The organism is Faecalibacterium sp. Marseille-Q4896 (assembly GCF_017377615.1).
GTDB classification, from domain to species: Bacteria; Bacillota; Clostridia; order Oscillospirales; family Ruminococcaceae; genus Faecalibacterium; species Faecalibacterium taiwanense.
The window spans coordinates 115344-336185 of record NZ_JAFREG010000001.1; the positions used below are offsets into that span (position 1 = coordinate 115344).

267 protein-coding genes, 3 tRNA genes, 2 pseudogenes, 1 riboswitch and 1 other annotated feature (1 of these 274 cut by a window edge) are annotated in these 220842 nt (G+C 56.0%); of the genes and pseudogenes, 219 read left to right on the forward strand and 53 right to left on the reverse strand.

Going from position 1 to position 220842, the window contains the following annotated elements:
- The first annotated feature begins 83 nt into the window (after positions 1-83).
- The 26 genes and pseudogenes from J3348_RS00485 (at position 84) to nrdR (ending at position 27540) form a co-directional block, all read left to right on the forward strand.
- Complete coding sequence (locus tag J3348_RS00485) at positions 84-548, forward strand: cell division protein SepF (RefSeq protein WP_044953672.1); 465 nt, start codon at positions 84-86, stop codon at positions 546-548.
- The gene (locus J3348_RS00490; protein ID WP_207698040.1) at positions 532-1350 is read left to right on the forward strand and encodes a S4 domain-containing protein; all 819 of its coding nucleotides are present in this window, start codon (positions 532-534) and stop codon (positions 1348-1350) included. Before J3348_RS00485 ends, J3348_RS00490 begins: the two co-directional genes overlap by 17 nt.
- A 21-nt stretch (positions 1351-1371) precedes the next feature.
- Positions 1372-2205, forward strand: a complete 834-nt coding sequence (locus J3348_RS00495; RefSeq protein WP_242702817.1) for a DivIVA domain-containing protein — start codon at positions 1372-1374, stop codon at positions 2203-2205.
- A gap of 39 nt (positions 2206-2244) precedes the next feature.
- Complete coding sequence (ileS, locus tag J3348_RS00500; RefSeq protein WP_207698042.1) at positions 2245-5040, forward strand: isoleucine--tRNA ligase; 2796 nt, start codon at positions 2245-2247, stop codon at positions 5038-5040.
- 90 nt (positions 5041-5130) lie between these two features.
- Complete coding sequence (gene lspA / locus J3348_RS00505) at positions 5131-5616, forward strand: signal peptidase II (protein WP_207698043.1); 486 nt, start codon at positions 5131-5133, stop codon at positions 5614-5616.
- 3 nt (positions 5617-5619) lie between these two features.
- A complete protein-coding gene (locus J3348_RS00510) occupies positions 5620-6552 on the forward strand; it encodes an RluA family pseudouridine synthase (protein WP_097775648.1) in 933 nt (310 codons plus the stop codon).
- A complete protein-coding gene (locus tag J3348_RS00515) occupies positions 6549-7379 on the forward strand; it encodes an HAD hydrolase family protein (protein WP_154259900.1) in 831 nt (276 codons plus the stop codon). The genes J3348_RS00510 and J3348_RS00515 overlap by 4 nt, the downstream gene beginning before the upstream one ends.
- Before the next feature lie 66 nt (positions 7380-7445).
- Complete coding sequence (locus J3348_RS00520) at positions 7446-7805, forward strand: helix-hairpin-helix domain-containing protein (RefSeq protein WP_005941875.1); 360 nt, start codon at positions 7446-7448, stop codon at positions 7803-7805.
- Between the two features lie 41 nt (positions 7806-7846).
- Positions 7847-10234 carry a polyphosphate kinase 1 gene (gene ppk1 / locus J3348_RS00525; protein ID WP_207698044.1) on the forward strand — a complete coding sequence of 796 codons (2388 nt, stop codon included), beginning with the start codon at positions 7847-7849 and terminating at the stop codon, positions 10232-10234.
- Positions 10235-10328: 94 nt separating this feature from the next.
- Positions 10329-10859, forward strand: a complete 531-nt coding sequence (locus J3348_RS00530; RefSeq protein ID WP_347565339.1) for a M23 family metallopeptidase — start codon at positions 10329-10331, stop codon at positions 10857-10859.
- On the forward strand, positions 10856-11341 hold the full coding sequence (locus tag J3348_RS00535) for a peptidase (RefSeq protein WP_207698046.1): 486 nt from the start codon (positions 10856-10858) through the stop codon (positions 11339-11341). The genes J3348_RS00530 and J3348_RS00535 overlap by 4 nt, the downstream gene beginning before the upstream one ends.
- Before the next feature lie 65 nt (positions 11342-11406).
- A complete protein-coding gene (locus J3348_RS00540; RefSeq protein WP_207698047.1) occupies positions 11407-13269 on the forward strand; it encodes a TIGR03960 family B12-binding radical SAM protein in 1863 nt (620 codons plus the stop codon).
- Positions 13244-13888, forward strand: a complete 645-nt coding sequence (locus tag J3348_RS00545) for a TIGR03936 family radical SAM-associated protein (RefSeq protein ID WP_207698048.1) — start codon at positions 13244-13246, stop codon at positions 13886-13888. Before J3348_RS00540 ends, J3348_RS00545 begins: the two co-directional genes overlap by 26 nt.
- Positions 13889-14103: 215 nt before the next feature.
- Positions 14104-14445: a 50S ribosomal protein L19 gene (gene rplS, locus J3348_RS00550; protein ID WP_022257134.1), complete on the forward strand. Its 342-nt coding sequence runs from the start codon at positions 14104-14106 to the stop codon at positions 14443-14445.
- A 170-nt stretch (positions 14446-14615) separates the two neighbouring features.
- Positions 14616-15164, forward strand: coding sequence for a signal peptidase I (gene lepB / locus J3348_RS00555; protein ID WP_097782138.1), 549 nt, complete (start codon positions 14616-14618; stop codon positions 15162-15164).
- Complete coding sequence (ylqF, locus tag J3348_RS00560; protein ID WP_005941918.1) at positions 15161-16084, forward strand: ribosome biogenesis GTPase YlqF; 924 nt, start codon at positions 15161-15163, stop codon at positions 16082-16084. Before lepB ends, ylqF begins: the two co-directional genes overlap by 4 nt.
- Positions 16081-16728, forward strand: coding sequence for a ribonuclease HII (locus J3348_RS00565; RefSeq protein ID WP_097777741.1), 648 nt, complete (start codon positions 16081-16083; stop codon positions 16726-16728). The genes ylqF and J3348_RS00565 overlap by 4 nt, the downstream gene beginning before the upstream one ends.
- Complete coding sequence (locus J3348_RS00570) at positions 16725-17087, forward strand: YraN family protein (RefSeq protein ID WP_005941923.1); 363 nt, start codon at positions 16725-16727, stop codon at positions 17085-17087. The genes J3348_RS00565 and J3348_RS00570 overlap by 4 nt, the downstream gene beginning before the upstream one ends.
- 99 nt (positions 17088-17186) lie before the next feature.
- A complete protein-coding gene (gene thrC, locus J3348_RS00575) occupies positions 17187-18647 on the forward strand; it encodes a threonine synthase (protein ID WP_207698049.1) in 1461 nt (486 codons plus the stop codon).
- A gap of 34 nt (positions 18648-18681) precedes the next feature.
- Positions 18682-19365: a metallophosphoesterase gene (locus J3348_RS00580; protein WP_005941928.1), complete on the forward strand. Its 684-nt coding sequence runs from the start codon at positions 18682-18684 to the stop codon at positions 19363-19365.
- Positions 19366-19574: 209 nt separating this feature from the next.
- Positions 19575-20891: a trigger factor gene (gene tig, locus J3348_RS00585; RefSeq protein ID WP_005941933.1), complete on the forward strand. Its 1317-nt coding sequence runs from the start codon at positions 19575-19577 to the stop codon at positions 20889-20891.
- Positions 20892-21037: 146 nt separating this feature from the next.
- Positions 21038-21634: an ATP-dependent Clp endopeptidase proteolytic subunit ClpP gene (clpP, locus tag J3348_RS00590; RefSeq protein ID WP_005941935.1), complete on the forward strand. Its 597-nt coding sequence runs from the start codon at positions 21038-21040 to the stop codon at positions 21632-21634.
- Positions 21635-21675: 41 nt separating this feature from the next.
- Positions 21676-22998 (forward strand): ATP-dependent Clp protease ATP-binding subunit ClpX, encoded by a 1323-nt coding sequence (gene clpX / locus J3348_RS00595; protein WP_207698050.1) that lies wholly within the window; start codon positions 21676-21678, stop codon positions 22996-22998.
- Positions 22999-23228: 230 nt separating this feature from the next.
- Positions 23229-24512 (forward strand): PLP-dependent aminotransferase family protein, encoded by a 1284-nt coding sequence (locus J3348_RS00600; protein WP_207698051.1) that lies wholly within the window; start codon positions 23229-23231, stop codon positions 24510-24512.
- A 180-nt stretch (positions 24513-24692) separates the two neighbouring features.
- A complete protein-coding gene (gene secF / locus J3348_RS00605; protein ID WP_207698052.1) occupies positions 24693-27029 on the forward strand; it encodes a protein translocase subunit SecF in 2337 nt (778 codons plus the stop codon).
- 38 nt (positions 27030-27067) lie between these two features.
- Positions 27068-27540 (forward strand): annotated as a pseudogene (gene nrdR, locus J3348_RS00610) (transcriptional regulator NrdR).
- A 52-nt stretch (positions 27541-27592) separates the two neighbouring features.
- On the opposite strand, the gene J3348_RS00615 reads toward nrdR, so the two are convergent.
- Together J3348_RS00615 and J3348_RS00620 are read right to left on the reverse strand one after the other, a co-directional pair.
- The gene (locus J3348_RS00615) at positions 27593-27961 is read right to left on the reverse strand and encodes a DUF4363 family protein (RefSeq protein WP_207698053.1); all 369 of its coding nucleotides are present in this window, start codon (positions 27959-27961) and stop codon (positions 27593-27595) included.
- Between the two features lie 9 nt (positions 27962-27970).
- Positions 27971-28663 carry a DUF421 domain-containing protein gene (locus J3348_RS00620; protein ID WP_101956489.1) on the reverse strand — a complete coding sequence of 231 codons (693 nt, stop codon included), beginning with the start codon at positions 28661-28663 and terminating at the stop codon, positions 27971-27973.
- Positions 28664-28741: 78 nt separating this feature from the next.
- Here J3348_RS00620 and J3348_RS00625 point away from each other — a divergent pair, with 78 nt between their 5' ends.
- From J3348_RS00625 to J3348_RS00635, 3 genes are read left to right on the forward strand one after another with little or no spacing between them, the layout of a single operon-like run.
- Complete coding sequence (locus tag J3348_RS00625; protein WP_242702818.1) at positions 28742-30202, forward strand: spore germination protein; 1461 nt, start codon at positions 28742-28744, stop codon at positions 30200-30202.
- On the forward strand, positions 30199-30999 hold the full coding sequence (locus J3348_RS00630) for a hypothetical protein (RefSeq protein ID WP_207698055.1): 801 nt from the start codon (positions 30199-30201) through the stop codon (positions 30997-30999). The genes J3348_RS00625 and J3348_RS00630 overlap by 4 nt, the downstream gene beginning before the upstream one ends.
- Positions 30996-31967: a hypothetical protein gene (locus J3348_RS00635; protein ID WP_207698056.1), complete on the forward strand. Its 972-nt coding sequence runs from the start codon at positions 30996-30998 to the stop codon at positions 31965-31967. The genes J3348_RS00630 and J3348_RS00635 overlap by 4 nt, the downstream gene beginning before the upstream one ends.
- A gap of 1 nt (position 31968) precedes the next feature.
- Here the strand turns inward: J3348_RS00635 and J3348_RS00640 are convergent, their stop codons facing one another.
- Genes J3348_RS00640 through J3348_RS00650 form a run of 3 tightly spaced genes read right to left on the reverse strand, consistent with a single transcriptional unit; the run spans position 31969 to position 35788 of the window.
- Positions 31969-33318 carry an ATP-binding protein gene (locus J3348_RS00640; RefSeq protein WP_097775631.1) on the reverse strand — a complete coding sequence of 450 codons (1350 nt, stop codon included), beginning with the start codon at positions 33316-33318 and terminating at the stop codon, positions 31969-31971.
- Positions 33315-34004 carry a response regulator transcription factor gene (locus tag J3348_RS00645; protein ID WP_097775630.1) on the reverse strand — a complete coding sequence of 230 codons (690 nt, stop codon included), beginning with the start codon at positions 34002-34004 and terminating at the stop codon, positions 33315-33317. Before J3348_RS00645 ends, J3348_RS00640 begins: the two co-directional genes overlap by 4 nt.
- The gene (locus J3348_RS00650; RefSeq protein WP_120020220.1) at positions 34001-35788 is read right to left on the reverse strand and encodes a Na/Pi cotransporter family protein; all 1788 of its coding nucleotides are present in this window, start codon (positions 35786-35788) and stop codon (positions 34001-34003) included. Before J3348_RS00650 ends, J3348_RS00645 begins: the two co-directional genes overlap by 4 nt.
- A gap of 297 nt (positions 35789-36085) precedes the next feature.
- Between J3348_RS00650 and hprK the strand changes: the two genes are divergently transcribed.
- The 7 genes from hprK to pta all read left to right on the forward strand — a co-directional run bounded on the left by hprK (position 36086) and on the right by pta (position 45849).
- Entirely contained in the window at positions 36086-37021 is a 936-nt protein-coding gene (gene hprK, locus J3348_RS00655) for an HPr(Ser) kinase/phosphatase (RefSeq protein ID WP_005941969.1), read from the forward strand.
- 28 nt (positions 37022-37049) lie between these two features.
- Positions 37050-37946 (forward strand): UDP-N-acetylmuramate dehydrogenase, encoded by an 897-nt coding sequence (gene murB / locus J3348_RS00660; RefSeq protein ID WP_207698057.1) that lies wholly within the window; start codon positions 37050-37052, stop codon positions 37944-37946.
- 34 nt (positions 37947-37980) lie between these two features.
- Positions 37981-38844: an RNase adapter RapZ gene (gene rapZ, locus J3348_RS00665; protein WP_154255707.1), complete on the forward strand. Its 864-nt coding sequence runs from the start codon at positions 37981-37983 to the stop codon at positions 38842-38844.
- Positions 38845-38860: 16 nt separating this feature from the next.
- Positions 38861-39790 (forward strand): DNA-binding protein WhiA, encoded by a 930-nt coding sequence (whiA, locus tag J3348_RS00670; protein WP_207698058.1) that lies wholly within the window; start codon positions 38861-38863, stop codon positions 39788-39790.
- Entirely contained in the window at positions 39787-43296 is a 3510-nt protein-coding gene (locus J3348_RS00675) for a DNA polymerase III subunit alpha (protein WP_207698059.1), read from the forward strand. The genes whiA and J3348_RS00675 overlap by 4 nt, the downstream gene beginning before the upstream one ends.
- A gap of 170 nt (positions 43297-43466) precedes the next feature.
- On the forward strand, positions 43467-44441 hold the full coding sequence (pfkA, locus tag J3348_RS00680; RefSeq protein WP_207698060.1) for a 6-phosphofructokinase: 975 nt from the start codon (positions 43467-43469) through the stop codon (positions 44439-44441).
- A 382-nt stretch (positions 44442-44823) separates the two neighbouring features.
- A complete protein-coding gene (gene pta, locus J3348_RS00685; RefSeq protein ID WP_207698061.1) occupies positions 44824-45849 on the forward strand; it encodes a phosphate acetyltransferase in 1026 nt (341 codons plus the stop codon).
- A 238-nt stretch (positions 45850-46087) separates the two neighbouring features.
- On the opposite strand, the gene J3348_RS00690 is transcribed toward pta, so the two are convergent.
- Complete coding sequence (locus J3348_RS00690; RefSeq protein ID WP_044953685.1) at positions 46088-47170, reverse strand: mechanosensitive ion channel family protein; 1083 nt, start codon at positions 47168-47170, stop codon at positions 46088-46090.
- A gap of 168 nt (positions 47171-47338) precedes the next feature.
- Positions 47339-47458, forward strand: a riboswitch (FMN riboswitch).
- A gap of 150 nt (positions 47459-47608) precedes the next feature.
- Here J3348_RS00690 and J3348_RS00695 point away from each other — a divergent pair.
- A complete protein-coding gene (locus J3348_RS00695; protein ID WP_005941988.1) occupies positions 47609-48208 on the forward strand; it encodes an ECF transporter S component in 600 nt (199 codons plus the stop codon).
- A 126-nt stretch (positions 48209-48334) separates the two neighbouring features.
- Here J3348_RS00695 and J3348_RS00700 read toward each other — a convergent pair whose 3' ends face one another.
- Positions 48335-49753, reverse strand: a complete 1419-nt coding sequence (locus J3348_RS00700) for an MATE family efflux transporter (RefSeq protein WP_097775476.1) — start codon at positions 49751-49753, stop codon at positions 48335-48337.
- Between the two features lie 171 nt (positions 49754-49924).
- Between J3348_RS00700 and J3348_RS00705 the strand changes: the two genes are divergently transcribed.
- A complete protein-coding gene (locus J3348_RS00705) occupies positions 49925-50878 on the forward strand; it encodes a phospho-N-acetylmuramoyl-pentapeptide-transferase (RefSeq protein ID WP_005941994.1) in 954 nt (317 codons plus the stop codon).
- A gap of 107 nt (positions 50879-50985) precedes the next feature.
- Here J3348_RS00705 and J3348_RS00710 read toward each other — a convergent pair whose 3' ends face one another.
- The 3 genes from J3348_RS00710 to J3348_RS00720 are packed head-to-tail and all read right to left on the reverse strand — an operon-like array spanning position 50986 to position 53050.
- Positions 50986-51840 (reverse strand): tetrahydrofolate dehydrogenase/cyclohydrolase catalytic domain-containing protein, encoded by an 855-nt coding sequence (locus J3348_RS00710; RefSeq protein WP_005941997.1) that lies wholly within the window; start codon positions 51838-51840, stop codon positions 50986-50988.
- An 11-nt stretch (positions 51841-51851) separates the two neighbouring features.
- Entirely contained in the window at positions 51852-52487 is a 636-nt protein-coding gene (locus tag J3348_RS00715) for a cyclodeaminase/cyclohydrolase family protein (protein WP_207698062.1), read from the reverse strand.
- The gene (locus J3348_RS00720) at positions 52478-53050 is read right to left on the reverse strand and encodes a 5-formyltetrahydrofolate cyclo-ligase (protein WP_207698063.1); all 573 of its coding nucleotides are present in this window, start codon (positions 53048-53050) and stop codon (positions 52478-52480) included. Before J3348_RS00720 ends, J3348_RS00715 begins: the two co-directional genes overlap by 10 nt.
- Positions 53051-53300: 250 nt before the next feature.
- On the opposite strand from J3348_RS00720, the gene glyA reads away from it, so the two are divergent.
- The 4 genes from glyA (at position 53301) to J3348_RS00740 (ending at position 56706) form a co-directional block, all read left to right on the forward strand.
- Positions 53301-54554, forward strand: a complete 1254-nt coding sequence (gene glyA / locus J3348_RS00725) for a serine hydroxymethyltransferase (RefSeq protein ID WP_005942005.1) — start codon at positions 53301-53303, stop codon at positions 54552-54554.
- Positions 54555-54655: 101 nt separating this feature from the next.
- A complete protein-coding gene (locus tag J3348_RS00730; RefSeq protein ID WP_207698064.1) occupies positions 54656-55171 on the forward strand; it encodes a cob(I)yrinic acid a,c-diamide adenosyltransferase in 516 nt (171 codons plus the stop codon).
- Between the two features lie 270 nt (positions 55172-55441).
- On the forward strand, positions 55442-55702 hold the full coding sequence (locus J3348_RS00735; protein ID WP_044953687.1) for a cation transporter: 261 nt from the start codon (positions 55442-55444) through the stop codon (positions 55700-55702).
- A gap of 35 nt (positions 55703-55737) precedes the next feature.
- The gene (locus J3348_RS00740) at positions 55738-56706 is read left to right on the forward strand and encodes a ketopantoate reductase family protein (protein ID WP_207698065.1); all 969 of its coding nucleotides are present in this window, start codon (positions 55738-55740) and stop codon (positions 56704-56706) included.
- A gap of 66 nt (positions 56707-56772) precedes the next feature.
- On the opposite strand, the gene J3348_RS00745 is transcribed toward J3348_RS00740, so the two are convergent.
- From J3348_RS00745 to J3348_RS00755, 3 genes are all read right to left on the reverse strand, one after another.
- The gene (locus J3348_RS00745) at positions 56773-59259 is read right to left on the reverse strand and encodes an ATP-dependent DNA helicase (RefSeq protein WP_207698066.1); all 2487 of its coding nucleotides are present in this window, start codon (positions 59257-59259) and stop codon (positions 56773-56775) included.
- 160 nt (positions 59260-59419) lie between these two features.
- The gene (locus J3348_RS00750) at positions 59420-60505 is read right to left on the reverse strand and encodes a hypothetical protein (RefSeq protein ID WP_207698067.1); all 1086 of its coding nucleotides are present in this window, start codon (positions 60503-60505) and stop codon (positions 59420-59422) included.
- A gap of 70 nt (positions 60506-60575) precedes the next feature.
- Entirely contained in the window at positions 60576-61151 is a 576-nt protein-coding gene (locus J3348_RS00755) for a uracil-DNA glycosylase (protein ID WP_005942018.1), read from the reverse strand.
- 622 nt (positions 61152-61773) lie between these two features.
- Between J3348_RS00755 and ligA the strand changes: the two genes are divergently transcribed.
- The 22 genes from ligA to tyrS all read left to right on the forward strand — a co-directional run bounded on the left by ligA (position 61774) and on the right by tyrS (position 80806).
- Positions 61774-63774, forward strand: a complete 2001-nt coding sequence (gene ligA, locus J3348_RS00760) for an NAD-dependent DNA ligase LigA (protein ID WP_207698068.1) — start codon at positions 61774-61776, stop codon at positions 63772-63774.
- Positions 63775-63902: 128 nt separating this feature from the next.
- Positions 63903-64796: an ATPase, T2SS/T4P/T4SS family gene (locus J3348_RS00765; protein WP_097781767.1), complete on the forward strand. Its 894-nt coding sequence runs from the start codon at positions 63903-63905 to the stop codon at positions 64794-64796.
- Positions 64793-65257, forward strand: a complete 465-nt coding sequence (locus tag J3348_RS00770) for a hypothetical protein (protein ID WP_097775487.1) — start codon at positions 64793-64795, stop codon at positions 65255-65257. Before J3348_RS00765 ends, J3348_RS00770 begins: the two co-directional genes overlap by 4 nt.
- 18 nt (positions 65258-65275) lie before the next feature.
- Positions 65276-65470, forward strand: a complete 195-nt coding sequence (spoIIIAC, locus tag J3348_RS00775) for a stage III sporulation protein AC (protein ID WP_005942027.1) — start codon at positions 65276-65278, stop codon at positions 65468-65470.
- Positions 65467-65850: a stage III sporulation protein AD gene (locus tag J3348_RS00780; RefSeq protein ID WP_207698069.1), complete on the forward strand. Its 384-nt coding sequence runs from the start codon at positions 65467-65469 to the stop codon at positions 65848-65850. Before spoIIIAC ends, J3348_RS00780 begins: the two co-directional genes overlap by 4 nt.
- Complete coding sequence (locus J3348_RS00785; RefSeq protein ID WP_154259854.1) at positions 65847-66929, forward strand: stage III sporulation protein AE; 1083 nt, start codon at positions 65847-65849, stop codon at positions 66927-66929. Before J3348_RS00780 ends, J3348_RS00785 begins: the two co-directional genes overlap by 4 nt.
- 3 nt (positions 66930-66932) lie before the next feature.
- Entirely contained in the window at positions 66933-67403 is a 471-nt protein-coding gene (locus J3348_RS00790; RefSeq protein ID WP_207698070.1) for a hypothetical protein, read from the forward strand.
- On the forward strand, positions 67400-67933 hold the full coding sequence (locus J3348_RS00795; protein WP_097777777.1) for a stage III sporulation protein AG: 534 nt from the start codon (positions 67400-67402) through the stop codon (positions 67931-67933). Before J3348_RS00790 ends, J3348_RS00795 begins: the two co-directional genes overlap by 4 nt.
- 32 nt (positions 67934-67965) lie before the next feature.
- Positions 67966-68592: a SpoIIIAH-like family protein gene (locus J3348_RS00800; RefSeq protein ID WP_005942037.1), complete on the forward strand. Its 627-nt coding sequence runs from the start codon at positions 67966-67968 to the stop codon at positions 68590-68592.
- Positions 68593-68767: 175 nt separating this feature from the next.
- Entirely contained in the window at positions 68768-69139 is a 372-nt protein-coding gene (locus J3348_RS00805) for an Asp23/Gls24 family envelope stress response protein (protein ID WP_242702820.1), read from the forward strand.
- A 74-nt stretch (positions 69140-69213) separates the two neighbouring features.
- Positions 69214-69648 (forward strand): transcription antitermination factor NusB, encoded by a 435-nt coding sequence (gene nusB / locus J3348_RS00810; protein ID WP_005942043.1) that lies wholly within the window; start codon positions 69214-69216, stop codon positions 69646-69648.
- Entirely contained in the window at positions 69645-70586 is a 942-nt protein-coding gene (locus J3348_RS00815; protein WP_097781770.1) for a glycoprotease, read from the forward strand. Before nusB ends, J3348_RS00815 begins: the two co-directional genes overlap by 4 nt.
- A complete protein-coding gene (gene xseA, locus J3348_RS00820) occupies positions 70574-71797 on the forward strand; it encodes an exodeoxyribonuclease VII large subunit (RefSeq protein ID WP_207698071.1) in 1224 nt (407 codons plus the stop codon). The genes J3348_RS00815 and xseA overlap by 13 nt, the downstream gene beginning before the upstream one ends.
- Positions 71775-71990: an exodeoxyribonuclease VII small subunit gene (gene xseB / locus J3348_RS00825; RefSeq protein WP_242702821.1), complete on the forward strand. Its 216-nt coding sequence runs from the start codon at positions 71775-71777 to the stop codon at positions 71988-71990. Before xseA ends, xseB begins: the two co-directional genes overlap by 23 nt.
- On the forward strand, positions 71990-72871 hold the full coding sequence (locus tag J3348_RS00830; RefSeq protein ID WP_120079276.1) for a polyprenyl synthetase family protein: 882 nt from the start codon (positions 71990-71992) through the stop codon (positions 72869-72871). The genes xseB and J3348_RS00830 overlap by 1 nt, the downstream gene beginning before the upstream one ends.
- A gap of 32 nt (positions 72872-72903) precedes the next feature.
- A complete protein-coding gene (locus J3348_RS00835; protein WP_005942054.1) occupies positions 72904-73371 on the forward strand; it encodes a divergent PAP2 family protein in 468 nt (155 codons plus the stop codon).
- 68 nt (positions 73372-73439) lie between these two features.
- Positions 73440-75323: a 1-deoxy-D-xylulose-5-phosphate synthase gene (dxs, locus tag J3348_RS00840; protein WP_207698072.1), complete on the forward strand. Its 1884-nt coding sequence runs from the start codon at positions 73440-73442 to the stop codon at positions 75321-75323.
- Entirely contained in the window at positions 75320-76123 is an 804-nt protein-coding gene (locus J3348_RS00845; protein WP_005942058.1) for a TlyA family RNA methyltransferase, read from the forward strand. Before dxs ends, J3348_RS00845 begins: the two co-directional genes overlap by 4 nt.
- Before the next feature lie 38 nt (positions 76124-76161).
- Positions 76162-77013 (forward strand): NAD(+)/NADH kinase, encoded by an 852-nt coding sequence (locus tag J3348_RS00850; protein ID WP_005942060.1) that lies wholly within the window; start codon positions 76162-76164, stop codon positions 77011-77013.
- An 18-nt stretch (positions 77014-77031) separates the two neighbouring features.
- Positions 77032-77514: an arginine repressor ArgR gene (locus J3348_RS00855; RefSeq protein ID WP_005942062.1), complete on the forward strand. Its 483-nt coding sequence runs from the start codon at positions 77032-77034 to the stop codon at positions 77512-77514.
- Between the two features lie 21 nt (positions 77515-77535).
- On the forward strand, positions 77536-79200 hold the full coding sequence (gene recN, locus J3348_RS00860; protein ID WP_207698073.1) for a DNA repair protein RecN: 1665 nt from the start codon (positions 77536-77538) through the stop codon (positions 79198-79200).
- 65 nt (positions 79201-79265) lie between these two features.
- Positions 79266-79521, forward strand: a binding site (T-box leader).
- 64 nt (positions 79522-79585) lie between these two features.
- A complete protein-coding gene (gene tyrS / locus J3348_RS00865) occupies positions 79586-80806 on the forward strand; it encodes a tyrosine--tRNA ligase (protein WP_044953690.1) in 1221 nt (406 codons plus the stop codon).
- Positions 80807-80899: 93 nt separating this feature from the next.
- Here tyrS and J3348_RS00870 read toward each other — a convergent pair whose 3' ends face one another.
- From J3348_RS00870 to asd, 5 genes are all read right to left on the reverse strand, one after another.
- Complete coding sequence (locus J3348_RS00870) at positions 80900-81367, reverse strand: ACT domain-containing protein (protein ID WP_097775498.1); 468 nt, start codon at positions 81365-81367, stop codon at positions 80900-80902.
- A gap of 50 nt (positions 81368-81417) precedes the next feature.
- Positions 81418-82725, reverse strand: coding sequence for a CapA family protein (locus tag J3348_RS00875; RefSeq protein WP_242702822.1), 1308 nt, complete (start codon positions 82723-82725; stop codon positions 81418-81420).
- Between the two features lie 54 nt (positions 82726-82779).
- The gene (dapB, locus tag J3348_RS00880; RefSeq protein WP_044953691.1) at positions 82780-83538 is read right to left on the reverse strand and encodes a 4-hydroxy-tetrahydrodipicolinate reductase; all 759 of its coding nucleotides are present in this window, start codon (positions 83536-83538) and stop codon (positions 82780-82782) included.
- A 90-nt stretch (positions 83539-83628) separates the two neighbouring features.
- A complete protein-coding gene (gene dapA, locus J3348_RS00885) occupies positions 83629-84522 on the reverse strand; it encodes a 4-hydroxy-tetrahydrodipicolinate synthase (protein ID WP_207698075.1) in 894 nt (297 codons plus the stop codon).
- Between the two features lie 41 nt (positions 84523-84563).
- Positions 84564-85646, reverse strand: coding sequence for an aspartate-semialdehyde dehydrogenase (gene asd / locus J3348_RS00890; RefSeq protein ID WP_005942078.1), 1083 nt, complete (start codon positions 85644-85646; stop codon positions 84564-84566).
- A gap of 170 nt (positions 85647-85816) precedes the next feature.
- On the opposite strand from asd, the gene queA reads away from it, so the two are divergent.
- Positions 85817-86872 carry a tRNA preQ1(34) S-adenosylmethionine ribosyltransferase-isomerase QueA gene (queA, locus tag J3348_RS00895; protein ID WP_207698076.1) on the forward strand — a complete coding sequence of 352 codons (1056 nt, stop codon included), beginning with the start codon at positions 85817-85819 and terminating at the stop codon, positions 86870-86872.
- 41 nt (positions 86873-86913) lie between these two features.
- Here the strand turns inward: queA and J3348_RS00900 are convergent, their stop codons facing one another.
- The 3 genes from J3348_RS00900 to J3348_RS00910 form a co-directional block, all read right to left on the reverse strand.
- Positions 86914-88650 carry a recombinase family protein gene (locus J3348_RS00900; protein WP_207698077.1) on the reverse strand — a complete coding sequence of 579 codons (1737 nt, stop codon included), beginning with the start codon at positions 88648-88650 and terminating at the stop codon, positions 86914-86916.
- Positions 88651-88723: 73 nt separating this feature from the next.
- Complete coding sequence (locus tag J3348_RS00905) at positions 88724-89380, reverse strand: hypothetical protein (RefSeq protein ID WP_207698078.1); 657 nt, start codon at positions 89378-89380, stop codon at positions 88724-88726.
- 31 nt (positions 89381-89411) lie between these two features.
- Positions 89412-89792: a helix-turn-helix transcriptional regulator gene (locus J3348_RS00910; RefSeq protein WP_207698079.1), complete on the reverse strand. Its 381-nt coding sequence runs from the start codon at positions 89790-89792 to the stop codon at positions 89412-89414.
- A 144-nt stretch (positions 89793-89936) separates the two neighbouring features.
- On the opposite strand from J3348_RS00910, the gene J3348_RS00915 reads away from it, so the two are divergent.
- The 107 genes from J3348_RS00915 (at position 89937) to J3348_RS01435 (ending at position 155082) form a co-directional block, all read left to right on the forward strand.
- A complete protein-coding gene (locus tag J3348_RS00915; RefSeq protein WP_158576306.1) occupies positions 89937-90155 on the forward strand; it encodes a helix-turn-helix transcriptional regulator in 219 nt (72 codons plus the stop codon).
- 58 nt (positions 90156-90213) lie between these two features.
- The gene (locus tag J3348_RS00920) at positions 90214-90723 is read left to right on the forward strand and encodes a helix-turn-helix transcriptional regulator (protein ID WP_207698080.1); all 510 of its coding nucleotides are present in this window, start codon (positions 90214-90216) and stop codon (positions 90721-90723) included.
- A complete protein-coding gene (locus tag J3348_RS00925) occupies positions 90716-90895 on the forward strand; it encodes a hypothetical protein (RefSeq protein WP_207698081.1) in 180 nt (59 codons plus the stop codon). The genes J3348_RS00920 and J3348_RS00925 overlap by 8 nt, the downstream gene beginning before the upstream one ends.
- A complete protein-coding gene (locus J3348_RS00930; RefSeq protein ID WP_207698082.1) occupies positions 90861-91472 on the forward strand; it encodes a hypothetical protein in 612 nt (203 codons plus the stop codon). Before J3348_RS00925 ends, J3348_RS00930 begins: the two co-directional genes overlap by 35 nt.
- Complete coding sequence (locus tag J3348_RS00935; protein WP_207698083.1) at positions 91469-91738, forward strand: hypothetical protein; 270 nt, start codon at positions 91469-91471, stop codon at positions 91736-91738. Before J3348_RS00930 ends, J3348_RS00935 begins: the two co-directional genes overlap by 4 nt.
- Positions 91683-92297, forward strand: a complete 615-nt coding sequence (locus tag J3348_RS00940; protein ID WP_154276209.1) for a hypothetical protein — start codon at positions 91683-91685, stop codon at positions 92295-92297. Before J3348_RS00935 ends, J3348_RS00940 begins: the two co-directional genes overlap by 56 nt.
- Before the next feature lie 19 nt (positions 92298-92316).
- Entirely contained in the window at positions 92317-93027 is a 711-nt protein-coding gene (locus J3348_RS00945; protein ID WP_207698084.1) for a hypothetical protein, read from the forward strand.
- 6 nt (positions 93028-93033) lie between these two features.
- Complete coding sequence (bet, locus tag J3348_RS00950; protein ID WP_097780252.1) at positions 93034-93942, forward strand: phage recombination protein Bet; 909 nt, start codon at positions 93034-93036, stop codon at positions 93940-93942.
- A 29-nt stretch (positions 93943-93971) separates the two neighbouring features.
- A complete protein-coding gene (locus J3348_RS00955; protein ID WP_207698085.1) occupies positions 93972-94724 on the forward strand; it encodes a hypothetical protein in 753 nt (250 codons plus the stop codon).
- On the forward strand, positions 94717-95610 hold the full coding sequence (locus tag J3348_RS00960; RefSeq protein ID WP_207698086.1) for an ATP-binding protein: 894 nt from the start codon (positions 94717-94719) through the stop codon (positions 95608-95610). Before J3348_RS00955 ends, J3348_RS00960 begins: the two co-directional genes overlap by 8 nt.
- Entirely contained in the window at positions 95603-95776 is a 174-nt protein-coding gene (locus tag J3348_RS00965) for a hypothetical protein (protein WP_179859790.1), read from the forward strand. Before J3348_RS00960 ends, J3348_RS00965 begins: the two co-directional genes overlap by 8 nt.
- Positions 95773-96201, forward strand: coding sequence for a RusA family crossover junction endodeoxyribonuclease (locus J3348_RS00970; RefSeq protein WP_097780255.1), 429 nt, complete (start codon positions 95773-95775; stop codon positions 96199-96201). The genes J3348_RS00965 and J3348_RS00970 overlap by 4 nt, the downstream gene beginning before the upstream one ends.
- A gap of 12 nt (positions 96202-96213) precedes the next feature.
- On the forward strand, positions 96214-97035 hold the full coding sequence (locus tag J3348_RS00975) for a hypothetical protein (RefSeq protein ID WP_207698087.1): 822 nt from the start codon (positions 96214-96216) through the stop codon (positions 97033-97035).
- A complete protein-coding gene (gene ssb / locus J3348_RS14125) occupies positions 97032-97724 on the forward strand; it encodes a single-stranded DNA-binding protein (RefSeq protein WP_242702823.1) in 693 nt (230 codons plus the stop codon). The genes J3348_RS00975 and ssb overlap by 4 nt, the downstream gene beginning before the upstream one ends.
- Positions 97725-97737: 13 nt before the next feature.
- Entirely contained in the window at positions 97738-98073 is a 336-nt protein-coding gene (locus J3348_RS00985) for a hypothetical protein (RefSeq protein WP_118527198.1), read from the forward strand.
- A complete protein-coding gene (metK, locus tag J3348_RS00990; RefSeq protein WP_207698088.1) occupies positions 98070-99236 on the forward strand; it encodes a methionine adenosyltransferase in 1167 nt (388 codons plus the stop codon). The genes J3348_RS00985 and metK overlap by 4 nt, the downstream gene beginning before the upstream one ends.
- 49 nt (positions 99237-99285) lie before the next feature.
- A complete protein-coding gene (locus J3348_RS00995; protein WP_187119376.1) occupies positions 99286-99870 on the forward strand; it encodes a hypothetical protein in 585 nt (194 codons plus the stop codon).
- Between the two features lie 237 nt (positions 99871-100107).
- Positions 100108-100371, forward strand: coding sequence for a hypothetical protein (locus J3348_RS01000; protein ID WP_207698089.1), 264 nt, complete (start codon positions 100108-100110; stop codon positions 100369-100371).
- A complete protein-coding gene (locus J3348_RS01005) occupies positions 100346-100798 on the forward strand; it encodes a hypothetical protein (protein ID WP_097780261.1) in 453 nt (150 codons plus the stop codon). The genes J3348_RS01000 and J3348_RS01005 overlap by 26 nt, the downstream gene beginning before the upstream one ends.
- 3 nt (positions 100799-100801) lie before the next feature.
- Positions 100802-100878, forward strand: a tRNA-Lys gene (locus J3348_RS01010).
- A gap of 162 nt (positions 100879-101040) precedes the next feature.
- A complete protein-coding gene (locus J3348_RS01015) occupies positions 101041-102480 on the forward strand; it encodes a hypothetical protein (protein ID WP_207698090.1) in 1440 nt (479 codons plus the stop codon).
- The gene (locus tag J3348_RS01020; protein ID WP_207698091.1) at positions 102435-103367 is read left to right on the forward strand and encodes a ParB N-terminal domain-containing protein; all 933 of its coding nucleotides are present in this window, start codon (positions 102435-102437) and stop codon (positions 103365-103367) included. Before J3348_RS01015 ends, J3348_RS01020 begins: the two co-directional genes overlap by 46 nt.
- A gap of 10 nt (positions 103368-103377) precedes the next feature.
- Positions 103378-103875, forward strand: coding sequence for a helix-turn-helix domain-containing protein (locus tag J3348_RS01025; RefSeq protein ID WP_207698092.1), 498 nt, complete (start codon positions 103378-103380; stop codon positions 103873-103875).
- Positions 103859-105277 (forward strand): phage terminase large subunit, encoded by a 1419-nt coding sequence (gene terL / locus J3348_RS01030; protein ID WP_154276197.1) that lies wholly within the window; start codon positions 103859-103861, stop codon positions 105275-105277. The genes J3348_RS01025 and terL overlap by 17 nt, the downstream gene beginning before the upstream one ends.
- Positions 105278-105294: 17 nt before the next feature.
- Positions 105295-105846: a hypothetical protein gene (locus J3348_RS01035; RefSeq protein ID WP_207698093.1), complete on the forward strand. Its 552-nt coding sequence runs from the start codon at positions 105295-105297 to the stop codon at positions 105844-105846.
- 83 nt (positions 105847-105929) lie between these two features.
- Positions 105930-107177 carry a hypothetical protein gene (locus tag J3348_RS01040; protein ID WP_207698094.1) on the forward strand — a complete coding sequence of 416 codons (1248 nt, stop codon included), beginning with the start codon at positions 105930-105932 and terminating at the stop codon, positions 107175-107177.
- 49 nt (positions 107178-107226) lie between these two features.
- On the forward strand, positions 107227-108111 hold the full coding sequence (locus J3348_RS01045; RefSeq protein ID WP_207698095.1) for a hypothetical protein: 885 nt from the start codon (positions 107227-107229) through the stop codon (positions 108109-108111).
- 72 nt (positions 108112-108183) lie between these two features.
- Complete coding sequence (locus J3348_RS01050) at positions 108184-109002, forward strand: hypothetical protein (protein ID WP_207698096.1); 819 nt, start codon at positions 108184-108186, stop codon at positions 109000-109002.
- Between the two features lie 18 nt (positions 109003-109020).
- Positions 109021-111507: a phage portal protein gene (locus J3348_RS01055; protein ID WP_207698097.1), complete on the forward strand. Its 2487-nt coding sequence runs from the start codon at positions 109021-109023 to the stop codon at positions 111505-111507.
- Positions 111491-111679 (forward strand): CPCC family cysteine-rich protein, encoded by a 189-nt coding sequence (locus J3348_RS01060; protein ID WP_097780272.1) that lies wholly within the window; start codon positions 111491-111493, stop codon positions 111677-111679. The genes J3348_RS01055 and J3348_RS01060 overlap by 17 nt, the downstream gene beginning before the upstream one ends.
- Before the next feature lie 2 nt (positions 111680-111681).
- Complete coding sequence (locus J3348_RS01065; protein ID WP_097780436.1) at positions 111682-111996, forward strand: YjcQ family protein; 315 nt, start codon at positions 111682-111684, stop codon at positions 111994-111996.
- Between the two features lie 93 nt (positions 111997-112089).
- The gene (locus J3348_RS01070; RefSeq protein ID WP_207698098.1) at positions 112090-112851 is read left to right on the forward strand and encodes a phage antirepressor KilAC domain-containing protein; all 762 of its coding nucleotides are present in this window, start codon (positions 112090-112092) and stop codon (positions 112849-112851) included.
- A 493-nt stretch (positions 112852-113344) separates the two neighbouring features.
- Positions 113345-114259: a minor capsid protein gene (locus tag J3348_RS14445; RefSeq protein ID WP_207698099.1), complete on the forward strand. Its 915-nt coding sequence runs from the start codon at positions 113345-113347 to the stop codon at positions 114257-114259.
- Positions 114260-114296: 37 nt separating this feature from the next.
- Positions 114297-115604, forward strand: coding sequence for a DUF2213 domain-containing protein (locus J3348_RS01080; RefSeq protein ID WP_242702824.1), 1308 nt, complete (start codon positions 114297-114299; stop codon positions 115602-115604).
- A gap of 1 nt (position 115605) precedes the next feature.
- Positions 115606-116139 (forward strand): hypothetical protein, encoded by a 534-nt coding sequence (locus J3348_RS01085; RefSeq protein WP_118527174.1) that lies wholly within the window; start codon positions 115606-115608, stop codon positions 116137-116139.
- 20 nt (positions 116140-116159) lie between these two features.
- Positions 116160-117200 (forward strand): DUF2184 domain-containing protein, encoded by a 1041-nt coding sequence (locus J3348_RS01090; RefSeq protein ID WP_242702825.1) that lies wholly within the window; start codon positions 116160-116162, stop codon positions 117198-117200.
- A gap of 64 nt (positions 117201-117264) precedes the next feature.
- Positions 117265-117435, forward strand: a complete 171-nt coding sequence (locus tag J3348_RS01095) for a hypothetical protein (protein WP_207698100.1) — start codon at positions 117265-117267, stop codon at positions 117433-117435.
- Positions 117436-117438: 3 nt separating this feature from the next.
- Positions 117439-117822: a DUF4054 domain-containing protein gene (locus tag J3348_RS01100; protein WP_097780276.1), complete on the forward strand. Its 384-nt coding sequence runs from the start codon at positions 117439-117441 to the stop codon at positions 117820-117822.
- Positions 117813-118280: a hypothetical protein gene (locus J3348_RS01105; protein ID WP_242702826.1), complete on the forward strand. Its 468-nt coding sequence runs from the start codon at positions 117813-117815 to the stop codon at positions 118278-118280. Before J3348_RS01100 ends, J3348_RS01105 begins: the two co-directional genes overlap by 10 nt.
- Before the next feature lies 1 nt (position 118281).
- Positions 118282-118707 carry a hypothetical protein gene (locus tag J3348_RS01110; RefSeq protein WP_118527168.1) on the forward strand — a complete coding sequence of 142 codons (426 nt, stop codon included), beginning with the start codon at positions 118282-118284 and terminating at the stop codon, positions 118705-118707.
- Positions 118704-119384 (forward strand): hypothetical protein, encoded by a 681-nt coding sequence (locus J3348_RS01115; protein WP_207698101.1) that lies wholly within the window; start codon positions 118704-118706, stop codon positions 119382-119384. The genes J3348_RS01110 and J3348_RS01115 overlap by 4 nt, the downstream gene beginning before the upstream one ends.
- Positions 119381-120505 carry a DUF3383 family protein gene (locus J3348_RS01120; protein WP_207698102.1) on the forward strand — a complete coding sequence of 375 codons (1125 nt, stop codon included), beginning with the start codon at positions 119381-119383 and terminating at the stop codon, positions 120503-120505. Before J3348_RS01115 ends, J3348_RS01120 begins: the two co-directional genes overlap by 4 nt.
- 14 nt (positions 120506-120519) lie before the next feature.
- Positions 120520-120939: a phage protein gene (locus tag J3348_RS01125; RefSeq protein WP_097780281.1), complete on the forward strand. Its 420-nt coding sequence runs from the start codon at positions 120520-120522 to the stop codon at positions 120937-120939.
- Between the two features lie 11 nt (positions 120940-120950).
- Positions 120951-121499 (forward strand): phage tail assembly chaperone, encoded by a 549-nt coding sequence (locus J3348_RS01130; RefSeq protein ID WP_097780282.1) that lies wholly within the window; start codon positions 120951-120953, stop codon positions 121497-121499.
- A gap of 2 nt (positions 121500-121501) precedes the next feature.
- Complete coding sequence (locus tag J3348_RS01135) at positions 121502-121654, forward strand: hypothetical protein (RefSeq protein WP_154276181.1); 153 nt, start codon at positions 121502-121504, stop codon at positions 121652-121654.
- 5 nt (positions 121655-121659) lie between these two features.
- Positions 121660-123834, forward strand: a complete 2175-nt coding sequence (locus J3348_RS01140) for a hypothetical protein (protein WP_207698103.1) — start codon at positions 121660-121662, stop codon at positions 123832-123834.
- A 10-nt stretch (positions 123835-123844) separates the two neighbouring features.
- Positions 123845-124444, forward strand: a complete 600-nt coding sequence (locus J3348_RS01145; protein ID WP_207698104.1) for a phage baseplate protein — start codon at positions 123845-123847, stop codon at positions 124442-124444.
- Between the two features lie 11 nt (positions 124445-124455).
- Positions 124456-124764, forward strand: coding sequence for a hypothetical protein (locus J3348_RS01150; RefSeq protein WP_207698105.1), 309 nt, complete (start codon positions 124456-124458; stop codon positions 124762-124764).
- Between the two features lie 460 nt (positions 124765-125224).
- Positions 125225-125419 (forward strand): hypothetical protein, encoded by a 195-nt coding sequence (locus J3348_RS01155; protein WP_207698106.1) that lies wholly within the window; start codon positions 125225-125227, stop codon positions 125417-125419.
- Entirely contained in the window at positions 125412-125894 is a 483-nt protein-coding gene (locus J3348_RS01160; RefSeq protein WP_207698107.1) for a hypothetical protein, read from the forward strand. Before J3348_RS01155 ends, J3348_RS01160 begins: the two co-directional genes overlap by 8 nt.
- Positions 125895-125957: 63 nt before the next feature.
- A complete protein-coding gene (locus tag J3348_RS01165; RefSeq protein ID WP_347565342.1) occupies positions 125958-126803 on the forward strand; it encodes a hypothetical protein in 846 nt (281 codons plus the stop codon).
- Positions 126800-127486 (forward strand): Gp138 family membrane-puncturing spike protein, encoded by a 687-nt coding sequence (locus J3348_RS01170; protein ID WP_207698108.1) that lies wholly within the window; start codon positions 126800-126802, stop codon positions 127484-127486. The genes J3348_RS01165 and J3348_RS01170 overlap by 4 nt, the downstream gene beginning before the upstream one ends.
- A 13-nt stretch (positions 127487-127499) precedes the next feature.
- Complete coding sequence (locus tag J3348_RS01175; RefSeq protein ID WP_154276176.1) at positions 127500-127865, forward strand: hypothetical protein; 366 nt, start codon at positions 127500-127502, stop codon at positions 127863-127865.
- Positions 127847-129283, forward strand: coding sequence for a hypothetical protein (locus tag J3348_RS01180; RefSeq protein ID WP_207698109.1), 1437 nt, complete (start codon positions 127847-127849; stop codon positions 129281-129283). Before J3348_RS01175 ends, J3348_RS01180 begins: the two co-directional genes overlap by 19 nt.
- Entirely contained in the window at positions 129276-129959 is a 684-nt protein-coding gene (locus J3348_RS01185) for a DUF2612 domain-containing protein (protein WP_207698110.1), read from the forward strand. The genes J3348_RS01180 and J3348_RS01185 overlap by 8 nt, the downstream gene beginning before the upstream one ends.
- A complete protein-coding gene (locus J3348_RS01190; RefSeq protein ID WP_097780293.1) occupies positions 129956-130684 on the forward strand; it encodes a hypothetical protein in 729 nt (242 codons plus the stop codon). The genes J3348_RS01185 and J3348_RS01190 overlap by 4 nt, the downstream gene beginning before the upstream one ends.
- A 240-nt stretch (positions 130685-130924) precedes the next feature.
- A complete protein-coding gene (locus J3348_RS01195; protein WP_207698111.1) occupies positions 130925-131689 on the forward strand; it encodes a hypothetical protein in 765 nt (254 codons plus the stop codon).
- 235 nt (positions 131690-131924) lie between these two features.
- Positions 131925-133115 carry a reverse transcriptase/maturase family protein gene (locus J3348_RS01200; RefSeq protein WP_207698112.1) on the forward strand — a complete coding sequence of 397 codons (1191 nt, stop codon included), beginning with the start codon at positions 131925-131927 and terminating at the stop codon, positions 133113-133115.
- 23 nt (positions 133116-133138) lie between these two features.
- The gene (locus J3348_RS01205) at positions 133139-134992 is read left to right on the forward strand and encodes a DUF6273 domain-containing protein (protein WP_207698113.1); all 1854 of its coding nucleotides are present in this window, start codon (positions 133139-133141) and stop codon (positions 134990-134992) included.
- Between the two features lie 56 nt (positions 134993-135048).
- Entirely contained in the window at positions 135049-135192 is a 144-nt protein-coding gene (locus J3348_RS01210; protein ID WP_154276169.1) for a hypothetical protein, read from the forward strand.
- 2 nt (positions 135193-135194) lie between these two features.
- Complete coding sequence (locus tag J3348_RS01215; protein ID WP_118527137.1) at positions 135195-135308, forward strand: CD1375 family protein; 114 nt, start codon at positions 135195-135197, stop codon at positions 135306-135308.
- A gap of 53 nt (positions 135309-135361) precedes the next feature.
- A complete protein-coding gene (locus J3348_RS14345) occupies positions 135362-135481 on the forward strand; it encodes a CD1375 family protein (RefSeq protein ID WP_343251956.1) in 120 nt (39 codons plus the stop codon).
- Between the two features lie 66 nt (positions 135482-135547).
- A complete protein-coding gene (locus J3348_RS01220; protein ID WP_207698114.1) occupies positions 135548-135856 on the forward strand; it encodes a hypothetical protein in 309 nt (102 codons plus the stop codon).
- Between the two features lie 12 nt (positions 135857-135868).
- The gene (locus J3348_RS01225) at positions 135869-136522 is read left to right on the forward strand and encodes a D-Ala-D-Ala carboxypeptidase family metallohydrolase (protein WP_207698115.1); all 654 of its coding nucleotides are present in this window, start codon (positions 135869-135871) and stop codon (positions 136520-136522) included.
- A 15-nt stretch (positions 136523-136537) separates the two neighbouring features.
- The gene (locus J3348_RS01230; RefSeq protein WP_097780300.1) at positions 136538-136789 is read left to right on the forward strand and encodes a phage holin; all 252 of its coding nucleotides are present in this window, start codon (positions 136538-136540) and stop codon (positions 136787-136789) included.
- A 19-nt stretch (positions 136790-136808) separates the two neighbouring features.
- A complete protein-coding gene (locus J3348_RS01235; protein ID WP_097780301.1) occupies positions 136809-137237 on the forward strand; it encodes a hypothetical protein in 429 nt (142 codons plus the stop codon).
- Positions 137238-137278: 41 nt separating this feature from the next.
- Entirely contained in the window at positions 137279-137566 is a 288-nt protein-coding gene (locus J3348_RS01240; RefSeq protein ID WP_154276163.1) for a hypothetical protein, read from the forward strand.
- A 99-nt stretch (positions 137567-137665) separates the two neighbouring features.
- On the forward strand, positions 137666-137818 hold the full coding sequence (locus J3348_RS01245) for a hypothetical protein (RefSeq protein WP_154276162.1): 153 nt from the start codon (positions 137666-137668) through the stop codon (positions 137816-137818).
- A 125-nt stretch (positions 137819-137943) separates the two neighbouring features.
- A complete protein-coding gene (locus tag J3348_RS01250; protein WP_207698116.1) occupies positions 137944-138285 on the forward strand; it encodes a hypothetical protein in 342 nt (113 codons plus the stop codon).
- Positions 138272-138490, forward strand: coding sequence for a hypothetical protein (locus J3348_RS01255; protein ID WP_207698117.1), 219 nt, complete (start codon positions 138272-138274; stop codon positions 138488-138490). The genes J3348_RS01250 and J3348_RS01255 overlap by 14 nt, the downstream gene beginning before the upstream one ends.
- Before the next feature lie 138 nt (positions 138491-138628).
- Positions 138629-138796, forward strand: a complete 168-nt coding sequence (locus J3348_RS01260; RefSeq protein ID WP_207698118.1) for a hypothetical protein — start codon at positions 138629-138631, stop codon at positions 138794-138796.
- Positions 138797-138809: 13 nt separating this feature from the next.
- Complete coding sequence (locus J3348_RS01265) at positions 138810-139061, forward strand: hypothetical protein (RefSeq protein ID WP_207698119.1); 252 nt, start codon at positions 138810-138812, stop codon at positions 139059-139061.
- 3 nt (positions 139062-139064) lie between these two features.
- Entirely contained in the window at positions 139065-139223 is a 159-nt protein-coding gene (locus tag J3348_RS01270) for a hypothetical protein (protein ID WP_207698120.1), read from the forward strand.
- A gap of 94 nt (positions 139224-139317) precedes the next feature.
- Positions 139318-139530, forward strand: a complete 213-nt coding sequence (locus J3348_RS01275; RefSeq protein ID WP_207698121.1) for a hypothetical protein — start codon at positions 139318-139320, stop codon at positions 139528-139530.
- A 12-nt stretch (positions 139531-139542) separates the two neighbouring features.
- Positions 139543-139680, forward strand: a complete 138-nt coding sequence (locus J3348_RS01280; RefSeq protein WP_154276156.1) for a hypothetical protein — start codon at positions 139543-139545, stop codon at positions 139678-139680.
- Positions 139681-139694: 14 nt separating this feature from the next.
- Positions 139695-140240, forward strand: coding sequence for a hypothetical protein (locus tag J3348_RS01285; RefSeq protein WP_207698122.1), 546 nt, complete (start codon positions 139695-139697; stop codon positions 140238-140240).
- A complete protein-coding gene (locus J3348_RS01290) occupies positions 140234-140380 on the forward strand; it encodes a hypothetical protein (RefSeq protein WP_154276154.1) in 147 nt (48 codons plus the stop codon). Before J3348_RS01285 ends, J3348_RS01290 begins: the two co-directional genes overlap by 7 nt.
- Positions 140377-140727, forward strand: a complete 351-nt coding sequence (locus tag J3348_RS01295) for a hypothetical protein (protein ID WP_207698123.1) — start codon at positions 140377-140379, stop codon at positions 140725-140727. Before J3348_RS01290 ends, J3348_RS01295 begins: the two co-directional genes overlap by 4 nt.
- 17 nt (positions 140728-140744) lie before the next feature.
- A complete protein-coding gene (locus tag J3348_RS01300) occupies positions 140745-141149 on the forward strand; it encodes a hypothetical protein (RefSeq protein ID WP_207698124.1) in 405 nt (134 codons plus the stop codon).
- 11 nt (positions 141150-141160) lie between these two features.
- On the forward strand, positions 141161-141295 hold the full coding sequence (locus J3348_RS14350; RefSeq protein WP_278251687.1) for a hypothetical protein: 135 nt from the start codon (positions 141161-141163) through the stop codon (positions 141293-141295).
- Positions 141296-141297: 2 nt separating this feature from the next.
- A complete protein-coding gene (locus J3348_RS01305; RefSeq protein ID WP_207698125.1) occupies positions 141298-141723 on the forward strand; it encodes a hypothetical protein in 426 nt (141 codons plus the stop codon).
- Complete coding sequence (locus J3348_RS01310; protein WP_207698126.1) at positions 141716-142024, forward strand: hypothetical protein; 309 nt, start codon at positions 141716-141718, stop codon at positions 142022-142024. Before J3348_RS01305 ends, J3348_RS01310 begins: the two co-directional genes overlap by 8 nt.
- A gap of 4 nt (positions 142025-142028) precedes the next feature.
- On the forward strand, positions 142029-142547 hold the full coding sequence (locus J3348_RS01315) for a type II toxin-antitoxin system PemK/MazF family toxin (protein ID WP_207698127.1): 519 nt from the start codon (positions 142029-142031) through the stop codon (positions 142545-142547).
- A gap of 4 nt (positions 142548-142551) precedes the next feature.
- Positions 142552-143013, forward strand: coding sequence for a helix-turn-helix transcriptional regulator (locus J3348_RS01320; protein WP_207698128.1), 462 nt, complete (start codon positions 142552-142554; stop codon positions 143011-143013).
- 130 nt (positions 143014-143143) lie between these two features.
- Complete coding sequence (locus tag J3348_RS01325; RefSeq protein ID WP_097780315.1) at positions 143144-143494, forward strand: hypothetical protein; 351 nt, start codon at positions 143144-143146, stop codon at positions 143492-143494.
- Position 143495: 1 nt separating this feature from the next.
- Complete coding sequence (locus J3348_RS01330; RefSeq protein ID WP_154276145.1) at positions 143496-143777, forward strand: hypothetical protein; 282 nt, start codon at positions 143496-143498, stop codon at positions 143775-143777.
- A 1-nt stretch (position 143778) separates the two neighbouring features.
- On the forward strand, positions 143779-143985 hold the full coding sequence (locus J3348_RS01335) for a hypothetical protein (protein ID WP_207698129.1): 207 nt from the start codon (positions 143779-143781) through the stop codon (positions 143983-143985).
- 72 nt (positions 143986-144057) lie between these two features.
- On the forward strand, positions 144058-144282 hold the full coding sequence (locus J3348_RS01340) for a hypothetical protein (protein ID WP_207698130.1): 225 nt from the start codon (positions 144058-144060) through the stop codon (positions 144280-144282).
- 13 nt (positions 144283-144295) lie between these two features.
- The gene (locus J3348_RS01345; protein WP_207698131.1) at positions 144296-144952 is read left to right on the forward strand and encodes a hypothetical protein; all 657 of its coding nucleotides are present in this window, start codon (positions 144296-144298) and stop codon (positions 144950-144952) included.
- Positions 144933-145085, forward strand: coding sequence for a hypothetical protein (locus J3348_RS01350; RefSeq protein ID WP_207698132.1), 153 nt, complete (start codon positions 144933-144935; stop codon positions 145083-145085). Before J3348_RS01345 ends, J3348_RS01350 begins: the two co-directional genes overlap by 20 nt.
- Positions 145082-145363, forward strand: a complete 282-nt coding sequence (locus J3348_RS01355) for a hypothetical protein (protein ID WP_207698133.1) — start codon at positions 145082-145084, stop codon at positions 145361-145363. The genes J3348_RS01350 and J3348_RS01355 overlap by 4 nt, the downstream gene beginning before the upstream one ends.
- On the forward strand, positions 145360-146019 hold the full coding sequence (locus J3348_RS01360) for a hypothetical protein (RefSeq protein ID WP_207698134.1): 660 nt from the start codon (positions 145360-145362) through the stop codon (positions 146017-146019). The genes J3348_RS01355 and J3348_RS01360 overlap by 4 nt, the downstream gene beginning before the upstream one ends.
- Complete coding sequence (locus J3348_RS01365) at positions 145985-146245, forward strand: hypothetical protein (protein ID WP_207698135.1); 261 nt, start codon at positions 145985-145987, stop codon at positions 146243-146245. The genes J3348_RS01360 and J3348_RS01365 overlap by 35 nt, the downstream gene beginning before the upstream one ends.
- 13 nt (positions 146246-146258) lie before the next feature.
- Positions 146259-146618, forward strand: coding sequence for a hypothetical protein (locus tag J3348_RS01370; protein WP_207698136.1), 360 nt, complete (start codon positions 146259-146261; stop codon positions 146616-146618).
- Positions 146611-146958, forward strand: a complete 348-nt coding sequence (locus J3348_RS01375) for a hypothetical protein (protein ID WP_207698137.1) — start codon at positions 146611-146613, stop codon at positions 146956-146958. Before J3348_RS01370 ends, J3348_RS01375 begins: the two co-directional genes overlap by 8 nt.
- The gene (locus J3348_RS01380; RefSeq protein ID WP_207698138.1) at positions 146942-147508 is read left to right on the forward strand and encodes an ASCH domain-containing protein; all 567 of its coding nucleotides are present in this window, start codon (positions 146942-146944) and stop codon (positions 147506-147508) included. Before J3348_RS01375 ends, J3348_RS01380 begins: the two co-directional genes overlap by 17 nt.
- On the forward strand, positions 147505-147837 hold the full coding sequence (locus J3348_RS01385) for a hypothetical protein (protein ID WP_207698139.1): 333 nt from the start codon (positions 147505-147507) through the stop codon (positions 147835-147837). Before J3348_RS01380 ends, J3348_RS01385 begins: the two co-directional genes overlap by 4 nt.
- Positions 147834-148046 carry a hypothetical protein gene (locus J3348_RS01390; RefSeq protein ID WP_207698140.1) on the forward strand — a complete coding sequence of 71 codons (213 nt, stop codon included), beginning with the start codon at positions 147834-147836 and terminating at the stop codon, positions 148044-148046. The genes J3348_RS01385 and J3348_RS01390 overlap by 4 nt, the downstream gene beginning before the upstream one ends.
- 128 nt (positions 148047-148174) lie before the next feature.
- Positions 148175-148384, forward strand: a complete 210-nt coding sequence (locus J3348_RS01395; RefSeq protein ID WP_223454326.1) for a hypothetical protein — start codon at positions 148175-148177, stop codon at positions 148382-148384.
- Complete coding sequence (locus J3348_RS01400; RefSeq protein ID WP_207698141.1) at positions 148381-148710, forward strand: hypothetical protein; 330 nt, start codon at positions 148381-148383, stop codon at positions 148708-148710. The genes J3348_RS01395 and J3348_RS01400 overlap by 4 nt, the downstream gene beginning before the upstream one ends.
- Positions 148711-148723: 13 nt before the next feature.
- Positions 148724-149251, forward strand: coding sequence for a DpnD/PcfM family protein (locus tag J3348_RS14135; RefSeq protein ID WP_242702827.1), 528 nt, complete (start codon positions 148724-148726; stop codon positions 149249-149251).
- A 349-nt stretch (positions 149252-149600) separates the two neighbouring features.
- Entirely contained in the window at positions 149601-150746 is a 1146-nt protein-coding gene (tgt, locus tag J3348_RS01410; protein ID WP_005942084.1) for a tRNA guanosine(34) transglycosylase Tgt, read from the forward strand.
- 73 nt (positions 150747-150819) lie between these two features.
- Positions 150820-151131, forward strand: coding sequence for a preprotein translocase subunit YajC (gene yajC / locus J3348_RS01415; protein ID WP_005942086.1), 312 nt, complete (start codon positions 150820-150822; stop codon positions 151129-151131).
- A 75-nt stretch (positions 151132-151206) separates the two neighbouring features.
- On the forward strand, positions 151207-151602 hold the full coding sequence (locus tag J3348_RS01420; RefSeq protein WP_154255696.1) for a TIGR04086 family membrane protein: 396 nt from the start codon (positions 151207-151209) through the stop codon (positions 151600-151602).
- A 25-nt stretch (positions 151603-151627) separates the two neighbouring features.
- Entirely contained in the window at positions 151628-152368 is a 741-nt protein-coding gene (locus J3348_RS01425; RefSeq protein ID WP_207698142.1) for a hypothetical protein, read from the forward strand.
- An 84-nt stretch (positions 152369-152452) separates the two neighbouring features.
- Entirely contained in the window at positions 152453-153865 is a 1413-nt protein-coding gene (gene radA, locus J3348_RS01430; protein WP_207698143.1) for a DNA repair protein RadA, read from the forward strand.
- Between the two features lie 11 nt (positions 153866-153876).
- The gene (locus tag J3348_RS01435) at positions 153877-155082 is read left to right on the forward strand and encodes a tyrosine-type recombinase/integrase (RefSeq protein WP_207698144.1); all 1206 of its coding nucleotides are present in this window, start codon (positions 153877-153879) and stop codon (positions 155080-155082) included.
- A gap of 598 nt (positions 155083-155680) precedes the next feature.
- Here J3348_RS01435 and J3348_RS01440 read toward each other — a convergent pair.
- From J3348_RS01440 to J3348_RS01465, 6 genes are all read right to left on the reverse strand, one after another.
- Complete coding sequence (locus tag J3348_RS01440; RefSeq protein ID WP_242702828.1) at positions 155681-156547, reverse strand: N-acetylmuramoyl-L-alanine amidase; 867 nt, start codon at positions 156545-156547, stop codon at positions 155681-155683.
- Between the two features lie 109 nt (positions 156548-156656).
- Positions 156657-159068 carry an endonuclease MutS2 gene (locus J3348_RS01445; protein WP_207698145.1) on the reverse strand — a complete coding sequence of 804 codons (2412 nt, stop codon included), beginning with the start codon at positions 159066-159068 and terminating at the stop codon, positions 156657-156659.
- A gap of 15 nt (positions 159069-159083) precedes the next feature.
- On the reverse strand, positions 159084-159830 hold the full coding sequence (gene recO / locus J3348_RS01450; RefSeq protein ID WP_044953693.1) for a DNA repair protein RecO: 747 nt from the start codon (positions 159828-159830) through the stop codon (positions 159084-159086).
- A gap of 194 nt (positions 159831-160024) precedes the next feature.
- Entirely contained in the window at positions 160025-160963 is a 939-nt protein-coding gene (era, locus tag J3348_RS01455; protein WP_154255692.1) for a GTPase Era, read from the reverse strand.
- 46 nt (positions 160964-161009) lie between these two features.
- Positions 161010-161501: an rRNA maturation RNase YbeY gene (gene ybeY, locus J3348_RS01460; protein WP_005942100.1), complete on the reverse strand. Its 492-nt coding sequence runs from the start codon at positions 161499-161501 to the stop codon at positions 161010-161012.
- A gap of 53 nt (positions 161502-161554) precedes the next feature.
- Entirely contained in the window at positions 161555-162514 is a 960-nt protein-coding gene (locus J3348_RS01465; RefSeq protein WP_005942102.1) for a PhoH family protein, read from the reverse strand.
- Positions 162515-162869: 355 nt separating this feature from the next.
- Between J3348_RS01465 and J3348_RS01470 the strand changes: the two genes are divergently transcribed.
- Complete coding sequence (locus J3348_RS01470; protein ID WP_005942104.1) at positions 162870-163064, forward strand: DUF3873 family protein; 195 nt, start codon at positions 162870-162872, stop codon at positions 163062-163064.
- 73 nt (positions 163065-163137) lie between these two features.
- On the opposite strand, the gene yqeB is transcribed toward J3348_RS01470, so the two are convergent.
- From yqeB to J3348_RS01520, 10 genes are read right to left on the reverse strand one after another with little or no spacing between them, the layout of a single operon-like run.
- Positions 163138-163953: a selenium-dependent molybdenum cofactor biosynthesis protein YqeB gene (gene yqeB / locus J3348_RS01475; RefSeq protein ID WP_118527061.1), complete on the reverse strand. Its 816-nt coding sequence runs from the start codon at positions 163951-163953 to the stop codon at positions 163138-163140.
- Positions 163950-165005: an XdhC/CoxI family protein gene (locus J3348_RS01480; protein ID WP_207698146.1), complete on the reverse strand. Its 1056-nt coding sequence runs from the start codon at positions 165003-165005 to the stop codon at positions 163950-163952. The genes yqeB and J3348_RS01480 overlap by 4 nt, the downstream gene beginning before the upstream one ends.
- Positions 165006-165030: 25 nt before the next feature.
- The gene (locus J3348_RS01485) at positions 165031-165261 is read right to left on the reverse strand and encodes a DUF3343 domain-containing protein (protein WP_097775510.1); all 231 of its coding nucleotides are present in this window, start codon (positions 165259-165261) and stop codon (positions 165031-165033) included.
- Position 165262: 1 nt separating this feature from the next.
- Entirely contained in the window at positions 165263-166402 is a 1140-nt protein-coding gene (locus J3348_RS01490) for an aminotransferase class V-fold PLP-dependent enzyme (RefSeq protein ID WP_097775511.1), read from the reverse strand.
- Positions 166399-167007 (reverse strand): sulfurtransferase-like selenium metabolism protein YedF, encoded by a 609-nt coding sequence (yedF, locus tag J3348_RS01495; protein ID WP_347565344.1) that lies wholly within the window; start codon positions 167005-167007, stop codon positions 166399-166401. The genes J3348_RS01490 and yedF overlap by 4 nt, the downstream gene beginning before the upstream one ends.
- A 15-nt stretch (positions 167008-167022) precedes the next feature.
- The gene (gene selD, locus J3348_RS01500; RefSeq protein WP_097775512.1) at positions 167023-168057 is read right to left on the reverse strand and encodes a selenide, water dikinase SelD; all 1035 of its coding nucleotides are present in this window, start codon (positions 168055-168057) and stop codon (positions 167023-167025) included.
- Positions 168054-168761: a selenium cofactor biosynthesis protein YqeC gene (yqeC, locus tag J3348_RS01505; RefSeq protein WP_097775513.1), complete on the reverse strand. Its 708-nt coding sequence runs from the start codon at positions 168759-168761 to the stop codon at positions 168054-168056. Before yqeC ends, selD begins: the two co-directional genes overlap by 4 nt.
- Entirely contained in the window at positions 168758-171049 is a 2292-nt protein-coding gene (locus J3348_RS01510) for a molybdopterin cofactor-binding domain-containing protein (RefSeq protein ID WP_207698147.1), read from the reverse strand. The genes yqeC and J3348_RS01510 overlap by 4 nt, the downstream gene beginning before the upstream one ends.
- Complete coding sequence (locus tag J3348_RS01515; RefSeq protein WP_005942122.1) at positions 171046-171516, reverse strand: (2Fe-2S)-binding protein; 471 nt, start codon at positions 171514-171516, stop codon at positions 171046-171048. Before J3348_RS01515 ends, J3348_RS01510 begins: the two co-directional genes overlap by 4 nt.
- Positions 171517-172320: an FAD binding domain-containing protein gene (locus J3348_RS01520; RefSeq protein ID WP_120019857.1), complete on the reverse strand. Its 804-nt coding sequence runs from the start codon at positions 172318-172320 to the stop codon at positions 171517-171519. It abuts the gene before it with no gap.
- A 99-nt stretch (positions 172321-172419) separates the two neighbouring features.
- Between J3348_RS01520 and J3348_RS01525 the strand changes: the two genes are divergently transcribed.
- Entirely contained in the window at positions 172420-173079 is a 660-nt protein-coding gene (locus tag J3348_RS01525; protein ID WP_120079250.1) for a nucleotidyltransferase family protein, read from the forward strand.
- A gap of 3 nt (positions 173080-173082) precedes the next feature.
- Here the strand turns inward: J3348_RS01525 and J3348_RS01530 are convergent, their stop codons facing one another.
- The 9 genes from J3348_RS01530 to J3348_RS01570 form a co-directional block, all read right to left on the reverse strand.
- Positions 173083-174432, reverse strand: a complete 1350-nt coding sequence (locus tag J3348_RS01530) for a solute carrier family 23 protein (RefSeq protein WP_044953729.1) — start codon at positions 174430-174432, stop codon at positions 173083-173085.
- A 299-nt stretch (positions 174433-174731) separates the two neighbouring features.
- Positions 174732-175574 (reverse strand): sugar nucleotide-binding protein, encoded by an 843-nt coding sequence (locus J3348_RS01535; protein ID WP_207698148.1) that lies wholly within the window; start codon positions 175572-175574, stop codon positions 174732-174734.
- Between the two features lie 68 nt (positions 175575-175642).
- Entirely contained in the window at positions 175643-175948 is a 306-nt protein-coding gene (locus J3348_RS01540) for an AzlD domain-containing protein (protein WP_005942135.1), read from the reverse strand.
- Positions 175938-176723 carry an AzlC family ABC transporter permease gene (locus tag J3348_RS01545; protein ID WP_005942142.1) on the reverse strand — a complete coding sequence of 262 codons (786 nt, stop codon included), beginning with the start codon at positions 176721-176723 and terminating at the stop codon, positions 175938-175940. The genes J3348_RS01540 and J3348_RS01545 overlap by 11 nt, the downstream gene beginning before the upstream one ends.
- A 138-nt stretch (positions 176724-176861) precedes the next feature.
- Positions 176862-178382: an SPOCS domain-containing protein gene (locus J3348_RS01550; RefSeq protein ID WP_005942145.1), complete on the reverse strand. Its 1521-nt coding sequence runs from the start codon at positions 178380-178382 to the stop codon at positions 176862-176864.
- Positions 178383-178500: 118 nt separating this feature from the next.
- Positions 178501-179922: an amino acid decarboxylase gene (locus J3348_RS01555; RefSeq protein ID WP_207698149.1), complete on the reverse strand. Its 1422-nt coding sequence runs from the start codon at positions 179920-179922 to the stop codon at positions 178501-178503.
- The gene (scfB, locus tag J3348_RS01560) at positions 179919-181370 is read right to left on the reverse strand and encodes a thioether cross-link-forming SCIFF peptide maturase (RefSeq protein WP_207698150.1); all 1452 of its coding nucleotides are present in this window, start codon (positions 181368-181370) and stop codon (positions 179919-179921) included. The genes J3348_RS01555 and scfB overlap by 4 nt, the downstream gene beginning before the upstream one ends.
- 65 nt (positions 181371-181435) lie before the next feature.
- Positions 181436-181582, reverse strand: coding sequence for a six-cysteine ranthipeptide SCIFF (gene scfA, locus J3348_RS01565; RefSeq protein WP_005926683.1), 147 nt, complete (start codon positions 181580-181582; stop codon positions 181436-181438).
- Positions 181583-181704: 122 nt separating this feature from the next.
- Positions 181705-181998, reverse strand: a complete 294-nt coding sequence (locus J3348_RS01570; protein WP_005942150.1) for a hypothetical protein — start codon at positions 181996-181998, stop codon at positions 181705-181707.
- Positions 181999-182222: 224 nt separating this feature from the next.
- Between J3348_RS01570 and J3348_RS01575 the strand changes: the two genes are divergently transcribed.
- Positions 182223-182296: transfer RNA gene (locus tag J3348_RS01575), tRNA-Gln, on the forward strand.
- A gap of 100 nt (positions 182297-182396) precedes the next feature.
- On the opposite strand, the gene J3348_RS01580 is transcribed toward J3348_RS01575, so the two are convergent.
- From J3348_RS01580 to J3348_RS01590, 3 genes are all read right to left on the reverse strand, one after another.
- Positions 182397-184154 (reverse strand): bifunctional UDP-sugar hydrolase/5'-nucleotidase, encoded by a 1758-nt coding sequence (locus J3348_RS01580; protein WP_005942151.1) that lies wholly within the window; start codon positions 184152-184154, stop codon positions 182397-182399.
- A 269-nt stretch (positions 184155-184423) separates the two neighbouring features.
- On the reverse strand, positions 184424-186196 hold the full coding sequence (locus J3348_RS01585) for an oleate hydratase (RefSeq protein ID WP_207698151.1): 1773 nt from the start codon (positions 186194-186196) through the stop codon (positions 184424-184426).
- Positions 186197-186628: 432 nt separating this feature from the next.
- The gene (locus J3348_RS01590) at positions 186629-187765 is read right to left on the reverse strand and encodes a tyrosine-type recombinase/integrase (RefSeq protein ID WP_207698152.1); all 1137 of its coding nucleotides are present in this window, start codon (positions 187763-187765) and stop codon (positions 186629-186631) included.
- A gap of 270 nt (positions 187766-188035) precedes the next feature.
- Here J3348_RS01590 and J3348_RS01595 point away from each other — a divergent pair, with 270 nt between their 5' ends.
- The gene (locus tag J3348_RS01595) at positions 188036-188209 is read left to right on the forward strand and encodes a hypothetical protein (protein WP_154256158.1); all 174 of its coding nucleotides are present in this window, start codon (positions 188036-188038) and stop codon (positions 188207-188209) included.
- Here J3348_RS01595 and J3348_RS01600 read toward each other — a convergent pair.
- From J3348_RS01600 to J3348_RS01610, 3 genes are all read right to left on the reverse strand, one after another.
- The gene (locus tag J3348_RS01600) at positions 188206-188502 is read right to left on the reverse strand and encodes a hypothetical protein (protein WP_097775523.1); all 297 of its coding nucleotides are present in this window, start codon (positions 188500-188502) and stop codon (positions 188206-188208) included. The genes J3348_RS01595 and J3348_RS01600 overlap by 4 nt on opposite strands.
- 65 nt (positions 188503-188567) lie before the next feature.
- Positions 188568-189371: a hypothetical protein gene (locus J3348_RS01605; RefSeq protein ID WP_154256159.1), complete on the reverse strand. Its 804-nt coding sequence runs from the start codon at positions 189369-189371 to the stop codon at positions 188568-188570.
- A 50-nt stretch (positions 189372-189421) separates the two neighbouring features.
- Positions 189422-190060, reverse strand: a complete 639-nt coding sequence (locus J3348_RS01610; RefSeq protein WP_154256160.1) for a LexA family transcriptional regulator — start codon at positions 190058-190060, stop codon at positions 189422-189424.
- Positions 190061-190212: 152 nt separating this feature from the next.
- Between J3348_RS01610 and J3348_RS01615 the strand changes: the two genes are divergently transcribed.
- Together J3348_RS01615 and J3348_RS01620 are read left to right on the forward strand one after the other, a co-directional pair.
- Positions 190213-190431 carry a toxin-antitoxin system, antitoxin component, Xre family protein gene (locus J3348_RS01615; protein WP_097775526.1) on the forward strand — a complete coding sequence of 73 codons (219 nt, stop codon included), beginning with the start codon at positions 190213-190215 and terminating at the stop codon, positions 190429-190431.
- A gap of 44 nt (positions 190432-190475) precedes the next feature.
- The gene (locus tag J3348_RS01620) at positions 190476-190715 is read left to right on the forward strand and encodes a hypothetical protein (protein ID WP_143405601.1); all 240 of its coding nucleotides are present in this window, start codon (positions 190476-190478) and stop codon (positions 190713-190715) included.
- Here the strand turns inward: J3348_RS01620 and J3348_RS01625 are convergent.
- Positions 190660-191265, reverse strand: coding sequence for a hypothetical protein (locus J3348_RS01625; protein WP_207698153.1), 606 nt, complete (start codon positions 191263-191265; stop codon positions 190660-190662). The two genes, J3348_RS01620 and J3348_RS01625, sit on opposite strands and share 56 nt — an antisense overlap.
- 63 nt (positions 191266-191328) lie before the next feature.
- Here J3348_RS01625 and J3348_RS01630 point away from each other — a divergent pair, with 63 nt between their 5' ends.
- From J3348_RS01630 to J3348_RS01830, 41 genes and pseudogenes are all read left to right on the forward strand, one after another.
- Positions 191329-192078, forward strand: a complete 750-nt coding sequence (locus tag J3348_RS01630; protein ID WP_242702829.1) for a phage regulatory protein/antirepressor Ant — start codon at positions 191329-191331, stop codon at positions 192076-192078.
- A 26-nt stretch (positions 192079-192104) separates the two neighbouring features.
- Positions 192105-192323, forward strand: a complete 219-nt coding sequence (locus J3348_RS01635) for a helix-turn-helix transcriptional regulator (RefSeq protein WP_143405602.1) — start codon at positions 192105-192107, stop codon at positions 192321-192323.
- A 93-nt stretch (positions 192324-192416) separates the two neighbouring features.
- Positions 192417-192674 (forward strand): hypothetical protein, encoded by a 258-nt coding sequence (locus J3348_RS01640; protein WP_097775530.1) that lies wholly within the window; start codon positions 192417-192419, stop codon positions 192672-192674.
- Complete coding sequence (locus tag J3348_RS01645) at positions 192671-192931, forward strand: hypothetical protein (RefSeq protein ID WP_154256162.1); 261 nt, start codon at positions 192671-192673, stop codon at positions 192929-192931. Before J3348_RS01640 ends, J3348_RS01645 begins: the two co-directional genes overlap by 4 nt.
- Positions 192932-192939: 8 nt before the next feature.
- Entirely contained in the window at positions 192940-193362 is a 423-nt protein-coding gene (locus J3348_RS01650) for a hypothetical protein (RefSeq protein ID WP_154256163.1), read from the forward strand.
- 56 nt (positions 193363-193418) lie between these two features.
- Complete coding sequence (locus J3348_RS01655) at positions 193419-193730, forward strand: hypothetical protein (RefSeq protein WP_154256164.1); 312 nt, start codon at positions 193419-193421, stop codon at positions 193728-193730.
- 115 nt (positions 193731-193845) lie between these two features.
- Complete coding sequence (locus J3348_RS01660; RefSeq protein WP_154256165.1) at positions 193846-194520, forward strand: ERF family protein; 675 nt, start codon at positions 193846-193848, stop codon at positions 194518-194520.
- Positions 194521-194523: 3 nt separating this feature from the next.
- On the forward strand, positions 194524-194988 hold the full coding sequence (locus tag J3348_RS01665; protein ID WP_154256166.1) for a single-stranded DNA-binding protein: 465 nt from the start codon (positions 194524-194526) through the stop codon (positions 194986-194988).
- 24 nt (positions 194989-195012) lie between these two features.
- Positions 195013-195666 carry a hypothetical protein gene (locus J3348_RS01670; RefSeq protein WP_207698154.1) on the forward strand — a complete coding sequence of 218 codons (654 nt, stop codon included), beginning with the start codon at positions 195013-195015 and terminating at the stop codon, positions 195664-195666.
- Positions 195667-195737: 71 nt separating this feature from the next.
- A complete protein-coding gene (locus J3348_RS01675; protein WP_207698155.1) occupies positions 195738-196481 on the forward strand; it encodes a DUF6291 domain-containing protein in 744 nt (247 codons plus the stop codon).
- 142 nt (positions 196482-196623) lie between these two features.
- Entirely contained in the window at positions 196624-197088 is a 465-nt protein-coding gene (locus J3348_RS01680) for a siphovirus Gp157 family protein (RefSeq protein WP_207698156.1), read from the forward strand.
- A gap of 33 nt (positions 197089-197121) precedes the next feature.
- Positions 197122-199623 (forward strand): DNA methyltransferase, encoded by a 2502-nt coding sequence (locus J3348_RS01685; RefSeq protein ID WP_207698157.1) that lies wholly within the window; start codon positions 197122-197124, stop codon positions 199621-199623.
- 2 nt (positions 199624-199625) lie between these two features.
- The gene (locus tag J3348_RS01690; RefSeq protein ID WP_005946579.1) at positions 199626-199850 is read left to right on the forward strand and encodes a hypothetical protein; all 225 of its coding nucleotides are present in this window, start codon (positions 199626-199628) and stop codon (positions 199848-199850) included.
- A complete protein-coding gene (locus J3348_RS01695) occupies positions 199850-200014 on the forward strand; it encodes a hypothetical protein (protein ID WP_005946577.1) in 165 nt (54 codons plus the stop codon). The genes J3348_RS01690 and J3348_RS01695 overlap by 1 nt, the downstream gene beginning before the upstream one ends.
- Positions 200007-200201: a hypothetical protein gene (locus J3348_RS01700; protein WP_207698158.1), complete on the forward strand. Its 195-nt coding sequence runs from the start codon at positions 200007-200009 to the stop codon at positions 200199-200201. Before J3348_RS01695 ends, J3348_RS01700 begins: the two co-directional genes overlap by 8 nt.
- A gap of 16 nt (positions 200202-200217) precedes the next feature.
- Positions 200218-200565: a hypothetical protein gene (locus J3348_RS01705; protein WP_207698159.1), complete on the forward strand. Its 348-nt coding sequence runs from the start codon at positions 200218-200220 to the stop codon at positions 200563-200565.
- A gap of 98 nt (positions 200566-200663) precedes the next feature.
- On the forward strand, positions 200664-201206 hold the full coding sequence (locus J3348_RS01710; RefSeq protein ID WP_207698160.1) for a Holliday junction resolvase RecU: 543 nt from the start codon (positions 200664-200666) through the stop codon (positions 201204-201206).
- A complete protein-coding gene (locus J3348_RS01715; RefSeq protein ID WP_154256179.1) occupies positions 201203-201718 on the forward strand; it encodes a hypothetical protein in 516 nt (171 codons plus the stop codon). Before J3348_RS01710 ends, J3348_RS01715 begins: the two co-directional genes overlap by 4 nt.
- A gap of 620 nt (positions 201719-202338) precedes the next feature.
- Entirely contained in the window at positions 202339-202923 is a 585-nt protein-coding gene (locus J3348_RS01720; RefSeq protein WP_173012904.1) for a ParB N-terminal domain-containing protein, read from the forward strand.
- A gap of 222 nt (positions 202924-203145) precedes the next feature.
- Positions 203146-203934 (forward strand): radical SAM protein, encoded by a 789-nt coding sequence (locus J3348_RS01725; protein WP_207698161.1) that lies wholly within the window; start codon positions 203146-203148, stop codon positions 203932-203934.
- Positions 203935-204050: 116 nt separating this feature from the next.
- Positions 204051-204458 carry a hypothetical protein gene (locus J3348_RS01730; protein ID WP_207698162.1) on the forward strand — a complete coding sequence of 136 codons (408 nt, stop codon included), beginning with the start codon at positions 204051-204053 and terminating at the stop codon, positions 204456-204458.
- Positions 204455-205729, forward strand: a complete 1275-nt coding sequence (locus J3348_RS01735) for a phage terminase, large subunit, PBSX family (protein ID WP_005946569.1) — start codon at positions 204455-204457, stop codon at positions 205727-205729. The genes J3348_RS01730 and J3348_RS01735 overlap by 4 nt, the downstream gene beginning before the upstream one ends.
- Positions 205729-207159, forward strand: coding sequence for a capsid protein (locus J3348_RS01740; RefSeq protein ID WP_207698163.1), 1431 nt, complete (start codon positions 205729-205731; stop codon positions 207157-207159). The genes J3348_RS01735 and J3348_RS01740 overlap by 1 nt, the downstream gene beginning before the upstream one ends.
- Positions 207160-207185: 26 nt before the next feature.
- A pseudogene (locus J3348_RS01745) lies at positions 207186-208831 on the forward strand (phage minor capsid protein).
- Positions 208828-209037: a hypothetical protein gene (locus tag J3348_RS01750; protein ID WP_207698164.1), complete on the forward strand. Its 210-nt coding sequence runs from the start codon at positions 208828-208830 to the stop codon at positions 209035-209037. The pseudogene J3348_RS01745 and the gene J3348_RS01750 overlap by 4 nt, the downstream one beginning before the upstream one ends.
- A gap of 94 nt (positions 209038-209131) precedes the next feature.
- Positions 209132-209208, forward strand: a tRNA-Trp gene (locus tag J3348_RS01755).
- Between the two features lie 92 nt (positions 209209-209300).
- Positions 209301-209849, forward strand: a complete 549-nt coding sequence (locus J3348_RS01760; protein ID WP_207698165.1) for a phage scaffolding protein — start codon at positions 209301-209303, stop codon at positions 209847-209849.
- Positions 209850-209867: 18 nt separating this feature from the next.
- Positions 209868-210728, forward strand: a complete 861-nt coding sequence (locus J3348_RS01765) for a hypothetical protein (RefSeq protein ID WP_207698166.1) — start codon at positions 209868-209870, stop codon at positions 210726-210728.
- Positions 210729-210732: 4 nt separating this feature from the next.
- The gene (locus J3348_RS01770) at positions 210733-211104 is read left to right on the forward strand and encodes a hypothetical protein (RefSeq protein ID WP_207698167.1); all 372 of its coding nucleotides are present in this window, start codon (positions 210733-210735) and stop codon (positions 211102-211104) included.
- Entirely contained in the window at positions 211104-211505 is a 402-nt protein-coding gene (locus J3348_RS01775) for a hypothetical protein (RefSeq protein WP_207698168.1), read from the forward strand. Before J3348_RS01770 ends, J3348_RS01775 begins: the two co-directional genes overlap by 1 nt.
- Positions 211506-211509: 4 nt before the next feature.
- Positions 211510-211965 carry a minor capsid protein gene (locus J3348_RS01780; protein ID WP_207698169.1) on the forward strand — a complete coding sequence of 152 codons (456 nt, stop codon included), beginning with the start codon at positions 211510-211512 and terminating at the stop codon, positions 211963-211965.
- The gene (locus J3348_RS01785) at positions 211962-212420 is read left to right on the forward strand and encodes a hypothetical protein (RefSeq protein ID WP_207698170.1); all 459 of its coding nucleotides are present in this window, start codon (positions 211962-211964) and stop codon (positions 212418-212420) included. The genes J3348_RS01780 and J3348_RS01785 overlap by 4 nt, the downstream gene beginning before the upstream one ends.
- Positions 212421-212433: 13 nt before the next feature.
- On the forward strand, positions 212434-212970 hold the full coding sequence (locus J3348_RS01790; protein WP_207698171.1) for a hypothetical protein: 537 nt from the start codon (positions 212434-212436) through the stop codon (positions 212968-212970).
- Between the two features lie 110 nt (positions 212971-213080).
- Complete coding sequence (locus J3348_RS01795; protein WP_207698172.1) at positions 213081-213683, forward strand: hypothetical protein; 603 nt, start codon at positions 213081-213083, stop codon at positions 213681-213683.
- A complete protein-coding gene (locus J3348_RS01800; RefSeq protein ID WP_207698173.1) occupies positions 213676-214287 on the forward strand; it encodes a Gp15 family bacteriophage protein in 612 nt (203 codons plus the stop codon). The genes J3348_RS01795 and J3348_RS01800 overlap by 8 nt, the downstream gene beginning before the upstream one ends.
- 185 nt (positions 214288-214472) lie before the next feature.
- Positions 214473-217406 carry a tape measure protein gene (locus tag J3348_RS01805; protein ID WP_207698174.1) on the forward strand — a complete coding sequence of 978 codons (2934 nt, stop codon included), beginning with the start codon at positions 214473-214475 and terminating at the stop codon, positions 217404-217406.
- Positions 217407-217418: 12 nt separating this feature from the next.
- Entirely contained in the window at positions 217419-218282 is an 864-nt protein-coding gene (locus J3348_RS01810; protein ID WP_207698175.1) for a hypothetical protein, read from the forward strand.
- Positions 218279-219292 (forward strand): siphovirus ReqiPepy6 Gp37-like family protein, encoded by a 1014-nt coding sequence (locus J3348_RS01815; RefSeq protein WP_207698176.1) that lies wholly within the window; start codon positions 218279-218281, stop codon positions 219290-219292. The genes J3348_RS01810 and J3348_RS01815 overlap by 4 nt, the downstream gene beginning before the upstream one ends.
- Before the next feature lie 9 nt (positions 219293-219301).
- Entirely contained in the window at positions 219302-220291 is a 990-nt protein-coding gene (locus tag J3348_RS01820) for a hypothetical protein (RefSeq protein ID WP_207698177.1), read from the forward strand.
- An 18-nt stretch (positions 220292-220309) separates the two neighbouring features.
- Positions 220310-220612, forward strand: coding sequence for a hypothetical protein (locus tag J3348_RS01825; protein WP_154259712.1), 303 nt, complete (start codon positions 220310-220312; stop codon positions 220610-220612).
- On the forward strand, positions 220609-220842 hold the 5' portion of the coding sequence (locus J3348_RS01830; protein WP_207698178.1) for a hypothetical protein. It continues 150 nt past the right edge of the window; only the first 234 of its 384 coding nucleotides appear in the window; the start codon lies at positions 220609-220611; its stop codon lies beyond the right edge, outside the window. Before J3348_RS01825 ends, J3348_RS01830 begins: the two co-directional genes overlap by 4 nt.

Consider the following 220842-nt stretch of genomic DNA (forward strand, 5'->3'; position numbering starts at 1 on the left):
ATAATAGATAAAGCTATTATTTGCATCTATTTGCAAAGAACGCCAGGCAGCGCCATGCTGCCCGAATGAAAGGAGCAGATTGTATGTCTTTGCTTGACAGCATTAAGAAAGGTCTGTTTGACCAGGAAGACGATTACGAGGATCAGTACATTGACGATGGCCCCCAGATGGTAAACAATAACAATGGCATCGGCCTTGGTGCTGACGACGAAAATGAAGAGCCTGTTGAGGGTGCCAAGAAGAACGGCAAGGTGGTCAACATCAATGCCACCACTCAGCTCAAGGTCGTTCTGGTCAAGCCTGAGCGTTTTGAGGATGCCAGTACCATTGCTGACCACCTGAATAACAAGCGCACCGTGGTGCTCAATCTGGAGTCCACCAACAAGGAAGTGTCCCGCCGTCTGGTGGATTTCCTGTCCGGTGTTGCATATGCAAACAATGGCCAGATCAAGCGCGTGGCCAACAGCACCTTCATCATCACTCCGTACAACGTAGATATCATGGGTGATCTGCTGGACGAGCTGGAGAACAATGGCGCGTTCTATTGATCCGCAGCCCAAGGCGGCACGCGGGTTCATCCCTGCGCGTACCGATGAAGAACGCTATCTCATGCGCCATATCGAGGACTTGGCCCACACGGCCTTTTCCCGGGACATTGCGCGGTATTCGGCTTTCCTGAGTGACCGCGAGCAGGACTTGGCCCGCGCGGCACTGGGCCGTGCCGGTGTGCAGGAGGGCTTCCGGTTTGAGGGCGGCTGGCTGAATGCGGAGCGCAGGGTGCTCTGTATCGAGCCGGAGTACAGCTGCGGCGAAGCACCCATCTGCTGTGTGCGGCTGCAATGCCGTGCACAGGCGGGGGCTGCGCTGCCCGCCCACAAGGATTACATGGGCAGTCTGATGGGCCTTGAGCTGCGGCGCGAGGCGCTGGGAGATATCGTTCTGCCGGAGGATCAGCTGGGCACAGCTTATGTGTTTGCACTGGAACCGGCAGCACAGCTGATCTGCCGGGAACTGTTTCAGGCTGGACACACGGAGCTGACCACGGAACTGCTGACGCTGGACGAGGTGCCGCAGTTTCCGCAGGCGGAGCGTGAGATGCACAGTGCAACGGTATCGTCCCTGCGGCTGGACGCTGTGCTGGCAGCTATGCTGCACTGCAGCCGAGGACAGGCTTCGGAACTGATCGAGGCGGGCAGGGTGGAGATCAACCACCTGCCGGCGGATAAACCTCATGCGCAGGTATATGAGGGCGATGTGTTCACGGTGCGCGGCAAGGGCCGCTTCAACCTGACTGCACTGCCCGGCAAAAGCAGAAAAGATCGGTCAATCATCGAATTTTTTCAATATTAAAAGCAACGGGAGGAAATGACTATGCTGACTCCGCAGGATGTCCGTTCTGTGCAATTTGAGAAAAACCTCCGCGGCTACCGCACAGAGGACGTAGACCGTTTTCTGGATAAGGTGGAAGAACAGCTGCGGGAAGACGATGCGCAGGCGGAACAGCTTCGCAAGCAGATTGCGGACCTGACTGCTGAAAACCAGAAGCTGCACGATGAACTGAAGAGCTTTGAGGCAGATGGTGAAATGCTCAAGAGCGCGCTGATCAATGCACAGCGCATGGGCGAAAATGTCATCCGCGAAGCAAACCAGAAAGCAGAAGAGATCATCCATCGTGCAAATCTGCGCGGTGATGATATCATCCGCGATGCCAACGAACTGCTGCAGAAGGCAAACGACCGTGCAGACGAGATCGAGAACGAAGCAAACGAGAAGCGCCTTGCAGAGGAGCGCGAGTATGACCGCGTGCGTCTGGAAGTGACCCGCTTCAAGTCTGATGTGCTCAACCTGTACCGCAGCCATGTGGAGTCGCTGAGCCGTCTGCCGGAGTTCCAGAAGGAAACGGCTGCACAGGATGCCAAACAGGCAGAGCCTGCTGCAGAGGAAAGTGAGCCTGCCGCTGCAGCCCAGCCGCAGGCAGCGGACGTGCAGGAGCCGGAAGCAGAGCCTGCAGAGCCTGCACAGGAAGATGCAGAACCTGCTGCCGTTGTTGAAAATGACGACGACAAGGCAGCTGACAGCAGCGAGGATTTCTGGGCAAAGGATGAGAGCCAGCTCAAGCTGGACCCGCCGCCCGCGCCTCCTGCTGATTTTAAGCCGGACGAGCCGGACTACGATGCTTTTCAGGGTGTCAAGTTCAGCGAGTAAGGCAACCCCATAAGGAAATATAGAGGAGAGTGTAAACCATTGGCTAAGAACAAATCGCAGTACGATAGTACTCTGAACCTGCCCAAGACCCTGTTTGAAATGCGTGCCGGCCTGCCCAAGAAGGAGCCGGTCATGCTGAAGGATTGGGACGACAACGACCTGTACAATCAGCTCATGAAGCACAACGAGGGCAAGCCGCAGTTCATCCTGCACGACGGCCCTCCGTACGCAAACGGTAATATCCACATGGGTACTGCCCTGAACAAGATCATCAAGGATATCATTATCCGCGATAAGAACATGGAGGGTTTCCAGGCTCCCTATGTGCCCGGCTTTGATACCCACGGCCTGCCAATCGAGCTGAAGGCTCTGTCCTCCGTCGGTGATAAGAAGAAGGACATTTCCAAGCTGGAACTGCGCCAGATCTGCGAAAAGTTTGCTACCGAGCACATCGATATCATGAGCGACCAGTTCAAGCGTCTGGGCGTTATCGGCGATTTCGAGCATCCGTATCTGACCCTGAAGCCTGAGTTCGAGGCACGCCAGATCGAGATTTTTGGCGAGATGGCAAAGAAGGGCTACATCTACAAGGGCCTGAAGCCCGTGTACTGGTGCCCGGACTGCCGCACGGCTCTGGCAGAGGCCGAGATCGAGTACGGCGAGGACGACTGCGATTCCATCTTCGTGCGTTTCCACGTCTCTCAGGATCCCAACGGTGTGCTGGCAAAGCACGGCATCCCGATGGACAAGACCTACTTCGTCATCTGGACCACCACCACTTGGACTCTGCCCGCTAACGAGGCAATCTGCCTGAACGGCCAGTTCGAGTACTCCTTCGTCAAGATCGGCGATGAGTTCCACATCATGGCCACCGAACTGGTCAAGAGCGTCATGGATGCCTGCCACATCGAGAACTACGAGATTGTGGGCGAGCCGGTCCCCGGTACCGAGTTCGAGCTGATGCGCTACAACCACGTCTACCTGCCCAAGGAAGGCTGGGTCATTCTGGGCGATCACGTCACGTTGGAAAGCGGTTCTGGCTGCGTCCATACCGCAGGCGGCCACGGCGTGGACGACTTCAACGTCTGCCAGAAGTATCCGCAGGTGCCCATCACCGTCCCCGTGGACGATGGCGGCTATCTGACCGAGCTGGCCGGCAAGTATGCGGGTCAGCGCGTGTGGGCTGCCAACAAGACCATTCTGGCCGATTTGACCGAGTCCGGTGCTGTCATGGGTCAGGTGCACATCAAGCATCAGTACCCGCACTGCTGGCGCTGCCATCACCCCATCATCTTCCGTGCAACGGAACAGTGGTTCTGCTCCATCGCAAAGTTCCGCGAGGATGTCTATAAGGCCATCGACACCGTTACCTGGATGCCGGATTGGGGCCATGACCGCATGAAGGGCATGGTGCGCGACCGCAACGACTGGTGCATCAGCCGCCAGCGCACCTGGGGCGTGCCCATTCCCGCATTCTATTGCAAGAAGTGCGGCACCTACCACATCACCGATGCCACCATCAAGGCTGTCAGCGACCTGTTCCGCAAGGAAGGTTCCGATGCATGGTATAAGTACGAAGCCGAGCAGATCATCCCCGCAGGCGAAGTGTGCGAAAAGTGCGGTGCTTCCGAGTGGACAAAGGACACCGACATCATGGATGTCTGGTTCGACTCCGGCTCCACCCACGCCGCTGTGCTGGAGGAACGTCCGGAACTGCGCTTCCCGGCTGATATGTATATGGAAGGCGGCGACCAGTTCCGCGGCTGGTTCCAGTCCAGCCTGCTGACCAGCGTTGCAAGCAAGGGCTGCGCACCCTATAAGTCTGTTCTGTGCCACGGCTGGGTCGTGGATGAGCAGGGCAAGCAGATGCACAAGAGCGCCGGCAACGGCGTGGAGCCCAGCGAGATCATCAAGGACTACGGCGCTGATATCATCCGTCTGTGGGTGGCTTCTTCCGACTACACCGTGGATGTGCGTGCCGGCAAGAACATCTTCAAGCAGCTGAGCGAGGCTTACCGCAAGATCCGCAACACCGCCCGCTTCATTCTGGGCAATCTGGACGGCTTTGATCCCAACACCGACTGTGTGGCTGACGATCAGCTGCAGGAGATCGACCGCTGGGCACTGGCTGCTCTGGATGACCTGATGGTCAACACCAGCGCAGGCTACGCTGTGTACGACTTCAACAAGGTCTATCATGCAGTGTACAACTTCTGCGTTGTTGCAATGTCCAACTTCTATTTGGATGTGACCAAGGATCGCCTGTACTGCACCAACGGCGCAGGCCGCAAGGCTGCTCAGACCACCATGTACAAGATCCTTGTGGCTCTGGACAAGATCATTGCGCCCATCCTGTGCTTCACCAGTCAGGAGATCTGGGACTTCATGCCCAAGACCGAGGGCATGAACAAGTACGTTGTCTTTGAGGAGATGCCCAAGGCTGGCCAGTATGCCGCCGATGAAGCCTTCAAGGCAAAGTGGGCTCAGCTGATCGCCGTCCGTGACGAGGTGAAGAAGGTTCTGGAGCAGGCCCGTGCCGAAAAGGTCATCGGTGCTTCTCTGGAGGCTGCCGTCACCCTGTACTGCAATGATACTGTGTACAGTCTGCTCAACAGCATCCCCATGGACGAGCTGGCCGACCTGATGATCGTCTCTCAGGTAGAGCTGGTCAAGGGCGAAGGCGGCGCTGCAAGCGCTGTTGAAGGTCTGGGCGTTGCTGCTGCACATGCCACCGGCGAAAAGTGCGAGCGCTGCTGGAAGTATTCTTCTTCCATCGGCAGCCATGCCGCACATCCCACCCTGTGCGCACGCTGCGCCAGCGTTGTGGAAGCCTAAGCGTTCCGCATAAAACAATGTTTTAAAGGGCGGCGCTCCCTTATACCGGGGAGCGCCGTTTTTTATACTGAATGATTTTGGGAGTATCCTATGGCATTTGTTGTTTTTAATCTGCTCGCGGCTGCGGCACTCATTGGCATCGATCAGGCCATCAAGCTGTGGGCCACAAATGTGCTGCAGCCGGTGGGAGCCATGCCGCTGATCCCCCATGTGGTGGAGCTGCGGTTCGTGCTCAACCCGGGCATGGCGTTCAGTCTGCTCAGCGGCAAGCAGCTGTTCCTCATCATCGCTACCAGCGTAGCGCTGATCTTTGTGGCCTACGGGCTGTTCTTCCGCAGCCGCGGCAGATACCTGCAGCAGGCCGCACTGCTGCTGATCCTTGCCGGCGGCATCGGCAACCTGATCGACCGTGTGCTCAACGGCGAGGTGGTGGACTACATCAATCTGCTGTTCATGCAGTTTGCGGTGTTCAATTTTGCGGATATCTGCGTGTGTGTGGGCGTGGGCCTCTGGGTGCTGGTAATTTTTCTGGAAGAGTTGCACGCTGAGAACGGGCAGTCCCCGAAGGAGCAGTGAGCCATGGAACAGCGTGAATTTGTGGTGGAGCAGGAGACGGCGGGCCAGCGCATCGACCGCTTTCTGAGCGGCGAGGACACCGGCCTTTCCCGGTCTGCTCTGCAGGCGCTGGTGGCCGACGGTCATGTGTTGTGCAACGGCAGGCTGGTTGCCAAAAGCCTGAAGCTCAAGGCGGGCGACACCATCGTTTTGGAAATTCCGGACGCAAAGCCCATTGAGGCCGTGCCGCAGGACATCCCGCTGGAAATCGTCTATGAGGATGAGCATCTGCTGGTGGTCAACAAGCCCAAAGGCATGGTGGTGCACCCGGCTCCCGGCAACCCGGACGGCACGCTGGTGAACGCGCTGCTGTGGCACTGCAAGGGAAGCCTGTCCGGTATCGGCGGCGAGATTCGCCCCGGCATCGTGCACCGCATCGATAAGGACACCAGCGGACTGCTGGTGGTGGCAAAGGACGATGCAACGCACATCGGCCTTTCCCAGCAGATGGCGGTGCACAGTGTGGAGCGCGCGTATCGCACCATCGTGTACGGCGGCTTTGCACAAGATGAGGGCTTTGTGGAAAGCAATCTGGGCCGCAGCAAGACCGACCGCAAAAAGATGGCGGTCTACCCGGCCAGTGAGCCGCACACCAAATATGCCTATACCGGCTATCAGGTGCTGGAACGGTTGAACAACTTTACCATGCTGGAATGCCGCCTGAAGACCGGCCGCACCCATCAGATCCGCGTGCACATGGCATCCATCCAGCACCCGGTGGCGGGCGACCCGGTGTATGGCCCGCACAATTGCATCACCAGCCTGCACGGCCAGTGCCTGCACGCCAAAACGCTGGGCTTTGTGCACCCGATCACCGGCGAACATCTGCGGTTCGATTCGGAATTGCCGGAATACTTCACTCGTTTTCTTGCAACGCTCAGGAGGGGAACGGTATGAACCATCTTTCTTCAACGCTTGTACTGTGTGATCTGGACCATCTGCTTTTGGGTGCCGACGGCAACCTGACGCAGGTGGTGCGGGATGTGCTGCAGCTGTTCGTCCGCCGCGGCGGACGTTTTACGGTGTTTTCCCAGCGCACGCCGCGGGCAGTGCGGTCCATTCTGGGCAGTGTGCGGCTCAGCGCTCCTGCGCTGGTGTGCGGCGGTGCCATGGCCTACCATTTTTCCGATGGCACCCGCCAGCCGCTGTGCACCTTTGCCGGGCAGGATGCCGACCTGTTCGCCCGTCTTCCGGTGGCAGAGGGCGTGGGCATTGCCCTGCAGATGACCGACGGTACTACCCGCGTGCTGCGCATGAGCGAGGCATTGGAGCGTCATCTGCGGCAGGAATGGACCCCTTATCTGCTGGCAAACGCGGCAGACATCAAGGGGGAAGAAGTGCTGCGGGTGCTGCTGTATCAGGACAGCAAGGCAGTGCCCATGATCTCGCTGCTGGAAAAATCTCTGGGCGACCGCACAGCGGTGCTGCTGGGCGAGCGTGCCGCAGCGGATACGCTGATCCTGACCCCCAGAACCGTCTCCGGCCGTGAAATGCTGGATGCCGTGTGTATGCCGGTGGGCATCGACCCGGAAGATGTGCTGGTACTTGCCGGAGGGCTGCCTATGCTGGACATGGTGCGCGCTTCCAGCCAGAGCACCGCAGCTGCGGATGCCCCGGCTGAGCTGCGTCTTGCTGCCCAAAAGGTCACTTTGACCGATGCTGCGGCAGGTTCTGCAGTGGAAGTGCTGTACCGTATGGTGCGGGATGCTGAAAATTTGGCGTAAAATTTGTGCAAGGCTTCTGCAAATTCTTTCGCAGAAGCCTTTCTTTTTGGAGGAAAGTCAGGTACAATGAGAGAAACGCATCTTCTGGTCCTGCAAAAGAAGGAAAAACTCTTTCTTGCGCTGTCGCTGGCGGCGGTGGTTTTGTGCACGGTGCTGGCCTTTGGCTTTGCCGTGCCGCTGCAGGCTGCCGAACCGCAGGTCCTGCCGGATACGACCGGGCTGGAACAGTATGTGCTGGTGGATCTGAACACTGCTGATCTCTCTGCGCTGTGCACACTGCCGGGCGTAGGGGAAAAGCGCGCACAGACGATTCTGGATTACCGGACGCAGAATGGCCCGTTTGAACGGGTAGAAGATGCAGCCAATGTTCCGGGCCTGACACAGACCATTGTGGATTCCTGGGCAGGAATGGCAACCGTGAGCTGAGCCGCAGCCGGCGGCCCGGCGCAGCAAAAAGGGGAATGATTATGAGTGACGATACCATTTTTATCAACCGGGAACTGAGCTGGCTGGATTTCAACCGGCGCGTTCTTGCGCTGGGAAAGGATAAAAATGTTCCGCTTGCAGAGCGGGTCAAATTTCTTGCGATCTACGGCTCCAATCTGGACGAGTTTTTTATGGTGCGCGTGGGTTCTCTGCAGGAGCGCGCCAATCTGGAACAGGAACAGGGCAAAAAGGTCAAGAGGGAAAACAAGACCAACATGTCCGCGGCGGAACAGCTGACTGCCATCATGCCCAAAACGGCACAGCTGCAGGAGGAGTGCGATAAATACTACGCAAAGGCGCTGGAAGCACTGGCGGAGTGCGGCTGGCGCAAGGTGGATCTTGACCACTTGTCCAAGGAGGACGAGCACTTCTGGAAGAAGTACTTCCAAACGGAGCTGTTCCCTATCCTCAGCCCGCAGATCGTGGATAACCGCCATCCGTTCCCATTCCTGCGCAATAAGGAGATTTACCTTGGCGTTCTGCTCAAGGAAAAACACCCGGCAGGGCAGAGCCTTGGCATCATTCCCATTTCCAGCCAGATGGAACGGATGCACGTTGTGAAAAAAGACGGCGAAACGCAGTTTGCACTTACCGAAGAGCTGGTGCTGCACTTTGCGGCCAGCATCTTTGGCAAAGAGACGATTCAGGAAAAATGTCTCTTCCGTGTTACCCGCAATGCGGATATCGACGTAAAAGAGGGCATGATGGATCATGATATCGACTACCGCGAGATCATGACCGAGCTGCTTAAGCGCCGCCGCAAGCTGGCTGCGGTGCGTCTGCAGATCACGCCTGCCCCGGCCCCGGAGGTAGAACGCCTGCTGTGCAACCGTCTGCTGCTCACCCATAAACGGGTGTTCGAGCAGAAAAGCCCGCTGGATCTGAGCTTTTTCTACAAGCTCACCGGCCGCATGGAAGCGGAGGGGCGGCCGGAACTGTTCTACCCGGCTGCACGGCCCATGCTGCCGCCGCCGGACTACGACCTTGCCGCTGAAGTGCAGAAGCACGATGTGCTGCTCAGCTACCCGTACCAGTCCATCCGGCCCTTCATTGCCATGCTCAAAAAGGCTGCTCATGATCCTGAGGTCATTTCCATCAAAATGACCTTGTACCGTATGGCGCGGGAGTCCCAGATCGTGCAGGCGCTGATGGAAGCCGCTGAGAACGGCAAAGAGGTGGTGGCGCTGGTGGAGCTGCGCGCCCGCTTTGACGAGCAGAACAATATCGACTGGTCGAAGCAGCTGGAAAGCGCAGGCTGTACGGTCATTTATGGCTTTGATGATTACAAAGTGCACTCCAAGCTGACCCTTATCACCAAAAAGAGCAAAGAGGGCTACTCTTATATCACCCAGATCGGCACCGGCAACTACAACGAAAAGACCAGTGAGCTTTACACGGACTACTCCTTCATTACGGCAGACCATGGCATTGGCGAGGAAGCTTCCAATGTGTTCCAGAACCTTGCCGTGCAGAAGCTGACTGAGGAGAGCGACCGGATGCTGGTAGCACCGCTGCGCTTCAAGAGCGTATTGCTGGAAGAAATGGATCGTGTCATTGCCGCCGCCCGCATGGGCCGTCCGGCATCCATGATCCTGAAAAACAATTCCATCAGCGACCGGGATATCATCCTTAAGCTGCAGGAAGCCAGCTGTGCCGGTGTGCGCATTGATATGATCGTGCGCGGCATCTGCTGCGTGCGCGCCGGCGTGCCCGGCAAGACGGAGAACCTGCATATCCGCAGCCTTGTGGGTCGTTATCTGGAGCATGGCCGCATTTACAGCTTCTTCGATGGTGCACATACCCGCATCTATATTGCATCCGGCGATTTCCTCACCCGCAACACCGAGTGCCGCGTGGAGGTGGGCGTGCGCGTGGAGGATCCCGTGCTGGTGCGGAAGCTTACCGACATTCTGCAGCTGCAGCTGCGGGATAATGTCAATGCCCGCGAGATGCGCCCGGACGGCAGCTACCAGAAGGTAAAGCCCGCTGAGGGCGAAGCACTGGTGAACGGCCAGATGGGCATGTATGAGCTGTTGAAAAATGACTGGACGCAGCCGGAGCCTTGGAGGCTTTCTGCCGCTGCGCAGGAAAAACAGCCTGAACCTTCTGCCGAAGCAGAAAAGCCAGAACCTGCGAAAACGGAAGCGGCTCCCGCTGCAAAACAGGCAGAAGCTTCTCACCCGGAATCTGCTGCGGCACCGGAAAGCGGCGACCGCTTTGACCAGCTGGAACAGATGGTCAATCATAAAAAGCGTACAGAGCCGCAGCTTGCCCCTGCAGCCAAGCCGATAAAGCCGGTGGTGGTGGAGACACCCGCCCCCAGAAGCCGCCTGAAACGGATTTTGGATTTCTTCAGGTTGCGCAGATAATATTTGCAAGACCCGACAGAGCAAACCCTCTGCCGGGTCTTTTTGCGTGTTTGCCTGCATAAATAAAAAGCAAACGGAAGGCGGGAGGCAGAAGGTGCGGGCAAAGCGATGGGGACGAGCCGGGCACGGCAGGGAGCAGCCCAGACGGAGGGCGATTTTTCTGGCAGTTTTAGCCGGACTGCTGGTGTGCTTGGTGTTTCCGGTGCGGGCGCAGAAAAAAACGGGGAAGCTTTGTTTCCCGCTGGACACCACACAGTACCGTGTTTCGGACGGGTACGGCTGGCGGCAGGATCCTTTTACCGGGGAAAGGACGTTCCATAAGGGCATTGATCTTGCCTGTGCAGAGGGAACAGAAGTGCTTGCTGCGGAAGGCGGTGCGGTGGTGCAGGCATACCGCAGCACAAGCTATGGCACCTGTCTGCGTGTTCTCCATACAGATGGCAGCGAGTCACTTTATGCCCATTTGCAGTACGCCTATGTCCGCCCGGGCGAGGTGGTGGAAGCGGGGCAGCTGCTGGGCGCAGCAGGGCGCAGCGGGCGCGCTACGGGAGCACACCTGCATTTTGAACTGTACCGGAAGGGAACAGCCTGTGACCCGGCGGATGCGCTGGGCCTTTCCTCATGAAGCTGCATGATTCCCGGCAGCTGGGGCCGCTGGTGTTCCGCGACCCGCTGCTTTTGTGTAGCGCACTGTATTTTTTGCTCTACTTTGATGCAAGCGGCTTTCTGCGGCTGGGGTTGCTGGCGGCGTTCCTGCACGAGTGCGGGCACATTCTGGTGTATTGTGCGCTGCTGCGCCGCTTTCCGGTCATTGAGGTAACCATGACTGGCTTTTGTATGCGGATGGACGCTCCGGCCCGGGGCCTTTCACCGGGGCGGCTCTTCTGGCTGGCTGCTGTAGGCCCGGCGGTCAATTTCATGCTGGCAGGCATCTGGGCACTGCGGCTGGAACAGGAACTGACCATCCGCGGCAGTGCCTTCTGGGCGGCAAATCTGCTGACCGGGGGATTCAATCTGCTGCCCGTTCCACCGCTGGATGGGGCGCAGCTGGCATCCTGCCTGTGCGAAATGTGGCGTGCAGGCAAAAAGTTTAAGGGAAATGATTGAAAAAACAGCTCATTTCGGGTACAATAAAATGACGTGTAAAAATGGACTGTTTATTGGAGGACTCGATGTTTGATCCAAAACTGAAAGAAGCACTGGGACGGGTACAGAAGCCTGGTCGTTATACCGGCGGAGAACCCGGCAGTGTATATAAGGACAAAGAAAAAGTGGATGTCCGCTTTGCGTTCTGCTTTCCGGACACCTATGAGGTAGGTATGTCCTTCCTCGGCGAAAAGATCCTGTATGAGCTGCTCAACAGCCACGAAAACTGGTGGTGCGAGCGTGCTTTTATGCCGTGGCTGGATATGAAGGCCGAGATGGAGCGTCTTGGTCTGCCGCTCTACACCATGGAGAGCAAGGATCCGCTCACCGCTTTTGATGCAGTGGGCTTCACCCTGCAGTACGAGCTTTCCTATACCAATATTCTGGCTATGCTGGATCTGGCGGGCATCCCGTTCTATTCCAAGGATCGCGATGAAAGCTGGCCGCTGATCGTGGCGGGTGGCCCCTGCGCCTGCAACGCGGAACCCATTGCGGACTTTTTTGATGTGGTCCAGCTGGGTGAGGGCGAAAACCAGCTGCCCGGCATCTGCGCCGAGATCGAAAAGGCCAAAAAAGAGGGCGGCGTCTCCAAAAAGGAGCTGCTGCTGCGCATTGCAAAGATCCCCGGCGTCTATATCCCGGCGTTCTACGATGTGGAGTATTACGAAGATGGCCGGGTCAAGGCCATCGCACCCAATGAGCCGGGCATCCCGGCGCGCATCACCAAGGCGATCATCAAGGACCTGAACGAGTTTGCCCCGCCCACGAATTTCGTGGTGCCCATGGTGGGTGCCATTCAGGACCGCGCCAGCATCGAGGTGCTGCGCGGCTGTGTGCGCGGCTGCCGCTTCTGTCAGGCGGGCTTTCTGTACCGCCCCATGCGCCAGCGTGACGCGGGCCTTCTGAACAGGGCGGCGCAGGAGCTGTGCGCCAACACCGGCTATGAAGAACTGAGCCTTTCCAGCCTGTCCACCTCTGACCACGGCCAGCTGGAAGAGCTGCTGGACGATCTGAATGAGTGGGCACCCAAGGAGCATGTGAGTCTGTCACTGCCTTCGCTGCGCGTGGACAACTTCTCCCAGAGCCTCATTGAAAAGACCACCAAGGTGCGCAAGAGCGGCCTGACCTTCGCCGCCGAAGCCGGCACCCAGCGCCTGCGCAACGTCATCAACAAGAATGTCACATGGGATGAGATCGAAAAGACCTGCACCATTGCATTCAACGCGGGCTACACCTCGGTCAAGCTCTACTTCATGATGGGCCTGCCCACCGAGACCATGGAGGACATTGAGGGCATCGCAGAGACGGCGCAGAAGGTGGTCGATCTTTACTATTCTCTGCCCAAGCGCGGCAAGGGAAAGGGCGTTCAGGTGACGATCAGCTGTGCCTGCTTTGTGCCCAAGCCCCATACGCCGTTTGAGTTCGTGCCCATGGACACCGAAGAAATGCTGCGCGCCAAGCAGAAGCACTTGCTGGAAAGTGTGCGCAGCCGCAAGATCAAGGTCAACTATCACGACAGCACCACCAGCTTTCTGGAGGGCGTGTTCGCCAAGGGCGACCGCCGTCTGGCACCGGTCATTGTGGAAGCCTACAAGCGCGGCTGCTACTTTGACGGCTGGGAGGAGTGCTTCAAGTACGATACTTGGCTGCAGACCTTTGCTGATCTGGGCATCGACCCGGCATTTTACTGTCAGCGCCCCATTGGTCTGGACGAGGTAACGCCCTGGTCCCACATGGATTACGGCGTCACCCACGAATATCTGGTGCGGGAGTACCAAAAGGCTCTTGCCGCCCAGACCACCCAGCCCTGCAACCGTGCCTGCCACGGCTGCGGTGCAAATCACCTGTTAGGAGGTCCCTGCTTTGATTACAGTAAGAATCTCGTTTGAGAAAAAGAATGAGGCCTCCTACATCTCCCTGCTGGACCTGCAGCGGGTGATGCAGCGGGTGCTCAAGCGCAGCGGCCTGCCGGTGTGGCATACGCTGGGTTTCAATCCCCACATCTATATGACCTTTGCCTGCCCGCTTTCTCTGGGGCAGGAGAGCGAGTGCGAGTGCGTGGACGTCAAGACCGAAGCGGAAGCCCCGGATTTTGAACAGTGGAAAGCGGCCCTCAATGCCATCATGCCCGCAGGCATCGTGATCACGCACGTTGGCCCGGTGCAGATGAAGGCGGACCTCATTGCCTACGCATGCTATCGCATCACCTACCCGGCGGCAGCGGCAGCGGCGCTGGATGCGTACAACGCGCTGGAAAGCGCTCCGGTGGAAAAGCACGGCAAAAAGGGCAACAAGATCATTGAGCTGAAGGAACATCTGCCCAAGGTGGAGTACACCACGGAGGGGGACAGCCTGCACATGGATCTGTGCATGCCGGCCGCACAGGAACTGAACCTGAACCCCACGCTGCTGACCGGCTTTCTGGAAGAAAAATTCGGCCTGCCTGCCGTCAGCGCCAACATCCTGCGCAAAAAGTTTTTGACGGCAGATAAGCAGCTGTTTGTCTGATCGGAGCGTGAAAGACTGTCTGTTGGGCAAAACAGAAAATTTTTGCATTTATTTTGGTCAGAACGCTTGCATTTACGCAGGTTTTGTGATATCCTATTTAGGCGTTAGTGTCCGCTGAGACCACAGCGGGGTTAATGACAATATCATTAAACGGGCGGTCCTCTGACGGCAAAGTGCCGTGTATGAACGTCTAAAAACAAATGGAGGATTCAAAAATGGACGCACTGAAGATTATTTCTGAAGGCAGCATCAAGGCTGAAAAGCCCCAGTTCAACGTTGGCGATACCGTCCGCGTTGATGTTCGTATCAAGGAAGGCGACCGTGAGCGCATTCAGGCCTTTGAGGGCACTGTGATCGCAAAGAAGCACGGCGGCGTTGCTGAGACCTTCACCGTTCGCCGCGTTGCTTACGGTGTTGGCATCGAGCGTGTCTTCCCCATCAACAGCCCCTTCGTTGAGAAGGTCACCGTTGTCCGCAAGGGCAAGGTCCGCCGCGCAAAGCTGTTCTACCTGCGTGGTCGTACGGGCAAGGCTGCCAAGGTCAAGAGCGATATTTGATCATCCCCGATTTGAAACGGGAGAAAAGGGACAACCTTGTTGTCCCTTTTTTCTTTATCAAAATTTCGGAAAAAATGCGGCTTTTTGCAGGCACCGTTCTTGCGAAGAGCCTGTCGGCTGCGGTATAATCGGGTCAGCAGTGTAAAACCAGAAGGTGAGGTGTACCGGATATGGAAAAACAGGAACAGGCAAAGCCCGTGCGTGGGCAGAACCTGCTGGAATGGTACGAGGCATTGATCTCGGCAGCGCTGGTGCTGGTACTGATCTTTTCGTTTTTCTTCCGCATCATTCAGGTGGACGGCAGCTCTATGGTGCCCACACTGGTGAACGGTGATAAGCTCATCGTGTGGGGAGCAGGCTATACACCGCAGCGTGGTGACGTGGTCATTGTGGACAGCTATACCTCCTACGGTAAACCGCTGGTCAAGCGTGTCATCGCCAAAGGCGGCGATACGGTCTCCATCGATTATGCAACAGGCACCGTGGCGGTGAACGGCGAGGTCTTGCAGGAGGACTACATTGCAGAGCCTACTTATCTTGGCTATGATGTAACTTTCCCGTATACGGTGCCGGAGGGCACGGTGTTCGTGATGGGTGATAACCGCAACCAATCACTGGACAGCCGTTCCACCTATGTGGGCTGCATTGACGAACGGGACATTCTGGGCAGGGTGCTTTTGTGCTTTATGCCCTTTACAGATTTTGGGGTGGTAAAATGAACGAAATGGATACCCGCTTTGCAAACCAGTACAATATTCAGTGGTTCCCGGGCCACATGACCAAGACTCTGCGCATGATGGAGCAGGAGATCCAGCACGTGGATGCCAGCCTTGTGCTGCTGGATGCCCGCATCCCGCTTTCCAGCCTGAACCCGGAGATCGAGCGCATCACGGCCCGCAAGCCGAAACTATACGCGCTGAACAAGGCCGATCTGGCAGACCCGGCTGTAACGGAAGAATGGATCAAGTATTTCCGTGCGGCAGATGCCGGCTGTGTGGCTATCAGCGCCAAGCAGAAGGGCGGTGCCAATGCGGTAAAGGCTGCCATTGAAAAAGAACTGGCGGGCCTGCTGGAACGCCGCCAGAACCGCGGCATGGGCGGTGCCAAAACACAGGTGATGCTGTGCGGCATCCCCAATGTGGGCAAATCCACCTTCATCAACACCTTTGCAGGCTCTGCCCGCGCCAAGGCGGCAGACCGCCCGGGCGTAACCAAGGGCAAACAGTGGGTCAGCACCGACAAATTTGATCTGCTGGATATGCCCGGCGTACTGTGGAAGAAGTTTGACTCCAAGACCATTGCGTCCAATCTGGCCTTTATCGGCTCCATCAAGGATGATATTCTGGATGTGGAAGAGCTGGCCATGAACCTGCTGGACGAGGTGCGCCGCAACTACCCCGACCTTGTGGCCCAGCGCTACAAGCTGGATGCCGAAACGCTGGCCCTGCCGCCCTACGAGCTGATGGAAGCCATCGGCCGCAAGCGCGGTCTGCTGGTGCGCGGCGGCGAGGTGAACACCGAGCGCTGCGCCATTATGCTGGTGGACGAGTTCCGCGCCTGCAAGTGGGGCCGCATCTCGCTGGAGCGTCCGCCGCAGCGGGATGATCTGGCTGATTTTGCCGAGGAGGATGACGAATGAAGCGCCGTTCCGACGAGGAGATCTCGGCTCCGCTGTATGAATACGATGCCGCTGTACGCAGTCAGTATGGCTGCTTTGCAGGCGTGGACGAAGCCGGGCGCGGCCCTCTGTGCGGCCCGGTGTGCGTAGCGGCCTGTATTCTGGACCCGGAGAATCCGGTCTTTGGCATCAACGACTCCAAAAAGCTTACCGAGAAAAAGCGGGAAGCTCTGTTTGATGAGATCATTGAAAAGGCGTTGGCCTACAAAATTGTTTTTGTGGGGCCGGAGATCATCGACCGGGACAACATCCTCAACGCCACCATGGGCGGCATGAAGCAGGCTGTGGAAGAGCTGGACATCGTGCCGAACCTTGTTCTCGTGGATGGAAACCGCACCCCGGCAGGGCTGCTGGTCCCGGCACAGCCGGTGGTCAAGGGCGATGCCACCAGTGCCAGCATCGGCGCAGCATCCGTCCTTGCCAAGGTCAGCCGTGACCGCTATATGCTGGAACTGGACAGACAGTATCCGCAGTATCAGCTGGCAAAGCACAAGGGCTACCCGACCAAGCTCCACTATGAGCTGATCGCCCAGTACGGCATCCAGCCATTCTACCGCCGCAGCTTCCTCAAAAAGCAGGGCTACTGGCCGGAGAACGGAAAGTGAACCGCGCCGAGACAGGGCGCAGGGGAGAAGCAGCTGCGGCCCGCTGGTATCAGAAGCAGGGCTGCAGGCTGCTGGCACACAACTTCCACACCCGGATGGGTGAGCTGGATGTTGTGGTGCAGGAGCCGGATGGGACCATTGTCATCTGTGAGGTCAAGACCCGTGCGGAAGGCTCTCTGGCCAGCCCGGCAGAAGCGGTGGACCGGCCCAAACAGCGCCGCTTGATCCGTGCAGCACAGTATTATCTGCAGCAGAACGGCCTGAGCGATGCACCGGTGCGATTTGACGTGGCAGAAGTGTTCCCTCTTGACAGCGGGCGCTGGATGGTACATATTATAAGGGGCGCTTTTCTCACGTAAAGCAACGGCCCCGGTGGGAAAATGTACGGGCAGAGGGCTTCTCTGCCACAGCAGAAGAGCGTGCTTTGCACGTTCTACGGCGAAAAAGGAGCGACAACAATGCAGTTTTTTAGTACCAGAGACCAAAACCGCAAAGTGACTTCCTCGGAAGCGATCGCACAGGGCCTGTCCAACGAGGGCGGTCTGTTTGTACCGGAAAGCTTTCCGCAGGTGGATGTGAAGGCACTGTGCGAGCTGGACTACCCGGCCATGGCAGCTGCCGTCATCAAAGAATATCTGACCGACTACTCGCGGGATTTCCTGACCGAAGCTGCCCACAAGACCTACGGAGAGGCCTTTGGCGGCAAGGCAGGCTATCTTGCCCCGGTGGAAGGGGACACCTGTGCCTTAGAGCTGTGGCATGGCCCTACCTGTGCATTCAAGGATTATGCTCTGCAGCTGATGCCGAAGCTTCTGGTGGAAGCCAAAAAGAATCTGGGCCGCACGGAAAAGACCCTGATCCTTGTGGCGACCAGCGGCGATACCGGCAAGGCAGCTCTGGACGGCTACCATGATATCCCGGGCGTGGAGATCGCAGTGTTCTATCCCACGGGCGGCACCAGCGAGATCCAGCGCCTGCAGATGGCAACGCAGGAGGGTGCCAACGTGGCAGTGTACGCTGTGCGCGGCAACTTTGATGATGCACAGACCGGTGTGAAGAAGGTCTTTGGTGACACTGCCATTGCAGCAGAGCTTGCCAAGCGGAACATCCGCCTGTCCAGCGCCAACTCCATCAACTGGGGCCGTCTGGTGCCGCAGATCGTCTATTACTTTGCCGCCTATGCCCAGCTGCTCAAGGCGGGCAGGATCACCTTCGGCGATGAAGTGGACTTCTGCGTACCTACCGGCAACTTCGGCGACATTCTGGCAGGCTACTATGCAAAGCGCATGGGCCTGCCCGTGGGCAAGCTGGTCTGCGCTTCCAATGAGAACAACGTGCTGACCGATTTCCTCACCACCGGCACCTATACCGCAAAGCGGGAGTTCTTCAAGACCACCTCGCCCAGCATGGACATTCTGGTGTCCTCGAACCTCGAGCGCCTTCTGTACCATGTCACCGGCAGTGATGCCGAGGTGGCGGGCCTGATGAAGAGCCTTGCCGAGACCGGCAGCTATACTGTGCGTCCGGAGACGCTGGCTGCCATTCAGGAGAACTTCTCCTGCGGCTGGAGCAGTGAGGAAGAAGTGGCAGGGGAGATCCGTGTCCGCTACGAGAAGGACAATTACCTGTGTGATACCCACACCGCCGTTGCGTTCCATGTGGCAGCGCAGAAAAAGCGCGCGGGCGTGCCCATGGTGGTGCTGTCCACCGCGTCTCCCTTCAAGTTCCCGCGCAGTGTGCTGGAAGCACTGGGCCGCACCGCCCCGGAAAATGATTTTGAAGCAATGCAGCAGCTGGAAGCAGCTACCGCGCATACCGCACCGGCAAGCCTTGCCGCGCTGCGCCAGAAGCCGGAGCGCTTTAACACCGTGATCGATCCTGCGCAGATCGCCGAGGTGGCGCTGGGCTATCAGGAATAACACATCCTGCTGCATTTAGAACAGGAGAAAAAACATGGCACTTTTTGTGCTTGGCGATACCCACCTTTCTCTGGGCGCTTCCAAGCCGATGGATATTTTTCCCGGCTGGAATGATTATGTGGAGCGCCTTGAGAAAAACTGGCGCAAGCTCATCAAACCAGAGGATACCATTGTATTGGCGGGCGATATCAGCTGGGCCATGCGCCTGACCGATACCCGTAAGGATTTTGAATTTCTGCAGAGCCTGCCCGGGCAGAAGATCATCATGAAGGGCAACCACGATTACTGGTGGTCTACCGTGAACAAGATGAATGCCTACCTCAAAGCAGAAGGCTTTGATACCCTGCACATTCTGCACAACAACTCTTACAGTGTAGAGGGATATGCACTGTGCGGTACCCGCGGCTGGCTGTTTGATGCAGGCGAGGCCCACGACGAAAAGGTGATGAACCGCGAGATCGGACGGCTGCGCATGAGTCTGGATGCCGCCGAACCCGGGCTGGAAAAGCTGGTGTTCCTGCACTATCCGCCGGTGTATACCGGCACCAGTGCGCCGGAGATCGTGGCCACCTTAAAGGAATACAGCATCAGGACCTGCTACTATGGCCATCTGCACGGCAATGCCATCCGCTATGCGGTGCAGGGCGATGTGGATGGCATCCACTACAAGCTGGTCAGTGCCGATGGGCTGCGTTTTTGCCCGTACCGCATCAATTGAACCGTTAAAACCAATAAAAATTAACAATTTGGGCTGGCAATTGTGTCAGGAGCGTGCTATAATAGTTTTTGACGCGATTGTTGCACCCAATTGAGCGCGCGCGTCCCCGCATATTGCAAAAGCAAGTTCATCCAGGACGCAGTGCGCGGTTGCAAAGGGCAAAAACTTCCTGCCCTGCGCAATAGAATTTTTGAGTGGAGGAAAAACAAATGAATTTCATCAAGTGTGAAAAGCTCGAGAAGAGCATGGCAGAACTGCAGTTCTCCATCGACGCAGAGGCTTTCAAGAAGGCTGTTGCCGATGTTTTCAAGAAGGAAGGCAAGAAGTACGCTGTTCCCGGCTTCCGTAAGGGCAAGGCTCCCCGCGCTCTGATCGAGAAGATGTACGGCGCTGATGTCTTTACCTATGATGCCATCAATGAGCTGTTCCCCGAGGCTTTCGAGGCTGCTGTCAAGGAAGCTGGCGTTGAGCCGGTCGGCCGTCCGGAGGTCACTGTTGACTCTGCTGATGAGACCAACGGTGTCACCCTGACCGTCAAGGTCGCTGTCAAGCCCGAAGTCAAGGTTGGCAGCTACAATGGTCTGACGGTTGAAAAGACTGTCCATACTGTTTCTGACGAGGCTGTTGAAGCTGAGCTGAAGCGTGTGCAGGAGCGCAATGCCCGTGAGCTGACCCGTGAGGGCGCTGCTGAGAACGGCGACATCGCTGATATCGACTTCGAGGGCTTCGTCGATGGCGTGGCTTTCGAGGGCGGCAAGGCTGAGCACTACAGCCTGACTCTGGGCAGCGGCAGCTTCATCCCCGGCTTTGAGGATCAGATCGTGGGCCACTCCGCTGGCGAAGAGTTCGACGTGAATGTTACCTTCCCCACCGAGTATCAGGCTGCCGAACTGGCTGGCAAGGCTGCTGTGTTCAAGATCAAGCTGCACGAAGTGAAGTACAAGGAGCTGCCTGCTCTGGATGACGAGCTGGCTAAGGATTGCTCTGAGTACGACACTCTGGACGAGTTCAAGGCTTCCATCCGCAAGAACAATCAGGAGCAGCTGGACAAGCAGGACGATCTGGCTGTTGAGAACGCTCTGGTGGATCAGGTCATCGAGAGCATGGAGGGTGAGATCCCCCAGGCAATGTATGATGCCCGCATGGACGAGATGGTCAACGACTTTGCATTCCGCGTGGAGCAGCAGGGCCTGCGCCTCGAGGACTACCTGAAGTATATGGGCCAGACTATGGAGCAGTTCCGCGCTTCCTTCATGCCGCAGGCTGAGAAACAGGTCAAGATTCGTCTGGCTCTGGAGGCTGTTGCTGCTGCTGAGAACATCGAGGCTTCCGAGGAGGAAGTTTCCGCTGAGATCAAGCGCATCGCTGACCAGTACAAGATGGAAGAGAACAAGGTTCGTGAGCTGGTCAATGTTGACGACCTGAAGAAGGATCTGGCCATCAACAAGGCCATCGACTTCATCAAGAGCCACGCAAACATCGTGGAGAAGGCTGCTGAGGAAGAGAAGGCTGCAGACGCTGAGTAATCAGCTCCTGTGTTCCTTTGAAGCGGGCAGTATGCTGCACGGTTTCAATCAAAGGTTGTAAAAATTGACCGATACGGCAGAACCGGCAGGGAAACCGTATCGGTCAATTTTGCAAATACTATATTCCATTTCAGGAGGCGAACTTTATGAGTTTTGTTCCTTACGTTGTGGAACAGTCGTCCCATGGCGAGCGTTCCTATGATATTTTCTCCCGTCTTTTGAACGATCGCATCATCGTTCTGAGCGAGGATGTCAACGATACCTCCGCCAGCCTTGTTGTGGCACAGCTGCTGTATCTGGAAGGGCAGGACCCGGATAAGGACATCAGCCTGTATATCAACAGCCCCGGCGGCTCTATCAGCGCCGGCATGGCCATCCACGATACCATGCAGTATATCAAGTGCGATGTTTCCACCATCTGCATGGGCATGGCAGCTTCCATGGGTGCCTTCCTGCTGGCAAGCGGCACCAAGGGAAAGCGTTTTGCACTGCCCAACTCGGAAATTCTGATCCATCAGCCGCTGATCGGCGGGCAGGGCGGTGGCCTTTCCGGCCAGACCACCGATATCAAGATCCATGCCGAGCACATGGTGTATATCCGCGATAAGATGAACCGCATGCTCAGCGAGTACACCGGCCAGCCGCTGGAAAAGATCCAGCTGGATACCGAGCGCGACAACTATATGTCCGCACTGCAGGCAAAGGAATACGGCCTGATCGATGAGGTCATTGCCCACCGCTGAGCCGCCGACATTTAATTTACCCAGGATAAGGAAAAACAGCTATGGCAAATAACAATTCCGGCAGAGACAAAAACGAAAAGGATCTGGTCTGCAGCTTCTGCGGAAAGCATCAGGACGAAGTGGAGCGTATGATCATCGGCCCCGGTGTCAATATCTGCAGCGAATGCATCGGCCTGTGCCACGACCTGCTTTCCGACAAGCCGGATCAGCCCAAAAGCGCCCGACCGGCCCGCGGTGCAAACCGTGCACACATCCAGCCTGCGGACGATCTGGATATCAACATCCTGACCCCGGCCGAGATCAAGGAAGGTCTGGATCAGTATGTGATCGGTCAGGACGAGGCAAAGCGTGTGCTGGCCGTCTCGGTCTACAACCACTACAAGCGCATCCTCAGCGGCAAGGGCAGCGATGTGGAGCTGCAGAAGTCCAACGTGCTGCTGCTGGGTCCTTCCGGCGTGGGCAAGACCCTGCTGGCACAGACTCTGGCAAAAATGCTGGGCGTTCCCTTCGCCATTGCCGATGCCACCACCCTGACCGAAGCCGGTTATGTGGGCGAGGATGTGGAGAACATTCTGCTCAAGTTGATCCAAGCAGCGGATTTTGATGTGCAGAAGGCACAGATCGGTATTATCTATATCGACGAGATCGACAAGATCACCCGCAAGAGTGAGAACCCCTCCATCACCCGCGATGTAGGCGGTGAGGGCGTGCAGCAGGCCCTGCTGAAGATTTTGGAGGGCACTGTGAGCAATGTTCCTCCGCAGGGCGGCCGCAAGCACCCGCAGCAGGAGTTCATCCAGATCGACACCACCAACATCCTGTTCATCTGCGGCGGTGCATTTGATGGCTTGGATAAGTATATCCTGCGCCGCACCGATAAGTCCGCACTGGGCTTCGGCAGCAGCCTGAAGGATAATTCCAGCGCAGCAGAGAAGGCTCTGCTGCGCAAGGTGGAACCCCACGATCTGGTCAAGTTCGGCCTGATCCCGGAACTGATTGGCCGTCTGCCGGTCATTACCGTGCTGGACGATCTGGACGAGGACGCTCTGGTTCGCGTGCTCAAGGAGCCGCGCAACAGCCTTGTGAAGCAGTATAAGGAACTTCTGAGCATGGATAATGTGGAACTGAACTTCACTGATGAAGCACTCCACGCCATTGCCCGCAAGACGATCGAGCGCAAGACCGGTGCCCGCGGCCTGCGCAGCGTGATGGAAAGCATTCTGCTGCCCATCATGTACGAGGTGCCCACCGATGCTACCATCATCCGCGTAACTGTGGATGAAGATACCGTGGAAGGCGGCGAAGCACATCTGGAATACGGCGCGGTGCGCAAGCGCTATAAAAATCAGGCCGCTCTGAGCTGACGCTTTTAGCGTACAGCAGGGGAGCAAAGACCCGGCATTCAAGCTCTGTTTCAAAAGCTTTTTGCTTTTGGCAGGGCTTTTTGCTTTATTATTCTTGTTTCCGAGGGCAAAATGTACTATAATATTAAGGTCTGGAATGGCATGGGGAACGCTCCCTGGCAGGAATGCTCCGCAAAATGCCGCTCTGGCGCTATGGGTAACAGAAAGTACGATAAAGGAGTGTGTTTCCAATGGCAAATTATCTTGCAATGAATCGTGATGAACTCACTGCCGAAAAGGCAGCGCTCGAAGCAGAGTATAAAAAATTTCAGGCCAAGGGTCTCAAGCTGAACATGGCCCGCGGCAAGCCCGGCCCTCACCAGATGGATCTGGCTATGGACCTGCTGAAGATGAATGACTATACCACCGATGCCGGTACGGATGCCCGCAACTATGGCGAGCTGGAAGGCCTGCAGGAGGCCCGCGTGCTGTTTGCGGATGTCTTTGGCGTAAAGCCGGAGGAAGTGTTCGTGGGCGGCAACTCCAGCCTGCAGCTGATGTATAACCTCGTCAATATCGGCTATGTGTTCGGTTTCCCGGAGTCTCCGTGCCCCTGGTCTCAGGTGGAGAAGCGCAAGTTCCTCTGCCCGGTGCCCGGCTATGACCGTCACTTTGCTATTACCGAGGAGTTTGGCTTTGAGCTGATCAGCGTGCCTATGACCCCCAATGGCCCGGATATGGACATTGTGGAAAAGCTGGTGGCCGAGGATCCTGATATCAAGGGCATCTGGTGTGTGCCGCAGTATTCCAACCCCGATGGCTACACCTACAGCGATGAGACCATCGAGCGTTTTGCCAAGATGAAGACCGCTGCGCCTGATTTCAAGATCTTCTGGGATGAAGCCTATATCGTCCATCACCTGACCGATGAGATCATTGAGACTCCGGTGCTGCTGAACGAGAGCAAGAAGTACGGCAACGAAAACCGTGTGTTCATGTTCACTTCCACCAGCAAGATCACCTTCCCGGGCGCAGGTGTCTCTGCCATTGCCTGCAGCGAGAGCAGCATGAAGTATATCTGCAAGCGCTTCTCGGTCATGATCATCAGCTACGACAAGATGAACCAGCTGCGCCACGTCCGCTTCCTGAAGAACAAGGAAGGTGTGCTGGCCCACATGGCAAAGCACCGTCGTCGTCTGGTGCCCTGCTTTGATGCCGTCAAGACCGCGTTCAAGAACAACCTCATCCCCTGCGGGGATATTGCCCACTGGACGGACCCCAAGGGCGGCTACTTCATCAGCCTGTATGTGATGCCCGGCTGTGCAAAGCGCGTGGCGGGTCTGTGCAAGGATGCGGGCCTGACCCTGACCGGTGCCGGTTCTGCATATCCCTATCACAAGGACCCCGAGGATTCTCACCTGCGCATTGCGCCCACCTATCCCAGTCTGGACGAGGTGGAAACCGCTTCCGAACTGCTGTGCATCTGTGTGCGTCTGGCTGTGGCAGAAAAACTGCTGGCTGACAAGGCAGACTAACATTTTTTGATTTTATCTCCTCTGTGCGGCCCGTTTGGGCCGTCAGGGGAGTTTTGTCGCAAGAAAGCCGGCACGACGGCCCCCTTGCGGAAATGATAAGGCCCGCCGGAGCAGGCGGTCCGCACTAGAATACGGGCGGCAGCTGCAAGAACTGCTGCTTTTGGAGGTTCCCTGAATTTTATGAAAACAAAAGGCAAAGCATGGCATCTGATCGCCACAGTGCTGTTGATCGTGGTATTTGTGTATACTGCGTTCTTCGGTGTGTATGCCAAGTACGGCGATACGACCACGACCTACATCAAAGGTGCAAAGGATATCCGCTTCGGTGTGGATATTAAGGGCGGTGTCAACGTCACCTTTGTGCCGTCGGATGGCTACGATGCTACCGAAGAACAGCTGGAAGCAGCCCAGCTCGTCATTGAGAACCGTCTCGTGGCGCTGAACGTGACCGACTATGAGCTGTATGTGGACAACAATTCCGACAGCCTGATCCTGGAGTTCCCGTGGCAGTCCGGTGAGACGGATTTTGACCCGGAAGCTGCGATCGATGAGATCGGCACCACCGCCTATCTGACCTTCCGCGAGGGAAGCAGTGCGGACGGTGAGCTGATCCTGGACGGCTCCATGATCGAGAGCGCCGCAGCTCAGTATGGCCCCGTCAGCAATGGCGGTGCTTCGGAATATTTCGTCTCCTTGAAGTTCACCGATGACGGTGCCAAGGCATTTGGCGATGCTACCACAAAGCTGGCTGCATCGGGCGGCACCATCAGCATCTGGCTGGACGATGAAAACGTGAGCACGGCCACGGTCAATACTGCTATTACCGATGGCTCTGCCATCATTACAAGCTCTGCTTCCAATCCTTTCACGCAGGAGCAGGTCGTCAAGATGGCCCGCCAGATCAACTCCGGCGCACTGCCCTTTGCACTGACGGTGGACAGCTATTCCACCGTCAGCCCCAGTCTGGGCGAGAACAGCCTGAGCGCCATGGTTCTGGCCGGCCTGATCGCCTTTGCACTGATTGTGGTGTTCATGACGATGCTGTACCGTCTGCCGGGCTTCCTTGCATGTATTGCACTGGCTGGTCAGGTGGCAGCAACGCTGGCGTTCGTTTCCGGCTACTTCCCGGTGTTTGAAAGCTTTACCATGACCCTGCCCGGCATCGCAGGCATCATCCTTGCCATCGGCATGGGCGTGGATGCCAATGTTATCACGGCAGAACGCATCAAGGAAGAGCTGAAAAACGGTAAGTCTCTGGATGGCGCGCTCAAGAGCGGTTTTGCCCGCGGCCTGACCCCCATCGTTGACGGCAACGTGACCATCGTCATCGTGGCCATCGTGCTGATGGGTGCCTTTGGCCCCTCGGACGGCATGTTTGCAAAGGCACTCCACTTTGTGTTCTTTGCCTTTGGCCCCTCCACCGCAGGCACTATTTATGCCTTCGGTTACACGCTGCTCACCGGCGTGCTGCTGAACTTTGTGTTCGGCGTGTTCGCAACCCGTGTGATGATCCGCGGTGCGGCATCCATCAAGGCACTGCGCAACCCTTGGCTCTACGGTGCAGAAAAGCCCGGCAAGGAAAAAGCCGAGAAGAAGCCCATCGACTTTGTGGGCCTGCGCAAGCGCTTCCTGACGATCTCCTCCTGCCTGATGGCAGCCATCGTGCTGTGCGCTGTGGTTTTGGGTGTCCATCTGGATACCGAGTTCACCGGCGGTGCCATGATCACCCTGAGCTACGAGGGCAGCTTTACCATGTCGGATGTGCAGAAGGTTGCATCCTTTGCATTGGAGAATAACGGCCTGACCCTGCAAACCGGCGAGAATGTTGCTACCGGTGGCCAGACCCTGAAAATCTCGATGCCCGGTACCGAAACAGTGACTACCGAGCAGGTGGCTAAGCTGCTGGACAGCCTGAACGAAAGCTGCCCGGACAACAATTTTGAACAGCTGTCGCTAAGCAACGTCAGCGCTGCCATGGGCACCAAGTTCCTGCAGAAGAGTCTGGTTGCCGTGGTGTTTGCACTGGTGCTGATCCTGCTGTACATCGCCCTGCGCTTCAAGAACATCGGCGGCCTGACCGGCGGCATGATGGCAGTGCTGGCGCTTGTGAACGACCTGATGGTGGTGTTTGGCACCTTCGTGCTGCTGCGCACCGCGCTGGACGGCAATTTCATTGCCGCCATGCTTACCATTCTTGGCTACTCCATCAACGATACCGTTGTGGTCTACGACCGTATCCGCGAGAACCGCACCCTGATGGGTAAAAAGGCATCCTTTGAAGAGCTGGTGAACCACTCGGTGAACCAGTCCGCCCGCCGCACCCTGATCACCACCATTACCACGGTGATGGCGCTGGGCGTTATGTGCATCGTGGCAAAGCTGTATGGTCTGGACAGCATCTTTACCTTTGCGTTCCCGCTGATGATGGGCATGATCAGCGGCGTGTACACTTCGCTGTGCGTTTCCACCTCTGCGTGGGTGCTGTGGAGTGAGCGCAAGCCCAAGACCAAAGCCTAAAAACACAGCCCGGTCAGACCGGACAGGAGGAACAGAACATGAAGTGTCCCTATTGCGGAGCCGAGGAATCCAAAGTGATCGATTCCCGCCCCACCGAAGACAGTGAGCGCATCCGCCGCCGCCGCGAATGCCTGAGCTGCCATATGCGCTTTACGACCTATGAGGTCGTGGAGACTGTTCCGCTTGTGGTCATCAAAAAGGACAGCTCCCGTGAGCCGTTCGACCGGCAGAAGCTGCTCAACGCCATGGTGCGTGCCTGCGCCAAGCGGCCAGTCAGCTACGAATCGCTGGAGCGTGCGGTAAGCAGCATTGAGCAGACGCTGCTCAGCTCCTACGACCGTGAGATCCCCAGCGTGCGCATCGGTGAGCTGACCATGCAGGAACTGAAAAAAATCGACGAAGTGGCATATATGTTCGCTTTGCATCGGTCTACCGTCAGTTTGCAGACGTGGAAAGTTTTTTCAATGAGCTGAAAAAGCTGATGGGCGACCGCAAGGAACCACAGAAATAATTCGCATCAGAACACCGGCTTTCGCCCAATGGGGCAGGGCCGGTGTTTTTGTTTATACCAGCCGGTGCGAGAGCCATTCCAGTGTTTCCACCTGTACCTGTGCGCGGCGCAGCTCACCAAAGGCTTCCTCTGGGGCACCCATTTCCAGGTGTCCGTCCGCCGCCCGCAGCGCAGCTTCCAGCTCGGTAAAATCTGCTGTGCGCAGCAGGTGGTTCATTTTGGTGCGCATTTGGTTGCACCGGTCGGCACCATCAGCAAGCGCCTGCCGGGCGGCAGGGTAGTCGGCATTGCGGATGGCTTCGGCGGCGGTGTCAAGGTCTGCCGAGATCACATCCGCAAAGCTCTGCACCTTCCAGCTGCTGTAAAAGGCCACGCTCAACAGTACGCCCACAATGGCGATACATGCATAGATCCGCTTCATCCGCTCACCTCAATGGGAGCCGCCGGCACGGCGGTTCTCTTTTTTTAGCAAAAAATAATCCTCGGTCTCGTTGCCGATCAGCAGCAAAATTTCTTCCGGCAGCAGGGTGTTGGCCTGCGCCGTGCGTTCCAGCCACGCGCGGTCCTTGCCGCACCAGCGCAGGTTGTCTTCCAGCACCTGTCCGTCCAACACAAAGGGAATGGTGGCGTTGGTATGGGTCACCTTCAGCTGCAGGTCAGCAAGACGGGCTGGCTCTTTTTCTGGCCGCAGTGCTGCCGAAAGGGTGCCGTTCGTCTCGATCACCGCGTAGGAGACCTCCCGTGGGTCAAAAATATTTTTACCGCGCAGCGCTTCCATCAGGTCAGCTGTGGTCAGCCGCAGCATCCGCAAGGCTTTCTGATCGATCTGCCCGTCCAAGATCACCGTTTTGGGTCTGCCGGAGAGAAAGTTGAAGAATTTCTGGCTGCGGAAGCTCAGCACGGAGCCCAGCAGTTCCAGCGCTGCAATGAGAAATAGCGGGATCAGGCTGGATGTGATGGGCACCTCTTCCGATTCAATGGAGATGGATGCCAGATTGGAAATGAGAATGGTGGACACCAGTTCTTCGGGCTGCAGTTCGCCCAGCTGGCGCTTGCCCATCAGCCGCATGGCAAACAGAACGCACAGATAAATGATGATCGTGCGGCAGATCAGAAGCTTCAAGTAACAAGACCTCCTGTCGTTTCTGGCGGAATGGATGCCGCTGCAGCCGGGCATACTGCTGTGCAAAGGAGTGGTTGGATGCGGCAGTTATCACAGAGCCTTGCGGCAAATCTTGCGGTGCTGGACAAAATGTTTGGCACCTCTGCGGATTATTATGCCAAGGAGATCACGATTTATCATTGCAGGGGAAGCATCCTGCTGTTTGACGGCATGGCAAGCCTGGATTCTTTGTGGGAGCTTTTACTGGATGCGGCCAGCCGTCAGACACCGCCGCAGCAGGCAGGCCAGCGTTGCACCGGGCCGCAGGTCTTTGAGCTGATCCTGCACGGCTCAGCATTTCCGGCAGAAAGTGAGCCGGTAACAGATCTGGCTGATCTGATCAAACGAATGACGGCAGGCATGGCGGTCTTACTGCTGGACGGCTGCGCAAAGGGCATTGCCTTCTCGGTGCAGGGACTGAAGTTCCGCTCGGTAGACGAGCCTTCCGGGGAGGGCAATCTGCGCGGCTCCCGCGAAGGCTTTGCCGACCTGCTGCGGGTCAATCTGAGCCTGCTGCGGCGGCTCATCCGTACCGAACATCTGGTGCAGGAGGTGGCGCAGGCCGATACCGAAATGCAAACGGAATACGCCATCTGCTACTGCAAAAACAGGGCAGACTCCGCCATGGTGATCCGTGTGCGCAAAGCGCTTGCCGCTGCAAAGCCGGAGCTTTTGCTGGATTCCAGTTACTTTGTGCCGTGGCTTCTGCCGGGCAAGGCGCGGCTGTTCACGCCGGTAAGCTACACCGAGCGGCCTGCCGTGGCGGCGGCAAAGATCTGTGAGGGCAAGATCGTGGTGCTGGTCAACGGAAGTCCCTCTGCCATGGTGCTTCCAGCTCTTTTCTGCGAAAATTTTGAGTGCTTGGACGATTATGCATCCACCGCCGTGTTTTCCTCTTTTCTGCGCATCCTCAAATATGTTTCGTTCTACCTCACAGTATTTCTGCCGGGTGTGTTCGTCTGTCTGGCGGTCTACCTGCCGGAGCTGATCCCACCACAGCTTCTGTACAAGATCGAAGCGGCGGAGAAGGCCACACCGCTGCCGCTGTTTGCGGAAATGCTGCTGGTCATACTCATTTTGGAGGTCATCCGGGAAGCAGGTCTGCGGATGCCGCAGTCGCTGGGGCATTCGGTCAGTCTGGTGTCCGCGTTGATCATCGGCGATGCTGCCATTGCCACCGGGCTTATGAGCACGCCGGTGATCTTTGTGGCAAGCATCACGGCCATCGCGGTGTTCGTCACGCCCTCTTTGTACGAGCCTGCTACGCTGCTGCGTCTGGGTGTGGTGCTGGCTGCAGGTCTTGCCGGGCCGGTGGGCCTTGCGGGGGCTTTTTTTGCAGTTCTGCTCAGTCTTTCCGGCACAGCCTGCCTGCAGGTGCCATATCTGGCGGCGCATCCGTTCCCGCAGCGGCCCATGGCAGAGGATGGCATCATCCGCCGCAACTACCGCCGTCTTTCAGCGCACGACTTTAATATCTGGCAGAAACGGGAGGGAAAATGATGCAAAAACAGAAAGGCTTTTCTGCTCCCGTGCTGGCACTGAGCGTGTGGACAGCTGCGCTGGCAGAAGAAATGCAGACCGGTATCTCTCCGCGTGGGATGATTATTCATGGAGCGGTTCAGGCTCTTTTGCTCACATGCATCAGTGGGGTGTTCTCTGCCTGCTGGCAGCGGGCAGCCATGCAGTGGGTCTGGCTGTTTTCCGCAGGAGCATGGTTTCTGGCAGAGTTGTTTGGAACCGTAATGCAGGCCCAGAACATCTGCCAGCAGGAGTTCCGCTCCATGGCGCTGATCGGCCTGCTGCCGCTTTTGCTCTGGGCAGGGTGGTGTATTCCGCCTTCCGGCTGGGATGCTCCGGCACGGGTACTGTGGTGGTTCGTGCTGCTGGGTGGGCTGGTCTGTCTGACAGGGCTTGCCGGGCAGATGGACTGGGCGCACCTGCTGACGGCAGATGCTATGCAACTGGCCCGCTGGCCGCGTGTTCCGCTGTATGCGGAGTATTTGTTCTGGCCGCTTCTTGCAGGTTATGAAGAGCCGCGCAGCATGTCCTGGCTGCCATGGCTCACCTTTCTGGCACAGGCGGGTCTTACTGCCGGGATGTGCCTCGTATTTGGCGCAGCGGATTACCCGGCACAGGAACTGCTGCGGGCATGGAGTGCAGATGTATTCTCCCGCATGGATGCGCTGCTTTTGCTCATCTGGCTCACCTGCGCGATCTTCCGCATCGGCTTTCTCTGCGCGGCAGTGCGTACCGTGTGGCAGCGCGCGGTGCAGTGCGGGAAAGGAGCGGCAAAATGAAGCAGAAGAAACTGCGCTCTCTCAGTGCGGTGCTTTTGATCGGGTGGTGCCTGATTTTTCTGCGCTGCGAGACCACTGAAAAAAGCATGGTGCGTGCGCTGTATCTTGCTCAGAAGGAACAGTCCATCACCGTAGGGCTGCTGTATCAGGCTCCGGAAGCCGCCGCCGATGCATCCGAGGCTTCTGGGGCTGTGCAGCTGCAGTTGGCGCAGGCGGACACGCTGGCAAAAGCGCTGGCGGCGGCTCAAAAGCAACTGCCGCAAAAGGCGGATTACCGCCTGTGCGATTATCTGCTGATCGATCAAAATGCATCGGCAGAGCTGCTTGCAGCGTATGAGCGTACGGTGCTGGAAAACAGGCAGGGCAGGGTATCGGCAAAAGTTTCTGTGCTGGAGATGGACGATGGATTTTTGGAGGAACTTCCAGCGGAAAAGCAGGAATTTCCGAACAAACTGCTTGAGTTGCTCAAGCAGTGCACAGACCAGATGCCGAGGCTTTACCAGTATCAGGACGGAATGCTTCTGCCGCAGCTGCGGGCAGAGAAACAGGAAGTGGCACTTGCAGATACAAGCATCCTCTGGCGAGTGGAAAACAGCATTGAGCTGGAGGCCCGGCAGGCGGAAACAGCGCGGCTTTTGCTGGAAATGGGAGGCGTGCATACTTTCTGGCTGGAAGGTGAGCCGGTAACGGTCCGCCGATGCAGCGTGTCTGTCACCCTGCGGGAAGAAACTGCCAGTCTGCGGCTGGACTGTCAGCGCAGCTATGATACGCCGCAGCCCAGCGCCGCACAGTGCAAACAGCTGGCAGAACTGTGCACGCAGACGGTGCAGTCTTTCTGGCAGCAGGGCATCGACCTTGTGCATCTGCAGCAGCGCAGTGCATTGCAGAACGGTGTGGGCAGAGAAAAGATCACAATAAAAAACGCCTGCCCGCAATTGAAGGCAGACGTGAGATTTTTACCGATGTGATTCAGTTGGCAGTGGGGAAGGTGACAGTAATGGTAGTGCCCACATCCACCTGACTTTCCAGCTTGATACGTGCGTTGTGGATGCGTGCGATATGCTTGACGATGGCAAGGCCCAGACCGGTACCGCCGGTAGCCTTGCTGCGGCTCTTATCCACACGATAGAAGCGCTCAAACACGCTGGACTGTGCTTCTTTCGGGATGCCGATGCCGTTATCGGCCACAGTCAGGGTGCAGTGTCCGTCGCGGCTGCAGGCTGTGGTGATCTGTACCTTACCGCCGGGACGATTATAACGGATCGCATTATCGCACAGGTTCTGGCATAGCTCGTCCAGCAGGGCACGGTTGCCGTGCACAAGAGCACTTTCGCCCAGACAGTTCAGCGAGATGTAAGCCCGGCGGGCATTCAGCTTCTGGCGCTCTACGCAGTCCTTGGCAACGGTAAGCAGATCCACTGTCTCCATCTCTGGCTCAGAACCGGCTTCGCTGGCGTTGTCCAGACTGGAAAGCTGCAGGATATCGTTCACCAGCTGGATCATACGGCTGGCCTCCACATGGATCTTCTGGGCAAAGCCCGGCACATCCTCAGGCTTTGCAATGCCGGTCTCGATCAGCTCCGCATAGCCGGAAATACTGGTCAGCGGGGTTTTCAGCTCATGGCTGACATTGGCAGTAAACTCCTGCCGCATCTTTTCATTGTTCTCACGGAGGATGCGGTCAGAGTGGATGCTTTCGGCAAAGGGGACAAGCTCCTTATAGGGAACATTGTCCTGAATATGATCCAGATCTTCGGTCATGCTCAGCACAGGGGAGACCAATGCACGGGTGAGCAGAGCTGCCAGCACAGCGGCGGCCAGCATGAGTGCAACGCAGCTCAGCACGATGGCAGGCAGGGTCGAATCATAAATAGACCAGACCGTTTCTGCATCCTGTGCCATGCGCAAAATCTCACCGTTGGGCAACAGTACGGCATAGTAATAGGTCTCGTAGCCCATGGTCTGGGAGTCGCGGATGTCCCGGCCCACACCTTCGGTCATGGCCTGACGGATCTCCGGGCGGGAGAGATGGTTCTCCATGGGCTGATCGGTAGCAGATTCAAACAGCACGCTGCCGTCCTGCGAGATCAGGGTGATGCGCAGATCATTGGTAACAAAGGACGAAAGCTGCTGCGGGTCCTGCACCAGATCATAACCGGCGCTTACCAGATCGGCTTCCCGCTCAAGGCTGGTCCATGCCTGAGCCGTGAATGCCTTGTGAAAAACAAAGATGCAAAGCGCCGCCGTGAACAGCAGACCAAGGAAGCCCATCAGGAACAGGCGGTAGCTGATCTTTTCTTCCATGCTGCGCAGCTTCATTCTTCACCGGCCTCCTCTTCATCGGTCAGCTTGTAACCCACCTTGCGCACAGTGCAGATGTATTTGCCGGCATCCCCCAGCTTTTTGCGCAGGGTGCGGATATGCATATCCACAGTGCGGCTCTCCACCGAAATGTCGGTGCCCCACACCACCTGCAGAATGGTCTCGCGTGTCACCACCAGATTGGTGTTCTCCAGCAGCAAACGCAGCAGGCTGTACTCCTTGTAGGTCAGCTCCACCGGCGTTCCGCTTACAGTCACGTTGTGACGGGCATTGTCCAGCAGGATCTCGTGAAAGCTGAGTACGTTGGGACGTGCTTCTGGAGCCGAGCGGCGCAAGGCGGCGCGCACCCGGCTCAAAAATTCCATGATGCCAAAAGGCTTTGAGATGTAATCATCGGCACCGCAGTCCAGCCCGCGCACGGTGTCCAGCTCGCTGGACTTAGCCGTGACCATAATGATGGGCAGCCTGCGCAGGGAAGGGGTGTTGCGCAGCTTTTTCAGGATGGAAAAACCGTCCTCACCGGGCAGCATCACGTCTAAGATCACCAGTTCCGGCTCTGCAGCGTGCATGGCCTGCCAGAACGGCTCAGAGCTTTCAAAGCTGGTCACTTCGTATCCGCTGGACTGCAGGGCATACTGTTCCAGCTCCCGGATGGCGGCATCGTCTTCAACAATATAGATCATTTGTCAAAATCCTCCGCAGATTGATTTTCAGGGAAGAGATAGCGTTCACGGTAACGGTCAAGACGGCGATGGAATTCCTCGCTTTCCTTGGTGTCATTGCCGTGACGCAACTCGTTGAGGTATGCGTGGGTATCAAAGCTGTCCTGTGCAACCTCGATCTGTGCAACGGCTACGTTGCTGCAGTGGTCGCACACACGCTCATAGTTGGTCAGCAGGTCGTCCAGCACAAAGCCATATTCAATGGAGCAGCTGCCGGCCTGCAGGCGGGCAATGTGGTGGGCCTTGATGGCACGTACCAGCTCGTTGACCACGGCTTCCAGCGGTTCCACCTTGCTGGCAAGATGCAGATCACCCTTGCGGAAAGCATCAGTGGTGCGGTTCAGAATATCCTGCACCGCATCCTCCAGCACCTGCAGCTCGTCGCGGGCATCCTGCGAGAACTGGATTTCTTTGGTGTGCATCTCTTCGGCAGATTCCATCAGGTTTACGGAATGGTCGCTGATGCGCTCAAAATCGCTGATGGTGTGCAGCAGGGTATTTACGCTCTGGCTGTCGGCATGGTTCAGCTCACGGCTGGAAAGCTTGACGAGATAGGTGCCGAGAGCGTCCTCGTAACGGTCTACCTGCGTCTCTTCCTCGCGGACTTTCTGCGCAAGGGTGTCGTTCCACTCATGAGTCAGGCTCATGGCCTGCATCACGCCCACACGGGCAAGCTCTGCCATTTCAGCAGTTGCAGAGCGTGCACGCTCCACGGCCACGGCAGGGGTGTTCAGCAGGCGGTCATCCAGCAGCGCAAAGCTTTCCTTTTCCGGCGAATCCGGAATGGTGAGGATGGCCAGCTTCTCCAGCAGGTTTGCAAAGGGCAGCAGCACCAGCGTTGCCACGATATTGAACACCGAGTGCACCACAGCGATGCCCCATGCCTCGATGGTGGTGTTCACAAAAGCAAAGTGGCAGACCGTATTCAGGCCGTAAAAGCCGACAAGGAAGATGGTCACACCGATGATGTTGAAGTACAGATGAACCATGGCAGCACGGCGTGCATTCTTGTTGGCACCCACAGAGGAGATCAACGCGGTAACGCAGGTGCCGATGTTCTGACCCATGATAATGGGAATGGCACTGCCGTAGGTGATCACGCCGGTGGCGCTCAGCGCCTGCAGAATACCCACGCTGGCGCTGGAGCTCTGGATGATGCCGGTAACAAGGGCACCCACCAGAACGCCCAGAAGGGGGTTGGAAAAGCGGGTGAACAGGCTGGTGAACCATGCCTCGTTCTGCAGGGGCAGGACGGCGTTAGACATGGTGGTCATGCCAGTCATCAGCACGGCAAAGCCGATGAGGATGGTGCCCACGCCTTTTTTCTTCTCACTCTTACACATATACAGCAAAATGCCGATAAATGCAAGCAAAGGACTGAAAGAAGTGGGTTTGAGCAGATTGATGAGGAGGCTGTCGCCCTGCAGGCCGGAAAGGCTCAGGATCCAGCTGGTGACAGTGGTGCCCACATTGCTGCCCATGATCACGCCGATGGCCTGATGCAGCTCCATGATGCCGCTGTTGACAAAGCCGACCACCATGACCGTGGTAGCGCTGGAACTCTGGATCACAGCGGTGACGCACAGGCCAAGGAAAAAGCCTTTAAGGGGGTTGTCAGTCAGCTTGCTCAGGATCTTCTGCAGCTGGCCGCCGGCCTGCTTTTCCAGTGCTTTGCCCATGATGTCCATGCCGAACAGGAACAGGGCAAGACCTCCAAGCAGGGAAAAGACATTGAAGATGGTCATAAAGATTTCCTCACTTTTGTTTGACGTGTTTTTGATGTGTTTCTCCTGATTTTGAGTATACAGATGCAATGTAAAATCCAAAATCGAGGGAATGTAAAATCCGTGTAAAGGTAAGAAAAATGTAAAAAATCAGTACATGGCTGCGCTGCTGCGTGCATTCTTGCCGGGCTGCGAAAAAGCCGCCCGCACAATATTGTTTTTTACCGATCGTTCTATTATAATAATAAGAAGGAATCCTGCACGGTACCTGACAGCAGGCAGGGCTGTGCAGCAAAAGGGAGCACAGGAGGAACAAGAATGGGCACATTCAATGTCTCGCTCAAAACGCTGACCGACCGTGTCAGCATGGAAGTTGTCTATACGCCGAAGGAACTGGATCAGATCTGTGTGGAGATCGCCGAAGTGAACCGCCCGGGTCTGTTTCTGGCGGGCTATTACGATTATTTTGATAAGCTGCGTCTGCAGATCATGGGTCTGGCCGAGATGAACTTTCTGTCCGGCCTTTCACCGGAAAAACGCTACGAAGCGCTGGATCAGCTGTTCCGTCAGCAGCCGCCGGCTGTTATCGTCTGCCGCAGCGAAGAACTGACTCCCTTCCCGGAGATGCAGGAGCTGGCCCAGAAGCATGGTGTTGCACTGCTGCGCTCCAACGAGACCACCTGCACTCTGATGGGCAGCCTGATCAGTGTGCTGAATCTGGAACTGGCACCGCGTATCACCCGCCATGGTGTGCTGGTGGAAGTGTACGGCGAAGGCATCCTGATCCTGGGCGACAGCGGCATTGGCAAAAGCGAGCTTGCCATCGAGCTGGTCAAGCGCGGCCACCGCCTTGTGGCAGATGATGCGGTGGAGCTGCGCAAGGTGTCCAACCGTCAGATCATGGGTACTGCCCCGGAGAATATCCGCCACTTCATTGAGCTGCGCGGCATTGGCATCGTCAATGTGGCCCGTGTGTACGGCGTGGGCGCGGTCAAGCTGAGCGAAAGCCTTGACCTTGTGGTTCAGCTGGAAGCATGGGACCCCACTAAGAACTACCAGCGCACCGGTCTGGAAAACGAATACTACGACATTCTGGGCGTCAGCATTCCCAGCACCAGCATTCCGGTCTCACCGGGCCGCAATCTGGCTGTCGTGCTGGAAACTGCAGCCATCAACAATCGCCAGAAGAAGATGGGTTACAACGCAGCGCGTGAACTGCTGATCCGTCTGGGTCTGGACGATAAAATGGATTGATCCCACACCGCAAAAGGAGCAAGTTATCATGGAACGATTCAAGCAGAAACTGCAGGCAGCGGCGATCCCGTTCAGGGAGAATGAACCGCTTGCGGCGCACTGTACCTTTAAAATCGGAGGCCCGGCACAGCTGTTTGTCATGCCGGAAAACGAGCAGCAGCTCTGCAGTGCAGTTGCGCTTTGCAAAGAGCAGGCTGTCCGCTATTACCTGCTGGGCAACGGCAGCAACATCCTGTTTGCGGACGAAGGCTTTTCCGGCGTGGTGATCGATGTTTCGGCACTGGACGCAGAGATCGCGGTGGAAGATACAGTCCTGACCGCAGGCGCAGGTGTCCGCCTTGCGGCACTGTGTAAGGCGGCACTGAAGCATGGCCTGTCCGGGCTGGAATTTGCCTACGGCATCCCCGGCACGGTGGGCGGTGCAGTGTATATGAATGCGGGTGCCTACGGCGGCGAGATGAAGGACGTGCTCACCACAGTGCGGTATCTGGCGGCAGAAGGCGAGGTCAGAGAAGTGCCTGCCGCAGAGCTGGATCTCCGCTATCGCCACAGCATTTTTGAAGAGAACAGCGGCTGCATCCTCTCGGCACAGTTCCATCTGCAGCCCGGAAACGCAGCGGACATCCGTGCAAAAATGGATGAATTGATGGCCAAGCGTGTGGAAAAGCAGCCGCTGGATAAGCCCAGCGCCGGCAGCACCTTCAAGCGCCCGGCGGGTGCTTTTGCGGCTGCGCTGATCGACCAGTGCGGCCTGCGCGGCTATCGCCACGGCGGCGCAGCCGTCAGCGATAAGCACTGCGGCTTTGTGGTAAACCTTGGCGGCGCTACCTGTGCTGATGTGCTGGCACTCTGTGACGAGGTGCGCGCCATCGTAAAGGAAAAGACGGGCTACGACCTTGAAAAAGAGATCCGGGTCGTCCGATAACGGAAAAAGCAAAAAAGGAGCGGTAGATCAGATTATGGAGCTGTTGATCGTCAGCGGACTTTCCGGTGCAGGCAAGTCGGTGGCTATGAATGCGCTGGAAGATATCGGTTTTTTCTGTATAGATAATGTTCCGGCCGGACTGCTGCCCAGCATCACTGCATTCTCGGAAGCGGGCGACAGCCAGCTGGAGCGGGTGGCTCTTTCCATGGATGTGCGCGGCTGCCGCACCAGCGAAGAGATCGAGCGTGCGCTCGACAAGCTGGATGAGCAGGGTGTGGATTATAAAATTCTATTTCTGGATGCCCCGGACGATGTACTCATGCGCCGCTACAGCGAGACCCGCCGCCGCCACCCCATCAGCATTGCCGAGGGCATTTCCACCCGGGAGGCCTTTGCAAAGGAACGCAAAATATTGAAGCCTTTGCAGGAGCGTGCAGATTACGTCATCAATACCGCCCTGCTTTCTACAGCACAAAACAAAGAACGCATCTGCGATCTTTTTGCAAAAAATGGCGGAGCCAAGGGCGCCATGCGCCTGACCGTGATGTCCTTTGGATTCAAATTCGGCATCCCGCCGGAGGCAGACCTTGTGCTGGATGTGCGCTGCCTGCCCAACCCCTTCTACGTGCCGGAACTCAAGCATAAGACCGGCCTTGATCAGGATGTGGTGGATTTTGTCATGAGCCACCCGGAAGCACAGGAACTGCTCAAGCGGTATGAGAACTTTTTGCAGTATGCACTGCCGCTGTACGTCAAGGAGGGCAAAAGCCAGCTGACCATTGCGGTGGGATGTACCGGCGGCAAGCACCGTTCCATTACATTTGCGCGTAAGATCGCGGAGTATTGCACGCAACTCGGCTACGAGCCGGGCGTGCAGCATCGTGATGTCAAACGCTGACAGAATTCGAGGAAGTATGAGTAGTTTTGCATCCCGCGCGCGGGAGGAGATCGCGCAGCGCAGCATCCAGAAGGATTGCTGTGTGCGTGCGGCAGCTTATGGCATTGCGTGCTTTGCCAAATATTTTGATGCAAAGGGTCTGGTGGTGCAGACCGAGCAGCAGGAGACGGTGCAGGCTGCCCAGCAGCTGTTCGCACGCTGTGGCGTGCAGGGCGAGATCCTGCACAAGCAGCGACCCAGCGGCGTGCTGTATGAATTCAACATTCGCGCGCCGGAGCAGGTGGCCCGGGTGCACGAGCTGTTCGGCACCACGGGCAGCGAGACCAGCCTGCAGATCGACCCCCGCCTTATCCGCTGTCAGACCTGCGTCAGTGCGTACATTGGCGCAGCTTTTTTGTGCAGTGGAACGGTCATTGATCCGCAGAAAGAATATAATCTGGAATTTCTTACCTCCCGCACCAATCTGGCACGGGACTTTGAAGCGCTGCTGGCAGAGCATGAGTTTGCACCGCACCGCACCCGCCGCAACGGCGTGAACCTGATCTACGTCAAGACCGGGGCCAATGTGGAACGGCTGCTCAGCTTTATGGGCGCTGGAAACGCTGCAGAGGAAATGCATGCGCAAAAAGCCTTCAAACAGGTACGCAACCAGACCAACCGACAGACCAACTGTGATACGGCAAACCTTGGCAAAACGGCCCGTGCCAATGCGCAGACGCTGAAGGCCATCCGCTTTCTGGAAGAGCAGGATGCCCTTAGCACTCTGCCGGAGGTATTGCAGGAGGCCGCTGCCAAGCGGATGCAGTACCCAGATCTTTCGCTCACAGCGCTGTGCGGCTGCTTTGAGCCACCCGTGAGCAAATCCGGCCTGTCGCACCGGATGAAGAAGCTGGAGGCATTGGCCGAAACGCTGCGGCAGAATCTGGAACAGGAGGCAAAAGCATGAGCGAAGCATTAGCCAATACCCGGCCTTTTGTCCATCTGCATATCCACACAGAGTACAGCCTGCTGGATGGTGCCTGCCGCATTGACCAGCTGATGGATCGCGTAAAAGAGTGCGGACAGACCGCCATTGCCTGCACCGACCACGGCGTGATGTACGGCTGCGTGCAGTTTTATAAGGCTGCAAAAAAGGCTGGCATCAAGCCCATCATCGGCTGTGAGGTGTATGTGGCCACCCGCACCCGCTTTGACAAGGTAAATAAGATCGACGGCAACAACCACCTGATCCTGCTGTGCAAAAATGAGACCGGCTACAAAAACCTGATCAAAATGGTGTCGGCCGCCTTTGTGGAGGGCTTTTATTCCAAGCCCCGCATTGATAAGGAACTGCTGGAAAAATATCACGAAGGTCTGATCTGCCTGTCGGCCTGTTTGGCAGGCGAAGTTCCACAGGCCATTCTGGCGGGCGATTATGAGCGCGCCAAAGCAGCAGCGCTGTGGTATCGAGACCTCTTCGGCGAGGAAAACTATTATATCGAGCTTCAGGACCATGGTCTGGAAGAGGATAATACTGTGCTGCCGCAGCTCATCAAGCTTGCACGGGAGACCGGAATTCCCATGGCAGCCACCAACGACTCCCACTATCTGCGCAAGGAGGATGCCAAAATGCAGGGCATCCTGCTCTGCATCCAGACCGGCAAGACCATTCAGGATGCGGATAAAATGGAGTTCCAGACCGACGAGTTCTATGTCAAAACGACAGACGAAATGTACGAGCTGTTCTCCATGGTGCCGGAAGCCTGCGAGAATACCGCCAAAATTGCCGAACAGTGTAACTTTGATTTTGATTTTGGACACACTAAAATTCCATATTACAAAGCGCCGAACGGTATGGATAATCAGGCGTTTTTTGAAAAGCTCTGCTGGGAAGGTCTGGAGCGCCGCTACGGCCCCAATGTTCCGCAGGCCAACAAAGACCGTCTGGAATACGAGATCGGCGTGGTCAAAAAGATGGGCTACACGAACTACTATCTTATCGTGTGGGACTACGTGAACTACGCCAAGAGTCAGGGTATCCCGGTAGGCCCGGGCCGTGGCTCCGGCGCAGGCAGCATTGCGGCTTACAGCGTGGGCATCACGGATATCGACCCCATCCGTTATAACCTGATCTTTGAGCGCTTCCTGAACCCGGAGCGCGTCAGTATGCCAGATTTTGATGTGGACTTCTGCTACGAGCGCCGTCAGGAAGTGATCGATTACGTCAACCGGAAATATGGTGCCGACCATGTGGCTCAGATCGTCACCTTTGGCACCATGGCCGCCCGCAACGCCATCCGCGATGTGGGCCGCGTGATGGGCATTCCGTATCAGCAGGTAGATGTCGTGGCAAAGCAGGTGCCCATGGAGCTGAAAATGACGCTGAAGCGTGCGTTGGAGGTATCGCCGGAACTTAAGCGGATGTACGATACCGACCCGCAGGTCACAGAGCTGATCGACACGGCCTTGAAGGTGGAGGGCATGCCCCGCCATGCTTCCACCCATGCGGCGGGTGTCGTCATTACCCCGGAGCCTACGGACTACTATCTGCCGCTGGCCACCAACGACGGCCTGCCTGTGACCCAGTTCAACATGACCGAGATCGAAGAACTTGGCCTTTTGAAGATGGACTTTCTGGGCCTGCGCACGCTGACCGTCATTCATGACGCGGAAACTGCTGTGCAGAAGCTCCACCCGGAGTTTTCCATCCAGAAGCTGGATTACGACGATCCGGACACCTACAGGATGCTGGGGCAGGGAGACACCGAGGGTGTGTTCCAGCTGGAATCTTCCGGCATGAAGCAGGTGCTTGTGGGCCTGCAGCCGCAGAACCTAGAAGACATTATCGCTCTGATCAGCCTGTACCGTCCCGGCCCCATGGATTCGATCCCCACCTACCTGCGCAACCGCCACGAGCCGGACAAAATCAGCTATAAGACCCCACGGCTGGCCCACATTCTGGATGTGACCAATGGCTGCATCGTCTATCAGGAGCAGGTCATGCAGATCTTCCGGGAGCTGGCAGGTTTCTCTTTTGGTCAGGCAGACAATGTCCGCCGTGCCATGAGCAAAAAGAAACATGCCGTCATGGAGGCCGAGCGAGAGCACTTTGTGTACGGCTGCACCGATCCCGGCAACGAATGCCCCGGCTGTGTGGCAAACGGCATCTCTGAGAAGGTGGCCAATGAGATCTACGATGAAATGTCCAGTTTCGCTTCATATGCGTTCAATAAGAGCCATGCGGCCTGCTATGCCTATGTGGCATTCCAGACGGCCTACCTCAAGTGCCATTATCCCAGTGAGTTCATGGCGGCTTTGCTGACCAGTGTGCTGGATAACACGGATAAGGTCATTGAATATTCCGGCGAGTGTGCCCGCCTTGGCATCAAGGTGCTGCCGCCGGATGTGAATGTTTCCAACGGCGGCTTTACGGCGGATGGAAGCGGTCAGATCCGCTTTGGCCTGAATGCGGTCAAAAATGTGGGCCGCAACCTGATCGAGAATGTGGTGAAGGGGCGGCAGAATAAGCCTTACACCAGCCTGTACGATTTCTGCAAGCGGATGCATGGCAATGAACTGAACCGCCGGGCAGTGGAGTGCCTCATCAAGGCCGGCGCATTCGATCATCTGGGCAACAACCGCCACAGCCATGTGGAGGCCGTGGAGGGCATTCTGAAGAGCATTGAGACCGACTCTCGGCGCAATCTGGATGGACAGCTGGATCTGTTCTCGGTGATGAGCGGGGAAGCACAGAGCGGTGCTTCCGAGGATAGCTATGAAATAAAGCAGCTGCCGGAATACAGCCATAAGGAACTGCTCCAGCAGGAAAAGGAAGTCAGCGGCCTGTATCTGTCCGGTCATCCGCTGGATGCTTACCGGGAACAATCGGCACGCATTGCATCCCACACCATCAAGGATCTTACAGGGGAAGATGCCCATGTGAAGGATGGAGAAAAAGTGCGCATTGTGTGCGCGGTGGTAAAAAGCCGCATGATGACCACAAAGTCCAACAGCATGATGGCTTTTACCAGCGTAGAAGATCTGACCGGCACCATGGAAGTGATCGTATTCCCAAAGGTGCTGGATGCTTTCCGGGATTCACTGCACGAAAATGCAGTCGTCGTGATCGATGGCAGACTGTCGGTACGGGAGGATGAAGCTTCCAAGCTGCTGGCAGAGAGCATCGTCCCGATCGAAAATTACGATCCGGCCCGACTGGATAACGGCAGGCCGGACCCGATGAAAACGGCAGCAAAGAAGCTGTATATCCGTGTGCCTTCCCGCAGCAGCAGGGAATATGCAAAGGTGGTCAATCTGCTTGGCATTTTTGATGGGGACATGCCGGTGCTCCTGTATCTGACCGATACCAAGCAGTATCTGCGTGTGCCGCGCCATCTGTACGCATCCGGCCATCCGCTGCTGTTCAAAGAGCTGGAAAGGCTGGTCGGAACGGACAACATTGCAACAAAATGACATTTCCGTGCACGAATCTTAACGCAAATCCGGCGGGATGGCTGTTTCCAAAATAAGGCGTTTGTGTTATAATGATTCAAGGCAAATGAAGTGCTTTGGACAGCGTTAAAACGGAGAGCGCTGTGATACCATTGGGTAAATGAAGAAACAAATTGGAGGGAAACTCTCGTATGGAAAAGCAGATCAAAACGATTGGCGTATTGACGAGCGGTGGTGATGCTCCTGGCATGAACGCTGCCGTGCGCGCCGTAGTCCGTACCGGCCTGCATAAGGGTTACCGCATGATCGGCATTCAGCGTGGCTACAATGGCCTGCTGAACGGCGAATGCTTTGAGATGAACCTGCGCAGTGTATCGAACATCATCTCTGCAGGCGGTACCATTCTGTATACCGCCCGCTGTCTGGAATTCAAGACCAAGGAAGGTCAGGACAAGGGTGCAGAGAAGTGCCGCGAACTGGGCATTGATGCGCTGGTGGTCATTGGCGGCGACGGTTCTTACCGCGGCGCTCGTGAGCTGGCCCACCGCGGCATTCCGATGATCGGTCTGCCCGGCACTATTGACAACGATATTTCCTGCACCGATTACACCATTGGCTACGATACCGCCATGAATACCGCGCTGGAGATGATCGACAAGCTGCGCGATACCACCCAGAGCCATGACCGCTGCAGTGTGGTCGAGGTCATGGGCCGCAACGCCGGTTATATTGCTCTGAATGTTGCAATTGCTTCCGGCGCTATGGCTGTTCTACTGCCGGAGAAGGAATTTGACATGCAGCGTGATATTCTGGATAAGATCGCTGAGACTCAGAAGACCGGCAAGCGTCACTTCATTATTATTGTTGCCGAGGGTGTCGGCCATGCACAGGAGATCGCAAACGAGATTCAGGCACGCACCGGCATCGACTCCCGCGCCACCATTCTGGGCCATGTCCAGCGCGGTGGTTCTCCCACTCTGCGTGACCGTGTGAACGCTTCTGCAATGGGCTACCATGCTGTGTGCCTGCTGGAGCAGGGCAAGTATAACCGCATCGTCGGCATGAAGGGCGAAAAGCTGGTGGATTACCCTGTGGATGAAGCTCTTGAAATGACTAAGACGCTTGACCCGGTGCTGCTGGACGTGGCAAACACCATTTCTATCTGATATTTATAAAGCCAATACTATGGAGCTGTTCTCTCGAAGAATCGGGAGGATGGCTCTTTTTTTGCGTTTTAACGTAAAAAATGCATGAACTGACTGGAACTTTCTGCATTTAAAAAAAGAAAAATCGTGAATGAAAAGTGCATAGCTTAAAATTGAAATTTGTGGAAGGTGGTTTACGGGAAATTGTGAAGGAATACGCAGGGCGTGTTTTACTACTTTGGCAGGAAAATAACGATGATGCGTGAGGCAAAAATTGTAGCACAAAAAGCCAATTTTGTCTTGAACTTTTTGCCGTATGTGCTAGAATAAAAGAGAAAGGCATCCTTGTGTCCAACAGATATCTGGATGTGAATATTGGAAAGTAAATTCGGAGGTAATCACAATGGCTGATATGTTTGCACCGCTGGTAGCACAGCTGAAGGCAAATCCCAAGACGATCGTTTTCACCGAGGGCAATGATCCCCGCATTCTGGAGGCCGCTGCAAAGCTGCTGGCCGAGGGCGTGCTGAAGGTCGTCATGGTGGGCAACGAGGCTGAGTGCAAGGCTGCTGCTGCCGCCGGTAACTTTGATATTTCCGCTGCCGAGATCATCGACCCCGAGAACTATGCCGGTTTCGATGAGATGGTCAACACCATGGTGGAGCTGCGCAAGGGCAAGCAGACCGCTGAGGAGTGCACCGCTCTGCTGAAGAAGTCCAACTACTTCGGCACCATGCTGGTGAAGATGGGCAAGGCTGATTGCCTGCTGGGCGGCGCTACTTACTCCACTGCCGACACCATTCGTCCCGCTCTGCAGCTGGTCAAGACCAAGAAGGGCGCACATCTGGTCAGCTCCTGCTTCATTCTGGACCGTGACTGCGGTGAAGAGGGCCTGAAGCGCATTGCCATGGGCGACTGCGCTGTTAACATCGACTATACCGATACCATTGATAAGGCTACCGGCGAGGTCAAGATCCCTGCTGCTGCAAAGCTGGCTGAGGTCGCTGTTGAGACTGCTAAGACCGCAAAGTTGTTCGGCATCGATCCGAAGGTTGCTGTGCTGAGCTTCTCCACCAAGGGCTCCGGCAAGGGCGGCACCGTTGCTTTGAGCCATGACGCTGTGATCAAGGCTCAGGAAATGGATCCCGAGTTGGCTGTGGACGGTGAGCTGCAGTTTGACGCTGCCGTTGCTCCCGAAGTTGCACAGGTCAAGTGCAAGGGCAGCAAGGTGGCTGGTCAGGCCAACACCTTCATCTTCCCCTGCATCGAGGCCGGCAACATCGGCTATAAGATTGCTCAGCGTCTGGGTGGTTATGCAGCTTACGGCCCCATCCTGCAGGGTCTGAACGCTCCCATCAACGACCTGTCCCGTGGCTGCAACGCCGACGAGGTCTACAAGATGAGCCTGATCACTGCCTGCCAGTCTTGAGCTGACTGATTGAAAATAGCCGCCGCATTCACCGTACAAAACGGGCAGAATGTTGAGGCCTCAAAGGCAGATTTCAAAAAATGAGTATAGAAAAGCTGAGCATCTGTGAAAAGGCAGGTGCTCAGCTTTTTGCATTTTCAGTTCCGAAAAATTCTACTCTTTTTGAGGGAAAAAGATGAGATTTTTGCTTTCCGCTTTTCGTTGGCGCTATTTTGCAACAGCCCCTTTACAGGTTTGCTCAGTTCTTTTCGATATACACGCTGGTGGAGGGGAACGCAAAATCCACACCGTCGGCCTGCATGATGTCCATAATGTTCAGGTTCAGGTCGTTCTGCATCTGCAAAAATTCCGCGTAGGCGTTAGTCAGCAGGTAGGCGGAGACCAGAATGTTGATGCTGGAATCGCCAAAGTTTGCAAGCTGTACGATGTTGGTACCCTTGTTGGTGTAAGGGCTTGCGTCCAGCATGGTCTGCAAGTCTTTCATCAGCTGTTCCAGCTTCGGGCGGGTGGTGCCATAGGTGACACCCAGATTGAACTTGTAGGGCCGCATGGTGCGCAGGGCGGCGTTCTGCACGGTGGAAGAGCAGATCTTACTGTTCGTCACCACATTGATGGTTTTATCCAGCGAGCGGATGCGGGTGGAACGGAAGTTGATGTCGATCACTTCGCCTTCCACATCGCCCACAGTGATCCAGTCGCCCACCGAGAAGGGCTTGTCCAGCAGAATCACGATGCCGGAAAACAGGTTGCTGGCGCTTTCCTGTGCGGCCAGCGAGATGGTCAGACCAACCAGACCGGCACCGGCGACAATGCTGCCGATGGGAAAGCCCACTTCTTGTGCCAACGCTGCCACGCACAGCACGATCACCAGCACCTTGTAGGCGGTGTCCAGCAAAGAGCAGAGCGTTTTGTTGGAGCGGATCTCCGGGCTGCAGGAAGCCAGCAGCAGGTCGGCCAGATCCGATGCCGCATACAGGCCTTCGCAGACCAGCAGGGTCATGACAAGGCGGAAGCAGACCAACAGCAGCTTGGCAATGCCGGGAATGGCCCAGGGCAGGGAAGCTGCCGCCAGATATACGCCAACCGCAGTGCACATGCGCTGGATGGGTACCGCAAAGCTGCGCAGCAGGATGGGAGTGCCGTTAAAGTGCCACTTGCGGGCCAGCAGTGCCGGAATGCCCCTTTTGCTCAGCCAGCGGCGTACCAGCCATGCGGCAAGCAGAATGAGCAGTGCGCACCCTGCGCGCGCAGCCAGTGCAAACCAGCCCTCCAGCAGCACAGAGCCAAGCTCAAACGAAAGATCACGAATAGAAAAGATCATGATAACCTCCTGAATTTTATACGACCCATCTATGATACCATACCGCACCCACCCGGGCAAGAGCTTACAGAGAAGGGAGCTTGAAAGAATTACTTTGACATTTTTTGCACAAATTTTAAGATGTCCTCTTGACAAGCTGGGCCTGCCACGCTATACTTTGTGCCAGAAAGTTCGTTTCAGGGCGGGGTGAGATTCCCCACTGGCGGTAAAGTCCGCGACCACCCGCAAGGGTGCTGACCCGGTGCAACTCCGGGACCAACGGTATAGTCCGGATGCAAGAAACGGCAGGCAAATCGTTGTCTACGCGCCCTGTTGCAGTGTTTTTGTTGCAGCAGGGCGCTTTTCTATTTGTCCTTCCCGTTCCAAAAAACAAGATACGAAAAGAGCTTTCGGAACAATTTTTGTAAGGGGCATCTTACCCCGGGAAGGATCATTACCATGAAAAAAAGCACGACTCACAATCTTACTGTTGCCGCCATGCTCAGCGCGGTGGCCTTTATCCTGATGTTCATTGAGTTTCCCATTCCGATGCTCATCCCGTCCTTCGTCAAGATGGACTTTTCTGACCTGCCGGCTCTGCTGGGTGCCTTTGCTCTCGGCCCGGTGTACGGTGTGGTCATCAGCTTTATGAAGAACCTGCTGCACATCGTTATCAAGGGCACTTCCACTGCATGCGTGGGCGAGCTGTGCAACTTCATGCTGGGTGCGGTTTTCTCCGCTGTGGCAGGCGTTATCTATAAGCACCACAAGAGCCGCAAGACCGCCATCATTGGTGCTATTGCAGGCGCTGCAGCCATGGCTGTGTTCAGCGTACCGTCCAACTACTTCATCACCTATCCGGCCTATGTGCAGTTCTACCACATGCCGCTGGAAGCCATCCTCGGCATGTATCAGGCCATCCTGCCTTCTGCAGACAGCCTCATCAAGTGCCTTGTCATCTTCAATATGCCCTTCACGCTGGTCAAAGGCCTGCTGGATGCAGTGCTGTGCATGCTGATCTACAAGCCGCTGTCTCCCATCCTGCACGGCAGAAAGTAACTTGTTCTCCATTTTTTCTTCTTCTCAAATCATATAACCACAGCAAAACTCCCCGGTCAGGTCCCGCAGTGCGGTTCCCGGCCGGGGAGCTGTTATTTAGAGGAAAATATATCCGCCAGCGGTCGATCAGGCTAATGCCCCTTTGTCCAGCCATCTGCCGCGTACCAGCCGCACAAGGAACAGCACCCCGCGCATGGTCAGCTCAAAGCTCATGGCCATCCATACGCCCACCAGCCCAAAATGCGGAGCCAGCAGGGAAGCCAGCGTGAGCCGGATGCCCCACATGCTGACAAGGTTCAGCACAAAGCATCCCGTGCTGTCTCCGGCACCCTGCATGGCACCGCTGGCAACGATACTGGCACCGAACATCGGTTCGGCCAGTGCTTCAATGCGCAGCACCTGTGCGCCCAGCGCAATAACTGCCGCATCTGCGGTGAAAATACCCATCAGGTTTGGCGCAAAAATGTACATGCCAACACCGGTCAGCGCCATGATGCCTATGCCCATGCCGGTGCACAGCCAGGCAAAGTTTTTTGCCATATCCCGACGGTTTGCGCCCACGGCCTGCCCCACCAGTGCAAGGGATGCATCCTGAATGCCATAGCCTGCCATGTAGCACAGGCTTTCGGCGCTCACACCCAGACTGTTGGCAGCAATGGCGGTGGTGCCAAGGCCGGATACGATGCGGATGAGCAGCACCTGCGCCGAGGAAAGAACTGCACGCTCTGCGGCCAGCGGTGCGCCTACCTTCCACAGGTTCTGCAGGCAGGCTTTGGTAATGTGCCAGGAGCCGGGCTTGCGGATGCACAGCGGGCCGTCCCGCAGCAGCAGGATGGCAAGGGTCAGCACACCGCTGATAGCGGTAGCAAGGGCGGTGCCCAGTGCTGCGCCCGGTACCCCCCAGCCAAGGCCCCAGACGGTCATTGTGCGGCCAAACACCACCATCTCACGGGTGGGATTGATGAGGCAGAAGTTAAAGATCACATCCAGCACGCAGGTCAGCACGCTGATAAGGCCCGGTGTCAGGGCATCGCCGGAGGAACGCAGCATGGAGGAGTAGGTTCCCATGATCATCAAAAAGGGCAGGGAAGCCGACCAGATGGCAAAGTAGGCCGAAGCATCCGCCTGCAGGGAAGGGTCGGCGCCCAGCCATCCGGGCAGAAAACGGCTGATGCCAATGCCGAAGGCCGCAGCTGCAAGGCCCACCACAAGGTTGAAGATCATAGATTGGCGCAATACACCGCGTGCATCGTCCTGCCGGTCTGCACCCAGATACTGTGCCACCTGAATGGCAAAGGACATATATAGACCGGCCAGCATTCCATGCATGAGCCACGTGCTGGAACTGACGATGCCAATGGATGCCGTAGCAGATGCACCGATATGCCCCACCATGGCTGCGTCGATGTACTCCACCGCAGTTACCACGATCTGCTGCAGGATGGATGGGATGCTCAGTGTGAGCACCACCTGCATGGTGTGCCGCAGCGGCACCTGTTCGCCCCGGCGCATCTGCGCCGAAAGCTGCTCAAGAGAGATGGACATGAGTTCTCCTTTTATAGAAACAATAACTTTTTCGACAGACTGATATACTATTATAAGTGCGGTGCTGCAGAAAGTCAATCAAACGTGGATTTTTCTCCGGGAATGATTGATTTTTTATGGATAGCGTGATACACTTCTCTCACAAACATAAAAGAAAGAGGAACTTTGAATATGATCGAATCACTGCTTTCGGTCGTAGGACAGCGCGGTGTCGATGCTCTGGCATTCCTGCTGGCGTTTGCCCTTACGGCTTTGATGGACTCCGTTTTTCACGATAAGCTTCCGCACGACCATGGCCGCGAGTTTGCGGTGAACGGTGCGCTTTCCAAGGGTAAGGCCCGTGGTTCCGGCCTGATCTTCGTGCTGTGCATCGCACTGGTATCGCTGGCATTCCTGCCGTTCAAGGTGGAATACGTCATCTACACCATCCTGCTCATTGCATCCATGCTGTCCGGCTACTTTGACGATGCTGCTGAAACTGCATGGAATGAGTATAAAAAGGGTATCATTGATTTTGCCATTGCCATTGTTGCAGGTGTGACCTACCTCAACTTCAACGGCTGCGGTGTGAATTTCCTGCAGTGGAGCTTCACTCTGCCGTATGCTGTGTACCTGCTGCTGATCGTTATTCTGATCTGGACCAGCATCAATGTGGTCAACTGCACCGACGGCGTGGACGGCCTTTCGGCAAGTGTTGCAGTGGTGACCATCGGCACCTACCTGCTGGCCTATAAAACAGAGCTGGCCGAGTACGGCACCGCAGGCGTTGTGTTCATGGGTGCGCTGCTGGCCTATCTGTGGTCCAACGCAAAGCCGTCCAGCCTGCTGATGGGCGATGCCGGCAGCCGCGCAATGGGCTTCTTTATCGCAATGCTGTCCCTCAAATGCGGCCATCCGTTTGCCTTCCTGCTGGCAGCCATCGTGTTCATCGTGGATGGCAGTCTGGGCATCCTGAAGATCAGCCTGAAGCGCTTTTTGCACATTTCCATCCTCAAGAACACCCGCACCCCTTTGCACGACCACGCCCGCAAGAATAAGGGCTGGAGCGACGAGCAGGTGGTGGCCCGCTGGCTGATCATGCAGTGTGTGGCTTCGGCTTTGCTGCTGCTCATTGTCCGCGGCTAAAATATAGCAATCAAAAAAGACGCTTGGTCTTGTCTGAATATGTTTTCCCGGCAGGGAAGCATACAGCAGTGTATCAAGCGTCTTTTATTTTATAGTTCTATCATTCGTTACAGCCCGGCCTTTTTTGCTGCAGCCTGCACGACATGGCCCACCAGCACCGAGGTGGTCACAGTGCCCACACCGCCGGGTACCGGCGTGATGGCATCCACTACCGGCTCTGCTTCGCTGAACTTTACGTCACCGCACAGCTTGCCCTTTTCGTTCACATGGATGCCCACGTCTACCACGGTCTGGCCCTCACGCAGGCAGTCGGCACCCACGGCACCCATCTTGCCCATGGCCACTACTACCACATCTGCTTCCTTGCAGATGGCGGGCAGGTTCTGCGTGCGGGAATTGCAGATGGTCACGGTGGCGTTCTCGCGGTCCAGCATCATGGCTGCGGGCTTGCCTACCACAAGGCTGCGGCCCACTACGACAGCGCGCCTGCCGGAAAGCGGAATGTTGTAATACTTCAGGATCTCAAGGCAGGCCTGCGCAGTGCAGGGAGCATAGCCGAGATCGGTATTAGTGAACACACCGGCCAGAGAATCGTCCGTGATGCCGTCAATGTCCTTTTCCGGAGCCAGCGCCGCACGCACAGTGCGGTCATTGAACTGCTTGGGCAGCGGACGGAACAGCAGGCATCCGTGGATGGTATCCTCTGCGTTCACCTCGGCGATCACCTTCAGCAGATCGTCCTGCGAAGCATCGGCGGGCAGAAGAAACTGCTTTACCTCCACACCCACCTTGCCGCAGCGGGCGATCACGCCGCGCTCGTAGGAGAGGTCGTCCTCCCGCTCACCCACACGCACCACGGCCAGCGTGGGAGTGATGCCTTTTGCCTTGAGCTGCTCACACAGCGCCGCATTGCGTTCGTTCATAGCGGCTACAACGGGTGCGCCCTTCAAAATCGTTGCCATAATACTTTTCCTCACTTATTCCGCAATTTGTTCGTCACGGATGCAAAAACAGCGTCTGCCCGCGACACAAATTCATCCAGCAGTTTGTCTGTTTTTGCGTCCAACGCAGCAGCGCGCTCACGGTCTGCCATCAGCTTTGTGTTGATGAACACATTCAGGCTTGCGGCCTGCAAGGCTGCCTTGCACAGAGCGGCTGCACAGCCTGCGTCCGAGACGGCCATCACGCTGCCCTTGGCGGCGTATTCTTCCACCAGAGCAATGCCCTCGGCGCACTTTTCCATGACCTCAAGTGGCACGGCACAGGCGGCATCCAGCGCCTTTTCCAGCACGGCGGCTTTGTGTGCAGCCTGCTCTGGTGTGTCCTTGGGCAGGCCGTAGGCCGCAGCCAGCGGCGCAAAGGCATCGGCATCGGCCTGCACCAGCGCCTCCAGCTCTTTGCGCAGGGCATCGGCCCTTGTGTTCAGGGCCTGAATGTCTGCTTCCACGGCGGCATATTTCTTTTTGCCGGTGGTCAGGTTGCCCACCATATTGCCCAGTGCTACACCGGCAGCACCCACCAGCGCCGCCGTTCCGCCGCCGCCCGGCGTGGGGGCTTTGCTGGCCAGCTCTGCGAGAAATTTCTCACAGCTCAGCTTAGTCATTTCCATTTGTAAATACCCCTCTCTGTTACATAGGCATCCAGCCGCTGGTCGTGCTCGTCTACGGCAGCATGTTCCACCCGCTGTGCCTCAAATGCAATGCCGATCTTCACCGCGTTTTTGCAGCGGGGAAGATACCGGTCGTAATAGCCCTTGCCCATGCCGACCCGGAAGCAGTCTGCATCAAAAGCCGTGCAGGGTACAAGGACCAGATCCAGTGCTTCCGGCAGCAGAATCTCCGACCGGCTCAGGATGGGGGTGCGGATGCCGTACTGTCCCATCTCCCAGCCGTCCGGGCCGGGCACAGCGGCTGTAAGGGAATACGCCTCGCCGCACACCGGATAGGCCAGCGTTTTGCCTTGCGCCTGCGCCTTTTCCGCAAGGGCAGAAAGGTCGGCTTCGGAACCAAACGCCGCGTACAGCAGGATGGTCTGCGCATTCTGCACGGCAGCCAGCTGCCAGAGGAATGCGCACAAAGCGGCATTTGCAGCCTTGCGTTCTTCCGGGCCGAGAGCCTTGCGTGCGGCACGGCCCGCTTTGCGCTGGGTCTGCTTTGCTTCACTGACCGTCACCAGAGAACACCTCGCTTCATCTGAAGGTTGACTGACTTGAAAAATATACAAAAACGACACTGCATTTTTATACAAGTATAATAAACACTTCAGACGAAAAAAGCAAGCCTTTTGGCAAAATGGAAGTTGAAGATTCTGCAGCTTTCTGCTATGATAAAAGAAAGCAATTCGGTTCGTGCGCGGAGCAGGGTGGCTTGAAGAGATCCAGAGATCCGGGGCTTTCTCCGGAAATTGAGAGGGGTAGAATATTATGTACAATGAAATGATGGACACCATCGGTCTGGTCAATACCGTTGATCCGGAGTTGGCCGCAGCCATGGATCGCGAGCTGAACCGTCAGCGCCAAAACATTGAACTGATCGCCAGTGAGAACATCGTCTCTCCCGCCGTCATGGCCGCAATGGGCAGCATCCTGACCAACAAGTACGCCGAGGGCCTGCCCGGCAAGCGCTACTATGGCGGCTGTGTCTATGTGGACGAGGTGGAGAACATTGCCATCGAGCGTGCCTGCAAGCTGTTCGGCGCAAAATATGCCAATGTTCAGCCCCACTCCGGTGCACAGGCCAATCTGGCAGTTTATTTTGCTCTGCTGGATCTGGGCGATACTGTCATGGGCATGGACCTGTCTCAGGGCGGCCATCTGACCCACGGTTCTCCGGTGAACATGTCCGGCAAGAACTATAACTTTGTCTCTTACGGTGTCAATGCCGACGGCGTGATCGACTATGCTGAGCTGGAAAAGCAGGTTAAAAAGGTGCGCCCCAAGCTGATCGTGGCCGGTGCATCTGCATATCCCCGTGCCATCGATTTTGAGAAGATCGCTGAGATCGCCCACGGCTATGGTGCATATCTGATGGTGGATATGGCCCACATTGCCGGTCTGGTGGCAGGCGGCTATCACCAGAGTCCTGTGCCGTATGCTGATGTTGTTACCACCACCACCCACAAGACCCTGCGCGGCCCCCGCGGCGGTCTGATCCTGACCAACAATCCCATTCTTGCAAAGCGCATCAATTCTGCCGTGTTCCCCGGCACCCAGGGTGGCCCGCTGGAGCATGTGATCGCCGCAAAAGCTGTCTGCTTTGGTGAAGCACTGAAGCCGGAGTTCAAGGAATATGCCCGCAAGATCGTGGAGAATGCACAGGCTCTGGCAGCAGAGCTGCAGGCACGCGGTGTCAAGCTGGTGTCCGGCGGTACGGATAACCACCTCATGCTGATCGACCTGCGTGACGAGGAGTGCACCGGCAAGGAGCTGGAAGCACGTCTGGACAGCGTGCACATCACCGCCAATAAGAACACTGTCCCCGGCGAGACCCGCAGCCCGTTCGTGACTTCTGGCGTGCGTCTGGGCACCCCGGCTGTTACCACCCGCGGCATGGGCGTGGCCGAGATGAAGGTGATCGCCGACTGCATCGCCGATTGCATCTGGCACTACGACGAGAAGAAGGACGAGATCAGTGACCGTGTGCTGAAGCTGACCCGGGATTTCCCTCTGTATCAGTAAATATCGCATTGCTTGAAAGAGGAAGCGCCTTCGGGTGCTTCCTCTTCCTTTTTTGCTGGGTTTGTGTTACCATAAACGCAAAGACAAAAGGAGAAATGACCATGAAGCGTACAGGGCTGTTACATCTATATTACGGTGATGGCAAGGGCAAGACCACCGCTGCCATGGGCCTTGCTTTGCGGGCCATGGGCAGCGGAAAGCGGGTGGTGATCCTGCAGTTCCTCAAAGGCGGCAAAAGCGGCGAGGTGCCGCTGCTGGAACAGCTGGGTGCAAAGGTGTACCGCGGCAAGGCGGGGCAGAAATTCGTGTTCCAGATGAACGAAGCGGAAAAGGAAGCCACCCGCCAGCTGCAGAATGCGAACCTCACAGCGGCCATGGCCGCCCCTGCCGACCTGCTGATTTTGGACGAAGCAGGCAGCGCATGGGAACTGGATATGGTGGATAAAGCCCTGTTGCAAAAGGCTGTGCTGGAACGCCCGGCAGAGCAGGAATGCGTGCTTACTGCCCATGCTGCGCCACAGTGGATGCTGGACGCTGCGGACTATGTGACCGAGATGAAGTGCCACCGCCACCCTTACCAGAGGGGAATTTCCGCCCGGAAGGGCATTGAATACTGACCACGGCAGCAGGATACCGGGTGCATGAGTGAAAAGCGCAAAAACCGGGATGGGGTATTTTTCATCTTGCATTTAGCCCACTAGTGTGATATGATGAAGACAAGAAATCATGCGTGCATTTTCTGAGCAGACCCACCACAGAACAGGGAACCGCTCCGCACCGCTGCCGGGCAGTTCCCGACGGCGTTTTGTTTGAAACTACGGTTAGCGCTTCCTAACAGATTCTGCGTCAACGGGCCGATGCGCGCAGAAGATCTGGAGGGGAATAAAATGATTGAAACGATCGTAAAAGTAGATGGTATGATGTGCGGCATGTGCGAGAGCCATGTCAACGAAGCCGTGCGCAAGGCCTTCCCGGAGGTGAAAAGGGTGTCGTCCTCGCAGGCAAAAGCCCAGACGGTGATCCACTCGGAACAGCCGCTGGACGAGCAGAAGCTGCGGGATGCCATCAATGCAACCGGCTATGAGGTCAAGGGCGTAAGCAGTGCACCTTACGAGAAAAAAGGCTTTTTCTCGTTTTTGAAAAAGTAAGCAAACCTTAACACACATAAGGGAGGCGTATCTGGATGAGGATTCTGGTTTACGGTGCGGGCGTTTTGGGCTGCGAGCTGGCCCATGTGCTGATGCAGAACAAAAAGAACGTTGTCACGCTGCTTGCACGCGGAGAGTGGAAGGAAATGATCGACCAGAAGGGTTTGGTCATCCGCCACTGGGTGCAGCGCAAGACCACAACGGAACGGATCAAAACCGTGGACACTCTCGCCCCGGATGATTATTATGATCTCGTCTTTGTGGTCGTGCAGGCGGGCCAGCTGCCGGATGTGCTTCCTGTGCTCAAGGCCAACAAGAGCCAGTATTTTGTGTTTGTGGGCAACAACCCGCAGGCAAAGCAGGTGCTGGAATTCATGCAGCGCCCGGCGGATAAGATCGCATTCGGCTTTCAGGGCACGGCAGGCCGCCGTGAACACGACCATGTGGTCAGTGTGTACGCCAGTGCTGGCATGACGGTGGGCGGTGCCACAACTCCGCTTTCTGGCACCTTCCGAACCCGGCTCAAGACCGCCTTTGACGGTGCAAAATACAAGCTGACCTTCTATGGCGATATGGATGAATGGCTCAAGTGCCACATTGCATTCGTTCTGCCGGCGTGCTATGTGTGCTATGCCTGCAACGGCGATCTGCACCGGGCCACCAAGCAGCAGCGCGGTGCCATTCTGGATGCCGCCTATGAAGCCTGCCTGATGCTCAAGGATGCGGGCATCCCGGTGAACGATGCCAACAACACCGATAATTTCCAGCCCGGCACATCGGCCCGCCGTAAGATGGAAGCGATGGTGTTTACCATGACAAAAACACCGCTGGGCAGATTGTGCGTTTCGGATCACGCCATGCACGCAGTGTCCGAAATGAAGTATCTGGACGAAGCGTTCGATGCTCTGCGCAGGCAGACCGGCACGGCAATGCCCATGTGGGAAAAGCTGCGCAATGAAATGCCCTCGTGGGATAGCCTGCAGAACCGGAAAGCAGCAAAATAAAACAAAAAAGAATCAAAGGCACTGCCGCTCCTGTTTTGGGTGCGGCAGTGCCTTTTTGTTTGGGTCTCATTTATTCCAGAAGTCCTGCAGGGCAGCGGCCAGTTCTTCGCAGCTGCGCAGATAGCGGATATGCCGCCAGTGAGGAGGGAACAGCCGGATGTATTCCTGCTGGGCAAACCGGTCGTCCAGCAAAAGCACCGCACCTCTGTCTTCCGGCGTGCGGATCACGCGCCCTGCGGCCTGCAGTACCTTGTTCATACCGGGATAGCGGTAGGCATAATCAAATCCAAAGCCGTTCTGTGCGTCATAATAACGGCGCAGCATTTCCTGCTGCGGATTTACCTGCGGCAGGCCCACACCCACAATGGCGCACCCGATCAGGCGGCTGCCTGCAAGATCAACTCCCTCACCAAAGATGCCACCCATCACGCCAAAACCCAGAAGTGTTTCGGCCGGGTCCGGCACAAACTGAGCCAGAAATTCAGCCCGAGCGGCATCATCCAGACGGCTTTCCTGCACAAGGGTGCGAATGCCCGGGTAACGTGCTGCAAAATCTTCGTGTACCTGCCGCAGATATGCGTAGCTTGGGAAAAAGGCAAAGTAGTTTCCCGCTCTGGCCTGCACCAGCCGGGCCAGTGCATCCGAAACTGCCTGCACGCTGGCTTCGCGGTCGCGGTAGCGGGTAGAGATATTCGGCAGGCAATACAGCCCCAGATTTTCAGCCGGGAAGGGACTGTCCAGTGCGACGGCACGTGCATCGCTGCAGCCCAGAACACTGCGGTAGAACGAGGGCGGAGACAGTGTTGCACTGAACAGCGCTGCGCTGCGCCCTGCGGCAAGGCTGGCATCCACAAAAGGTGCCGGGTCCAGACACAGCAGCTGCAATTCAAGCTCTCTGCCGCGCGCGGTAAGCTGAGTGACAAAGTGGCTGTCGTATCGTTCGGCAGCACGGGCGATGTCCTGTACAGCAAAATAAAGCTCCAGCAACTGTGCATGTGCTTCGGCATCCGGGTTCGCTTCCAGCCAGTCCTGCAAAGGTGCCTGTACGGCCCGCAGCGGACTGAGCAGGGCAGAGGGCGGCTCCTGCAAAAATACAGTACTGTCCTGTGCATACAGCGGTTCGGGCAGTTCCAGTGCGGGGACAGTGTTTTCAGGCAAAAGACTGGTCTGTGCCGGGTCTGCGGCATCGGTCTGGCTGCTGTGCCGGGGTGCAAGCTGTATGCAGGCTTTCCGGGCTTCCAGCAGGGCTTTGTCTGCTTTGGTCAGAGCGGTCTTTAAAGCACTTTTGCCCTTGCCCAATGCGCGTTTTGCCTCGGTCAGGCTGCTTTTACAAAAGCGTGCAGAATACATTGCTCTGGCTCTGTCGGGCAGGTTATGTGCTTCATCGACCAAAAACAACCAGTCGCCGGAAGAATCAAAGAACCGCTTCAGGTGCACCACCGGATCGAACAGGTAATTGTAATCCCCAATGACCACATCGCACCACTCGCTCAGGTCTAGCCCCAGTTCAAAGGGACACACCGAAAAACGCTTTGCCGCCCCGGCCAGCGCTGCGCGGTCAAAGCTGCCGGTACCGTCCAGCAGAGCTGTCAGTGCATCCTTGATGCGGTCGTAGTAGCCGTTGGCGTAGGGACAAAGCTCCGGCAGGCAGGCGGGATGTCCCTCTGCGTCCGGATGCAGGCAGACCTTTTCCTTGGCGGTCAGCGTCACACTGCGCAGGGCAAGCTTTGGCTGGGCCGTATGCAGCCGGTTCAAGGCATCCTCGGCGGCAGTCTGGGTTGTGTTGCGGGCCGTGAGATAGAACAGCTTTTCTCCGTTGCCTTCGCCCATGGCTTTCAGCGCGGGGAAAAGCGCGCTCATGGTCTTGCCAATGCCGGTAGGAGCCTGACAGAACAGCCGCGTACCGCCCTTGCAGTCGGCGGTCTTGCCAGCGCGGCAGGCGCGGTAGATCTCGCCCGCCATAGCCCGCTGTCCGGGCCGGTACTGCGCAAACGGGAACTGCAGTGCCGAAAGGCTCTGAGTACGCTTTACATCCCACTCTATCCGGCGCTGCGCCCACGGAGCATACTGGCACAATAATTTGTCAAGAAATTCATCCAGCTTCTGCTGCGTAAAGCGGCGGATAAAGCGGATGATCTGATCGGTGTCTATCTGATAATAAGTCAGCCGGACGTTCAGTTCCGGCAGGCTTTGCTGTGCGGCATAAATGGCACCGTACACCATGCCCTGTGCCCAGTGGCAGGGGTTCATATCCTCAGTGATCTCTTCCGGCGGCACAGTGGTGGTCTTGATCTCGTCAATGACTACCGTGCCAGTCTCATCGGTAAAAATGCCGTCAGCCCGGCCCTCAAGGGTAAAAGTGATGCCCTCTGCCTGCCGCTCTACGGAGAGAAATACCTCAGCCTGATAGCCGTCTCCGGCAGCTTTTTGCAATTTGCGGTGGATGTGGGCACCTTCCAGTGCACGGTCAAACCCTGTAAACCGGCTGTCAATGCTGCCGGTCCGCAGCAGAAATTCCACCAGCTGCCGGATGGGCAGATGAACCGTTGCCAAAGCATTTCACCTCCGCTTTTGGGATACACTGACGAACCGGTAATTCCTCTTCAGACACGATTCGGGCCATTCCATCGCCCGCCCGATTGCCTCACGGCAACAGGGTCCCACCCAAGCGGACGGTCTTCAGAGAAACTCCCGGTTCGTCGACGTAAACTGATTATTTCAGGCCGAACATCTCCATGCATTCTGCTGCCGCTTCATCCACTTTGCCAAAATCCACCGCTGCACGGTAATAGGTCTCCAACTCATCGTGGCAGCTCTTGGCCTGTGCCATCAGGGCACTGGCCTGTTCCAGCAGTTCGGCGGCAGCACGCTCGTTAAAGCGCAGCCGTGCCCGGTACGCTGCCAGATTTTCCCTGTCAAGGAAGCGGGTGCACCGCACAGCCTGCACACTGGGCAGATGCACCGGATGCCAGCGATTATCCGTCAGGAAGGCAAGCTTCAGCTCCGGGATCAGGATATGGTCGATCTTATCCTCCGGGTGCATGGCGCATGGACAGGTAATAATGTGGTAGCCCCGCGTCAGGGCTTCGGCACGAATCAGCTCCAGCAGCAGGCGGGACACCGCGCCGTAATCATCCCGGAACACGATAAACTTATCCGCCAATGCCTGTGCAGTGCCCTGATAAAACATTTCACCCTTGGGGGTGACGGCGGAAAGCAGGCGCAGCTCTTCGCTGCCAATGCCTTCCGTGCGCGGCATCACCCGGGTGCACAGCCGTTTGACATAACGGCGCACCTTGTCAAAATTGGCGCTGCAGGCTTCGGCGCGGCGGCTGTCCAGCAAAAGGCTGCCTGCCGATGCAATATATCGTGCAGCGCGGCTGCGCAGCAGGGCGTTGCGGGCAAACAGCGCCTTGACCTCATCGGTGCACTGGTGCAGCTTTTCTGTATCGATGGTGTGGTACAAACTCACCACCACTTCGTCCGCACCGGGAGCATCCGGCTCCACCACATGGGGTGCAGTGGCATCCACGATAGCCCTGTGCTGCCCGGGCAGGATCACGCCGTCCAGACTGTCCGGGTCGCTGGCACAGTGGATGCGCTGCGTCAGTTCGCCGCGCTGTTCGGCAGCACGGGCAAGCCGCTTCATCAGGGTGGATTTGCCGCAGCCCGGCCCGCTTTTGATTAGGTACATCTGCATACCGGGTTCGTGGCGCAGCGGTTCAAAATAGCCCTTGAAACCGGCAGGCGTTGTGGCACCCAGAAAGAAATCAATGGAATCATGTCGTGCAGTTTCCATAATCGAACACCTCTCTTTTTGTTTTAGAGTATGCAAAAGGAAGGTGTTTGGTTCTTGCAGCGGGAATGATTCAGTCTTTATGATAGGTATGTTTGCATACCGTTTCAATGTTGTCCCGCAGGGCAGTAAAATCAGCAAAGGCTGCAGGCTTGTTCTGCGGGCTGCGCAGCAGAGCGGCAGGGTGGAAGGTACCCATGAACAGGATGCCGCCCTTTTCGTACAGCTGGCCATGCTCCTTGGTCACGGAGAAATCCTTTCGGATCATCCGCTGGGCGGCAATGCGGCCAAGGCAGACCACGATCTTTGGCTTCAGCAGGCGGAACTGCTCCCGCAGCCAGGGCATACAGGCTTCGCTCTCAGCAGGCTGAGGGTCACGGTTCTGCGGCGGGCGGCATTTGACGATGTTTGCAATATAGCAGTTCTTCGTGCGGTCAAGGTCGATGGCAAACAGATATTTGTCCAGCAGCTGGCCGCTGCGCCCCACAAAGGGCAGACCCTGCTCATCCTCATTCTGGCCGGGGCCTTCGCCCACAAACAGAACTTCGGCATCTTCCACACCCTGACCGAACACCACATTGGTGCGGGTCTTGCACAGCTCGCAGCGGGTGCAGGCAAGACAGCTTGATCTTAAAGTTTCCCAATCCATGGCAGCTTGATCTCCTCTTGAAACGGTATGATACTTAGTTCACAAATCGGAACAGCTTTTCTCCTAAAATAATAGTACAAAATCTAGGATGGTACGATGCATTGCATGAAATGACGAATCCACTCAATGCCTCTTTTAGTATACGACTTTTCGGCAACATCATCAATACAGTGGCCGACAATCTTTTTAATGACATGCTCATCCACACCGGCTTTCTTTGCCGTGGTGACGAACTGAACACGACCATCATGAGGACGATGCCGGGGGGACAAGGCCTAAAGCATTCACGACGAATGCGTTGCCCTTTCTGTGTGTGTTTTGGCCGACGACTTAACGATACCACCGGACGATTCACTCGTCATGGATGTGGAGGAATCGCACGATAATACGTTGCTTTATTAAAAGAATAAACAAAGAGTATCTTCACGTGTTGATTTTAAATCAATCTGCAGTGATGATTGAAAACGATTACACATGCAGATTTCAAAGCACTTATACAAATTGTATCCGCTTTCTCTTTGCAGAGCGCGGCTGGATGTGATATAATTAAAATAGTTTTCTGCGATGCATTTTCAGGCGGTAGTGCCGGACGGCAGCGCGGGAGAAACCGGATAGCGGGAGAGTGGAACTTTTGGAGTTGGAACAGGCAAAAAAGCGCGTGGAAGAATTGCGCGCTGTGATCGAGAAAAACAATCGGCTTTACTATGACCAGGATGCCCCGGAGCTTGAAGATTTTGAGTATGATGCTCTGACCCGGGAACTGAAAGAATTGGAAGCGCAGTTTCCGCAGCTGGTCACGGCATCGTCGCCTACCCAGAAGGTAGGCGGCACGGCCAGCAGCAAGCTGCCCAAGGTGACCCATGCGGTAAAAATGGAAAGCCTGCTGGATGCATTTTCGTATGATGAGCTGCGGGATTTTGACCGCCGCGTGCGGGAAGCCGGCATAGAGCCGGAGTATGTGGTGGAGATCAAGATCGATGGCCTTTCCTGCAGTCTGGAATACGAAAACGGTGAGCTGGTTCGTGCCTCTACCCGCGGCGATGGCGTGGTGGGCGAGGACGTGACCGCCAATGTCCGCGCCATCCGCAGCATTCCCAAAAAGTTGAAGGATGCACCGGAATTTCTGGAAGTGCGCGGTGAGGTATATATGCCGCATGGCGCGTTCCAGAAGCTGTGTGCAGAGCAGGAGCTGCAGGGCGCAGCGCCCTTTAAAAATCCGCGCAATGCGGCTGCCGGTTCGCTGCGCCAGAAGGACGCAAAGATCACCGGAAGCCGGGGCCTTTCTATTTTTGTTTTCAATGTGCAGCAGATCCGCGGCAAAACGCTTACCAAGCATGCTGAAAGTCTGGATTACCTCAAGAGCCTTGGCCTGCCGGTCTCGCCGCGCTATCATATCGTGCATGACATTGAGCAGGCCATTGCCGAGATCGAGCAGATCGGTCAGAACCGTGCCAAACTGGATTTTGATATGGATGGTGCAGTGATCAAGGTGAACGATTTTGCACAGCGCGATTTGATGGGTTCCACCAACAAATTCCCACGCTGGGCAATTGCGTTTAAGTATCCGCCAGAGGTAAAGGAGACAACGCTGCGCAGCATTGAGGTCGCAGTTGGCCGCACCGGTGTTCTTACCCCGACGGCCTGCTTTGACCCTGTCTTTCTGGCGGGTACTACCGTTGCCCGCGCGACCCTGCACAATGAGGATTTTATCCATCAGTTCGGCCTTTGCATCGGCGATACCATTCAGGTGCGCAAGGCGGGCGATATCATCCCGGAAGTGATCGGTGTTACCCATCACGCAGAGGATGCACAGCCCTATGAGATGCCCACGGTCTGCCCCTCCTGCGGTGCACCAGTCGTTCATCTGGAGGATGAAGCAGCTCTGCGCTGTGTTAACCCCGAGTGCCCGGCACAGGCACTGCGCAATATCATCCATTTTGCTTCCCGCGATGCAATGGATATCGAGGGCCTTGGCACAGCAGTTGCCACCCAGCTGGTGGAGAAGGACATGGTGCACTCCGCAGCGGATATCTACACGCTGACGCGGGAACAGCTGCTGACGCTGGATAAGTTCAAGGAAAAGAGCGCCGATAACCTGCTGAACGCCATCGAGGCTTCCAAGCAGAACAATCTGGATAAGCTCCTGTTCGGATTTGGCATCCGCAACATTGGCGATAAAGCTGCAGCCCTGCTGGCAGAGCATTTCGGTACGCTGCAGGCTGTCCGAGAAGCAAGTGCAGAGCAGATCAGCGAGATCGATGGGTTTGGCGGCGTAATGGCGCAGAGCGTCGTGGAATTCTTTGCAAAAGAGGGAACGACCGACCTTGTCCATCGTCTGGCCGATGCCGGATTGAATATGCAGTGGAAGGGCGAACCGAAGGGCGATAAGCTGGCAGGAAAAACGCTGGTGGTCACCGGCACGCTGGAAACTCTTTCCCGCAATGAGACGGAAGCACTGATCGTGAAAAACGGTGGTAAGGCCAGCGGTTCTGTTTCAAAGAAAACGGCCTATGTCGTGGCAGGCACGGCAGCAGGCTCCAAACTGACCAAGGCGCAGGCGCTTGGCATCCCGGTGCTGACCGAGGCAGAATTTCTGGCAATGATCAGCGACGAAAACATCTGATAAAACCGCTCCAATGGATATCCCCGCAGTTTTGTGCTGCGGGGATATTTTTATGTCCGCAGGTTCTATCCGGCAGGGACAGGCATATACTCATAGCAGGCAATGAGCCTGAAAAAGGAGAGGACAGTGTGGATGAGTATTATCGGGCGATACGCCTGCTTCCCTCATGGCTGGCCGGGCCATTGGGACAGCTGCCAGCACAGACGGCAGCGCAGATCCATGAACTTCGGTTCCGGACAGGCTGTGGTGTTTTTGTTACACTGTCGGGTCGGCAGCTCCCGCTGCAGGACCTGCCGGAGTGCCCGCTGCAGCTGAGGGAGTGTGTATTGGATCAGTTTCAGATCGAAGAGATCTTTCACACCCTGTGCGGCGGCGCGGTACATGCACACCAGACGGAGCTTGCGCATGGATTTCTGACCACACCCTCCGGCTGCCGGGTGGGTGTGGCAGGACGCTATGTGGATCGCGACGGCCAGACGGTTCTGCAGCAGGTGCAGGGGTTGAACCTGCGCATTGCAAGGGCGGTTCCGGTACAGCTGCCGGACGAACTTCTGGCGCAACTGAAAAAGCATTTTATTGGGATGCTTTTGGTTGGCGAGCCGGACAGCGGCAAGACGACGCTTCTGCGTCAGATCGCGCGAGAATTGGCCGGGATGCAACGGCGAGCCTGCGTGGTGGACGAGCGCTGCGAGATCTTTCCGCCGGGTGATTCCGAGAAGATGCCGCCGCTGGATCTGCTGTCCGGCATCCCTAAGGAACGGGCTGTGCAGATGGCACTGCGCACGCTTTCGCCGCAGGTTATTTTGCTGGACGAGCTGGGCACGCTTGCCGAAACTGCAGCGCTGGAACAGGGCTTTTACAGCGGGGTGGACTTTGTTGCAAGCGTCCATGCCGCAAGCGTGGAAGAAGCCGCCCGTCGGCCGCAGGTGCAGGCGCTGCAGCGGCATGGAATGCTGCGTGTATTTGTACTGCTGCACGGCTGCACAACGCCGGGAAAAGTCCGGCAGGTCTGCACGGTATGATGCGGCTTTTTCATTGGGCAGCGGCTGCGCTGCTCCTGCTGTGCGGGTGGCTGACCGGTTCGGCATTTCAGGTCAGAACAGAGCAGCATATCCTGCAGCTGCAGCGCACCGTGGAGCTGCTGCAGCGCATCCGGCAGGAGATCGCTTACCGCAGGCTGGATCTGGAACAGCTGCAGCGGTGTCTCGTGCAGGAAAAGCTGCTGGAAAGCGATGCAGCACCAAAACTGCAGGAAATTCCGGCACCGGAAAGATTTGATGATGCGGAACGCCTTTGCTTTGAGCAGTGCTTTGCCGGCTTTGGCCAAAGCGAAGCGGCGCAGGAATGCGAACGACTGGATTATTACTCTGCCCGTTTTGAAGCATTCCTGCACCAGGCGCAGCAGAAAGCGGCATCCGGGCAAGGCTTACCGTGCAGGCTTGGCCTTGCAGCCGGCGCGGTGGCAGCACTGATTCTTTTGTAGTGGCAGGAGGACGAAAACTTGGAGATCGACCTTGTGTTCAAAATTGCAGCGATCGGTATTATCGTGGCCGTCCTGAACCAGCTGCTGATCCGTTCCGGCCGGGAGGATCAGGCCATGATGACGACCCTTGCGGGTCTTGTGGTAGTGCTTTCCATCCTTGTCAAGCAGATCAGCGCACTGTTCGTTACCATCAAGTCGCTGTTTGCACTATGAGTACATCTTTTTCCATTCTGGGGGCAGTGGTCGCCTTTGCAGCGGCGCAGCTTCTGCTGCGGAAGGATGCACCGGCCTATGCGTTTCTGCTGTCCGTTGGCGCAGCATTGTTTGTGCTGCTGCAGCTTGGAGTGGCGGTGCAGGAGCTGCTTCGGAATGTACTGGCTTTCAGCCGCCGGGTGGACGGGCCTGCATTTGCCTGTCTGCTGCGCTGTGCCGGAATTTTGCTGCTGACCGATTACGCACGGACCCTGTGCGAAGAAGCTGGTGCGGATACTCTGGCATGGTGCGCCGGGTTTGCGGGCCGATGTTTGGTTCTGGCGGCAGCATTTCCTCTGCTGGAAGAGATCTGCCAGAAGATCTGGGGGCTTGCCGCATGATAAAAAAATTCCTGCAAAAAGCGGCAGCGTTTGTATTGTGCACCGTATGCTTTCTGGCTTTTGCACCTGATGCCGCTGCGGCACAGCTGCAGGGCCTGCCCGGACAGGAGCTTTGGCAGCCTTATCTGGAAAAAGCTCCGCAAAGTGCAGAGTCCTTTGCCAAAGATCCGCTCAAATCTCTGCTCGCGCTCCTGCCGGGATCACCGGCAGAGATGATCCGGCAGATGGCACACTGCTATGCGGATGTTCTGCTGTTTTTACTGTTGCTGATCGTGCTTTCATTTCTGGTGGGAGGAGCAGCCGACAGCGCCTTGTTGGAACTGGCTGCGGCTGTGGGCTGCGGCACTCTTTTGTGGGGAGATCTGATCAGCCTTGCACAGCTGATCTGTGAGCGGATGGAGGGGTGGAAAAACTACCTTCTGGGTTTTCTTCCGGTGTACAGCGGTGTGCTCGCTGCCGGTGGAGAGGTGAATGCCAGCACAGCGGCAAGCGGTCTGCTGCTGACCGGGCTGTGCTTTCTGGCACAGGGTACGGTGCTTGTGGTCAGTCCGCTGCTGCAGAGCTACCTTGCGGTAAGCATGGCGTGCTGCATCAGCACCCAGCAGGGGCTTTCGGAAACGTGCCGTGCCATGGGCGCTTTGCTGCGCAGGGGGCTTGTCTGGGCTGGGCGGATTTTTGCAGTGCTGTTAGGGCTGCAAAGAGCGGTAACAGTTCAGCTGGACCGTTCTGCACTGCGGTTGGGCCAGCTGCTTACCGGCGGCGTGCCGGTGATCGGGCAGGCTCTGAGCGATACGGCAGAAGTATTTCTTGCCGGAATGCAGCTGCTCAAAAGCAGTCTGGGTTTTGCGGCACTTGCCGTGATCGGGGCCGAATTTCTGCCACTGTATCTGCAGCTTCTGCTCCATTTGCTATTCCTTGCAGGATGCAGGCTTCTGTGCGGCCTTGCGGAGAACCGGCGCTGTCAGGCGCTGTTTGACTGCATGGCCGAAGCGGTAAAATGCATGGCAGCAGTAACGGCACTGTTTTTTGAACTGCTGACGGTAGGCGTGGGGCTTCTGATGATGACGGGAGGCGGATAGGAAATGCACGCATTTCAGACGGCGGCATCGGCGTTCTGCATTGCCTGTATCTGTGCGGAGATCACGACGCTGCTGGCGGGCGCAGGCTGGGCGGGCAGATGCATAAAAGCCGTTGCCGGGCTATATATTCTAGTGATCCTGTTCCGGCTGGCCCCGCAGATGAAGCTGGAACTGAAAAGTGCAGCGGCGGCTGCTCCGGCAGCGGTCAGCATCCAGAGTACGGAGACATCGCTCTTGCAGGGAGCGCAGGAACGGCTGGAAGCGGATCTTTGCGCAGAGTGTGAGCGGCGCTTTGGTACAAAGGTGAAACTGGAGATCACACTGACCCGGACAGAACAGACCGTTCGGGCAGAAAAGGTGCTTGTGATCCTCCCGGCGGCGTGCACATCCGCAGAGCAGAGCCGGATCGCGGCATATCTGCAGCAGGAGCTTGGCATGGCACCGATACTGGAAGTACAGGAGGACACCGAATGAAAGAAGCAGGGGGCATTTCGTTCGGAGATTCCGTGAAAGATTTTGCCCGGAAATGCAAAGGAAAACAGGGCAGAGCAAGGCTTGCTGCGGCAGTAGGCGTTCTGGCAATGCTGCTGATCCTGCTGTCGGAACTTTTTCCGCAGAACACGGCAGCGGGCAGCACAAAAAACACAAAGTCTGCCCAGAGCAGCACGGAATATCAGGCACAGCTGGAGAACCGGCTGGAACATCTGATCTCACAGATGAGCGGTGCGGGCAAAACGACCGTGATGGTCACGCTGGAGACTGGGGAAGAAGCCATTTATGCGCTGGATACACAGTCCGGAGAAATGCAGTCCCAGCAGACCCATGTCCTGCTGGAAGATGGTTCAGCCCTGACCGAAACGGTATGTCTGCCGCAGGTGTGCGGTGTGGCCGTGCTGTGCGAGGGCGGCGGAGACATCCGCGTTGCTGCCCGGATCACCGAACTGGTAAGCGCACTGCTGGATCTGCCATCCAACCGCATTTGTGTGGAACAGCGCAAGGGCTGAGACCCTGCAGCTTTTATAAGGAGGAACGATTTATGAGAGCACTTTCCAGAAATACCCGCAGGGCCACAGCTGTTACATTGGCTGCCGCACTGGTGATTGCCGTATACTTGAACTGGCAGTACGCCCGCAGCGATGTGCCCACGGAACTGCCGGACAATGCTGCAATGGTCGCGGCAGAGGCTGAGGATGTCCCGGTACAGGCGCAGACGGTTCTGGATGAGCTGCCCACAGAGGCCGAAGCGGTGTCCAGCGCCAACAAAAACTATGGTGAAGCGCAGCTTGTAAGCGTTGCCAGTGACAGCGGTGCAAAGTTTTTTGAGCAGGCTCGGCTTAAGCGACAGAAGGCCCACGATGAGGCGATGGATTCCATCAAGAAAACGATGAAATCCTCGTCGCTTTCCGCAGAGGAAAAGAAGGAATATACCGCCCAGATGACCGCAAATCTGGAAGATCTGAATGCGGAGAATGAGATCGAAACGCTGATCAAAGCCAAAGGTTTTGCAGACTGCCTGTGCTTTTTGCAGTCCGGCCGGGCAGACCTTACCGTGATGACCTCCGGTGAACCGCTCACAGCGGCACAGGTGGCACAGATCCGGGATGTGGTGCTGAACAAAAGCACTGTGACTGCCCAGAACATCACGGTGGTGGAGGTCAAATAAGAAGGTGCGGCAGAGTTTTCCGAAACAAGTATTGAAATCGCACCCGCTTTGATGGTATAATAACTCTATCAATAAAGAATGATGTTGTCCTGCGTATGGCATTGATCGTTTCAGGCAGGACCATTTCAAACAAGAAAAAGCAGGCTGTGCCCGCTTTTGAATGGAGGACAACACAATGGATTTTCAGAATACAGATCTTCGGGGCGGCAGCCTTCAGATCTCCACCGAAGTCATTGGCAAGATCGCACGCTGCGCAGCATTGGAAATTGACGGCGTTGCCGAGGTTTCCTGCGGCAGACAAAATAAAAAGCTCAAGGATCTGCTGGAAGCATCCAGCATCCAGTCTCCGGTCGTGGTGGAAATGCGGGATGGTACCGCAAACATCACTCTGAACCTGATGATGAGCTTTGGCGCACGCATTCCTGCTGTGGCCGAAAAGGTGCAGGAAAACGTGAAGAACGCTGTGCAGAACATGACCAATGTCACTGTGAGCCGCGTCAATCTGGTGATCGCCGGCCTTGCAGAAACCACTGCAGCAGAGAAGTAAAATAAAATTCAGAATTGGAAGCCGATCCTCTCTGTGCTCTGGCCAGAGAGGCTTCGTGCTGCGAGAGGAACATTATGGAAAATATTTTGCCCCGTAGAGAAGCACGCGAAAATGCATTTTTGCTGGCATTTTCGCAGACCTTTGGTGATATCCCGCTGGCAGAGGCCATTACCAGCCATGAAGAAAACGATGAAGAGCACCCTGTGGATGGTTTCAGCAAGCATCTGCTGAACGCATACTACGATCATTCTGCCGAGGTGGATGATGAGATCCGTGCACATCTGCGCAACTGGACCATGGAGCGCCTGCCTCGTGTCAGCCTGACCATCCTGCGTCTGGCAGTTGCCGAGATGCTGTTTGGCGGCGAGAATAAGCCCGGTGTTGCCATCAACGAGGCGGTGGAACTGACGAAAAAGTATGGTGCGGACGAAGATTACCAGTTCGTGAACGGTCTGCTTGGCGCAGTGGCCCGGGATCACGGTCTGGATGCGGAGCAGGCCGAACAGTGAGCCGTTATACGCTTGGCATTGATACAAGCAACTATGCAACCTCTCTGGCAGTGTTTGATACAGCTGGAGAGGTTGTTTGCGCAAAGAAGCGCTTTTTGCCGGTAAAAGCGGGCCAGCTGGGCCTGCGGCAAAGCGATGCACTGTTTCATCATACGGTCGCGCTGCCGGAGATGATGCAGGAACTGGCGCAGGAATTTGATCTGACGCAGATCGATGCTGTGGGCGTATCGCAAAAGCCCCGCCCGGTAGAAGGCAGCTATATGCCTTGCTTTCTTGCAGGTGTCAATGCTGCAACGGCCTTTGCACATGCAAAAGGGATCCCACTTGTGCTGACGACCCATCAGCAGGGTCACGCTGCCGCAGCGCTGTTTGCAGCTAAGGGGGAACAGCTGTTTGCTGAAAAAGTTCTGCTGTTCCATATTTCCGGCGGCACCACGGACCTGCTGCTCTGCGATCAGGTGCGCCGGATCACAACGCTTGGCACCAGCACAGACCTTTATGCCGGACAGGCTGTGGACCGTGTGGGGGTCAGGCTTGGCTTTGGCTTCCCGGCGGGTGCCGAGGTTTCCCGTCTGGCTGCACAGTGCACTGAGGAGATCAAGCCAAAATCCAGCGTGAAGGGGATGCAATGCAGCCTTTCCGGGCTGGAAAACCAGTGCAATGCCCTGCTTGCCGCAGGCAAAACGCCGGAATATGTGTGCAAGTACTGCCTGCTCTGTGTGGCGGATACAGTGGTAAAAATGACCAAAGCTGCACAGAAGGAATACCCCGGCCTGCCGGTGGTATGTGCTGGCGGAGTGATGAGCAGCGATATCATCCGTGCATGGGTGCAGAAACGTCTGCCGCAGGTCTACTTTGTGCCGGGACAGTATTCCAGCGATAATGCCATCGGTGTTTCGATCCTGGCAGCGCGGGAGGCCGGATTATGGCTGAAGTGATTACCGTTTCAGCACTCAACCGTTATGTAAAAACGCTGCTGGATGCCAACGATGCTTTGTTTGACCTTGCCCTGCGCGGCGAGATCGCAAATTTTGTACAGAATGCGCGCAGCGGGCACTGCTATTTTTCTCTGCGGGATGATGTCTGCAGCGTCAAAGCGGTAATGTTCCGCACTGATGCACGCCGCCTTGCTTTCCGCCCGGAAGAGGGAATGCGTGTAGTCGTGCGCTGCCGCGCTACCCTTTATGAGCGCGACGGCGCATTTCAGCTGTACGTGAACGATATGTTCCCGGATGGCATTGGTGCCGCACAGCTGGCGTTGGAACAGCTCAAGGCGAAACTGGAGCAGGAGGGCCTGTTTGCACCGGAGCACAAAAAGCCGCTGCCGGAATTTCCTAAATGCATCGGTGTTGTTACCAGCAAGACGGGAGCTGCCCTGCAGGACATCCGCAATGTGCTCACACGGCGCTGGCCATCGGTACGGCTGCTGCTGTGTCCGGTGACAGTGCAGGGGTTTGAAGCCGCGCAGCAGGTGGCCGATGCCATCAAAAAGCTGGATCAGCGCAAAGAGGTGGACGAGATCATCGTTGCACGCGGAGGCGGCAGCCGGGAAGACCTGTGGGTCTTTAACGCAGAGATGATCGCCCGGGCTGCATACCGCTGCAAAAAACCACTGATCAGCGCAATCGGCCACGAGATCGACTATACTATTCTGGATTTTGTGGCAGACTGCCGTGCCCCCACACCTTCGGCTGCAGCAGAGCTGGCTGTACCGGATCGGGCAGAGCAGGAACGGATATTACTGGATTTGCAGCAAAATATTCGCAAAAATATGCAAAAACGTTTTGATTTATGCTATAATGGTCTGGAACAATACAACTTTGTGTTGGAGCAGGGCCTTGCACGCCGAAACTGGCAAAAAAGTCAGGGTCAGCTGCAGCAGGTGCAGGATGCCATCCGTCAGCAGATGCAGAAACGCCTGCATTCTGCAGAATTGCAGCTGGGTCATGCGGCAGCACTTACTGGATCGCTGGATCCATACAAGGTGCTGGCGCGCGGCTACACGATGGTCACAGCAGCCAACGGCACTATTTTAAATGCAGATGATCTGCAGCCGGAAAAAACAATCTATGTTCGCAGCGCTTCCCGCCGTGCAAAGTGCAGGGTGGAAGCGGTGGAGGAGATCAATGAGAGCACCCAAAAGTTTTGAGGAAGGCATGGAACGGCTGAATACGCTCCTTGCACAGATGCAGAGCGAGGATACGACCCTTGCAGATTCGGTCAAACTGTATGCAGAGGCCGCTTCTCTGATGGAGTACTGCCATGCTGCACTGGAAAAAACATCGCTGCAGATTGACGAGATCGACGCAAAGCTTGCGGGCACAGTGCAGGAGGAAAGCTAATGGACTATCAGGAGCAGTATCAGAATTATCTGGCACAGGCAATGGCCGCGCTGGAAAAGGCCTGCGGCCGTTTTCTGCCGGAAGAATCCGAGGTGTGCCGTGCGGCACGCTACAGCCTGATGGGCGGCGGCAAACGGATCCGTGCAGTTCTTGTTCTCAGCGTCTGCGATATGCTGGGCGGCAGTATGCAGGCGGCACAGCAGTTTGCAGCTGCTGTAGAAATGCTGCACTGCTATTCGCTCATTCACGATGACCTGCCCTGCATGGACAATGATGATCTGCGCCGCGGCCGTCCTTCCTGCCACAAGGCGTTTAGCGAAGCAACTGCCATGCTGGCCGGTGATGTGCTGCTGACAGAAGCATTTGAGACAGTCGCCAATGCCCCGGCAGATGCGTCTGTCTGTGTACAGGCAGCGCGGGCACTGGGTGCAGGCGCTGGCAGCCGCGGCATGGTCTATGGGCAGGAACTGGATCTGAAATACGAAGCGTTGGCCGCAACAGAAGACCAGCTTCGGCTGATCCACCGCAATAAAACGGGTGCGCTGATCAATGCAGCCATTCAGATGGGTGCGGCTGCGGCCAAAGCGGATGAAGCACAGTGCAGAGCGCTGGAACAGTATGCTTATGGTCTGGGTCTTGTTTTTCAGATCGTGGACGATGTACTGGATGTTACCAGCACACCGGAACAGCTGGGCAAGCCCATTGGCAGCGACAGCGAAAATGGAAAGACTACCTTTGTGACCCTTTATGGTGCGGAAGGTGCCATGAAGCTTGCACATGACCTGAATCAGGAGACCTGCACGGAACTGCACCGGAATTTTGGCGAAAAAGCTGCGTTTCTGGAACAGCTTGCGCAGCAGCTTCTTGTGCGTAAAAACTAAAAATAATCCATACAGAATAAAGGAAAAAGATTATGCAGCTTATTCAAAACATCCTGTCTTTCAATCAGATCCTTACGGTTTCACTGCTCGGCTGGCTTGTGGCGCAGGTGCTTAAAACCATCATCAATTTTATCCTGCTGGGCAAGTTCCAGTTGGAACGCATGTGGGGTGATGGCGGTATGCCCAGTGCCCACAGCGCAACGGTCTGTGCCATGGTCATTGCAACCGGACGCTGTGTGGGTGTTGACTCTGCCATTTTTGCAGTGGCAAGCGTGGTGGCAATCATTACCATGCACGATGCCATGGGCGTGCGGCATGAGACTGGCGAGCAGGCCAAGGTCCTGAACCAGATGATCGATCAGTGGATCGAAGTGAGCGAGAAGAATGCTCCTTTCCTGCAGAACATGCATCTGAAGGAGATGGTCGGCCATACGCCGCTGCAGGTCGTGGCAGGCGTACTGGTTGGCGCAGCCGTCGGCTTCCTGTATCCGCTGGCTTGAGACATTCTTTTTTCACGCAGGAACGCACTGCAGCAACAGAAAATCTTCATTTGAAGGACGTGTGATTTATGGGAGCATTGCTGCTGGACAGCATCAATCAGCCCAGAGATTTAAAGCAACTGAATGAACAACAGGTGAAACAGCTGTGCGCGGAGATCCGCCAGTTTCTGCTGGAGAATATTTCCAAGACGGGCGGCCATCTTGCCTCAAACCTTGGCGTGGTAGAGCTTACCGTTGCGCTGCACCGTGTTCTGGATACACCACAGGACAAAATCGTGTTTGATGTCGGTCACCAGTGCTACACACACAAGATCCTTACGGGTCGGCGCGGACAGTTTGATAAGCTGCGTCAGCTCGACGGGATCTCCGGTTTCCCGAACCCGAACGAGAGTGAACACGATGCATTCATTGCCGGGCACGGAAACACGGCGCTTTCGCTTGCGATCGGCATGGCGTGGGCCAAAAAGCTGCATCATGAAGCAGGGCTTGTGGTCGCGGTGATCGGCGATGGTGCCTTTACCGGCGGCATGGTCTACGAGGGCATGAACAACATTGAACAGCTGGACAACCTTCTTGTGATCCTGAACGACAACAAGATGTCCATTTCTAAAAATGTCGGTGCACTTGCCCGCTATCTGACTCATTTGCGCACGACCACGGCCTATTTTGATGCCAAGGATAATGTGCGCAGCTTTTTGGATGGAGTACCGCTGGTGGGCGCTCCACTGAAAAAAAACATTACCGAGTGCAAGACGCTTTTGCGTCGGGCAATGTACCACTCTACCATGTTCGAGGATATGGGCTTCCAGTACATCGGGCCGGTGGATGGCCACAACGTGGAAGAGCTGGAACGCACACTGCGCACCATCCGCAACCGGCAAGGGCCACATTTTCTGCACGTGATCACAAAAAAGGGCAAGGGCTATCAGCCGGCCGAGGTAAACCCCGGCAACTATCACGGCGTGTCGGCATTTGATCCGGATGGAATGCCCGACCCGGAGGTGGCACCAAAGGAATCGTTCTCGACGGTATTTGGCAATGCTCTTGTGACGGAAGGCGACCGGAACCCGAATATCTGCGCCATCACTGCAGCAATGAAGTATGGCACCGGCCTGCAGTTTTTTGCGCACAGCCACCCGGAGCGTTTTTTTGATGTCGGTATGGCAGAGCAGCATGCTGTGACCTTTGCTGCCGGGCTTGCAAGTCAGGGCATGCTGCCGGTGGTATGCATTTATTCCACCTTCCTGCAGCGTTCCTATGATCAGATCATCCACGACGTAAATCTGCTGCGGGAGAATGTAGTTTTTGCCATCGACCGCGCCGGTTTTGTCCCAGCGGATGGCGAAACACATCAGGGCATTTACGATCCCGCTTTCCTGAGCCAGCTTGGAATGCCGCTGTATGCGCCTTCCAATTATCAGGAACTGAATTACTGGCTGCAGAAGCTGTTGAGTGACCGCTTCCATGGCCCACGGGCAATTCGTTATCCCCGCGGTGGGCAGGATGCAGCTCTGGCGGAATTTGGCTGCACCGGCGAAGATTATGATTTCCTGCGCAAGGTGGATGATACAACAATCGTTCTGGTGAGTTACGCCGACGAACTGGCCGACCTTTTGCAGGCAGAACGTGAATTACAGCAGAAAAGCATTGCGTGTGATGTGATAAAGGTTGTAAAGCTGTATCCCTTTACAGGAAAAATAATCGCTGATCTGTCAAAATATAAAATAATCCTGTTTGCGGAAGAATGCATTGCAAACGGAAGCATTGGTGAACATCTGGAATATGCTTTGCAGCAAAACGGATGGAATGGGCGCTTTATCCATTGTGCGGTGCGGAACGCGTGTCTTCCGCATGCCAGTGTGGCACAGATCAAACAGGCAACCGGTCTGGATGCAGCGCATCTTGTACAGGCCGTGCAGATGGCCGTGACGAAAGGAGAAAATTTACTGTGAAGATTCGATTGGACCAATATCTTGTTCAGCATGGTCTGACACAGAGCCGTGAGCGCGCAAAGGCGCTGATCATGTCCGGCATCGTTTTTGTCAATGAGCAAAAGGTGGACAAGGCCGGAGAGATGATTAAGGAAGATGCCAAGGTGGAAGTGCGCGGGCACGACATTGGCTATGTCAGCCGCGGCGGCCTGAAGCTGGAAAAAGCTATGAAGTGTTTCCCGCTTACACCCAATGGCAAGGTCTGCATGGACATTGGAGCATCTACCGGCGGCTTTACGGATTGTATGCTGCAGAACGGTGCCGTCAAGGTCTATGCGGTGGATGTCGGCTATGGACAGCTTGCATGGAGTCTGCGCACAGACGAGCGCGTAGTGAACATGGAGCGCACGAACATCCGCAATGTCAAACCGGAGGATCTTGCCGAGCAGATCGAGTTTTTCAGTGTGGATGTCTCGTTTATCTCGCTGCACCATATTTTCCCGGTGGCACAGGCAATCACAACGCCGGATGCCATGGGCGTTTGTCTGGTCAAGCCGCAGTTTGAAGCTGGACGCGAAAAGGTTGGCAAGAACGGTGTGGTGCGCGACCCTGCTACCCACCGTGAAGTGCTGCACAATGCTATGGGCTATGCTGCTGCAAACGGTTTTGCTGTACGCGGATTGGATTTCAGCCCGGTAAAGGGACCTGAGGGCAACATTGAATACCTGATGTTCGTGCAGAAGAGCGGTGAACCTTCCGTGCTGGACGACAGCGTTGCAGAGCAGGTGGTGGCGGCAAGCCACAGCACGCTGGACCGCTGAGCGGCTCTGCCATCAGACCAGAAAAAGGAGCTTCCCGCATGACGATCTATATTTCGCCGAATCCCGGCAAGACCTCTGCCAACGAGATTGCACTGCGCGCGGCGCAGATTCTAATGAACCATGGTGCAGCTGTTCTGATGTGTGAACAGCCACGCACAAGCTGCAGCACGGCCGGAGTGGTTTATCTGCCGCTGGAGGAATGCCTTGAGCAGGCAGATGTGATCCTGACCATTGGCGGCGACGGCACCATTCTGCATGAGGCAAATCTTTCGCTTCGGTACGCAAAGCCGATCTTGGGCATCAATCTGGGACGCTGTGGCTTTCTGGCTACCTGCGAAGTCAGCGAGATGGAAGCCAAGCTCTCCGCTGTTGCACGGGGAGAGTTCAGCGTAGACAACCGGATGCTGCTGTATGTCCGCGTTCTTGGCCACGATGGCTGGGAGGGCCACGCCCTGAATGACGTGGTGGTCACAAAGGGCCGCCTGCAGCAGGCGATTGATTTCAGCATTTACTGCGATGATATTTTAGTAGAGCACTACCGTGGGGACGGTGTGATCGTTGCAACGCCCACCGGCTCCACAGCGTATTCGCTGGCGGCGGGCGGGCCGATCCTGGATTCCCAGACGAAGGGCGTTGTTGTAACGCCTATCTGCCCGCACAGTCTGGCCAGCCCGGCCATGGTGTTTGCGCAGGAGCGCAAGCTGAATATCTGTGTGGGACAGGTGGCCGATGATGAAGTGTTTATCAGCTGCGATGGCAGAGCTGGCTGTCCGCTCAAGGCCGGCGCAACGGCTGAAGTAAGGCTCTCCGATCAGGTGGTAAAGCTGATCACCTTCGGAAAAGCAGATCAGTTCCAGGCCATTGACCAGAAGCTTCGCAGCAGACGATAAAGGGGAGGCGAGTTTACGATGGCGCGCAGCCGTAAGGAAGATGTAAAAAGCAAGGGAGAACGTCAGCAGGTGATTCTCCGGCTTGTGCAGGAACACCCGATCAGCCGGCAGGAAGTTCTGCTGGATCACCTTTCCAAAGAGGGATTCGAGGTAACACAAGCCACCGTTTCCCGCGATATCCGGGAGCTGTGTTTGGTAAAAGCTGCCACGGCAGAGGGGTATCGCTATGTCTCCAGCCGGAACGAAAGCTTCAACCCCAAAACGCAGGGAAGGTTTGAAACGATCTTTCATGAATCCGTGCTGGGGGTAGATTACGCCGGACATGTTGTGCTGGTAAAGTGCTATTCTGGCATGGCCAACGCCGCATGCGAGGTTTTTGACGCATTGCAGTGGAAAAATGTGGTCGGCACGCTTTCGGGCGACGACACGTTCCTGATCGTTGCACGGTCGGAGCGTGATGCAAAAACGATCTGCTCGGAACTGACGAGACACATTGGATAAAAATAACGCGGGAGAAAAGATATGCTGAGCAGCCTGCAAATTGAAAATGTTGCTGTGATCCAGAAGGCTGAAGTACATTTCAAGCCGGGCCTGAATGTTCTTACCGGTGAGACTGGTGCCGGCAAGTCGATCCTGATCGATTCCATCAATGCGATCCTGGGAAACCGCACTTCAAAGGATCTTGTGCGCACAGGGGCCTCCAAGGCGGTGATCCGTGCAGCCTTTGAGGAGGTGCCCGGTACGGTACTGGACAGCCTTGAGAAGGCGGGCTACGAGCGCTCGGATGCACTGATGCTCAGCCGCGAGATCACAGCCGAGGGCAAAAGCACCTGCCGCATCAACGGAATGCCTGCAACGGCTGCGGTTCTGCGGGAGCTGTGCGGAGGACTTATCAATATCAACGGTCAGCACGACTCTGTGGGCCTTCTGAACCCGGCAAGACATCTGGGCATTCTGGATGATTATGCGCAGAACAGCGTGGAGTTTCAGGACTATTATGTCCTGTACCGGGAGCTTGTGCGCATCAAGCGGGAGCTGGATGCCATGATCACCGACGAAGCCGAAAAGCAGCGCAGGATTGATCTGTTGAGCTATCAGGTGCAGGAGATCGAGGATGCCGGACTGACCGCCGGAGAGGAACAGACGCTGGAAAGCCGCCGCAAGATCCTTGCCAATGCATCTGCCATCCGGGATAAGATCGCACAGAGCTATGCATTGCTTTCGGGCGATGACGAGGCCTCCGGCGCAGTCGATCTGCTGGGTGAGGCATCCAATGCAGTGGATGCTGCCGCGCAGCTGGATGATGCACTTGCCGGTGCATCCAGTCAGCTGCTGGATCTGTATTACAATGCAAAGGATGTTGCCGCAGATTTGATCGGTCGGCTGGATTCCTATGATACCAACGATGCGGAGCTGGACGAGATTGAGCAGCGTCTGGATCTGATCTACAAGCTCAAGCGCAAATATGGTGATACGGTAGAAGACGTGATCGCTTTTGGACAGAATGCAAGGGAAGAACTGGAGCGCATCCAGTCCTCGCAGGAGCGGCATGACCACCTGCAGGCAGAAAAGCTCCGCCTTTATGCGCTGGCCCGTGAAAAGGCAGAAGCACTGACCCAGACGCGCCTGCGCGCTTTTGAAGAGCTGAACAAGCGTATTTCCGGCACGCTGGATTTTCTGAACATGCCGGGCGTGCGCATGACACTGCGCCATACCCGCGGCCCGCTGGCAAGCCATGGGCAGGACAGCATCGAGTTCTACATTTCCACAAACCCCGGTGAGGCGCCCAAACCCCTTGCAAAAATTGCTTCCGGCGGCGAGCTGAGCCGCATCACGCTGGCCATCAAAAATGCAATGGCCGATAAGGATGCCGTGCCTACCGTGATCTATGATGAGATCGACAGCGGTGTTTCTGGCAAAGCCGCCGGGCGTATTGGTGAGGTACTGCGCCAGAGCGCACAGGGCCACCAGATCTTGTGCATCACCCATACAGCCCAGATTGCTGCACTGGCGGACTGCCATCTGCTGATTCAGAAAAATGTAGCCAATGACCGCACCTATACCGAGATCCATCCGTTGGATGAGGAGGGCAGGGTGGAAGCACTGGCCCGGCTGATCTCCGGCGACCACGTTACCGAGCTTTCGCGTGCCAATGCCCGCGAAATGCTGGGTCTTGGCGCAAAATAAGCCAAAATAAGCCGCTGCAGATAAGGGGTTGACAAGCCCGAAGCATTGTGATAAAGTAGTCCTTGTTAATGGCGATGAAGGGAACAAGTACCTTGAAGTGTTCTGCCCAGAGAAACCCCGGTTGGTGTAAGGGGCCGCAGAGCAGCAGGGGAAGTACCTCCCGGAGCTGCAGGCTGAATGCCGTTCAGGTTAGTAGGCTGTGCCGCGTGCGAGCGTTACAAACGCAGGAGTGTCTCTCTACTCTGGGGTGTGCACTCGTGAGGTCGTTTCTGTGAGGAAGCGGCAAACAGAGGTGGTACCGCGAATTTTCTCGCCCTCTGCCAAATTCATTTTTGGCAGGGGGTGTTTTATTTTTCCCTCTGCCCACAAACAGGAGGAAAAAATCATGACTCTGTATGAAGAACTCAAGGCCCGCGGCCTGGTAGCCCAGATCACCGATGAAGAGATCATCGACCTGATCAACAATGGCAAGGCAACCTTTTACATCGGCTTTGACTGCACTGCCGACAGCCTGACCGCAGGCCACTTTATGGCCCTGACCCTGATGAAGCGCCTGCAGATGGCAGGCAACAAGCCTATTGCCCTGATCGGCGGCGGCACTACCATGATCGGCGACCCCTCCGGCCGTACCGACATGCGCAAGATGCTGACCAAAGAGGATATCGCCCACAATGCCGCATGCTTCAAAAAGCAGATGGAAAAGTTCATCGACTTCTCTGAGGGTAAGGCACTGATGCTGAACAATGCAGACTGGCTGCTGAACCTGAACTACGTGGAACTGCTGCGTGATGTGGGTGCCTGCTTCTCCGTGAACAACATGCTGCGCGCCAAGTGCTACGAGCAGCGCATGGAGAAGGGCCTGTCCTTCCTCGAGTTCAACTACATGATCATGCAGAGCTACGACTTCTACTACATGTTCCAGCACTACGGCTGCAACATGCAGTTCGGCGGCGACGACCAGTGGAGCAACATGCTGGGCGGCACCGAGCTGATCCGCCGCAAGCTGGGCAAGGACGCTTATGCTATGACCATCACCCTGCTGACCGACTCTCAGGGCAAGAAGATGGGCAAGACCGCCGGCAATGCCGTCTGGCTGGATCCCAACAAGACCAGTCCATTCGAGTTTTACCAGTACTGGCGCAATGTGGGCGATGCCGATGTGATGAAGTGCATCCGTATGCTCACCTTCCTGCCGCTGGAGCAGATCGACGAGATGAGCACATGGAAGGATCAGCGCCTGAACGAAGCTAAGGAGATTCTGGCTTACGAGCTGACCAGCATGGTCCATGGCAAAGAAGAGGCCGAAAAGGCCCAGAATGCTGCCCGCGCACTGTTCAGCGGCAGCGCAATGGATACCGAGCACATGCCTTCTACTCAGCTGACCGAGGCCGACCTGACCGATGGCTCCATCGGCATCCTGACCCTGATGGTCAAGGCTGGTCTGGCAGCATCCAACGGCGAGGCACGCCGTCTGGTCGTGCAGGGCGGTGTTCTGGTGGATGGCGAGAAGGTAGCCGCTCCCACCGTTGGCTTCACTGCTGAGCAGCTGGCAAAGGGTATTGTGATCAAGAAGGGCAAGAAGATCTACCACAAGGTCACTCTGTAAAAAATATTGAACATGAAAATGCCGGTGTACTCTGTTTTGGAGTGCACCGGCATTTTTTCACTTGATGGAGGATTGCTCGCTTGCTTGCAAAATTTACAGCTCGTAAGCCTTCTTCAATGCTTCGTAAGCTGCATCCTCATTCTCTGCGTGGACCAGCAGGGAAATATCCAGATCGCTGGTGGTGATAAGCAGTACTTCAATGCCGGCCATTGCCAGAGAATTCAGTGCACGGGCAGCTACGCCGCAGCTGGTGACCATTTCTTCACCAAACAGGTTCAGCTTGGAATAACCCACGCTGATCAGCGGGGAAGCCTTGGCATCCTTGTCCAGATTTGCAACGGAAATAGCCTTCATCACCAGCGGAAGATCACTGCTGGAAGCGGTAAAGCTGAAATCAATGGTGGTGCCATGGGGTGCACTCTGGCTGATCATATCTACGACCACACCGTTATCTGCAAAGATCTGCAGGTAACGTGCGAGGCTGTTGCCCTTGAACTCTACATCCTGCACACTGATCATCATGAGGCTCGGCTCAATATTGATCTTCGATACTCCGTACATAAGGATCCTCCGTTCTGCCCGAAAGGCGGGCTTCAACAATACAAAAATATTCAGGTAAGCTGCAAAAACTCCGGGTCGATATTTTCCCGGGCAATGGACTGAATCATTTCCAGGCTGAAATCTGGATACGCCTTCCGTACTCCGTGGGCCTTTGTAAGGGCTTCGGTATAATCGCGGAACAGGTAGGTACGCACATTGGATTTGCCTGCATCATAGTGGGTCACCGTCGGCAGAAGTCTGGGAGAGAGCACGCTGCAACGGACAGTGCCGTCCGGTTCGGTCGTTTTTTCAAGCTGAACCGATAAAATTGCGCCGACCAGCTGATTGGGCTTTTCCTGCGTGCTGATAAAATTGCCCAGAGAATAGGCCGTGAACACCTGCCTGCCGTCTGCTGCAGTCAGCCACTGTGCATTTTGCAACACATGCGGGTGGGTGCCAATGATCAAGTCTGCACCCCAGTCTGCAAGGTTCTGCGCCAGAGTTCGCTGCGGATCTGCGATGGCATGGCTGTTTTCTACGCCCCAGTGCACACCCACCACCACAAAATCTGCAAGCTGACGTGCCGCTTTTACCTGCTGCTCGATCACATCGGTCTGGCTGGTATAGATCACATTGGCCTGCATGGAGCTGTTCTGCGGGATGCCATTGGTATGCTCTGTGTAGGAAAGATATGCGATCGTTACACCATTGACAGTCTGCAGCGGGACATGACCGTAGTCGCTTTCTCCCTTCCACAAACCGATCGTTACAACATCCTCCGGCATACTGCCCCAGAAGCGCAGGGTAGCGGCAATGCCGGAAGCGCCTTTATCGTAGGTGTGGTTATTGGACAGGCTGAACACCCGCACACCCGCCCGGTAAAGCGCACGGGCGCAATCGCCCGGCGTAGAAAAGCATGGGTAGGAGGATGGCTCCAATTCATCCGTGCAGAGCGTTTCCTGATTGATCCAGTTCACATCATGCTGTGCATAAAAAGGCGCAATATGTTCGTAACAGTAATCGAAACTGTAAGCTTCCTCTCCGGAAGCGCGGCGCTGCGCCTGCTTATAAATGGGAGCGTGGATCAGATTATCTCCTGTTGCAGAAAAGCGGACAGTCTGAACCAGCGGCTGCGGTTCCGGCTCTGGCGCAGGCTCTGCTTCTTCCGGCTGTGATACAGTGGCAGAACCTGCAGAAGAGCTTTCCGTGCTCACCGGTTCTGCCGTCGGTATGCTTTCCTGCAGAAAGAACTTTGGCAGCAATGGCAGGCAGAACAGAAATACGATCAGCATCGCTCCGGCTGTCCAGAAAGCCTGCCTTCTGGCACGGCGTTTTGCAGTCGGTCTGCGCCGGTGCTGTTGCGGGGATTGTTTGCTCATCCGCGTCCACATCCTTCCACCATGTTTCTGCCAAAAGCAGAGCAATCAGGCTTTTTAAAGTGCAGCGATCATATCACCCATATTGTACAGGCCCGGCTCCTTTTTTGCAAGGTAAACTGCTGCATTCACAGCGCCGTTTGCAAAAATATTGCGGGAGTAAGCGGTGTGCTTGAGGGTGATCACCTCATCCGGACCGCAGAACAGCACTTCGTGATCACCCACGATGCTGCCGCCGCGCACGGAACTGATACCAATTTCCTTCGGGTCGCGCTTCTGGCGGACAGAAGAACGGTCGTAAACATAATGATATTCGCCATTATTCTGCTCGTTGATGGCATCAGCCAGCATCAGTGCAGTGCCGCTGGGAGCATCCAGCTTGTTGTGGTGGTGCTGCTCCACGATCTCAACATCGTAGTTCACACCCAGAATAGCCGAAGCGCGCTTGCACAGCTCCGACAGCACATTGATGCCCATGGACATATTAGCGCTCTTGAACACCGGCACCGTGCGGGATAGCTGCACCACCTTGAGCTGCAGCTCTTCCGAAAGGCCGGTGGTGCACACCACGATGGGCAGCTTGTGAGCTTCACAGTAGGGCAGAGCCTTTTCCACAGCGGCCGGAGAGCTGAAATCGATGATCACATCGCCCTTGCCGTCCAGCTTTTCCAGGCTGTCATACACAGGGATGCCGTTCTGTTCGCCATCCTTCAGGTCGATGCCTGCAATCACGCGGCAGTCCTCGCGCTGTGCGATCATATCACACAGCACATGGCCCATGCGGCCGCCGATGCCCTGAATCACAATATCCGTCATAATTTTTATCCTTTCCTGCCCGTTTTTCATATCGGCATATCGCAAAATGCCCGGACAGAGCGCTCCGCCGGGCATTTTGCAGCCAAAAACTTATTCTGTAATAAGACCCTCTGCACGCAGAGCCTTTTCAATCTGCTCCTTGTGGGCCTCGCTCGGCTCTACCAAAGGCAGACGGCACTCGCCAGCTTTCCAGCCCAGCACATTCATGGCGTACTTCACCGGGATGGGATTCACTTCACAGAACAAAGCATCTGCCAGCGGCAGCATTTCCAACTGCAGCTGACGTGCCTTTGCGGTATCGCCGTCAAAGAATGCCTTGCAGCAGTTGTGCACCAGCTCCGGCTTGACATTGGACACGACGCTGATCACGCCCTTGCCGCCCAGAGCCAGCAGGGGAACCACCTGATCGTCGTTGCCGGAATAAATGTTCAGCTCGTCGCCGCACAGCTGTGCGATCTTGGCTACCTGAGAGATGTTGCCGGAAGCTTCCTTGATGCCGTTGATCAGAGGATGCTTGCTCAGTTCCAGAGCAGTCTCCGGGGCAATGTTCAGGCCGGTGCGGGAAGGCACGTTGTACATGATCACCGGGATGCCTCCGGCCTCAGCCATGGCGGTAAAGTGAGCAACCAGACCAGCCTGAGAGGTCTTGTTGTAATAGGGAGTCACCATCAGCAGAGCGTCTGCGCCGCATTCGGCAGACTTTGCGGCCAGTGCGCAGCCGTGGTCGGTATCGTTGGAGCCAGCGCCTGCAATGACGGGCACGCGGTGGTTGACAACCTCCACCGTATACTTGATGGCGGCAAGCTGCTCCTCATCGGTCATAGTAGAGCACTCGCCGGTGGTGCCGCAGATGATGATGGCATCGGTATGGTGCGCGATCTGATCCTCAATAATGCGGCCCAGCTCGTCAAAGTTGATGCTTCCGTCCTCGTACATCGGGGTGATAATGGCAACACCCGCGCCGGTAAAGACAGGATTCTTCATAGCCTAAAACTCCTTTGTATGCGCTTTTGCGCAAAATATACTTAGTCGAAATAGCCCTTTGCGGCCAGCAGCTCTGCCAGCAGAACGCCGCCGCCTGCAGCACCGCGCAGGGTGTTGTGGCTCATGCAGGCAAACTTGTAATCAAACAGGGTGTCCTCGCGCAGGCGGCCGATGCACACAGCCATGCCGTTCTCGGTGTTGCGGTCCAGCTTGGGCTGCGGACGATCCGGCTCGGTGAAGTAATGCAGGAACTGCTTGGGTGCGCTGGGCAGGTCAAGCTCCTGTGCGGGGCCGCGGAAGTTTGCCCATGCCTCCAAAATCTGCTCCTTGGTGGGCTTCTTCTCAAAGCTTACAAACACGGCAGCGGTGTGGCCGTCGGAGACAGGCACGCGGAAGCACTGTGCGGTGATTACCGGCTTTTCGGCGTTCACGATATGGTCGCCCTCAATGTGGCCCCACAGCTTGAGCGGCTCGCGCTCGCTCTTTTCTTCCTCGCCGCCGATGTAGGGGATCACGTTGTCCACGATCTCGGGCATACGGTCAAAGGTCTTACCTGCACCGGAAATGGCCTGATAGGTGCACACCAGAGCCTTGCTGACACCAAAATCCTTCATCAACGGGTGCAGAGCGGGAACGTAGCTCTGCAGGCTGCAGTTGGACTTAACGGCAATAAAGCCGCGCTTGGTGCCCAGACGCTTGCGCTGTGCGGGGATGATCTCGATGTGGTCGGCGTTGATCTCGGGCACCACCATGGGCACATCCGGGGTAAAGCGGTTTGCACTGTTGTTGGACACCACCGGGCACTCAGCCTTTGCATAGGCCTCTTCCAGAGCCTTGATCTCATCCTTGGGCATGTTGACTGCACAGAAGATAAAATCCACCTGAGAAGCAACCTCTTCCACCTTGGATGCATCCAAAACTACCATCTTCTTGACACTTTCCGGCATGGGGGAGGTCATGGCCCAGCGGGGACCGACAGCTTCCTCATAGGTCTTGCCGGCGCTGCGGCCGGATGCAGCCAGAACAGTCAGCTTGAACCAGGGGTGATTTTCCAGCAGCGTCACAAAACGCTGACCGACCATACCAGTCGCACCTACGATACCCACTTTATACTGTTTTTCCATTTCCAGCACCTTTCCTTTCGTGAAAGCGAACTCAATAAATATTTCTATTACATAGATTCACGGCTTGCAAACCGGACAGCGATGCAATATAATAGATACTGTTTATACAGATTTTATGATATCATTGATACGGTGTCCGTGTCAATCATCGGAAAGGCAAATTGAACGCTATGTTAAAAAAAGATTTTTGGTATGATTTACCCAAAGAGCTCATTGCACAGGAGCCGGCTGACCCCAGAGACTCTGCACGGCTGATGGTGCTGAGCCAGAAAGACGACAGCATCCAGCACAAGATCTTCCACGATCTACCGGAATTTTTAGAGCCGGGCGACCTGCTGGTGGTAAACAATTCCAAGGTCCTGCCTGCCCGCATCGTGGGTGTCAAGCAGCCCACCGGTGCTGTGTGTGAGCTGCTTTTGCTGCGTCAGGTCAAAGGTGACCAGTGGGAATGCCTTGCAAAGCCCGGCAAGCGGATGCAGCCCGGCACGAAGGTGAGCTTTGGTGACGGCAGCCTGACCGCCGTGGTAGACGAGACCATGGAGGACGGCAACAAGTACGTTACATTCTATTACGATACCGAGACCCTTTATGAAAAGCTGGACGAATTTGGCAAAATGCCTCTGCCGCCCTACATCACCAAGCAGCTGGAGGATCAGAGCCAGTACCAGACCGTCTATGCCAAGGAGCTTGGCAGCGCCGCAGCGCCCACGGCTGGCCTGCACTTCACCCCGGAACTGATGGATACCATCCGCGCCAAGGGCGTGAACATTGCTGAAGTGACCCTGCATGTGGGTCTGGGCACCTTCCGCCCTGTACAGGAGGACGAGATCGCGGATCACAAAATGCACAGCGAATGGTACTGCATCGACGAAAAAACGGCGCAGATGATCCGCGATACCAAGGCTGCCGGTCACCGTGTGATCGCAGTGGGCACTACCAGCTGCCGCACGCTGGAAGCCGTTGCCGCAAAGTACGGCGAAATCCGCGCCTGCAGCGGCAACACTTCTATCTTCCTGTATCCAGGCGTGAAGTTCAACTGCATCGACGGCCTGATCACCAACTTCCACCTGCCGGAAAGCACCCTTATCATGCTGGTGTCGGCCCTGTATGGCTACGAGAAGACCATGGCAGCCTATAAGGTGGCTGTGGAGGAACGTTATAGATTCTTCTCTTTTGGCGATGCGATGTTTATACGAGGCGGGAACGACCCGGAAGATAAAAAGTAATGAAAAAGTCCAGAAGCCATGCGGGTTTCTGGACTTTTTTCTTATTCGGCGGTTTTGTACGAAAATCGTAGTTCAATGCCGTTTTTGAGCAAAATTGAGGTGGTAAGGCCATCTTTTATACAAAAGTTTGAGACCGTTTCGTTGAGGAAATCCTTGACGATTTTGGGGTCGATTTTGCGGATGAAACGCTCATAGTTCACATAGCGCTTGTCCAAGAGCTGCTGGGTCAGGATGAACTGGCTGGCCTTCTGCATGAATGCCTCATCGGAAAGCGACAGGTCAAAGGCATTGGCGATGTCCAGCTCGTTGATGCGGGAGTCTACCTCGCTGAGGGCTTTTGTGATGCGCTCACGCTCGATGTTGAAGTCTTTGCTTGCCATCTCGTCATCTCCGTAGAGATAGATGGTCTTCAGGCGGTTGAGGGCGCGCTCAAGCCGGCGCTTCTCGGAGAGCAGCAGATCACGTTCGCTCAAGTCCGCACTGGACTCCGTGGCCGCGATGGTAGGAGATTCAAAGCGCTTCTCATCAAAGCCGCTGCGCAGGTGGTTGTATAGTTCTTCGAGGCCCGGACGCTCGATGTGGTCAACGCGGGAAAGCGCTTCGCCACGCAGCAGCTTCTTCTCCAATGTTTCGATGGATGTCGTTCTGCCGAAGGAGTTGGATGCTTTTATCAGGTTGGCGAAGAAGTTCAGTACGAATGGGCCGAGGGTCACATCGGAGACGTACTTGTTGGTGCAGTCCTCGGATTTGCGTCGCCGGGAGCAGATGTACATAGACGGTCTCCAGCCGTCTGCCCGGACTTTATCGGTGGTTGCAGCCATCGTGGAGCCGCAGCAGCCGCAGGTGAGCAGCCCGGCGAAGACGTGGACGTTTTTTCGCTGATAGGTGGCATTCTTGTTGTAGCGCTTGCTTTCCAGAATGACACCGACAGCAGCCTGTCGTTCAGGGGACACAATGGCCGGGTGGTGGTTCTCGACCAATACCCATTCGTCCTTGCCCTTTTCGCGGAAACGCTTTGTGTTGGACTCGTCGCGGTAATTGTACCGATACGTTCCAGAGTAGAATGGACTGGAAAGAATCGTGTGGACGGTGGTCGGACTCCAGTCGCTTCCAGCGCGGGATTTCAGGCCACGCTCATTCATAATCCGAGCAACCCGGACAATGGACTTTTCGGACTCGTACAGGGAGTAGATTAGACGGACGATTTTGGCCTCGTCCTCGGCGATGGAGAAGGTCTTGCTCTCTTTGTCGTAGGAGTACCCGTAGGGAACCTTGCCGCCGTTCCAGATGCCATCATTGGCGCGGGACACGAAGACGGCGCTGACTCGCTCAGAGGTCGTTTTGCGCTCCAGTTCCGCGAAGATCAGGATGATTTTGAGCATGGCTTCGCCCATTGCAGAGCTGGTGTCGAACTGCTCGTTCTTCGACACGAAGACCACGCCAAGCTCTTTCAGCTCGGCGTACATGACGGAAAAGTCCAGAAGGTTGCGGCTGATACGGTCGATTTTCCAGACCAGAAGGTGTGAGAACTCACCAGTCCTCATCCGGGCCATCATCTGCTGATAGTCTGGACGGTCGGTATTTTTGGCAGAGTAGCCTGCATCCTCGAAAATCACATAGTCCGAGATGCCGAGGGCATATTTTGCATAGTTGATGAGTTCCTCTCGCTGGACGGGCAGACTGGCCCGGTCAACCTGATACTGCGTTGAGACTCGAACGTATATGGCGGCTTTCTTTTCCTCAAAGCGTTGTGCCGCCTTCTTCGTCACATAGCCCATTGCGAAACCTCCAGAAGATAATGATAGCTGAAGAAAAAGCAGCTCCGTGCGTAGTGCGGGGCTGCTTTTTCTGTTATGCACAAAAAGGAATGATAGAAACTATGCAAAATGTCGGGGGGGGGTACACATTCAGGGAATCGACAACGGCATCACGGATGCTGCCATAGTCTGCAAGGTATGGGTCCAGCTTTTGCAGCATAGTAAGCGAGATGGTCTTCTGAGGGCCGCACTGCTCGTCCAGAATATGAGTCGGTACGATGTAGAAGTCCCATCCATCCAACACCAACGGGTTGGCCCGTTCCCGCACGGTCTCCGTATAGAGGCAGAACACATACACGTCGGATTGCCGTTTGACCTCCTCAGCATAACCGCTGATGGAGTCCCAAGCTCTCGTTGGCCGGATGCTGAACTGGATGTTGGACAGCCTACCATCGCCCTGCCGCCATGCCTGAAGATATGCGCAACTCTTGACCTCGATGCGCACTTCATCGCGGGCCTCGCCATTACATACCCAGTTGTAGGGGAAAGAGATGTCGTAGGGAGTCCAGTCATCGTTGGTTCCGCTCAGATCAATGCCCAGCGCGGCGGATACAATGAACTCGCAGTAGGAGCCTCGCAGGGTGTTGTTGAGCAGGTCTGAGGCGTTCCAGCGCCAGTAGTCGCTCAAGGATTTACCGATGGGCATATCATCAAAGACGATAAGTTCGTCCCCGGTACGTTGCTTCGTCATGATTTTCACCTCCTCGAAAAGTCAACCCGTATCAGCCTACGTCGGCTTTTTCCTCACGTTGCATGGACGTTATGATGACCCGCTGCTCCGGGGTCATATAGCGGTCGAGCAGCGACCACAAAACCTGCCGGTCTGCGATAGACGCCTTCTCGTAGCAGGCGACTAAGATGCTGACGTCGGGCGGCGTACGGCCGACAGCGGGCAGATCGGCACCGACCAAAACGTCCAGCGTCACGCCCAGTACAGAGGCCAGCTCCACAGCGGTCTCGATGTTCGGCGTTCTATCGCCGGAAACATAACGTGAGATGGTAGTCTCCGTCGTGTTGATGCGCTCTGCGACAGCACGCTGCGTGAGGCCGCGCTTGTCGATGAGTTCTTTGAACTGTTTGGCGAACATGGCTTTGCTGTACATAGTCATACCTCCCAATGTAGCTTACTTACCAAGTTTATAACATACTTGTCAAAGAGTAAACAAAACTTACCAAAATTATCATTTTAAGATTGACATATACCATAACGGTAAGCTATAATGAAGACACGGAAAGGGGGTGAGCGGATGAATAGCTCCAAGCTCAAGGGAATCCGGGTCGAGAAGGGAAAGACCCAGAAGAACATGGCCGAATTGATCGGCAAATCGCTTGTTACCTACTCCAAGAAGGAGCGCGGAGAAGTCGAGTTCTCCAATGAGGAAATGAGCATTGTCGCCAAGGCGCTTGACCTGACCAGCGATCAGGTCAACGCTATTTTTTTCGACGACAACTTACCAAAAGGGTAAGTATACGCATGGCGGTTTGCTGATGTCTAAAGTATAACGCATCAAGGGGGCAAAGAAAATGGGACGCGATGCCGCAAAAGCCTGTGAAAACCAGTGCTTCCGGTGTAGGAAAGAGGCCGCAAAGTACAACGATAAGCTCGGTAGCCGTGAAGGTGCTGCGGAACTGCTCGGAATCTCTGTCTCGAGCCTTGCAGATTACGAGTTGGGCAACACAAAGGTCATCCCGGTGGATAAGGTGGTGCTGATGGCAGACATCTACAATGCACCGGAGCTGATGGCGTGGTATTGTTCGTCGGAATGCCTTATCGGAAAGAGCCTCGAAATGCCGTCCCCTGAAATTGCCTCGGTAGAGCGTACGACCATGAAGCTGCTGAAGCAGCTCCGGCAGGGTGACATCGAGCAGGTCAAGGAAAAGCTCATCGACATCACGGCAGATGGCATCATCTCCAAGGATGAGTGGGCAGACCTGACCGAAATCCTCGACTACCTCGACGGACTGATTCGGGCGGCGCGGGAACTGAAGCTCATTGGCTCCAAGCTCCTGAATGGAGGTGCAGACGATGGCTGACCTCCAAGTGCTGAAGAAGCTGCTGGCAGAAGAATATGGCATCACAACCGCAAGAGAACTCGACGAAGCCATGAAGAAAATCGGCGGATTGAATATCGGCGTGTTTGCATCGCCGGTAAGAAAGGATGGAACGAAACATGAAAAAGTACGCAGTATTGCACGAGCCGGGTGACATCGTTACGCTGGCCGGAACCAGATTTGTGGTGCTGGATGTTGAGCGTCGTGGTAGCCTGCCGGACAGCCTGTTCCTGCTGGCGCTGGAATCGGTTGGTGCTTCTGAATTTGGCAGCTCCAACAACTACGCAGAGAGCGACCTGAAGAAGGCCGTGGACAAGTGGTTGGAGGACATGGACAAGAAGGGCCTCGACAACGAAAAGCTCATCACCCGCGAGATCAACCTGACCACGCTGGACGGTTCTGGCCGCTATGGGAAGCTGTCGGTGAAGGCTGCGCCGCTTACACTGGATGAAGCTCGCAAGTACGCTGACATCATCCCCAATGCGGAGCGGTGGTGCTGGCTGGCGACCGGTTGGAGCGGTCCCAGCAAGTCGGACGGTGATCTCGCCCTGTACGTCGACTCCAATGGCGACCGGGGCAACGACGTCTGCTCCCACTCGTTCGGCATCCGCCCCGCTTTGAAGGTCCCCTCTATCCTCTTTGAGGACTCTGAGGCCGGTCTGGACTTGAGCAAGATTCCAACCGATGAGCTGCTTCAGGAAATCCACCGCAGACTCGCGGAAAAGGCATGAGTGCCGATAAGCTGGCAGAAGCACGGCAGGCGGCGGAAACATCGCTGGGATTCAAAATCCCGGATGTGGTAGCCACCAGCGTTCTCTGGTATGCCCGGCGCAAATGTGAGCTGGCAGAGCAGCCGGAGAGCTACCTTCCGCTTCTGTACGAAACCGAGCTGACCGACTACTATATGCGGTTGGCAATCAACCTGAAGGGAGAAAAGCAACGTGAGCAACGAATGCGTGAAGCCCGAGATTCCGCAGTTCCCGGAACTGACATTTGAGGAAGAACGGCATCTCTACTACCTGAACGGGCTGGAAGTACCCAGCGTGACCACCCTGATGAAGCCGCTGTCCAGTGACTTCTACAGCACGGTGGACCCGGAGGTTCTGAACAAGGCCGCAAAGCGCGGCACGGCTATCCACAATGCGGTGGAGAACTACGCCAAGTTCGGCATTGAGGACATTCCGCCGGTGTATGCCGGGTATTTTGCCGGCTTCCGGGAGTGGTGGGATAGCCGCAAGCCGGAAGTTCTGGCGACCGAAACCAAGGTCTACCACAAAATCCTGCGGTATGCAGGCACGGTCGATCTGCTGTGCATCATCGACGGCAGGGTGACGCTGGTGGACTACAAGACATCGGCACAGGTGAACAGCAAGCTCTGCGCTGTGCAGCTTGAAGCCTATGACAGGGCATGGGAGAGCCACGACATCAAGGTCGATGACCGGCTGATTCTCCACCTGTCCAAGAAGGGCTATCAGGAAGTGCGCTTTCCCCGGAGTGGGAAGTGCTGGTCGGTGTTCTCGTCCTTGATGACAATTAAGAACTACATGAACGAGTGATTTTTAGGAGGTTCGACAGATGGAAAAAGAAACTATGGTGGCAACCGTTCCGCAGGCCGAAATCGTTGATGAGCAGCAGCTCTCCCGCGATGTGACCGACATCGAGTTTCAGGCGGAGTCGCTGGTTATCCAGACCGATGAAGATTACGCCTTTGCCGGTGAGTTCGGCAAGATGCTGAAGAAAAAGGCGTCGCAGGTCACGACGTTCTTCAAGCCCATGAAAGACAGCGCCTATCAGGCCCACAAAGCGGTTTGCGACCGGGAAAAGGCCATGCTGACCCCGCTGCGCAACGCCGAGAAGACGGTCAAACAGGTGATGAGCGCCTACATTGCAGAGCAGGAACGTAAGCGCCGGGAAGCTGAAGAAGCTGCTCGACGGGCAGCGGAAGCTGAACGGGAGCGCAAGATTCAGGAAGCGGCTACGCTGGAAGCCGCCGGTGATGCAGATGGAGCGGAGGCCGCCTTTGAGGAAGCAGCCATCATGGATGATGCTGCAAGCTATGCGGTAGTACCCGCCACGGTCACCCCGAAGGTCTCCGGCGTCAGCACCTCGAAAGACTGGGAAATCGTCGAGATCGACCCCAAGGCGGTCCCGCTGGCGGTGGCGGGCATTGAGCTCCGCCCGGTCGATCAGGCCGCTGTTATGCGCCTCATCCGTGCCTCGAAGGGCCAGATCGAAATTCCCGGCATCACCTACCGTCAGGTCGCAAAAATGAGCTTCAGGGGGTAAAAGAATATGTCTACTGCTATGAGCAAAGCTGAGAGCAACGCTCTCGTTGTCAGCTACGATGTTCTTGGCACGCACGTTGAGCTGGATTTGGATTTCGTGAAGAAGTACCTCGTTCGCGGCAAGGCAGAACTGGTAAGCAATCAGGAACTCGTGTTCTTTATGAACACATGCCGCCAGCAGAAACTCAACCCGCTGGTTCAGGGCGAGGTCTACCTCATCAAGTACAGCAAAGATGACCCGGCGCAGATGGTCGTTGGCAAGGATGCCTACCTCCGCAGAGCATTTGACCACCCGGACTACCTGTTCAAGAACGACGGCATCACGGTACAGCGTGGGAACGAGATTATCCAGAAAGAGGGATGCTGCCTCTATCCGGGTGAAACTCTGGTTGGCGGCTGGTGCCGCGTTACCTTCATGCGGAACGGCAAGGAACGCACTGCATTCAAGGAAGTTGCCTTTGCCGAGTACAACAAGGGGCAGGCAAACTGGAAATCCAAGCCTGGCACCATGATCAACAAGGTCGCTGTCAGCCAGTGCGTGAGAGATGCCTTCCCGAAGGACTATGAGGGCATGTACTCCGAGGATGAGATGATCGCATCCGGCGCTATCCCGGCGGAATACAGGGAGCTGGATGACCCGAAGCCGGAAGAACAGCCGGCCGAGGAAGAAGACCCGGTCATCTCGCAGGAGCAGCGCCAGCAGCTTTTCAAGGCGGCGCAGGCAAACTTCGGCAAGGACAAAGGCAACGCCGTGGTCAAGTCCATCATCGAGGAGATGGGGCTGACCTCTACGACCGGCATGAAGATGTCCACCTACAACAAGGTGGTCGAGCGGCTGGTCGAGATCTGCACGGCCCACAAGGCGGAGCTGGAAGCTGAGGAAGCCACCAAAAATGACGGTGCAGCCGAAGAATAAAGCCACCGGCGGAAAAGGAAGGTGAGGGGATGCCGTGGATAAGCGTACATCAGGAGGTGGACGGTACGAAGCTCCGTAGATTATACCGTGCCATCGGGTGTTCCAAGTTTGAAGCCCTCGGCATCCTGAACTTCCTGTGGTTCTGGGGCATGAAGAACGCCGATGAGACCGGGCTGGTCAAGGATGCAGACCTCGAAGTCCTGAGCCGATACCTGTACGGCTGCGGCGAGGACTGCCAGCTCGACATGGGCAAAGTGGTTCAGGCCCTTGTGGACACCGGCTGGATTGATGTGGCGGCCGACGGCTTTTACATCCACGACTGGGACACATGGCAGGAGCAGTGGTATAAGCTCCAGAAAAACCGCAGGCTGGATGCTGAACGAAAGCGGAAAGCCCGCCAGATGGAGCGTGAGACCGCAAAGCCTGCGCCGAAGACCCCGGAGCCGGAACAGATGGAACCTCCTGTGAAACCAGAAGTCAAGCCGCCTGCAAAGCCGAAACCCGATAAAAAATCCTATGCGGAGTTCGTGAAGATGAGCGAAGCAAACTACGACAGGCTCGTGAAACTGTACGGCAAAGCCTTTGCGGATGCCTGCATTGTGGAGCTTGACAACTACAAGGGCGCACGGGGAAAGACCTACAAGGACGACTACCGCGCCATCCTCTGCTGGGTCGTAGACCGGGTCAAAGAAAAGAAACCGGGCCTGCTTCAGCAAAGCGTTAGCGAGGCAGCACCGGCTAAGGATAATCCGTTCAGAGAGTGGGGTGAGCAGAATGGGTAAATTTGACGGCCTGCTGCAAGGTGCTGTTCGTCAGGCGCAGGCGGCAAATCAGCCGGAGAACGGTGATTACTACGACGATGAAGGGTTCCTCGTCTGCGGGAACTGCCATACCCGTCGGCAGGTAGAGGTCAATATGCCCGACCTGAAAGCCGTTCCGTTCGACCCTAAGAAGAAAGTCCGGGTCAAGATGCCGGTATCCTGCCGCTGCCGGGCAGAACGGCGGAAGCAGGAAGAGCAGATGCTCATGCAGGACCGGGAAATGCGGGCAGCACAAACGCTTCAGCGGCAAAGCCTCATGGACGAACGCCTGCGGGACATTAGCTTTGACGGATTCCAGCAGACTAAGGATAACGCCTACAACCTGAAGCTCTGCCTGCGGTATGCGAAGCACTTCGATGAAATGCTGGCAAAGAATCAGGGGCTTTTGTTCTACGGCGGGGTCGGGACCGGGAAGACATTCGCAGCGGCCTGCATTGCAAACCATCTCCTGAGCCTGCGAGTCCCGGTGGTGATGACCTCGTTTGTGAAGCTGCTGGAAACTATGCAGGGCTTCAGTGAGGATGACAGCACCCTGATTGCCCGGCTGAACAGGGCAAAGCTGCTCATCATTGATGATCTCGGCGCTGAACGCAGTACAGACTTTGCGCTGGAAAAGGTCTACGACATTGTGGACAGCCGGTACAGAGCCAAACTCCCCATCATCCTCACCACGAACCTGAGCATGACCGAAATGAAAGAATCTGCGGACATCCGCTACACCCGCATCTATGACCGTATCTTTGAAATGTGCTACCCGATGCAGTTCACAGGTCGGTCGTGGAGAAAGGCGGAAGCGGCCCGCAGATTTGACGAGATGAAGAACTTTTTGGAGGGCAACGATGGATAAAGTTATCATCGCAAGCGTTGAGGACCGGCTTACGGTAGCTGCCATCCTCGTAAAGAACGACTACACCGTCCGGCAGGGCAAGCAGCTCCGGCAGGGCAAGAAAAGCTACGAATACTATCTGGAGTACGCTCCGAACGACAAGCCGAAGCAGGCGGCAGGGGAATGAGGACGCAATTCTGCATCTATGGGGAGCCGCGAGGTAAGGAACGCCCGAAATTCTCAACCGTATGCGGCCATGTGACAGCCCGAACCCCGGAAAACACGGTTCTGTACGAAAACCTTGTAAAGACCGAGTACAGAATCCAATCCGGGGTTCGGTTTGCTGATGACGCCATGTTGAGCGTGAGGATTTTTGCGTTTCTCTCCGTCCCGAGGTCGGCCAGCCAGAAAAAACACCTTGCCATGATCGACCGCCTGATACGCCCGACACGAAAGCCTGATTTCGACAACATCGGCAAAATCATCTGCGATGCCCTGAACGGCATTGCCTACCGCGATGATGCCCAGATCGTAGACGCACTGGTTCGGAAGTTCTACTCAGACATCCCGCGTGTTATCGTTGAAATCTCAGATATACCGTATGAACAGTAAAGGAGAATGACTATGAGCGACAAAACGTATGTGCTGTCCCTGAGCGCGGACACCTTCAACGCCTTCAAGATGGACTTCGACAGCGCCCTCCAGCGCTTGCTTCAGAAGATGGACAGGCTCCAGAGCGACAGCGCCTCCATCAACTGCAAAATCAGCGTGGCACTGACCCCGGCTCCGGAACGGAACTTCGATGCAACGCGGGAGGGGGACACCGTGCAGGTGATGAAGCCCAGCTTCAGCCACGAGATCAGCACCGAAATCAAGGTCAAGGACAAAACGACCGGCAACCTCTCCGGCAACCGCAAGCTGGTGTGGGATGAGGAGCTGATGGAGTATGTGATGAAGGACATCGACGATGGGCAGACCTCGCTTTTCGACACGGCCCAGAGCCGCCAGAATGCTGCGCCCCCTGTGGAGCAGGAACCGCCCCAGCTCCCGGAAGGCATCGTGGATGTTGACTACACGGTCATCAGCGATGACAAGGGCTACATCCTGCGCAACCCCGATAAGTGCGGCATCAAGGACCAGTGGGGCATCCTCAAAGTCCTTGTAGGAGAGCGGATGACGGTGAGCCGGAGTGCAGGCCACTGCTATGCGGAGACCGCAGACGGCATCATCGCCCTCGGCTCTGCCTACCTCGCAGAAGACCCCCGCCATGTGGATGACAGCATTCTGGAGCCTCATCTGGCAGAGGAAATCGCCTGCAACGGCTTCGGCACGGTTCAGGTCGGCGACCATGAGGAGCCGGAGAAGATCGTGGTAGAGTGTCTGGAATGCGGTGGCATCCTGCTGGATGTGGAAAACCCCAACGCCCGGAAGGGTGATGCCGAATGAGGTACGGAACCTGTTTTCTGTGCGGAAAGACCGGCTGGCTGGAAGAGCACCACGTCTACCCGGGGCCGTTCCGGGACAAGTCCGAAAAGTATGGCCTGAAGGTGGGCCTGTGCGGCGAGAGCTGCCATCGGAACGGCCGGTATGCGGCGCACCAGTGCAGGGAAACCTCCGATGCCCTGAAGCAGTTCTGGCAGATCAAGTACATGATGGCCCACAAAGCCAGCGTCGCAGACTTCCGGGCGGCATTCGGGAAGAACTATCTGGAACTCGACTACTACGATGATGAAAGGAGCTACCCTATGAACATTATTGCCATCAGCGGCCGCTTGACACGCGACCCCGAACTGCGCACCACTCCCAACGGAAAGCCCGTGGTGGAGTTCACGGTTGCGGTTGACCGGCCCGGCGTTAAGGACCAGACGGACTTTATCGACTGCGTGGCGTGGGAAAAGAAAGCTGAGTTTGTCGCCCGGTATTTCAAGCAGGGAAAGCGTATCGAGGCAAGCGGTGTCCTTACCACACGCACCTACGAGAAAAACGGGGTGAAGCGCAAGCGGACGGAGGTTCGCTGCGATCAGGTCTTCTTCGGCGAGTCCAAGAAAGATAGCGGCTCCACCCCGCAGGCAGCGCCGGAACCCACGAACGATGATTTCCGCCCGCTGCCCGATGATGATGACATCCCGTTCTGAGAAAGGAGAACACATGGAAGAAAATAAAAATCCCCTTATGGGCCATGTCGTAAAGGTCCCTGCACAGGTGTCCGGCATCCCTGACGGAGTGCAGATGACGGTGAACGCAGCCGTGACCACCTTTGCGGCGGTCGATGGCAAACCGGCTGGCATCGAAAGCATGGGTACGGCAGAATGCAATATGCTTGCCAGCTATACGCGGGGAACGGTCTCGTTCTCTGTCCACGGGGAAAAGCCCGTTATGGTGAGCGTCCGTCTGGATGAGTTGATGAGACTCTTGCAGGCGGCTGCTGCTGTATGTCACCACGAGCAGGAAGACAAGAAGAATGCTGAGGAGGAAAAGGCATGAGAAAGCTGTTTACGTCTGAGTCTGTGACCGAGGGTCATCCCGACAAGGTGTGCGACCGTATCTCTGATGCGGTGCTGGATGCAGTGCTGGCTGTTGACCCGAACGGCCGGGTGGCCTGTGAGACCTGCTGCACCACCGACACGGTGTTTATTGCAGGCGAGATCACGAGCAAGGTCGATGTGGATATTGAGGGCATTGCCCGGCGGGTCCTGCGTGACATCGGCTACACCGGTGGGGCATCTGGCTTTGATGCCGATACCTGCAAGGTCATGACGTTCATCCACAAGCAGTCCCCCGATATTGCAATGGGAACCAGCGACACGGTGGGCGGCGCAGGCGATCAGGGCATGATGTTCGGCTATGCCTGCAACGAAACCCCGGAGCTGATGCCCCTGCCCATCATGCTTGCGCACAAGATGGCCTACAAGCTCTCCCAGACCCGCAAGGATGGAACCATCCCCTTTATCCTGCCGGATGGCAAAACGCAGGTAACGGTGGAATATGAGGGGGATGGGAAGCCCCAGCGTATCGACGCCATCGTCATCTCCACTCAGCACACGGACGGGAGTCTCCCTCTGCTGATGCACCCGCTGGTGGAAAATGTCATCACGCCTGTTTTGCAGGAAGCCCGTCAGCACCTCCCGTGGCTCGACATCGACACCTACGACCTGTACATCAATCCTACCGGGCGTTTTGTGCAGGGTGGCCCTGCGGCAGACACCGGCTTGACCGGGCGGAAGATCATCGTGGACACCTATGGCGGTTATGCTCCCCACGGCGGCGGGGCATTCTCTGGCAAAGACCCCACGAAGGTTGACCGCAGTGCAGCATACATGGCCCGGCATATTGCAAAGAACGTCGTGGCATCGGGTCTGTGCGATAGGTGTCAGGTCCAGTTGGCCTATGCGATCGGCATGGCGTTCCCGGTATCCCTGCGCATCGACACGTTCGGGGCCAATGTGGATGAGGAAAAGCTCTGCAATGCAGTAGACCGCTGCTTTGAACTGACCCCGCTGGGAATCATTGATGCCCTGAACCTGCGCCTGCCTATCTATGAACAGACATCCGCCTACGGCCACTTCGGCAATGTAACGGGCGGCAATTTCACATGGGAGAGCACCCACAAAGCGGGGCTCCTGCGCAGAACGTATAACACGCTGTAAGAAACAAGGCAAGCCTCTTTCCCCGTGGGCGGGGAAGAGGGCGAAGCCCATGATGGGAGGTTTAGACATGGCACAGGAAGACAAGAACGTCACAATTCCCCCGGAAATGATGCAGGAGATCGTACGGGTGGCATCGGAAACAGCCATTGAAAAGTTCCAGCACGAAGCGGAGCGGAACCGAAAGGCCGTCAAGGATAAGCGCCTGCATAACACCAAGCTGCTGCTTCAGAACTACCACTGCTTTGTAGAACATAGCAAGAGTGCCGTGTATGAAGCCAGCCAGCTCTCCGAGGATGACGACTTCGAGGAGTTGATGGAGGAGCTGATGAGTCAGAGCGACGGCAGGGTGAGGGTCCCGGTGGTGAGGAGCATTCAGGAGAGTGCTGCCCACACCCGCATCATCGTGCAGCACATCGACCGTATGCTGGAATACTACAAGTTCCGCTGTGAGCATTCCAAGCGTGCGGAGGAAATGCGTCGGTATCGGACGATTTACGACCTCTACATTGCCCCTGAACCCAAGACTCAGCAGCAGATCGCCGATGAAGAACACGTCGATTTGTCAACCGTGTTCCGCGACCAGAAGGCGGGTATTTCCAAGTTGAGCGCCCTGATTTTTGGATGGTTGGACTAAAATTTTGGCAAAGTTGCAAAAAAGCTGCTATTGCAGTGCAATTACCACTGTGGTAAGATACGAAGCGTGAACCGATGTGTCACCCCGGAAAAACCGCGAGTGGCACATCTGGCCTCGTATCAAGCGGTGAAGCCAAAAACTTTCGCTCCGAATGCAAAACCGATTGACTCCGGTGGGTAAAGGGTTAGAATGAAGATAGGCCCAAAATCTTACCGAAAAGGTCAGGAGGTACGACAGATGGAACGAAAATCCGATAAAGTTAGACGTCTGGTTGCAGACGGTGACTTCAAAGGGGCTTTGCGGATTGCAAAGGACTTCAGGCTCGGCATCACGAAGGAGCAGTCCTCCACGATGACAAGAGCGTATGAGTGCATGGTCCACGGCAGATTCTACAGGCAGCTCGGCTATGATCTCGATGAGAAGATAGCTGATGGCGTGAAGATTCTGGTGGGCTTGTACGGAAGGAGCGAGGCACATGATTTACACCAGCCGGTACAGTAACCCGGAACTCAAGACCGGGAATTACACAGTCGTTGGGATAACACGGGGAGCGCCTAAGTTCCCCCTTCGGTATACGCTTGCAGGCAACATCATGGAGATCGCGCCGCCGGGTTATCTGTTCAACGAATACAACCGGGAGCGGTTCACGCCGCCCTACTTCCAGCACATGGACAGAGTAGGGACGGCGCGGATTGCTCAGATTCTCCAGCATTATGAGGACATGGGCAAGCCCGTGGTACTTTGTTGCTACGAAGATGTCCGAAAGCCCGGAGAGTGGTGTCATAGACTGGTGTTCGCAGAATGGTGGCTCCAAAGAACAGGAGAAATGATCGAGGAGCTGCCTGACCCGTCACCAAACAAGTGGGCGAAACAGCCTGAACCGCAGAAAGCGGTTGAGCCTGATGCAGTCCAGATGAAAATGTGGTAATACCCGCCGATAGCTCAGAAAGTAGAGCACCTGACTCTTAATCAGGGGGTCGCACGGTTCAATCCCTGCTCGGCGGACCAACCATAGGGAGTCATGTTGGAAACAGCATGGCTCCCATTTTTTATGCCTACGAACAAGGGCTTTCCAGACGTTCACGTCTTTGGAAACAACCCACCCTCTGGAAAGCAACTGCTCCAGTCGAAACCAGAGGGGCAATTTTGAAAGAAAGGTCGGTGATATGAATGGCAAAGTTCCAGAACCCCGGAGCGTTCTTCCTCGGAACTCTGGTCGCTCAGGAGCAGAAGTTCCTGAAGCCGCTGATTGAAAACGCCCGCAAGCAGGGGTACACCCGGTTCGTTGAGCCGTGCGCCGGCGCTTTCGCCATGTCGCACATCGCGGCGCAGTGTGGGTACAAGCCCAGCGAGATTGAGGCCAGCGACGTTTCGATGTTCACCTCCATCATGGGATATGCCATCACGGGCAAGTCCCTTGAGGAGCTGGAAATCAGAGCGGACGGCTTCACGAATGAGGAGCTGCTTGACCCTGCGGTTGCGCTCTATGCGCAGTTGTACCTGCGGACCGTGAAGAACGCTGGGAAGGAATACTTCTACGGCATCATGCGCGATCTGGAATACCGCAAGGAGGAGCATCTGGCGGAAATCCGCGCACAGCTCGACAGGGCCAAGCAGTCCTTGCATGGGATGAGCTACCGCCCGCTGGATATGTGGAAGCACCTTGAAACGTGCTATGATGACCCCCACTGCCTTGTGGTTGCAAACCCGCCCACCTATGCCGCTGGATTCGAGAAGTGGTACGACACCGGCGGGCGCATGACATGGAAAGAACCTGAGTACGGCATCTTTGACCCCAAGACCGGGCTGAACGACCTGTACGACAAGATGAACGATGCCAAGTGCCTTCTGATGTGCTACGAGGAGAACGCCCCGGGCCTCACTGCCGGGCATCCTGTCTTTGCTCGGTATGGTGTGCGTGACGGCATCAACGTGTACCTGACTACCAACCGCCCGGATGAGGCAACCATGCTTGCTGAGGGTAAAATGATTACCCGCCCGAGCGAGGGCAAGCTGGAGCCGCTGGATTGCAGCATCCTGCCGCGTGATTATGAAATCACCCGCAAGAGCAAGATTCAGATTACCCAGATCGAGCGCACCGCCGCCCAGTATTACAGAAAGCTCTGGACGCACAACTTTGTCGGTTCGTCTGCGCCTATCAACATGGCCGTCCTCATCGACGGCAAACTGGCTGGCGTGTTCGGGCTGGATAAGTCAGCGCTCACGATGGGAGCCTTCGGTACGCAGGTTTCCGATGCTGTGTTCCTCATGTACGGCATGACCGTTCCCCATAAGACCTACCGGCTGGGGCGGCTTCTGACCATGCTGGCACAGAACAGGCCGCTGATTATGAATATCTGCACGGATTTGGAGAAGGAAAAGGCCAAGTCCCTCAAGACGGTGCAGATGACCAAATACCCGGAGGCCAAGGAAATGCGGGGGCTGATGGAGTTGACCAAGAAAGTCCCGGATAAGAAGATGGGCTACCGGCTCACATACGAGTCGCCCTTGTACGATAGAAACGCCAAACAGGCATTGAATGAATGGTTAGGGAGGGAAGAACGATGGCAGAAACAGCGCGAGAAAACCAAGTCAGCAGCGCAGCCGTAAAGTATGAAACGGTCGCCGATATGGGTTCCGGTCTGGTCATTGCCAAAGTAAAGCTGACCGACTTCCGCGAGCAGGACATCAACGCTCGCATTATGAAGACCGAGATGCAGAAGCAGCTTACCGACAACATCAAAAAGCGGGGCCAGCTTGAAAGCCTCCCGTTCTGCGCACTCATCGACGGTAAGATCGAGATTATCTCCGGCCACCACCGCATCCGTTCTGCAAAGGACAGCGGTGTGCTGACGGAGCTTTTTGTCATTCTGGACACCACCGGCCTGCGGCGCTCTCAGGTGGCCGCAAAGCAGTTGGCGCACAACGCCATCAGCGGCTTTGATGACCAGTCCACCCTGAAGGAAATCGCCAAGATGATCGACGATGTGGACGATATGCTGGAAAGCTACATTGGCAAGGACATCATCGGCGAGCCTATGGCCGAGCTTGAGAAGCTGCTGTCCCCGAAGGTGGAGTTCGACTGGAAGAACGTCACGTTCACTTTCCTGCCGCATCAGCTCCGTGATTTGGACCAGCTTGTGAAGGTTCTGGGTTCCCTCAGCCCCGATATGCTGGGCGTTGCAGATATTGACCAGCACGAGGAGTTCATCGAAACCATCACGAAGTACCAGCAGTTTGCCAACGTCAAGAACACCGGCGCTGCCATCCACGCCATGATTAAGGCCACCGAGTCCCTGTTCGATGACCTGCACTTTGACGAGAGTCAGGAATGGGTGCAGTTGCCTAACCTGTTCGGCTCTCCGGCCATCCCCAAAGAGGCTGCTGATACCATCACGCAGGCGCTCGACAAGATGGTCAAGGATGGCGAGATCGGCCCGAAGAACAAGTGGCAGGCCCTTGAATACTGGGCTGCGGATTATCTGGCAGGGAAGTAGGTGATAGCAAATGCCTACGCCTCTAAAGTACAATCCGGCGTACCACGATGACTGGGCATGGTCACTTGCTATCAAGGGCGCAACAGATCAGGACATTGCCGATGCCTTCCACGTTTCGCGTAGGACCATCATTCGCTGGCGACAGACGTACCCGTCGTTCAATACGGCCTGTCAGAGCGGAAAAGAAGTCGCCGACGCAAAAGTAAAAAAATCTCTGTTTGAACGCGCTGTAGGCTTTGAATATCAGGAAAAGGAAAGCGTCATTGACGTAGACCCTCGGACTGGTGAGCAGAAGCCGGTCCGGGTCAGAACGCTCACGAAGAAAGCCGTTCCCGATACAATGGCGCAGATGTACTGGCTCAACAACCGATGCCGGGATGAGTTCTCCCAGACCCAGAAGGTTACGCTTGACGGAGCTGTTCAGACATCCCCGTTCGATAACCTGACGGATGATGAACTCCGCCGTTTGGCTCAAATGGACGAGGGCCTTGATGGCGACGCGGAATAATGTTTCGCCTGCCAAGCGTAAGTACCTCGGCTCAAATGCCCGGATTGCGCTGGCGAAACGGCACTACGCCGATTATGTCCAGTACGTCCACATGGGCAGGTGGAAAAGAGCCAGACACCTCGACCTCGTGTGTGAGAAGCTGGAAAGCATCATGGAGGGGAAGACCAAGCGGTTGATGATATTCATGCCGCCGCGCCACGGCAAGTCCATGACCGTGACCGAAACCTTCCCCTCGTTCTATCTGGGAAAGAACCCAGAGAAGCGTGTCATCGAGATCAGCTACAGCGGCGACCTTGCCCAGCAATTCGGCAAGCGGAACCGCGATAAGGTCGAGGAGTTCGGTCCTGCGCTGTTTGGGCATACCATCTCCCAAGTGCAGGCCACCAAAACGAACTGGAACCTCGACAACGGCATGGGCGGCATGATCTCCGTTGGTATCGGCGGCTCCATCACCGGCTATGGCGCAGACCTGCTTATCGTCGATGACCCCATCAAGAACCGCGCCGAGGCTGAATCTGCCACCTACCGCGATAAGCTGTGGGACGAGTACCAGTCCACGGTGAGTACCCGACTGCACGCAGGCGGCGCTGTTATCATCATCCTTACCCGCTGGCACGAAGATGACCTTGCCGCCCGGCTCCTGAACCCGGAGTACGGCAAGGTTGAGGACTGGGACATTATCTCGCTCCCGGCCGTTTGCGAAGACCCGGCTACCGACCCTCTGGGCCGTGAGCTAGGCGAGGCGCTGTGGCCTGCGGGCGGCTACGACGAAGCATGGGCTGCACAACAGAAAGAGACCGTCGGTACATACGCATGGTCTTCTCTGTATATGCAGACCCCCACACCGAGCTCCGGCGGTATGTTCAAGAGAGAGTGGTGGAAACGCTGGGCGGCGCTGCCGTCCGGCCTGCATGACTTCATCCAGTCGTGGGACTGCACCTTCAAGGACAAGGACGGTTCAGACTTCGTTGTTGGACAGGTCTGGGCAAGGAAAGGCGCAGACCGCTATCTGCTCGATCAGGTGCGTGGCCGCATGAGCTTCACGGAAACGCTGGATGCCATGCGCGGGCTTTCCTCCAAGTGGCCCCAGACCACAAGAAAGCTGGTCGAGGACAAGGCCAACGGCACGGCGGTCATCGACGTGCTGAAGAAAGAAATCCCCGGAATCATCCCGGTGGAGCCGTTTGGTGGCAAGGTGGTCCGCGCCCATGCGACCACCGCTGTGGCTGAAGCCGGGAACGTCTACATCCCAGCGGCATCTGCCTGCCCGTGGGTGATGGACTTTGTGGAGGAAATGGCAGCGTTCCCAAGCGGTGCGCACGATGACCAAGTTGACTGCTATTCGCAGGCGAACGCCTATTACAACGACAATACGTTTGATATTCGTTCGCTGATAACGTAAGAAAAGAGGTGAATGCAATGCTGATTATTTTCTCAGTCAATGACCAGAAAATCACCCATGACCTGAAAGGCCAGCTTGTCGCAGGCAGCGTAGACATTGTGCAGGCCGCATTCAAATTTGACAGCTCGTGGGATGAACTGGACAAGATCGTCGTCTTCACGAGCAGCGCTTGTCCCAAGTCCGTCCCGGTGCAGTTTGCCGATGAGGCGTTCTACATCCCGAAGGATGTGCTGAAGCCCGGCAAGCTCTACGTTTCCGTGGTCGGTTTCGGGCTGGACGGCCGGAAGAAAACTACGCAGAAGTGGGACATCATGCAGGCTATCACCGTTCAGAAGTGTGGCGATGGCGGCGATTGTGACCTGCTGCGATATTTGGCACAAGGTCAGGTCGCCGACGGGAAAGTCGCAAAGGACGAAGAAGTCAAAGATATGCTGGACACTGTGTTTGGCAAATCGGAAGCTCCCAAACCAGACCCCGGTGGCTCGGACTCCAATGACAAGAACGTCAGCGAGGATGACATTGCCACCGATAAGGACGTAGCCGATATGCTCAACAAAGTATTTGGCTGATGCCCTCTCGCCCTTGAAAGAGGGCCTTAATTCGTCATAGCAGCGCTGAAACTGCTGTGAAATATAATTTTGGAGGTATGCAAATGCCCGTATCCGCAAGTAAGCTTGTAACCCTCGCTCAGTTGCAGGCGCAGGCGGAGAGAGTGAAGCAGGAGCTGGCGAAGTACACGCTGGCATCCGAGCTTGGCTCCCTCGCCAAGAAGAGCGAAATTTCGGAAGCTGACCTCTCGGCTGCTCTGAAGTCCGTTATTGACGGAAAGATGGATGCAGCAGACGGCATGACGACCGAGGCAATCAACAGTGCCATCGCCACCGCCATTGCAAAGTCTGCTCATGCACGCTTCGAGAAAGTTGAGAAGGTTCCTTCCAACGATGAGGCGCAGGATAATGTGCTGTATCTGGTGATGAATGCTGCCACCGGGTACTACGACATTTACGCTAAGGTCGGTGAGGAAGTCGTCCGTCTGGATGATACCACCGTTGACCTGAGCAACTATGCGACCATCGAACAGCTGAATGCCGTTTCTGGCGGCATTGGCGGCACGGTGTATGCAGGCGCGAAGGAAGACCTGTCTGCATCCGATGATTCGGTTATCGCCGCGTATTTCAAGGCGCACACCGACGTGGCCGTCAAGAAGAGCGATGTCTTCGTGGTCACGACCACCGTTGGCAACTCTACCTACGAGAAGTCCGCCTACTTCTACGACGGCAAGGCGTGGGTGGCGATGACCGGCAATGTCGATGCCGATAAGGTCATCCTGCGCGAGAACATCACGCTGGCCGGTGGATATACGCAGGTCGGCAACCTGACCAAGAGCCAGAACGGAACGGCAACCTTCCAGACGAAGGGCAAGTCCGTCGCCGACATCCTGACTGAGATTTTCAGCAAGCGTCTTCAGCCCACCATCACGGCGCAGCCCTCCGTCACTGGCTTTGCTCTGAACGGAGCGAAGGCTGTCGAAGCTGGTACTCAGGTCGCTGCTGCGTCTTATGGCACTGCTGAACTGAACCCCGGTTCCTACAAGTACGGTCCTGACACCGCAGTTGTAGCTTCCGGCTGGAAGGTTGAGCGCATCACCGACAAGGCGACGACCGAGGTCGCAAATGCTGAGACCGTTTCTCTGGCTGCTGGCTCCGACAACAACGGCGGCGCTGGTTTCGTCATCGGTGATGCTGGCGGTGACGCTGTGGCAAGCCTGAAGTACAAGGCCACTGCGACGCACGGCGCAGGTGTTACCGCAAAGGACAACCTCGGCTCCGACTCCAACCCCGCTGGGCGATGCCGCAGTCGATATTGCGACCGATTCCGAAGTGAGCGAGATGCTGAGTGAAGTATTTCCCACCGATAACACCTGATAACGATATGGAGGAATGAACGATATGGCATACAATGAGGAAAAGCTGGCCCGCCTGAAGCACCTGAAGCAGCTCGCACAGAAAGCTAAGGCTGAGAGCGACGCTGTTGCTGCTCGTGTTAAGGCTCTGGAAGATGCTGGCGCACAGGCCAACGTGCTGGAGACCATTAAGGTCAACGGCGTGGTGCAGAGCATCGAGGATAAGGCTGTGGACATCAAGGTTCCCGGCTACACTGTGGAGAAGTCTGAGAAGTCCGGCGACTATGCTGCTGTCTACCAGCTCATGAAGGATGGCGTTGCCGTTGGTGCAGCTATCAACATTCCGAAGGATATGGTGGTTAAGTCTGGCTCTGTTGTGACCAACCCCACCGGCCAGCCCAAAGGCACTTATATCAAGCTGGTTCTGGCAAATGCCACCAACGACACCCTGTACGTTGATGTCGGCGGCCTGATCGAGTATGTTACCTCCGGCTCTGCTGCGGGTGATATGGTTGTCATCGCCATTGATGAGCAGACTCATAAGGTCACCGCATCTATCACCGACGGCGCAATCACTAAGGCAAAGCTGGAGACCGAGGTGCAGACCGCCCTGAACAAGGCCCATGAGCACGCCAACAAGGCACTGCTGGACACCTACGACCAGACCAACGCCAACATCAAGGATGCCGTCAGCAAGAAGCACTCTCACGCCAATGCGGCCGAGCTGGACAAGATCGCTACCGGCGATAAGGAAAAGTGGGACGCCACCTCCACCAAGGTTGAAGGTATTGCTGAGGGCGCTACCAAGGTCGAGGCCAGCACCACCGAAGGCAATATTAAGATCAATGGCGTGGAGACCGCAGTCGTTACCATCGCCACCGACGCTGAGGTCACTGAGATGCTGACCGAGGTCTTTGGCGCAACCGCCTGATAACCCATAAGTAAGAATGCAGCGGCAGGGGAATGGACTCCTGCCGCTGTTATTTTGGAAAGGAAAGCGAACATGAGCGACAAACTCAACACGCTTGAAGCGCTTAGGCTTGCTTCTCTGAAGGCAAAGGGTTACACGGCAGAACAGATTGCAGAGTTGTCTTCTGCGATGGAAGACATCATCAAGGACATCAACGATTCGCTGAAGACCTGCGAAGCTCATGTACAGTCGGCTCATGCTCCTGCCAATGCGGAAGAAAACGTCATCGTTAGCATCCAGAGGAATGGGCAGGCTATCCCTCCCGACAACAAAGTCGTGAACATCGAGGTTCCGACCAAGACCTCTGCGCTGGAGAACGACTCCGGCTATGCCACGACGGAAGATGTTGTGGAAAAGGTCAACGGGGCCGGGCATCTGAAAGCCGTCCCTGTCGATGCTCTCCCTGCGCCCAGCGAGGCCAACGCTGACACCATTTATTTCCTTCGTAAGAACAACAGTGAAGCTGGGAAGCAGTACAGAGCGTACAAGCTCATCCACGGCATCTTTGAGATCGTCGGCTCTGCCGAGGTGGACCTCACCAGCTATGCTACACGGGAAAGTGTGGCAAAGGCGGATGATGGCCTCATCAAGGGCATTTACAACAACATGACCGCAAGCAGCGAGAAGTATTTGGGCAGTGGGAATCTGCTGCTGTTCTGGACGCTTCTGAAAAGCCTGCTCAATGGCCATGAATCCAGCATCAACGACCTGCTGGCCCGCGTGAAGTTGCTGGAGCTGATTCTGAGCGCTGATGTTACCGGCAATCCATACTATGTCACCTTCAACACCCTGACGGATGTTGTGGTATCCTCTGGCATCTGGAACGAGTCGGATGGACGCATTGAATTTTAACAGGAAGGAGGAAGCGCAATGCACATACCTGAAGATGAGGCCGAGCGTCGGCGCTTGAATGAGCGTGGCCGTGAAATCCTCCGGCGGAAGAACGGCGCTGTGCGTCCGCATCGTGAGGATGGCTATGTGAACCTCCTGAACAAGTACGGAACCAAGCAGGACAACTCCGAGGCGTACAAGTTTGAACGGGAGCCAGTCATCCCTGATATGCAGCTCACCGGGCTGTATGAGGGCAACGGCCTGTTCTCCAAAATCATTGATACGCCTGCCGAGGAAGCGCTGAAGCATGGCTTCGACCTGAACCTGAAAAGCGACGAGTTGAACGCCTTTGTGGAAGACGCTCTGGATGATCTCGAATGGGAAGAGAGAGCCGCTACCGCAATCAAGTGGGCGCGGCTCTACGGCGGCGCTCTTATCGTCATGCTGATCGACGATGGGCGCGGGCTGGAGGAGCCTGTTGACTGGGAACATATCCGCAGCATTGATGAGCTGCGCGTCTATGAGCGCTCCATCGTGCAGCCTGACTACGCCAGCCTGTACCAGCAGGACTACGGCGGGAAGGGCGTTGGGAACCGGGTGTCCAAGTTCGGACAGCCGGAATATTACTATGTTTCCAGCATCTACGGTTCCTTCAAGGTCCATGAGAGCCGATGTCTGGTGTTCCGCAACGGCGTTCTGCCGGAGCAGACCTCCAATGCAACCTACCTGTTCTGGGGTATGCCTGAATACGTCCGCATTCGCCGGGCGTTGCGGGAAACCGTAACAGCCCACACCGACAGCGTGAAGCTGCTGGAGCGGAGCGTGCAGGCTATCTATAGCATGAAGGGTCTTGCTTCTCTGCTGACCACGGATGACGGCGAGAACCAAGTGCTGAAGCGCCTACAGCTTGTAGACACTTCCCGTGGTCTGCTGAACAGCATCGCCATTGACTCCGAGGGAGAGCAGTACGACTTCAAGACGTTCCAGTTTTCCGGTGTCAAGGATGTCATCGACGCGACCTGCAATATGCTGTCCGCGCTGACGAACATCCCCCAGACGATTCTGTTTGGCCGCTCACCGGCCGGCATGAACGCCACCGGCGACAGTGACTTCGAGAGCTATTACAACTTTGTGGAGAAGATTCAGCGCTTGATGCTGAAGCGTAACCTCCGCACACTGCTGGACGTTGTGTTCCGGGCGGGCATCGCTTCAGGCGATGTGGCCGAGGAACCCGACTACAAGCTGGAGTTCAAGCCCCTGTGGAGCCTGAGTGACACAGAGCAGGCCACAGTTGACCAGACCAAGGCTCAGACCGCTCTGGTCAAGGCCCAGACTGCGCAGGCATACGTCGATATGCAGGCGCTCGACCCCACCGAGGTGCGCCGCCGCCTTGCGTCCGATGAGGAGTTTGATGTCGAAGACATCATCTCCGAGGATGACGAGGATGATCTGTTGCAGTCGTTGCTGGGTACTGAGCCAAGCACCATGAGCGACGTGGAAGCCGCCCAGAAGAACATTGAGCAGGGGCAGGCTCCGGGCGGCAAGGAACAGAGCGCTACCGTAGCACCTACGGCCACTCCGCCGACCACCAATGCCGATGCCGCCGACACTGACCGCGGTGTCGGCGTTCTTGTTGTGCAGGATGGCCGGTTTCTCTGCGGCACTCGCCTGAAGGGCGGCTCTGTTGGTGGACCGGGTGGGCATATCGAGGCGGGGGAGTCCCCGGAAGATGCAGCCATCCGCGAAACACAGGAGGAGTTCGGCATCACGCCGAAAGACCTCATGCCGGTAGCCTTCCTGAGCGACCTGAAACCGCCGTACTGCCCGTCCCATGTGTTCCTCTGCACGGATTTTGACGGCAGCATCCGGTGCGCTGATGGCGAGATGGCCTCTCCGGGGTTCATCACCGCCGAAAAGGTGGCCGAGCTGTCCACTCAGAATCCGGAACGTCTGTTCCAGCCGTTTGCCCAGAGCATCACCGCGCTGCTCGACGTTTTATCGTCAAATCCCGGTTTGACATCGGATGCACAAAATGCTAAGATGAAAGATAGGGTGGACTTCAACGAAGCCGACCACCCACAGGATGAAAACGGGCAGTTCGCAGAGGGCGAGGGTAGCAGCTCTGGCTCCACCGAAAGCGGGCCTGCGGTATCTCCCGAAGGCGAAAACGTCCCCTGCACTGGGTTTGCTTCTCCTGCAAGGCTTGAAGATCATGCCACCCGCCACGGGTTGGCTGAGATGGGCTTTGCGACGAAAGAGGAATACCAGCAGAAGGGCATCGACTTTCTGAAGCAGCCTTGTGGTGGTGATGTTATTGGTTATGCTCGGCCTGATGGCGTAGTTGTTCGGTTCAACACCAAAACGACAGAGTACGCAACCGGTGTTCCCGGTGGGCCGCTTAAAACCTACATGAAAGCCAAGTGCAACCGAAAGACTGGCGAGGCACGGCCCGAAGTCGCCATGAAGTATTACGAGTTCAATAGGGAAAAGGACCTGAAGGAGGAAGACGATGAGCAAGGCAGTTAAATGCCCGGTATGCGGGCAGACCGAACTTGTCGATGACGGCGATGTCTGCGATGTCTGCAAGTGGTTCCATGACCGCTATCAGGAGGAGTTTCCTGATGAGGAGGACTGCGAGAACCACATGAGCCTGAACCAAGCCCGCGAGGCGTGGGCAGCAGGAAAGCAGGTGGAGTGAGCATGGATAACTTCAGAGTCATCTACCGCATTCTACGGTATCTGGAAAAGGCGCTGGATTACGATGAACCCAATATGGACTGCATCTCTGCGAAGGCGCTGAAGCTCTCTGACCAGCGTTGGATGGCGCTGATGGAGATGCTTTCCAAGGAGGGCTACATCGACGGCTTTTCTGTGCAGAGGACCGTGGATGGCAGCATCCTTATCTCCAGCTCTACGCCGCGTATCACGCTGAAGGGACTGGAGTACCTGCAAGAAAACTCCCTGATGAAAAAAGCTGCCGAGCTTGCGAAAGGCGTAGCCGAAATCATCACCTGAGAACCGAATAACGTACAGCAAAGAGCGATGGGAAACCACCGCTCTTTTTCTTTGCCCGAATTTCCTATCTCAAAAACGGAACGGAGATAGATTATGAACAAGGTCACGATTTTCAAATACGAAGAAAGCAAACTGGTGCGCACCCTGAACCTGAACGGCGAACCGTGGTTCGTTCTGCGGGATGTGTGCGAAGTCTTAGGGCTGGGCAACAGCCGCATGGTTGCAGACCGTCTGGACGAGGATGAGAAGGGGGTAAGTCAGATTGACACCCTTGGCGGCGTGCAGAATGCCACCATCATCAGCGAGTCCGGCCTGTACAACGTCATCCTGCGCAGCGATAAGCCGGAGGCCAAACCCTTCCGCAAGTGGGTCACGGCCGTGGTGCTGCCCAGCATCCGCAAGAACGGCGGCTACATTGCCGGGCAGGAGGAGCTTTCCCCGCAGGAGCTTATGGCAAAGGCCCTGCTGGTCGCGCAGAAGACCCTGACTGACCGCGATGCCCGCATCAAGGAGCTGACGGCGCAGAACCAGATCATGCAGCCAAAGGCTGAGTATTTTGATGAGCTGGTGGCCCGGAACCTGCTGACCAACTTCCGCGAAACTGCCAAGGAGCTGGGTATCAAGGAGAAGTACTTCGTAGTCTGGCTGTTGGAACACAAGTACATCTACCGCGACCAGAAGAACAAGCTGATGCCGTATGCGGCAAAGAACAACGGCCTGTTCGAGGTGAAGGAACGCACGGGCCGGCACAACGACTGGGCCGGGACCCAGACGCTCATCACCCCGAAGGGCCGTGAAACCTTCCGCCTGCTGTGTAAGGAACCGCCTGTTTTACCGCAGTTCACCGCATTGTAAACCGACATCAAGGCGATTGTAAACCAGAAAAGAACTGCTTTTCCACCGCAATCACCGAAATAGTCGGAAAACGCAAAGCACGAAATTGGCTGTTTTTGGAATATATCCACCTGTTTTTGGATAAATATTCAAAAATGGCCGAAAACAGGCCAAAATCCGCAGGAACGTCCACCGGACAATCCGGCGGAGCGTCCGACTATAACCGTACCTTACCCAACCAAACCGTAACCTGTTGTCAAATTTTCACTTCGTTCAAATTTGCCAACGGTGCGGGCGCGGGGCCGAGCATCAGGCAGGGGCTTTTTGCAACTGCCGCAAATAAAGCCATACACCGGCTTTCAACCCTCTGACACAAAATTATCCCACAAGCACATTTGGGACGTTTCCCGGCACTCATCAGAAGTTCTCAGAGGGCATTAAGCCATAATCTCAACTGCGGCGGTGCAAATCGCCGCTTTTTTGCTGTTCAGAACCAGAAAAGGAGGCGAAAACAGTGAATGATACCGTCCACGGACACATGGTACAAGACCTGCTCCGCCACCGCTTCGGCAGTCACGATAACCTGATATGCAAATATTCATCCAAGTACCCTGTGCAGGCGGAACGCGAGTTCCAGCGGCTCACCAATGCCTACATCCGTATCTTGAACGAACTGCTGAAGGAGTATCTGCCGGAAATCAGGGACGCGGCCCGCGCAGAGCGTGAAGCTGGTCAGCGCCATGATGACGCTTCAGACCTGATTGCAAAGGTCAAAACGGTTTTCTCCAAGATGACCGTGGAGCTGGAGCGGCGCACCTCTATGTTTGGCCTGCGCAGCAAGATCGAGTCTATGGCAAAGCTCACGCGGAAGTTGAGCATCCGTGAGTGGAAGAAAGCCGTCAAGTCCACGCTGGGCATCGACCTGATGGATGACTACTACACCGGCGAGCTGTACAGAACGATGATGGAACGCTGGGTCGAGGACAACGTGGCGCTCATCAAGACCGTCCCGCAGGAAAGTCTGGGGCGTATGCGCCAGATCGTGCTGGAGGGCTATCGGAACGGCGAAACCACGACGGCCATCGTCAAGCAGATTCAGCGGACGTACAGCGTAGACCGGCGACACGCCCAACTGCTTGCCCGCGACCAGATCGCCAAGCTGAACGGTGACATCACCCAGCAGCAACAGCAGGACGCAGGCGTGGTGGAGTACGTCTGGTCAACCTCTGGCGATAGCCGCGTTCGCCCAAGCCATGCTGCGCTGAACCATAAGCGGTTCCGCTGGGATAACCCGCCGGTGGTCGATGAAAAGACCGGGCGGCGCTGTCACCCCGGCAAAGACTACCAGTGCCGCTGCTGCGCACTGCCGGTCTTCAACATCAAAACCGTTGACCTGCCGGTCACGAAAGGGGGAGATGGCCGTGGATGAAACCATCCTGTAAGACCTGAGAGGGGAGTTGTTCAATATGGAAAACGATATGAAGGTTCAGCGCTTTGACAGCCTGCCGCTGGATGCCACCTATTTCACAGATGAGGGCTACCTTGTAGACCATCCCATCGTGACATCGGTGGGCATTTTTGTTTATCACAACCCGGACGGTTCCGAGCGCCGGGAGCTGCGGTTGCCTGAAGAAGTCTTTGCTGAAAAGAGCCTTGCGTCCTACAAGGGGAAGCCCATCATCGTAACGCATGATGCTGGCTACGTTGACACAGACAACGTGAAAGAGGAGAGCATCGGCACGATTTTGTCGGAGGGCTACCGGGACGGCGATGATGTCCGTGCAGAAATCATCATCCACGACACCGACAGCCTGAAAAAGTACAAAATGCGTGAGCTGTCCTGCGGCTACAACCTGCGTCTGGACGAAACGCCCGGTGTCTGGGAGGGGCAACCCTATGATGCCATTCAGCGGGACATCGAAATCAACCATCTTGCTCTTGTCGATAAGGCGAGGGCTGGTGAACAGGCCCGGCTCAACATTGATGGGCAGGGCCACGACTGCATGAAAGGAGAAAAACTGAACATGGAAAACACCACCAAGAGAACTGATGGCGCTCCCACCCCGGAGGAGCTGGCCGCTGCTGTGGAGGCGTTTAAGAAACGCCGCGCAGAGCGTTCTGGTACTGCGGCCGACGGCGGTATTACCGCAGAGCCGCCTGCGCAGACCGCCGGTACTGCTGAAGGCGAACAGCCGGATGCAGTTCAGCAGGTCAAAGACCGCCGTGACCGCCGCGATTCTGAGGGCGACCCGGCAGATATGCCCGGCGCAATGGGCGTGATCGCGCAGCAGGACGAGGACATCGACACCCTGCTGGGAGTTATCGACGTTCTGAAAGCTGCTGGCACGACCACTGATGGCGCTGAGGGCGACTGCGGCGGTACTCAGACCGATGGCGACGGCGATGAAGGCAACGCCGCGCAGGATAAGAAAGACCGCGCAGACTCCGCCAACGACTTCTGCGAGCTGCTGCGTGTCGTCCGTGTCGGCGACCGCCTGAACATGGATGGTCTGGAAACCATGAGCGTCAAGGACGCCAAGAAGGCCGTTCTGGGCAAGCTGAAGCCCACCCTGCATCTGGACGGCAAGAGCGCCGCCTACGTCAACGCAGCGTTTGACATGGCCGTTTCCGAGATGAACGAGCGCAAGGATACCAACTATCAGCGTTCCCAGATGATGCACGGCGATGGCAAGCCCCCTGTGAAGCAGACCAGCTCCGCTTCCGAGGCCCGCCAGCGCATGATTGACCGCAGAATGAAGAAGGAGGAAAAGTAAGATGGGTGTTCAGAAAACCTACGGCTATGCAACCAGCAAGGGCGTTGCAGGTGGCATCTACGATATGTTCCACTACCCGGTGGACTCCCGTTTCAATGAGGAGGCGACCGGCAAGCTGCATTTCGGTGTTGGTGTTGTCACCGGCAAGGTCCCGGGCAGCAGCGTTGCGCTTCCGACCAGCGCAAGCACTGCTGATAACTTCGAGGGTGTTGTCATCAACGGTTTCGACCGCCAGCAGGATTTGGAGGGGAAACTCTACGTCCTGAACAACCAGAACGTCGGTGTCATGCGCCGTGGCCGCGTTTGGGTACGTCTGGCGACCGGCGCTGCACCCGCCTATGGTGATGCTCTGCACATGATCGTGGAAGGCGATGAGGCAGGATGCTTCGCAAAGGAGGGCGGCATCGCAATTCCCGGTCGTTTCATCGGCGCGGCCAGCAATGGCGTTGCGCCGGTGGAGCTGTACGGCGTTCCTGCCGCGAGCGGCGCTGACGGTCACGCTGCATCCACCGACGATGCCAAGCCTACTGTCTGAGAGAAGGAGGACAAAATCAGATGAACAATAACCAGAAATCCATGAGATACGACCAGAACGACTACGACGCTCTGCTGCACTCCAAGATTCCGGCCGCTCTGGTCGAAACTCCGCAGATGAACTTCGATGATGCCGGCGATGCCTCCGTGTTCTTCGCCCGCGAGCTGGATTACGTCAAGTCTCAGTCCTACGATGTGGAGTACCCGGAGTTCACCGCGCTGAAGCTGTTCCCGGTCTCCAGCGAAATCAACCCCGGTGCAGAAACCGTCACTTACTACAGCTACGATAAGACCGGCATGGCGAAGATTATCAGCAACTACGCCACCGACCTGCCCCGTGCTGATGTGAAGGGTAAGCCCACCACCGCCATCATCAAGTCTCTGGGCGACAGCTACGGCTACTCCATTCAGGAAATGCGTGCCTCTGCTATGGCAGGCAAGTCGCTGGATGCCCGCAAGGCAGAGTCCGCCCGCTACCAGATCGACTACCTGAACAACAAGATCGCGTGGAACGGCGATGAGGAAACCGGCCTGCGCGGCGTTCTGTCCAAGGACAACGATGTGCCGCTGTACGTCCCTGCGACCGGCGCAAAGGGTTCTACCAAGTGGGCAGACAAGACCGAGGACGAGATTCTGGCCGACATCACCGGTATGCTGAAGCAGGTCGCCCGCACCACCAAGAAGGTGGAGAAGCCGGACACTCTGGCCCTGCCGTCCGAGGCGTATATCGAGATTCAGAACCGCCGCATCGAAAGCACCGCAACCACCGTGCTGAAGTACGTTCAGGATAATATCAAGGATATTGCCCGCATCGTCTCCTGCCCGGAGCTGGACCCCGACAGCGTGGATACCAACCCCTATGCGGCAGAAAGCGATGGCAAGGGCGTTGCACTGCTGTTCAAGAACGACCCCCGCAAGTTCACCATCGAGAACCCGCTGTCCTTCATGCAGTACCCTGTGCAGCCTGAAGGTCTGGAGATGGTCGTTCCCTGCGAGGCCCGCACCGCAGGCGCTATCATCTACTACCCCATGTCCATGCTGATTGCCACTGGCATCTGCTGACTCACCCGTGGAGCTGCCGTACGTTTGTGCGGCGGCTCCTATCTTTTTGTAAAGGAGCCATGATATGAAACTGAAGAATATCGGAAACAAAATCATCAGCATCGGCGCTACCGTGATCCTGCCGGGTGAAACCAAGGATGTCACCGGCTATGATGACAACGAGATCGTGAAGTTCTTCATCGGGCAGGGAAACCTGTCCGAGGTCAAGAGCCGCACTGCTGCGAAGGAGAAATAAGTCATGGAAGATGCCGTCAGAATTTTCAGGCTGGTTGCCACCGAGTTCGACGTGCTGAACGATGAGACCGTTGAGGCATGGCTGAACCTCACAGCGCCGCTCATCAGCAAGAAGGTGTTCGGGAAGCTGTATGACCAAGCCATCGCACTCCTGACGGCACATCGTCTGAAAATGGCTGGCTATGGCGATAACCAGTACGGCAGCGTGGGCGACGCTCTGCGCGTTGGAAGCTACACTGAAGGCGAAACGTCTGTCAGCTTCAACGTAAATCAGGGAACCAACCTGATGGCAGATGCCGAACTGGCGCTGACTCCCTATGGTCTGGAGTATTTGACGCTGCGGCGGCTGGTCGTGATCTCGATTCGTTCGGCGGGTGAATGCCGATGACTGGCGGGTGGGACCGGCTGACCCCAGAAGGGGAAAAGTTCTTCCGCCAAATTGATGAGCTTCAGGACAAGGAAGTTTTTGTTGGGTTCCAAGCGGGCAAGGTCACGGATGACCGGGGCGTTGATATGGCGCAAATCGCCATGTGGAACGAGCTGGGAACTTCGACCGCGCCGTCCCGGCCATTTCTGCGCAAGAGCGTTGATGAGAATGCTGACCCCATCAATGCCATGTGCGCACAGCAGCTAAAGGCTATTACTGCTGGCGGAACGGCCGAGCAAAGCCTGAAGCAAATTGGTGTATTCGGCGTGGGCTTAGTTCAAGAGAAAATCGAGAGCGGCAGCTATGAACCGAACGCGCCCTCCACCATCCGCAAGAAGAAATCGGACAAACCGCTGATCGACACCGGCAGAATGCGGCAGTCCGTCAAATACGTCATTCGCAAGAAAGGAAGTGGTTGATATGGGGCTGGGCATTTTTCGCAGAGCATTTGTTGTGCGTCGCTTCGGCGAGGAGAACATTGTCGATGGCTATGGGGTTTCCGGGTATAAAGACTTCATCACGTCCCTGAATGTTCAGCCGCTCTCCAAAGATGAGCTTCAGGCGCTCCCGGAAGGTGAGAACACCGTAAAGCGCATGAAGGCTTTCGGTGATCTCGTTTTCCATACCGCAGACCGCTCTGCCGGCCGCAGAGCCGACTGGCTTTTCTATCAGGGGCGGATGGACCCGGAAGGACACTGGTATGAATGTGTCAGCTCGCTGGGGTGGGACCACACGATGGTGGGTCACTGCCGCAGCGAGTTTGTTCAGGTTTCAGCAGCAGAGGCCAACCGTATGCCGCGCCCTGAAATCCGAGCAGATGGGAAAGGTGGATATTGCTGCGTATGACGCTTGCCGAACTGAAGAAGCTGCTTGTGCAGCTTACCCAAACGTACTTTGCTGGAGCAACCGTGACGTATGCCAAGCAGAGCTTTGTAGCAAAGCCCGGCAGTCCGCTGGTCACGCTGACCACCGGCTCCGTCAACCGGTCGAGAAACCCGCCGGTCAAAATCATTGAAGGCACACCGGTAGCCTTTTATCCTGCATCTGTTCCTGTGCAGATTGATCTGTTCACGCATGGCAGGCAGGCAGAAGTGGCACCGGGCTTCACCCCCATTGCCGAAAACACGGCTGAAGATGATATGCTGGCCTTTGAGAGTTTCCTGAACTCCCCGTTCGTAACACAGTGGTGTCACCAGCATGACATCGCCATTGTCGTTCCTACGGCAGTTCAGGATTTGACCGATTTGGTGCATGATACCAACTACGAGTTCCGGGCAATGCTGGAAATCGCGGTTTATTTCACCATGACGGCCATCGGCATTACCGGAACGCTGGACATCGACAGCGTGAAGCATTCCGATGGCGAAGATGACATCCAAGCTGATGATGTCATCAACATTGAGCCGCAGGTAACCCCGACACCCAGCGGCGGCGGCAGTTCGGAGATGACTGCCCATGAGGGCGAATATTTCACGAATGCCGAGATAAATAACCGACTTGCAAAGGAGGAAAAAGATATATGAGCAATAGCCTCGATAGGATTTGTACCGTTGACATCTCGCTGGCGTCCCCCATCTCCAACGATGCCAACTTCGACAATATCCTGATTCTGGGCCCTGCCCCTGCAAATCCGACTGGGGATGTACCTGCCATCGGCGTGTACAACAGTCTGGAGGAGCTGACGGCGCTGGGCATCGCTGCCACCGGTGAACGCAGTGACCCTGTTGGCGTGGCTGCACGGGTGGCTTTTTCGCAGTCTCCCAGACCCCACGAGGTCTATGTTGCCTTTATGGGCGACATCGTGGACAAGGAGACCGAAGACCCCGCATTGCAGACCGTAAGTGCTGTTCTGGAGAATGCGCTGGCCGTCAATGGCTGGTACTGCATCTGCCCGGTCGGCCTGGCGGATGAAAAGGTCAAGGAAATCATCCAGTGGACCGAAACCCAGAACAAGCTGTGCGGCTACATCGACAAGGATCCGGATAAACCCATTGTGGATGCCGGCCTTTATCTGCGCAGCTTCCCGTTCTTCCCGAAAGAAACGGCAGACCAGTTGGAGAACGACATCCCGGCTGAGAACCTGTACGGCATGGCTGTAGCTGCGGCCGTCAAGGCGATGAACTACCACGCCGGTCAGGAAACGTGGGCGCTGATGCCGCTTGCGACCGTTTCTCCTGCAAAGCTGACCAGCACGTTTATCAAGAAACTGGAGGCTGCGAACTTCAACTATGTCATCACCGTGGCATCCAAGAACATCACGCAGGGCGGCAAGACCGGCGGCGGTGAGTGGATTGATGTTATCCGCTTCCGCGACTGGCTCCAGAACGATATGCAGGTTCGTGTCGTGAACCTGCTCATCGTCAACCCGAAGATTCCCTACACCGACAACGGCATCGGCCTTGTTGAGAACCAGATGCTTGCATCCCTGAAGGACGGCCAGAAGTACGGCGGCATTGCTCCTACGGAGTATGATGCAGACGGTAATGCTATTCCGGGCTACACCACGTCCGTGCCGCTGGCAGCAGACCTGACCAGCACCCAGAAGGCATCCCGTATCCTGAAGGACTGCAAGTTCTCTGCCCGCATTGCTGGTGCTATCCATGTGGTGGAAATCAAGGGTTGCCTGACCTACGAGAATCTGTAAGGGAGGGAAAGTAAATGTCCAGCAAGATCAAGACCTACAACCCGAAGGAAGTTATCGTCACCTGCGGTACGCACATTGTCACCGGCTATGCAGACGACAGCTTCATCAGCATTGAGCCGAACGGCGACGGTATCACCAAAAAGACCGGCTGTGACGGCGAAATTGCCCGTTCGATTTCGCCGGATAACACCTACAAGGTCAAGCTCACCCTGTTGCAGACCAGCGACAGCAACTCGTACTTCTCCGGCATGGTCGATCTCGACCGCGACACCGGCAACGGCCTGTTCCCGATTCTGATTAAGGACCTGAAGGGCGGTCTGGTGTTCAGCACGGAAGCTGCATGGTGCGTGAAGAAAGCTCCTGTCACTCGCGGCAAAGAGACCAACAACCGTGAGTGGGAGCTTGACACCGGCGATGCCACCATGAACGAGTAAGGAGGACACCGATGAATAACCTGAAGCAGCTCGAAACCCGCGAAGTAACCGTGGGTGAAAATATCTTCTACATCCGTCCGCTTCCGGCGTTCAAAGCAGCGAACATGACCGGCGAACTGGCAGCGCTCGTTCTGCCGCTCGTATCTGGCCTTGCACCGCTGCTGTCTGACGTGGATACGGAAAAGGAGGGTGACGGTCTGCTCGACATCAAGGTAGAAGATGCAGCTCCCGCGATTGCGGGGGCTTTCTCTTCGCTCGATGGCGATAAGGTCGAGAAAATCCTGAAGCACCTGCTGATCGCGGGCAGCAACATCTCGGTGGAGCAGCCGGGCGAAAAGGTGCGCCTGCTTACGGAAGACCTTGCCAACGAGGTGTTCTGCACCGATGTGCAGGATATGTTCATTCTGGCGTTTGAGGTCATCCGCACCAACTACAACGGTTTTTTCAAGAAGCTCGGCGACCGATTTGGCAAAGTCGCCGAGTGGGCGGAGAAGACGATGGCCCGGGCCCGGAACGCTACGGCGACCTCGACCTCAGCGGTTTCACAGAGCTTGAGCTGAGAATGTACATCCTCATCAAGGCCCGGTTGGCATCCATGTGGGAGCTGAAGAACTGCTATACGCTGGACGAAGCTCTGAAGCTCTATGCGCTGTACCGCATGGAGCAGGACGTGGAAGCCGGCCGGGTAGAGGATATGGCTAAGGAGGTGAGCTGACCAGTATGACCATACGCGACATCGGTATCCTGTTTGGCTACAAAGTCGATCAGGCCTCCGAGCAGAAGGTAGAGGGCAGCATCAAGTCGCTGAAGTCGATGGCCTCCAAAGTTCTCGGCGCGGTCGGCATCACGCTGTCCGTCGCGGGCATCAAAAGCGCCATTGATGGCTGCGTTGAGGTGGCATCCTCCATTGAAGAGATGCAGAACAAGTTCGATGTTGTCTTCGGCGATATGCGGAATGAGGTCGATAAATGGGCGCAGGAATACTCCGATGCCATTGGCCGCAACAAAAACGACATCAAGACCTACCTTGCCGATCAGCAGAACTTGCTGGTCGGCTTTGGCATGACCCGCCAAGCTGGCGCTGAAATGGCCGAGCAGATGACCTCGCTGGCCCTCGACCTTGCCTCGTTTGGTAACATGGACGAAACAGCGTCCGTAAACGCCATGACGAAGGCTGTCATGGGCGAGTCTGAAGCCGCCAAGACGCTGGGTGCGGTCCTGAACGACAGCACCAGAGCGCAGGCGATGGCTACGCTGGGCCTGAAGGGAACCTACGATAAGTTGGACCAGCTCACGAAGATGCAGGTCAACTATCAGGCCATCCTCCAGCAAAGCCCGGATGCCATTGGCGACTGCCAGCGCAGCCTCGACAGCTACGAAAGCACCAAAAAGCGGTACATCGCCAAGCTGAAGGAAATCAAAACGATAGTCGGCCAGTTCTTCCTGCCGACCTATCAGAAGATTCTGAGCATTGGCGCAAAGGGTCTGACGATGATTCGTGACTGGCTCCAGAAGCTCACCGACCTTACGGATAAGCTGGGCGGCTCACAGCGTGTGCTGTCTGTTCTGGCTGCGGCGTTCACGGCCATGCTCGTGGCGATGAACCTCAAGAAAATCGGAGCGGCCATAAACGGCTTTACGAAGCTGGCGCGGGCAATAGGGCTGGGCCACGGAAAGGCGCTGGCCTTTTTTGCGGTCTTCCTGTTGCTGGCCCTCGTGATTGAGGACTTCATCTCGTTCATGCGGGGCGACAAAAGCCTGCTCGGAACCATGCTCGAACGAGCTGGCGTAGACTGCGAAAAGCTGCGCCAGAACATCGTTGGAGTATGGACGAAGATCAAGCAGGCCATCGGCTACATCGGCGAAGGCATCCGTAATGTGGTTGTTCCCATATTTGAGGGCATCCGAACTGCGGCGGTGGTGGCGTTTGAGGAGATACAGCAAGCCGTAGCCAAGGTAGCCCCCGGTATCGCTCAGTTCTTCAAGGAATTGTCGAGCGGGAAGGTTGATAAGAAAAAATGGACAGACATCGGTGAATCCATCGGCAGAATTGCCGTGGGCGTGGTGGCTGTCATAGCCGCCGTCAAGGGCATCTCGGCTATCTTTGGCGTGATTACAACCGTTATTTCTGTTGTGAAAGCGGTCATTTCCGTTATTAAGCTGGCCTTTGTTGTTGTAAAGAGCATCATCACCGTTATCAAGGTGGTCGGTGCGGTAATCTCTGTTCTTGCCAGCGCCTTCGGCCCGGTCATTCTGGCAATCGCCGCTGCAATCGCAATCGGCGTTTTGCTGTGGAAGAACTGGGACAAGATTCGTGAGGCAGCAGGCAATCTGCTGGAAGGCATCAAGGCTACGATTGGCAACGTCCGCGATGCCATTGTGACGGGCATCCAAGCGGCCATCGACTGGATAACATCTCTCCCGGCTGAAGCCCTGAAGTGGGGCTCCGACATCATCGACGGCATCGTATCCGGCATCCAGTCTGCGGTAGGTCGTGTAGGCGAGGCTGTAAAAGGCGTAGCCGATAAGATCAAGTCGTTCCTCGGCTTCTCGGAGCCGGAGGATGGTCCCCTGAGCGACTTCCACACCTATATGCCGGACATGATCGACCTGATGGCATCGGGCATCACTTCCGGCAAGAAGAAGGTGAAGGATGCACTGGAAGGTATGACCGGCGAAATGTCGGTCATTGCCAAAGCCAATGTGGTTTCCAAAGCTACCGGGCGGGGCGCAACCGGCGGCACGACCGGTGGGCGCACTGTGACCCAGAACGTAAACATCAACAACCAGTTCAACGGCGACCGTGCCGGGCAGCAAAAGAGTTCTGAGGCTATGGATAAGGCCGCAGGCGATGCTACCGGCGAGATGGCCCGTGCGCTGGCATTTGCAAAGTAGGTGAGAGTACATGGCAAGAGCAAAACAGCCCGTCAGCGTCGATGACATCGAGTTTGATGCCCTGATCGATTCCGAAGAAGGCTATGAAGCGGATGTGCCTGAGTACCCGACCGAAAAGGGCTTTAGTGTAAGCGACACCATCGTGCTGAAAGCCGACACCCTGAATATGACGCTCTATGTGACCGATACGCCGGTGACATGGCGGGAGCGTACAGGCTCCGGCCCCGGAAAGACGGAGGGCGTTGTTCGTCGGCTGAAGGACTTGTATTTCGCCAAGAAGATTCTCGAAGTCACGACCACTGACTGCGTGTATTCCAACATGGTGATTACAAGCATGAACATCAAGAAGTCTGTGGAGGTCGGCTACGCCCGTGAGATTCCGATAGCCTTCAAGAAGATCGAGGTGACGGAAACCGCCACCGCAGAAATCCCGGCCAGCTACGGCAAGTCGGGCAAAACAGCAAAAGCCGCTGGAAAAGCAAGCACCACCGCCTCAAGTACGGCAGGAAGCAGCTCGTCCGGCGGCTCCTCTGCATCAGGTTCTTCGTCCAGCTCTAGCAGAGGTTCCGTTCTCTATAACGCTGCCAGCAGTTTCGGCTTGCTGGGATAAGGAGGGCGTTCGTGGACTACTTCGTCATCGAAGTCCCGGACATGAACGACAGCGTTGTCAAAGTTTCCCTCAAAAACAGGCTGTATCAACTGCGATTCACATGGAATGACACCGGCGGCTACTGGATGCTCGGAGTGATGGATTCACTCGGAACGCCACTGCTGCTCGGTGTAAAGATGGTCCCGCAGTTTCCGCTCAACCTGCTGTTCGGCCGGGATGATATGCCCAGCGGCATCTTCGCTGTCCTGACCGAAAAGGAGAGCGTCGGTCGGCAGGATTTTGCCGATGGGACGGCTCGTTTTGTGTTTGTCCCGGCATGATGCTGGAACAAATCATCCAGTAAAATCAATTCTCATTTTGAACAAATCTTCGATGGCGGGTTTGACAATTCGTTCTCAGAAAGTTCCAGACAAATTTCCATATACTTTTACTGGTAAAGTCCGGGTTTAATCAGAGGATTTTCAGAGGTTTTGGGATGAATGTCGCTCAAAATGGCCGATTTTACACAGAATCCGTTGGATTGTCCGCCGGACAGTCCTCGGACTGACCAAAACGGGAAACTTTTGCAAAACGCTCATATCATTGGTCACTTTCATTGCATTACCAGAACGGTAAGCTAGAATGAAGATGTGAACCGGGCAAACAAAAAAGAACCAGCGGTAAGCCGTCAGAAAGCACCGCTGGTTCCAATCTCTTGCCCGGAACGATATGAAGAAGTCCCGTTGCCGTAATTATATCATACCAGCGGGCTTCTTTCAACATCAAAAGGAGTGAGCTGATATGAGTGGCAACGATCTTGAACGCGAAGTTATCCGCATGGGTGATGTCGGTGTCGCAATCGACATGGTGGACAGCAACCTTGCAGATGGCAAACTTGAGCAGGCGGAACGCGCCGTTGTGATTCTTCGAGAAATCTTCGATGCCCGCAACAAGGGGCTGCGGAGCTGCTTCTACGGAGGTGATCGGAATGCCTGAAAGCATGACCTTTACCGACAAGAGCAAGCGGGAAATCCATGTGATTTATGAATCCGATGGTACGCCGCTCTTTTGCAGCAAGGATATTGCGACGGCAGCGGGGTATAAAGCCCCAAGCAAGGCTGTGAGCCAGAACCGTTGCAACGTGGATGCGGTGAAATACTACGCCGACTGGCAGACGGACACGAAGCGAGGAAAAGTGATGGCCTACTTCTTCACTGCGGAAAATGCCATCAAGTTTATGAACAAGAAGCCTATTCTGAACGATGACTGTAAGTGGATTATCAACACGGTCATTCCGCAGGCGCAGGAAGTCGGATGCAGGATGGCGGCTGATAAGCTCAGAGCAGAAAAATCTGAGCAGGATGCTCCGCAGAAGCCGCTGGCCGGAAAGAAAGAATCCATCGTGGAACGTCTGGACAATATCATTTTGGAATGCGTTTTGCTGAAGAAGGAACTCAGCAAGGCGAAGTAAGAGGAAACCTTCAGGGCTGCGGAAACGCGGCCTTTTTTGTTGCCATCGAAAGGGGAGAATGCCGTGAAGAATTTCGACAGGCAGTACCGGCTGGCGGCGGGCAAGGCAGGCTCGACCGGGTTTGAAATTGGCAGCGGCAAGCGACCGCTGCACGTTTCGTTCTCCGTAGAGAAGGCGGACACCAACAGCCAGAACACGGCCAAAGTGACCATCTGGAACCTGAGCGATGAACACCTTGCAGAGCTGAGTAAAAACGACTGCGTGGTCGTACTCCATGCGGGGTACGGCGACACCCGCCCGCTCATCTTCACCGGCGTAGTCACATTTGCCACGACAAAGGCTGACGGAGCAGACAGGTCAACAGAGATCGAGTTGGTGGATAACCGCATTGAAATCCGTGACACCTACGTTTCCGTCAGTTATTCCGGGGCTGTAAACTGCAAGACCCTGATTCAGGACACCGCTGACCAGATGGGTGTGACGGTTTCTTTCTCCTACAATGCAGAGTTCAAGGACATCCCGAATGGGTACAGCTACGTTGGCCCGGCCAGAAATGTGCTGACGAAAGCCTGTGAAACCAGCGGGCTGGTCTGGAGCATCAACAACGGCGTCTTGCAGGTCAAAAAGCCGGGAGATACGATGAGCCGCGAGGTGTATGAGCTTTCGGCAGAAACGGGCCTGTTGGGCCTCCCAGAGCGTGTCCAAATCTCCAATGAGGACAAGGGATACAGCTACGGCTGGGACGTGGAGTACCTGATGAACGCCGCAATCGGGCTGGACGATTATGTGTACCTGAATAGCAAGGTGGTCAAGGGGTATTTCCGGGTTTACTCAGTTCGGATTGAAGGCGACAACACGGAAGGTTCGTGGAGCTGCACAGCCCGCCTGCTGGAGGTGAAGCAAGAATGATGCAGGAGTTTGTTGACCAGATCAATAAAAGCGCCCGCAGCGCGACGGAGGATATGCACACGGCACTGCCGGGCGAGATAAAAAGCTACGACCCGGACAAGGGTGTCGCCACAGTGTTACCGAAGGCAAAGTTCACAAAGCCGGATGGCAGCATGATGGACTTCCCAGAAATCTCAGGAGTCCCGGTCATGTTCCCGCAGAGCAAAAATGTCACTATCGCATGGCCCATCAAGAAAGGCGATGGATGCCTGCTAGTTTTCAGCGAACAGGCTCTCGATTACTGGATGTACGGCAAGGAAACTGACACCAAGCTGAAGTTCGACTTGACCAACGCCATTGCCATTCCAAACCTCACATCTGGCGGCAACAGCACCATGAAGCTGGCCTGCGATGAGGATGCCGTAGCCATTGCCGCAGGCGACACAAAAGCCAAGATCACGCCCAAGACCGCAGAACTGACTCTCGGTTCGGCCAAGGTCAAAGTGGAGCCGAGCCTTGTGCAGGTCACAGTCGGCGGCACGGTGCTGGCAATTTCACCCGACGGCGTGGACATCACCGGAAAGCTCACGGTCAAGGGCGGCATCACCGCAAGGGATGATGTCAAGGCATCCAACGGCAGTATCAGCCTTGCAAACCACGCCCACAGGGGCGACAGCGGCGGCATGACCGGGAAGCCGCAGTAAAGGAGGGAAAAGCATGATAGACCTGAAGCTCGATGCCACCGGGGACTTAGAACTCTCGGCGGCAGGCGACATTTCAGCTACGGACAGCATCGTACAGGCTGTCCGTATTCGTTTGCTCTGGTTCTTTGGAGAGTGGCGGCTGATGCCTTCGCTCGGCTTTCCGTACTTTGAGAACCTGCTGGTCAAAAATCCGAATGAGTCCAAACTCCGGCATCTTATCCGGGAAACCGTGATGTCTGTCGATGGAGTAACGGATGTATCGGAAATCCTGTTCAACATCGACAAGAAAAGCCGTAGGGCATCCGTGGAGATCACGTTCAACACGGATGAGGACAGTTTTAGAGAGGAGGTCAAAATCCCGTGGCAAAATATGGCCTGACCCCGCAGGGGCCAAATCCGAAACGCCTTGATGTCATCCTTGAGGATATGCACAGCAAGATGACAGAACGCCTCGGCGTAAACACCCGGCAGAACCCGCAGTCTTTGCTGAATCACACTCTGACCAACGTCGCAGATGAGATTGCAGAGCTGTGGGAATTTGGAGTAGATGTGTACCACTCGCAGTACACATCCAGCGCCACCGGCGTAAGTCTGGACTATGCCGCACAGTTTGGCGGCTCCACCCGTGAAATGGCAGCGAAGTCCTATTACAGCATCCTCTGCACCGGTCTGGATGGAACAACCATTCCGGCAGGAACGGTGATTGCATCCGACACAAACCCGGCAACCAGCCTGACAGCTACCGCAGATGCAACCATCACGAGGTCGGCTTTCAACAAGGCCACCGTCATCCTTGCATCACCGGCGGCTACAACGGCCCTTGGGGTGGCTCTTAACGGAAACCTATACACCATCACCCCTGACCCCAAACAAAGCACCAGCGAAGCCCTAGAGGCTCTGGGAACAGCCATCACGGATAAGGACTTCCATGTGACGGTCATCAACGACACCATCGTGATCGAGGCGGTCGATGAAACCAGCTCCAATACGCTGGTCCTGTCAGAAAACCTGACCACTGCTTCTGTGGGCAGCATCGTCACATTTGAGACTGCCGAGCCGGGCGACATCTTCATTCCGAACGGCGTAATCACGAAGATCACGAAAGCTGTTCCGGGCATGGAGTCCGTGGTCAACGTGGGAAGCTATGTTGCCGGTCAGCTCGCAGAGAGTGATGTGGAGTTCAGAAAGTCCTACACGAACAAAATCTACAACCGCTCGTCTGCCATGCTGGAAAGCATCAAGAGCGCCATCCTGAAGAATGTGCAGGGTGTGGTGAGCGTAGCTCCCTATGAAAACTGCACAAATGAAGTCGATTCTGCCGGCCGGTGGCCGCACAGCATCGAAGTTGTGGTCGAGGGCGGCGACGCAACGGAAATTGCCCAGCAAATCCTGAACACAAAGGCAGGCGGCATCAATACTTTCGGCAGCGTAGAAACCACCCTGCACGGCGTTTACGGCGAAGACATCGTGGTGCGCTTCAACCGGCCGACGTACGTCAAGGTCTGGTTCAAGGTTGGTGTCACTCTGAGTCCGAACACAAATCCGCCTACCAACTATGTCGAGCTTGTCAAAGAGCAGATTCTGGAGAAAATGAGCGCACTGGGGGCGGGCGAGAACGTCATCCCGCAGAAGTTCAACCTTCAGGTGTCTGGCATCGACTACATCGACGTATGGTTGTTTGCAACACCGAATGACGGCGATATGCCCACTGGCTACACCCAGCGCAGTGTGTCCATCTCGGCGCGGGAGCGGGCCGTTACGGACGAAAACAGGATTGAGGTGGTCATGGATGGCTGATTACGTCCAGAAGCTCCGGGACGATCTTGCGGAGCAGTTCAAGGGCAAGCCGGTCATCGACGCGCTCATGGAGGCCGTTGGTGATGAGCTGAACGAGGTTCGACAGTTCTACGAAGACCTGCGCGACAAGCGGAATATCCAGACAGCAGTTGGGAAGCAGCTTGATGGCATCGGCGACAATGCGGTTCTGACCCGCCTTGAAGCCGGTGCTTTGGCCTGCGCCAAAGAATCTGTGTATGTACTGGATGATGATGCCTACCGGACGTACCTGATATACAAAATCTGGAAGAACACCAACAACTGCACCTACTATGACATCATCCGGGCGTTCAAAATGTTCTGGGACAAGCCCCTGCATTACCGCGAGGACCCGGCCATCCCGGCCACCATGATTTTTGAAACCGATGCCCTGACACCGGAGGCTGACGTTTCAAAACTGCTGAACGCTCCGTTCATCAAGGCGGCAGGTGTGGCAATTCTGGTGGTGGCGAACACCGAGGCTCCTGAAATGGTCGCAGATGTGCCGGTCGAGGGCATTCTGGGCCGGGGCTATACGACGACGACCCTGCCGGAGATTGAAACCGGCGAAGCATTCATCGACACTGTGCTGCCGGTCCCGGCTGCACAGAACATCACGCAGACAAAACTGCCTGAACTTGAGGAGGATGAGTTATGAGCTACTATGGCTTTGTTGTTACTGACAGCGGCCGAGAGCTGATTGCCAAGCTGGTTGCCGGGCAGCAGCTCCCGATTTCCAAGATTATGGTGGGCAGCGGTACTATCCCGGATGATGTGAAGCCGGCCGCGATGACCGCGCTGGTCGAGCCGGTGGCCGCTGGCACATCGACTGCCCCGGTCTATGATGGGGCCAGCGTCCGCATGATCGTGGAGTACCGCTCCGACCTGAACGGCGGTCTTGACCACGGATTTTGGCTCCGGGAATTCGGCGTGTTCGCCTTTGACCCGGACAAGGGCGAAGTCCTCATCTACTATGGCACGCTGGGTGACTACCCGCAGTACGTCAGCGCTGCATCCAATACCGGCGTGGATGTCCGCCGCTTTCCGGTGTGCATCGTCATCGGCGAGGGGCTGGGCGTCACCGTTGACTACAAATGCGAGGCGTGGATGACGGCGGAAGATGTGGAACAGTATTGCTCGGTCACGATGCTCCCGGCATTCCTGAAGGAAGCACAGAAGCTCGTAGATGCCCACAACGACGATGAGGAGGCCCACCACTCCATCCAGAACAGCATCTCCGACGTGTCCGCCCGGCTGGCTCTGCTGGAGCTGATGTTCAATACCTCCGTCACCGGCAATCCGTTCACGGTCACATTTGAGACACTGGACGGCACGGTGGTAGAGGGCGTCTGGAACACCACGGCAAAGAGGATCGAGTTCTGATGGAGCACATTGAATTTTCATGTCCGCCCGGTGAGCTGTCCTGCATCATCGGGAATTTGTTCGTCAGCCTTGAACCTCCCTGCAAATATGTGCGAAGTACGCACCTGATGCTCTGCGGCATCACTCACAGCGGAAACAGCGGTCGCCTGACTGTTTTGGGCGACCGCTGCTCTTTCTATGGGCTTGCCAGCGATTTGGAGGCTGTGAGGAATGGCCCCTGCCTCGAAAGAAGGTGTGACCGTGGCTGACAAAGAATATCTCCTCGGAAACAAGGCACGGGAGCTGCTGAAATACACGAACCAAGCGACGAAAACGGTGGCCGAGGATATTTCACGCAAAGACGTTCGGCAGATTTTCCAGAAGATAGCCGCGCTTGACGACATCCGGGACGTCCAGAAGGTCTGCTCTGAGTCCATCGCATATCTCGACCGAACGCACCGGGAGGGCTTCACAAAGGCGCTCTACCGCTGCTACGGCGAAGATATGCGTCTGATTGCCAAGAGCATCGTTCGGGACATTCACGCGGCCAACGGAAAGATGTTCCAGACTGAGTACGAGGAACGCCTGCGGCTGCTTGGCGTAGTCCTCGACGAATGCTCTTGGCTGAATGAGAATATCCAGCTCGTTCTGAACGACGGAGTTATTTCCATAAGCAAAAGTGCCGTCTGGACCCGGAAGGTTCAGGACGTAAAGAATATGGTTCTGTCGTGGAAGCAGAAGGACACCGCCCGCGCTGAAAAGCTCCGGGAGCAGGCCCGTCAGGCAGAACTCAAGCAGCAGGCGGCGATGGTAAAGGCTATCGTCCGCGAACTCCTGAAAGAACAGGAAAAATCAAGGTATCCTGCGGGTTCTCCGCTTGATATAGGGTGCGACTCGAATCGGCCACCAACTGGTGGCTCCGCTCTCCGAACTGCAACAACTTCAACAACGCCCTGTACGTCAACTCCAATGGCGACTGGAACAACAACAACTGCTCCAACTCGTACGGCATCCGCCCCGCTCTGATGGAAAAGCGAGATGAGTAACCCGGCAACGGGCGAAAACAGTGCACCCATCATCAAAGGGAGTCGCATCCTGTCGGAAGCCTTTATGGCGGACGATAAACACATCATACCGAGGCGGGCCGTCCTCTGCGGGCGCAGCCTGCTGCCGCGAGGAAGCGGACCGGTATTAGACGAACACCCGGCTGGGAGCTTCCTCTACCACCTCAGCCGGGGGAAGAAAATAAGTGTGAAGACACATGACATATCAGGAAATGTGCGAGTTCCAGACCCTCTATGAGGCATATCTGGAAGCACGAAAGGGTAAGAGGAGCAAGCCGGGAACGGCTCAATATGAGGCCAACGCTCTGATCTGCACCGATAAGCTATCATACGTTCTGAACCAAAAGACCTACAAGCCCAGCGGCTTCGAGGTCTTTTATGTTTATGAGCCGAAGAAACGGCTTGTGCAGGCTCCCGCTTTTGTGGACAAGGTAGTCCTCCATGCACTAACGGACAATGTTTTGTACGACACGATCTGCACCAGCTTCATCCGCGACAACCACGCTTCGCAGCGCGGAAAGGGGACACTGGATGCCATCGTGCGCCTGAAGGGCCACATGGTCGATTACTACCGCAAGAACGGCAGCGCAGACGGATGGGTGCTGAAGTGCGATGTTCACCATTTCTTCGCCTCCATCGACCATGACATCCTGAAATCAAAACTGCGGGCCTTGATGCAGAAGCGCGGCGTAGATATGGCGTTCTATGACCTCATGTGCATCTACATTGACAAGACCGACGGACTGCCCCTTGGGTATCAGACCAGCCAACTGCTCGCCCTGATGTTCCTTGATGAGTTCGACCATTACATCAAGGAAGACCGGGGATGCCGCTATTACGGACGATACATGGACGATTTCTACGTCATCGCCCGGACAAAGCGGGAACTTCAGTTTCTTTTGAAGGACATTGAGCGTTGGATGAGCGACCTCCACCTCGAACTCAATTCTAAGACAGCAATTTTCCCCTTGAAAAACGGGCTGGATTTTCTGGGCTTCCATAGCTACCTGACGGAAAGCGGAGCCTGCGTCCAGAAGCTCCGCCGCTCGGAGATTCAGCGCATCCAGACCCGCGTCAAATACTGGGAAAAAGCCTACCCGGCAGGGGAAGTGGCCAGAGAAGCTGTTATCACCAGCTTCGTAGCGTGGGATGCCTTTGCATCCTACGGTGACACCTACGCATTACGGCTGAAATACGCCAAGAAGGTCTCGGTAATCATCGGTGTGGACGTAAAGCCTCGGAGGAAAATTAACTCCACGAGGAGCGTCCGCGCCTTGCGCCGGGTAAAGCAGGAACAGAACATCCGCCGGAAAAGAGGTGACATTACGCCCCGCAAAGACCTGTTCCAGCCCGAACCGCGTCCCGACAGCATTCCGCCGTGGATGTAATACACAACAGGAGGTTCTTTTTTATGGCTTATGTGACCTTGAGTTCCAAAGCAATCGGCAGCACCATCAAGCTGAAAGTAAATGGTTCTGCCAAAGATTTCATCGTCGTCCATCAGGGCAAGCCGTCCAGCGTCTATGACGATAGCTGCAACGGTACTTGGTTGCTGATGAAGGACATCTACGAAAACCGCCAGTGGCATAGCTCGAACACTAACGATTACGCCAACAGCACCATACACTCCTACCTGAACAGCACGTTCCTGAACCTGTTCGAGTCGAACATCAAGAACGCCATCAAGCAGGCAAAGCTCCCGTACCGAAAAGGCAGCGGCACGTCCACGACCGTTACCAGCGGCTCGAACGGCCTGTCTGCGAAGATTTTCCTGCTCAGTGCGACCGAAACGAGTTTCAGCTTCTCCTCTATGCCGAGCGGTGAAGGCGCGGAGCTGGCCTATTTCAAGGGCTGCGCGGACAACAGCTCGGATTCTAAGCGTGTCGCATATCTCAACGGCTCGGCCGCCTACTGGTGGCTCCGCTCTCCGCTCTGCTACCACTTCGACTACGCCCTGTACGTCAACTCCAATGGCGACTGGGGCGGCAACAGCTGCTCCCTCTCGTACGGCATCCGCCCCGCTTTGATTTTGCCCTCTACTCTCTTGGTGTCTGACGATGGCACGGTCTCGACTAACACAGCACCCTCGACTCCGGGGAGCATTTCCGTTCCTTCGTCCATCATGGGCGGCACGAACATCTCGATCTCGTGGGCAAAAAGCTCTGATGCTGAGAGCAATCTCGCCGGCTACAAGGTAGAGCGTTCGACCAACGGCGGCAGTTCGTGGAGTCAGATTTATCAGGGTACGGCCACCAGCACCACGAACAACGTCGCCTTCGGCACCACGTCCGTGATGTACCGCGTCAAGGCATACGACACCGAGGGTCTGGAGTCTGGCTGGCGCACCAGTTCGCAGGTAACGGTGGTCAACAACAACGCCCCGTCTGCGCCGCCGTCCATCGCGGTGCCGAATGATGTCAAGGGCGGCAGCACACTGGTGATCTCGTGGACTGCGGCCAGTGACAGCGATGGCAACCTGAGCGGCTACATTCTGGAGCGCAGCACCGATGGTGGCTCCTCCTACACGCAGGTGTACAAGGGCAATGCGCTGACCTACACCGACACCATCACCAAGGGCTGGTCCACCGTGATGTACCGTGTCAAGGCGTATGACAGCTATAACGCTCAGTCCGGCTACACCACGTCCACCAAGCGCACGGTCGATAACAACACCGCGCCGACCATCACGACCTCCAGCGCAGCCAACCTCGGCACCAAGTCCAGCGGCTTCACCATCTCGTACTCCGTGGATGATAAGGACGCAGGGGACACCCTGACCGTCACCGAAAAGCTGGACGGCACGACCAAGCGAACCTACACCGCGACCCGCAAGACCACCAACAGCTTCGCCGTCACCGGTGAATATTTCCAGAAAATTACGAACGGCAGTCACACCATGACCGTTACCGTGACCGATGGCAAGGCCACCGTCACCAAGACGTTCACCTTTACGAAGGCCGTCACCGCCGCCAGCATCACGCTGGCGAAGCCGATGGAGGCGGATGCTCAGATCACGCTCTGCGCCATCACCGTCGGCGGTCTGATTCCCGCCGACGCCGTGTTCAAGGTGGAGGTCACGAACAACGGCAAGGACAGTTCGCCGGTATGGGAGGACGCCACCACCGAGGCCCGGAATGGCCGGAACCATTTGTTCACGAACCAGACTGCGGCCAACGGCTTTGCATTCAATTTCCGCGTCACCGCAGAGCGCGGCTCAAGCGGCGAGAGCGGTTATATCGCTTCGATTCAGGGAGGTTTCCAGTAATGGGTTTGAACAGAGTAAGAGTCGATTCTGTAGCTAAATTGCAGAAGAAGAAAACGATGGCGGAATTGCAGGAGGAGAATGAAGCCCTGAAAACCAAGGTTTCTTCTCTGGAAACCAACCTCGATAATACCCAGATGGCGCTGTGCGACGTGTACGAACAGCTCATCGCGGTCACATCCGCCGCAGATAAGGAGGCATAATCATGGCAGAAGTCTATGCAAACCTCATTCGCCGGGGGCGGAAAACCATCGAGCAGGTGCCTGAGCACCTGCGGGAAGAAGTCAAGGCCATTCTCGCGGCGGACGGCAACGCATGAGCCGCCTGCGGGAATTTGCCTTAAAAATATTACTGAGAAAGGAGAAAGGCATCATGGCAGTCATCTATGCAACCCTCATTGTGAAGGGCAAGAAGACCCTCGATCAGGTTCCGGCGCTGATTCGGAAGCAGGTTGAGGAAATCCTGAAGGACCTCGAAGTCGAGGTCGAGTAATCGCGCAGGGGAGTCGGGAGAACCGGCTCCCCTCATTTTTTGTATGACGAAGGAGAGGAGGTTCAGATGGACCAGCCTATTACGCGAGCCGAGCATGAGGAGTTCAAGCGTCGGCTCGAAGAGGAAAATGCCCGTCAGGACAGACGAATCGCCTTGCTGGAGGAAAGCGTAAGCAAAATGGGCGCACTGTCCACTTCGGTCGAGAAGCTGGCCCTGAGTATGGAGAGCATGGTCAGGGAGCAGGAAAAGCAGGGAAAACGGCTGGAAACTCTGGAGAGCCGCGATGGAGAGCTGTGGCGTAAGGCCGTCGGCTATGCAGTAACGGCCATCATCGGTGCTTTTTTCGGCTATGTGTTCACCCAAATCGGTTTTTAGGAGGTGTGCAAGTTGAGCATCATTACGTTCCAGCGCGGGGATAAGACCGCGCTCGCCAAGAACTTTACTAAGTCCGAGTTCGAGTGTCCCTGCGGCTGCGGACAGCAGTCGGTTGACACGGAGCTGGCCGAAAAGCTCCAGTTCATCCGGGACAAGGTAGACCGCCCGCTGAAGATCACGTCCGGCTACCGCTGCATCACGCACAATGCGGCTGTGGGCGGAAGCCAGAACTCCAAGCACCGCTATGGCATGGCGGCGGACTGGAGGACGGAGAACCGCAGCATCAACCCGGTGGCACTGGGCATCCTTGCTCAGGCCGTGGGGTTCGGCGGCATCGGTATCTACTGGCACAGCCGCGGGGCCTTTGTCCACGCCGACACCCGTAGCACGAAAGCAACGTGGCTCTGCACCACGCCGGGAAAGTACCCCAGCACGACCTACAACAAGTTCGTGCTTCCCACCATCCGACGGGGCTGCACCGGGCCTGCAAACCGCAGTGCCACCATCATGCTCCAGAAGCTTCTGAAGTTGAAGGCTGATGGTCTGTTCGGCGAGGCCACCGAAAACGCCCTGATGAGGGCGCAGGAGGCGCATGGCCTGACCGTGGACGGAATCTGCGGCCCTGCATCGTGGAAGGCGCTGTCTGGCGCTGATAAGTACCTGTGAGAGGAGATAGGCTCTATGACGAATAGCAAAGTGTCCATCGCTACGCTGGCCCGCACGGCCGCTCTGGCGTTCGCTCTGGCAAATCAGGTTTCGAGCGCTGCCGGGAAGCCCCTGCTGCCCATCGAAAGTTCGGAGGTGGAACAGTTCGTGACCACCGGCCTGACCATTGCCACCAGCGTCGCTGCGTGGTGGAAGAACAACAGCTTTACCGCTGCCGCCATTGAAGGTGACAAGCGGATGAACAGCCTGAAGAATCAGGTCCACTGAATGAAAGGAGTAACCGAATATGAATGAGTTTACGAGAAGTCTGCTGTACGTTGCCCTGCTGGTCTGCGTTCCCATCGTGACCGCCTGCATCAAGAAAGGCATTGCAGTTGCCGTTGATGCAATCAACGCCCAGACTCAGAACATCAAGGTGCAGCGGCTCGTCCGGGAAATCGGCGATGCCGTTGCCAATGCCGTGGCCGCGATGAACCAGACCTACGTCAACGACCTCAAAGCCGCCGGGACGTTCAATGAGGCGGAGCAGAAGGAAGCCCTGATGCGGGCCGTGTCCGCCGCTCTGAAAAGCATGAGCCGTGACGCACAGGACTACATCAAGAGCAACTTCGGCGATACGACCCAGTACCTCGAAAATCGTATTGAGGCCCAGATCGACGCCAACCACGTCGCCGCCAAGCAGGCCGCTGTCCAGAATACGCTGAATCTGGGCTGAGTCAGCGCAAAGTCAGCGTAAAATGATAATCCCCCTGTACCATGACCCGTAAAAAGGCTGGTGCAGGGGGATTTTTTTGTTTGCACGGAAATTCCGATGGAACAACGTCGCCAGAAAAATCAATTCTCAAAATAGCCAAATTTTGCTATGCACTTTTGACAAATCCTTCCCAGAGGGTTCCAGACGTTTCCCAATACACTTTTACCCGTAACCAAAATGCAAATTCAGAGGTTTTCCAGAGGCCACCAGCGGCTTGGCATCAAATAGCCAGTGGATATAAAAAATATTTTGAAAAAATTAAAAAACAGATTGACTTACCAGTTGGGTAAGTTATAATGATACTAAGATAAATTACCAAAAAGGTAAGTTACCTACAATTACCAGCATCCGGCTGGTAAGTTGGAAGCACGAGCAGGAGGTGTAGCAAAATGAAAGGTGAGTGCAGCATGACCGCTTTAGAAGCCAGCCGCTTGATCGACTGGCTGAAAGCTCACGGTCACACGGACGAGGAAGCGACGCAGTGCATTAAGTGCATTGCCGGAGTCCTCGACCCCGCAACCGGCGAGTCTAAGAAACAGTAAAGGCTAGGTTCCCCCACACAGTTTGCGACACTGTGGGAACCTAGCCAGACGGAACGGGATGGGACCTGCCCCATCTCGTTTCGATTTTATCAGTATGGCAGGGGAAAGTCAAGAGGTTTAGAACTATGTATGATCTGCGTGAACACAAGGAACTGATTAGCCGGTTGGTTTCCGAGGCCAACCAGAACGACCCCAACTGGGAGTGGTCGGTCAGACGCCTCAGCAAGAACGTGGCCTGCATCTTCTGGGGTTACCTCGAATACTGCGATGAAGCGGAGTTATCGTTTTCAATCAAGCTCGGCGAAGCCGATGGCAGATGCTGGGTTGAGGCTCGTAACGAGCACGGCTGGATACTGGAAAGTGAGATTGTAGCTGACAAGAACCTTCCATTCCTGAACTGCCCGATTGACAAGGCCGTCGAGAAGATGGTTCGCTGCATCGTCAACACCGCTCATGCCTGCTACTGAGAGCATTGCCCGTCAGTATGCAGCGGACATCGGTTTTGCGGTAGTCGGCGAGCTGACCCGCAAGCCAGAGTGGGACGGCGTAGCCAGCGGCCCGGAAATTGGGCTGTCTGGCTATTGCCGGGTCTGGGTGGATGAGGGCGGCAACGCCTACTACGTTCACGGTAAGGAATGCGCCATCATCGACCCGGAAGGCATGGTCTATTGACCGCAGGTAAACTTCCAGATGTACTCCGTAAAATTTTTCGATAAATCTTCATTTTTCGTTTGACACCAGTGGTGGGTAAGTTAGAATGAAGATACAGAAAAACATACCAAAACGGTAAGATAAACGGAGGACACAGAAATGAAAAACTTGGAAATGATGAAGCAGTACATCCGCGAGCATAACCTCTGCGGTCGGGTCAGAGAGCTCGTTGAGGGCGCGGATATGGATTCCGCAGACGCTATTGAGTATGTGTACGATGCCCACACGCTCAGCAAGTCGGCATTCGTGGCTAAGTACTTCGGGTAAGGAGGGTTGAACCGTGAAGAAGAAGGAACTGCGCGGCCATCTGGGGATGCTGGCGTTCAGTATGGACTCTCAGTGGTGCGTCATGCACCGGGAGGACCTGCCGGAGCCGACCCGGGTGTGCGCCGAGGGTCAGTACCAAGGGATGATCTTCACCCTCACCACTCTGGGCGGTGACTGGGTCAGGGACGACAAGGGCAAGCATCGGGTGTTCCTCCAGGGCGAATCCAGCCGTGACACCGACGAGTACACCAACAAGGAGGACTGAACTATGAAAGAGACCATCACCGCAAAGGAACTGGAAGAAGCAATGAACGCTGTCCTGAAGCAGGCACGCAAGATGGAGAACTCCGATGAACCGGAGGAATGCCGCTACGGCTTCGGTATGGAGAGTGCGCTGACTTCTCTTGCAATCTACCTCAACGCATAACCCGTCTGATGATGGCCGCTGGCACCGGCCGAAACGCCCTACTGGGCGTCGCGGGAGCCACCCGCAGATACATGATATTTTGGAGGTTTTAGCGATGGAAAACAAGAACATGACCGCTGCTCGTGAGTGGGAGAACGACCCGAACTGCTTCCTGCGGATGCTGAACAGCCCCGCACAGCAGCGGAGCCGCGCAGCCCGCCGCCAGAAGGATGCCGAAAGGGAGCGTTTCAACAACGTGCTGAACGCCGTTGCCATCAGCGCAGCAGCCTTTGCCGTCACCCTGCTCGTTATCTGCTTTGTTCTCTGATGGAGGATGGCAATGAATCCGATGTATGATTGCTCCGGCTGGCTTGACCGGTTCGGCGGAGTAACGGAGCCGCCTGATGACCGGGGCATTGAAGAAGAACCTGAATGGCAGCGGCCCGAAGAAGCCAATGCCGTTTGCTGGAGTGACTGATGGAGGTGAGTGATATGGGACGTGGCAATGTTTATGTGACCGGCTCGTATGAGGGTCTGTTCTACATCGACAACGATGATCTGCAGGTCTGGCGTAAGGACGGCCCTGACGGAAAGGAGCCTGAAATTCGGATGATGGCAGACATCAGCCTTGATGAACTTGTTGCCGATGACTGGTACGTTGATGAAATCGAGAGCAGCTACAAGGAGGAAGACGTTCTCAGATGCTTCTGCGCCGAACTGCGGAAGCTCTGCCCCAGCTTCCAGCCTGCGGCCAACTCGAACGTCTGGCTCGGCAATGAGCGCCGGGTCATCCTCGAAAATGAGCTGTTTTACATCTGTGTGGAGGACAACGAGTGGTCGCTGGCCGTCGAGCTTATTCAGAAAGACGGCTACTCCGACTGTCAGAGCGCATGGCTGGCCGGTCTTCAGAAGCGGCGCTACCGGGGATACCTTGATGACATGAAAAAGGCCCTGCTGGCCCGCCTGCCCAGCATTGGCGTTCGCACCGGGCCGTGGACTCACGGAACTATCACCAGAGAGGAGGCTGGCGTATGCTGAGTGACATGATTGATGATCTCGTCCGGGCCGACTGCCCGCAGGAAAAGGAAGCAGCTTACCGGCAGCTCGAAAAGCTCGGCGTTGACCGCATTACCGCTGATGTCATCGCCGATGAGCGCCGAAAGGAGGCGCACCTGTGAGCCGCTATATTCCCCCTGAAGAGATGAGCGAGGCCCAGATCAGGGAGCAGTTGGACGCTGAGTATAAGCACTGGGATGACCTGAAGAAGAACGGCTGTTCTGACCCTGCATGGCCGGATGGCGTGAATCTGAACCTTGTTCGGAACCACATCATCTACTGGTATCGGCTCCTGCGGGAACGTACCAGCCAGACCGCGCAGCTCTCGATGTTCGACGCTGGTATGGATTTGAGGAACGAGCGGCCGTTGCCGCCGGAAGTCCCGGACAGGTACATGGTTCCGACCGGGAAGTACCCAGACCGTCTGAACGGCAAGTGGGATGGCCTGATTTTTGACCCGACAATTTGATGAAAGGATGAAGAAAGATGACCGATGAAAAGAAGTTTGAGGTTCATGCAGAGATTACGGCTCGGCTGACCCAGCAGGATGTTGATGACATCATGGTTTCTGCGCTGGAGGGCGGCATCAACTACTGGTGCAGGCGCGTTGTTGTGCAGGGCAAGTATCTTGGGGAGTACGCAAGCGACCAGATTTCTCGCGGTGGGCAGCTTGCCGTTTGGCTCGAAGAACCGTTTGAGGATGACAAGACTTGTTATATGCTCGATCTCGACAAGTTCCTCGCTGGATTTAAGCAGTGGCTCGAAAATTGCTACGCCAACTGCGATGTTGTGGACAGCACAGATGGCTCCGTTGACTGCGGCCAGATTGATGCCGCCTGTGCGGACGAGATTGTCCAGCACGCACTGTTTGGCGATTTGGTATTCGGCTGAGGGGAGGAAAAATGATGATGGCATGGTTGATCGTGGTAGATCAGTGGCTCGAAACGGCCACGGACATCCTCTGCGCTGCCTTTTGGGCAATCGTCGGGGCGATGGCCGTTGTGGGCTTGGCAAGGCTCTTTCTGGGGAGGCGCTGATTATGGATATTGAATACCTGAAGCGTTGCTCACAACTCTGCACAGAATGCTGCTCCGAAACCTGCGTGTTCAACCCGCAGGGCATCTGCATGGCCCCGTTCCTGACTGGGAAGAAGCCGGGCATCCATGATGATGGCTGCACCGATTACTGCCCGAAGCCGCTGGATGGCCTTGAGCTGGTTTGCTCCTACTCCGAGCATGAGCTTCGGAGCTATGAGGAGGACGTGCGGGAACATATCTCACAGTTCACCGATGAGGAGCTTATGGAAGTCTATGAGCTTGACCGCACGACGCTCAATTCGCTCGCCCCACGTGCGGCGGTCTTGATGCGGAAGTACATTGATAATGACGATAGCTGGACGTACCACCGCGATTATGCAATCTCGGAGGCCGTCAGCGAGTATAAGGAGGACAAAGACAATGGCTGAGAAAATGATGCCCTATGCGCTGCGAATGACGCTGGCAGTGCTTGCAAATAAGCCCGATGATGCCCGCAGCATTTCTGCCGAGTGCGTCACCACGATGACCAAAGAGCTGATGGGCGTTGTAAGCCGGTATGACCTGATGGACTTCCCGTTCATGGTTGCTGCCCTGCGGCTCACCGCAACCTCGCTGGAATCCCTGCTGGACGAGCATGGCAAGGGGATTGCCGATAACATCGTCGCCAACACCACCTGCATCACCATTGATGCTTCCGAGCTGAAGCGTCAGGCAAAAGAGGAGGAGTAAGGATATGGAAATCAAGCGTGGCGACATTTGGTATGTGAGCAAGGACAACTACACCGGCTGTGAGCAGGCGGCAGGTCGCCCGGCAATCATCGTCTCTAACGAGAAGAACAACGCCTGTGCAGAGGTGGTAGAGGTCGTATACCTGACCACCCAACCGAAGAAAGACCTGCCGACGCACGTTCTCATCCGCAGTTCGGAACGTGAAAGCACTGCCCTCTGTGAGCAGATTACGACCGTATCGGTTGACCGCCTGCTGGGCTACAAGGGCCACCTGACCCCGGCAGAGATGACCAACGTGGAGGTTGCAATGCTGATCTCGCTGGAGCTGGAAGTTGGAAAGCCCGTAGAGAAAATCGTGGAGGTCACGAAAGAAGTTCCGGTCATCCGGGATGTCAAGGTGTCTACGCCGGCGTCAAATCCGAACATGGCTGCGGAGCTGGCCGCAGCGAAAGCCAAGTGTGAAATGCTCCAGATCATGTACGAGAGCCTGCTGAATCGGGTTCTGGCTGGAAAGGCAGGCTGATGATATGCGAGCATCTGACATGGTACGCGCAGCCCTTGCTGGAGCAGGGAAGACCCAGAAAGAGCTGGCCGAACACATGGGCTGGACCCCACAGAACCTCAGCGGGCGGCTGAAGAACAACTCGCTCACCTTCGATGAGCTGTCAAAGGCTCTGCACTTTGCCGGGTACGAGGTTTCGATGAGCGATGCCAGCGGCGCTGGTCTCCCGGAACTGGGCAACAGCACCAGCCCCGCCGTAGCGCAGACCGTAGACGGCGTTCGATATGACACCCGGAAGGCAGAATCGCTCTGCTCGAACAAGGCCGTGATGTTCGAGGACTTCTATGTGGAGCTGTTCGAGGATGCCGCTGGGAACTACTTCACCGTCCTCTACCAGCTTTCTGGATGCCAGCATCATACCATCACCCCGGTCAGCCCCTACATCGCCAAGCAGTTCTGGGAAAGGTTCAGCCGTAAAGTAGGTTAAGCCTCCATAAAGTATCTTCGGAATACCGTAAAATTTTTTGTGAAAACTTCAGCATACGTTTGACTTACCAGATCGGTAAGTTAGAATGAAGATACGGAAAACAACTTACCAAAACACGGAGGATTTAGAAATGCTGAAGGTGAAAGAATACAGCAGCTTCGAGGCTTTCGAGCAGGACGAACACCGGCAGGACGTTGATCTGGTCGCCATCGTGAACAAGCCGAACGGCATGGTTTGCGCCGACCTCATCACCGACTGCAAGATGTGGCAGACCGCAGTCAACCGCTTCTTCAAGGCGCTGGCCGGGGATGAACGCTTTGATGGCTGGCAGGAAACCATCACGGAGTGCATCAAGGAAGGCTTCTGGCAGGACAAGGCGCTGACCGATGGCAAGTACACCGGTGGCTACTTCTGGGAGGTTGAAGACCTCGATGGCCGGTTCTACATCTGCCTGAATGTCGTCAGAAAGGAGGTTGCCTGATATGACGGTTCTGGACCACATGAAAGCCGCCGGGTATGACCCGAACGCGGCACACAATGCGGATGATCTGCGGCGTATGGGAGCCGGTACGATGGAATGCGAGAGCATCCAGCTCCGCACGTTCCGCTGCCGCCCCTACCAGTACGAGGGCGAGATGTTGGCCGTAGAGGCCACCGCAATGGTTCCCTTTACGGATGGTACGCAGCGGCCCTACCCGGACGGATGGCCGAGCAGCATCAAGGCAAGCGCAATGGCTTTTTTCAGGATTAAGGAGGATGAGTGATATGGCAAAGCGGATGATGAAGCTCACCGTTGAGGAAGTCCGGGCGAACATCCCGTACGACCTCATCTGCATGGTTCGCTACGGCTGCACTTGGAGCAGCGGTCGCCGCCGCAGGGCATGGCTGGCCGACTTCAGCGAATCGGAGCGGGAGGCCGCAGGGCTCACAACTGGACGGTCGGCCGGGGCGTTCCCGATACCGTGCAGATGAGCCGGAAGACGTTCCACCTGTGGCAGAAGCTCGGCGACTTCTGCGCGTCCATCTGAAAGGGGAAGCATCCGCATGGAGAACGACGCTACTAAAACCATTCTTCCATCGAAGGAAGCACTCAACGAGTTCTTGAAGGCACACAAGTACAAGTCTTTCCCGACTGCCGTTGAGGCGGCACGGAACGGCAAGAAACTTGTCTTCATCTTTCTCGACTGGGAATCTTACGGCGACCGCAGCTACTACTACTGCAAGGAAGATGATACCGTTTACTCCGACTACCTCAGTATCGGAGATTAAGGAGGAATTTGCTATGACCGTTGAGTATCGCACCATCCGTGACGCTGCTGAAGCGTGGGTCCGCGAAATGAATGCCGTCCCACAGGGGATGATTGAGAAGCTGATGGGCATGAACACCGATGACTGGACCGAAATCACCAAGCCTGCTGCCGGTGACACCGTATACGTTTATGATCTGCCCGATGAGGTTGACAGCCTTGAGCATTGCGGCACCATCAAGAGCTATAACGAGGAGAGCGATCTGTACTGCATCGAGCTGTATGATGGCAAGCTCGTTTCCGCCGAGGAAGATGACTTTGATGTTGAACGGGACGGCGTTCTTCCGATGTGGGGAACGATGTGGTCGTTTGGCGACAACATTGATGATTGGTGGCTTGAGGAAAATGGCGGTCTTCGAGCCATGTCTGACTGCGGCTTCCGCGTCTATCAGTCTGACGAGTTCGGCTACTTCTTCGGCATTGACGGTGCCGGTTACGATTTTTACGAATCGCACTGGGAACCGCTCTACAAGGCTCGCGGTCTCCAGTGGCATGACCCGATGGCCGAGGAAGAACGCCAGATGCTCCACAAGGGCTATACCAAGCGGCCGCTCGGCAACAAGTGGGTCTGGTGTGACAAGAACGGCGCGGCGGTCAAGGAGGTGGGCTTCAGTGTACAAAATCAGAGGTAAATATCCCGGTCAGCCGTGGGAGGACATCGACGAGTTCGACACCCGGCCCGAAGCTCTGAAGATGCTTGCCGAGTACCGCATGGCCTATGGGCCGGGATGGCGGTTCACCATCAAAAAGGCGGTGGCAAAATGAGCAGATATGAGCAGCTTTCCATGTTCACCATGAACGTGGACCCGATTACTGCCACCTGCTGCATGGATGGTTGCCCGGCTCGGGCCAGCCCGGTGGAGCCGTGGATGGCAGCGCTCATCCCCGCTGGAGAGTATGTGGTGCAGGTTGCTGGGCATCCGCTGGTTCTGCGGCCCATGCCCGGCAGACAGGCCGACATCCAGCGTGGGCATGAATACTACCACTACATGATCGGCGGGCGGCTTTATGCCGGCACATTCGTTGGGAGGGATGCACGATGATGGACAAGATTGTGGTCACAGCGGCAGACATCGAAAAGCTCCTCGCATGGCGGGATGAGCACAACGATCTGGTTCGTTCGATGCCGGTTTCCCTGCGAGAAGTGGAAATCCAAATTGTCGAGAGTGGCATCTCCATCAAGTGCTTCCGCTCTGACAAGAAGCTGAAGCTCTACATCGACAGCCCGGCCCGGAAGCTCGGCCACGTTGTCTTTGCTCCGCTGGGCAACGGCCTGTGGAAGAAGAAGGTAAGCACGCTTCCTGCGGACTGCAACCCCACCGAAACCGAACAGGGCGCTTTGACTGTGTATGGCTCCCTGATGGCGCTGATGTCGTATGGAACGGGCAGCATCCGTGGTGGCGTGGCTACCACAACCTCGAAGGCTCCTGCTGAACGTAAAAGCTCCACAAAGCCGCGTACGGCAAGCACCACATACATCATTCACTCGGCCGGAAAACAGCTTACAGTGGTTCCTAGAGGCCGCCATGCAAGCCCGGCCTGTTCCTTTACCGTAAGAGGCCACTTCCGCCACTACAAGAGCGGCAAGACGGTCTGGATTGCGGAGTATCGCAAGGGGACTGGCCGCAGCCGGGGCAAGACCTACAAGATCGGAGGTGATCTGGATGACCGAGAAGTCCGAATGGCAGTTCCTCGTTGATTACGTCAAGGATGACACGACAGATTTCTACAACGATGCCTGCCAGAACCAGCTTGTGGCCTTGTGGACCTCGTACTGCCTGCATAACAGCCTCGATGTCGATACAGCGATGTACGATGCAGTTTTGATGGATTTGTTCAACGCTCTCTCCGATGAACAGAAAGCCGAACTGCACTGCACCGGCTTCTCGGAGCTTGATAGTATGATGGCCCAGTGGCTTGTCTGAAAGGAGATAAAAAATGAGCGACATACGGTTAGTTAATGTAGTGCCCATCGTCAACGGATGGAACGATGCGGCGAAGAAGAATCTGGAGGAGGCCAAAACCTTGATGGCCTCCGGGAACCATCTCGACTACAACAAGGGTGTTGTCAAGGAAAGCGTTGCGAACCTCGTTTCCGGGTTTGCCGATGACCTGATGAAAGCTCCTGCTGTTGACCCGGAGAGCCGACGGCCTGTATCTCATTGGGTTTTGCAACGCAGTGTCGCGTATTGCGAAAGATGCCGCAAAGGGTACAGAATTACGAATGGAGGAGCGAACGTCTTGACGTTTAGCTATTGCCCGAACTGTGGTGCAAAGATGGAGGATAACAATGCCTGAAATCAAGATTTTCGATGCCTTGCCTGAAGAAGAAATCCTCGCCCAGATGGCGGAAGAATGCGTAGAAGCGTCCAAGGCGGCTCTGAAGCTCCGCCGGGTGCGCTGCGGTGTGAATCCCACGCCGGTGTCTGAGAAGGACGCCTTCGAGAATCTAGTCGAAGAGTTGGCCGACATCTACCTTTGCAGCATCGTCTTCTTCGGCGGCGAGCTGGATGACAACGACCCTTGCAATATGTGTGATGCGGTCGGCGACCGGATGGTCGAGATCATGGAGCAGAAGCTCGCCCGCTGGAAGTACCGTTTGATGAAGAAGGAGGATGTCGATGTCCCTGAAGAATAAAGCAGTCCTCATCAGTATTCGCCCTGAGTGGTGCGAGAAGATTCTTAACGGCGAAAAGACCGTTGAAATCCGCAAAAATCGCCCTAGTTTGAAAATGCCATTCAAGTGTTATATCTATTGCACAAAGCCTGTCGGAAACGTCATCGGCGAGTTTACTTGCGACAAGATACGCTTTTACTTTGGCAAGTCGTGGCTGGTCAAGGAAGACATCGAAGACGTAACTGCTGGTAGCTGCCTGTCCTTGGAACAAGTCAAAGAATATGCCGGCTGGAGAAAAGCTACATCTTTTATGGACCGTAAAGATTTGTATGCGTGGCACATCTCCGACCTGAAGATTTATGACCAGCCCAAGTCCTTGTCCGGCTTTTCTAGGCATGACTTTCGTGGCATGAACGGAACCGATGTCTGTGGAAATGAGAGCTGCGAGCATTATCAGCCGTCTGGAAGCTATATGCTCCCGCCGACCTGCGCAATCAATGGCTGCTGTTTGAGCAAGCCGCCCCAGAGCTGGTGCTACGTTGCTGAGGCAGAGGAGGATGACGCCTTATGAGTAAGAAACGGTATCTTGAAGCTGAGATGCTGAAAGAGTTCCTGCGCATGGGCATGAAGGTAGGCCATATCCACACATTACGGGATGTGGAGAACTATATCGACACCCAGCCAGAAGCTACCCCGCAGGAAGTGGCCGGTCAATGCTGGAGAAATTCCAAGTATGACCCGCCAACAGAAGCGGATGCTGACAGACTCGGAAGAATCATTGTTTGGGGAGCCGCGGTCAAGCACGTTGACATCACATATTGGGAGAATGCAATTTTTCACCCTGTGGACGTTCCGTTCTGGATGCCGTTGCCTGTAGCGCCGGAGGAAAAAGCAGAATGACACGTAAAGAAATGCTTGACCTCAGCATTGCAAGTGATGGATTTCGTAATGCGGTCAGAAGAGCGCTGTTTGAATGCTCCAAATTTCCGCCCTGCACTGAGCGAATGATCGTTGAGGGAAGACTGGCTGAAGCGCTGTATTTTTCAGAGCGGATGATGGAAAAAACGTACAAAGACCTTGAAACGGAGGGAAAAACTAATGTGGGCTGAAATGTCTGATGCAGCCAAGTGGCTGGCTGTTGGAGCTGCGATTGTCGCAGCCGTTATCGTAACTGGGCAGACGTACCCGCTGTGGTTCTTTCTGATTCCGATGATCTGTTGATGAGGAGGTGCCGACCGTGGAATTGAAGAACAGCGAGCATTACAACGACCCGACACCGTATGAGGCGCACAAGAACATCCGCAAGGAGGAGCAGCTTGAAGCTGCCCGGATGCGCACCATCAGCGCGTTGGTCAGCGCATTGAAGCAGGTAGCCGATCTCGCCGGGTTCGAGATCGTGGGCCGGGTTGTTCTCATGGATAAGGATTCCGGGAGGATTTTCAGATGACCGGCAAGAAGTGCGAGGTATGCGGCAGGGAGATTGAAAACCCGACGAACCGCCAGCGGTTCTGCAAGGATTGCGCCAAAAAGCGTCAGGCCGAAGCCTTCCACCGATACTATCTGGCGAACCGCGAGTATTATGCCGAACGGAGCAAGGAACAGTCCACCCGCAGAAAACAGAGCCGCCTTGAGGAGTTGCTGGCAGGGGAGCCGAGGCCGTTCAAACCACCGAAGTACACGATTGAACAGGTAAACAACCGGGCTATCGCCCTCGGTATCAGCTACGGCTGGTGTTCGTACCTGCTTTCGGTCGGAAAAGTCTGTATGGAATGAAAGGAAAACGCTTATGACACTGATTACGAAATCCGAGGAATTGATGGCCGTTTCTGTCCGGCAGGGTGTAGAGCTTGCCGTCATTGAGGCCAAAGTGCTGCTGGGCTATCTGGAGGGGCATGACTATAGCCTGATGATGGATGATAAGTTCCATCTCGCCCTGCATGACAATCAGGACGGCGAGAATGCCGACAACGATCAGCCGTACACCATCCGCGACTGCATCGACTTCTGTCAGGAGATGAACAGCGAGCTTCTTCTGGAGGAAGCAGGCAAAGAAGGCGGAGACCCGGACTACTTCAGCGAGCTTCAGAAGGACGAACTGATTCTGGGCATGATGATGGGTCGTGCTAAAGCGGTGCTTCCGCCCCGAACCAGTACCTACGATGTGGTCATCATCGAATACCTGAAGAAAACCGTACCCGTCGAGGCTGCAAGCTGGGAAGAAGCCAAAATGCTTGTCAACGAGGCGTGGGACAACGGAACCTACGTCTTGACCGCAGATGACTTTGCCGGGGTGAGTTTTACGCTCGGCCACTGATACCATCCAAAAAGCGGTTGCATTCTCGGTAAGCATCTGTTAAAATAGATATACGCGGCGCTATACCGAACAAAAAGGCCCCACACGGGGCTTTTTTGCTGTACAGATTATTGACCTTCTTTAGTTTCATAGGAATGCTATAAAAGCCACCAGAGACGCTCAGGATTTCACAAAAAGACTCGAAAATGCGTCGCTTTCCACATTGGCATCCCGACTCCCGTCAGTATGGGGGATGCGATGCTGATTCTTTGATTATTTTTCCCGCTATTCTGTTGTTGATGAGCCTGATCCCGGGCTTTTTCATGAAGATCGCACGGCTGTTTTCCGTGCACAGAAAGGAACAAAAACTATGCCTTCTTTGACGACCTATAAGCTGCTCAAGCAGGAACACGACGCCCGGCGGGGCGAGTTCAAGACCGTGCACGGCACGGTGCAGACGCCCGCTTTTCAGAACGTGGCTACCGCCGGTGCCATCAAGGGCGGGTTGTCTGCTCAGGACCTGAAAGACATTGGCGCACAGGTCATGCTGTGCAACACCTACCACCTGCATCTGCGCCCCGGCGACAAGCTGGTAGCCGATATGGGCGGTCTGCACAAATTTACCCGCTGGAACGGCCCCATTCTGACCGACAGCGGTGGATTTCAGGTATTCAGTCTGGCAAAGCTGCGCAAGATCACCGAAGAGGGCGTGACCTTTGCCTCCCATCTGGACGGCCACCGCATCTTTATGGGACCGGAAGAGAGCATGCAGATCCAGGCAAACCTTGGTTCTACCATCGCCATGGCCTTTGACGAGTGCGTAGAGAACCCCGCACAGCACGATTATTCCAAGGCCAGCTGCGAACGAACGACCCGTTGGCTGAAACGCTGTAAGATTGAAATGGCCCGCCTGAAGCACGAGGGCATTTCCGTGAATCCCGATCAGCTGCTGTTTGGCATCAATCAGGGCTGCACCTTTGCGGATCTGCGTGTGGAGCACATGAAGCAGATCGCAGACCTTGATCTGGACGGTTACGCCATCGGCGGTCTGGCTGTGGGCGAGCCCACCGAGGTGATGTATGAAATGATCAGTCAGGTGGAGCCCCACATGCCCAAGGATAAGATCCGCTACCTGATGGGCGTTGGCACCCCCGGCAATATCATTGAGGCAGTTTCCCGCGGCGTGGATCTGTTTGACTGCGTGATGCCCAGCCGTAATGCACGCCACGGCCACTTGAACACCTGGGGCGGTATCATCAACATCAAGAATGCAAAGTATGAGCGCGATGAACGCCCTATTGATCCTGCCTGTGGCTGTCCGGTCTGCCGCAGCTATTCCCGTGCCTATATCCGCCACCTGTTCAAAGCGGAGGAGATTTTGGGAATGCGCCTTGCCGTCATGCACAACCTGTGGTTCTATAACCATCTGATGGAGCGCATCCGGGATGAGCTGGATGCAGGCACCTTCACGGCTTTCCACGATAAATATGTAAAGCTTCTGGATACCCGAATTTGAGAATAAGCCTTGCAACAGGTCGTTTAAAAAGGTATAATAAGCTTATCTGAATTTTGAGAGGAGATTTTGCCCCATGCAATTTCTGACTACCACTTCCGAAGGCTACATCAGCCTGTTCTTCACACTGGCTCTGATGCTGGTTCTGCTATACTTCATGATCTATCGTCCCCAGAAGAAGCAGGAGAAGAAGGATGCCGCAATGCGCAGCAGCCTGGAGATCGGCGATCAGGTCACCACCATTGGCGGTGTCATTGGCCGTGTTGTTGCAATCAAGGACGATACCTTTGTTCTGGAGACCGGTGCTGACCGTGTGAAGATCCGCTTCACCAAGACTGCAATTTCCGCTGTTGAAAAGCTGAACATGGACAAGGCTGACAAGAAGTAAGCTTTTTCTTCAAACAATTAAGAGCATATCAAACGCGTCTTCCTGCATAGATTACTGGCAGGGAGGCGCGTTTTTATGTCTGAGAAAAATCTTTTCCCGGCGGAACTCCGGGTTCTTCTGCTGGCCGGGGCAGTCGGCGTTATGGTCACAGCGGGCGGGCTGGCCGCAATGGCAGCGCTGATGACAGCACAGGGTTATTCTGGTGCCGCCGCACCGCCGCTGGCAACAGCAGCCGTTGGTGCAGGGAGCCTTTGCAGCGGTTGGATCGCTGCATTTTGCAAAAAGGAACGCGGCCTGCTGTGCGGGCTTGTACAGGGCCTGTTTTATGCGGCATTGCTCGTGGTGCTCAGCGTTCCTTCCGGTACGCTTACGGAAGAGCCGCCGCTGCTGCGGTTTGCTGTGCTGATCCTGTGCGGCAGTATTGGTGGATTGCTGGGCATGGTGACCCGGGAGAAAAAGCGCCGCAGCTGAACAAATAAAACAAGGAGGTTCGATCATGTGGGTCTATCAGCAAACAGGAACGCCAGCGCATTTGCCAGAAGCCGCGCAGCAGCTTCCCACAGGTGAAGCTGCGCTTCTGCCGCAGCCGCAGAAAACACTGCCGCCAGAACAATCCGCACCGGAAGTGCCTTCACCGCTGCAGAGACATAACACGGAAACCCGGCAGAAAACCTGCTGGCTGCTCGTCTGTGCCTTTCTGATCGGCTCTGGCTCAGCTGGCGTGCTTCTGGCTTTCTGCGAAAAGCAGCAGCCGGACTGGCTGCAATATTACCTGCAAAGCTGGCGCGGCCTGTTTGCCGCTGCAGATGCACATACTGCGGCCAGCCTTTTCGGAGTGGAATATCTTACGCTGGCTGCGGCCGCGACCCTTCTGTTCCTGATGGGCTTTTCCGCACTGGGGCCGGTTTTGATCTTTTTGTTTACGATGTTCTATGGGCTGGGAAACGGGACGCTGTTTGTGCAGCTGCTTTCCGACACGGCACTGAAAAAGGAAACGTGGCTTCTGCTGCTTGCATTTCTGCCTGCGGCAGCTGCTTCTGCAGGGCTGTGCACGCTCGGCACAGATTCTCTGCGGGTGAGCAGCCAGATCCGCGTCTGTTCCTTTTTTGCAGCAGGGCCTGACCGGGAGATCGTCCGGCCACATGGATTCATCCGGCAGTATCTGCTGACGCTGACGTTATTTGTGCCGCTGTGCGGCATTTCTGCAGCGCTTGCAAGCATTGGAAGCAGGCTTTGAGCAAGGGCTTTTCTTGCGGGTTTGCTTGTTATATGCTACAATAGAGAATAATAAAGCCAAGACAATGTAACAGGAGCTTTTTTGATGAAGGAACCAAAACTGAAAACTGTATATGTGTGTTCCAACTGCGGCGAGACAAGCCCCCGCTGGATGGGCCGCTGCCCAAGCTGCGGCAGCTGGAACACGATGAACGAGGACGTTGTAGCGGAAGCCCCCAAAGCAGGTACTGCCGCAGCCAAACAGGCGGCAGCCGCCCGCCCGGAAGGGGTGACCACCCTGACCGCAAAACGCCTTTCTGAGATCAGCATGACCGAAGAAAAAAGCCGTATTCTGACCGGCATTTCGGAGCTGGACCGTGTACTTGGCGGCGGCATTGTGCTGGGCGGCGTTGTGCTTTTGAGCGGTGAGCCGGGTGTGGGCAAATCTACTATGCTTCTGCAGCTGTGCGGTGCCATTTCCAACCAGCACAGCGTTTTGTATATCACTGGCGAGGAATCGGTGCGGCAGGTCAAGCTGCGCGCTGCCCGGCTGAAAGTGCCGCAGGATAACATCTTTCTGGCAGCGGAGAATGATGTGGACGAGATCTGCGGCCTGATCGAAAAAGAAAAGCCGGATCTCGTGGTCATCGACTCCATCCAGACGATGCGCTGCATGGATATCTCGTCCTCCGCCGGTACGGTAAGTCAGGTCAAGGAAAGTGCGGCCCGCCTGCTGGCCGTGGCCAAAAAGCAGGAGATCCCCATGTTCATTGTGGGCCATGTGAACAAGGACGGTGCCATTGCAGGCCCCAAAGTCATGGAGCATATCGTGGATACGGTGCTTTACTTTGAGGGCGATAAAATGCTGCCGTACCGCATCCTGCGTGCGGCCAAGAACCGTTATGGCTCCACCAATGAGCTGGGCATGTTTGATATGACGGGGCAGGGCCTTGCTGAGATCGAAAACCCTTCACAGATGCTGCTGGAAGGCCGTCCTCTTGGCGTTTCCGGCAACTGTGTGGCCTGTACCATGGAGGGCAGCCGTCCCATTTTGAGCGAAATTCAGGCCCTTGCAACCAAAACCAATTTTCCAGCGCCGCGCCGTGCCTGCAGCGGCTACGACTACAACCGCATGAATCTGCTGATCGCTGTGCTGGAAAAGCGTGCAGGGTATTTCTTTGGAAACCTGGATGTATATATCAACATCGTGGGCGGCATTGCGCTGCGTGATACTGCCTGTGATCTTTCTGTCTGCTTGAGTATGGTCTCCTCGCTGCTGGACAGGCCCGTCAGCGATAAGCTGATCGCCATTGGCGAGGTCGGCCTTGGCGGTGAAGTGCGCAGCGTACCCAATCTGGAACAGCGCCTGCATGAGGCAGAGCGTATCGGCTTTGAACGTGCGGTGATCCCGAAGCACAACCTGAATCATCTGAGCCCGGCAGATTATCCTGGAATGCAGCTGATCGGCGCGGCTTATATCACCGATGCGATCAATGCCCTGAAATCTGACCGCTTATAAGAGGAAAAACAATGTCGATCTATCTGGACGAGAAAAATCCCGGCAAGCACAAGCCCTTCGATGATGCTGCGCCGGACATTGTAGAATACGTCCGCTATCTGGAAGTGATCGCGGGCAAAAGCGCAAACACGGCGTTCAGCTACTACTGTGATCTGCGCGGATTCAGCCGTTTTATGAAGCGCCGCCGTGGGCTTGTGCCCGAAGACAGTGAGATGAAGGATATCGACCCCAAAGGGCTGGACACCGCATTCTGGGCCTCCGTAACAAAGGAGGATATCTACGAATATCTGTACTTTTTAAACCGCGAGTGCGGCAACAAAAAGTCCTCAACGGCCCGGCGGCTGGCAAGCCTGCACGGCTTTTATGATTACCTGGTCAATCAGGTCAACCGGCTGGATACAGATCCAACTGCGGCCATCCACCCACCCAAACAGGATAAGGTACTGCCCAAATATCTGACGGCGGAGCAGTCCATGGAGTTATTGGAAAGCACGCAGACCCAAAGCGATTTTCCGGAGCGGGATTATTGCATGGTGACGCTGTTTTTGAACTGTGGAATGCGTCTGGCAGAGCTTGTCGGCATGAATCTGGACGACATTGATTTGGAAAACCGCCAGATACGTCTGTTTGGCAAGGGCCACAAGGAGCGCATGGTTTATCTGAATGATGCCTGCATGGAAGCATTGCGGCTGTATCTGGGCAAACGCAATACGATGGAGGGACTTCTGCCGCAGGAAAAGGCGGTCTTTATTACCCGACGGCGCAAAGAGCGTATCTCGAACCGCAGGGTAGAACAGCTAGTGACCGGTGCAATGAAAGCAGCCGGATTAAAAGGCTTTTCCACACATAAGCTGCGCCACACTGCCGCAACTCTGATGTATCAGACCGGCAATGTAGATATCCTTACACTCAAGCAGCTTTTGGGCCACAGCAACGTGTCTACCACACAAATTTATACGCACCTACAGGAATTTCAGGTGCGCGCGGCTATTGAAGAAAACCCGCTGGGCAAGGTCAAAAAGCCCAAAGCATCTTCTCACATCTTGGATACAACAGAAAAGGAAAAAGGGGAGACAGCAGAGGATTCAGCTCTGGATGAGGAACTTTCGTCTGTGCCCATGAAAGCCTTTGAGGGTGCGGCTCAGGATGGCATCGGGCTGGATGCTTCCGTGCTTGCAATGAAGCCTGATGCGAACGCCGGAAACGGAAATTCCTGAACCACATAAGAATACCCATAAAATGAAACGATACCGTCTGTGACGCGTCCAAAGTGCGGATATGTCATCGGCGGTATTTTTATAGATATATTTATATAAATAATGGAATGATAAGCTGTGATCTGGCCAGCGATTTGAAATCGTACGAGCAAATGGTCGTGCGCAGAAAAATAAAAAGATCAGAATGACCACAGAACTTATAGCAATATAAAAAGAGAATCTGGAAAAATAAAATGCAAGCGCGCATGGCAGCGGCAGACTGTGCAGCTTTGTAATTTGTAAGTCCATAAAAAGATTGTAGCACCAAAATACTAATGAGACACAAAAATATAAAAAACGCAAAAGTTGAATCATACGGTATTACAGATGACTGCAGATCCGCAGGTCGCAGAAAAAGGCCAGATTCAGGAAAATAGAGATTTTTCGCTTCCCTGCATTTCGCATAACGTGCATTATACGAAAATTATACACTCAAAAAATAAGACCGCTCTTCTCTTCTGGTTATGAGTTCAGCGGTCTTAAAATACTGATGGCTGTATGGTGTTGGGTTCAGAATGTTATCGCTTCTTCTCCCTTGGTGATGCTATGCTAATACTTTTTAATTTAAAGTGAACCCGGCAAGCTGCTCGGCCTGCGGCTGTGTGCCAAAGTATGCACAGATCGCTTCGTAATAAACGCGGGCTGTTTTTTTACAACCTTCTTCACTGCCGAACTGTGCAACATCTGCTTCATTCGTTACAAAGCATTGCTCTGCCAGCACTGCCGGACAATTTACATCTTCCAGCAACGTAAAGCTTCGCTCTGCACGCACCTCGGTGTGGGTGCTTTCCACCAGTTGCTTCTGATCGTTTTCCAGATAATAAATGTATCGGACTCCCCCGCGCCCACGCAGAGATGCTCCTGCAGCCTGCATTCCTTTGGCAAGCAGCTGCGCAAAGTAAAAGCTTTCCTGATGCCAAGTCCGGCCCGGCACTGCCGGATAGCACTCAAAGCCGGACGCAGTGGAGCCATTTGCAGCTGAGTTGCCGTGGATGGAAAGCAGCAGCTGCGGTGCCTGTTCGTCCGCTCTGGCGGCACGCTGGGCGGGCGTAGCGGTTTCATCAAAGCTGTCACGGGTCTGCAGCGGAATAAAATTAGAGTCCTGCTGCAGCAGCCGGATCAGTTCCGAGGCGGTTGCTGCGGTCATATCTTTTTCTTCGATCACTCCCCTTGCACCCGGGTCTGTTCCACCGTGCCCAGCATCGATCACCACGCGGTAAGGCGGATCACCGACCTGCGGACGGAATTCTTCACCGGCGATGCTTTCCGCTGGCTGAGCTGTCTGCAGAGTCAGCGCTGCATGCCAGAGTGAGCTGCCAAACCAGATGCCCACTGCGCAAAAAAGCAGAATGACCGTATTTTTGAGCACATGAGAAGTCTGTTTTCGTCTTTTTGAGTGCGCGGCTTTGGAATATCGTTTTGCCATTTTGGCTTACATCCTTATATTAGCATTCTTTATAGAATACGATCCTGCTCTGCAAATTCCTTCAATGTGAGAAAAAGCTACCCGAAAAATCCTTCGGATAGCTTTTTCTTTATTTCAGCTCTACCACGGTCACGCCGCTTTCACCCTCGCCATAACGGCCCAGACGGAAGCTTTTGACCATGCGGTTGCCGCGCAGATGCTTGTGGATAGCTGTGCGCAGCGCACCGGTTCCATTGCCGTGGATCAGATAAACCACTGTCTGTCCGTTCAGGATGGCACGGTCGATAAAGGAATCCACCTCCGGCAGCGCTTCGTCCACCGTCAGGCCCAGCAGATTGCATTCCATCTTGGCGGAACGCTGTACCCTCTCTACCCTGCCGTTCGGGCGGTTGGCATCGCCGGTCAGGCGGGAATAGCGCTGCTGTGCTTTAGTCTGCGGTTTCTTTTCCTTGACCAGCTTTTCCGGCTGTTTCAAGCCCTCGAGCGGAACTTTGGTCTTGATGATGCCTGCACGCACCAGAACATCGCCGTTTTTATCCGGCAGGGCTAATACGGTGGCCAGCTGGTTCAGCTCTGCAATGCAGACCTCCTGCCCTACCTTGACCTCTTTCAGCGGCACAAATTCCTTGACTGGGTTATGCACCGCCTCGGAGCCGATAAACAGCTTTTCCGATTCTTTTTTGGCGATCTCGCGGGCGCGCTGAGCTTTCTGCTGGGTGCTCATGCGCTCGTCCTTCTGCAGCTGACGCAGTTCGTCGGTCAGGGCGTAAGCCTGACTTTCCACCTGCTGTGCCAGCGCACGAGCCTTGGCACGGGCAGCTTCCAGTTCATTTTCGCCCTGACGGATCAGCTCATCACGCTTTTTCTGCGCGGCTTCCAGCTGGTGGGAAGCTTCATTTTTCAGCTCTTCCACCTCGTTCTGGCTTTCCTTCAGCTGCAGCTTCAAATCATCCAGCTGTCCCAGAACGGCATCCAGACGCTTATCCTCTGCGGAAAGATGCTGCTGTGCCGCTTCGATCACGCGCTCCGGGATGCCCAACTTTTCGCTGATGAGGAACGCATTGGATTTGCCCGGCACGCCGACGCTCAGCTTATAGGTCGGGCGCAGCGTTTCCAGATCAAACTCACAGCTGGCATTGACAACGCCCTTGGTTTCCAGAGCAAACACCTTCAGCTCAGCGTAGTGAGTGGTGGCCATCAGCAGCACGCCGCGGCGGCGCAGCTCTTCAATGATGGCCACAGCCAGCGCAGCACCTTCGGCGGGGTCGGTACCGGCACCAAGCTCGTCCAGCAGCACCAGTGTGTGCGGCATGGCAAGCTCCAGAATGCCGGTGATCTTTTTCATATGACCGGAGAAGGTGGAAAGGCTCTGCTCAATGCTCTGTTCATCGCCGATATCCACCAGAAATTCGTCAAATACGCAGATCTCGCTGCGCTCGTCAGCCGGGATCAGGAAGCCGCACTGCGCCATGGCGCACAGCAGGCCCGCTGTTTTCAAGGTGACGGTTTTGCCACCGGTGTTCGGGCCGGTGATGATCAGCGAATCGTAATCCCTGCCCAGAGCAATATCCACAGGCACGCACTTTTTAGGATCGATCAGCGGGTGGCGCGCACGGATCAGCGAGAAGGAATCGTCGGTGCGGACAGCAGGCTTGAATGCCCTGAGATCCAAAGCCAGCCGTGCCTTTGCCAGCAAAACATCGATCTCCAGCATAGCCTTGTAGCTGTACTGGAACTGCGGCTCAATGGCGGCCACCTGTGCGGTAAAGGCCACCAGAATGCGCTCAATCTCCTGCGCTTCCTGCGCACGGTACTGCAAAATGCGGGCATTGGCTTCCACAACGGCCTGCGGCTCCACAAAGACGGTGGCTCCGGTAGACGAAACATCATGAATAATGCCGCTCACCTCACCGCGGTATTCGCTCTTGACCGGCACAACATACCGGCCATTGCGCATGGAAACCACGCTTTCCTGTAGATACTTGGAGGTATCCATATTGCGGACCATGCTCTCCAGACGGTCACGGATGCTGTTCTCCGTTGCGCGGATCTTTTTGCGCAGGTCGTTCAGGGTATGAGAGGCCGTGTCTGCCATGGCATCCGGTGCCAGAATGGCGCTGGAGATCTGCTGTTCCAGGCCCGGCTGCGGTGCCAGCGCATAGAACAGATCGTCTGTAGGCAGAGCATCGTGCTCCGAAGCACCATACCAGCTTGAAAGATTCTGAAAATTGCGCAGTGCACCAGCCACCATCAACAGCTCGCCCATTGAAAGTACGCCGCCTTTTACGGCGCGGGCCGCCAGCTGACTGACATTCTCCACGCCGCCAAAGCGCGGGGAGCCGTTTTTGATCAGCAGGGTGTTGATGGCATCGGTCTGTTCCAGCGCATAGCGCACCTCGTCCGGGTCGCACTGCGGCTGAGTGGCAAGCAGCATTTCGCGCGCTTCCTTGCACACGCAGCCCTCTGCGGCACGGGCGATGATCTTATCCAGTTCCAGAGTTTTTAAGTAACTTGTTTTCATAGGTTCCCTTTATGCTCAGGGCAGCAGGGTCTTTAAAAAGTCATAGCTTTTCAAAGGCTTATCCATGTGGGTCAGTGCATAGCGCTCTGCCACTGCGGAAAGCTTTTCCAGACTGCCCACAGAAATTTTGAATGCAAATATTTTTTTGTCGTCCACAAGGCAGATGTGCCGCAGCGCATACAGTGCGCCCTGATCAAGGTTGCAGGTCTTTCCTGCTTTTGCGGCGCAGTCTGCACAGAGCAGATGACCTTCCTGCACATCCAGATAGAACGCAGCACCATCATAGGCGCTGCAATCGCGGCAGCACACGATCTGCGGCATAAAGCCGCACTCGCTCATGGTGCGCAGTTCAAACACGGCCTTGATCACCCGCAGATCCGTTTTGCTCTCGCTGATCATATAGAAACAGTTGAGCAGCAGCCGAAGCTCCCGCTGTGCCTCCTGCCCGGTGGGCGAAAGGGTCATTGCCATTTCAGCCATATACATGGCAAGGCTCATGCCCTCAATGCTGGACGAGATGCCGTGAAAGACATTTTTCACTTCTGCTTCCCGCACAGTGTACATGTTGCGGCCCGGCACCAGTGTGAACTCGGAGTAGCAGAACAGCCCGCACGCGCTGAACAGCTTGCTCTTCAGCCGCAGGCTGCTCTGCGCTGCTGCCGAGATCACGCCCAGTTCCGGTGTCAGGATCGTCAGAATGCGATCCGATTCCTTATAGCGGGTCTCCTTCAGCACCAGACCCGTGGTTACAAAGGCTTCCATTTTCTTGGTCCTCTGCCGGGGTTTCTTCCGGCCGCTGTTGTTTATAATCGAGATAACGAAGAATGTTTCCCGTGCAGGCAAACGCCTGCCAGCTTGCTTGTGAATCCATTTGCAGCACCTCTTCCCTGTTACGGATAGTGTCAGGTTTATTTTAACCGTTCATCCAAGGGAATTCTGTCCTGCTTTGGCAAGTGTCAGCGGTTATTGGTGTTCTGCTTGAAGCCAAAGTTGTTCAGCAGGAACTCGTTATCGCGCCAATCGGATTTTACCTTTACCCAGCACTGCAGATTGACGCGGCAGCCCAAAAACTCTTCGCAGTCTGCACGGGCAGCACTGGCAATTTTTTTCAGCATTGCGCCGCCTTTTCCAATGACCATGCCCTTGTGGCTTTCGCGCTCGCAGTAGATATTTACATCAATATCGATCAGGTCGGTGCCCGGGCGCTCTTTGAAGCGCTCCACCACAACAGCAATGCCATGGGGGATCTCGTCGCGCATGAACAGCAGGGCCTTTTCACGGATGACCTCCGCCACAAGCTCCTTTTCCGGCATATCCGTGTAGGCATCATCATCAAAATAATGCGGGCCTTCCACAGCATAGCGGCTCAAAGCATCGAACAGCACTTCGCAGCCGTCGTTATCACGGACGCTGATGGTGTAGATATCGTCGAATACACCCAATGCCTTCAGCTCTTCTTTGCGGGCTTCCAGATCAGCAGGCTCCTTGACAAGGTCAGTCTTGTTGATGACTGCAATTGCCGGGCCGCCGCTGCTGCGCAGCATATCCACCAGCACCATTTCCGATTCATTCAGTGCGCCGTAAGGCTCAAACAGCATCATGGAAACATCCACATCTGCAATGGAATCGCTGGCAGTCTTATCCATCCGTTTACCCAGTTTGTTGCGTGCCTTGTGCACACCGGGTGTATCCAGCAGCACATACTGCAGCGGCCCGCGGGTGATCACGCCGGTAATGCGGGTACGGGTGGTCTGCGGCTTGGAAGTGACGATGGCTACCTTTTCGCCAACCAGAAGGTTGGTCAGACTGGATTTGCCAACATTGGGACGGCCAATGACAGCCACAAAAACGGAAGAAGTATCATAATGCCCCTGAATGGGTGTAGCGTTACTCAAAATCTAGCTCCTGTCTGTATTGTGCGGCAACCGCACGGTGAATCAATTACTCGGTATAGCTTACGGTGCGCGGCAGGCCCAGCTGCAGCAGAACAGCTTCCTCTTTCTCACGCATCCGCATGGCTTCCAGACCACCATTTTCGTGGTCGTAGCCCAGCAGGTGCAGCATGGAGTGCACCGTCAGGAACGCCACCTCACGCTGCAGCGGATGGCCGTAGAGGTTTGCCTGCTCCTGTGCACGCTCCATACTGATGACGATGTCACCCAGCATTTTGCAGCCGTTGTTCTCGTCAACATCATATTTGCCGTTTACACCCAGAGGGAAGCTCAGCACGTCGGTGGGCATGGGCTTGTTGCGGTACTGGTTGTTCAGCTCAGCAATGGCAGCGTTATCCACAAAGGTCACGCTGATCTCTGCAGGAGCTTCAAAATGCTCATACTCCAGCACGGCATTACAGGCACGGCGGATGAGAATGCGCAGACCGGAAGGAACCTTGACGGCCTTCTGTGAATTGGTGATCAAAACTTTATTGGACATAAATCAGTCCACTCCTTTCTGTTTTTGATGGCTTTATATGAATTCTGGTGATTTTATTTTTCAGGGTGTGCAGCCTTTTCGTAAGCCTTGATAATCTCCTGCACAAGACGGTGGCGCACAACATCTTTCTCAGTAAAATAGCACTGTGCAATCCCATTTACATTTTTAAGCACGTGCAGTGCATCCACAAGACCGCTGCGGGTGCGTTCCGGCAGATCGATCTGGGTCACATCACCGGTAACCACCACCTTGGAGCCGACACCCATACGTGTGAGGAACATTTTCATCTGCTCCGGTGTGGTGTTCTGTGCCTCGTCCAGAATGATAAAGGAATCATCTAGCGTGCGTCCGCGCATATAGGCAAGCGGTGCAACCTCAATGATCTGCTTTTCCACAAGGCGCTCGTAAGTTTCGGCACCCAGCATATCAAACAGGCCGTCATACAGCGGGCGCAGATAAGGGTCTACCTTCTGCTGCAGATCACCGGGCAGAAAGCCCAGTTTTTCACCTGCTTCCACTGCCGGGCGGGTGAGCACGATGCGGGAAACATCCTTGGCTTTAAAAGCCTTTACCGCCATGGCAACGGCCAGATAGGTCTTGCCGGTACCCGCCGGGCCAACGCCAAAGGTGATGGCATTGGTGCGGATGGCATTGAGATATTCCTTCTGGCCCAGTGTTTTGGGCCGGATCGGCCGCCCCTTGACCGTTACGGTAACAAAATCTTCGGTCAGTTCCTTGACCCGCTTTTCTGCTCCATCGTGCGCCAGACTGATGCAGTAGCGCACGGTCTGGTCTTCCAGCGGTGTATGATTCTCGATCAGAAGCAGCATTCCCTCCACAGCGCGGCTGGCCGCGGCAACATTGGCCGGTTCGCCTGAAAGCCGCAGCTGCGTGCCCCGGCAGACCGCCGTAACAGAAAATTCGTTCTCCAGCAGACGGATGTTCCGGTCGCAGTTGCCAAAAACAGCTGCGGCGACCTCTACACTATCCAGTTCAATATTCTTTTCTGCCATGTGCTCCTCCTGAAAGGATATATTTTAATGCTTCTATTGTACCACCAAAATCTCGAGAAGAAAACTGTGAAAAGTACACAAAATATTTTCATCCGTTCCATCGGTTTTTTCATACGCCAAGGCAGCTGCCCCTGCAAAGCGTCAGCGGCAAAAAAGAAAATGCAGGAACAGGAATGTATCCTGTACGAATGATCTTGTCAAGACCTTTTGTGCCACAACCACAGAGAAAAACAAAACATATCTTTGGCCAAAAAGGCAATAGCAAACTTTTCCCCTGCGTGCTACAATAGCAAGCGTTGTGCGGCTTGCACCCGGCCGGCCGCTCCGGAATGCTGAAATCAAAGGAGAAGGAACCATGGAACAACTTTTTCTGATGCCCGGTGAAGAACGCTGCGAACGCTTCAAGGATGGCAACGGTATTCCGAGAGTTCACTACTCCTATCGCTCGATGCACGGTGCATTCTTCGACTGCGAGAGCCGCAGTTTGGAGGAAGCCCAGCGCCTGTGTGAGGACTGGCTGGTAGGTCAGGACCGCTGCTACCGCAACTGAAATGAAAAATAGAAGCCTCCGCTTCCCTGTCGGTACTGCCGCCGGGAAGCGGAGGTTTTTGCTTTTTACAGGTTTATTTCCACAGTTGAGCGCAGACAAGTTCCAGCACACTGCCCGCGATGCAGCGGGCCTTATCCGAAATGAGAAAACAGTTGGAAAGTTCCTCTTTGCGGGGGTCTATATCGGCCACCTTAAAACCGGGCGTTACCGGATAACTGCTGCGCAGAAGTCCGCGCAGAATGCCCGTGATCTGCGTGGTCACAGAGATCATGGCACCATCTGCCGTGCGGATCTGCGCAATGGTCTCACCCGCTTCCACAATATCTCCAATTTTGCGGAGATCCATAAATATACCGGCCGTGCCGGCATGGATCACGCGCTCTTTGCCGTAGCCGCCAATGATTCCGGGAATGCCGGTATCGGGGATGGCACTGCCTTCCCGAATGATGCGTCCCAGCCGGTGGCCGCGTTTGGTCTCCACCACCACATCCACATCCTGCCCAGCCGTGAAACCGGGGCCGAGTGCAATGGTCAGGGGTGCCATATCCCGCGTTGTGCCAAGATTCTTTTTGGCAAGGATCGCATCCACAAGGACATCCGGCTTTGCCGGCGCAATGCTTTTTCCTTGTGGGTCTACCAGAACAGGAACGGCATTCTGTTTCCAGATTTCTTCTGCCTGCGCCAGAGTTTCGATCCGTACCGCACGCAGACCTTCAACGGCGGTCTCACCTTCATAAACGGCTTCGCACAGAGAAACCTGCCGCCGGATCGCCGCCGGATGCTCCGCTTCCAGCACCAGCACACGCAGGCCTGCGCTCCACAGCCGATGAATGGTGCCGGTAGCAAGGTCGCCGCCGCCGCGCACAAGGATCAGTGCATCCTTCTTCATTTGATCTCCTCTCCGGGCTGGAGTCGAGTCAATACGATCTCCATAGACCCACCGCAGGCAGCAATTGCAGCATCATCATTTTTGCCGTCTGCCGAAAAATGCAGCCGTTGATACGCCGGAGCCGCTCCCGTCAGCATTTCCTGTGCAGCCAGAATGGTGCGGTGCTCCATAATACCGCCGCCCACGCTGCCCACAATAGAGCCGTCTGTGCGAACCAGCATTTTTGCGCCGATTTCCCGCGGCGTAGAGCCGTGCCGCGCCGCAATCACAGCAAGCACCGCCTGCTGCCCGGCGGCATCTGTCTGAGCCATGGCTTCCAGAAGGGCAGATGAAAAGCCCTCCGTCTGCGGACGCGCATTCTTGATCGATACGATCTGTGCCAGAATGGAAAGTGCGATCTCCTCTGCCGTCTGTGAGCTGATGGAAAGCCCGATGGGGGCGTACAACGCCTCCACTCTTTCGGCATCGATACCGGCTTCCAGAAGTTGACGGCGCACCAGTGCGGCACGCCCGCGGCTGCCCATCATGCCAACATATGCCGCAGGCTTTCTTAATATCACCTTCAGGCAGTCCACATCAAATGCATGTGCCCGGGTGACGACCACAAAATAAGTCTCTGCGCCGTCAGGTACCTGCGCAAGCGCTTTATCAAACGGCAGGCAGAGCACTTTATCGGCTCCGGCCAGCCGCAGCTGCTGTGCATATTCCTCGCGGTCATCCATTGCAAGGACCGTCAGGCCCAGCAGCTTTGCAAGCTGCACAACGGCTGCAGCCACATGTCCACCACCGCAGACTACCAGCTGCGGCACCGCGCCAAAGCGCTCCGCAAAGATGTCTGTGCCTGCAACAGAGTGGATACCAGCTGCTGTGCAGCCCTGCAGTTCTGTCAGGTGCTGCAGCAGTACGGTACTGTCTCCCCTCTGCCACACAGGCCTGCCCTCCAGCAAAAGCAGCTGGCTCCCCGCGGCATCGCCCTCTAACTGGGCCACCATCGTCCAGCCGCCCGCAGAACGGGCTTTTTGCAGCATTGTATAAAGCGGCATTTTACCCATGCGTCATTCTCCTGTTTTATCTTTATTACTGTTCTACTGCTGCGGCCTGATCGTAACGTGCCGGGTCCAGCCGGTTCTGCCACTGCTCAAATTCTTCCGGCAGCATCCGCCAGGCAAGTCCGCAGCCTGCGGAGATCTCGCGCGGCAGTGGGATGAGCCTGCCCGGAACTTTCTCCGCAAGGCACTGCTTTTCCCATTCCATGGCATCCAGCGTTGTGCGGAATGAAAGAACAATATAAGTTTTTTTGATGCGCATATCAGATCTCCTGTGCAAGCTCCTGAACAGCGGCTGCGGTCTGAAGCACTTCGGCTTCCGTATTGAAATGCGAAAAGCTGAACCGTACCACGCCCTGTTCCACCGTGCCCAGCGCTTTATGCATCAGCGGTGCACAGTGCGCACCGGCACGCACACAGATGCTGTAGTCCTCCCACAGAATATCTGCAATGCGGGCTGAATCTTCGTCTCCGATGTTGAGCGAGATAATGGGAGCATGCAGCGCCATTTCCGGGTCGCCGTAGATCTTCACGTTCGGCAGATCTCGAATGTTTTTATAAAAGAGCGCCGCCAGTGCAGTTTCTTTTGCACACAGCGTTTCCACACCCTGAGCCAGAATCCATTCTACACCGGCACACAGGCCCGCCAGACCCGGAACATTGAGCGTCCCGGCTTCCAGAGCGGTGGGCATCTGTGCGGGATGCTGTTCATCAAAGCTGTGTACGCCGCTGCCTCCCACTACCAATGGCTGGATGAAAAGCCCCGGGCGCACATACAAGCCGCCTGTTCCCTGCGGGCCAAGCAGCGCCTTATGCCCGGTGAAGCATAGCACATCAATGCCCAGTGCCTGTACGTCAATGGGCTGTGAACCCGCCGTCTGGGCCGCATCCACGATCAGCAGCAGGCCGTGCCGGTGCGCAAAACCCGCTGCTTTTGCAAGATCTGTTCCGTTGCCGGTCACATTGGAAGCACCTGTTACGACCAGCGCTTTTGTATTGGGCTGAACCAGCTTATCCCAGTCATCATATTGCAGCCGTCCGCGCTCATCCACGCCCGCAAAACTGAACTGCAAGCCCTGTTCCCGCAGCCGGTAGAGCGGCCGCAGAACAGAGTTATGCTCACATACCGTTGTGATGATATGATCGCCCGGTGCAAAAAGACCACCCAATGCAATGTTCAAGGCCTCCGTTGCATTTGCCGCAAAGGCAATACAGGACGGGTCTGGTGCGTGGAGGAGCTTTGCCATTGCGCACCGCGCAGCATAAACAAGACGGCTTGCGTGCAGCGTGGGCTCATGGGCACCCCGTCCCGGATTGCCTGCCGTGCGCATTGCGTCCAGCACAGCCTGCTCTACCTGCGGCGGCTTGCGCAGGGTCGTGGCAGCGTTATCCAGATAGATCACGGTTTCACCACGTTGCCTGCCTGCGTCAGCTTTTCCACGATGGTGTACATGTTGGTCACACTGCCAACAGCAAGCTTTTCGGTCAGGCCATAGAAATTCAGGCAGGTGCCGCAGGTCATGATCTCCACGCCCTGTGCTTCCAGTGCCTTCAGGTCATCCAGCATGGGCGAACCCTCACAGGTCAGGGACGCGCCGCCGTTATAGAACAGCACTGTTTTGGGCAGCTGATCCTGCTGGGTAAGTGCGAACACAAAGGCCTTGAGCAGGGACCTGCCAAGGTCATCTGCGCCAATGCCCATTTTATCAGAGCTGATGGCAACCACCGTGTCCGTGCGGGTGTCCGGTGCACAGGCCGGTGCTTCTTCAGTGGGTGTTTCGGACGCTTCGCCGACCGTGAACAGCACGCGGTATTCCCGCTCGGCCAGCTTTTCGGCGCTGTACTGATAACCTTTCTGCTGGGCCATTTTGGTAAGGTTCTGCACGGCGATCTCATTATCCACCAGCACTTCCACCTCACCGGCACCCTTCAGTTCAGAGATCGCCTTTTTGGCTTTTACAACGGGCAGCGGGCATGCGTCACCACGGGCATCAACTTTCAGCATCATAATTGTAGGCCTCCATCAGTATTTTACAGTGATTTCCTGTTCGGTTTTGGGTATGATCTCACCCACGATCTTTGCGGGCAGGCCAGCGGCCTGCAGCTCTGCTTCCAGCGCATTTGCTTCTTCTGGCAACACGGCCAGCAATAGTCCGCCGGAAGTCTGTGGGTCAAACAGCACCTCTTCCATTGCAAACGGCACATTTTCAAAAGTGACATATGGGCCGGTATGGTTGCGGTTGCGCTGTCCGGCAGCGGTATACAAAAAATCATCTGCCGCTTTTTCGGCTCCCGGTAGAACCGGCACCATCCGTGCATCAATGATACAGGAAAGCTTTCCGCCCATCATCTCGTGCAGATGGCCCAGAAAACTGAAACCGGTCACATCGGTTGCCGCGTGGACCGTATACTTTCGGCTGATCTCGGCAGCGTTTTTGTTCAGCGTTGTCATGGACGCAATGGCACCGGCCATATCTTCCGGTGCCGCTTCGCCCACACGGTTTGCCGTGCAGATCAGGCCCACGCCCAGAGCTTTTGTTAAAATCAGCTTGTCACCGGGCTTGCCGGAATCATTCGTATACATTTTTTTCGGGTCCACAAGGCCAGTCACCGAAAGTCCGTATTTCACACCGGTATCGGCAATGGAATGCCCGCCCGCAAGGCTTCCGCCCGCTTCGGCCACCTTCTTGGCTCCGCCGCGCAGAATCTCGCCCAGAATGTTCAGATCCATGCTCTCCGGGAAGCAGACAAGGTTCAGTGCAGTCTTAACCTCGCCGCCCATGGCATAGACATCACTCAGGGCGTTGGCCGCTGCGATCTGGCCGAAGGTATAGGGGTCATCCACCATCGGCGGGAAAAAATCCACTGTCTGTACCAGCGCGATATCATCTGTTATGCGGTACACGGCGGCATCATCCCGGCTGTCGTACCCGACCAGAAGGCTCGGGTCTCTTGCACCGCGCGGCAGCTTTTCCAGAATACGGCTCAGCGCTCCGGCTCCCAGCTTTGCGGTACATCCGCCGCCGGTGCAGAACACGATCTTGCCTTCTTTGCTCATGCACGTTCTCCTTTCTCGAAATGAGACGTAGCGCAGGAAATCCGATAAATTTTTTTCAGAATATCAGCCACCTGCCGGGCCAGAGCAGCCTGCTCTTTTGTATCGACCTGATTGAGTACAACATAAAAGCTGCGATCCCCTACAGCCTTCCTTCCACCGGCTTCACTTGCAAGCAGATTCGCCAGAAGTTCCGGTGTCAACTGCGCATCCTGCGGAACACAAAGCAGCTCTGCGGCAAGCTCTGCCCGGAAACAGACCTCCCGGAGCGGATGCCTCAACGCAGAAAGCCCTGCTACGGCCAGAACCGTATCGCACTGCGGTAAAAGCACCGGCTCGTGCGCAGCGGGTGCCTTGCAGGGCATCCGTTTTGCGCCGTCCGCTTCAATGAGCACGATATCTGCAAGGGTTATCCAGCGCTCCAGCTGTGCCTGCGGCGGGGCCGTCAATTTGCCGCCGTGTGCAGCGGTTCCGGCCACGGCATAACTGCCGCACTTCCACAGGCGGAAAAGCTCTGCATCCGTCTGTGCCCAGACCCCGCCTGGCGGCTGCATAATATGGGTGGTGGTAGCGGCCAATACCCGCCAGCCCTTGCGGGCGCAGTGCGCAGCCAGATTGTACATCAGTGTGGTCTTTCCGCCGCCGCCCACCAGAGAAATAACATGTCCCTTCTCCGCAAGAAACGGAAAAATTTTTTCGTCGATCATTTCTGCTTTTCTGCAACTGCCATGGCGATTTTTTCCGGTGTGATGGGCAGCTCATAGAACCGGGTGCCGATAGCGTTATAGATGGCATCGGAAATGGCAGGCAGCGGTGTGTTGATGACCACCTCACCAATGGACTTTGCGCCAAAGGGTCCGTTGGGTTCATAGCTGCTCTCGAATTCAACCTTGATCTTGCCCACATCGGTGCGGGCCGGAATTTTGTACTGGAACAGAGAATTCTCTTCCGGGTAGCCATTTTTATCGTAGGTGATGTTTTCGGTCAGAGTCATGCCGATGCCCTGCAGCAGACCGCCCTCAGCCTGCACACGGGTCAGGTTCGGGTTGATGGGCGTGCCGCAGTCCACACAGGCATCAAATTCCAGCAGCTTTACCTCGCCGGTCTCGGTATCCACTTCCACCTCAGCAGCACCAACCATGAACGGCGGCGGCGACAAAGGCGAAGTATGCGTTTCGGTGGCTTCCAGCGGAACCATATGGCCGAACTGAGAAGCATACGCGATCTCGCTCAGAGACTTTTTCTGTGTGGGATCTTTGCTCTTGAAAACATCTTTTCCATCAAATTCCACCTCGTCCTCGGTGCATTCCAGCAGCTCTGCGCCCAGCTTGCAGATCTGGCCGCGCAGCTTCATGGCACACTTTTCGGTGGCCTTGCCGGTAATGTAAGTGGTACTGGACGCATAGGAGCCGGAGTCATAGGGCGAGGTATCCGTATCAGCTCCGAAGACCGTGATATTGTCCAGCGGGCAGTCCAGCACTTCGGCGGCGATCTGCGCCAGTGTAGTGTCACAGCCGGTGCCCATGTCGGCTGCACCGATCATCAGGGTGTAGAAGCCGTCGTCATTCAGTTTCAGGGTGGCACTGCCCACATCCATGCCGGAAATGCCGGAGCCCTGCATCGCCATGCCCATACCGACAGCGCGCACCTTGCTGTTGCCCATATCACGGGCAGGGTATTTGTGCTCCCAGTCGATCATATCCCGCACCTTGACAAGGCAGCGGTCCAGCGCGCAGCTGGTGTTGACAGCCCCATAGTAGGCGGGCATCACATCGCCCTCCTGTACGGTGTTTTTCAGCCGCAGCTCAAAGGGGTCCATATTCAGCTTATGAGCCAGTTCATTGACAGCAGATTCTACGGCAAACAGTCCCTGCGTTGCGCCGTAACCGCGGTAAGCACCGGCAGACATGTGGTTCGTATACACCACATCACTGATAAAACGGAAGGCTTCTGCCTTGCCGTACAGCGGGATGGACTTGTGACCGGAAAGGCCCACGGTCGTAGGGCCATGCTCACCGTAAGCACCGGTATTGGAAAGGGTGTACAGATCAATGCCCTTCACAACGCCGTCCTTCGTGGCACCCAGCCGCACATGGATCTCCATTTCGTGACGTGGCGAGGATGCGATCTGGCTTTCCACACGACTGAAAATGATCTTGGAGGGCTTTTTGGTCTTCCAAGTCACAAAAGCCGGATATACCTCACTGACCGCCGTCTGCTTGGCACCAAATCCGCCGCCGATGCGGGGCTTTGCCACGCGCACCATGGATTTGGGAATATGCAGTGCGTTCGCAATATTGCGCCGTGCATGGAACACGATCTGCGTGGAGCTGAGCACATTCAGCCGCCCATAGGTATCAATGGAGCAGTAGGTGCGGAAGGTCTCCATCATAGCCTGCTGACAGGCTTTGGTGTGGTAAATGTGGTCAATGACTACATCGCTGGCCGCCAATACAGCATCGATATCGCCGGAACCACTCTCATCGTGGGCACAGAGGTTGCGCTTATTGTCGGCTCCCACCGGGCACAGACTGGCCCAGTTGTCCTCCGGATGCACCAGAATGGGGTTGTCCTTGGCAGTGTGATAGTCCAGCACTGCTTCCAAAACCTCATACTCCACCTTGATGAGCTTGAGAGCCTTATCCACGCACTTTTCGTCCTTACCGGCCACAATGGCCACCACATCGCCCACAAAGCGCACATGGCGGTCAATGAGCAGGCGGTCATGCGGACTGGCTTCCGGATAGGTCTGGCCAGCCTGCGTGTAGCGCGGCGCATCCTGCGGCACATCCTCCCATGTAAAGATCGCCTCGATGCCGGGCACCTTTTTTGCTACAGTCGTATTGATAGTTTTGACGATGGCATTTGCGTGCGGAGAGCGCAGCAGCTTTACGATCAGGCAGTCCTGCGGGATCACATCGTCCATATAGACGGGCTGGCCGGTGACCAGCTGCATGGCATCCTTTTTACGGAAAGGCTTGTTGATGGTACTCATTCTGCGGCCTCCTTCTGCTTTTTCCATGCCAGAAAGTTCATGATGCCGCGCAGCTGGCCCTCATAGCCAGAGCAGCGGCAGAGGTTGCCGGAGAGATATTCCTTCACTTCTTCCTCACTGGGGTACGGATTCTCGCGGAAGAGGGCCAGCGCGTTCATGATAAAGCCCGGGTTGCAGAAGCCACACTGCTCTGCACCCTGATCCGCGATAAAGCCGCCGAACTCCGCGGCTTCTTCCTGCAGGCCTTCCAGTGTGGTAATGCTGTGGCCGCTGGCACGCGCTGCCAGTACCGAGCAGGACAGCACCGGTTTCTCGTCCAGAAACACCGTGCACAGACCGCAGTTGGAGGTCTCACAGCCGCGCTTGACGCTCTTGCAGCCGTGAGCACGTACAAAATCGATCAGCAGCATATCTGCAGCCACATCCTCTGTGACCTTGATGCCGTTCAATGTAAGAGTGATCTGCATTTAATTTTCCTCCTGTGCCGTGCGTGCTTCCAGTTCCAGAACAGCACGCTTTGTCAGAACGCCTGCCAGATGGCGGCGGTACTCGGCATTGCCGCGCATATTGGAGCCAGTGACAATTTTTTGCTTTACTTCATCGGCAAAGTTCTGCGCCAGTTCCTGCGCAGAAACACCCGCCTTTGCCGGCAGCTCAAACAGCACAGCCTTGAGCGGCCGCGCACCGATCGCAATGCGATAGCTGCCGTTTTCCAGACGGGCGGCAGCGCAGGTAAGCACCGGGATATCAGTCTGGCTGTTGCGCACGGACTGATAGAAAAATTCTGCTTTTTCCTTTTTAACGATCAGCCGCACAAGGATGTCCCGATCATAAGGGCGCTCAGCATACTCCTGCAGGGATATGATCCCACCCTTGTACAACTCTACCGAACAGTCCATGGCCATAAACAGCGTGAGCACATCGGAAAAGCCGAACCGGCTGTAGATGCTGCCACCCACAGTTGCCAGATTGCGCAGCTGCACGCCCACGATATGCCGCAGCGCTTCCTTTACTGCGCCATGGGTATACGCAGCAAGACCGGCGTGCTCTTCCAGCTGGCGCAGTGTAACCATGGCACCAATGGAAAAGCTGCCCTCGGTCTCCTCTATGGTGTCCAGTCCCAGACCGGACAGGTCGATGGCTGTACCGACATTGATGTTCTCCATTTTGAGCCAGATCATGCCGCCCAGCACACGGTTGGCCTTTTTCTGGTTCAGCTGCCACGCTTCTTCCAGACTTTCGGCCTGCTTATATTCTCGGATCGTCATCATAGATGCAGGTTCCTCTCTCTTTTTTTCTCTGTTCTTTTATTTTAACACAGATTTCGATATAATACTATTGTGAATTCGTTTCAGAAAGAGTGGTACTATATGAAAGAACTTCTTCCGGTGGGCTGTGTCATCATGGCATCCGGTCTGAGCCAGCGCTTCGGCTCCAACAAACTCCTTGCGCCGTTCTGCGGGGAACCGATGCTATGCCGCGCATTTGCAGCGACCGATACTCCAAAGCTTTCGGCCCGCATCGTGGTGACACGTTCGGACGAAGTTGCGCAGCTTTGCCGCTCCCGCAATGTTCCGGTGCTGCTGCACGATCTGCCCGGTCGAAACGATACGGTGCGGCTGGGTCTTTCTGCGCTGCTGGAACAGGTTCCGGAGCTTTTTGGCTGCATGTTCCTGCCGGGAGACCAACCGCTTTTGTGCCGCGAGACAGTGGAAGCCATGGCAGGCATCTCCGGATGGGATCAAAGGACTCGGCTGGAACGGCAAAAAGAAACAGAACGGGAGATCTTCCGTCTGGGATTCCGGGTCCGTAACGACCCGTCTCCCTTTACTGGAAGTCCCGTTCTGTTTGAAAAAGGACTTTTTCAGGAACTGCTCACCTTGCCGCAGGGCATGGGCGGAAGTGTTCTGCTTCGGAAATATCCCGCGCATGTTCACACCGTTTACATTGCGGATCGGAATGAATTGGCCGACGCCGACACGCCCGAAGCACTGGCGCAATTGGAAGCACTGGCCCGGCAGAAGCTTTGAGCTTTATACTGCCTTGTCATCCTTCGGCAGCAGCACATTCAGCAGGATCGCCACGAACGCAGCCGGAACGATGCCGGACTCGCCGCAGATCAGCTGTAAAGCGTGCGGAGCCTGTGCCAGAATGCCGCTGTTGGCACCCATGCCGTAGCCAACACCCAGAGCCACCGAGACGATGGTAAGCTGACGCGGGGTCATCTTTTCCTTGGTGATGAGCTGGATGCCGCTGACCACGATGGAAGAGAACATCATAACGGCAGCACCGCCCAGAACGGCCTGCGGCATAATGGAGATCAGTGCGCCGAGCTTGGGGATCAGGCCGCACAGGATCAGGAAGATGGCACCGGAGGCCAGAGCCATGCGGTTGACCACTTTGGTCATGGCCACCAGACCCACGTTCTGGCTGAAGGAAGTGTTGGGCAGCACACCGAACAGAGCCGCAAAGGAGGAGCCCAGACCGTCACAGATCACACCGCCGGACAGCTCTTTATCGGTGGGCTCACGATTCATGCCGCCCTCCATGACACCGGAGATATCACCCACGGTCTCAACAGCGGTAACAACGAACATGATCATCACCGGCATAATAGCGCGCATATCAAACACGATCTTGACCGGCATCAGCTTGGGAATGGCAAACCAAGAGGCCTGTGCCACCTTATTCCAGTTGAGCACCCATGCCTTGGTAAACTCTACACCATCGGCAGTGACACCGGTAGTGGGCAGCACCAGACCCATGACAAAGGCCGCAACGTAACCGGCCAGAATGCCGATCAGAATCGCGGAAGAGCTGAGGAAGCCCGTGGTCCAGTGCTTGAAGATCAGAATGACCACCAATACGAACAGGGCAAGCAGAAGATTTTCCATGGAGCCAAAGTCTTTTGCGCTGTTGCCACCGCCAAAGGAATTGATGCCCACCGAGATCAGCGAAAGACCGATGGAAAGCACAACCGTACCGGTGACGACCGGCGGGAAAAACTTGCGCAGAGGCTTGAGGAAGAAGCCCAGCACGCTTTCAAAGATGCCGCCGATGATGGATGCACCCATAATGGCACCATAGGCCAGCACACCGCCGCCCATGCTGCCGACAACACTGTTGAACACGCCGATAAAACCGGAACTGGTGCCCATGATGATGGGCACACTACCGCCCACGGGGCCGATGGTGAACAGCTGCACCAGTGTGACCACACCGGCCACGAACATGGCACTCTGCAGCAGCGTGACCTGCAGATCTGCGAACTCACCACCCGCAATGCCGCAGGCACTGGTGATGATCAGCAGCGGGGTCAGGTTGCCCACAAACATGGCGCAGACATGCTGCAGACCCAGCGGGATCGCCTGTTTCAGGGACATTTTTGCGTCGAACTGATACGCCGACTCTTCGAGCTTGACTTCCTTCAAATGTTCCACTCTCCTCAAATCTTGACAAAAATCATTCTTTTCGACTGCTTTACCAAAAAAGCGGATTTATTATAGCAAAACTGCGTATCCTTGTAAATTAAGTATGACTTTTTCGTGAACGGCTGTTTCCCGCTGAGAAACACAAAAAGCAGGGCGCTTTGTGCGTTTTTTCCGCTTTGGTCGGAAGAATTTCGCGCAGAACTCCTGCTTTTTTGTTTTGTTTTATTTGATTTTTGTGCGATATGGAAATTTTACAGCGTTCTCAGCCCGTAATCTTTGAAACAGCGCTGGATGCCCTGATGAGTGGTGTCGAACCGGATGCCGAAGCGTTCCAGTTTTGTGGTGTCCATCACAAGGTTCCGACCCCAGCTTTCTTCCTCGATCTGCACAGCGATTCCCAGCGTTTCGGCAAACTGCCGGGCGGTGCATACCATGTTTTCGGCATTGCCGCTGCCAAAATTGTATACGCCGCCGGGCAGCGCCATGGCAGGCTCCAGATTTTCGATCACCTGCCGCACATAGGTCACGCCGCGGTGGTCGTTCCGGGAGAAGCGCAGAGTCTCTCCCTTCAGCGCGGCACGCAGAAGATTCAGCGGAAGATTGCCCCGGATGGGCAGCCCATAGCCGGGCAGGTCATACATCCAACTGGCACGCAGATGGACCGAGTCCGGGCAGAGCTCCAGCACACGCTGCTCTGCTTTCAGCTTGTATTGGCCATAAATGTTTGCCGGATGCAGATCCAACGCTTCTGACAACGGGCCCTGCTGCTTCGTTCCCGCATAGACCTGATCCGAGCTGAATGCCACCAGCTTTGCCTTCGTCTGCTGCGCAGCCCGTGCCAGCCAGACTGGCAGCTCCACATTGGCACGGTAAGCTTCTGCCGGATGCTGCGCACAGTAACTGGTATCGGAAAGAGCGGCGGTGTGCAGGATCACATCCGGATGCAAAGCTTCCACCTGTGCACGGGTGAGAGCTTCATCGGCTGTACAGAAAAAGCCTTTTGGAAGGGCGCAAAGCTCGTACTTTCCCTGCCACTGCTGCAAAATGCGGGAGCCGACAAAGCCGCCTGCACCGGTGATAAGAATTTTTTTCATGATAATTTCCTCCTGCAGGGCAATGCAAAAGTGCCCAGCAGCATGACAGCCTGCCGGGCACAAAAATTTTAAAGGAACAGTTCCAGCACGAACACGACGGCACAGCAGGCCACAGATACCTGAAACAGGCTTGCGCCGAACCAAGCAGCTGCAATGCCTACCACCAGCGCCATGGCACCGGCAGCCGGGCTCTGGGTCGCGTTGACAATGGCCGGGAAGGTCATGACCGCCAGCGTCACATAGGGCACATAATACAGAAACGACTGAATGAAGCGATTTTTGATGGGCTTGCGGATCAGTGTGAGCGGAAGGATGCGGATGGCATAGGATACCAGCGCCATCACTGCAATGTAAATGTAATGATTATGCGTCATGCTCTGCCTCCTGCTCTTCTGGATTTACCGGAAAAAGAACTGCTGCAGCGCTGGAAATGAGCACTGTGAGCAAAATGGTGCGCGTGCCCTCCGAAAGAGCGGAGATACCCGGCAGGTAATTGCACACAAAGCTCAGTGCAAAGCTGATGGCAACAAGTGCAGCTACCACCCTGCTCTTACGCGCCGGAGGAATGATGATGGCAAGGAACATGCCGTAAAGGGCAACGCTCAGCGCACTGACAGCCCGCAGCGGCAGCAGATTGCCCGCAATGATGCCCAACGCTGTACCGATGGCCCAAGCCGGTGCCGCCAGCAGAATGGCACCGTAGGTATAATATGGGTTCAGGCTGCCGGGCCGTGCAATGGTGATGCCAAAAAGCTCGTCTGTCACATCATAACCGATGAGCAGCCTGTGCCAGAAAGGTGTGCCCGGCGCAAAGCGCTGGGCCAGTGCGCAGCTCATGAGCAGATAGCGCGCATTGGCGATCAGTGTGATGATGGCCACTTCCAGATAGGTCGCATTGGCCATGATGATGGCAAATGCAGCGTACTCGCCTGCCGAAGCGTTGTTCAGTAGGCTGACCAGAAAGCCCTGAAACGGGGTAAAGCCTGCCCGGCGGGCCGCAATGCCCAGCGAGAAGGAAACAGCAAAATAGCCCAGCGCAATGGGAACGCCATCCCGCATGCCCTCACAGAAAATCTTTTTGCTGAAAGCCCAAACCGGCCTTTCTGCATTGACAAGCTCCGGGGCAAGGAGCTTACTTTTGGAATTCATCTTTGTTTTTAACTCCTTTCCTATTTCAAACACCGCTTTTTATTATACTCTCCCGCACACAGAGAAGAAAGGGCTTTTTCACTTTCTTTTCGGCACAAAAGGAAAACGCCGCCTGAAAAGGCAGCGTTCTTCGTCGATTTATGCGCCCGGCACCAGAAAATGCATCGCCTGCGGCAGGACCTGCGTACCGGCTTCCAGCCCATTTGCCGTCAGGATCTGTGCCGGTGACACATGGAACCGTCTGGCAATGCCGAACAACTCCTCCCCTGCCTGTGCATAGTAGATGCGCAGTGCGATCTCCGGGTCCGGAGTCGTCAGCGGTTCGCCCAGCTCAATGCTGCCGATGCCCGAATGTGTGCTCCGGCAGAGGATGGCTCCTTCGGCACGGGCGGTGACCGTCACTTCCAATGTGCCGCCAGTGCAGCTGCACTGGATGTTCTCGGTGCTCAGCCAGCATTCCGGGCTGAACTGTGCACCCGGCGGGGCTTCTACTGCAAGCGGAAAGACAAGCTCCAGTGTTTTTTCGTAGCTTTCCAGCTCAGCAAGACTGTTCTCGGCAAAGGCGGTGGCAACGGCACGCACCGTAAAGGCCCAGCCGTCGCGGTAAGGTGTTACCTGCGCCGGTCCATAAGACACAAAGCAGGCGCGCAGCTGCGCATCCGCATCTGGCAGCGGCCCGGAGGCCGTGGAAGATGCTGTCTCGTTCAGCATACAGGCAAGATCTTCTGCTGCCAATTCCTGCGGCGTGACGGCGGTTTCAAACTGCGTAGAAAAGGCATCCGCTACGTATTGCAGCTGGCAGGGCCGCCATGCGTGCAGATGCATCATCACGCTGGCTGTCAGTTGGCCGCTGGCTTCCTGTTCGCCCTCCGCAAGGGCAAAGCCAACCGGCTCCAGCACGCACATGCATCTGCAGTCCTCTGCTACGCCTTCCAGATCCACCACCTGATTGAACGGCAGGGATGCCGCCTGACTTTGCAGGCTGCTTTCGCCTTCCGCGCGCCAGGCGCATTGGGCACGTACCTCGCCCTTGACCACTGCCTTGCCCGCCAGCAGCTTTACCTCCCGCACGGCGGCGCTGCCGGTAATATCCAGAATGGCTGCGGGCGGCTTTGCAAACACAAGCTCCCCTTCCACAGTGACCAGCTTTTCCAGCACCGCGGTGCTGCGCACGCCGTTCAGCGTCTGCAATTTCTGTTCAATGCCGCCATCGGCCAGCGCCGTGATCAGTTCCTGTTTATCCTGTGTATGGATAGTAACCACAAGACCATAGGCTCCGCGCACCTCGATGCGGTGCGGGTTTACTGCCCGGCAGTTGAGGTATTCGGTCTGCCCTTCTACCATGGCCATCCAGCTGGTGAAGGAGAATTCCGGCACCTCCAGCTGCTTTGTAAACGGCAGCTTCTGCTCGGTCTGGCAAAGCCCGGCCCCGTCCTCGCCCTGATAAAACACAGTGCAGCGCAGATAGCCTTCCAATGTAAGCCGCCCGGGCTGCAGCTGCTTTTGCAGCACCACCGGTTTTGCAAAGCATTTGACCAGCTTGAACACCGGCGGAAGATAATCTGAAATCAGGATCTCGGTTTCCAGCGGAAGTTCTGCCTTGACGGTGCAGCTCGTGCCTGCCTGCGGCAGCGTATCCCGAAAGATCTTCAGTTCCATGCAGTGTGCTCCTTTCCCTGTCCGTCTCTACTGGAAAGGTATGCACATGCATTGCAGGATATGCGCGCAAAAAAGGCACCGTGCAAAACACACGATGCCTTTGGGCCTTTTGAAACAATCAGATCGTTTTGCGCAGGACAGCCGCCTGCATTACATGGTATTTCTGCATCAGCCGGACGGCAGCCGGTGTGATCTTCTCGCCGCTGACCACAATGGGGATCGCAGGCGGGCAGGAAACCGTCGGCATAGCGCAGATACGCCCCACCGCCTGCTCTGTGGGCACCTGCTCCTGCGGGGCAAACACGGCCTGCCGGATGCTGCAGCAGGTGTGCAATTCGTGTTCCAGCTCCAAAAGCTCACGATCATTTTTTTCCGAGAGCGGGAACGGTCCTGTAAGGTTTTCCACAATGTGGAGAACGGCAGAAGTCAGCCGTTCAAAGTCCTGCGGCGGATTTGCCGGGGTGAACATCAGCACAACATAGCGCGGGTCGGCATATTCGCACTCGACCTTTGCGCAGCGCAGCGCTTCTGCAAGCTCTGTGCCGGTCATGCCCAGTGTAGCAGCATCCAGCGTGACCTTGAGAGGTTCGCTTTCCAGTGCCAGCGGCTCCGGGCAGTGTTTTGCCGCAGCGGCTTCGTTCAGCTCCCGGCGCAGGCGGGTCAAATATCCGCAGCACTGCAAAAGCCGCAGCGGATAACCCTCCGACAGAACCTGATTGCATTTGTCCAGCGACTGCAAGATCAGGTAAGACGGACTGGTGGAACCAAACAATGCCAGTGCATTGCGCACAGCGGCTTCGTCCTGAATGGGGGCATTTTTGCCCAGATGCAGGTATGCGCCGCCAGTGACAACGGGCAGCGTTTTATGGCCGGAGTCGCAGCACATGGCCGCGCCCAGCGCAATAGGATGCTGACCGCCCTGCGGCAGAAAACGCAGGTAAGCACCGTGGGCATTATCCACCAGAAGCGGAACTCCAAAATCCTTGCACACTCCGGCCAGCGCTGCAATATCCTGCACGCCGCCCAGATAATCCGGACTGGTGATGTAGACGCCAAAGGGCCTTTTGCCCTGCTGCGCCAAACCCTGCAGAGCACCTGTCAGCTTTGCAGCTGACACCGGGCAGCTGCAAAGTGCACCGGCATCCTGCGGCGCAGGCCAGAGCCACTGGATATCAAAATCCAGCAGCGCCGCCGCATACAACAGCGCTTTGTGAGCGTTGCGCGCTGCCAGCAGGACCGGGCGCTGTCCGGCTGCGGGCGCAGCCTGCAGTGCAAGGCACAGCATTGCACGGATGCACTGGGACGAGCCCTCTGTGCTGTAATAGGTATGCACCGTGCCGAACAGCCGGGTAGCGTTGGCTTCGCTCTGGGCAATGATGCCGTCAGCCCCATACAGTTCATCCGCACCCTTTATTTCGGTAATGTCCCACGGCTCAAAGCCCAAAAGGCTCTGGCCCTTGTGGCCGGGCATATGCAGCCGCGAGGTGCCGGACTGTGCGTAACGGCGCACAAAATCCACAATAGGCGTGGTCGTGCTCATTCGCAGGCTTCGCCATCAGCACAGGCGTTACAGGTAGAACCAAGCTCAATAGGCACCTCGATGCCCTTGGCGGCAAGTTCCTGATTCTCAGCGACCTTGATCATGATAGCGCATTCCATTCGCTTTTTGAACAGCTCGCAGCCGTACTCATACACACCGGTAATGTTGCCGGTAGCGTGGTAGGAGTTTGCTGCACAGCCGCCGGAGCAGTACAGCTTTGCCCAGCAGTTCTGGCACTCCTTGCGGGCATAGGCGTTGCAGTGCTTGAACTCATCGCGCACGGCAGTGTTCGTAACGCCCTTCCAGATATCGCCCATCAGGTACTTGGGGTCGCCCACAAACTGGTGGCAGGGGTACAGATCGCCCCAAGGAGTAACAGCCATGTACTCCGTGCCGGAGCCACAGCCGGAAATGCGCTTGTAGATGCAGGGGCCGCCGGTGAGGTCGATCATGTAGTGGTAGAAGGTAAAGCCGCGGCCCTCGCGGTTGCGCTTGATCATTTCCTTGGCAAGAATCTCGTACTGTTCCTTCAGGATGGGCAGATCTTCCTCGGTCAGGGCACTGGGATCGCCGGGCTTAGACACCACAGGCTCCATGCTCAGCTCAGTAAAGCCAAGGTCGGCCATGTGGAAGATATCGTTGGTGAAGTCGGTGTTGTAGTGGGTGTAGGTGCCGCGCATGTAGTAGTTCTTGTCGCCGCGCTTCTTCACGAACTCCTGGAACTTGGGCACGATGGTATCGTAGCTGCCGCGGCCTGCATAGTCCTTGCGGAAGCGGTCGTTGACCTCTTTGCGGCCATCCAGACTCAGCACCACATTGTGGCACTCCTTGTTGCAGAAATCGATCACATCGTCATCGATCAGCATACCGTTGGTGGTCATGGTAAAGCGGAAGTTCTTGTTGTGGATCTTCTCCTGCTCACGGCAGTAAGCCACCAGCTTTTTGACCATATCAAAGTTCATCAGCGGTTCGCCGCCAAAGAAGTCCACCTCAAGGTTGCGGCGGGTGCCGGAGTTTTCGATCAGGAAGTCCATGGCACGCTTGCCCACTTCAAAGCTCATCAGCGCACGGTCGCCCTGATAGCGGCCCTGCGAAGCAAAGCAGTAGGAGCAGTTCAGGTTGCAGGTGTGTGCAACATGCAGGCACAAGGCCTTGACCACGGTGTTGCGGTTTTTAAAGTCGAAAGCCATATTCTCATAGGTATCCGGGGTCCACAGCTTGCCTGCTTCCTTCAGGCTGGTCACATCATCGATGCACTGACGCAGATCTTCCTCCGTGACATCCTCGCGGTCTCCATACTTTGCCATCATAGCCGAAACGATCTCGTCAGCAGTATGCTCCGGGTACATAGCAATGATATCGTATGCAACATCGTCCACCACATGCACCGAGCCGCTGCAGGTGTCCAGCACGATGTTATAGCCGTTCAATTGATACTGGTGTACCATTTTACTCTCCATTCCAATTATACAAAAAAATGCCGCCCGGCAAAGGCGGCAGGGGGTTGCAAAAATTACTTGTTGCTGTTCTCGCACTGCTGGTTAGCCACGCCGCAGGAGGTCTTGCAAGCCGACTGGCAGGAAGTCTGGCACTCGCCGCAGCCGCCGGTCTTAACGCTCTTGGTCAGGTCACGAGTAGCAATGGTCTTAATACGTTCCATAATAGAAAACCTCTCTAGCTCTCAAAATTTCATCGCGCCGGACAAAGCCCGGTACGCATTTATCTTTACTTATGATAACACGCAAGGGGCTTTCTGTCAAGATTTTTATGCTGCCAACCTGTTCAAACCTGTCCAGCAGGCTGATACTTCGTCAGGACGGTGTGCAGCCCCAGCTCCCGCGCCCTGGCCAGTAAGTACCGGTAGCGGCACAAAAGCGCCTGCCGCTCGTAAATGCGCTGCTCGATCAGGTCTGTATCCACCTCCAGATCAAACATCATCTCATTGCGCCGCAGGCAGAACAGACATTCCTTCAGCTCTTCTTCCAGTTCTGGGTGATAGCGTTCGTGCTCGGTATCCCGCGGGATGCGGCTCGAAAGCAAAGTTTGGGTGTTCTGGGCATGGGTTCGTTCCAGCATAGGCCGTCCTCCTCTTCTTTGTGTATCTTGAAGGTTTGTACATTTTAGTATATGAAGAGACCGGTGCAGAATATGCCAGTTTATGGTAAAGCAGAAACTTCTCCGCTGGTGCGCGCATTTTAAAAAAGTTTGCAATTTTTTCAAAATCACGCTTGACAAGTATCACTTTTCCGCGTATAATAGCACACGTTGAGCGGCTCACACTGCGAAACACAATCGAATATTGGGGATTTGCATAGTGGTAGTGCGGTAGACTCTGACTCTACTTGTGGGAGTTCGATTCTCTCATCCCCAACCAAAAAGCCATCCGGTTTATGCCGGATGGTTTTTTTGTTCTATATCGTTATACAAAAACAGCGTACCGTCTTTGCGACGGTACGCCCATTTTTATGCAGTTATTACAGGATGCTGATGCGGCCTGCGCCGTAGGGATTCTCGTAATCCAGCAGATAGCCCGGGTAATCGGCCAGCGGGCTGTTTGCGGTGGTCAGATGCGGCAGACCCTCTGCATCTACACCGCCAAAGGTCATGGCATAGGTAGACATCACAAGGTAATCCTCAGACACATAGTCCTTGATCAGCTCTGCGCCATCAAACATGGCAAAGCCATCGCCCAGATTGCGCAGAGTGTAATTCATGCCAGCCAGAGCGTAGGTCTTGCTCTCGTCCAGCGGTTCATAAGTACCGGAAGCCTTGTTGTAGATCTTCACGTTCTGCACGCGCGGAGTGCCGGTGGCACTGCCAATCCAGACATTCTTCTCGTCGGTCTGCACGGTGTTGGGGATATCGGCGTGGATCTCGTAGGAAGCGCCTGCCACATGCAGGAAGCCGCCGTTCTCCTTTTCCGTTCCGGCAAAGCGGGCTGCAAACTCCAGTGCATCCTGGATCTGCTTGCCGGTGACAGACATCAGACAGGCCACATTGCCAAACGGGCTGACCTGCTTGCAGGTCTTGAAGGTCCAGTAGCCGGCTTTCTCATCGGCGCGGATGCCGCCGCCGTTCATGATAGCGATGTCACAATGCAGCTGTTCCACCTCATTGAAGTAGGAGTAAATGCCGTCGGCCACGAAGTCGCCGAGATTCGTCTCTGCCATGCGGATGCGGCGCTTGCCAGTCTCGGGGTCGGAGATGTAGAAGTTCGTATCGGCAACAGCGATCTTCTCACCCAGCATGTCGTCCACAGAAGCGACCCATGCGTTCTGGATATCGGCAACGGCACTGTCGGAGCCTTCGTAAGAGGAGATCAGACGGGTGGCAATGGAGCCGTCAGCCTTGATGGTCATTTCGCCAACATTTGCAAAATAAGAGCCAGTCTGGGTCAGGGCGACAGCCTTGCCGGACAGATCCTTCACCCACTCACACTCCATCTTGGTGTGAGAATGGCCGTCGATGAATGCATCGAAGCCGGAGGTGTGCTCGATGACTTCCTTGCTGGTCCAGGGCGAAGAGGAAGGATCAACGCCCAGATGGCCCAGACCGATCACGTAGTCAGCCAGAACCTTGGCCTTATCAATGGACTTCTGCACAGCCTTGTACAGCTTCTGGCCGTCGTCACCGCCCAGAATATCATAGATATAGCGGCTCTGGCTCTTGTCCATGAAGTAAGCCGGAGTAGACTTGGTGAAGGTCTCGGGCGTGGTGATGCCCACAAATGCGATCACGCGACCACCGATGGTGAAGTATTTGACATCCGGCAGAACGCGGTTGCCCAGCGGCAGATTGACCCAGTTGCTGGAGAGGTACGGGAAATCTGCCTCAGCCATTACCTCTTTTGCACGGGCCATGCCGTAGTCGAATTCATGGTTGCCGGGAGTTGCAACATCGTAGCCAGCGGCGTTCATCAGCTGGATGATGGATGCACCTTCGTCCATGGAACCATATGCGGTACCCTGAATATGGTCACCCGCATCTACCAGCAGGACATTTTTACCTGCATCCTGATAGCTCTTTTTCAAAGCTGCGATGGCAGCATAGGTCAGTTCCGGCGATTTTTTGTCGATGTAAGTATGAACATCGTTGGTGTACAGGATCGTAATGTCCTTAAAGCTGCCGGGGTAACATGCAGACGCAGCGGGTGCGCCCAGACTCACGGCAGCAACGGCCGTAGTGACACCTGCGGCTTTCAGGAAGCTGCGGCGGGAGATAAGCTGTTTCATGGAAAAACGACCTCCTCTTAAAACTCTCTTTTGTTTTTATCGGGCGCACAGAACCAGCCCGACGCTTGTTATATCAAGCATAACACACAAAACACCCAAGAACAACCCGGAATCGCACAATTTGTTCACAATTCACGGTACTAAGTCACACTTTTTGTGCAACATTATTCCTTTTCAGGGCAAAAAACAGCCCGCATCTGCAGCCAGTCGTTGACTGCAAAAGCGGGCTGTTTTCAAAGGGGATTCAAAAATGGATCAGAGCAACGAGCTCAAATCGCATTGTATTCCTTGAGGAATTTCTCAAGGTCGGTACCCTCGATCTTTTTCAAAGCTTCCTTCATGGCAAGGCGCGGGATGAGCGGCAGATCCATGTCGGTGATCTTCTTGCCGTCGCGCAGCTTGACCGTTGCATCGATCAGGGCACGTACATCATAGGTGCTGCCCCAGACCTCGGGCACACCGCGGTCGATGTCCAGCAGGGTGTACACAGCTTCCATACCGGTGCGCATGGAGTATTCGGTGGTGAAGATGGTGTCACGGCCGGTCTCGGCGAACTGACCCAGGAAGGCAAAGTTGACAGCACCCTCCGGCACGATATCAGGACGGTCGCCCATCGCACGCGGCATAAAGAATGCATCGATATACGGCATCATGACCGGGATGGTGTTGGCACTGTGCTCGGCCAGCTCTTCGATCTGATCCTCGGGCACACCGATATGGTACAGCCACTCCATGCACAGTTCCTTGCCGGTGCAGTCGCGCATGGCCTTTTTGACGTAGTTGCCGGGCTTATCACTGAACAGGCCGTAGACCCAGACGCACAGCTGGTTCTTGGGCTGGTCTCGGAACTGCTGCTGACGGTTCAGCGTCCAGCTGAGCAGCCAGTTGGAGTCCTTAACGGTGACGATGCCGCCTGTGACGGTGTGGCCACTGAACGGGTCACGCTTGCAGATCTTCTGGATATACTGCGGGATCTTGTCGTCCAGCGTAGTGATGGTGGCGCTTTCCCAGTTGGAATGTTCGGGGTCGGAGCAGAACTTTTCAGGATTGCCGAATGCGGGGTCCTGTGCAGCGATCTTCTTCCACAGATCCCAGCCGTTGCCCGGCTTGATGGTGGGATCAAAGCCTGCTGCCTTGTCCTGTGCGCCCATCGTGCAGCTTTCCACGCAGCCGCCGTTGGTGATGAACAGCAGATCATTTTCGGTCAGGTCAATGGAGCTGATCTCACCTGCGTGCTCCACAACCACGCTGCTTGCCTGCTTGCGCTTGCCATTGATCTCAAATTTCACGTCCACGACCTTGGTCTCATAGTGGAACTGCACGCCGTGGTCCTTCAGGTAAGTGACCATGGGCAGGATGATAGATTCATACTGGTTGTAGCGGGTAAAGCGCAGGGCGGTGAAATCCGGCAGACCGCCGATATGGTGGATATAACGCTTGAGGTAGAGCTTCATTTCCAGAGCACTGTGCCAGTTTTCAAAGGCAAACATGGTGCGCCAGTACAGCCAGAAGTTGGAGTTCAGCACTTCATCATCAAAGAAATCGGTGATCTTCTTATCCTGCAGCTGCTCGTTGGGGGTGAAGAAGAGCTTCATGATCTCCATAGCACCCTTATCAGACAGGCCGAACTTGCCATCGGTGTGGGCATCCTCGCCGCGGTTGACGGTAGCACGGCACAGTGAATAGTTGGGGTCTTCCTTGTTCAGCCAGTAGTACTCATCCAGCACACTGGCACCCTCGGTCTCCAGAGACGGAATGGAGCGCAGCAGATCCCACATGACCTCGAAGTGGTTATCCATCTCGCGTCCACCGCGCATCACGTAACCGATATCGTATTTGTAGCCGTCGCAAGCACCGCCGGGGATGGGGTCTTTCTCAAACACATGCACATGCTCGCCCTTCATCTGGCCGTCACGCACCAGATAACATGCAGCCGTCAGTGCGGCCAGACCGGAACCAATGATATATGCAGATTTATGATCGACACCCTCCGGCTTTTTAGGAGTTGCAAATGCTTCATAGTTGCCACTGGAATAGTACATAGAAAAGCCTCCCTGCTTTTTATTGCTTTTTTCGGCATCCTTGCGCCGTCCTTATGGCAACAGTATACCCCGCGCCGCCGCAGCAGACAACAAACAAACTTTAGCGGGTGTATAAATTTTATACAATCATTCTGTTTTGCTGGAAATACGTACAAATTGTGACAAAAGCCGCCCTAATAGCGAATCGTTCTGTGATATAGAGTGCTTTATAAACCAGTTTCAGCAAAAAGAAAAGCACCCAGATTTCAACGAATCTAGGTGCTTTTTGTTGGTGGAGGCGATGGGAATCGAACAACAAAAAATGATTGAGTGACGTCAAAAACATATCTGCAACGCGCCTAAGCACTTGCTAAAAAGGTAGTTGGGTTGGTTTGTGGCCCATGTATTTTGCTACGTTTACAAAAAAGAGTGTTACCAAAACTGTTACCAGAGTCAGGCCTGTGCCTTTTTGAATGCCGCGGTGGTAGCGGCAGCAAGATCTTCCCTCTGACCGTCAAGCTCGTGCCGATACACTCCGGCAGTGTCCATGTTCTTGCTGTGACCGACCAGCATCTTCAGCTGGCTGTCAGTCAGGACGCTGGATTCAACACTGACAAAGGTGTGCCGCAGCTCGTAAAGTGAAACTTTCGGCTCAAGCCCGTTTGCTTCCTGATAGGATTCCCAGCGGCGATAGAGCGCGTGTTCTGACGGGATCTGAAACAGCGGGGTATTGTAGTTCAGAAGTATACCTTGAGCCTTCAGAAGCTGCACCTGTGCCTCGTATGCCTCGCGAGCTTCCTTGCCCATGTCAAAAGAGCGGATTGCGTTTTCGTTTTTTCCGGTCGTCTGTTCCCGGTGCACGTTGATGCTGCGCCGAAGGTTGACCGTGTTCCCTTTGATGTCTCCATACCATAAGCCAATCAGCTCTCCGGGACGAAGGCCGGTCGCAACTGCAAAGCGGTAGGCGTAGATGTACTCGTCAAATACCGGCTTTCCGTAGTAGGTACGGGTATCTACGCTAAACAGCACCTTTAGAGCGGTGGGCTGAAGAATTGTGCGTTTTCCCATTCTCGCATTCTTCGGGATAGACAGATCAGGATGCAGTGTCGTGTACTTGTTCCTTCGGCACCACTTGACAAAGGCGGTTTCCGCCGCCCGAATCGTCATAAGCGTTTTGCGGCTCAATGGCTTGTCTGAAATCGGCTTGCGCTGGTTCTTCTTCTGGGATCGCTTCCGAAACGAAACGTCGATTGCCTTTTGAAGGTCGCCCTCGGTCAGCTCGTCAATGCGGATGTTCCCGCAGGTCGGCAGGATATAGCAGTCCCCGTAACGCTGGCATTGCGTAACATAGGATGTGCCACAGGTGAGCTTCAGCTCTTCCACCCACTCTGAATAAAGGGCGCTGACCTTCTTTTTTCCGTCTCTGATGCTATCATCAAGCCAGGCATCCGCTTTTGCGTTTGCTTCCCGTTGTCCTGTTCGGCCCGGCGTACTGCTGTAAAAGCGCTTGCGGGTGCCGTTCTTCTGAACTGCGATGCACCAGCGGCTTTCCTTCTCGACCCAAAACGCCGTGTTGACCCGTTTTTTCATAAAATCCACCTCCATACACAAGGGTACACTTTGACAAGCCTGCCCGGAGGTGGTATCATAGTCTGTGCAGAGGTTCGCCAAAATCTACTGTACAGAGCCGTGACGCCTTCGGGCAAGCGGTTCGGAAACCTCCTTCGGTGCTGGTAACACCGGGGGAGGTTTTTTTATTTGTTTGTGCAAATCAAAATTATGCTATACTTTAGCATAATTTTGATGTATAATGAACGTGAACGAATCTTTTCATTCATACACAGAAAGAAAGGTTCTATCATGTCAGAGCGTCAGAATGCCGTCGAACTTTATCTTGACGAAAAAGACTTCAAAATGAAGTTGAACGGTGTTGAAGTCCATCGCGTCAAAGGCTTCTCCATCCAGTGCGATGCGGGCCATCCCCTCGCAGATATGACGCTGAACATTTCGGTGGACAAACTGAAACTCGGTTAATGGAGTTTACTCCACACATCCAGCGCCTTGTCAATGCCGCGTTCGACAGCCGTTTCGCCGTACTCGATAGCCTTCGGAAACAGATCGCAGGCACCCATCATGTAAAGGTCGATATAGCCATCATCACGCAGTTCCGCAAGCGCCTCTCTCACGTCATCCCACGGGATCCCCGGCAATGCAGCCGACACATCTTCTGATGCAAAATATTTTGCCTGAGACTTCGGCAAGGTTTTGCGGCGCTCCGTGTATGCACGATAAAGTTTCAGCAAGACCTTTTCGGTATCTTTTGTCATCCCGTATTTTCTCCTTCTGCGCCCTCGGTGTTCGCAGCACCGGGGGCGTTTTTGTTTAGTTCACATCAGTTATTCAAAGCCTTTGCGCGCACAGTCGGGCTTGCTGCCTTGAACAGATCATATGCGTTCAAAACATCCGTAATCGCCTGACGCTCTTCGGGGGAGACTGTGTGGTCGATGCTGCCACCATCGCCGCTGTATCGGATAATGATTTCATCAGCGCTCAAAATATTCTTAAACCACTGGATATCTTCATCATCGCCTACAAAGGAGGTCAGTTCCCAATACTGCTTTCCATCATAGCCACGATCCACATCCGTCCAATCGATCGTGTAGGTGTATTTATACTCGCCTGCGCGAATCGTGATCGTGTCCAAGTACACATATTTGTTGCCGCTACACAGAACCATGAAAAACATTGACGGATCATTGGTGCTGCCATTTACAAAGAAGGGCAGTATATAGCTTTTGCCTTGATTGCTCAGTCGGTCTTCCGTGGGTGACACATAGCTTCTTGCGTCCTCGACCTTATCGTAACTGATTTTCAGCTTTGCAAGAGCGTCTTTCAGTCCCAGCACCTGCTGGGCTTCTGCCAACACCGCAAAGTTACTGACCTGCGCCTTGCTTGCATCGTCCAATTCATTATAGGCATTCACGGCAGCCACAATTGCCGGGCGGCGGGCAGTCGTGACGGTTCCGATTTGGTTGATCAGGCTTTCCACCTGCGCTACCGTCGCAGTATTGCATTCTTCAAGAGCGGCTGTGCTCATATATTCTGCTGGGCTGACAGCCATTGCCGGCGCTGCCACAGATACAAGCGTTGCGGCAATGCACAGTGCTGCAGCGGTCTTTTTCATAGTTTTCTTCATACATAACACTCCTTCGCTATATAGACTGGAATGACTCCGATAATCCAAAATTACCCCACCCAGTGTGTCCAGCCTACGGCCTTGCCCTCAATGTGCACCTCCTCCAGCTGGGGGCCGGTGTAGATCATGGGCGCATAAGCCGGGTTTGCGGGCATCAGGGTCAGCGTGCCGGGGTTGTAATATACCCGCTTGAGGGTGGCTTCACCATCAATGCGCACCGCTGCGATCTCGCCGTTCTCCACCTCCGGCTGGATGCGGATATACACCACGTCTTTATCGTGAATGCCGGCATCCACCATGCTGTCACCGTGGCAGGTCAGGGAAAAATCGCACCGGATGTTCTCCGGCACGTCCACCATTTTTTCAATGTTCTGCTCTGCCGTGATGGGTTCCCCGCAGGCAATGGCTCCGATCAGCGGGATCTTCTTCATCTTTGGCATCGGCTCAAAGCCCGGGGGGATGGTGGGCTTCTTGGGCTCCGGCTGTTCTTCCCAGCCCATCAGGTAGGCGGGGGTGGTCTGCAGCGCATCAGCAAATGCTGCAATTTTTGATTGTGGGATATCGGCTTTACCATTTTCAATCTTACTTATAGAAGATTTATCTTTATAGCCCATCTTGTGAGCCAGTTCTTCGACTGTTAAGCCAAGCTCCGTGCGGCGGCTTTTGATTCTGTCGTATAGAGTTGCCATAAAATCACCAACCTTCGCTCTTATCTTATCATAGAGTGGAATAATATTCAAGTATTTTTTATTTTTTCCTCAAAAAAGGTTGACTTTATTTCCACTCGGTGCTATTATGTGGTTAGTGGAATTCAATTCCACTTTGAAAGGAGGTGACAACCATGACCGACACCAATGCGCTGCGTTCCATCATTGCAGATTCCGGGCTTAAATATAAGGCCATTGCCGAAATTATGGGCCTGACACCGTATGCTTTGCAGATGAAAATTGATAACGAGACCGAGTTTAAGGCCAGTGAAATTGACACTCTGGCCAATACTCTCGGCATGGACATGCAGCAGCGTGATTCCATATTTTTTTGCAAGAAAAGTGGAATTTAATTACACTTTTCTTGCAAGTTTCATTTTCAAAGGAGGTGAAGAAGATGAGCAACAGCAAAAGGCCCCACGCTCCTAAGGAAGAGAAGCGCGGGGCGCAAGAGATTCAGCTGTCGCACTTGGACAATCGTTTTAGCTGCCAGATAGACGGAACGGTTATCCAGAACGTGAAGGATTATTCGTTGGTTCAGTCCAGCAATGGAAAAGCATTGTTAAACTTGACCATCGAGATCAGTGCGGAAGTTGTGTCAACCACGATACAAGCGCAGATGCAACAGCACTTGTAATCCACGAGTGACGTTCCATCGTTTCGGAAAACTTGGACAACAATCCCTTCTGCGGAGGAATCTGGTCATTTACGATCATCTCAACAAGATCAACTAACTTCTGGACTTGCTCTTTGTCCGGTGCATCTTCAGCTTCTGCCCTTTCCCGCAGTTCCTGAAAATTCGTCTGGTAGTTGATGGTCGCTGTATTGGCTGTTCCAATTACAGAACCGTAAGCTGTACCGATGTTATAAATATTGCTCTGACGCTGTTCGTTTTCTTTCCGCTTTTTCTCGACTTCGGTCATATAGAACGCTTTTATTTCTTCCTGCTGCTTCTGGAAGAACGATGCCTGCGTTTCCGTGACATAAAGCCGTTCACTGGCTGGAGTGATAACAACGTCGTCTATCTTAATATCGGTTCCCGGGCAAAACCCAACGTACTGCCGATTCGTTGCTGTTTCCCGGTTCGGCAAACCCGGAACGGTTGCAATAATTTCGCCATCTCGCTCAATTTGCATATTCAGACCATGCATGCTTAAAAGACTTTCAAAAATCATTTTTTCATTCACCTCCTTTCCTCTTTTTTATTTTACAGCGAAAGTGAAGTGAATACAAGGAGGTACATCTTCACCATGAACGACATCATCTTATCCACCCAGAACGGCGAACCGGTGGCATCCAGCCGGGACGTTGCCGAACGATTCGGAAAAGAGCATAAAGATGTGCTCCGCTCCATCAAAAATCTGACGGCGCAAAATTGCGCTCTCCTCAAAATGTTCCACAAGACCGAGTACACCACTGCTCAAAACAAAAAGGCCACCATGTACCTGATGAACCGCGACGGCTTTTCCCTGCTGGCCATGGGCTTTACCGGCAAGGAAGCCGTGCAGTGGAAGCTCAAGTACATCGAGGCCTTCAACCAGATGGAGAAGCAGCTGGCACAGCGCCCGCAGCTTTCCCGCGCGGAGCTGATGGCGCAGGCCCTTATTGCCGCCCACGACGAGCTGGAACACAAGGACGCTCAGATTGCAGAGCTGACCCCGAAGGGCATCTTTGCGGATGCTGTAAGCGCCAGCAAGAAGAGCATCCTTGTAGGTGAGCTGGCAAAACTGCTGTGCCAGAACGGTGTGCAGATCGGGCAGAACCGGCTGTTCAGCTGGATGCGGGAGCACGGCTATCTGATCCGCGACCCCAAGCGCAGCGACTATAATATGCCCACCCAGCGGGCCGTGGAAATGTGCCTGTTTGAGATCAAGGAGACCACCGTGGTGCACTCGGACGGCCACACCAGCATCAACAAGACCCCGAAAGTCACGGGGAAGGGACAGATTTACTTTGTGAACCAGTTTCTGAATGTCCGGGCAAAGCGGCTGGAAGCGTGAAAGAAGGTGATAATTTGAAGGTAAGCATGAAAAAAATTGAATCCCTGATGATTTTACGGGGAGTAAATGTTACCGAGCTGATGCAGGCTGCTGGCCTTGAGCGGGCCACCTACTACTACATCAAAAAGAAGGGCGGCACCAGCCCCCGGACGCTCAAGGCCATTGCCGACACGCTGAACGTTGACCCCCGCGAGCTTTTGAGCGAGCAGGAGAAGGAGCAGCGTCTTGGCAAGGAGACCGCCTGATGAACGGGCGGAACAAATACTGGCGGGAAGCCCGCTGGGACAAGAACCAGCCTGCACGGCTGGCACACATCAAAGAAAAGAGGTCGAAAAAGCATGATGAAGGTCGTACAGGGCACCTTCCGGCAGATTCCGTACTGGAAGCTGCGGGGGCGGTTCCACAGCTGCGGCTACCGCGATCAGGAAGTCGCTGAACATAGCGGCATTGGCCGGTACACTATGAGCGCCCGGATGAACGGGCACCAGCCGTGGACAAGTAAAGAGATCGTAGCAATTTGTGAACTGTTGGACATCCGGCAGGACGAAATCGGGGAGCTGTTCTTCCCTACTGTTGAGAAAGGAGAATCCGCATGAGAATCAAATCTGGCGTTTGGTACTGGCTTGCAATGGGGAGCTTTGCGACGGGCCTGCTGTACAGCATGGGCCTCGAGGGCACCTGTCAGACCGGCGGCACCATTTCGGACGGTGCGTTCATTACGGCTATGGTGCTGATTCTGCTGGCGGTGTTCTTCATGCGGCTGGGCTTTGCAGCCGAAGCGCGTGAGAAGCGGCCCCGCAAGATTCACAAGCCGCAGGCCAATACCGTGAAGAGCGGCAGGAAGGCGGGCTGACACCACCCATGAATAAAGGAAAGCACTTTACCCGCGTTTGTTTGGACTGCGGCAAGGTGATGGAAAATGTTGCTGGCAACCTGCGCTTTTGCGCTTCCTGCCGCAGAGAGCGCCACAACCAATATTGCAGGGATTATAGGGCGCGTAATGAAAACGCTACCAGCGTCATGTGGTACACCGTCTGGGATGCCAAAACCGGCGATCTGCTGGCATCCGGCACGTCTGAGATGTGTGCCCGGCGGCTGGGCTACAAGAGCGCGAACAGCTTTGCGTCTGCCGTCAGCCATGGGCTCAGCGGCAGCCATCGAACTTACAAGTACACATTTGCGCGGGAACGTATCGACCGCAGCGAGGTGGACAGCCTGCCGCCGGTACGCACTATACGAAAAAAGCCCGCCGGTGCGCCAACACCGACGAGCTGCAAGGGATGATGAGTTTGAACGACTTCATCACCCCGATGATACCACAAAATCGGAGGTTTTTACAGATGGAAAAAAATTATGTTGAGATTCAGGGCCGCTTTTCGAGCGACGGCAGGTTTGTGGGCGGGAACTATGTCCCGGAAGTCATCGACAAGCTGATGAACGATGTCTATTCTACCCTCGGTCAAGCAGGAAGCCTGTACCGCCTGCGCGTCACGGTCGAGGTCGAAGATCTGGGTGCCGAGGTCAAGTTCGGGAAGCCTGCAAGCGAAACGCAGCACTCCCCTGCTCTGCAGCGTTTGACCGCTGGAAAGCTGATTCCTGCACCGGACATCTCCCCTGCCGCCATTGACCCGGCACCTGAGGTGGCAGTATGAATCCGATGTACGACCTTTCCCTTGACGGCTACGGCCCGGCACTTGAGCCGCCGGATGATTACTATTTCCTGCCGCGAGGGACAGAACAGACCGAAGATCAGGAGGATGAAGAGTAATGGAAAGCACAAGCATTTACGCCGCTCTGGCCGCTGTGCAGAGCGAACTCAAGGCCCCTAAAGGGCAGATGAACACCTTCGGCGGGTACAGATATCGTTCCTGTGAGGACATTTTGGAAGCAGTGAAGCCTATTCTCAAGGCTCATGACCTGCTGCTTACGCTCTCCGATGAACCGAAGGTTCTTGAGGGGTGGCACTACATCGAAGCCACTGCAAAATTGGAATCTCTGGATGGTGGCTGCATTTCCGTGAAGGCATACGCAAGAGAGCCGGAGCAAAAAACCAAGATGGACGCTGCACAGGTGACGGGAACATCCAGCAGCTACGCCCGCAAGTATGCCCTGAACGGCCTGTTCTGCATCGACGATACCAAGGATGCCGACACGGACGAGTATCATGCGGCAGAAGGTCGAAACCCCGCAGGTGTGAACAAGCCGCAGAAGCAGCCTGCTCAGAAGCGTGAAGCTCCTGCTCCGAAGCGTAATGCTCCTGCCCCGAAATCGCAGCCTGTACAGGAACAGCCCTTTATCTGCGCCTGCTGCGGCAAACCACTTCAGCCGGTGTCTTATAAGAACCGCACCGTTGAACCGGCAGAGACCGCCGCAAGCACCAAGAAGAAGTTTGGGCGCGTCCTGTGCTGGACGTGTGCCCAGAAACAGCCGAAGGAGGGCTGATCTATGCTGAACATGATCGCAGCTATTGGACGTCTGACCCATACCCCGGAACTCCGCACCACCACAAGCGGCAAGGAGATCTGCTCTTTTGATGTCGCCTGCGAACGCAGCTATTCTGCAAATGGCCAGCGCGAGACGGATTTCTTGCCCTGCGTTGCATGGGGCAAGACGGCGCAGTTCATCTCCCAGTATTTCGACAAGGGCAGCATGATCGCCGTCAATGGCAGCTTGCAGACCCGGAAATATCAGGACAAGCAGGGCAACAACCGCACTGCCTATGAGATTCAGGTGCGTGAGGTCAGCTTTTGCGGCTCGAAAGCCCCTGACAACACGTCTACACGGGGTTTTGATGAACAGACGGAAAGTTATGCCCGCGAAGCTAGAAACGCTCAGAGCGCCCAGCAGACGGCTGAGACCGGCACGGACGATTTTGCCGTTATCAACGACGATGAAGATTTGCCGTTCTGAGCGGCAGAAATGAGGGAGAGAAAAATGCCAGCAAAAAGAAATATTATGCCGGAAGAGGTGCGCAATGCAAAGCTTCTTCTTAGTAAGGGCCTGCCAGATGCAGAGGTCGCAGCCATTATCGGTCGTTCCGTGTCGGCAGTTATCAATATCCGCAACGGTGCATACGACTTCATGCTTGCGGATGTACCGAATGATACCCCGGATGATAGCCGGGTGTGTATCCTGCTGAAATCTATCGACAGCCGCCTGTACCAGCAGAACGAGGACATGAAGAAGGCCATTGACCAGCTGGTGGTCCTGAACAGTGCCCTTGTTGAGCTTCAGAACGAGATCAAGGTGTGCTCTTCCTGCATGACGGCAATGCTGGATGCCCTGAACGAACTCAAGAGCAAGAACAGCCAGCAGGCTGAACAGGAAACCACCCCTACGAAGTATCCGGGCAAGAATTTTGCGAACTGGGGAGAGGTTATTCGCCGTGTTGAGGTCTACGGTGACAAGTTCATTGCGGACAACCTGCGCGGAACCAAGGCCAGTCTGGACGGCGTTACGCTGTATCTGGCCTGCACCCCCAGCACGAAGAAGTTCCTCAAAAGCAGCGCTGTTGCAATCCCCCGCATCAAACAGCAGTGCCGGAACGTCATCGGCTACGGCGTAGAGGTTAAGATCATCGACCTGTAAAAACCAAAGAAAACCAAATGGTTTTTACGAAAAGCGTTTGGTTTTCAAAAACGGGAAGGAGGTGGTTAGTGGTGGACGATATCGAAATGGCTCGCCCAAAAGGCTTGTTGATACCCTTTGACAAGTTCGTAATCTTGGACATCCTGCCACCTGAGCAATACAAAAACGTGCTCACAAAAATGCGGCAGTATGTGGAGCACGGCAAAGAGCCGGAAGGGCTTGAGCCTATCGAACAGGTGGCCTTTGAATCCCTGCGCTCATTTATGGACGAAAACATAAAGACGTATCAACGTTCTATTCTTGCGCACCGAGAAGCAGGTCGAAAGGGCGGCAGACCAAAGAAAACCGACGAAAACCAAAAGGTTTTTGACGATAACCAAACGGAACCAATTGGTTTTTTTGAGAAACCAAACGAAACCAAAAGGCCCCTAAAGTACAAAGTACAAAGTACAACAGATACTAAAGTATCTGATAGTAGTAGCGCTGAAGCGCTGTCCCCTACCCCCAAAAGCAGGTTTTCACCGCCGGATGTTGAAACGGTGAAAAGTTACTTTGCGGAGAAGGGTGGCACAGAAGGGCAGGCTATTCGGTTCCATGCCTACTACGAGTCCAACGGCTGGAAGGTGGGCCGGAATCCCATGAAGAACTGGAAGGCTGCAGCATCCGGGTGGATATCCCGTGATAGGGATGAAGCAAAAAAGGCGAATGCCCCGCGCAACCGGGCGTTCATGGCAAGCCGCCCGGCAGAGGAAGCCGAAAATGCAAAGAATTTTCTGGCAGACGCAGCCCGGCGAAGGCCATTAAAAAAGCAATAGCCGGTACACACGCGCTCAGACCGGCATACGCGGCCCTCTGAGCATGGTTTTAGGGTAAACCGGCAAAGTTTTATACCACAAAACGCAAAACGCCGTTCAGGGCCGTTTCTCGTGCTCTGAACGAATGGAGGTAAAAAGCACTATGAACCTGTATGAGATCAACTCGCAGATTTTGGACTGCATCGATCAGGAGACCGGCGAGGTTATGGACATCGACCGGCTGGAAGAGCTGAACATGGCAAAGGCCGAGAAGGTGGACAACATCGCCTGCTGGGTAAAGAACCTCGAAGCCGATGTTGCGGCCTTTGAAGCGCAGGAAAAGGCTTTTGCTGACCGCAAGGCAGCCGCAAAGCGCAAGATCGACAGTCTCAAGCACTATCTGACCGATGCTCTGGGTGGGCAGAACTTCAGCAGTGACCGGTGCGCGGTGAGCTTTCGCCGCAGTAAGGCCGTCTGCGTGCTGGATGAAGCTGCCGTCCCTGCCGAGTACATGACCGAGATGACCACCCGCACGCCAAACAAAACGGCCATTGCGGCCCTGCTCAAGACCGGCACGGCAGTGCCCGGCTGTGAGCTGGTTGAACGCGTGAACCCGTCTGTGAAGTGAGGGAGGGAGAACAATGGGAGATGAACACGCAAAATGACATACAAGGAGTTTTTGGAGCGCAAAATCGACATTGCTCCCCTGTCCGGTATCGAGATTGACCCCGCCGAGGTCAGCCCGGCGCTGAAAGATCACCAGCGCGTGAGCGTCCTGTGGGCGCTGCGCGGGGGCCGCCGTGGCATTTTCGCCCGCTTCGGTTTGGGAAAGACCATCATGCAGCTCGAATGGTGCAGACTGCTACAGAAGCACGAGGGCGGACAGACGCTCGTTGTGATGCCGCTGAACGTCCTGCCGGAGTTCAAGGCCGACGCTGTGAACCTGCTGGGCATTGACGAGCCGCCCTATTGCCGCACGATGGCCGAAGTGGAGGCCAGCACAGCCCCCATCGTCCTGACCAACTACGAGCGCGTCAGAGACGGCGACATTGACCCGCATCATTTCACAGCGGTCAGTTTGGACGAGGCCGCCACACTGCGCAGCTTCGGCAGCAAGACCTATCAGAGCTTCATGCAGAAGTTCAAGGGCATCAAGTATAAGCTGACCAACACCGCGACACCCAGCCCGAACCGCTACAAAGAGCTGATTCACTATGCCGGGTTCCTCGAAATTATGGACACCGGCCAGAGCTTGACCCGCTTTTTCAAGAGGGACAGCACCAAAGCGAACAACCTGACCCTTTATCCTGGTCGCGAGCGGGAGTTCTGGATTTGGTGCGCCAGCTGGGGGCTTTTCCTTCAGAAGCCGTCCGATCTCGGATTCTCGGATGATGGTTACGCCCTGCCGCCGCTGGACATCCGGTATCACAAGCTGAACAGCCTTGACCGGCCCGCTGAATTTGAAGCCGACGGCCAGATGAAGCTCGGCCATGATGCCGCGATGGGCTTGCAGGATGCAGCCAAAGAGAAGCGGGACAGCATCGATATTCGCGCCGCCGAGGTAGCCCGCATCATTGCGGAGGCACCGCCGGACGAGCATTTTGTGGTCTGGCACGATTTGGAGGACGAGCGCAAGGCGCTCAAAAAGGCCGTGCCGGAGATGGTCGATATCTACGGCAGCATGGAGCTGGAAACCAGAGAGCAGCGGGTCATGGACTTCGCACAGGGCCGCACCCGCATCTTCGGAACCAAGAAAAGCCTGTCCGGTTCCGGCTGCAATTTCCAGCGCCATTGCCACCGCGCCATTTTCATGGGCATCGACTACGAGTTCAACGACTTCATTCAAGCCATTCACCGCATCTACCGTTTCCTGCAAAAGTCCCCGGTCATCATCGACATCCTGTACATGGACACGGAGACGGAGGTGCTGCTGGCGCTGCAACGCAAGTGGAGACAGTACGATGAACTGAGCGAGCAGATGGAGGAAATCATCAAAGAATACGGTCTCGGTAGCCTTGCGCTTGAGACCCTGAAGAGAACGATAGGATGTGAGAGAGTGGAAGTCAAGGGAAACAATTACACGGCCATCAACAACGACTGTGTGGAAGAAGTCCGGAACTGGCCAACGGACAGCATTGACCTGTATGTGACTAGTATCCCGTTCGGAAACCATTACGAATATTCGCCCTCGTACAATGACTTCGGCCATAACCCGGATGATGCAGAGTTCTTCCGTCAGATGGACTATCTGACCCCGGAACTGCTGCGCACCCTGAAGCCGGGTCGCGTGGCTGCAATCCATGTGAAAGATCGCGTGGAGTTCGCCAACGTCACCGGCCTTGCAGCGCCGACCATTGAGCCGTTTCACGCGGACTGTATCGCTCATTTCCGGAAGCATGGGTTCGCCTATTTCGGAATGATTACGGTTGTCACGGACGTTGTCCGGGAGAATAACCAGACCTACCGTCTGGGATGGACGGAGCAGTGCAAGGACGGCACGAAGATGGGTGTTGGCTGCCCAGAATACATCCTGCTGTTCCGCAAGCTGCCCACCGATTGCAGCCGTGGATATGCCGATACGCCGGTGAAGAAGTCCAAAGAGGAATACACCCGCGCCCAGTGGCAGATTGACGCTCATGCGTTTTGGCGTTCCAGCGGCGACAGGCCTTTTGCTAGGGAGAATCTGGAGAAGATTCCAACCTCCAAACTCCAGAGCGTCTACCGGAAGTTCAGCCGCGACAGTGTCTACGACTACGGCGAGCACGTCAAACTCGCAGAAAGCCTCGACAAAGACGGACGGCTGCCGAGCACCTTTATGGTCGTTGCGCCCGGCTCATGGGATATGACGGTCTGGGACGACATTGTGCGGATGAAAACGCTCAACACCTCCCAGAGCCAGCGGCGGCAGAACCTCCACGTCTGCCCGCTTCAGATCGACATCGTGCAGCGCCTGATTGAGCGGTACAGCAATGAGGGCGAACTTGTTGCTGACCCCTTTGCAGGGCTTTTCACGGTGCCGTATGAAGCGGTGAAGATGAACCGCAAGGGCAAGGGCGTGGAGCTGAACCCGGATTATTTTCGTGACGGCGTGGGCTATCTGGAATCTGCGGATGCAGAAAAGGATGCACCCACTCTGTTTGACCTGTTGGAGAATGGAGCTTGAACATGAGCAAGGAAAATATGGGCCGGAATGCCGAGCATTATGCAGACCCGACACCGACCGCGGCCATGCGCAACATCTGCCGGGACGAGTACCAGAAGGAAGCCGCCCGGCTTGACAGAATCGGAGACATCGTTCCCCTGCTGCGCCAGATGGCCGGTATCGCAGGGTTTGAAATCATTGGCCGCATCCCGCTAAGGGACAAGGCCACCGGAAAGGAGTACAGGTAATGTCACAGCATTACAAGATTGACTGCGACAAGGTGGAGGACCGGAAAGCTCTGGTTGTCGTCCTGTCGATGAACGGCTACACCGTCCGCGTGGGAAAGGAAAAGCGCAGCGGCAAATCTACTTTGACCTATTTCGTGGAGTATTGGAGGGGCGACGATGAATAATCAAGCGAAATCTAACCCTGAAACCGACACTATGAGGCCGGAGGACATGGCCCATTATTTGATGGATTTTTGCCATTGCCACTTAGCAGTCGGAAATGGTTGCCCGGGCTGCCCGTTTGATAAACCGACCAGCGACAACGGGGATGGAGAGTGCCGTTTGTATGTCCCCGACGACTGGGATTTTTGAGGAGGCGAAGTGAAGCATGAAAACCGAAAAGAGAATGGCCTGCTTTATCGTGTCAGCAGCATTGCTGATTGTGACGCTGTGGTTTACATCCTGTAGTTCGACATCTGCTGATGCTGAAACTAAAACTGAAGCTGAAACTGCTGACCATCCCTGCTACCATGTCACGGTCTACTCCCCGGCAATTGAAAAAGTTGGCTATGCCGGTAGGCGTAAGCCGAAGTACACCATTACCGTGGAGGACTTCAGAGAGCTGCTGCCGAAATCATACGCTTGCAGAGAGCAGTATCACCTGCTCCGCATCCCTCTGGAAGATGGACGTTTTGAGTTGGTGTCCACCTCGCTGGTGGAAATCGAGTATTACTGAAGGGAGAGACGTGAGAATGAAAGCTGTGCTTTTGAGCATGCGGCCTGTGGAGATCACTCGCCCGCCCCAAGGATGGCGCTATGTGGAGGAATTGAGCAATGAATAACCGAAGAACGGCGGCAAGTATTCGCCGCAGCTATACAGGTGCCCGAAGCCGCGCAGAGGGCGCTAGCTTTGAAAGCATCATTGACAATGCCTGCGCCTATTACAGATCCATCGGCCTTGCAGACATCGAAAAGACCCCGGAACCGATGCGTCCGATTGGAAGCCCGGACCGTGCTGGCCGGTTCCTTGCCTGCTACACGAAACAGGCCCAGCCGGACTACAAAGGCATTCTCAAAGGCGGAAGAGCCATCAATTTTGAAGCAAAGCACACTGACAGTGACCGGCTGACCTTTGATCGTGTGTTGACCGCGCAAGCGCTTCGTTTGAGCCGCACAGAAGCTCTCGGAGGTGTCGCCTTTGTACTATGCTCATTTAGCGGCAGGGCTTTCTACCGCGTCCCGTGGGCCGTATGGAAGGACATGAAACGGCTGTTTGGCCGTAAGTACATCACCCAATCAGACATTGAAATTTACCGCGTCCCGTTTGCAGCACCCGGAGTGCTGCTGTTTTTGGAAGGAGTAAAGGAGGAACAATGATCCGCACATGGACACCTGAAAGCGAGAACGAAAAGCCACCTAAGAATGAAAAGGCCCAGCTGGTGCGGGCATGGTTTGAACGACTGCCAAGAATGCGGGCACAGATTCAGCAGCAGGAAGAGCGCATTGTAGATCTACAGTGCATCGCTACCGCCACCACATCCAGCGTTTCAGCTGCACCTGGTCGTTCTGGAACCAGTGACAAGGTGGGGAACGGTGGCGCGGCCATTGTGGAAGCAGAGGAAAAGCTGGCTGCCCTCAAGTGCGAGTATGTGGAGATGCAGAAGGCGGCCATTGATACGGCATATCTGCTGAATGCTGACACGGCATCCATCCGCCGCAGCAAGTGCATCATCCTGTGTTATGTTGAGGGTAAGACCCGTGAGCAGGCCGCCGCTGAGGTGGGCTTTGCACAGGCACACACGGCATCCAGAGCCATCACAGTAGGGTTTGAAGCCCTTGCAGAGATCTGGGAAGCAACACCTTTTTGCGATTTTGACGAAAGTGCATAAAAAACGCGTGATTTTTTGTACAGCTTCGGGTATGTACGCGGTATGTACGCGGTATGTACAGAAACCGTGCGAAAGTGATTGAATAGTACCATCGGCAATGCCGGAAAGGCAAACCGATACACGCAGTCTCCGAAACGAACCCCCATGATAATTTTCCTCCTTTTGGCTTTGCAGGCATTTTTCTCTCTTCACGTTTCGCGGACTGCGCATCTATGCGATATGTGCAAATGGACACCCCACCGAACCGGGAGATGGGATGCGGTTCGATTCCGCAATATCGCGCCATTTGCCGCCTGAGCGCAGTTTGGAGCGCGGCGCGTGTGTGTAGACACGGCTGGTTCGATTCCAAGGGCGGCTTTTTACTCTGGTAGCTCAATTGGCAGAGCGATGGTCTCCAAAACCGTAGGTTGCAGGTTCAAGGCCTGCCCAGAGCGCCATGCAATGTACAGTCGGGGGACGGCTGTGCAAAGCATAGCGGGGCATCTGGCCGCGAAAGTTCCAGATGCAGCAGCACCCGCCCGTTTTACGCCTGTCCGTCAAACTGAATGCATGGGTGCTGCTTATTTTTTGATATCTTTGCCGTTCGGTTTTCCGGGCGGCTTTTTATTTGGAGAAAAAAGATGATTCAGAAAGAACTGCTGAAAATGCCGGTCTCCGATCTGGTGCCGTATGAGAACAACCCGCGCGTGATCTCCCCTGCAGCTGTAGACGCTTGCGCTGAGAGCATCAAGCAGTGCAGCGCACTCGATCCCATCGAGGTTGACGAAAACAACGTCATTCTCAGCGGTCACACCCGCCGCCTTGCGTTGATGCAGCTCAATGTGGACATGGCCGACGTGGTGCGCTACACCGGCCTGACGGAAGAGCAGAAACAGAAATACCGCCTGCTGGCGAACAAGACCGGCGAAATGACCGGCTGGGATTTTTCCAAGCTGGAACGGGAGCTGCTTGAAGTCGATTTTGGCGACTTCGACTTTGATTTTGACATTCCGCAGGACGATGATGCCGGCGTATCCTACATTGACAGCCTTATGGAGGACGGTTTCACAAAGGCTTCGGAAAAGAAAGAATTTTCCGTGACCTTCACGTTCCCCGTTGAGTGCGAGGAAGAAATCAAGGGATACATCAGCGAGAACACGAAGGAGCCGCTTGAAAAAGCCATCTTGAACTGTATTCGCGGCGTTATGGAGGATGAAGATGCCTAACTGCGGGTCGCAATGCTGGTTGTGCGATATGCCTATCCGTTTCGACACCTACAAGGGATGCACGCACGGCTGCAAATACTGCTTTGTGCAGCGGAACGGAAAGTATGACATCAGCAAGGTGCAGAAAGGTGAAGGCGTGAAAGCCCTCATGAGCTGGATTCAGGGAAAGCGAACGTCTGAGACCAACTGGTGTGACTGGAATATTCCGTTGCACTGGGGGGCGTGAGCGACCCTTTCCAGCCTTGTGAGCGCTATTACCGCATGAGCTACAACGCTCTGCGCGTCTTTGCTGAAACCAAATACCCCTTTGTTGTTTCGACAAAGGGAAGGATCATCGCAGAGCCTGAATATCTCGAACTGCTGAAGAAGTGCAACTGCGTTGTGCAGATCAGCATGGTGTGCAGCAGCTATGACAAGCTCGAAGAAGGCGCACCATCGTTTGAAGAACGTCTGGAAATTGCGAGAAAGGTTGCTCCGAGTGTGAAGCGCCTGACCGTCAGGATTCAGCCGTACATGCATGAGGTATACGGAGAAGTTTACGAAAACCTTGAAAAGTTCAAGGCAGCTGGTGCCTACGGCGTTATTGTCGAGGGCATGAAGTTTGCAAGCAAAAGACCGGGCCTTGTTAAGGTTGCGGGAGACTATACCTATCCGAAAGCCCTGATCGAGGGCGATATTCTTAAGCTGAAGCAGAGGGCGCATGAACTTGGCCTTGCTCTTTACAGCGGAGAAAACAGAACAAGAGAACTGGGAGACAGCCTTTGTTGCTGCGGTGTCTCTGACCTTCCCGGATTCAAGGTGAATGAGTATAACCTGAACCACCTGCTTCATGGTGGGAAGCCCGCAAAGACCCCTCAGATGCAGAAAACCGGTACAGCGATGTGCTTTCAGTCGCTGTACCAGAACACAGCCAATTCCAGAAGGCTCAGAGGGGAAAGCTTTGAAAGCGAAATGCTCAACGTCTACAAAACGAAGCGTGACTATGTGAACGAGACCTTTGGTCTGAAATGAGGTGATCTGCGATTGGCCGCAAAGGTAAGTATGAGCAGTGGTTAGAGCCGGAAGGGCTGACGCTGCTTCGTGGATGGGCTAGAGACGGCCTGACGCAGGAACAGATAGCTCAGAACATGGGAATCCACCGCGATACCCTGAATGAATGGAAAAGCCGATTTCCCGACATTTCCGACGCTTTAAAAGTAGGGCGGGAAAACGCTGATTACATTGTGGAAAATGAGCTGTTCGAGAGCTGCAAGACACGCACCGTGATCGTAAAAAAGCCCATCAAGCTGAAAAAGGTCATGGTGGATGGAAAAAAGCGGCTTGAAGAAGAACGCATTGAGTATGCAGAGGAACAGGTCGTTGTGCCTGCAAACGTCACGGCCCAGATTTTTTATTTGAAAAACCGGAAGCCAGACAAGTGGAAGGACAAACCGCAGGAGAACACGACCGAAGCCCAGAATAACGACATGCAGACGCTTGCAGATCTGCTGCAGCGGCCCGTGCCTGACCGTGACATCAAGGACTTTGAGACATGAACATACCTGCACCTTTTTCACAAAACCAGATGCGTTTCTTCTGGAACTGCTTCGACCACTGGTTCAATGTGGCTGAGGGCGGCAAACGCGGCGGCAAGAACGTGCTTATTACTATGGCCTACTGCACCATCTTGGAAAAGCATCCCAGCAGGATACACCTCATTGCGGGCGTATCAACTGCAACGGCCCGGCTGAACATTCTGGACTGTGACGGCTTCGGCCTGAAAAACTATTTTGAGGGCCGCTGCCGTGAGGGCACCTACCAGAACCGCGACTGTCTGTACATCCAGACTGCCACCGGTGAAAAGGTGGTGCTGGTGTCCGGTGGTGGCAAAGCCGGTGACGAAAAGCTGATCAAGGGCAACACCTACGGCACCGCGTACATCACCGAAGCCAATGAATGCAGCGAAACTTTCATTAAGGAAGTATTCGACCGTACCCTGTCCAGCCCGGACAGAAAGGTATTTCACGACCTGAACCCCAAGGCAGAGGGTCACTGGTACTATGAAAATATCCTGAATCTGCACGAAAAGAAGCAGAACGAGAACCCAGAATACGGCTTCAACTATGGGCATTTCACAATTGCCGATAACATGAGCATTTCGGACGACCAGCTCCGGGCTGTGCTTGCAACCTACGACCGCAGCACAGTCTGGTATGCCCGTGATATCCTCGGTAAAAGGAAAGCTGCCGAGGGCCTTGTATACCCTTTCTTCTCCGCCGGGCAGGACACCTACCTCTTTCACGGTGATGCTTCCCACATCGACGGGCAGTTTTACGTGTCCATCGACTACGGCACGCACAATCCCTGCAGCATGGGCCTGTGGGTCATTCATGATGGCAAGGCCCTGCGAATCAAGGAAAGCTATTTTGACAGCCGTGCCGAGCGTGTGCAGCGCACGGACGAAGAGCACTATGCCGAGCTGGAACGCCTGACCAAGGGTTATTACATTCAGGCGGTGGTGGTTGACCCGTCCGCTGCTTCCTTCATTGAGACCATCCGGCGGCACGGCAAGTATCTGGTGATCCCTGCAGACAACGACGTGCTGAACGGCATCCGCTGCGTGGCATCCCTGATGCAGGCCGGGCTTGTGACTATCCACGAAAGCTGCACGGCATCCCGCCGGGAGTTCGGCCTGTACTCTTGGGACGACAAAGCCAAAGAGGACCGCGTTGTGAAGGAGAACGACCACGCCATGGACGACATCCGCTATTTCTGCTATACGATACTGGCCCCGCTGATTCGCTGGGCAGATTGGAGACGAAAGTAATGTTTGACAGACTGCTTTTCTGGCTGCGGGAGAAAGCACGGCTGCTGTTCGGTGAAAATACCACTGTCAGCGCCAGCGTGTCCTACAGCATGGAGAATGCGATCATCCTGTGGGCGCAGATGTACGATACCGGCGGACCGTGGTGCCACGGCGGCAAGAACGCTCTGCACAGCCTGAAGCTGGCCCAGAGTGTTGCATCGGAGCTGGCCCGTCTGACCACGCTTGAAATGGAATGCATTGTTTCCGGCAGTGCCCGTGCCGACAGCATCAACACCATGCTGCAGCCTTTCATTGCGGATCTGCGCACCCCGGTGGAATACGGCTGTGCGCTGGGCGGCATCCTGTTCCGGCCCTTCCTCGATGCAGAGGGACGCATCCAGATCGATGCTGTGCAGGGGGATTGCTTCTGCCCTACCCGCTTTGACAGCTCTGGCCGCATGACCGGGGCTATTTTTTATGACCATCTGGTGCGCGGCAACCGCATTTACACTCGTCTTGAAGATCACGAGTTTTCCGGCAGCACGTACAGCATCACGGTCAAGGCGTTCCGCTCAATGACCAGTACAGACCTCGGCATCGAGGTGCCGCTGACCGATGTACCGGAATGGGCCGCGATCTCGCCGCACACCGAGTTCTCCGATGTAGACCGCCCGCTCTGGGGCTATTTCAGAGTGTCCAGCGGCAATTCCACTGATCGGCACTCCCCGCTGGGCGTGAGCGTCTATGCCGCTGCTGTTGACACCATCCATGATACCGATGAACAGTATGGGCGGCTGCTGTGGGAGTATGACGGCGGGCAGCTGGCCCTTGACGTTGACCAGACCGCCCTTCGGCCCGACATCAACGGCGAGAGCGTTATGCCGCAGCGTGAGCAGCGCCTTTACCGCAACTGGTTGAACGGCAGTTCCGGGGCCAATGGCCGGAACCTCTACGAGGTGTTTGCCCCTGCCCTGCGCGATGAAAGTTATCGTCGGGGGATGGATGCCATGCTCAAGCGGGTGGAGTTCCAGTGCGGCCTTGCCTACGGCACCCTGTCCGACCCGCAGAACGTGGACAAGACCGCTGAGGAGATCAGGAGCAGCAAGCAGCGCAGCTACACTACCGTCAAGGATCTGCAGCGGGCGCTGGGCAATGCGCTGACCGATCTGGTATACTCCATCAGCAAGCTGCTGGATGCCCAGTGGAACAGCGGCGCAGCCGTTTCCCCGCCGGGCGACTGCAACGTGACCTTTGACTTTGACGACAGTATCATCTCTGACCCCAAAGAGCGCAAGCAGATGTACTGGGGCTACGTTACCGCAGGCAAGTTCCCCTTCTGGCGGTATCTGGTGGAGTTCGAGGGCTACAGCGAGGACGATGCCAAGGCCATTGCCGCCGAAGCGGATGCCGAGAACCGCAGCCCTGAAGCCCTCACCTTCGGGGGTGCCTGATGCTGCCGCCGTCTTACCTCGACCAGATGCCGGATGCCTTTGTGCAGCTCTGGCAGCAGGTCGAAGAACAGATCCTGCAGGACGTTGCCCGGCGCATCGGCAAGATGGACAAAGTGACCGCTACTGCTAACTGGCAGCTGTGGCGCTACCAGCAGACCGAGGCGCTGCGCAACGACGTGGTGAAGCTGCTGGCGAAGTACACCGGCAAGAGCGAGGCCGCCATCCGCAGGCTGCTTTTGCAGGCCGCCACCGAAGCCATGGAGCGGGAGGACGCCATCTACTACCACTACGACATGGAGCCGACGCCCTTTGAAGAGAGCGCCGCCCTGAACAACCTGCTTGATGCCGGTGCCCGGCAGACCTGCGGCACATGGCAGAACCTCACCGCTACCACGGCAAACACCGTCACAGGGGCCTTTGAGCGCACGCTGGACGCTGCATGGCTCAAGGTGAGCACGGTGCCTTCGACTACAAAACAGCCGTCAAACAGGCTGTGGACAGCCTTGCAGACGAGATGCCCATGGTCACCTATCCCAGCGGCCACAAGGACAGCATCGAGGTGGCCGCCCGCCGTGCCGTGCTCACCGGCGTCAACCAGACGACTGGCAAGCTGCAGGTGGCCCGCATGGACGAGATGGGCTGCGAATTTGTGGAGACGACCGCCCACGGCGGTGCCCGTCCTTCTCATGCAGAATGGCAGGGCAGGCGCTTCCACCGGGGCGGTGCGGTGGACTACAAGGGCAGGCACTACCCGGATTTTGAAGCTGCCACCGGCTACGGCACTGGCGCAGGCCTTTGCGGCTGGAACTGCCGCCACACCTTTTTCGCGGTGTTCCCCGAACTTGGCGACCCGCCCCAATGGACGCAGGAGCAGCTGCGGGAGCTGAATGCCCGGAACATCGAGTGGAACGGCAAAAAGTACACCGCCTACGAGATATCCCAGATGCAGCGTGCCAGGGAGCGGAACGTCCGCCGCTGGAAAAAGCGGTATCTGGCCGAGGACGCCGCCGGGCTGGACACCACTGACAGCGCTGTGCGCCTGAAAGCCGCCCGCCAGAGCCTGAGTGATTTCACCAAGGCCACGGGTGGCCGTGTGGACAGCGCCCGTGTCAGCGTGCCGAAGTTCGGCAGGAGCGAAGCCGGCAGGGCAAGCGCAAAATCTCAGGCGCATCACACCGACTGGCTCAAGTCTATCAATGCGCAGAGTACCAGCCTGAATACCGTTGCAAAATATTATGATGCACGGTATAATAATACCGAAGAATATCGGTTGCTGATGCAATATGCCAACAGCGTAAAAAGTGGCTGGCTTTCGCCGCTTGCAGGTTTTGACCTGTACAAGAGTACGCACGAGCGCATCCAGACCGAGCTTGTGGGCAAGACTACTGCGGATGGTACTGTTATTACTGGACATACCGCCCATTTCATGGAGCGTATGTTCGGCACATTGGTCGACCCCGATAAGTTAAAATATGACCTTAAAATCATCCGGCGAAGCGGTGTTGGCTATGAAGCCATGCGTGATACCGTTTTGAATCCTGAGCGCATCAACCCTGTAAAAACGGATTCAAGAGGAAAGCGAAGCGTGCGCCTTATTGGCAAAGCGATCGTCACGATAAACCCAGACACGGGACAGCTGATTCAGCTGAATCCAAGGAGTGAGCAGAAATGACCTTTTGTTTTGAAGATTTAGATCCTGATTCCAAGGAGTTTTTGAAGAAGCATGTTCCCAGCGCTGTAAACTGCAGGAGTGTGGACGAGCTTCTTTTGGAGCTTGATGATTTCATCACATCGACCTTTGACGAGAATGACGAGCCGACAGCTCTTTCTCGTGAGGGCGAAGCAGTGTATGACAGAATCTACTGTTGCACGCCGTAATTCATAACATCAACTGAACCACGATGCACACGCACCGTGGTTTTTGTTTGCCCATTTTTAAGCACGATGCAGTTTTGCACCGTGCTTTTTTTATGCCGTTTTAGCTCATGTCGGAAGAGCGCCGGTCTCCAAAACCGGAAGCGGCAGGTTCGAGTCCTGCAAACGGTGCCATGCGGCGGGCGGCGCGTACCCCGCCCACGACCGAATACTGACAGAGAACAGTGTAAAAAACTGAGGTCTCACACACGAAAGGAGTTTCCACCATGAAGCGTGAAGACGTGAAGAACAAGATCCCCGGCATCACCGATGAACAGCTGAACTGGATCATGCAGGAGAACGGCGCAGACATCAACCGGGAGAAGTCTGCCGCCACGGCCCTGCAGACCCAGCTGGACAACGCAAACGCCCAGCTCAAGACCGCACAGGACGGCCTGAAAGCCTTTGACGGCGTGGACGTGGCAGGCCTGCAGGAGCAGGTCACCAAGCTGAAGGCCGACATGAAGGCGCAGGCCGAGGGCTTTGCCTTTGATAACGCGCTGGACGCCGCCATCCTGGGCAAAAAGGGCCGCAGCGTCAAGGCGGTGCGGGCTTTGCTGGATCTGGACGCCCTGAAAGGCTCTGCCGACCGCAGCACCGACATTGCCAAGGCGCTGGACGATGCCGCAAAGGCCAACCCATGGGCGTTCGGCGAGGACGGCGCAGCCGGTGTGGTTGTGGTCTCCACCGGCGCAGAGCACGGTGCCCCGCCCGCCAACGACAGCGATGGTGTGGAAGCCGCTTTCAAATCCCTGAACCCTGAACTGAACCTGTAACAACGAAAGGAGATTTCTATGGCACATGCAAGTCAGGAGCGTTACTCCGCTCTGGTGGATGCAAAGCTGCGTGCGACTCTGGTCACCCGCGACAATACCATCTTCAACAACCGCTATGAGGGCAGCCCCAAGGCCGGTAAGGTCAAGATCCCTGTCCGCGACACTGAGGTTGCCGTCAAGGCCTACGACAAGGCCAACGGTGTGGATGCCGATGCAGGCACCACCACCTATCTGGATCTGGACATCGACAACGACGAGGCCGTGAACGAGATCATCGACGGCTTCGACGCCGCTTCCGTGCCCGACGACATCACCGCCGAGCGTCTGGACAGCGCAGGCTACTCCATGGCTCTGTCCATCGACAAAAAGTCCATCGAGGCGCTGCAGGGCGCAGCGGGTGCCAACATCAGCGCCACCAAGACCGCCTGCACCGTTTCCACCGCCTACAAGGAGGCTCTGGCTGCAAAGCGCACCCTGAGCCGCAACGGCGTGCCGCAGGCCGGCCGCTGGATGATCGTCAGCCCCGAGTATCTGGAGCTCCTCATGCAGGACGACCGCTTCATCAAGCAGGGCGATCTGTCCCAGCAGCTGGTGCAGACCGGCGCAGTGGGTCAGATCGCGGGCTTTGCGGTGTACGAGTCCAACAACATGGATTTCGAGAACACCACCCGCGTGGCCAGCAAGAAAACCACCACCGAGTTCATCTGCGGCCACCCCAACTGGTGCCACCGCGTCATGGAGTGGCAGACCACGGTGCACCTGCAGGATCTGGGCGGCTCCGGCAAGTACATCGGCGCATCCGCTGTGCAGGGGCGCAAGGTGTACGGCATCAAGGTGTCCAAGCCCAAGACCCTGTACATCAAGCGCATCGAGGCGTAAGGCCATGCTCTACTGCACCTATGACCAGTATGCGGCTGCAGGCGGTACAGTGCCGGAAGCGGCCTTCGGTGTGCTGTGCAGCCGTGCTTCCCGCATGATCGATGCCGCCACCTTTGGCCGGGCCGAGAGCCACGCCGCCGGGTGTGAGGCCTGCCGGGCAGCGCTGGCAGATGCCTGCACGCAGATCATCGGACTGTTGGCCGCTGCATCTGCTGTGGGCGCTGTGCCGGGCGCATCCAGCGCCAGCAATGATGGCTGGAGCGTCACCTTTGGCACCGGCAGCGTGAGCGCCGCCACCCGGCAGGAAGCGGCGGAGATCATCCGCACCGCGCTGGGCAATGACCCGCATGATCTGCTGTACAGGGGGATTTTGTGATGCAGACAGCCGTTACTGTTGTGAACCTCATCCACGATATCACCACCGAGATGGACAGGCCGGTGTGCTGGGTGTTCCCGGCGTGCAGCTGGCGGGAGTGCCGCTCCACCTCCGGCAATGGCACCGCCAAGGACCCGGAACGCACCACCCACATCCGCATCCCGGCCAGCGTGTGCACGGCAGGCTACCTGCCCTACGCCCAGTGGGCGGCGCTGCCTGCTGCCGAAAAGGCCAAGCACTGGACCCTGAAACGCGGCTGGAAGCTGGTGCAGGGCGCGGTGCCTGCCTTGACCGAAGCCGAGTACGCCAAACTCGAAAAAACGCACCTGTGCTGCACAGCGGCGGCTGTCTCGGACGACCGGGAGCCGCTGCTGCCCCACTGGCACGTGGAAGGGAGCTGACACCATGAGCGAGATTATCCCCTTTGGCCCCGCTGCGCCGTCAACGAAGCCAGTTTTTGAGCCGCCTGATGGTTGGAAATACCGGACAGACGGCGTGCAGATGGAGCTGAAATGGCGGCCGGATTTTGGAGCCGAAAAGACTGCCGCCCTGCAAAAGGCACAATATGCCCTTGCACAGGAAGCTGCCAAGCTGATTGACAGCTATGTGCCGTTCGATACCGGCACGCTGAAGAACAGCGTCAATCAGGCATCCAACTTTAAGGAAGGTCTGCTGGTGTACAATACACCCTATGCCCGCAGGCAGTATTACCTGCACGAACAGGGCACTTGCCTGCATGGCGAGACCGGCCTGCGCGGCTCCTACTGGGGTCAGCGGGCACTGGCAGATATCGGTGAGCATCTTGCACTCTACGGCGCAAGGGCCGTCACCACATTCTGGGGAGGGATGGGTCACTTATGAGCGAAACCGTAAAGCCCACCATTGCCGCCCTGCGGGCATGGCTCAAGACCTGCCCGCTGATCGCCGACGAGCAGGAAGCCACCGGCGCGGCTTTCCGCATTGCCGGACTGGAAGAAGAATCCACCGCCTTTTCCATCGAGGACAGCCCCGGTGACCCCATCATCACCGAGTACATCTCCGGCTGGGAAATGGCGAAGAATTACCTCTTCCTCAGCCGCCGTGAGTACAGCGAGATGGATGCCGTTAACATCCAGAACAGCGGCTTTTTCGAGCAGCTCACCGAGTGGGTCATGCGGCAGGACGCCCGGCACAACCTGCCCGACCTCTCGGCCTGCGGCGGGAATAAAACCCCCACCGGCATTGCCGTGACGAACAGCGGCTACATCGTCACAAACAGCGCGGGCAGCTGTAAGATGCAGCTGCAAATGCGCCTGACCTACTACATGCCAAAATGAAAGGAGTTTTGATATGACCGTATCCGAAGCCATTACCAAGTCCGGCATCACGCCCAGCGCGTCGTATACCGGCATTGAGACGGCGAACGATTTTGTGCTGGCGTTCCAGATCGAGAGCACCCAGACCAAGGAAAGCCAGTGGATCGTCTGCGCCGACCATGTGAAGGAGCATTCCGGCTCCCTGAACGCCACCACCGAGGATGCTCAGTACATCCGTACCGGCAACGTCACCGAAAAGACCGGCACCCAGCGCACCCTTGCCGTCAACGGCGACCGCTGCGTGGGCGATGCTTTTCAGGATTTTGTGCTGAGCCACAAGATCGTGTACGGCACCGGCAGCGATGTGATTGTGCCCTACATTTATTTCAGCCTGCGCACCGGCAAGGGCGAGAAAGGCAGTGCTGCAATCATCGTCACCAGCGACGTAGGCGGTGCAGCCGGTTCCAAGGCCACCTTTGCCTGCGACGTGAAGGCCATCGGCACGCCGGACGAGTTTGACTACAACCCCGCCACCCAGTCCGCTGAGCCTGCCAAGGCCGTCAAGGGCTGATTTTTTTCAAACACAGTCCCCGCTCCACACCGGAACGGGGATCTTTTATGCCGTGATTAGTTTTCTCCGGGGCAGAACCGGGGCACGGCTCAACTGAAAGGAGCCAGAACATGGTTATTTGTGGACAGGAATTTGAATTTTCCCTGATGAACGCCAACGACCTTGACCGCTTTGAGGACGCCAACGAGCGGATGCAGCGCAGGAGCGCCGAGGAGTCGGAGCAGTTCCGGCGCGGCAGTATCCGTCTGGGCGACCATGCACGTGCACAGGCACGCATTGCCATGGACTGCATCGACGAGATCCTCGGTGCAGGCTCGTCCGACCGTCTGGGGCTTAACGAAAACTACATGGCACCCATCTATGACGTGATCGAGGAACTGGGCAATGCCTTTTCCGCTGAGAAGCAGCGCTATGCCGCAAAGCCTTCCCAGCCCATGAACCGGGAGCAGCGGCGCGCAGCGGCAAAGCAGCAGCGCAAGCAGAAACCCGTGTCCCGCAGCGAGGGTTTCCACCCGCAGGTGGCAAGCCGCCCGGCGCAGCAGCCTATCACCCAGACCAACACTTTCTGGCCGGACACGGAAATCGGGACCCGCCGCAAGACCGACCAGCTGATCGATGCCCGGCAGGCTGTGAATGCCCTGCGGGACGACCCCGATGCCATGCAGCAGCTGGCAGAGTACGCTCTGCAGCTGGCATCCGAGCGCCATGTCTGACCTGCTGCTGGACGCGCTGCCAACTCGGTGGCACGGACACGAGATCATCCCGGATTTTCGGCCCATGGTCTGGCTGGTCAACACCTATGTGCGCGGCCAGACAGGAGATGATCCCATCGGTTTTGCGGTCAGCGCCCTCTGGCGTTTTTACAAAGACCCACACTGTTTTCTGAACGACCCTCAGAAGATCATCGACGCCTACGGGTACATGATCGAGTTTTATAAGGCGGGCGAAAAAGCAGCCGAAAGCGCCGCGGCTGAAAGCAGTACCGCGCCCTCTTCCGGTCTTGCCTTCGACTACCAGTGTGATGCCGGTTACATCGTGGCGGCATTCCAGCAGGCCTACGGCATCGACCTGACCCGCGAAAAGGTGCACTGGTTCCGGTTCCGGGCGCTGTTCGCCGCCCTGCCGGAGGATACCCTCATGGCAAAGATCATGAGCTGGCGCACCATGGACCTGTCCGAGTACGAGGGCAGTATGCGCGACCGCTACGCCGACCTGCAGGAGCGCTTTGCCCTGCCGCCGGAGCTGAGAGGGGGTGCCGCCCGTGTCGTTTCGGTCGAAGAGCACGATGCCGCGTTCCTTGCGCGGTTCCGACATTAGCCGCGCCCCGGTGCCCTGCCCCTACTGCGGGCGGGCGCTGCCGGTGTGGGCAGAAAATGCCGCATCCGCCCATGGCCTGTGGGTAAAATGCAAAAATCCCGCCTGTAAGCGGGAGGTAGAGATCAAGTTATAACAGCCTGTGCCCTTGTGCCCGCGCTCTTTTGGAATGGAGAGAGGTGGACACAGTGGCAGATTTCAGCATCACCGGCGAAGTAAGGCTGAACAGCGACCCGGCGGAAAAAAGCACCAGCAAGTGGACGGTAGCCGCCGGGCAGATGATCGCGGACTTTGCAAAACAGGCATCGTCCAAGCTGGCCGAGGTGGTCAAGAGCGGTGTGGATTACAACGCCACCATGGAAAGCTACCTGACCAACTTCAAGGTCATGCTGGGCAGCGAGGAGGCCGCCGCCACAAAGCTTTCCGAGATCCGCAAAATGGCGGCATCCACGCCTTTCTCGCTGGATGACCTGACTAGCGGCACCCAGACCCTTCTGCAGTTCGGCATTGCGGCAGACGACACCACCGGTGTGCTGCAGCGGCTGGGTGATATCTCGCTGGGCAACGCCGAGAAGCTGCAGACCCTGACCCGCGCCTACGGCAAGATGTCCAGCGCCCAGAAGGTCACGCTGGAAAACGTCAACATGATGATCGATGCGGGTTTCAACCCGCTGAACCAGATCTGTGATGCCACCGGCGAGAGCATGTCCGACCTGTACAAGCGCATCTCGGATGGCAAGGTCAGCTTCAGCGAGCTGGAAGCGGCGGTGGAAGCCGCCACCAGTCAGGGCGGGCAGTTCTACAACGGTATGCTGGAAGCCAGCCAGACCTTCAGCGGGCGCATGTCCACCCTGAAGGATAATGTCAGCGCCCTGACCGGTGAGCTGACCAGCGGCCTGTTTGCAGCTCTGGGTGAGCTGGTGGTCAAGCTGAACGAGGTGGTGGTCTCCTTCCTCGACAGCGACGAGAAGATGGCCCAGCTCAAGGAGACCATCGGTATTGCAACGGCTGTTGTGGCCGCTGCCGGAACGGCATTCCTGACATACAAGGGCTATGTAGCCGCCGCTACTGCAATTGAAGTGGTTCACACTGCCGCAACCACGGCCATGACCGCTGCCCACCAAGCCGCCGAAGCCGGGGCGACCGGTCTTGCAGTCGCGCAGGCAGGTTTGAACGCGGTTCTCAAGGCGAACCCCATCGGCCTTGTAGTGTCTTTACTTGCAGCTTTGGCAGCGGGTCTCGTGACGGCCTATAAGACCAGCGAGACCTTCCGCAATGCCGTCAACTCCGCATTTGCGTCTGTGAAAAAGATCGCACAGAACGCCATCGGCACGGTGGTGGACTGGATCAATGAGCTGGTCGCCAAAATCAGGGGCGCGGCGGCTGCACTGGCAAACCTGAAAAACGGTGTCGGTGCGGCACAGGACGCCTACAATGCCGCCTACAACGGCTACATGGACAACTATAACAAGCGCAAGAACGCGAAACAGTGGAACAGCTCCCACAAAGACCTCGAATGGGACGATGACAACGGATGGGTCCCGAAGGGCACAAGCAGCTCCGGCAACGGCAGCAGCCGTGCCGGGAGCCAGACAGCCGTGAACCCCTACCCGGCCATCACCAGCGGAGCCAAGAAGGCCAGCAAGGCCACGAAGCAGGCCGCCGCAGAAGTCGTCAAGTCCATCTCGGACACCACGACCGAAATCGACGGCAAGATCACCCGCACCACCGAAAACATCACCGAAACGCTCTCCAACGGCAAGACACAGCAAAAGCAGGTCATCACCGAGACTTCCCGGCAGATGGTGGATGGTGTGCTGAAGGACATCAAAACCATCACAGAGGTGGCTGCGGACGGCACCAAGACCGTCAAGCAGACCATGGAGACTGTGCGGGAGACCGCCAAGACGGTCACTTCCACCTTCGAGACGCTGGCAGACGGGGTCAAGACCACCACCCAGACCGTCACCGAGACCCTGACCGACGGCACTGAGACCCAGAAGCAGGTCATCACCGAGGTCTACGACGACGTGGTGGACGGTGCCCTTGTGACGGTGGAGAAGATCAAGACCGTCGCCGCAGACGGCACCGTGCAGGTGGCCGAGCAGATCAAAAAGTCCAGCGCGGACAACTTTGACGGCCTGTGGAAGGAGCTGCAGACCGAAGCAGATACCGGCATTCTGGGCACCTTCGATGATCTGTACACCGCCGTCAAGAATCAGGACTGGCTGGGCATCGGCAAGTGGGTGGCGAGCACCATCTACGGCGGTCTGACTGCCGACCAGAAGAAGCAGGTCAATGATTTTGCCCTTGGCATCGTGACTAAGCTCAACAAAGCGCTGGGCGGTGCCCGCGATCAGCTGGTGCAGGGAGCTATCGACCTTGGCGGGCAGATCGTGAACGGGCTGACCGGCGGCTTCTCTGAGGTCTGGCAGCAGGCGCAGGGCCTCGGCTCTACCCTGATAGAGATCTTCGGCGGGCTGAAAACACCGCTGAGCAATGTGGCCCTTGCCATCAGTCAGGGCCTGAGCGGCGGTCTGCTGTCCAGCTTCCCCACCATTTTTGCGGGCGTCGCTTCCCTGATCGGCGCGGTCGGTGCAGCCTTTGAAGGCCTGCTGACCGCAATCTCCGCCGCGCTGAGCGCGACCGTTTTCGGCATCCCGATGGGCCTGATCGTGGCAGCGGCAGCGGTCGCGCTGGGCGTTGCCATTGCGGCCATCGTGGGCAGCATGGGCGGCTCCAAAAAGAACGTAAGCCACGGCGGCGGTTCCTCTGGCGGCGGTTCGTCCGGCTCCGGCGGCATGGGCAGCGTGGACATCACCACCGGCACCGGCAGTCTGGAAGATGCCATCAACGCCAACACCAAGGCGCTGGAAAAGACCAACTCTGCCCTTGCCGACATGATCCGGCAGGCGGGGGCGCTGGTGCTTTCCGACAACATGCGTCTGGGCAGCACCGTGGCCGCGTCCGGCACTGCACAGGTGGTGTCTGCTGCCAACAGCTACCACCGCGAGGGCGATACCAACATCACTCAGAACATTTACAGCAAGGCCCAGACGGCGGCAGACCTCCAGCGGGAAGCCCGCTGGGAAGCCGACAAGGCCAAGGCCCGCAAGCGATGAAAGGAGGACACTGTGCTTTTTAAGGATCATCTCAAGATCGTGACAGATGCCGGTGCCGTCCTGCATCTGGGCTGGGACTACGATACACCTTACTTTCTCGACCCGCTGAACGGCATCGACGTGGACTTGAAAACCGCGCAGGGTGTCAATCAGGTGGGCGACACCGTGGAGGGTCAGAGCGTCTCCGGCATGTCCCGCACCCTCGATGTGGTGTTCTGGGGCGCGTATGCGCTGGACAATGCCCGGGATTTCAGCAAAAAGCTGCACTACTTCACCAAGGGCACCCTGTACTTTGGCGACCACTATTTCACCCGGTTCGTGCTGCAGAAAACGCCATACTTTTCCAGCTACACGCCGAAGCCGCGCTGTTCGCTCATGCTCTACAGCGAAAAGCCCTTCTGGTACGACCTCAACGCCGTCAGCAGCGTGCTGGGCGGGTATGAGAAAGCATTCCGTTTCCCCGTCCGCTACGACAGCCACATCTATGGCATCAAGCGGGACGGCACGGCGGCGGTGCTGCGCAACGAGGGCAGCCTTCCGGTGCCCTTCACGGCCACCCTGCGGTGCGACATGCCGGTGACACACCCCAAGGTGGTGGATCTGCAGACCGGAGCCTTCATCGGCTTTGACCTGACCCTGCAGCCGGACGAGACGCTGGAGATCTACCGCAGCACCTCTGACCGGCTGGCCTGCACCCTGACCCGGGCAGGCGTGACCGAGAACATCTTTGCAAAGCTGGACGAGGACAGCACCCTCACCGAGCTGCAGCCCGGCGATAACATGCTCTCCATGCAGGCCGAGAACGGCTCCGGCTACCTGCAGGCATCCGTGAGCTTTTACCCGATGGAGGCGGGCATCCTGCCCGAACCGCTATGAGACTGGACGTTTTAGACGCAGACACCCTTGCCCGCGTGGGCTGGGTGGACGTGTGGGTGTCTTTTTACTGGGACAGCCCCTATTACTCCGAGGGCAGCTTCACGCTGGAGGTGCGTCCCACCGCCGAGAACCTGCAGCTTTTGCAGGAGGGCCGCTGGCTGGTGCGCAGCGACGAAAGCCCGCGCATCCCCATGCGCATCTGCTCCCGCGCCAACCAGAACGAGGACGCAAACCTTGTGGTGTCCGGCTACCCGGCAACATGGCTGCTGACAAAGCGCGTCTCTGCTGTGACGGTGAAGAACCAGAACGCCGAAGCCGCCATGCGCAGCCTTGTGAGCGCCGCAAAGCCATGGCCCCGCCTTGAGCTGGGCACCGAGTACGGCTTTGACACCACCTTTGAAAAGCAGACCTCCGGCGGTACGGTGTTCGACTACTGCAAGACCATCGGGCAGGCCTGTGATCTGGGGTTCCGCATCGTGCTGGACGGCAAGGGCAGCAAGAAAAAGCTACTCTTCGAGTGTTTCCGGCCCACCTTCGACCCGAACCGCAGATACAGCCCCCAGTGGGGCAATCTGCTGAATTCCGGGTGGAGCTTTTCCGATACCGATTACGCCAACGTGGCCCTTGTGCAGGGCGCTGGCGAAGGTAACGAGCGCGCCACCGTTTGGGTGGGCGATGTAAACGCCACTGGCTCCGACCGGCGGGAAATGTACATCGATGCCCGGGACATCAAGCCGGACGAGGACAAAAACGAGACCAGCACCAGCCAGAGCTATCTGGCAAAGCTGGCTGACCGGGGCGGCGAAAAGCTTCTGGCCCAGCTGCGCACCGGAAGTATCGAGTTTGACGTGGACGACGACACCCTGCAGGTGGGCGACGTGTTGAGCGCCAGCCTGCCCCAGCTGGGCTACACTGCCATGGTGCGCGTGGCCGACATCATCACCCAGAGCGAGGACAGCGGCACCACCCGCACCATCCGGCTGGGCACGCCCACCTGGCACAAGACTTAGGAGGACTTTATGGCTGATATCATTACTTACCCCGAAAACGGCATTACCTACGATGCCGACGACGCTTCGGGCTACCTCGCCACCCGCCTGAGCGGCGTGTACAGCGCCGAGGAGGATTTCTCCGTCACGGCACAGGGCGGCCTGAGCGTGCAGGTGAGCGCCGGTCAGGCATGGGTGCGCCCGGCGCGGTTCAAGGGCCGCAGCATCATCATGGAGCAGCCCACCACCGTGGTGCTCACCGAAGCGGACCCTGTACGCAGCCGCATTGACCGCATCGTGCTGCGCTACGATGCCGCCGCCAAAAAGACCAGCCTGCAGGTGCTGGAAGGTGTCCCGAATTCTGCCGGGCCTGCTGCCCCGGCCATCACCCGCACCGAGCTGATCTACGACCTCTGCCTTGCCGAGATCAAGCGCCCTGCAGGCTCCACCGCCGTTACCGCCGCCGACATCTACGACACGCGCGCAGATGAGACCGTCTGCGGCGTGATGCGGGATGGTGTGCATGGCATCCCCACCGGCACGCTGGTGCAGCAGTGGAAGGCCGTGATCGAATCCATGAGGGGTGGCAGCTTTTACACCCGTGCCGAGGTGGATGCGCTGTTGAAAAGCTTGAAAAGCGTGGATCCTTTTCCCGTGGGCAGCATCTACCAGAGCACCGCACGTACAAGCCCTGCCGCACTGTTCGGCGGTACATGGCAGGAGATTGCGCAGAACCGGGTACTGATGGGTGCTGGCAGCGGCCACGCAGCGGGCACCACCGTGGAGGCCGGACTGCCGAACATCACAGGCTCTTTTGTCGCGGATGTAAAAAAGGGTGAACATAAGGTATCCGGCGCATTCACTGCCGGCAGCGCGATCGCAACTACGGGCGAATACAATAACTTTTCTGATGTATATAAGTTCAGTCTGGATGCGTCCAAGTCTAATGCCATCTACGGCCGCAGCGCCACCGTGCAGCCTGCCGCCTACTATGTGAACATCTGGCGGCGCGTGGCCTGAGAAAGGAGGTTTTGAGCGATGATCCCTGTGACATTTGACACTGTGGCAACATTGCAGTTTGGCAGTGAGGGTCACCCGACCAGTCTGCACTTTGCCATCCCGGAAGAGTGGAAAACCTGCAAAATCAGACTCCACCTGCGGCGCAGCGACGGTAGCTTTGTGCCCCCGATGCAGCTGGACGAAAATGGATGCGTAAAAGTAAACCGCAGTGACTCCGGCAAGACCGGCGGACAGTGGATGCTGTCGGCTGAAAGTCCTGACGGAAAAGTATCTTACTCGCGAATCGGCAAATATGTGACCCCCATGGAGGTGACACAATGAAGATCCTTGACGAGACCGGCGCGGTCGTGGAAAACCCGGACCTGACGCTTGGGTATCTGGTGGACGACACCGAACCAGTGGAGCACCCGGCTGTGGAAGGTGTGGAGGAAGTGAGCCACTACGAGACGGTGGCGGAGTACTCCAACGGCGGCAGGGATGTGCGGAAGGTCATCGATGTGCCGGGCGTGCCTGCGCAGGCCGCATGGACTGAACAGGTGCCGGTGCAGAGA

Bases quoted from the DNA above. Each gene is read 5' to 3' on its own strand.
- J3348_RS01680 (WP_207698156.1), top strand. From the start codon at position 196,624: ATGAACCTGTATGAGATCAACTCGCAGATTTTGGACTGCATCGATCAG.
- J3348_RS14135 (WP_242702827.1), top strand. From the start codon at position 148,724: ATGACACTGATTACGAAATCCGAGGAATTGATGGCCGTTTCTGTCCGG.
- J3348_RS01015 (WP_207698090.1), top strand. From the start codon at position 101,041: ATGGCAAAGTTCCAGAACCCCGGAGCGTTCTTCCTCGGAACTCTGGTC.
- J3348_RS01220 (WP_207698114.1), top strand. From the start codon at position 135,548: ATGGACCAGCCTATTACGCGAGCCGAGCATGAGGAGTTCAAGCGTCGG.
- J3348_RS01780 (WP_207698169.1), top strand. From the start codon at position 211,510: ATGAGCGAGATTATCCCCTTTGGCCCCGCTGCGCCGTCAACGAAGCCA.
- J3348_RS00945 (WP_207698084.1), top strand. From the start codon at position 92,317: ATGGAAAAAGAAACTATGGTGGCAACCGTTCCGCAGGCCGAAATCGTT.
- J3348_RS01375 (WP_207698137.1), top strand. From the start codon at position 146,611: ATGCCTGAAATCAAGATTTTCGATGCCTTGCCTGAAGAAGAAATCCTC.
- J3348_RS01765 (WP_207698166.1), top strand. From the start codon at position 209,868: ATGGCACATGCAAGTCAGGAGCGTTACTCCGCTCTGGTGGATGCAAAG.
- J3348_RS01740 (WP_207698163.1), top strand. From the start codon at position 205,729: ATGTTTGACAGACTGCTTTTCTGGCTGCGGGAGAAAGCACGGCTGCTG.
- J3348_RS01555 (WP_207698149.1), bottom strand. From the start codon at position 179,922: ATGAGCACGACCACGCCTATTGTGGATTTTGTGCGCCGTTACGCACAG.
- hprK (WP_005941969.1), top strand. From the start codon at position 36,086: ATGGGCACATTCAATGTCTCGCTCAAAACGCTGACCGACCGTGTCAGC.
- thrC (WP_207698049.1), top strand. From the start codon at position 17,187: ATGCAGTTTTTTAGTACCAGAGACCAAAACCGCAAAGTGACTTCCTCG.
- J3348_RS00495 (WP_242702817.1), top strand. From the start codon at position 1,372: ATGCTGACTCCGCAGGATGTCCGTTCTGTGCAATTTGAGAAAAACCTC.
- J3348_RS01635 (WP_143405602.1), top strand. From the start codon at position 192,105: ATGAAAAAAATTGAATCCCTGATGATTTTACGGGGAGTAAATGTTACC.
- J3348_RS00690 (WP_044953685.1), bottom strand. From the start codon at position 47,170: ATGATCTTTTCTATTCGTGATCTTTCGTTTGAGCTTGGCTCTGTGCTG.
- J3348_RS00970 (WP_097780255.1), top strand. From the start codon at position 95,773: ATGAGGACGCAATTCTGCATCTATGGGGAGCCGCGAGGTAAGGAACGC.
- J3348_RS00905 (WP_207698078.1), bottom strand. From the start codon at position 89,380: ATGACGAAGCAACGTACCGGGGACGAACTTATCGTCTTTGATGATATG.
- J3348_RS00735 (WP_044953687.1), top strand. From the start codon at position 55,442: ATGATTGAAACGATCGTAAAAGTAGATGGTATGATGTGCGGCATGTGC.
- J3348_RS01420 (WP_154255696.1), top strand. From the start codon at position 151,207: ATGTCTGAGAAAAATCTTTTCCCGGCGGAACTCCGGGTTCTTCTGCTG.
- J3348_RS00915 (WP_158576306.1), top strand. From the start codon at position 89,937: ATGAATAGCTCCAAGCTCAAGGGAATCCGGGTCGAGAAGGGAAAGACC.
- J3348_RS01715 (WP_154256179.1), top strand. From the start codon at position 201,203: ATGATCCGCACATGGACACCTGAAAGCGAGAACGAAAAGCCACCTAAG.
- J3348_RS01280 (WP_154276156.1), top strand. From the start codon at position 139,543: ATGAATCCGATGTATGATTGCTCCGGCTGGCTTGACCGGTTCGGCGGA.
- J3348_RS01200 (WP_207698112.1), top strand. From the start codon at position 131,925: ATGACATATCAGGAAATGTGCGAGTTCCAGACCCTCTATGAGGCATAT.
- J3348_RS01025 (WP_207698092.1), top strand. From the start codon at position 103,378: ATGCCTACGCCTCTAAAGTACAATCCGGCGTACCACGATGACTGGGCA.
- J3348_RS00730 (WP_207698064.1), top strand. From the start codon at position 54,656: ATGAAGCGTACAGGGCTGTTACATCTATATTACGGTGATGGCAAGGGC.
- J3348_RS00710 (WP_005941997.1), bottom strand. From the start codon at position 51,840: ATGGCAACGATTTTGAAGGGCGCACCCGTTGTAGCCGCTATGAACGAA.
- J3348_RS01355 (WP_207698133.1), top strand. From the start codon at position 145,082: ATGAGCAGATATGAGCAGCTTTCCATGTTCACCATGAACGTGGACCCG.
- J3348_RS01585 (WP_207698151.1), bottom strand. From the start codon at position 186,196: ATGTACTATTCCAGTGGCAACTATGAAGCATTTGCAACTCCTAAAAAG.
- J3348_RS01820 (WP_207698177.1), top strand. From the start codon at position 219,302: ATGGCTGATATCATTACTTACCCCGAAAACGGCATTACCTACGATGCC.
- scfB (WP_207698150.1), bottom strand. From the start codon at position 181,370: ATGGTACACCAGTATCAATTGAACGGCTATAACATCGTGCTGGACACC.
- ybeY (WP_005942100.1), bottom strand. From the start codon at position 161,501: ATGTCCAATAAAGTTTTGATCACCAATTCACAGAAGGCCGTCAAGGTT.
- J3348_RS01370 (WP_207698136.1), top strand. From the start codon at position 146,259: ATGAGCGACATACGGTTAGTTAATGTAGTGCCCATCGTCAACGGATGG.
- J3348_RS01320 (WP_207698128.1), top strand. From the start codon at position 142,552: ATGCGAGCATCTGACATGGTACGCGCAGCCCTTGCTGGAGCAGGGAAG.
- J3348_RS00520 (WP_005941875.1), top strand. From the start codon at position 7,446: ATGAGAGAAACGCATCTTCTGGTCCTGCAAAAGAAGGAAAAACTCTTT.
- J3348_RS01600 (WP_097775523.1), bottom strand. From the start codon at position 188,502: ATGACAAAAGATACCGAAAAGGTCTTGCTGAAACTTTATCGTGCATAC.
- J3348_RS01135 (WP_154276181.1), top strand. From the start codon at position 121,502: ATGTACATCCTCATCAAGGCCCGGTTGGCATCCATGTGGGAGCTGAAG.
- J3348_RS01440 (WP_242702828.1), bottom strand. From the start codon at position 156,547: ATGGCAAAACGATATTCCAAAGCCGCGCACTCAAAAAGACGAAAACAG.
- J3348_RS01070 (WP_207698098.1), top strand. From the start codon at position 112,090: ATGAACAAGGTCACGATTTTCAAATACGAAGAAAGCAAACTGGTGCGC.
- J3348_RS00830 (WP_120079276.1), top strand. From the start codon at position 71,990: ATGGACTATCAGGAGCAGTATCAGAATTATCTGGCACAGGCAATGGCC.
- J3348_RS01480 (WP_207698146.1), bottom strand. From the start codon at position 165,005: ATGGGTAAAATGCCGCTTTATACAATGCTGCAAAAAGCCCGTTCTGCG.
- J3348_RS01285 (WP_207698122.1), top strand. From the start codon at position 139,695: ATGGGACGTGGCAATGTTTATGTGACCGGCTCGTATGAGGGTCTGTTC.
- J3348_RS01620 (WP_143405601.1), top strand. From the start codon at position 190,476: ATGAGCAACAGCAAAAGGCCCCACGCTCCTAAGGAAGAGAAGCGCGGG.
- J3348_RS01175 (WP_154276176.1), top strand. From the start codon at position 127,500: ATGATAGACCTGAAGCTCGATGCCACCGGGGACTTAGAACTCTCGGCG.
- J3348_RS01155 (WP_207698106.1), top strand. From the start codon at position 125,225: ATGAGTGGCAACGATCTTGAACGCGAAGTTATCCGCATGGGTGATGTC.
- J3348_RS00985 (WP_118527198.1), top strand. From the start codon at position 97,738: ATGGAAGAAAATAAAAATCCCCTTATGGGCCATGTCGTAAAGGTCCCT.
- J3348_RS01760 (WP_207698165.1), top strand. From the start codon at position 209,301: ATGAAGCGTGAAGACGTGAAGAACAAGATCCCCGGCATCACCGATGAA.
- J3348_RS01645 (WP_154256162.1), top strand. From the start codon at position 192,671: ATGAGAATCAAATCTGGCGTTTGGTACTGGCTTGCAATGGGGAGCTTT.
- J3348_RS01545 (WP_005942142.1), bottom strand. From the start codon at position 176,723: ATGAATTCCAAAAGTAAGCTCCTTGCCCCGGAGCTTGTCAATGCAGAA.
- J3348_RS00955 (WP_207698085.1), top strand. From the start codon at position 93,972: ATGCCGTGGATAAGCGTACATCAGGAGGTGGACGGTACGAAGCTCCGT.
- J3348_RS01655 (WP_154256164.1), top strand. From the start codon at position 193,419: ATGGAAAAAAATTATGTTGAGATTCAGGGCCGCTTTTCGAGCGACGGC.
- murB (WP_207698057.1), top strand. From the start codon at position 37,050: ATGGAACGATTCAAGCAGAAACTGCAGGCAGCGGCGATCCCGTTCAGG.
- J3348_RS00535 (WP_207698046.1), top strand. From the start codon at position 10,856: ATGAAGCTGCATGATTCCCGGCAGCTGGGGCCGCTGGTGTTCCGCGAC.
- J3348_RS00615 (WP_207698053.1), bottom strand. From the start codon at position 27,961: ATGAAGCGGATCTATGCATGTATCGCCATTGTGGGCGTACTGTTGAGC.
- J3348_RS01570 (WP_005942150.1), bottom strand. From the start codon at position 181,998: ATGCTGGAACGAACCCATGCCCAGAACACCCAAACTTTGCTTTCGAGC.
- J3348_RS00485 (WP_044953672.1), top strand. From the start codon at position 84: ATGTCTTTGCTTGACAGCATTAAGAAAGGTCTGTTTGACCAGGAAGAC.
- J3348_RS01235 (WP_097780301.1), top strand. From the start codon at position 136,809: ATGAATGAGTTTACGAGAAGTCTGCTGTACGTTGCCCTGCTGGTCTGC.
- asd (WP_005942078.1), bottom strand. From the start codon at position 85,646: ATGGAAAAACAGTATAAAGTGGGTATCGTAGGTGCGACTGGTATGGTC.
- J3348_RS00635 (WP_207698056.1), top strand. From the start codon at position 30,996: ATGAAGCAGAAGAAACTGCGCTCTCTCAGTGCGGTGCTTTTGATCGGG.
- J3348_RS01595 (WP_154256158.1), top strand. From the start codon at position 188,036: ATGTCAGAGCGTCAGAATGCCGTCGAACTTTATCTTGACGAAAAAGAC.
- J3348_RS01510 (WP_207698147.1), bottom strand. From the start codon at position 171,049: ATGAGTACCATCAACAAGCCTTTCCGTAAAAAGGATGCCATGCAGCTG.
- J3348_RS01390 (WP_207698140.1), top strand. From the start codon at position 147,834: ATGACACGTAAAGAAATGCTTGACCTCAGCATTGCAAGTGATGGATTT.
- J3348_RS01640 (WP_097775530.1), top strand. From the start codon at position 192,417: ATGATGAAGGTCGTACAGGGCACCTTCCGGCAGATTCCGTACTGGAAG.
- J3348_RS00770 (WP_097775487.1), top strand. From the start codon at position 64,793: ATGATGCGGCTTTTTCATTGGGCAGCGGCTGCGCTGCTCCTGCTGTGC.
- J3348_RS00975 (WP_207698087.1), top strand. From the start codon at position 96,214: ATGAGCGACAAAACGTATGTGCTGTCCCTGAGCGCGGACACCTTCAAC.
- J3348_RS01330 (WP_154276145.1), top strand. From the start codon at position 143,496: ATGACGGTTCTGGACCACATGAAAGCCGCCGGGTATGACCCGAACGCG.
- J3348_RS01750 (WP_207698164.1), top strand. From the start codon at position 208,828: ATGACCTTTTGTTTTGAAGATTTAGATCCTGATTCCAAGGAGTTTTTG.
- J3348_RS01000 (WP_207698089.1), top strand. From the start codon at position 100,108: ATGGAACGAAAATCCGATAAAGTTAGACGTCTGGTTGCAGACGGTGAC.
- J3348_RS01525 (WP_120079250.1), top strand. From the start codon at position 172,420: ATGAAAGAACTTCTTCCGGTGGGCTGTGTCATCATGGCATCCGGTCTG.
- J3348_RS01790 (WP_207698171.1), top strand. From the start codon at position 212,434: ATGACCGTATCCGAAGCCATTACCAAGTCCGGCATCACGCCCAGCGCG.
- J3348_RS01540 (WP_005942135.1), bottom strand. From the start codon at position 175,948: ATGACGCATAATCATTACATTTACATTGCAGTGATGGCGCTGGTATCC.
- J3348_RS01650 (WP_154256163.1), top strand. From the start codon at position 192,940: ATGAATAAAGGAAAGCACTTTACCCGCGTTTGTTTGGACTGCGGCAAG.
- terL (WP_154276197.1), top strand. From the start codon at position 103,859: ATGGCGACGCGGAATAATGTTTCGCCTGCCAAGCGTAAGTACCTCGGC.
- J3348_RS00700 (WP_097775476.1), bottom strand. From the start codon at position 49,753: ATGTCCATCTCTCTTGAGCAGCTTTCGGCGCAGATGCGCCGGGGCGAA.
- J3348_RS01140 (WP_207698103.1), top strand. From the start codon at position 121,660: ATGACCATACGCGACATCGGTATCCTGTTTGGCTACAAAGTCGATCAG.
- J3348_RS01095 (WP_207698100.1), top strand. From the start codon at position 117,265: ATGAAACTGAAGAATATCGGAAACAAAATCATCAGCATCGGCGCTACC.
- J3348_RS00695 (WP_005941988.1), top strand. From the start codon at position 47,609: ATGAAAAAAAGCACGACTCACAATCTTACTGTTGCCGCCATGCTCAGC.
- recO (WP_044953693.1), bottom strand. From the start codon at position 159,830: ATGGAAGCCTTTGTAACCACGGGTCTGGTGCTGAAGGAGACCCGCTAT.
- dapA (WP_207698075.1), bottom strand. From the start codon at position 84,522: ATGAAGAATCCTGTCTTTACCGGCGCGGGTGTTGCCATTATCACCCCG.
- J3348_RS01770 (WP_207698167.1), top strand. From the start codon at position 210,733: ATGCTCTACTGCACCTATGACCAGTATGCGGCTGCAGGCGGTACAGTG.
- ssb (WP_242702823.1), top strand. From the start codon at position 97,032: ATGAGGTACGGAACCTGTTTTCTGTGCGGAAAGACCGGCTGGCTGGAA.
- J3348_RS00925 (WP_207698081.1), top strand. From the start codon at position 90,716: ATGGCTGACCTCCAAGTGCTGAAGAAGCTGCTGGCAGAAGAATATGGC.
- J3348_RS01580 (WP_005942151.1), bottom strand. From the start codon at position 184,154: ATGAAACAGCTTATCTCCCGCCGCAGCTTCCTGAAAGCCGCAGGTGTC.
- J3348_RS01520 (WP_120019857.1), bottom strand. From the start codon at position 172,320: ATGATGACGATCCGAGAATATAAGCAGGCCGAAAGTCTGGAAGAAGCG.
- J3348_RS00600 (WP_207698051.1), top strand. From the start codon at position 23,229: ATGGCAAATTATCTTGCAATGAATCGTGATGAACTCACTGCCGAAAAG.
- ppk1 (WP_207698044.1), top strand. From the start codon at position 7,847: ATGAGTGACGATACCATTTTTATCAACCGGGAACTGAGCTGGCTGGAT.
- J3348_RS01125 (WP_097780281.1), top strand. From the start codon at position 120,520: ATGTCCAGCAAGATCAAGACCTACAACCCGAAGGAAGTTATCGTCACC.
- J3348_RS01400 (WP_207698141.1), top strand. From the start codon at position 148,381: ATGACCGGCAAGAAGTGCGAGGTATGCGGCAGGGAGATTGAAAACCCG.
- whiA (WP_207698058.1), top strand. From the start codon at position 38,861: ATGAGTAGTTTTGCATCCCGCGCGCGGGAGGAGATCGCGCAGCGCAGC.
- J3348_RS00630 (WP_207698055.1), top strand. From the start codon at position 30,199: ATGATGCAAAAACAGAAAGGCTTTTCTGCTCCCGTGCTGGCACTGAGC.
- J3348_RS01315 (WP_207698127.1), top strand. From the start codon at position 142,029: ATGGAAATCAAGCGTGGCGACATTTGGTATGTGAGCAAGGACAACTAC.
- J3348_RS01710 (WP_207698160.1), top strand. From the start codon at position 200,664: ATGAATAACCGAAGAACGGCGGCAAGTATTCGCCGCAGCTATACAGGT.
- rapZ (WP_154255707.1), top strand. From the start codon at position 37,981: ATGGAGCTGTTGATCGTCAGCGGACTTTCCGGTGCAGGCAAGTCGGTG.
- J3348_RS01090 (WP_242702825.1), top strand. From the start codon at position 116,160: ATGAACAATAACCAGAAATCCATGAGATACGACCAGAACGACTACGAC.
- yedF (WP_347565344.1), bottom strand. From the start codon at position 167,007: ATGATGCTGAAAGTTGATGCCCGTGGTGACGCATGCCCGCTGCCCGTT.
- yqeC (WP_097775513.1), bottom strand. From the start codon at position 168,761: ATGATCGACGAAAAAATTTTTCCGTTTCTTGCGGAGAAGGGACATGTT.
- J3348_RS01260 (WP_207698118.1), top strand. From the start codon at position 138,629: ATGAAAAACTTGGAAATGATGAAGCAGTACATCCGCGAGCATAACCTC.
- J3348_RS01170 (WP_207698108.1), top strand. From the start codon at position 126,800: ATGATGCAGGAGTTTGTTGACCAGATCAATAAAAGCGCCCGCAGCGCG.
- yqeB (WP_118527061.1), bottom strand. From the start codon at position 163,953: ATGAAGAAGGATGCACTGATCCTTGTGCGCGGCGGCGGCGACCTTGCT.
- J3348_RS01735 (WP_005946569.1), top strand. From the start codon at position 204,455: ATGAACATACCTGCACCTTTTTCACAAAACCAGATGCGTTTCTTCTGG.
- metK (WP_207698088.1), top strand. From the start codon at position 98,070: ATGAGAAAGCTGTTTACGTCTGAGTCTGTGACCGAGGGTCATCCCGAC.
- clpP (WP_005941935.1), top strand. From the start codon at position 21,038: ATGAGTTTTGTTCCTTACGTTGTGGAACAGTCGTCCCATGGCGAGCGT.
- J3348_RS00705 (WP_005941994.1), top strand. From the start codon at position 49,925: ATGATCGAATCACTGCTTTCGGTCGTAGGACAGCGCGGTGTCGATGCT.
- J3348_RS00835 (WP_005942054.1), top strand. From the start codon at position 72,904: ATGCAGCTTATTCAAAACATCCTGTCTTTCAATCAGATCCTTACGGTT.
- ylqF (WP_005941918.1), top strand. From the start codon at position 15,161: ATGAACGAAATGGATACCCGCTTTGCAAACCAGTACAATATTCAGTGG.
- selD (WP_097775512.1), bottom strand. From the start codon at position 168,057: ATGAGCAAAGAAGGCAAGATCGTGTTCTGCACCGGCGGCGGATGTACC.
- xseB (WP_242702821.1), top strand. From the start codon at position 71,775: ATGAGAGCACCCAAAAGTTTTGAGGAAGGCATGGAACGGCTGAATACG.
- J3348_RS01610 (WP_154256160.1), bottom strand. From the start codon at position 190,060: ATGGCAACTCTATACGACAGAATCAAAAGCCGCCGCACGGAGCTTGGC.
- J3348_RS01515 (WP_005942122.1), bottom strand. From the start codon at position 171,516: ATGCAGATCACTCTTACATTGAACGGCATCAAGGTCACAGAGGATGTG.
- J3348_RS00750 (WP_207698067.1), bottom strand. From the start codon at position 60,505: ATGGAAACTGCACGACATGATTCCATTGATTTCTTTCTGGGTGCCACA.
- lepB (WP_097782138.1), top strand. From the start codon at position 14,616: ATGGAAAAACAGGAACAGGCAAAGCCCGTGCGTGGGCAGAACCTGCTG.
- J3348_RS01205 (WP_207698113.1), top strand. From the start codon at position 133,139: ATGGCTTATGTGACCTTGAGTTCCAAAGCAATCGGCAGCACCATCAAG.
- J3348_RS01365 (WP_207698135.1), top strand. From the start codon at position 145,985: ATGACCGAGAAGTCCGAATGGCAGTTCCTCGTTGATTACGTCAAGGAT.
- J3348_RS00965 (WP_179859790.1), top strand. From the start codon at position 95,603: ATGGATAAAGTTATCATCGCAAGCGTTGAGGACCGGCTTACGGTAGCT.
- J3348_RS00645 (WP_097775630.1), bottom strand. From the start codon at position 34,004: ATGATCTATATTGTTGAAGACGATGCCGCCATCCGGGAGCTGGAACAG.
- yajC (WP_005942086.1), top strand. From the start codon at position 150,820: ATGCAATTTCTGACTACCACTTCCGAAGGCTACATCAGCCTGTTCTTC.
- rplS (WP_022257134.1), top strand. From the start codon at position 14,104: ATGGACGCACTGAAGATTATTTCTGAAGGCAGCATCAAGGCTGAAAAG.
- J3348_RS01775 (WP_207698168.1), top strand. From the start codon at position 211,104: ATGCAGACAGCCGTTACTGTTGTGAACCTCATCCACGATATCACCACC.
- tyrS (WP_044953690.1), top strand. From the start codon at position 79,586: ATGACTCTGTATGAAGAACTCAAGGCCCGCGGCCTGGTAGCCCAGATC.
- J3348_RS01325 (WP_097780315.1), top strand. From the start codon at position 143,144: ATGCTGAAGGTGAAAGAATACAGCAGCTTCGAGGCTTTCGAGCAGGAC.
- J3348_RS01435 (WP_207698144.1), top strand. From the start codon at position 153,877: ATGTCGATCTATCTGGACGAGAAAAATCCCGGCAAGCACAAGCCCTTC.
- J3348_RS01340 (WP_207698130.1), top strand. From the start codon at position 144,058: ATGGAGAACGACGCTACTAAAACCATTCTTCCATCGAAGGAAGCACTC.
- J3348_RS01380 (WP_207698138.1), top strand. From the start codon at position 146,942: ATGTCCCTGAAGAATAAAGCAGTCCTCATCAGTATTCGCCCTGAGTGG.
- lspA (WP_207698043.1), top strand. From the start codon at position 5,131: ATGGCATTTGTTGTTTTTAATCTGCTCGCGGCTGCGGCACTCATTGGC.
- dxs (WP_207698072.1), top strand. From the start codon at position 73,440: ATGGGAGCATTGCTGCTGGACAGCATCAATCAGCCCAGAGATTTAAAG.
- J3348_RS01815 (WP_207698176.1), top strand. From the start codon at position 218,279: ATGAGACTGGACGTTTTAGACGCAGACACCCTTGCCCGCGTGGGCTGG.
- J3348_RS01465 (WP_005942102.1), bottom strand. From the start codon at position 162,514: ATGGCAGAAAAGAATATTGAACTGGATAGTGTAGAGGTCGCCGCAGCT.
- J3348_RS01445 (WP_207698145.1), bottom strand. From the start codon at position 159,068: ATGAAAACAAGTTACTTAAAAACTCTGGAACTGGATAAGATCATCGCC.
- J3348_RS01085 (WP_118527174.1), top strand. From the start codon at position 115,606: ATGGGTGTTCAGAAAACCTACGGCTATGCAACCAGCAAGGGCGTTGCA.
- J3348_RS00790 (WP_207698070.1), top strand. From the start codon at position 66,933: ATGCACGCATTTCAGACGGCGGCATCGGCGTTCTGCATTGCCTGTATC.
- J3348_RS01110 (WP_118527168.1), top strand. From the start codon at position 118,282: ATGGGGCTGGGCATTTTTCGCAGAGCATTTGTTGTGCGTCGCTTCGGC.
- tig (WP_005941933.1), top strand. From the start codon at position 19,575: ATGAATTTCATCAAGTGTGAAAAGCTCGAGAAGAGCATGGCAGAACTG.
- J3348_RS01310 (WP_207698126.1), top strand. From the start codon at position 141,716: ATGGCTGAGAAAATGATGCCCTATGCGCTGCGAATGACGCTGGCAGTG.
- pfkA (WP_207698060.1), top strand. From the start codon at position 43,467: ATGGAAAAGCAGATCAAAACGATTGGCGTATTGACGAGCGGTGGTGAT.
- J3348_RS01035 (WP_207698093.1), top strand. From the start codon at position 105,295: ATGCTGATTATTTTCTCAGTCAATGACCAGAAAATCACCCATGACCTG.
- xseA (WP_207698071.1), top strand. From the start codon at position 70,574: ATGGCTGAAGTGATTACCGTTTCAGCACTCAACCGTTATGTAAAAACG.
- secF (WP_207698052.1), top strand. From the start codon at position 24,693: ATGAAAACAAAAGGCAAAGCATGGCATCTGATCGCCACAGTGCTGTTG.
- J3348_RS01665 (WP_154256166.1), top strand. From the start codon at position 194,524: ATGCTGAACATGATCGCAGCTATTGGACGTCTGACCCATACCCCGGAA.
- glyA (WP_005942005.1), top strand. From the start codon at position 53,301: ATGTACAATGAAATGATGGACACCATCGGTCTGGTCAATACCGTTGAT.
- J3348_RS01700 (WP_207698158.1), top strand. From the start codon at position 200,007: ATGAATAATCAAGCGAAATCTAACCCTGAAACCGACACTATGAGGCCG.
- J3348_RS00740 (WP_207698065.1), top strand. From the start codon at position 55,738: ATGAGGATTCTGGTTTACGGTGCGGGCGTTTTGGGCTGCGAGCTGGCC.
- J3348_RS01535 (WP_207698148.1), bottom strand. From the start codon at position 175,574: ATGAAAAAAATTCTTATCACCGGTGCAGGCGGCTTTGTCGGCTCCCGC.
- J3348_RS00540 (WP_207698047.1), top strand. From the start codon at position 11,407: ATGTTTGATCCAAAACTGAAAGAAGCACTGGGACGGGTACAGAAGCCT.
- J3348_RS01065 (WP_097780436.1), top strand. From the start codon at position 111,682: ATGGATAACTTCAGAGTCATCTACCGCATTCTACGGTATCTGGAAAAG.
- J3348_RS01335 (WP_207698129.1), top strand. From the start codon at position 143,779: ATGGCAAAGCGGATGATGAAGCTCACCGTTGAGGAAGTCCGGGCGAAC.
- J3348_RS01130 (WP_097780282.1), top strand. From the start codon at position 120,951: ATGAATAACCTGAAGCAGCTCGAAACCCGCGAAGTAACCGTGGGTGAA.
- J3348_RS00875 (WP_242702822.1), bottom strand. From the start codon at position 82,725: ATGAGCAAACAATCCCCGCAACAGCACCGGCGCAGACCGACTGCAAAA.
- J3348_RS01115 (WP_207698101.1), top strand. From the start codon at position 118,704: ATGACGCTTGCCGAACTGAAGAAGCTGCTTGTGCAGCTTACCCAAACG.
- J3348_RS00755 (WP_005942018.1), bottom strand. From the start codon at position 61,151: ATGGATTGGGAAACTTTAAGATCAAGCTGTCTTGCCTGCACCCGCTGC.
- J3348_RS01590 (WP_207698152.1), bottom strand. From the start codon at position 187,765: ATGAAAAAACGGGTCAACACGGCGTTTTGGGTCGAGAAGGAAAGCCGC.
- J3348_RS00870 (WP_097775498.1), bottom strand. From the start codon at position 81,367: ATGTACGGAGTATCGAAGATCAATATTGAGCCGAGCCTCATGATGATC.
- J3348_RS01185 (WP_207698110.1), top strand. From the start codon at position 129,276: ATGGCTGATTACGTCCAGAAGCTCCGGGACGATCTTGCGGAGCAGTTC.
- J3348_RS00920 (WP_207698080.1), top strand. From the start codon at position 90,214: ATGGGACGCGATGCCGCAAAAGCCTGTGAAAACCAGTGCTTCCGGTGT.
- clpX (WP_207698050.1), top strand. From the start codon at position 21,676: ATGGCAAATAACAATTCCGGCAGAGACAAAAACGAAAAGGATCTGGTC.
- nusB (WP_005942043.1), top strand. From the start codon at position 69,214: ATGGAAAATATTTTGCCCCGTAGAGAAGCACGCGAAAATGCATTTTTG.
- J3348_RS01615 (WP_097775526.1), top strand. From the start codon at position 190,213: ATGACCGACACCAATGCGCTGCGTTCCATCATTGCAGATTCCGGGCTT.
- J3348_RS01060 (WP_097780272.1), top strand. From the start codon at position 111,491: ATGAGCAAGGCAGTTAAATGCCCGGTATGCGGGCAGACCGAACTTGTC.
- J3348_RS01825 (WP_154259712.1), top strand. From the start codon at position 220,310: ATGATCCCTGTGACATTTGACACTGTGGCAACATTGCAGTTTGGCAGT.
- J3348_RS00805 (WP_242702820.1), top strand. From the start codon at position 68,768: ATGGATTTTCAGAATACAGATCTTCGGGGCGGCAGCCTTCAGATCTCC.
- J3348_RS01720 (WP_173012904.1), top strand. From the start codon at position 202,339: ATGATTCAGAAAGAACTGCTGAAAATGCCGGTCTCCGATCTGGTGCCG.
- J3348_RS01305 (WP_207698125.1), top strand. From the start codon at position 141,298: ATGGATATTGAATACCTGAAGCGTTGCTCACAACTCTGCACAGAATGC.
- J3348_RS01345 (WP_207698131.1), top strand. From the start codon at position 144,296: ATGACCGTTGAGTATCGCACCATCCGTGACGCTGCTGAAGCGTGGGTC.
- J3348_RS01695 (WP_005946577.1), top strand. From the start codon at position 199,850: ATGTCACAGCATTACAAGATTGACTGCGACAAGGTGGAGGACCGGAAA.
- J3348_RS01270 (WP_207698120.1), top strand. From the start codon at position 139,065: ATGAAAGAGACCATCACCGCAAAGGAACTGGAAGAAGCAATGAACGCT.
- J3348_RS01290 (WP_154276154.1), top strand. From the start codon at position 140,234: ATGCTGAGTGACATGATTGATGATCTCGTCCGGGCCGACTGCCCGCAG.
- J3348_RS00910 (WP_207698079.1), bottom strand. From the start codon at position 89,792: ATGTACAGCAAAGCCATGTTCGCCAAACAGTTCAAAGAACTCATCGAC.
- recN (WP_207698073.1), top strand. From the start codon at position 77,536: ATGCTGAGCAGCCTGCAAATTGAAAATGTTGCTGTGATCCAGAAGGCT.
- J3348_RS01040 (WP_207698094.1), top strand. From the start codon at position 105,930: ATGCCCGTATCCGCAAGTAAGCTTGTAACCCTCGCTCAGTTGCAGGCG.
- J3348_RS01360 (WP_207698134.1), top strand. From the start codon at position 145,360: ATGATGGACAAGATTGTGGTCACAGCGGCAGACATCGAAAAGCTCCTC.
- dapB (WP_044953691.1), bottom strand. From the start codon at position 83,538: ATGACGGATATTGTGATTCAGGGCATCGGCGGCCGCATGGGCCATGTG.
- J3348_RS00800 (WP_005942037.1), top strand. From the start codon at position 67,966: ATGAGAGCACTTTCCAGAAATACCCGCAGGGCCACAGCTGTTACATTG.
- J3348_RS01385 (WP_207698139.1), top strand. From the start codon at position 147,505: ATGAGTAAGAAACGGTATCTTGAAGCTGAGATGCTGAAAGAGTTCCTG.
- J3348_RS14350 (WP_278251687.1), top strand. From the start codon at position 141,161: ATGATGATGGCATGGTTGATCGTGGTAGATCAGTGGCTCGAAACGGCC.
- J3348_RS00675 (WP_207698059.1), top strand. From the start codon at position 39,787: ATGAGCGAAGCATTAGCCAATACCCGGCCTTTTGTCCATCTGCATATC.
- J3348_RS01215 (WP_118527137.1), top strand. From the start codon at position 135,195: ATGGCAGAAGTCTATGCAAACCTCATTCGCCGGGGGCGGAAAACCATC.
- bet (WP_097780252.1), top strand. From the start codon at position 93,034: ATGTCTACTGCTATGAGCAAAGCTGAGAGCAACGCTCTCGTTGTCAGC.
- J3348_RS01105 (WP_242702826.1), top strand. From the start codon at position 117,813: ATGCCGATGACTGGCGGGTGGGACCGGCTGACCCCAGAAGGGGAAAAG.
- J3348_RS01630 (WP_242702829.1), top strand. From the start codon at position 191,329: ATGAACGACATCATCTTATCCACCCAGAACGGCGAACCGGTGGCATCC.
- J3348_RS00785 (WP_154259854.1), top strand. From the start codon at position 65,847: ATGATAAAAAAATTCCTGCAAAAAGCGGCAGCGTTTGTATTGTGCACC.
- J3348_RS01045 (WP_207698095.1), top strand. From the start codon at position 107,227: ATGGCATACAATGAGGAAAAGCTGGCCCGCCTGAAGCACCTGAAGCAG.
- J3348_RS01020 (WP_207698091.1), top strand. From the start codon at position 102,435: ATGGCAGAAACAGCGCGAGAAAACCAAGTCAGCAGCGCAGCCGTAAAG.
- J3348_RS01245 (WP_154276162.1), top strand. From the start codon at position 137,666: ATGAAAGGTGAGTGCAGCATGACCGCTTTAGAAGCCAGCCGCTTGATC.
- J3348_RS01605 (WP_154256159.1), bottom strand. From the start codon at position 189,371: ATGAAGAAAACTATGAAAAAGACCGCTGCAGCACTGTGCATTGCCGCA.
- J3348_RS01055 (WP_207698097.1), top strand. From the start codon at position 109,021: ATGCACATACCTGAAGATGAGGCCGAGCGTCGGCGCTTGAATGAGCGT.
- J3348_RS01425 (WP_207698142.1), top strand. From the start codon at position 151,628: ATGTGGGTCTATCAGCAAACAGGAACGCCAGCGCATTTGCCAGAAGCC.
- J3348_RS01120 (WP_207698102.1), top strand. From the start codon at position 119,381: ATGAGCAATAGCCTCGATAGGATTTGTACCGTTGACATCTCGCTGGCG.
- J3348_RS00995 (WP_187119376.1), top strand. From the start codon at position 99,286: ATGATGGGAGGTTTAGACATGGCACAGGAAGACAAGAACGTCACAATT.
- J3348_RS00650 (WP_120020220.1), bottom strand. From the start codon at position 35,788: ATGACCATCTTCAATGTCTTTTCCCTGCTTGGAGGTCTTGCCCTGTTC.
- J3348_RS01800 (WP_207698173.1), top strand. From the start codon at position 213,676: ATGTCTGACCTGCTGCTGGACGCGCTGCCAACTCGGTGGCACGGACAC.
- queA (WP_207698076.1), top strand. From the start codon at position 85,817: ATGTTAAAAAAAGATTTTTGGTATGATTTACCCAAAGAGCTCATTGCA.
- J3348_RS01230 (WP_097780300.1), top strand. From the start codon at position 136,538: ATGACGAATAGCAAAGTGTCCATCGCTACGCTGGCCCGCACGGCCGCT.
- J3348_RS01660 (WP_154256165.1), top strand. From the start codon at position 193,846: ATGGAAAGCACAAGCATTTACGCCGCTCTGGCCGCTGTGCAGAGCGAA.
- J3348_RS01190 (WP_097780293.1), top strand. From the start codon at position 129,956: ATGAGCTACTATGGCTTTGTTGTTACTGACAGCGGCCGAGAGCTGATT.
- J3348_RS14345 (WP_343251956.1), top strand. From the start codon at position 135,362: ATGGCAGTCATCTATGCAACCCTCATTGTGAAGGGCAAGAAGACCCTC.
- J3348_RS00855 (WP_005942062.1), top strand. From the start codon at position 77,032: ATGGCGCGCAGCCGTAAGGAAGATGTAAAAAGCAAGGGAGAACGTCAG.
- J3348_RS00795 (WP_097777777.1), top strand. From the start codon at position 67,400: ATGAAAGAAGCAGGGGGCATTTCGTTCGGAGATTCCGTGAAAGATTTT.
- J3348_RS00510 (WP_097775648.1), top strand. From the start codon at position 5,620: ATGGAACAGCGTGAATTTGTGGTGGAGCAGGAGACGGCGGGCCAGCGC.
- scfA (WP_005926683.1), bottom strand. From the start codon at position 181,582: ATGGAACGTATTAAGACCATTGCTACTCGTGACCTGACCAAGAGCGTT.
- J3348_RS01670 (WP_207698154.1), top strand. From the start codon at position 195,013: ATGCCAGCAAAAAGAAATATTATGCCGGAAGAGGTGCGCAATGCAAAG.
- pta (WP_207698061.1), top strand. From the start codon at position 44,824: ATGGCTGATATGTTTGCACCGCTGGTAGCACAGCTGAAGGCAAATCCC.
- J3348_RS01100 (WP_097780276.1), top strand. From the start codon at position 117,439: ATGGAAGATGCCGTCAGAATTTTCAGGCTGGTTGCCACCGAGTTCGAC.
- J3348_RS00960 (WP_207698086.1), top strand. From the start codon at position 94,717: ATGGGTAAATTTGACGGCCTGCTGCAAGGTGCTGTTCGTCAGGCGCAG.
- J3348_RS01005 (WP_097780261.1), top strand. From the start codon at position 100,346: ATGATTTACACCAGCCGGTACAGTAACCCGGAACTCAAGACCGGGAAT.
- J3348_RS01470 (WP_005942104.1), top strand. From the start codon at position 162,870: ATGGAACAACTTTTTCTGATGCCCGGTGAAGAACGCTGCGAACGCTTC.
- J3348_RS00580 (WP_005941928.1), top strand. From the start codon at position 18,682: ATGGCACTTTTTGTGCTTGGCGATACCCACCTTTCTCTGGGCGCTTCC.
- J3348_RS01685 (WP_207698157.1), top strand. From the start codon at position 197,122: ATGACATACAAGGAGTTTTTGGAGCGCAAAATCGACATTGCTCCCCTG.
- J3348_RS01250 (WP_207698116.1), top strand. From the start codon at position 137,944: ATGTATGATCTGCGTGAACACAAGGAACTGATTAGCCGGTTGGTTTCC.
- J3348_RS00780 (WP_207698069.1), top strand. From the start codon at position 65,467: ATGAGTACATCTTTTTCCATTCTGGGGGCAGTGGTCGCCTTTGCAGCG.
- J3348_RS01210 (WP_154276169.1), top strand. From the start codon at position 135,049: ATGGCGGAATTGCAGGAGGAGAATGAAGCCCTGAAAACCAAGGTTTCT.
- J3348_RS00935 (WP_207698083.1), top strand. From the start codon at position 91,469: ATGAGTGCCGATAAGCTGGCAGAAGCACGGCAGGCGGCGGAAACATCG.
- J3348_RS01550 (WP_005942145.1), bottom strand. From the start codon at position 178,382: ATGGAACTGAAGATCTTTCGGGATACGCTGCCGCAGGCAGGCACGAGC.
- J3348_RS01145 (WP_207698104.1), top strand. From the start codon at position 123,845: ATGGCAAGAGCAAAACAGCCCGTCAGCGTCGATGACATCGAGTTTGAT.
- J3348_RS01080 (WP_242702824.1), top strand. From the start codon at position 114,297: ATGGAAAACGATATGAAGGTTCAGCGCTTTGACAGCCTGCCGCTGGAT.
- tgt (WP_005942084.1), top strand. From the start codon at position 149,601: ATGCCTTCTTTGACGACCTATAAGCTGCTCAAGCAGGAACACGACGCC.
- J3348_RS00850 (WP_005942060.1), top strand. From the start codon at position 76,162: ATGACGATCTATATTTCGCCGAATCCCGGCAAGACCTCTGCCAACGAG.
- J3348_RS00515 (WP_154259900.1), top strand. From the start codon at position 6,549: ATGAACCATCTTTCTTCAACGCTTGTACTGTGTGATCTGGACCATCTG.
- J3348_RS01690 (WP_005946579.1), top strand. From the start codon at position 199,626: ATGAGCAAGGAAAATATGGGCCGGAATGCCGAGCATTATGCAGACCCG.
- J3348_RS01730 (WP_207698162.1), top strand. From the start codon at position 204,051: ATGGGAATCCACCGCGATACCCTGAATGAATGGAAAAGCCGATTTCCC.
- J3348_RS01530 (WP_044953729.1), bottom strand. From the start codon at position 174,432: ATGTCCCTGAAACAGGCGATCCCGCTGGGTCTGCAGCATGTCTGCGCC.
- J3348_RS01785 (WP_207698170.1), top strand. From the start codon at position 211,962: ATGAGCGAAACCGTAAAGCCCACCATTGCCGCCCTGCGGGCATGGCTC.
- J3348_RS00930 (WP_207698082.1), top strand. From the start codon at position 90,861: ATGAAAAAGTACGCAGTATTGCACGAGCCGGGTGACATCGTTACGCTG.
- J3348_RS00625 (WP_242702818.1), top strand. From the start codon at position 28,742: ATGCGGCAGTTATCACAGAGCCTTGCGGCAAATCTTGCGGTGCTGGAC.
- J3348_RS00715 (WP_207698062.1), bottom strand. From the start codon at position 52,487: ATGGAAATGACTAAGCTGAGCTGTGAGAAATTTCTCGCAGAGCTGGCC.
- J3348_RS01485 (WP_097775510.1), bottom strand. From the start codon at position 165,261: ATGCGCATCAAAAAAACTTATATTGTTCTTTCATTCCGCACAACGCTG.
- J3348_RS01050 (WP_207698096.1), top strand. From the start codon at position 108,184: ATGAGCGACAAACTCAACACGCTTGAAGCGCTTAGGCTTGCTTCTCTG.
- J3348_RS00640 (WP_097775631.1), bottom strand. From the start codon at position 33,318: ATGAAGCTGCGCAGCATGGAAGAAAAGATCAGCTACCGCCTGTTCCTG.
- J3348_RS01255 (WP_207698117.1), top strand. From the start codon at position 138,272: ATGCCTGCTACTGAGAGCATTGCCCGTCAGTATGCAGCGGACATCGGT.
- J3348_RS00490 (WP_207698040.1), top strand. From the start codon at position 532: ATGGCGCGTTCTATTGATCCGCAGCCCAAGGCGGCACGCGGGTTCATC.
- J3348_RS01705 (WP_207698159.1), top strand. From the start codon at position 200,218: ATGAAAACCGAAAAGAGAATGGCCTGCTTTATCGTGTCAGCAGCATTG.
- radA (WP_207698143.1), top strand. From the start codon at position 152,453: ATGAAGGAACCAAAACTGAAAACTGTATATGTGTGTTCCAACTGCGGC.
- J3348_RS01160 (WP_207698107.1), top strand. From the start codon at position 125,412: ATGCCTGAAAGCATGACCTTTACCGACAAGAGCAAGCGGGAAATCCAT.
- J3348_RS01275 (WP_207698121.1), top strand. From the start codon at position 139,318: ATGGAAAACAAGAACATGACCGCTGCTCGTGAGTGGGAGAACGACCCG.
- J3348_RS01240 (WP_154276163.1), top strand. From the start codon at position 137,279: ATGACCCGTAAAAAGGCTGGTGCAGGGGGATTTTTTTGTTTGCACGGA.
- J3348_RS00565 (WP_097777741.1), top strand. From the start codon at position 16,081: ATGAAGCGCCGTTCCGACGAGGAGATCTCGGCTCCGCTGTATGAATAC.
- J3348_RS00900 (WP_207698077.1), bottom strand. From the start codon at position 88,650: ATGGGCTATGTGACGAAGAAGGCGGCACAACGCTTTGAGGAAAAGAAA.
- J3348_RS01300 (WP_207698124.1), top strand. From the start codon at position 140,745: ATGACCGATGAAAAGAAGTTTGAGGTTCATGCAGAGATTACGGCTCGG.
- J3348_RS01795 (WP_207698172.1), top strand. From the start codon at position 213,081: ATGGTTATTTGTGGACAGGAATTTGAATTTTCCCTGATGAACGCCAAC.